207 protein-coding genes, 5 tRNA genes and 5 pseudogenes (2 of these 217 cut by a window edge) are annotated in these 228717 nt (G+C 72.6%); 101 read left to right on the forward strand and 116 right to left on the reverse strand.

What is annotated here, in order from left to right; translation table 11 throughout:
• Together HNR25_RS02845 and HNR25_RS02850 are read right to left on the reverse strand one after the other, a co-directional pair.
• A protein-coding gene (locus tag HNR25_RS02845) for a hypothetical protein (protein WP_184633190.1) crosses the window boundary here: on the reverse strand, window positions 1-357 show its beginning. The gene continues 456 nt to the left of window position 1, outside the view; the window shows 357 of its 813 coding nt (coding positions 1-357); the start codon lies at window positions 355-357; its stop codon lies beyond the left edge, outside the window.
• Window positions 354-1121: an alpha/beta hydrolase gene (locus HNR25_RS02850; protein ID WP_184633191.1), complete on the reverse strand. Its 768-nt coding sequence runs from the start codon at window positions 1119-1121 to the stop codon at window positions 354-356. Before HNR25_RS02850 ends, HNR25_RS02845 begins: the two co-directional genes overlap by 4 nt.
• Before the next feature lie 285 nt (window positions 1122-1406).
• Here HNR25_RS02850 and HNR25_RS02855 point away from each other — a divergent pair, with 285 nt between their 5' ends.
• Together HNR25_RS02855 and HNR25_RS02860 are read left to right on the forward strand one after the other, a co-directional pair.
• On the forward strand, window positions 1407-2312 hold the full coding sequence (locus HNR25_RS02855; protein ID WP_312862320.1) for a lysophospholipid acyltransferase family protein: 906 nt from the start codon (window positions 1407-1409) through the stop codon (window positions 2310-2312).
• A gap of 405 nt (window positions 2313-2717) precedes the next feature.
• Window positions 2718-4601 carry a carbohydrate-binding module family 20 domain-containing protein gene (locus tag HNR25_RS02860; RefSeq protein WP_184633192.1) on the forward strand — a complete coding sequence of 628 codons (1884 nt, stop codon included), beginning with the start codon at window positions 2718-2720 and terminating at the stop codon, window positions 4599-4601.
• 108 nt (window positions 4602-4709) lie between these two features.
• Here HNR25_RS02860 and HNR25_RS02865 read toward each other — a convergent pair whose 3' ends face one another.
• Both HNR25_RS02865 and HNR25_RS02870 read right to left on the reverse strand, forming a co-directional pair.
• Window positions 4710-5660: an ROK family glucokinase gene (locus HNR25_RS02865; RefSeq protein WP_184633193.1), complete on the reverse strand. Its 951-nt coding sequence runs from the start codon at window positions 5658-5660 to the stop codon at window positions 4710-4712.
• A 131-nt stretch (window positions 5661-5791) separates the two neighbouring features.
• On the reverse strand, window positions 5792-6256 hold the full coding sequence (locus tag HNR25_RS02870; RefSeq protein WP_184633194.1) for a hypothetical protein: 465 nt from the start codon (window positions 6254-6256) through the stop codon (window positions 5792-5794).
• 256 nt (window positions 6257-6512) lie between these two features.
• On the opposite strand from HNR25_RS02870, the gene HNR25_RS02875 reads away from it, so the two are divergent.
• Window positions 6513-8309 (forward strand): AMP-dependent synthetase/ligase, encoded by a 1797-nt coding sequence (locus tag HNR25_RS02875; protein WP_184633195.1) that lies wholly within the window; start codon window positions 6513-6515, stop codon window positions 8307-8309.
• 81 nt (window positions 8310-8390) lie between these two features.
• Here the strand turns inward: HNR25_RS02875 and HNR25_RS02880 are convergent, their stop codons facing one another.
• The 4 genes from HNR25_RS02880 to HNR25_RS02895 form a co-directional block, all read right to left on the reverse strand.
• On the reverse strand, window positions 8391-9542 hold the full coding sequence (locus tag HNR25_RS02880) for a glycosyltransferase family 4 protein (RefSeq protein WP_184633196.1): 1152 nt from the start codon (window positions 9540-9542) through the stop codon (window positions 8391-8393).
• A gap of 132 nt (window positions 9543-9674) precedes the next feature.
• Window positions 9675-10676: a C40 family peptidase gene (locus tag HNR25_RS02885; protein WP_184633197.1), complete on the reverse strand. Its 1002-nt coding sequence runs from the start codon at window positions 10674-10676 to the stop codon at window positions 9675-9677.
• A gap of 496 nt (window positions 10677-11172) precedes the next feature.
• Window positions 11173-12168, reverse strand: coding sequence for a C40 family peptidase (locus HNR25_RS02890; protein WP_184633198.1), 996 nt, complete (start codon window positions 12166-12168; stop codon window positions 11173-11175).
• A gap of 365 nt (window positions 12169-12533) precedes the next feature.
• A complete protein-coding gene (locus tag HNR25_RS02895) occupies window positions 12534-13931 on the reverse strand; it encodes an NYN domain-containing protein (RefSeq protein ID WP_184633199.1) in 1398 nt (465 codons plus the stop codon).
• 382 nt (window positions 13932-14313) lie between these two features.
• On the opposite strand from HNR25_RS02895, the gene HNR25_RS02900 reads away from it, so the two are divergent.
• From HNR25_RS02900 to HNR25_RS02910, 3 genes are all read left to right on the forward strand, one after another.
• Window positions 14314-16059: a DEDD exonuclease domain-containing protein gene (locus tag HNR25_RS02900; RefSeq protein WP_312862322.1), complete on the forward strand. Its 1746-nt coding sequence runs from the start codon at window positions 14314-14316 to the stop codon at window positions 16057-16059.
• Window positions 16060-16122: 63 nt separating this feature from the next.
• On the forward strand, window positions 16123-16884 hold the full coding sequence (locus HNR25_RS02905; RefSeq protein ID WP_184633201.1) for a rhomboid family intramembrane serine protease: 762 nt from the start codon (window positions 16123-16125) through the stop codon (window positions 16882-16884).
• A 49-nt stretch (window positions 16885-16933) separates the two neighbouring features.
• Window positions 16934-17215 (forward strand): Lrp/AsnC family transcriptional regulator, encoded by a 282-nt coding sequence (locus HNR25_RS02910; RefSeq protein WP_184633202.1) that lies wholly within the window; start codon window positions 16934-16936, stop codon window positions 17213-17215.
• A 132-nt stretch (window positions 17216-17347) separates the two neighbouring features.
• On the opposite strand, the gene trpD is transcribed toward HNR25_RS02910, so the two are convergent.
• Window positions 17348-18415 carry an anthranilate phosphoribosyltransferase gene (trpD, locus tag HNR25_RS02915; protein WP_312862323.1) on the reverse strand — a complete coding sequence of 356 codons (1068 nt, stop codon included), beginning with the start codon at window positions 18413-18415 and terminating at the stop codon, window positions 17348-17350.
• Between the two features lie 430 nt (window positions 18416-18845).
• The gene (locus HNR25_RS02920) at window positions 18846-19286 is read right to left on the reverse strand and encodes a hypothetical protein (protein ID WP_184633203.1); all 441 of its coding nucleotides are present in this window, start codon (window positions 19284-19286) and stop codon (window positions 18846-18848) included.
• Between the two features lie 377 nt (window positions 19287-19663).
• Here HNR25_RS02920 and ctaE point away from each other — a divergent pair, with 377 nt between their 5' ends.
• The 4 genes from ctaE to qcrB are packed head-to-tail and all read left to right on the forward strand — an operon-like array spanning window position 19664 to window position 24028.
• Window positions 19664-20290 carry an aa3-type cytochrome oxidase subunit III gene (ctaE, locus tag HNR25_RS02925; RefSeq protein ID WP_184633204.1) on the forward strand — a complete coding sequence of 209 codons (627 nt, stop codon included), beginning with the start codon at window positions 19664-19666 and terminating at the stop codon, window positions 20288-20290.
• A 17-nt stretch (window positions 20291-20307) separates the two neighbouring features.
• The gene (gene qcrC / locus HNR25_RS02930) at window positions 20308-21240 is read left to right on the forward strand and encodes a cytochrome bc1 complex diheme cytochrome c subunit (RefSeq protein ID WP_184633205.1); all 933 of its coding nucleotides are present in this window, start codon (window positions 20308-20310) and stop codon (window positions 21238-21240) included.
• On the forward strand, window positions 21233-22360 hold the full coding sequence (gene qcrA, locus HNR25_RS02935; protein WP_184633206.1) for a cytochrome bc1 complex Rieske iron-sulfur subunit: 1128 nt from the start codon (window positions 21233-21235) through the stop codon (window positions 22358-22360). Before qcrC ends, qcrA begins: the two co-directional genes overlap by 8 nt.
• A gap of 3 nt (window positions 22361-22363) precedes the next feature.
• A complete protein-coding gene (gene qcrB, locus HNR25_RS02940) occupies window positions 22364-24028 on the forward strand; it encodes a cytochrome bc1 complex cytochrome b subunit (RefSeq protein WP_184633207.1) in 1665 nt (554 codons plus the stop codon).
• 540 nt (window positions 24029-24568) lie between these two features.
• Here qcrB and HNR25_RS02945 read toward each other — a convergent pair.
• The 4 genes from HNR25_RS02945 to ctaC all read right to left on the reverse strand — a co-directional run bounded on the left by HNR25_RS02945 (window position 24569) and on the right by ctaC (window position 29267).
• Window positions 24569-25912 (reverse strand): L,D-transpeptidase, encoded by a 1344-nt coding sequence (locus HNR25_RS02945; RefSeq protein WP_184633208.1) that lies wholly within the window; start codon window positions 25910-25912, stop codon window positions 24569-24571.
• A gap of 260 nt (window positions 25913-26172) precedes the next feature.
• Entirely contained in the window at window positions 26173-26598 is a 426-nt protein-coding gene (locus HNR25_RS02950) for a cytochrome c oxidase subunit 4 (protein ID WP_184633209.1), read from the reverse strand.
• Between the two features lie 15 nt (window positions 26599-26613).
• A complete protein-coding gene (gene ctaD, locus HNR25_RS02955; protein ID WP_184633210.1) occupies window positions 26614-28287 on the reverse strand; it encodes an aa3-type cytochrome oxidase subunit I in 1674 nt (557 codons plus the stop codon).
• Window positions 28287-29267, reverse strand: coding sequence for an aa3-type cytochrome oxidase subunit II (gene ctaC / locus HNR25_RS02960; protein WP_446696987.1), 981 nt, complete (start codon window positions 29265-29267; stop codon window positions 28287-28289). Before ctaC ends, ctaD begins: the two co-directional genes overlap by 1 nt.
• Before the next feature lie 386 nt (window positions 29268-29653).
• Between ctaC and HNR25_RS02965 the strand changes: the two genes are divergently transcribed.
• Complete coding sequence (locus HNR25_RS02965) at window positions 29654-29890, forward strand: sulfurtransferase TusA family protein (RefSeq protein WP_184633211.1); 237 nt, start codon at window positions 29654-29656, stop codon at window positions 29888-29890.
• 366 nt (window positions 29891-30256) lie between these two features.
• Here HNR25_RS02965 and rpsD read toward each other — a convergent pair whose 3' ends face one another.
• Window positions 30257-30868, reverse strand: coding sequence for a 30S ribosomal protein S4 (gene rpsD / locus HNR25_RS02970; protein ID WP_184633212.1), 612 nt, complete (start codon window positions 30866-30868; stop codon window positions 30257-30259).
• Between the two features lie 347 nt (window positions 30869-31215).
• On the opposite strand from rpsD, the gene HNR25_RS02975 reads away from it, so the two are divergent.
• The gene (locus HNR25_RS02975) at window positions 31216-31776 is read left to right on the forward strand and encodes a hypothetical protein (RefSeq protein WP_184633213.1); all 561 of its coding nucleotides are present in this window, start codon (window positions 31216-31218) and stop codon (window positions 31774-31776) included.
• A 312-nt stretch (window positions 31777-32088) separates the two neighbouring features.
• Here HNR25_RS02975 and HNR25_RS02980 read toward each other — a convergent pair whose 3' ends face one another.
• From HNR25_RS02980 to HNR25_RS03010, 7 genes are all read right to left on the reverse strand, one after another.
• Window positions 32089-33063 (reverse strand): carbohydrate kinase family protein, encoded by a 975-nt coding sequence (locus tag HNR25_RS02980; protein ID WP_184633214.1) that lies wholly within the window; start codon window positions 33061-33063, stop codon window positions 32089-32091.
• 427 nt (window positions 33064-33490) lie between these two features.
• Entirely contained in the window at window positions 33491-33841 is a 351-nt protein-coding gene (locus tag HNR25_RS02985) for a HesB/IscA family protein (protein ID WP_184633215.1), read from the reverse strand.
• Window positions 33842-34062: 221 nt separating this feature from the next.
• The gene (locus HNR25_RS02990) at window positions 34063-35193 is read right to left on the reverse strand and encodes a glycerate kinase family protein (RefSeq protein ID WP_184633216.1); all 1131 of its coding nucleotides are present in this window, start codon (window positions 35191-35193) and stop codon (window positions 34063-34065) included.
• A 151-nt stretch (window positions 35194-35344) separates the two neighbouring features.
• Window positions 35345-35935, reverse strand: coding sequence for a PspA-associated protein PspAB (gene pspAB / locus HNR25_RS02995; RefSeq protein ID WP_184633217.1), 591 nt, complete (start codon window positions 35933-35935; stop codon window positions 35345-35347).
• A 62-nt stretch (window positions 35936-35997) separates the two neighbouring features.
• The gene (htpX, locus tag HNR25_RS03000) at window positions 35998-36915 is read right to left on the reverse strand and encodes a zinc metalloprotease HtpX (protein WP_184633218.1); all 918 of its coding nucleotides are present in this window, start codon (window positions 36913-36915) and stop codon (window positions 35998-36000) included.
• Between the two features lie 283 nt (window positions 36916-37198).
• Window positions 37199-37483, reverse strand: coding sequence for a PspA-associated protein PspAA (gene pspAA, locus HNR25_RS03005; protein ID WP_184633219.1), 285 nt, complete (start codon window positions 37481-37483; stop codon window positions 37199-37201).
• Complete coding sequence (locus HNR25_RS03010) at window positions 37480-38271, reverse strand: PspA/IM30 family protein (protein ID WP_184633220.1); 792 nt, start codon at window positions 38269-38271, stop codon at window positions 37480-37482. Before HNR25_RS03010 ends, pspAA begins: the two co-directional genes overlap by 4 nt.
• A 268-nt stretch (window positions 38272-38539) precedes the next feature.
• Between HNR25_RS03010 and HNR25_RS03015 the strand changes: the two genes are divergently transcribed.
• Entirely contained in the window at window positions 38540-39025 is a 486-nt protein-coding gene (locus tag HNR25_RS03015; protein WP_312862324.1) for a DUF3043 domain-containing protein, read from the forward strand.
• A 69-nt stretch (window positions 39026-39094) separates the two neighbouring features.
• Window positions 39095-40093, forward strand: a complete 999-nt coding sequence (locus HNR25_RS03020; protein WP_184633222.1) for an aldo/keto reductase family protein — start codon at window positions 39095-39097, stop codon at window positions 40091-40093.
• Window positions 40094-40247: 154 nt separating this feature from the next.
• Here HNR25_RS03020 and HNR25_RS03025 read toward each other — a convergent pair whose 3' ends face one another.
• Complete coding sequence (locus tag HNR25_RS03025) at window positions 40248-40454, reverse strand: hypothetical protein (protein WP_184633223.1); 207 nt, start codon at window positions 40452-40454, stop codon at window positions 40248-40250.
• Between the two features lie 301 nt (window positions 40455-40755).
• Here HNR25_RS03025 and HNR25_RS03030 point away from each other — a divergent pair, with 301 nt between their 5' ends.
• The 9 genes from HNR25_RS03030 (at window position 40756) to HNR25_RS03070 (ending at window position 52008) form a co-directional block, all read left to right on the forward strand.
• Window positions 40756-41787 carry a bifunctional adenosylcobinamide kinase/adenosylcobinamide-phosphate guanylyltransferase gene (locus tag HNR25_RS03030; protein WP_184638747.1) on the forward strand — a complete coding sequence of 344 codons (1032 nt, stop codon included), beginning with the start codon at window positions 40756-40758 and terminating at the stop codon, window positions 41785-41787.
• Between the two features lie 331 nt (window positions 41788-42118).
• The gene (locus tag HNR25_RS03035; protein WP_184633224.1) at window positions 42119-42982 is read left to right on the forward strand and encodes an adenosylcobinamide-GDP ribazoletransferase; all 864 of its coding nucleotides are present in this window, start codon (window positions 42119-42121) and stop codon (window positions 42980-42982) included.
• Between the two features lie 467 nt (window positions 42983-43449).
• The gene (locus HNR25_RS03040) at window positions 43450-44955 is read left to right on the forward strand and encodes a leucyl aminopeptidase (RefSeq protein ID WP_184633225.1); all 1506 of its coding nucleotides are present in this window, start codon (window positions 43450-43452) and stop codon (window positions 44953-44955) included.
• A gap of 132 nt (window positions 44956-45087) precedes the next feature.
• The gene (gene lpdA, locus HNR25_RS03045; protein WP_184633226.1) at window positions 45088-46464 is read left to right on the forward strand and encodes a dihydrolipoyl dehydrogenase; all 1377 of its coding nucleotides are present in this window, start codon (window positions 45088-45090) and stop codon (window positions 46462-46464) included.
• A 96-nt stretch (window positions 46465-46560) separates the two neighbouring features.
• On the forward strand, window positions 46561-47973 hold the full coding sequence (gene sucB, locus HNR25_RS03050; protein ID WP_184638749.1) for a 2-oxoglutarate dehydrogenase, E2 component, dihydrolipoamide succinyltransferase: 1413 nt from the start codon (window positions 46561-46563) through the stop codon (window positions 47971-47973).
• Between the two features lie 331 nt (window positions 47974-48304).
• A complete protein-coding gene (locus HNR25_RS03055) occupies window positions 48305-49195 on the forward strand; it encodes a TIGR01777 family oxidoreductase (RefSeq protein ID WP_184633227.1) in 891 nt (296 codons plus the stop codon).
• Window positions 49196-49223: 28 nt separating this feature from the next.
• Complete coding sequence (gene lipB / locus HNR25_RS03060) at window positions 49224-49952, forward strand: lipoyl(octanoyl) transferase LipB (protein WP_184633228.1); 729 nt, start codon at window positions 49224-49226, stop codon at window positions 49950-49952.
• Window positions 49953-50008: 56 nt separating this feature from the next.
• The gene (lipA, locus tag HNR25_RS03065; RefSeq protein WP_184633229.1) at window positions 50009-50950 is read left to right on the forward strand and encodes a lipoyl synthase; all 942 of its coding nucleotides are present in this window, start codon (window positions 50009-50011) and stop codon (window positions 50948-50950) included.
• Window positions 50951-51261: 311 nt separating this feature from the next.
• Window positions 51262-52008 (forward strand): DUF4191 domain-containing protein, encoded by a 747-nt coding sequence (locus HNR25_RS03070; protein WP_184633230.1) that lies wholly within the window; start codon window positions 51262-51264, stop codon window positions 52006-52008.
• A gap of 216 nt (window positions 52009-52224) precedes the next feature.
• Here the strand turns inward: HNR25_RS03070 and HNR25_RS03075 are convergent, their stop codons facing one another.
• Window positions 52225-52671, reverse strand: a complete 447-nt coding sequence (locus tag HNR25_RS03075) for an RDD family protein (protein WP_246463506.1) — start codon at window positions 52669-52671, stop codon at window positions 52225-52227.
• A 291-nt stretch (window positions 52672-52962) separates the two neighbouring features.
• Between HNR25_RS03075 and glnA (HNR25_RS03080) the strand changes: the two genes are divergently transcribed.
• Window positions 52963-54387 carry a type I glutamate--ammonia ligase gene (gene glnA, locus HNR25_RS03080; protein WP_184633231.1) on the forward strand — a complete coding sequence of 475 codons (1425 nt, stop codon included), beginning with the start codon at window positions 52963-52965 and terminating at the stop codon, window positions 54385-54387.
• Window positions 54388-54544: 157 nt separating this feature from the next.
• Here glnA (HNR25_RS03080) and HNR25_RS03085 read toward each other — a convergent pair whose 3' ends face one another.
• Complete coding sequence (locus HNR25_RS03085) at window positions 54545-55093, reverse strand: RNA-guided endonuclease InsQ/TnpB family protein (RefSeq protein ID WP_312862325.1); 549 nt, start codon at window positions 55091-55093, stop codon at window positions 54545-54547.
• Window positions 55094-55578: 485 nt separating this feature from the next.
• Here HNR25_RS03085 and HNR25_RS27005 point away from each other — a divergent pair, with 485 nt between their 5' ends.
• Both HNR25_RS27005 and HNR25_RS03095 read left to right on the forward strand, forming a co-directional pair.
• Complete coding sequence (locus tag HNR25_RS27005; RefSeq protein ID WP_184633232.1) at window positions 55579-56109, forward strand: transposase family protein; 531 nt, start codon at window positions 55579-55581, stop codon at window positions 56107-56109.
• 437 nt (window positions 56110-56546) lie between these two features.
• On the forward strand, window positions 56547-56882 hold the full coding sequence (locus tag HNR25_RS03095; protein ID WP_184633233.1) for a hypothetical protein: 336 nt from the start codon (window positions 56547-56549) through the stop codon (window positions 56880-56882).
• A 109-nt stretch (window positions 56883-56991) separates the two neighbouring features.
• On the opposite strand, the gene HNR25_RS03100 is transcribed toward HNR25_RS03095, so the two are convergent.
• Entirely contained in the window at window positions 56992-60012 is a 3021-nt protein-coding gene (locus HNR25_RS03100; protein WP_184638753.1) for a bifunctional [glutamine synthetase] adenylyltransferase/[glutamine synthetase]-adenylyl-L-tyrosine phosphorylase, read from the reverse strand.
• Window positions 60013-60190: 178 nt separating this feature from the next.
• Here HNR25_RS03100 and HNR25_RS03105 point away from each other — a divergent pair, with 178 nt between their 5' ends.
• Together HNR25_RS03105 and HNR25_RS03110 are read left to right on the forward strand one after the other, a co-directional pair.
• Window positions 60191-60514, forward strand: coding sequence for a DMT family transporter (locus HNR25_RS03105; protein WP_184633234.1), 324 nt, complete (start codon window positions 60191-60193; stop codon window positions 60512-60514).
• Window positions 60511-61077, forward strand: coding sequence for a TetR family transcriptional regulator (locus HNR25_RS03110; protein WP_184638755.1), 567 nt, complete (start codon window positions 60511-60513; stop codon window positions 61075-61077). The genes HNR25_RS03105 and HNR25_RS03110 overlap by 4 nt, the downstream gene beginning before the upstream one ends.
• Window positions 61078-61096: 19 nt before the next feature.
• Here the strand turns inward: HNR25_RS03110 and HNR25_RS03115 are convergent, their stop codons facing one another.
• On the reverse strand, window positions 61097-61759 hold the full coding sequence (locus HNR25_RS03115; protein WP_184633235.1) for a hypothetical protein: 663 nt from the start codon (window positions 61757-61759) through the stop codon (window positions 61097-61099).
• A 345-nt stretch (window positions 61760-62104) separates the two neighbouring features.
• On the opposite strand from HNR25_RS03115, the gene HNR25_RS03120 reads away from it, so the two are divergent.
• Window positions 62105-62290, forward strand: a complete 186-nt coding sequence (locus HNR25_RS03120; RefSeq protein WP_184633236.1) for a hypothetical protein — start codon at window positions 62105-62107, stop codon at window positions 62288-62290.
• Window positions 62291-62373: 83 nt separating this feature from the next.
• A complete protein-coding gene (locus HNR25_RS03125) occupies window positions 62374-65406 on the forward strand; it encodes a helix-turn-helix transcriptional regulator (RefSeq protein ID WP_184633237.1) in 3033 nt (1010 codons plus the stop codon).
• A gap of 95 nt (window positions 65407-65501) precedes the next feature.
• Here HNR25_RS03125 and HNR25_RS03130 read toward each other — a convergent pair whose 3' ends face one another.
• Window positions 65502-67283 (reverse strand): NAD+ synthase, encoded by a 1782-nt coding sequence (locus HNR25_RS03130; RefSeq protein ID WP_184633238.1) that lies wholly within the window; start codon window positions 67281-67283, stop codon window positions 65502-65504.
• A gap of 207 nt (window positions 67284-67490) precedes the next feature.
• Between HNR25_RS03130 and glnA (HNR25_RS03135) the strand changes: the two genes are divergently transcribed.
• Window positions 67491-68852, forward strand: a complete 1362-nt coding sequence (gene glnA, locus HNR25_RS03135; protein ID WP_184633239.1) for a type I glutamate--ammonia ligase — start codon at window positions 67491-67493, stop codon at window positions 68850-68852.
• Window positions 68853-68934: 82 nt separating this feature from the next.
• Here glnA (HNR25_RS03135) and HNR25_RS03140 read toward each other — a convergent pair whose 3' ends face one another.
• On the reverse strand, window positions 68935-69657 hold the full coding sequence (locus HNR25_RS03140; RefSeq protein WP_312862326.1) for a response regulator: 723 nt from the start codon (window positions 69655-69657) through the stop codon (window positions 68935-68937).
• A gap of 699 nt (window positions 69658-70356) precedes the next feature.
• Between HNR25_RS03140 and panB the strand changes: the two genes are divergently transcribed.
• Window positions 70357-71202, forward strand: coding sequence for a 3-methyl-2-oxobutanoate hydroxymethyltransferase (panB, locus tag HNR25_RS03145; protein ID WP_184633241.1), 846 nt, complete (start codon window positions 70357-70359; stop codon window positions 71200-71202).
• A gap of 182 nt (window positions 71203-71384) precedes the next feature.
• Window positions 71385-72422, forward strand: a complete 1038-nt coding sequence (locus tag HNR25_RS03150; protein ID WP_184633242.1) for an LLM class F420-dependent oxidoreductase — start codon at window positions 71385-71387, stop codon at window positions 72420-72422.
• A 45-nt stretch (window positions 72423-72467) separates the two neighbouring features.
• Here HNR25_RS03150 and npdG read toward each other — a convergent pair whose 3' ends face one another.
• The 6 genes from npdG to map form a co-directional block, all read right to left on the reverse strand.
• Window positions 72468-73154, reverse strand: a complete 687-nt coding sequence (gene npdG, locus HNR25_RS03155; RefSeq protein ID WP_184633243.1) for an NADPH-dependent F420 reductase — start codon at window positions 73152-73154, stop codon at window positions 72468-72470.
• Window positions 73155-73340: 186 nt separating this feature from the next.
• Window positions 73341-74276 carry a S66 peptidase family protein gene (locus HNR25_RS03160; protein WP_184633244.1) on the reverse strand — a complete coding sequence of 312 codons (936 nt, stop codon included), beginning with the start codon at window positions 74274-74276 and terminating at the stop codon, window positions 73341-73343.
• The gene (locus tag HNR25_RS03165; protein WP_184633245.1) at window positions 74273-76345 is read right to left on the reverse strand and encodes an alpha/beta hydrolase family protein; all 2073 of its coding nucleotides are present in this window, start codon (window positions 76343-76345) and stop codon (window positions 74273-74275) included. The genes HNR25_RS03160 and HNR25_RS03165 overlap by 4 nt, the downstream gene beginning before the upstream one ends.
• 64 nt (window positions 76346-76409) lie before the next feature.
• A complete protein-coding gene (locus tag HNR25_RS03170; RefSeq protein ID WP_376767534.1) occupies window positions 76410-77807 on the reverse strand; it encodes a M20/M25/M40 family metallo-hydrolase in 1398 nt (465 codons plus the stop codon).
• A 69-nt stretch (window positions 77808-77876) separates the two neighbouring features.
• Window positions 77877-78407 carry a M55 family metallopeptidase gene (locus HNR25_RS03175; RefSeq protein ID WP_184633247.1) on the reverse strand — a complete coding sequence of 177 codons (531 nt, stop codon included), beginning with the start codon at window positions 78405-78407 and terminating at the stop codon, window positions 77877-77879.
• A 90-nt stretch (window positions 78408-78497) separates the two neighbouring features.
• Complete coding sequence (gene map / locus HNR25_RS03180; RefSeq protein WP_184633248.1) at window positions 78498-79349, reverse strand: type I methionyl aminopeptidase; 852 nt, start codon at window positions 79347-79349, stop codon at window positions 78498-78500.
• A 178-nt stretch (window positions 79350-79527) separates the two neighbouring features.
• Here map and HNR25_RS03185 point away from each other — a divergent pair, with 178 nt between their 5' ends.
• The gene (locus HNR25_RS03185; protein ID WP_184633249.1) at window positions 79528-79725 is read left to right on the forward strand and encodes a hypothetical protein; all 198 of its coding nucleotides are present in this window, start codon (window positions 79528-79530) and stop codon (window positions 79723-79725) included.
• Between the two features lie 99 nt (window positions 79726-79824).
• Here the strand turns inward: HNR25_RS03185 and HNR25_RS03190 are convergent, their stop codons facing one another.
• Window positions 79825-80439 carry a hypothetical protein gene (locus HNR25_RS03190; RefSeq protein WP_184638757.1) on the reverse strand — a complete coding sequence of 205 codons (615 nt, stop codon included), beginning with the start codon at window positions 80437-80439 and terminating at the stop codon, window positions 79825-79827.
• Window positions 80440-80547: 108 nt separating this feature from the next.
• Window positions 80548-80959: pseudogene (locus HNR25_RS03195) on the reverse strand (oligopeptide/dipeptide ABC transporter ATP-binding protein); the annotation flags it as partial.
• A 136-nt stretch (window positions 80960-81095) separates the two neighbouring features.
• Here HNR25_RS03195 and HNR25_RS03200 point away from each other — a divergent pair.
• The 4 genes from HNR25_RS03200 (at window position 81096) to HNR25_RS03215 (ending at window position 86812) form a co-directional block, all read left to right on the forward strand.
• On the forward strand, window positions 81096-81809 hold the full coding sequence (locus HNR25_RS03200) for a metal-dependent hydrolase (RefSeq protein ID WP_184633250.1): 714 nt from the start codon (window positions 81096-81098) through the stop codon (window positions 81807-81809).
• A gap of 61 nt (window positions 81810-81870) precedes the next feature.
• Window positions 81871-82533, forward strand: a complete 663-nt coding sequence (locus HNR25_RS03205) for an O-methyltransferase (RefSeq protein WP_184633251.1) — start codon at window positions 81871-81873, stop codon at window positions 82531-82533.
• Between the two features lie 119 nt (window positions 82534-82652).
• Window positions 82653-83804: an exonuclease SbcCD subunit D gene (locus HNR25_RS03210; protein ID WP_184633252.1), complete on the forward strand. Its 1152-nt coding sequence runs from the start codon at window positions 82653-82655 to the stop codon at window positions 83802-83804.
• Entirely contained in the window at window positions 83804-86812 is a 3009-nt protein-coding gene (locus HNR25_RS03215) for an AAA family ATPase (protein ID WP_184633253.1), read from the forward strand. The genes HNR25_RS03210 and HNR25_RS03215 overlap by 1 nt, the downstream gene beginning before the upstream one ends.
• A gap of 178 nt (window positions 86813-86990) precedes the next feature.
• Here the strand turns inward: HNR25_RS03215 and HNR25_RS03220 are convergent, their stop codons facing one another.
• Window positions 86991-87857 carry an aldo/keto reductase gene (locus HNR25_RS03220; RefSeq protein ID WP_184633254.1) on the reverse strand — a complete coding sequence of 289 codons (867 nt, stop codon included), beginning with the start codon at window positions 87855-87857 and terminating at the stop codon, window positions 86991-86993.
• A 109-nt stretch (window positions 87858-87966) separates the two neighbouring features.
• Here HNR25_RS03220 and HNR25_RS03225 point away from each other — a divergent pair, with 109 nt between their 5' ends.
• Both HNR25_RS03225 and HNR25_RS03230 read left to right on the forward strand, forming a co-directional pair.
• Window positions 87967-88662, forward strand: a complete 696-nt coding sequence (locus HNR25_RS03225) for an AAA family ATPase (RefSeq protein ID WP_184633255.1) — start codon at window positions 87967-87969, stop codon at window positions 88660-88662.
• Window positions 88663-88669: 7 nt separating this feature from the next.
• On the forward strand, window positions 88670-89071 hold the full coding sequence (locus HNR25_RS03230; protein WP_184633256.1) for a hypothetical protein: 402 nt from the start codon (window positions 88670-88672) through the stop codon (window positions 89069-89071).
• A gap of 40 nt (window positions 89072-89111) precedes the next feature.
• Here the strand turns inward: HNR25_RS03230 and HNR25_RS03235 are convergent, their stop codons facing one another.
• From HNR25_RS03235 to HNR25_RS26375, 3 genes are all read right to left on the reverse strand, one after another.
• Window positions 89112-90050 carry a TIGR03621 family F420-dependent LLM class oxidoreductase gene (locus HNR25_RS03235; RefSeq protein WP_184633257.1) on the reverse strand — a complete coding sequence of 313 codons (939 nt, stop codon included), beginning with the start codon at window positions 90048-90050 and terminating at the stop codon, window positions 89112-89114.
• Between the two features lie 89 nt (window positions 90051-90139).
• On the reverse strand, window positions 90140-92188 hold the full coding sequence (locus tag HNR25_RS03240; RefSeq protein ID WP_184633258.1) for a bifunctional copper resistance protein CopD/cytochrome c oxidase assembly protein: 2049 nt from the start codon (window positions 92186-92188) through the stop codon (window positions 90140-90142).
• A 31-nt stretch (window positions 92189-92219) separates the two neighbouring features.
• A complete protein-coding gene (locus HNR25_RS26375) occupies window positions 92220-92348 on the reverse strand; it encodes a hypothetical protein (protein ID WP_281387426.1) in 129 nt (42 codons plus the stop codon).
• 641 nt (window positions 92349-92989) lie between these two features.
• Between HNR25_RS26375 and HNR25_RS03245 the strand changes: the two genes are divergently transcribed.
• The 3 genes from HNR25_RS03245 to HNR25_RS03255 all read left to right on the forward strand — a co-directional run bounded on the left by HNR25_RS03245 (window position 92990) and on the right by HNR25_RS03255 (window position 96317).
• On the forward strand, window positions 92990-94309 hold the full coding sequence (locus HNR25_RS03245; RefSeq protein ID WP_184633259.1) for an amidohydrolase family protein: 1320 nt from the start codon (window positions 92990-92992) through the stop codon (window positions 94307-94309).
• Window positions 94310-94434: 125 nt separating this feature from the next.
• Window positions 94435-95553: an alanine dehydrogenase gene (gene ald / locus HNR25_RS03250; RefSeq protein WP_184633260.1), complete on the forward strand. Its 1119-nt coding sequence runs from the start codon at window positions 94435-94437 to the stop codon at window positions 95551-95553.
• Window positions 95554-95720: 167 nt separating this feature from the next.
• A complete protein-coding gene (locus HNR25_RS03255; RefSeq protein ID WP_184633261.1) occupies window positions 95721-96317 on the forward strand; it encodes a class I SAM-dependent methyltransferase in 597 nt (198 codons plus the stop codon).
• 148 nt (window positions 96318-96465) lie between these two features.
• On the opposite strand, the gene HNR25_RS03260 is transcribed toward HNR25_RS03255, so the two are convergent.
• Window positions 96466-96831 (reverse strand): RNA-guided endonuclease InsQ/TnpB family protein, encoded by a 366-nt coding sequence (locus HNR25_RS03260; protein WP_312862327.1) that lies wholly within the window; start codon window positions 96829-96831, stop codon window positions 96466-96468.
• A 239-nt stretch (window positions 96832-97070) separates the two neighbouring features.
• Between HNR25_RS03260 and HNR25_RS03265 the strand changes: the two genes are divergently transcribed.
• Together HNR25_RS03265 and HNR25_RS03270 are read left to right on the forward strand one after the other, a co-directional pair.
• Entirely contained in the window at window positions 97071-98195 is a 1125-nt protein-coding gene (locus HNR25_RS03265) for an enolase C-terminal domain-like protein (protein ID WP_312862328.1), read from the forward strand.
• A gap of 158 nt (window positions 98196-98353) precedes the next feature.
• Entirely contained in the window at window positions 98354-98809 is a 456-nt protein-coding gene (locus HNR25_RS03270; protein ID WP_184633262.1) for a MaoC family dehydratase, read from the forward strand.
• A 58-nt stretch (window positions 98810-98867) separates the two neighbouring features.
• Here HNR25_RS03270 and HNR25_RS03275 read toward each other — a convergent pair whose 3' ends face one another.
• From HNR25_RS03275 to HNR25_RS03290, 4 genes are all read right to left on the reverse strand, one after another.
• Window positions 98868-100508: a glycosyltransferase family 2 protein gene (locus HNR25_RS03275; RefSeq protein WP_184633263.1), complete on the reverse strand. Its 1641-nt coding sequence runs from the start codon at window positions 100506-100508 to the stop codon at window positions 98868-98870.
• Window positions 100505-102604, reverse strand: coding sequence for a glycosyltransferase (locus tag HNR25_RS03280; RefSeq protein WP_312862329.1), 2100 nt, complete (start codon window positions 102602-102604; stop codon window positions 100505-100507). Before HNR25_RS03280 ends, HNR25_RS03275 begins: the two co-directional genes overlap by 4 nt.
• Window positions 102601-103776, reverse strand: coding sequence for a class I SAM-dependent methyltransferase (locus HNR25_RS03285; protein WP_221457421.1), 1176 nt, complete (start codon window positions 103774-103776; stop codon window positions 102601-102603). The genes HNR25_RS03280 and HNR25_RS03285 overlap by 4 nt, the downstream gene beginning before the upstream one ends.
• 216 nt (window positions 103777-103992) lie before the next feature.
• On the reverse strand, window positions 103993-106074 hold the full coding sequence (locus tag HNR25_RS03290) for an acyltransferase family protein (RefSeq protein WP_184633264.1): 2082 nt from the start codon (window positions 106072-106074) through the stop codon (window positions 103993-103995).
• 431 nt (window positions 106075-106505) lie between these two features.
• On the opposite strand from HNR25_RS03290, the gene HNR25_RS03295 reads away from it, so the two are divergent.
• The 5 genes and pseudogenes from HNR25_RS03295 to HNR25_RS03310 all read left to right on the forward strand — a co-directional run bounded on the left by HNR25_RS03295 (window position 106506) and on the right by HNR25_RS03310 (window position 108735).
• Window positions 106506-107054 carry a hypothetical protein gene (locus tag HNR25_RS03295; protein WP_184633265.1) on the forward strand — a complete coding sequence of 183 codons (549 nt, stop codon included), beginning with the start codon at window positions 106506-106508 and terminating at the stop codon, window positions 107052-107054.
• 51 nt (window positions 107055-107105) lie between these two features.
• Window positions 107106-107408, forward strand: coding sequence for a DUF2397 family protein (locus tag HNR25_RS03300; protein WP_312862706.1), 303 nt, complete (start codon window positions 107106-107108; stop codon window positions 107406-107408).
• A gap of 84 nt (window positions 107409-107492) precedes the next feature.
• A pseudogene (locus HNR25_RS25610) lies at window positions 107493-107666 on the forward strand (SbcC/MukB-like Walker B domain-containing protein); the annotation flags it as partial.
• A gap of 85 nt (window positions 107667-107751) precedes the next feature.
• Window positions 107752-107973 (forward strand): hypothetical protein, encoded by a 222-nt coding sequence (locus HNR25_RS25615; RefSeq protein WP_246463508.1) that lies wholly within the window; start codon window positions 107752-107754, stop codon window positions 107971-107973.
• A gap of 147 nt (window positions 107974-108120) precedes the next feature.
• A complete protein-coding gene (locus HNR25_RS03310; RefSeq protein ID WP_184633266.1) occupies window positions 108121-108735 on the forward strand; it encodes a superoxide dismutase in 615 nt (204 codons plus the stop codon).
• Between the two features lie 323 nt (window positions 108736-109058).
• On the opposite strand, the gene HNR25_RS03315 is transcribed toward HNR25_RS03310, so the two are convergent.
• From HNR25_RS03315 to HNR25_RS03325, 3 genes are all read right to left on the reverse strand, one after another.
• Window positions 109059-109733 carry an HAD family hydrolase gene (locus HNR25_RS03315; protein WP_184633267.1) on the reverse strand — a complete coding sequence of 225 codons (675 nt, stop codon included), beginning with the start codon at window positions 109731-109733 and terminating at the stop codon, window positions 109059-109061.
• A 97-nt stretch (window positions 109734-109830) separates the two neighbouring features.
• The gene (locus HNR25_RS03320; RefSeq protein WP_184633268.1) at window positions 109831-110457 is read right to left on the reverse strand and encodes a DUF4126 domain-containing protein; all 627 of its coding nucleotides are present in this window, start codon (window positions 110455-110457) and stop codon (window positions 109831-109833) included.
• A gap of 151 nt (window positions 110458-110608) precedes the next feature.
• Window positions 110609-110863: a DUF2630 family protein gene (locus HNR25_RS03325; protein ID WP_184633269.1), complete on the reverse strand. Its 255-nt coding sequence runs from the start codon at window positions 110861-110863 to the stop codon at window positions 110609-110611.
• A 348-nt stretch (window positions 110864-111211) separates the two neighbouring features.
• Here HNR25_RS03325 and HNR25_RS03330 point away from each other — a divergent pair, with 348 nt between their 5' ends.
• Window positions 111212-111499: a metal-sensitive transcriptional regulator gene (locus HNR25_RS03330; RefSeq protein ID WP_184638765.1), complete on the forward strand. Its 288-nt coding sequence runs from the start codon at window positions 111212-111214 to the stop codon at window positions 111497-111499.
• A 56-nt stretch (window positions 111500-111555) separates the two neighbouring features.
• The gene (locus HNR25_RS03335) at window positions 111556-111762 is read left to right on the forward strand and encodes a heavy-metal-associated domain-containing protein (RefSeq protein ID WP_184633270.1); all 207 of its coding nucleotides are present in this window, start codon (window positions 111556-111558) and stop codon (window positions 111760-111762) included.
• A 114-nt stretch (window positions 111763-111876) separates the two neighbouring features.
• Here HNR25_RS03335 and HNR25_RS03340 read toward each other — a convergent pair whose 3' ends face one another.
• Window positions 111877-113253 carry an NAD(P)/FAD-dependent oxidoreductase gene (locus HNR25_RS03340; RefSeq protein WP_184633271.1) on the reverse strand — a complete coding sequence of 459 codons (1377 nt, stop codon included), beginning with the start codon at window positions 113251-113253 and terminating at the stop codon, window positions 111877-111879.
• A 240-nt stretch (window positions 113254-113493) separates the two neighbouring features.
• Complete coding sequence (locus tag HNR25_RS03345; RefSeq protein WP_184633272.1) at window positions 113494-114069, reverse strand: SACE_7040 family transcriptional regulator; 576 nt, start codon at window positions 114067-114069, stop codon at window positions 113494-113496.
• Between the two features lie 136 nt (window positions 114070-114205).
• On the opposite strand from HNR25_RS03345, the gene HNR25_RS03350 reads away from it, so the two are divergent.
• From HNR25_RS03350 to HNR25_RS03360, 3 genes are read left to right on the forward strand one after another with little or no spacing between them, the layout of a single operon-like run.
• A complete protein-coding gene (locus HNR25_RS03350) occupies window positions 114206-115816 on the forward strand; it encodes a carboxyl transferase domain-containing protein (protein WP_184638767.1) in 1611 nt (536 codons plus the stop codon).
• An 8-nt stretch (window positions 115817-115824) separates the two neighbouring features.
• Complete coding sequence (locus HNR25_RS03355; RefSeq protein ID WP_184633273.1) at window positions 115825-118095, forward strand: acetyl/propionyl/methylcrotonyl-CoA carboxylase subunit alpha; 2271 nt, start codon at window positions 115825-115827, stop codon at window positions 118093-118095.
• Between the two features lie 2 nt (window positions 118096-118097).
• A complete protein-coding gene (locus HNR25_RS03360; protein ID WP_184633274.1) occupies window positions 118098-119252 on the forward strand; it encodes an acyl-CoA dehydrogenase family protein in 1155 nt (384 codons plus the stop codon).
• Between the two features lie 275 nt (window positions 119253-119527).
• Here the strand turns inward: HNR25_RS03360 and HNR25_RS03365 are convergent, their stop codons facing one another.
• Entirely contained in the window at window positions 119528-120889 is a 1362-nt protein-coding gene (locus tag HNR25_RS03365) for a glycosyltransferase (protein ID WP_312862330.1), read from the reverse strand.
• Window positions 120890-120990: 101 nt separating this feature from the next.
• Here HNR25_RS03365 and HNR25_RS03370 point away from each other — a divergent pair, with 101 nt between their 5' ends.
• Both HNR25_RS03370 and HNR25_RS03375 read left to right on the forward strand, forming a co-directional pair.
• Window positions 120991-121461, forward strand: coding sequence for a GbsR/MarR family transcriptional regulator (locus tag HNR25_RS03370; protein ID WP_246463509.1), 471 nt, complete (start codon window positions 120991-120993; stop codon window positions 121459-121461).
• Window positions 121462-121683: 222 nt separating this feature from the next.
• Window positions 121684-122541: an alpha/beta fold hydrolase gene (locus HNR25_RS03375; protein ID WP_376767454.1), complete on the forward strand. Its 858-nt coding sequence runs from the start codon at window positions 121684-121686 to the stop codon at window positions 122539-122541.
• 105 nt (window positions 122542-122646) lie between these two features.
• Here HNR25_RS03375 and thrS read toward each other — a convergent pair whose 3' ends face one another.
• The gene (gene thrS / locus HNR25_RS03380; RefSeq protein WP_184633275.1) at window positions 122647-124620 is read right to left on the reverse strand and encodes a threonine--tRNA ligase; all 1974 of its coding nucleotides are present in this window, start codon (window positions 124618-124620) and stop codon (window positions 122647-122649) included.
• Window positions 124621-125042: 422 nt separating this feature from the next.
• Between thrS and HNR25_RS03385 the strand changes: the two genes are divergently transcribed.
• Window positions 125043-126293 carry an FAD-dependent monooxygenase gene (locus tag HNR25_RS03385; RefSeq protein ID WP_312862331.1) on the forward strand — a complete coding sequence of 417 codons (1251 nt, stop codon included), beginning with the start codon at window positions 125043-125045 and terminating at the stop codon, window positions 126291-126293.
• A gap of 229 nt (window positions 126294-126522) precedes the next feature.
• Window positions 126523-126810 (forward strand): PGPGW domain-containing protein, encoded by a 288-nt coding sequence (locus HNR25_RS03390; RefSeq protein WP_184633277.1) that lies wholly within the window; start codon window positions 126523-126525, stop codon window positions 126808-126810.
• A 296-nt stretch (window positions 126811-127106) separates the two neighbouring features.
• Here the strand turns inward: HNR25_RS03390 and HNR25_RS03395 are convergent.
• Window positions 127107-127180, reverse strand: a tRNA-Val gene (locus tag HNR25_RS03395).
• 450 nt (window positions 127181-127630) lie between these two features.
• On the opposite strand from HNR25_RS03395, the gene HNR25_RS03400 reads away from it, so the two are divergent.
• Window positions 127631-128050: an SsgA family sporulation/cell division regulator gene (locus HNR25_RS03400; protein ID WP_184633278.1), complete on the forward strand. Its 420-nt coding sequence runs from the start codon at window positions 127631-127633 to the stop codon at window positions 128048-128050.
• Window positions 128051-128281: 231 nt separating this feature from the next.
• On the opposite strand, the gene HNR25_RS03405 is transcribed toward HNR25_RS03400, so the two are convergent.
• Entirely contained in the window at window positions 128282-129124 is an 843-nt protein-coding gene (locus tag HNR25_RS03405; protein WP_184633279.1) for an aminotransferase class IV, read from the reverse strand.
• 475 nt (window positions 129125-129599) lie between these two features.
• Here HNR25_RS03405 and HNR25_RS03410 point away from each other — a divergent pair, with 475 nt between their 5' ends.
• The 5 genes from HNR25_RS03410 (at window position 129600) to HNR25_RS03430 (ending at window position 130577) form a co-directional block, all read left to right on the forward strand.
• Window positions 129600-130031, forward strand: coding sequence for a roadblock/LC7 domain-containing protein (locus tag HNR25_RS03410; protein WP_184633280.1), 432 nt, complete (start codon window positions 129600-129602; stop codon window positions 130029-130031).
• 159 nt (window positions 130032-130190) lie between these two features.
• A tRNA-Gly gene (locus HNR25_RS03415) sits at window positions 130191-130262 on the forward strand.
• A gap of 44 nt (window positions 130263-130306) precedes the next feature.
• A tRNA-Gly gene (locus HNR25_RS03420) sits at window positions 130307-130378 on the forward strand.
• A 46-nt stretch (window positions 130379-130424) separates the two neighbouring features.
• Window positions 130425-130499, forward strand: a tRNA-Cys gene (locus tag HNR25_RS03425).
• A 1-nt stretch (window position 130500) separates the two neighbouring features.
• A tRNA-Val gene (locus HNR25_RS03430) sits at window positions 130501-130577 on the forward strand.
• A 108-nt stretch (window positions 130578-130685) separates the two neighbouring features.
• Here the strand turns inward: HNR25_RS03430 and HNR25_RS03435 are convergent.
• From HNR25_RS03435 to HNR25_RS26380, 20 genes are all read right to left on the reverse strand, one after another.
• Complete coding sequence (locus HNR25_RS03435) at window positions 130686-131045, reverse strand: hypothetical protein (protein ID WP_312862332.1); 360 nt, start codon at window positions 131043-131045, stop codon at window positions 130686-130688.
• A gap of 255 nt (window positions 131046-131300) precedes the next feature.
• A complete protein-coding gene (locus HNR25_RS03440) occupies window positions 131301-132743 on the reverse strand; it encodes an aldehyde dehydrogenase family protein (protein WP_184633281.1) in 1443 nt (480 codons plus the stop codon).
• Between the two features lie 279 nt (window positions 132744-133022).
• The gene (locus tag HNR25_RS26735) at window positions 133023-134105 is read right to left on the reverse strand and encodes a LuxR C-terminal-related transcriptional regulator (protein ID WP_184633282.1); all 1083 of its coding nucleotides are present in this window, start codon (window positions 134103-134105) and stop codon (window positions 133023-133025) included.
• A gap of 243 nt (window positions 134106-134348) precedes the next feature.
• Entirely contained in the window at window positions 134349-135488 is a 1140-nt protein-coding gene (locus HNR25_RS03450; RefSeq protein ID WP_184633283.1) for an alpha/beta hydrolase family protein, read from the reverse strand.
• A gap of 53 nt (window positions 135489-135541) precedes the next feature.
• The gene (locus HNR25_RS03455) at window positions 135542-136735 is read right to left on the reverse strand and encodes an NAD(P)/FAD-dependent oxidoreductase (RefSeq protein WP_184633284.1); all 1194 of its coding nucleotides are present in this window, start codon (window positions 136733-136735) and stop codon (window positions 135542-135544) included.
• Window position 136736: 1 nt separating this feature from the next.
• Window positions 136737-136940, reverse strand: a complete 204-nt coding sequence (locus HNR25_RS03460; RefSeq protein ID WP_221457423.1) for a ferredoxin — start codon at window positions 136938-136940, stop codon at window positions 136737-136739.
• Window positions 136941-136975: 35 nt separating this feature from the next.
• Window positions 136976-138175, reverse strand: coding sequence for an amidohydrolase family protein (locus HNR25_RS03465; protein ID WP_184633285.1), 1200 nt, complete (start codon window positions 138173-138175; stop codon window positions 136976-136978).
• Complete coding sequence (locus HNR25_RS03470; RefSeq protein WP_184633286.1) at window positions 138172-138759, reverse strand: amino acid synthesis family protein; 588 nt, start codon at window positions 138757-138759, stop codon at window positions 138172-138174. The genes HNR25_RS03465 and HNR25_RS03470 overlap by 4 nt, the downstream gene beginning before the upstream one ends.
• Window positions 138760-138975: 216 nt before the next feature.
• Complete coding sequence (locus HNR25_RS03475; protein ID WP_184633287.1) at window positions 138976-140268, reverse strand: TRAP transporter large permease; 1293 nt, start codon at window positions 140266-140268, stop codon at window positions 138976-138978.
• Between the two features lie 65 nt (window positions 140269-140333).
• The gene (locus tag HNR25_RS03480; protein WP_184633288.1) at window positions 140334-140840 is read right to left on the reverse strand and encodes a TRAP transporter small permease; all 507 of its coding nucleotides are present in this window, start codon (window positions 140838-140840) and stop codon (window positions 140334-140336) included.
• Window positions 140840-142042: a TRAP transporter substrate-binding protein DctP gene (gene dctP / locus HNR25_RS03485; protein ID WP_184633289.1), complete on the reverse strand. Its 1203-nt coding sequence runs from the start codon at window positions 142040-142042 to the stop codon at window positions 140840-140842. Before dctP ends, HNR25_RS03480 begins: the two co-directional genes overlap by 1 nt.
• 296 nt (window positions 142043-142338) lie before the next feature.
• Window positions 142339-143994 carry a thiamine pyrophosphate-binding protein gene (locus HNR25_RS03490; RefSeq protein ID WP_184633290.1) on the reverse strand — a complete coding sequence of 552 codons (1656 nt, stop codon included), beginning with the start codon at window positions 143992-143994 and terminating at the stop codon, window positions 142339-142341.
• Entirely contained in the window at window positions 143991-144746 is a 756-nt protein-coding gene (locus HNR25_RS03495) for an SDR family NAD(P)-dependent oxidoreductase (protein ID WP_221457424.1), read from the reverse strand. The genes HNR25_RS03490 and HNR25_RS03495 overlap by 4 nt, the downstream gene beginning before the upstream one ends.
• Before the next feature lie 23 nt (window positions 144747-144769).
• The gene (locus HNR25_RS03500) at window positions 144770-145048 is read right to left on the reverse strand and encodes a hypothetical protein (RefSeq protein ID WP_221457425.1); all 279 of its coding nucleotides are present in this window, start codon (window positions 145046-145048) and stop codon (window positions 144770-144772) included.
• A gap of 21 nt (window positions 145049-145069) precedes the next feature.
• On the reverse strand, window positions 145070-145585 hold the full coding sequence (locus HNR25_RS03505) for an aromatic-ring-hydroxylating dioxygenase subunit beta (RefSeq protein ID WP_184633292.1): 516 nt from the start codon (window positions 145583-145585) through the stop codon (window positions 145070-145072).
• A gap of 5 nt (window positions 145586-145590) precedes the next feature.
• Window positions 145591-146907, reverse strand: a complete 1317-nt coding sequence (locus HNR25_RS03510) for an aromatic ring-hydroxylating oxygenase subunit alpha (RefSeq protein WP_184633293.1) — start codon at window positions 146905-146907, stop codon at window positions 145591-145593.
• 3 nt (window positions 146908-146910) lie between these two features.
• Window positions 146911-147957 carry a dihydrodipicolinate synthase family protein gene (locus HNR25_RS03515; protein ID WP_184633294.1) on the reverse strand — a complete coding sequence of 349 codons (1047 nt, stop codon included), beginning with the start codon at window positions 147955-147957 and terminating at the stop codon, window positions 146911-146913.
• Window positions 147958-148014: 57 nt separating this feature from the next.
• Complete coding sequence (locus HNR25_RS03520; RefSeq protein ID WP_184633295.1) at window positions 148015-148860, reverse strand: DODA-type extradiol aromatic ring-opening family dioxygenase; 846 nt, start codon at window positions 148858-148860, stop codon at window positions 148015-148017.
• On the reverse strand, window positions 148860-149111 hold the full coding sequence (locus HNR25_RS03525) for a hypothetical protein (RefSeq protein ID WP_184633296.1): 252 nt from the start codon (window positions 149109-149111) through the stop codon (window positions 148860-148862). The genes HNR25_RS03520 and HNR25_RS03525 overlap by 1 nt, the downstream gene beginning before the upstream one ends.
• Before the next feature lie 243 nt (window positions 149112-149354).
• Entirely contained in the window at window positions 149355-149867 is a 513-nt protein-coding gene (locus tag HNR25_RS26380; RefSeq protein WP_184633297.1) for a lantibiotic dehydratase, read from the reverse strand.
• Between HNR25_RS26380 and HNR25_RS27010 the strand changes: the two are divergent.
• Window positions 149851-150109, forward strand: a pseudogene (locus HNR25_RS27010) (IS481 family transposase); the annotation flags it as partial. The gene HNR25_RS26380 and the pseudogene HNR25_RS27010 sit on opposite strands and share 17 nt — an antisense overlap.
• Here the strand turns inward: HNR25_RS27010 and HNR25_RS03535 are convergent.
• The 3 genes from HNR25_RS03535 to HNR25_RS03545 all read right to left on the reverse strand — a co-directional run bounded on the left by HNR25_RS03535 (window position 150106) and on the right by HNR25_RS03545 (window position 153679).
• Complete coding sequence (locus tag HNR25_RS03535; RefSeq protein WP_184633298.1) at window positions 150106-150885, reverse strand: SDR family NAD(P)-dependent oxidoreductase; 780 nt, start codon at window positions 150883-150885, stop codon at window positions 150106-150108. The pseudogene HNR25_RS27010 and the gene HNR25_RS03535 sit on opposite strands and share 4 nt — an antisense overlap.
• A 335-nt stretch (window positions 150886-151220) precedes the next feature.
• Entirely contained in the window at window positions 151221-152585 is a 1365-nt protein-coding gene (locus tag HNR25_RS03540; RefSeq protein ID WP_221457426.1) for an FAD-binding oxidoreductase, read from the reverse strand.
• 164 nt (window positions 152586-152749) lie between these two features.
• Complete coding sequence (locus tag HNR25_RS03545; RefSeq protein WP_184633299.1) at window positions 152750-153679, reverse strand: LLM class flavin-dependent oxidoreductase; 930 nt, start codon at window positions 153677-153679, stop codon at window positions 152750-152752.
• Window positions 153680-154057: 378 nt separating this feature from the next.
• Between HNR25_RS03545 and HNR25_RS25630 the strand changes: the two genes are divergently transcribed.
• The 4 genes and pseudogenes from HNR25_RS25630 (at window position 154058) to HNR25_RS03565 (ending at window position 156350) form a co-directional block, all read left to right on the forward strand.
• Window positions 154058-154324 carry a helix-turn-helix domain-containing protein gene (locus tag HNR25_RS25630; protein WP_246463512.1) on the forward strand — a complete coding sequence of 89 codons (267 nt, stop codon included), beginning with the start codon at window positions 154058-154060 and terminating at the stop codon, window positions 154322-154324.
• A gap of 69 nt (window positions 154325-154393) precedes the next feature.
• Window positions 154394-154948, forward strand: a complete 555-nt coding sequence (locus HNR25_RS03555) for a TetR/AcrR family transcriptional regulator (protein ID WP_184633301.1) — start codon at window positions 154394-154396, stop codon at window positions 154946-154948.
• 590 nt (window positions 154949-155538) lie between these two features.
• Window positions 155539-155655, forward strand: a pseudogene (locus HNR25_RS27015) (HAMP domain-containing protein); the annotation flags it as partial.
• Between the two features lie 137 nt (window positions 155656-155792).
• On the forward strand, window positions 155793-156350 hold the full coding sequence (locus tag HNR25_RS03565) for a sensor histidine kinase (protein ID WP_184633302.1): 558 nt from the start codon (window positions 155793-155795) through the stop codon (window positions 156348-156350).
• Between the two features lie 163 nt (window positions 156351-156513).
• On the opposite strand, the gene HNR25_RS03570 is transcribed toward HNR25_RS03565, so the two are convergent.
• Window positions 156514-156951: a VOC family protein gene (locus tag HNR25_RS03570; protein ID WP_184633303.1), complete on the reverse strand. Its 438-nt coding sequence runs from the start codon at window positions 156949-156951 to the stop codon at window positions 156514-156516.
• 848 nt (window positions 156952-157799) lie between these two features.
• On the opposite strand from HNR25_RS03570, the gene HNR25_RS03575 reads away from it, so the two are divergent.
• Complete coding sequence (locus tag HNR25_RS03575) at window positions 157800-158204, forward strand: hypothetical protein (RefSeq protein WP_184633304.1); 405 nt, start codon at window positions 157800-157802, stop codon at window positions 158202-158204.
• Here HNR25_RS03575 and HNR25_RS03580 read toward each other — a convergent pair.
• Complete coding sequence (locus HNR25_RS03580) at window positions 158201-158458, reverse strand: phosphopantetheine-binding protein (protein ID WP_184633305.1); 258 nt, start codon at window positions 158456-158458, stop codon at window positions 158201-158203. The genes HNR25_RS03575 and HNR25_RS03580 overlap by 4 nt on opposite strands.
• A 9-nt stretch (window positions 158459-158467) precedes the next feature.
• Here HNR25_RS03580 and HNR25_RS03585 point away from each other — a divergent pair, with 9 nt between their 5' ends.
• Entirely contained in the window at window positions 158468-158731 is a 264-nt protein-coding gene (locus tag HNR25_RS03585; protein ID WP_184633306.1) for a hypothetical protein, read from the forward strand.
• Here HNR25_RS03585 and HNR25_RS03590 read toward each other — a convergent pair.
• Both HNR25_RS03590 and HNR25_RS03595 read right to left on the reverse strand, forming a co-directional pair.
• Window positions 158724-159869: a winged helix DNA-binding domain-containing protein gene (locus tag HNR25_RS03590; protein ID WP_312862335.1), complete on the reverse strand. Its 1146-nt coding sequence runs from the start codon at window positions 159867-159869 to the stop codon at window positions 158724-158726. The two genes, HNR25_RS03585 and HNR25_RS03590, sit on opposite strands and share 8 nt — an antisense overlap.
• A gap of 67 nt (window positions 159870-159936) precedes the next feature.
• The gene (locus HNR25_RS03595; RefSeq protein WP_312862336.1) at window positions 159937-160257 is read right to left on the reverse strand and encodes an acyl-CoA dehydrogenase family protein; all 321 of its coding nucleotides are present in this window, start codon (window positions 160255-160257) and stop codon (window positions 159937-159939) included.
• Window positions 160258-160403: 146 nt separating this feature from the next.
• Here HNR25_RS03595 and HNR25_RS03600 point away from each other — a divergent pair, with 146 nt between their 5' ends.
• Both HNR25_RS03600 and HNR25_RS03605 read left to right on the forward strand, forming a co-directional pair.
• A complete protein-coding gene (locus tag HNR25_RS03600; protein ID WP_184633307.1) occupies window positions 160404-161171 on the forward strand; it encodes a hypothetical protein in 768 nt (255 codons plus the stop codon).
• Between the two features lie 31 nt (window positions 161172-161202).
• A complete protein-coding gene (locus tag HNR25_RS03605) occupies window positions 161203-161610 on the forward strand; it encodes a TraR/DksA family transcriptional regulator (protein ID WP_184633308.1) in 408 nt (135 codons plus the stop codon).
• Between the two features lie 273 nt (window positions 161611-161883).
• Here the strand turns inward: HNR25_RS03605 and HNR25_RS03610 are convergent, their stop codons facing one another.
• The 12 genes and pseudogenes from HNR25_RS03610 to HNR25_RS03665 form a co-directional block, all read right to left on the reverse strand.
• On the reverse strand, window positions 161884-162477 hold the full coding sequence (locus HNR25_RS03610; RefSeq protein WP_184633309.1) for a bifunctional 4-hydroxy-2-oxoglutarate aldolase/2-dehydro-3-deoxy-phosphogluconate aldolase: 594 nt from the start codon (window positions 162475-162477) through the stop codon (window positions 161884-161886).
• Window positions 162474-163478, reverse strand: a complete 1005-nt coding sequence (locus tag HNR25_RS03615) for a sugar kinase (RefSeq protein ID WP_184633310.1) — start codon at window positions 163476-163478, stop codon at window positions 162474-162476. The genes HNR25_RS03610 and HNR25_RS03615 overlap by 4 nt, the downstream gene beginning before the upstream one ends.
• Window positions 163475-164371 (reverse strand): SMP-30/gluconolactonase/LRE family protein, encoded by an 897-nt coding sequence (locus HNR25_RS03620; protein ID WP_184633311.1) that lies wholly within the window; start codon window positions 164369-164371, stop codon window positions 163475-163477. The genes HNR25_RS03615 and HNR25_RS03620 overlap by 4 nt, the downstream gene beginning before the upstream one ends.
• Window positions 164365-165510: a galactonate dehydratase gene (gene dgoD / locus HNR25_RS03625; protein WP_184633312.1), complete on the reverse strand. Its 1146-nt coding sequence runs from the start codon at window positions 165508-165510 to the stop codon at window positions 164365-164367. The genes HNR25_RS03620 and dgoD overlap by 7 nt, the downstream gene beginning before the upstream one ends.
• Complete coding sequence (locus HNR25_RS03630; protein WP_184633313.1) at window positions 165507-166238, reverse strand: FadR/GntR family transcriptional regulator; 732 nt, start codon at window positions 166236-166238, stop codon at window positions 165507-165509. Before HNR25_RS03630 ends, dgoD begins: the two co-directional genes overlap by 4 nt.
• A gap of 22 nt (window positions 166239-166260) precedes the next feature.
• Window positions 166261-167016 (reverse strand): SDR family NAD(P)-dependent oxidoreductase, encoded by a 756-nt coding sequence (locus HNR25_RS03635; RefSeq protein ID WP_184633314.1) that lies wholly within the window; start codon window positions 167014-167016, stop codon window positions 166261-166263.
• Between the two features lie 16 nt (window positions 167017-167032).
• Window positions 167033-168004 carry a DUF4380 domain-containing protein gene (locus HNR25_RS03640; RefSeq protein ID WP_184633315.1) on the reverse strand — a complete coding sequence of 324 codons (972 nt, stop codon included), beginning with the start codon at window positions 168002-168004 and terminating at the stop codon, window positions 167033-167035.
• Window positions 168001-169089, reverse strand: coding sequence for a zinc-dependent alcohol dehydrogenase family protein (locus tag HNR25_RS03645; protein WP_312862339.1), 1089 nt, complete (start codon window positions 169087-169089; stop codon window positions 168001-168003). Before HNR25_RS03645 ends, HNR25_RS03640 begins: the two co-directional genes overlap by 4 nt.
• A 31-nt stretch (window positions 169090-169120) precedes the next feature.
• Complete coding sequence (locus HNR25_RS03650) at window positions 169121-170131, reverse strand: ABC transporter permease (RefSeq protein ID WP_184633316.1); 1011 nt, start codon at window positions 170129-170131, stop codon at window positions 169121-169123.
• A 12-nt stretch (window positions 170132-170143) separates the two neighbouring features.
• Window positions 170144-171661: a sugar ABC transporter ATP-binding protein gene (locus HNR25_RS03655; protein ID WP_184633317.1), complete on the reverse strand. Its 1518-nt coding sequence runs from the start codon at window positions 171659-171661 to the stop codon at window positions 170144-170146.
• A 48-nt stretch (window positions 171662-171709) separates the two neighbouring features.
• Complete coding sequence (locus HNR25_RS03660; RefSeq protein ID WP_184633318.1) at window positions 171710-172711, reverse strand: substrate-binding domain-containing protein; 1002 nt, start codon at window positions 172709-172711, stop codon at window positions 171710-171712.
• Window positions 172712-172933: 222 nt separating this feature from the next.
• Window positions 172934-173502 (reverse strand): annotated as a pseudogene (locus HNR25_RS03665) (snapalysin family zinc-dependent metalloprotease).
• Between the two features lie 39 nt (window positions 173503-173541).
• Between HNR25_RS03665 and HNR25_RS03670 the strand changes: the two are divergent.
• The 4 genes from HNR25_RS03670 to HNR25_RS03685 all read left to right on the forward strand — a co-directional run bounded on the left by HNR25_RS03670 (window position 173542) and on the right by HNR25_RS03685 (window position 176165).
• Entirely contained in the window at window positions 173542-173682 is a 141-nt protein-coding gene (locus HNR25_RS03670) for a hypothetical protein (protein WP_184633319.1), read from the forward strand.
• A gap of 29 nt (window positions 173683-173711) precedes the next feature.
• Entirely contained in the window at window positions 173712-174149 is a 438-nt protein-coding gene (locus tag HNR25_RS03675) for a hypothetical protein (RefSeq protein ID WP_184633320.1), read from the forward strand.
• Window positions 174150-174682: 533 nt separating this feature from the next.
• A complete protein-coding gene (locus HNR25_RS03680) occupies window positions 174683-175564 on the forward strand; it encodes a C40 family peptidase (RefSeq protein WP_312862340.1) in 882 nt (293 codons plus the stop codon).
• A gap of 166 nt (window positions 175565-175730) precedes the next feature.
• The gene (locus tag HNR25_RS03685; protein ID WP_184633321.1) at window positions 175731-176165 is read left to right on the forward strand and encodes a hypothetical protein; all 435 of its coding nucleotides are present in this window, start codon (window positions 175731-175733) and stop codon (window positions 176163-176165) included.
• Between the two features lie 153 nt (window positions 176166-176318).
• On the opposite strand, the gene HNR25_RS03690 is transcribed toward HNR25_RS03685, so the two are convergent.
• On the reverse strand, window positions 176319-176669 hold the full coding sequence (locus HNR25_RS03690) for a DUF3817 domain-containing protein (protein ID WP_184633322.1): 351 nt from the start codon (window positions 176667-176669) through the stop codon (window positions 176319-176321).
• A gap of 252 nt (window positions 176670-176921) precedes the next feature.
• Between HNR25_RS03690 and HNR25_RS03695 the strand changes: the two genes are divergently transcribed.
• A complete protein-coding gene (locus HNR25_RS03695) occupies window positions 176922-177548 on the forward strand; it encodes a TetR/AcrR family transcriptional regulator (RefSeq protein WP_184633323.1) in 627 nt (208 codons plus the stop codon).
• 286 nt (window positions 177549-177834) lie between these two features.
• Window positions 177835-180378 carry an MMPL family transporter gene (locus tag HNR25_RS03700; RefSeq protein ID WP_184633324.1) on the forward strand — a complete coding sequence of 848 codons (2544 nt, stop codon included), beginning with the start codon at window positions 177835-177837 and terminating at the stop codon, window positions 180376-180378.
• A gap of 114 nt (window positions 180379-180492) precedes the next feature.
• On the opposite strand, the gene HNR25_RS03705 is transcribed toward HNR25_RS03700, so the two are convergent.
• Window positions 180493-182730 (reverse strand): NACHT domain-containing protein, encoded by a 2238-nt coding sequence (locus HNR25_RS03705; protein ID WP_184633325.1) that lies wholly within the window; start codon window positions 182728-182730, stop codon window positions 180493-180495.
• A 101-nt stretch (window positions 182731-182831) separates the two neighbouring features.
• A complete protein-coding gene (locus HNR25_RS03710; RefSeq protein WP_184633326.1) occupies window positions 182832-183245 on the reverse strand; it encodes a DoxX family protein in 414 nt (137 codons plus the stop codon).
• A gap of 357 nt (window positions 183246-183602) precedes the next feature.
• On the opposite strand from HNR25_RS03710, the gene HNR25_RS03715 reads away from it, so the two are divergent.
• The 3 genes from HNR25_RS03715 to HNR25_RS03725 all read left to right on the forward strand — a co-directional run bounded on the left by HNR25_RS03715 (window position 183603) and on the right by HNR25_RS03725 (window position 188272).
• Window positions 183603-184958, forward strand: a complete 1356-nt coding sequence (locus HNR25_RS03715; RefSeq protein ID WP_312862707.1) for an alpha/beta hydrolase domain-containing protein — start codon at window positions 183603-183605, stop codon at window positions 184956-184958.
• A 451-nt stretch (window positions 184959-185409) separates the two neighbouring features.
• The gene (locus HNR25_RS03720; RefSeq protein WP_184633327.1) at window positions 185410-186264 is read left to right on the forward strand and encodes an aldo/keto reductase; all 855 of its coding nucleotides are present in this window, start codon (window positions 185410-185412) and stop codon (window positions 186262-186264) included.
• A 250-nt stretch (window positions 186265-186514) separates the two neighbouring features.
• Window positions 186515-188272 carry a gamma-glutamyltransferase family protein gene (locus HNR25_RS03725; protein ID WP_221458053.1) on the forward strand — a complete coding sequence of 586 codons (1758 nt, stop codon included), beginning with the start codon at window positions 186515-186517 and terminating at the stop codon, window positions 188270-188272.
• 39 nt (window positions 188273-188311) lie between these two features.
• Here the strand turns inward: HNR25_RS03725 and HNR25_RS03730 are convergent, their stop codons facing one another.
• The 3 genes from HNR25_RS03730 to HNR25_RS03740 form a co-directional block, all read right to left on the reverse strand.
• The gene (locus HNR25_RS03730) at window positions 188312-189034 is read right to left on the reverse strand and encodes a polyamine aminopropyltransferase (protein ID WP_184633329.1); all 723 of its coding nucleotides are present in this window, start codon (window positions 189032-189034) and stop codon (window positions 188312-188314) included.
• 204 nt (window positions 189035-189238) lie between these two features.
• Window positions 189239-189832 carry a DUF2752 domain-containing protein gene (locus HNR25_RS03735; protein WP_184633330.1) on the reverse strand — a complete coding sequence of 198 codons (594 nt, stop codon included), beginning with the start codon at window positions 189830-189832 and terminating at the stop codon, window positions 189239-189241.
• Window positions 189833-189968: 136 nt separating this feature from the next.
• Entirely contained in the window at window positions 189969-190718 is a 750-nt protein-coding gene (locus HNR25_RS03740; RefSeq protein WP_312862341.1) for a TetR/AcrR family transcriptional regulator, read from the reverse strand.
• A gap of 174 nt (window positions 190719-190892) precedes the next feature.
• Between HNR25_RS03740 and HNR25_RS03745 the strand changes: the two genes are divergently transcribed.
• Together HNR25_RS03745 and HNR25_RS03750 are read left to right on the forward strand one after the other, a co-directional pair.
• Window positions 190893-191657: an SDR family NAD(P)-dependent oxidoreductase gene (locus tag HNR25_RS03745; protein WP_184633331.1), complete on the forward strand. Its 765-nt coding sequence runs from the start codon at window positions 190893-190895 to the stop codon at window positions 191655-191657.
• Window positions 191658-191755: 98 nt separating this feature from the next.
• On the forward strand, window positions 191756-192244 hold the full coding sequence (locus HNR25_RS03750) for a MaoC family dehydratase (RefSeq protein ID WP_184633332.1): 489 nt from the start codon (window positions 191756-191758) through the stop codon (window positions 192242-192244).
• Window positions 192245-192490: 246 nt separating this feature from the next.
• Here the strand turns inward: HNR25_RS03750 and fdhA are convergent, their stop codons facing one another.
• Window positions 192491-193711: a formaldehyde dehydrogenase, glutathione-independent gene (fdhA, locus tag HNR25_RS03755; RefSeq protein ID WP_184633333.1), complete on the reverse strand. Its 1221-nt coding sequence runs from the start codon at window positions 193709-193711 to the stop codon at window positions 192491-192493.
• 594 nt (window positions 193712-194305) lie between these two features.
• On the opposite strand from fdhA, the gene HNR25_RS03760 reads away from it, so the two are divergent.
• The 3 genes from HNR25_RS03760 (at window position 194306) to HNR25_RS03770 (ending at window position 197542) form a co-directional block, all read left to right on the forward strand.
• Window positions 194306-195205: an NPP1 family protein gene (locus HNR25_RS03760; RefSeq protein ID WP_184633334.1), complete on the forward strand. Its 900-nt coding sequence runs from the start codon at window positions 194306-194308 to the stop codon at window positions 195203-195205.
• Window positions 195206-195400: 195 nt separating this feature from the next.
• The gene (locus HNR25_RS03765) at window positions 195401-196804 is read left to right on the forward strand and encodes an MFS transporter (protein WP_184633335.1); all 1404 of its coding nucleotides are present in this window, start codon (window positions 195401-195403) and stop codon (window positions 196802-196804) included.
• 9 nt (window positions 196805-196813) lie between these two features.
• Complete coding sequence (locus HNR25_RS03770) at window positions 196814-197542, forward strand: maleylpyruvate isomerase family mycothiol-dependent enzyme (RefSeq protein WP_184633336.1); 729 nt, start codon at window positions 196814-196816, stop codon at window positions 197540-197542.
• Between the two features lie 38 nt (window positions 197543-197580).
• On the opposite strand, the gene HNR25_RS03775 is transcribed toward HNR25_RS03770, so the two are convergent.
• Complete coding sequence (locus HNR25_RS03775) at window positions 197581-198246, reverse strand: class F sortase (protein WP_184633337.1); 666 nt, start codon at window positions 198244-198246, stop codon at window positions 197581-197583.
• The gene (locus tag HNR25_RS03780; RefSeq protein WP_184633338.1) at window positions 198243-198806 is read right to left on the reverse strand and encodes a hypothetical protein; all 564 of its coding nucleotides are present in this window, start codon (window positions 198804-198806) and stop codon (window positions 198243-198245) included. The genes HNR25_RS03775 and HNR25_RS03780 overlap by 4 nt, the downstream gene beginning before the upstream one ends.
• 417 nt (window positions 198807-199223) lie before the next feature.
• On the opposite strand from HNR25_RS03780, the gene HNR25_RS03785 reads away from it, so the two are divergent.
• The 6 genes from HNR25_RS03785 to HNR25_RS03810 all read left to right on the forward strand — a co-directional run bounded on the left by HNR25_RS03785 (window position 199224) and on the right by HNR25_RS03810 (window position 206832).
• Complete coding sequence (locus HNR25_RS03785) at window positions 199224-200411, forward strand: ROK family transcriptional regulator (RefSeq protein ID WP_184633339.1); 1188 nt, start codon at window positions 199224-199226, stop codon at window positions 200409-200411.
• A 90-nt stretch (window positions 200412-200501) separates the two neighbouring features.
• A complete protein-coding gene (locus HNR25_RS03790; RefSeq protein ID WP_184633340.1) occupies window positions 200502-201608 on the forward strand; it encodes a substrate-binding domain-containing protein in 1107 nt (368 codons plus the stop codon).
• Between the two features lie 64 nt (window positions 201609-201672).
• Complete coding sequence (locus HNR25_RS03795) at window positions 201673-203418, forward strand: sugar ABC transporter ATP-binding protein (protein WP_312862342.1); 1746 nt, start codon at window positions 201673-201675, stop codon at window positions 203416-203418.
• Complete coding sequence (locus tag HNR25_RS03800; protein WP_184633341.1) at window positions 203415-204473, forward strand: ABC transporter permease; 1059 nt, start codon at window positions 203415-203417, stop codon at window positions 204471-204473. Before HNR25_RS03795 ends, HNR25_RS03800 begins: the two co-directional genes overlap by 4 nt.
• Entirely contained in the window at window positions 204470-205513 is a 1044-nt protein-coding gene (locus tag HNR25_RS03805) for an ABC transporter permease (RefSeq protein WP_184633342.1), read from the forward strand. Before HNR25_RS03800 ends, HNR25_RS03805 begins: the two co-directional genes overlap by 4 nt.
• A gap of 47 nt (window positions 205514-205560) precedes the next feature.
• Window positions 205561-206832 (forward strand): Gfo/Idh/MocA family protein, encoded by a 1272-nt coding sequence (locus HNR25_RS03810; protein ID WP_184633343.1) that lies wholly within the window; start codon window positions 205561-205563, stop codon window positions 206830-206832.
• A 144-nt stretch (window positions 206833-206976) separates the two neighbouring features.
• Here the strand turns inward: HNR25_RS03810 and HNR25_RS03815 are convergent, their stop codons facing one another.
• From HNR25_RS03815 to HNR25_RS03830, 4 genes are all read right to left on the reverse strand, one after another.
• Window positions 206977-207939 carry an oxidoreductase gene (locus HNR25_RS03815; protein ID WP_184633344.1) on the reverse strand — a complete coding sequence of 321 codons (963 nt, stop codon included), beginning with the start codon at window positions 207937-207939 and terminating at the stop codon, window positions 206977-206979.
• Window positions 207940-208153: 214 nt separating this feature from the next.
• Window positions 208154-209074 (reverse strand): 5'-methylthioadenosine/S-adenosylhomocysteine nucleosidase family protein, encoded by a 921-nt coding sequence (locus HNR25_RS03820; RefSeq protein WP_246463514.1) that lies wholly within the window; start codon window positions 209072-209074, stop codon window positions 208154-208156.
• A gap of 26 nt (window positions 209075-209100) precedes the next feature.
• Window positions 209101-211068, reverse strand: coding sequence for an AbeC-like domain-containing protein (locus tag HNR25_RS03825; protein ID WP_184633345.1), 1968 nt, complete (start codon window positions 211066-211068; stop codon window positions 209101-209103).
• A gap of 162 nt (window positions 211069-211230) precedes the next feature.
• Window positions 211231-211893: a hypothetical protein gene (locus HNR25_RS03830; RefSeq protein WP_184633346.1), complete on the reverse strand. Its 663-nt coding sequence runs from the start codon at window positions 211891-211893 to the stop codon at window positions 211231-211233.
• Between the two features lie 173 nt (window positions 211894-212066).
• Between HNR25_RS03830 and HNR25_RS03835 the strand changes: the two genes are divergently transcribed.
• Together HNR25_RS03835 and HNR25_RS03840 are read left to right on the forward strand one after the other, a co-directional pair.
• Window positions 212067-212819, forward strand: coding sequence for an NUDIX hydrolase (locus HNR25_RS03835; protein WP_184633347.1), 753 nt, complete (start codon window positions 212067-212069; stop codon window positions 212817-212819).
• Window positions 212820-213192: 373 nt separating this feature from the next.
• Entirely contained in the window at window positions 213193-214110 is a 918-nt protein-coding gene (locus tag HNR25_RS03840; protein WP_312862344.1) for a glycoside hydrolase family 16 protein, read from the forward strand.
• A gap of 118 nt (window positions 214111-214228) precedes the next feature.
• Here the strand turns inward: HNR25_RS03840 and fahA are convergent, their stop codons facing one another.
• The 5 genes from fahA to HNR25_RS03865 form a co-directional block, all read right to left on the reverse strand.
• On the reverse strand, window positions 214229-215455 hold the full coding sequence (gene fahA / locus HNR25_RS03845; protein ID WP_184633349.1) for a fumarylacetoacetase: 1227 nt from the start codon (window positions 215453-215455) through the stop codon (window positions 214229-214231).
• 35 nt (window positions 215456-215490) lie between these two features.
• Window positions 215491-216348, reverse strand: a complete 858-nt coding sequence (locus HNR25_RS03850; protein WP_184638799.1) for a hypothetical protein — start codon at window positions 216346-216348, stop codon at window positions 215491-215493.
• 107 nt (window positions 216349-216455) lie between these two features.
• Window positions 216456-217658 carry a homogentisate 1,2-dioxygenase gene (locus HNR25_RS03855; RefSeq protein WP_184633350.1) on the reverse strand — a complete coding sequence of 401 codons (1203 nt, stop codon included), beginning with the start codon at window positions 217656-217658 and terminating at the stop codon, window positions 216456-216458.
• Window positions 217633-219333: an FAD-dependent monooxygenase gene (locus tag HNR25_RS03860; RefSeq protein WP_184633351.1), complete on the reverse strand. Its 1701-nt coding sequence runs from the start codon at window positions 219331-219333 to the stop codon at window positions 217633-217635. Before HNR25_RS03860 ends, HNR25_RS03855 begins: the two co-directional genes overlap by 26 nt.
• A gap of 29 nt (window positions 219334-219362) precedes the next feature.
• Window positions 219363-220325 carry an MBL fold metallo-hydrolase gene (locus HNR25_RS03865; RefSeq protein WP_184633352.1) on the reverse strand — a complete coding sequence of 321 codons (963 nt, stop codon included), beginning with the start codon at window positions 220323-220325 and terminating at the stop codon, window positions 219363-219365.
• Between the two features lie 148 nt (window positions 220326-220473).
• On the opposite strand from HNR25_RS03865, the gene HNR25_RS03870 reads away from it, so the two are divergent.
• Together HNR25_RS03870 and HNR25_RS03875 are read left to right on the forward strand one after the other, a co-directional pair.
• On the forward strand, window positions 220474-221424 hold the full coding sequence (locus HNR25_RS03870) for a LysR family transcriptional regulator (protein WP_184633353.1): 951 nt from the start codon (window positions 220474-220476) through the stop codon (window positions 221422-221424).
• 164 nt (window positions 221425-221588) lie between these two features.
• Window positions 221589-223331, forward strand: coding sequence for a DEAD/DEAH box helicase (locus tag HNR25_RS03875; RefSeq protein WP_184633354.1), 1743 nt, complete (start codon window positions 221589-221591; stop codon window positions 223329-223331).
• Between the two features lie 147 nt (window positions 223332-223478).
• Here HNR25_RS03875 and HNR25_RS03880 read toward each other — a convergent pair whose 3' ends face one another.
• Entirely contained in the window at window positions 223479-223928 is a 450-nt protein-coding gene (locus tag HNR25_RS03880; protein ID WP_184633355.1) for a hypothetical protein, read from the reverse strand.
• A gap of 185 nt (window positions 223929-224113) precedes the next feature.
• On the opposite strand from HNR25_RS03880, the gene HNR25_RS03885 reads away from it, so the two are divergent.
• Window positions 224114-224686 carry a hypothetical protein gene (locus HNR25_RS03885; protein ID WP_184633356.1) on the forward strand — a complete coding sequence of 191 codons (573 nt, stop codon included), beginning with the start codon at window positions 224114-224116 and terminating at the stop codon, window positions 224684-224686.
• A gap of 135 nt (window positions 224687-224821) precedes the next feature.
• Here the strand turns inward: HNR25_RS03885 and HNR25_RS03890 are convergent, their stop codons facing one another.
• Entirely contained in the window at window positions 224822-225283 is a 462-nt protein-coding gene (locus tag HNR25_RS03890; protein ID WP_184633357.1) for a nuclear transport factor 2 family protein, read from the reverse strand.
• 86 nt (window positions 225284-225369) lie between these two features.
• On the opposite strand from HNR25_RS03890, the gene HNR25_RS03895 reads away from it, so the two are divergent.
• The gene (locus HNR25_RS03895; protein ID WP_184633358.1) at window positions 225370-225930 is read left to right on the forward strand and encodes a TetR/AcrR family transcriptional regulator; all 561 of its coding nucleotides are present in this window, start codon (window positions 225370-225372) and stop codon (window positions 225928-225930) included.
• Window positions 225931-226000: 70 nt separating this feature from the next.
• Here the strand turns inward: HNR25_RS03895 and HNR25_RS03900 are convergent, their stop codons facing one another.
• On the reverse strand, window positions 226001-227230 hold the full coding sequence (locus tag HNR25_RS03900) for an MFS transporter (RefSeq protein WP_184633359.1): 1230 nt from the start codon (window positions 227228-227230) through the stop codon (window positions 226001-226003).
• Window positions 227231-227615: 385 nt separating this feature from the next.
• On the opposite strand from HNR25_RS03900, the gene HNR25_RS03905 reads away from it, so the two are divergent.
• Entirely contained in the window at window positions 227616-228050 is a 435-nt protein-coding gene (locus HNR25_RS03905) for a PPOX class F420-dependent oxidoreductase (RefSeq protein ID WP_184633360.1), read from the forward strand.
• A gap of 39 nt (window positions 228051-228089) precedes the next feature.
• On the opposite strand, the gene HNR25_RS03910 is transcribed toward HNR25_RS03905, so the two are convergent.
• Window positions 228090-228717, reverse strand: the 3' portion of a protein-coding gene (locus HNR25_RS03910; RefSeq protein ID WP_312862345.1) for a LacI family DNA-binding transcriptional regulator. Its footprint extends 416 nt past the window's final position; 628 of the gene's 1044 nt are visible here — the last part of the coding sequence; the start codon falls outside the window, past its right edge; its stop codon occupies window positions 228090-228092.

Raw genomic sequence — 228717 nt, forward strand, 5'->3', positions numbered from 1 at the left:
CTCGTCGTCGCCGGCGGCGGGGCGGCCCGGTTCGGGATCGATGCGCGTCTGCCGGGGGGCGCTCTCGCCGGTTTCGGCGCCGCCCGGTTCGAGGCCGCGGCGCTCCAGGTCGGGCAGCTGGTCGCGGAGGATCTCCGCGGCCGCCGCACGCTCGCCGGCGTCGACGTAGAGGTGGTCGGTCGCCGATTCCTCCGCCCCGTCGGCGCGGTCGGGCACCCCTTCGTCCAGTTGCACGGCGTAGGCCGCGATCCCGCGCTCGCGCAGCGCCTCCAGCATCTGGTCGGCCAGAACCGCGGGAAGCACGATGAGCGGGAGGTAGGTCTCGGCGAGCAGGCCGTTGCCCCGGCGATGTGTCATCGCTTCGTCCCTTCCCCGCTTGTGCTGTGCTCGCGGACGAACGCGAGGCTGCCATCGAAGATGGTGGAGGCGTCGTAGTCCAACGTGGCCACGTGGTAGCTGTTGTCCAGAGAGTGGACGCGCAGCCGCGCGTTCACCGCCCTACTCGCGAGGATACGCAGACTCCGGGGCCCCACGACATGATCGTGCGGGCTCCGGTAGGCGAGAACCGGTGCTGTGATGGTCGCCATGTCCCGTTTCGTGACACGCCACAGCGCCGGGAGTGTCGCCGCGGCCGCGGTCGGCACCGTGTCGTAGGAGCCTTCCCCGACGCCGGGCTTCTTGATGTCGTCGCCCACGGACGGGGTCGCGGGCACTAGGGGCGCCAGCAGCCGTGCGACGGGCAGCAGCGGATTCTCCACGGCCAGCGACGGGTTCACCACCATCGCGCCGCGGACTGACTCGGGGTACAGCTGGGCCAGGCGCAGCGCCAGGCAGCCGCCCATCGACAGCCCGGCGACGAACACGGTGTCGCACAGCCCGCGCAGCCGCAGCAGCGCGGACTCCACCGCGGCCAGCCATTGCGCGCTCGTGGTCGCGGCCATCTCCTGCCACGAGGTGCCGTGTCCGGGCAGCAGCGGCACGTCGACGGTGAGACCGGCGTCGGCCAGGTGCCGGGCCCACGGCAGCATCGAGCGGGGCGAGCCGGTGAACCCGTGGCACAGCAGCACGCCGGTTCCACCGCCGGATCGGCGGTAGGGCTCGGCACCCGGCATCGTCGGCATGGTGGCCTCTCCTCGGCTCCGGTGGGGGACGCGGTCGGCGGCCGCATCCGCGCTCAACCGACCTTACGAAATTTGTACGCGCTCCGCTTCCCCCCGTTGCGGTCGCGGGCGGTGCCGCGCGGCCGGGTACGCGGGAGCCCGCGGCCATTACCTGCGGGTAACTTGTTCTGCCATTGGTGGTCGGCCGACGACAATGGGAAGATGACCGCGATCGATCGTGGAAGCGGGAAGACAGACGTGGCGAGTCCGTCGAGGCGCGCCCCGCGTGGGCGGAAGTGAGTGCCGGTGTTCTACTGGATTGTCAAGGCGTTTCTGGGGCCCGTGATCGCGGTGCTGTGGCAGCCGCGCGCCGAGGGCGTCGAGAACGTGCCCCGGCAGGGGCCGGCGATCATGGTCGGCAACCACCTGTCCTTCTCCGACCACTTCTTCGGCCCGCTCCCCCTGCCCCGCAAGATCACCTTTCTGGCCAAGGCCGAGTACTTCACCGGAACCGGCCCCAAAGGCCTGCTCAGCCGCCTCTTCTTCACCGGGGTCGGGCAGATCCCCATCGACCGCTCCGGCGGCAAGTCCAGTGAGGCCGCTCTGCGCACCGGGCTGAAAGTACTCAAGCAGGGCCGGCTGCTGGGCATCTACCCCGAGGGCACCCGCTCACCCGACGGCCGCCTCTACCGCGGACGCACGGGCGTGGCGCGCATGGCGCTGGAGTCCCGGGCACCGGTGGTCCCGATGGCCATGATCAACGCCGACAAGATCATGCCGCCCGGGCGCACCCTGCCCAAGCTCGGCATCCGGCCCAAGGCCGTCTTCGGCGAACCGCTGGACTTCTCCCGCTACTACGGCATGGAGAAGGACCCGCGGGTGCTGCGCGCCGTCACCGACGAGATCATGTACGCCCTCATGGAGCTGTCGGGGCAGGAGTACGTGGACCGCTACGCGCAGTCGGTCAAGTCGGAGCTGGATGCGGCGGCCAAGGAGGAGAAGAAGGAGCAGCAGGCCGGCGAGAAGGAGCGCAAGCGGGCCGAGCGCGGGGGCGCCGGGGCCGAGAGCGGCAAGCGCCGGGGCACGGGCACGGCGGCGCTCAAAGGCGCGCTCCGGCGCCGGAGGAAGAAGGAGCCCTCCGCCGACACCGACACCGCCCCCGAGGAGCCCGACGGCCGCACCTCCGGGAACGGCCCCGGCGCCGCCGCTTAGGCCCTCCCGGGCATCTCGCCGCGCACGGCGGGCGGGCCCCGGAATCCGCCGTGCGCACGCCGCCGCACGCACGTCTGCCGAAATCCCTGCAAGCCCTTGCACGGATTGCATCCGATTCCGCCGATCGACACGATCGCGTGACTTTCACGTACCGCGATCACCCCTGGCCGAGACGCGCCATCACGGGCACCCGCAGTGACGATCCGGCGGAGCTCCTATCGTTTCAGCAGCGCATACCCCTGCCATCGGCCACGCCCCCGGAATCCGACACCGGGCTGTGACCCCATTCACACACGCGCCTGCGCTTGCTAGATTCAGCCACCTGCCCCGCAAGATTTTTCAGCAATTGCCTGCAAGGTACTTGCGGTGCCGGTGCTCTATCCCCCATCCGCCCCGGGAGGCGCGATGAAGCAGATCCGACGACTCGGCGCGGCGGCCGCGTGCGCCGCGCTGGCCGCAACGGGTGCCGCCGTCTCGACCGCACCCGCCGCCGCCGAGCCCGCACCCGCCCAGACGGCGGCTTCGACCACGGCCGACGCCGGCGACGGCCCCATCGTGCACCTGTTCCAGTGGCGCTGGGAGTCCGTGGCCCAGGAGTGCGCGGAGACCCTGGGACCCAACGGCTACGGCGCCGTCCAGGTCTCCCCGCCCCAGGAACACGTCGTCCTGGAGGGCGAGGACTACCCCTGGTGGCAGGACTACCAACCCGTGTCCTACTCCCTGGACAACACCCGGCGCGGGACCCGCGACGAATTCGCATCCATGGTCCGCAGCTGCCGCGACGCGGGCGTGAAAATCTACGTCGACGCCATCGTCAACCACATGACCGGCACCGGATCCGCGGGAAGCGGCCCCGGCAGCGACGGCAGCACATACCAGAAGTACTCCTACCCCCACGTCCCCTACGGCGACGGCGACTTCGGCGACTGCCGCAGCGACATCGCGAACTGGAGCGATCCCGAGGAGGTGCAGAACTGCGAACTGGTGTCGCTGTCGGACCTCGACACCGGATCCGAGCATGTGCGCGACACCGTCGCCGGCTACCTCAACGACCTGGTGGACCTGGGCGTGGCCGGTTTCCGCATCGACGCCGCGAAGCACGTTCCCGCGGGGGACCTGGAGGCCATCCTGTCCCGCGTGGACGAGGTCCCCGAGTTCGGCGGCCGGCCCTACGTGTTCCACGAGGTGCTGGAAGGCGGAGGCCCCGAGTCGATCCGCCCGCCCGGCTACACGCACCTGGGCGACGTCACCGACATGGGCTACCACAGCCGGGTCGGCGCCCAGATCCGCGACGGACAGCTGGCGGGCGTCCTGGACACCGTCGGCGGCGGCATGGCCGTGGACTCCGACCAGGCCGTCGTCTTCATCGACAACCACGACACCCAGCGCAGTGACAGCTCCATCAGCCATCAGCGGATGGGCGAGCGGCACACCCTGGCCCAGGCGCTGACCCTCGCCCAGCCCTACGGCACCCCCAAGGTGATGTCGAGTTACCGGTTCGACTCCGACGCGCAGGGACCCCCCTCGACCGGAGCCGAGGACGGGAACCCGGCGGGTGCGATCACCGCGCCCACCGAGTGCGGCGCGGACGGCTGGTACTGCGAGCACCGCGGCCTGAACGCGATGCCCACGTTCACCACCGCCGTCGGCGACGCGCCCCTGACCGAGCGCGCCGAGGACGGGCAGGAGCGGATCGCCTTCGACCGGGGCGAGCGCGGGTTCGCCGCGTTCAACGCGACGGGGTCGGAGTGGACGCTGTCCGCCCCCACCGCGCTGCCCGACGGCAGCTACTGCGACGTCGCCAACGGCACGGTGGGCGCCGAGGGCGCTTGCGGCTCCGGCGCCTACGAGGTGTCCGGGGGCGAGGTGCATGTGACCGTGCCCGCCGACGGAGCTGTGGCGCTGCACACCGGCGCCCTGTGCACCGGCGGCGGCGACTGCGGCGGCGGCACCGAGCCGCCGCCCGGCGGCGACGAGTGCTCCGATGCCACCGCCGCGTTCTCGGTCCAGGCCGAGACCTGGTACGGCCAGGATGTCCGCGTAGTGGGCTCCGTTCCCGAGCTGGGGTCGTGGGACCCGGCCCAGGGGGTGCGCCTGTCCACCGACGAGGCCGGCTATCCGACCTGGACCGGATCGGTGGACCTGTCCGAGGGCAGCGCATTCGAGTACAAGCTGGTGAAGGTCGCCCCCGACGGGACGGTCGAGTGGGAGTCGGGCGCCGACCGCTCGGCGGAGCTCGACTCCCCCGGCGGCGACTGTCTACAGGGATTCACCGCCGACTGGCGCTGAATCCCGGCGACCGGGTCCGGTGCGGCGGCCGCACCGGACCCGGTCGGGCGGGCGGCCCGCCCCCTCCGCGAGCCGCCCGCCCGACCGCCGTTCCGGCGCCGGAGCGGCCTACCGCAGAGCGAGGTCGGCGGCGCCGACGATGCCCGCCTGCGATCCGAGCTCGGCGATGCGGACCTCGGCCAGGCGCCGGGTGGCGCGTCCGGTGACGTGGCGGGCGAAGGAGTCGCGGACGGGGCCCAGCAGGGTGTCGCCGGCGTCGGAGACTCCGCCGCCGATCACGAACACCTCCGGGTCGAGGATCGCGGCGAGGTCGGCGAGGCCCAGACCGACCCACTCGCCCACCGCGCGGAAGCAGGCGGTGGCGCCTTCGTCGCCTTCTTCGGCAGCCCGGGTGATGGCGCGGCCCTCGATGCCCTCGGCGTTTCCTCCGGCCAGCTCCACCATCCGCTCGGCGCGCTTGGGTTCGGCGCGGGCCAGGTCGAGGGCCTCGCCGACCAGGGCGCGACCACTGGCGTACTGCTCCCAGCAGCCGTGGTTGCCGCATCCGCACCGGCGTCCGAAGGGCACGACCCGGTAGTGGCCGACCTCGCCGGCGACGCCGTAGCGGCCGCGCTGCAGCTCGCCGCCCATGACGACGGCGCCGCCCACGCCGGTCCCCAGGGTGACGCAGACGACGTGCTCGCTGCCGCGGCCGGCGCCGAAGCGGACCTCGGCCCAGGCTGCGGCGTTGGCGTCGTTCTCCACCACGACGGGAAGGTCCACGCGGCGCCGCAGCCGCTCCTTGAAGGGCTCCTCGGCGAGGCCGAGATTGGCGCCGAGGACGATCGTGGCACGGTCGGCGTCGACGAAGCCGGCCGTGCCCACGCCCACCGCGGCGATGTCGGCGCCGGCGCGGGTGTCGCGGAGCTCGCGCACCGCTTCGCCCACGACGTCGGCGAGCGCCTCGCCGTCGCCCCGGGGTGTGGGGTGCCGGACGACGTCGCGGACCCGGCCCTGGGCGTCGGCGATTCCCGCGGCGACCTTGGTACCGCCGATGTCGACGCCGATCGTCATCCGCATGCGCGGCTCCTCCTGTCGTCTCCGGCTGCGCGGCGGCGCCGGGCGAGCGCTCGCGGCTCGGCGGACGCGGGAGCGCCGGCGGTGCGGGCGGCACGGCAGCCGGTCTGTACCGGTTCCCGCGGGATTCTAGTTCACTCGCCGCGGGCGGACTCCCCCGGAGGCGGCGTTCTGCCGCGCCCGTATCCGGAGCCGCGGGAGGCCTCCGCGTCGCGACCGGTGCCGGCCCCGGGGTCGGGGGTGCGGCGCTCCAAGGCGCGCTCGACCACGCCCAGGGTCTCGCCGACGGCGCCGACGACGGCGACACCGGCCCTCCCGAGGTGGCCCGCCACCTCCGGTCCCTTCGTACGGGCGATTCCCAAGAGCGCCTCCGCCGGGGAGGGCTGTGGCTGTTCGTACTTCACGGCCTCTTCCCACACGTCGCCTTTGCGGGACGGTGGGACCGCCGCTGCGGCGCCGCGGCGCACTCCGGCGGCCAGCAGCCGCCGCTGCAGGGAGCCGGCCATGCGCAGCGCCTCGTCGATGATGTCCGGGGCCCCGTCGCCGCCCTGGTCGGCGCGCCCGGTGCCACGGTCGTTGTCACGTTCGGGTTCGGCCATGATGCCTTGCAACTCCGCTTCCCTCGAGTTCGCCTCTGACCGTCACGTTAGCCGCCGGCGGCACCGCGGTGGCGGAGCGCCCGGGGGAATTCGGGGGCGGCTCCGGCATATCCCGGGGTCGGGCTGCGACGAGTCCGTACGGCTTCCGGAGGATCACTTTCGGATACCGGGTGAGAACGTGTTCTACCCGCGAGTAAGGAGAGTTGCTACCGTCGTCGCAGTCCCCTCGATCACGTCAGCCGTCCGGGAGCATCACGTGCGCGAATACAGCAGTCCGGTGAAGGTGGAGGTCGCGGCCGAGTCGCGGCTGCCCGACACACTCTTTGCGCGGGCCGACGAAGAGCCCGACGCCGTCGCGCTGCGCCGCCAGGAGGCGGGCCAGTGGCGCGACGTCACCTGCGCGCGGTTCCGCGACGACGTCGTCGCGGTCGCCAAAGCGCTCATCGCCGCCGGGGTCGAGCACGGCGACAGGGTCGGCCTGATGTCCCGCACCCGCTACGAGTGGACCGTGATCGACTACGCGATCTGGTCCGCTGGAGGCGTGACGGTACCGATCTACGAATCCTCGTCCCAGGAGCAGATCTCCTGGATCCTCAGCGACTCCGGCAGCCGGGCGGTCTTCGCCGAAAGCGCGGAGCACGCCGCCCGGATCGAGGCCGTGCGCGCCGACCTGCCGGCGCTGGAGCACATCTGGCAGATCGACGGGCCCGCCTGGGCCGAATTCCAGCGGACCGGCGCCGAGGTGGCCGATTCCACCGTGCACGAGCGGCGCACGGCCGGAACCGCCGACGAACTCGCCACCCTCATCTACACGTCCGGGACCACCGGCCGCCCCAAAGGCTGCGAACTGACCCACCGCAACCTGCTGTTCACCATCCTCAACGTCGTCCACGGCCCGCTGCACGAGGTCTTCTCCATCGAAGGGCGCTCGACGCTGCTCTTCCTGCCGCTGGCGCACTCCTTCGCCCGCATCATCCAGATCGGCTGCGTGGAGTCCCGGACGGTGATGGGGCACTTCCCCTCCACCGGGCCCGAAGTCATCGACGCGCTCGGCACCTTCCGCCCCACCTTCCTGCTGGCGATGCCGCGGGTGTTCGAGAAGGTCTACAACAAGGCCGAGCAGAAGGCCGTCTCCGAGGGCCGCGGCCGCATCTTCCGCGCCGCCTCCGAGACCGCGGTCGCCTACAGCCGCGCGCTGGACACCGGCCGCGTCCCGCTGTCGCTGCGGCTGCGCCACGCCCTGTTCGAGCGGCTGGTGTACGGCAAGATCCTCGCCGCGGTCGGCGGGCAGGCCCGCTACTCCGTCTCGGGCGGATCGGCGCTGGGCGAGCGGCTGGGCCACTTCTTCCGCGGCGTGGGCCTGACGATCATCGAAGGCTACGGGCTCACCGAGACGTCGGCCCCCACCGGCGTGAACAGTCCGTCCAAGAACAGGATCGGCACCGTCGGCCCGCCGCTGCCGGGCGTCAGCCACCGCATCGCCGACGACGGCGAGATCCTCGTCAAGGGCGACCACGTAATGCGCGGCTACTGGCGGAACGAGAAGGCCACCGCGGAGGCCTTCGACGAGGACGGCTGGTACCGCACCGGCGACCTCGGCCGACTGGACGAAGACGGCTACCTGTCGATCACCGGCCGCAAGAAGGAGATCATCGTGACCGCCGGCGGCAAGAACGTCGCTCCCGCAGTGCTGGAGGACCGGCTGCGCAGCCACGCTCTCGTCAGCCAGTGCATGGTCGTCGGCGACAACCGCAATTTCGTCTCGGCGCTGATCACCATCGACCCCGAGGCCTTCGAGTTCTGGAAGCAGCAGAACTCCAAGACCGGCGAGATCCCCGCCATGGTGGCCGACCCCGACCTGGTCGCCGCCGTCCAGGAGGCCGTCGACGACGCGAACACGGCGGTCTCGCGAGCGGAGTCGGTGCGCAAGTTCACCATTCTGCCGGTCGACTTCTCCGAAGAGGGCGGCCAGATGACGCCTTCGCTCAAGGTCAAGCGGCACGTGGTGGCCAAGCAGTTCAGCGACGAGATCGAAGGGCTCTACGACGGCTGACCGCCGCCCGCGGCGGTCTGGGGCGGGCGCGGGGCCGCACGGCTCCGCGCCGGCCTCGCGCGTGAGCGGAGCGCGGACGGTTCAGGGCGTCAGCAGCTCGCCCAACCGCGCCGAGACACCGTCCCAGGTCCATTCCCGCCGCACCCACGCGCGCCCGCGCTCGCCCATGGCCGCGGCCCGCTGAGGGTCGAGCAGCAGCCCGACGAGCGCCCGCGCCGCCGGGCCGGGGCGCGTGCCGTCGACCACCCGGCCGGTCTCGCCGTCGCGGACCGCGTCGGGCGCGCCGCCGGAGCGCCCGGCCACCACCGGCAGGCCGGTCGCCGAGGCCTCCAGGTAGACGATCCCCAGCCCTTCGACGTCCAGGCCGCCGTTGCGGGTACGGCACGGCATGGCGAACACGTCGCCGGCGTCGTAGTAGGCGGGCAGTTCGTCGGCGGCGACGTCCCCGGCGAAGAACACCGACCCGGCGACGCCCCGGTCGCGCGCGAGCGCCTCCAGGCGCCGCCGGTAGGGGCCGCCTCCGACGAGGAGCAGCGCGGCGTCGGGCACGTCGGCCAGGATGCGCGGCCAGGCCCGCACCAGCGTGTCCTGGCCCTTGCGCTCCACCAGGCGCGAAACGCACACCACGACGGGGCGCCCGGTGAGGTTGTGCCGCTCGCGCACGTGCTCACCTCCCGCTCCGGGGCGGAAGCGCTCGGTGTCCACACCGGGGGCCAGCCGGCGCATGCGCGCTGCGGCGGCCGGCGACAGCGCCCGTGCCAACCGGCTGCGCGTGTACGCGCCGAGATAGGTGAGGGTGTCGGTCTCCTCGCCGATGCGGTGCAGTGCGCGTCGTGCGCCCGGCAGCACCGACCACCCGGTCTCGTGTCCGTGGGTCAGGCCCACAATGCGGCGCACGCCGGCGCGGCGCAGGCCGCCGGCCATCAACCCGAGCGGAGCCGCGGCGCCGAACAGCACCGAGTCGCACTCCTCCAGCGCGGCGATCCGCTCGGCCCGCCGCCGCACCGCGGGGGTGGGCAGCAGCACGGAGGTCCGCTCCCGTACGACGGGGAAGGGCAGCCCCAGGTCGAACTCCTCGGCCCGGCCCCACGCGGCCGAATCCCGCGGAGACGGTGTCGAGCAGTACACGACCGCCGAGCCGGGCGGCCGGCGCAGCGCGAGTTCGTGGACGAAGGCCTGGATCCCGCCGGGGCGCGGGGGAAAGTCGTTGGTGACGATCAGGGTTCGCGGCACGCGGCCGATTCTAGTGCTACGGCGGCCCCCGTCCGCGAACCGGCCTGCGCGCCACCGCGTGAGCCGTCCCGCGGGCGGCGCGCGCGGACCCGGACGTGTCCGCGGCCGGGTCCGCGCGGCGGTGCCGGGGCGTCAGGGCCGGACGGCCGAGTGGAAGTTGCTCTGGTAGTAGCTGTCCAGGGTGACTTCCTGCACCGGCTTGCGCGGATTGGAGGCGTGCACCATCTTGTTTCCGCCCACGTACATGCCCACGTGGTCCGGGCCGCTGTAGAAGAAGATCAGGTCGCCGGGCTGCAGGGCGTCCCAGGACACCGAAGTGCCGGCGTTGACCTGGTCGTAGGTGGTGCGCGGCAGGCTCACACCGGCCTGGGACCAGGCGGCCTGGACCAGGCTGGAGCAGTCCCACACGTCGGGGCCGTTGGCGCCGAGGCTGTAGGAGTCGCCGATCTGGGCGTAGACGAAGTCGACGGCGGCGCCCGCGCTGCCCGAGGCGCCGCTGTTGTTGACGGCGTTGCCGGTGCCGCCGCCGGTGTTCGCCGCCTCCTGCTGCTCGGCCGTGAGCTCGTCGAGCAGGTCCTCCTGCTCGGCGATCTTCTCGTCGGCCTCGTCCTTGGCCTGCTCGGCCTCGTCCAGCTTGTCCTGCGCCTCCTCCTCGGTGTCGGCGGCTTCGGCCGTGAGGTTGTCGAGCTTGTCCTTCTTCTCGGTGAACTCTTCGAGGGTCTGGGTCTGGTTCTCCGAGAGGTAGCCGAGGTCGGCCGCCTGGTCCAGGGCGTCGGAGGGTCCGCCGGAGCTCAGCAGATAGGCGGGGGAGCCGTAGTCGGCGTTGGAGTAGGCCGCGTTGGCCAGGCCGCGGACGTCCTCCCGCATGCTGTCGATCTCGTCCTGGGTGTCCTGCTTGTCCTCCTGCAGGTCCTCAAGCTTCTCTTGGGCGGCGTCGTGGTCTTCCTTCGCCTGGTTGTACTTCTCGGCGAGTTCCGCGTGCTCCTCTTCGAGCGTCTCGATCTTGTCCTGCACTTCGTCGACGGTCGGCTCGGCGGCCGCTGCGCCGGTGGACAGGATCAGAGCGCCTGCGGCGACGAAGCCGACGGTCGCGAGATGCCGGCGGAACGAGCCACGTTCATGGCGTTCATCCACGTTGGTGGCACACCTTTCTGCCAGGACCGCCTACCGGAGCGCCCGTACCGGACGGCCGCGGCATGCCGCGGAAACGCCAGGCGGCGCCGCTGGCGACGGAGAGCACCCGGGGGTTGCAGGTGCGGCACGCGGGGGGACGCGGCCGCGGGGGCTTCCGGTCTCCGCGTACCGAACGGTGGGGAGGCTCGGGCGGAGCTCGGCGGGAGCCGGCCGCTGCCATCCTTGTGATGGCACGTACAGACGACCGGGCTCGGCGGAACACTAGTGCATGGCCGACACCATGCTCAACCGATTCGTTACGAATTCCGCCTGTTTACAGATCGTCCGGATTGACGGATCCGTGCCGTCCCGATCCCGAGCACCCCCGTTGCGGCCGCCCCGGCAGTGATCCGCGCGCGCCGGGCCCCGGCGGTGCTGCCCGCCGGGCCCCGGAGTGACGATCGGCACGCCTGCGCCCGGACCGCGTCGGCGGGGCCCCGCCGGGCCGGACGGAGGACTACGGGCGCACGCCGAACTGGAACTGACCGTCCCAGTAGCCCGACAGCGACACGACCTCGACGTTCTTCCCGCTGCGCGGAGCGTGGATCATCTGTCCGTTGCCGACGTAGAGGCCGTCGTGGCCCAGACCGCCGAAGAAGAACACGATGTCGCCCGGCTGCAGCTGGTCGCGGGTGACGCGGTTGCCCGCTTCGGCCTGACCGTAGGTGGTACGCGGCAGGCTCACCCCGGCGGCTCCCCAGGAGCGCATGACCAGGCCCGAGCAGTCGTAGCTGTCGGGGCCGGCGGAGCCGTAGACGTAGGGCTTGCCCAGCTGCGCGTAGGCGAAGTCGAGGGCGGCGCGCGCATCGCCGGAAGCCGCCCCGGTGTAGGAGCCCCCGGCGCTGTCGTCGCCGCCGCCGGCGGGGTCGGCCGTGGGGAACTCGGCGAGCAGCTCCTCCTGCTCCTCGATCTTCTCCTCTACTTCGTCCTTCTTCTCCTCGCTCTCGTCCTTCTTGTCCTTCGCCTCGTCGAGGGCCGTCTCGGCCTCGTCCTTCAAGCGGAAGAGGCGCTCGGAGGAGTCGCTGAAGTCGTCGAGCTTCTGCTTCTGGTTCTCGGAGAGGTAGCCGACGTCGGCCGACTGGGCGAGCAGCTCCGCGGGGCTCTCGACGTTGACCACGGAGGCGGGCGAGTCCAGGTCGTTGCCCTGGTAAGCGGCGCTGGCGAAGTGGGCGACGTCGTCGCGGAGGCCTTCGTAGCGCTCCTGCTCGTCGCCGACCCGCTCTTCGAGGTCCTCGGCCTTCTCTTCGGCCGCGTCGTAGTCCTCTTGGGCCTGGTTGTACTCCTGGACGATGCCGTCGGCCTCCTCCTGGAGGTCGTCGAGCGTCGCCTCGACCTCCTCCCGGGTCGGCTCGGCATAGGCGACTCCGGAGGGCACGATGAGGCTTCCGACGGCCACGACCCCGAAACCGGTCGCAATCCGGCGGGCCGTGCGCCGACCACCTGTGCTCGTCATTGGCGGTCCACGCTCCTTACGGGTCAGGTCCCCTGCGGGATGGGGGAATCGGGGCGGGCGCCCGGGCGGACCGCGGCGCCGGGTGAGCGGGAACCGCGGGCACAGCATGCGGGCCTCCGGGCCGTGCGGCGGAGCGCTCACGGCACCGCCGTGACCGGCGGCTTCCCGCCAAGCGCCCGCCCGGCGGCGGCACCGCCGCCGACGCGACCCTCGCTTTCGCTACGGGAAACCGATCGAACTCCGGATAGAACCTAGCGGACCCGCCAGGACGCCTCAACCACGGGGGCGCCCGCGTCACCCGGCGCCCGCGGGTTTTGAGGCACCGTGCGGCACCGCGCCGGGCGCGGAGGGCGGCCGACCGCTTCTCAACCGTCCAGCCGGCGCAGCAGCACGGCGGCGGCGACGGCGCGGGCGCCCTCGCGACGCACCGCGTCGACGATCTCCCGGTCGGAGGTCACCACGGCCAGCGGCCGCCCGCGCGGTTCGGCGCGCACCATGCGGATGATCAGCTCGTCGGCGGTCTCCTCGGGATCGCTGAACAGCAGCCGCACCCGCCGCGTCACCGAGAGCGCCGGCGGGACGGTGACGTCGGCTCCGTCGAAGACGCAGGTGATCTCCGCCTTGGTGCGGCTGGCCAACCCTTCCAGCGAGGACAGCAGCCTGCTGCGCTGGTCGGCCAGCGGCAGCGTGCCGTATCCGGTCTTGGTGACGTTGTAGCCGTCGACCAGGAGGTGCATCCGCGGCAGGCTCAGCAGCTCGTCGACCAGCCCCGGGTCGTCGTCGGGCAGGCCTCGCCCCGGCACCGGCGCATCCTCCGCGGCGCGCCGCTCGGCCACCAGGTCGGCCGGGCTCTCGATGGAGGTGGGCAGCGCCAGCTCGCGGCGCAACCCGTGACCGGCCTCCAGCAGCACGTCCAACAGCACCCGCAGCCGTGCCTCGTCCACACTGCGCCCGGCGCGCGCGGCGCGGCGGGCGTTCTCCACCTGCGCCTCGGCCGCGGCGAGGCGGTTGCGCAACCGGCGGTTCTCCGCTTCCACCTCGTTGACCCGGCCGGTCTGGGTGGCTGTGCGGTCCGCCGCCTCCGCGATCGCCTGCTCGGCCTCGCGCGCCGACTCCTTGGCGCGCTCGCGCTCGTTGTGCAGCTGCCGGCGCAGATCGGCGATGGTGCTGCGCTGGTCCTTGAGCTCACTGCGCATCCGCGCCGCCTCGGCGCGCCGGTCGTCCTTGGCCTCCTCCAGCCGCCGGCGCAGATCGGCGATGGTGTCGGCCGCCTCGTCGGCCTCCTTGGCGCTCTCCTGGCGGTCCAACTCCCCGCGCACACGCTCGACGACGGCGCGCCAGCCCGCCGGGCGCAGCAGGTAGGCGGCGGCCGCCACAGCGACGGGGTCGGCCGCCGGAGGCACGACGCCGCGGCGCAGCTCGCCGACGAGTTCGGGCCAGACCTGCTCGACGCGTTCGGCGACGTGTCCGCGGAATTCGGCGTCGGACTCCAGTCGGGCGGCGATCTGCGGTCCCGCGAGCCGCGCGCGGCGCCGCGGCTCGAACTTGGCGACGCGGCGCAGCACCGGCGGCAGGTCGGACATCCGCATGCCGCCCAGCACATCGGAGCCGTACTCGACGATCCGCGCACGCACGGCCTCGGGCAACGGGCGGTCGAGACCGTCGCCCGCCGGCTCCGCGCCGTCCTCTCCCCCGCCCGCGGACTCCCCGTCCTCCCGGGCCGAGCCGCCCGCGCCTGCGGGCCCGCCGTCCTCGGACGTCATGTCCGCTCCTCCCCGTCCGCTCGGCGGGGGCGCTGCGGCGCCTGGGCGCCGCAGCACGCGGCACCCTGTCGACCGCACCGCCCGCGCCGGGGCCCGTCCGGATTCCGCACAGCCGTCTCCCTCCTCCTCGACCGCTCGCCGGCGACCCCGCGCTGTACGCCCGGACCGCGGCGTGCGGTCGCGGCCCGGCCGTGCGCGGGGTCTGAGCCATCTTTCCACGGAGACCAGGCAGGAAACCGGACCCAGCGCCGGACCCGCCGCTGCGGACTCCCGCCCCGGCTCCCGGCCGGCCGCGCTCGGCGCGCCGCCCACCTGCACCGACGCCGGGGACCGTCCCCGCCCGGCCGCGGGTTCCGTCGCAGCGTCCGATTACCCTGGCCGGGTGGCCGAGCACAGCACGCCCGTTCAGGGCACCTTCGACGACCTGGGTACGCCCCTGTCGGAGTGCACGTTCGTGATCGTCGACCTGGAGACGACCGGTACCCGCGCCGCCTCCGCGGGCATCACCGAGATCGGCGCGGTCAAGGTGTGCGGCGGCGAAGTCGTCGGCGAGTACTCCACCCTGGTCAACCCCGGGATGGCCGTGCCACCGTTCATCACGCTGCTCACCGGCATCACCCAGGCGATGGTCGCCCCGGCGCCCGCGATCGACGCGGTACTGCCGGGCTTTTTGGAGTTCGCAGGGCTGAACCGCGGCACGATCCTCGTCGCCCACAACGCCCCCTTCGACGTCGGGTTCCTCAAAGCCGCCTGCGCGGCCCACGACTACACCTGGCCCGCTCCGCAGGTCGTCGACACCGTGGCGCTGGCCCGCAAGCTGGTCACCCGCGACGAGGTGCCCAACCACAAGCTCGGCACGCTCGCCGGCTTCTTCGGCGTGGCCGACCAGCCCACCCACCGCGCGCTCGACGACGCCCGCGCCACCGTCGGGGTACTGCACGGCCTGCTGGAACGCCTGGGCGGCTTCGGCGTCGACACCGCCGAAGAGCTGCGCCGGTTCCGCTCGGCGCCCACCGCCGCCCAGCGCGGCAAGCGGCGCATCGCCGACGACGTCCCCGAGGCTCCGGGCGTGTACGTGTTCACCGACGCCAAGGGCGAGGCCCTCTATGTCGGCAAGAGCACGAACCTGCGCCGGCGCGTGCAGTCCTACTTCACCGGTTCGGAAAAGCGCGGCCGCATCCGCGAGATGGCCGCCCTGGTCGAGGGCGTCACCCCCGTCGTCTGCGAAACCGGGCTGGAGGCCGAAGTCCGCGAACTGCGGCTGATCGCCGAGCGCAAACCCCCCTACAACCGGCGGTCGCGCAACCCCGAGCGCGCCCCCTGGCTCAAGCTCACCCGCGACGCGTTCCCGCGCCTGTCGATCGTGCGCGCGGTGCGCGGCGACGGCGCGGCCTACCTGGGGCCGTTCCGCTCCGCGCGCGAAGCCGAACTGGCCCGCGAGGCGCTGCACGAGGCGTTCCCGCTGCGCCAGTGCACGCGCCGCATCTCGCCGTCCAGGCCCACCGCCGCCTGCGTACTGGCCGAGCTGGGACGGTGCGGCGCCCCCTGCGACGGGTCGGAGACCGCCGAGGACTACGCCGTGCACGCCGACGCCGCCCACGGCGCGATGACCGCCGACCCCGCGTCCGTGGTCGAGCGCATCACCGGGCGCATCCGGGAACTGTCGGAGCACCTGCGCTACGAGGAGGCCGCCGGCCACCGCGACCGGCTGGCCGCCTTCCTCAGCGCGGCGGCCCGCAGCCAGCGCCTGGCCGCGCTGGCGGCCATCCCCGAACTGGTCGCCGCCGCCCCCGCGGCCGCCCCCGCCGGCGGCGCACGGACCGGCTGGGACGTGCATGTGGTGCGCCACGGACGGCTGGTCAACAGCGGCCGCATGGCGCCCGGCAGCGATCCCGCGGAGTTCACCGCGGCCCTGACCCGCACCGCCGAGTCGGTCTTCCCCGGTCCCGGGCCCGCTCCCTGCGCCGGCGCGTGGGAGACCGAGCGCGTGCTGCAATGGCTGGAGTCGCCCGGCGTCCGCCTGGCCGAATCCGCCGAAGGCTGGACATGCCCGGTCAACGGGGCCGAGAAATACCGGCACCTGACAGACTGGGACCGGGACGGCCTGTCGGCGCTCACGCACCGCTGACGCGCACCGGCGGGCGCGTCGGCCGCGCCCGCAGTGACCGGAGCCCTTGCCCGAGGAGTGCAGATGGCGGGTATCCCGCTGAGCGACGACTACCCGGTGCGGCGCGTGCCCGCGGTGACCTACGCGCTCATCGCCGCAAACGTGGTCGTCTATCTGCTCTCTCCGCTGTCGCTGCTGGCGGTCTGGTATGGAACCGGCCAGCTTCCGCGCGCGTGCGCGATCGAGCACTACCTGCTGCGCTGGGCGGCCGTTCCGACGGAACTGCTCGGCGGCGGGCAGGTCGGGGCCTCCGGCCCCTGCCCCGACCCCGGCCACACCAAGGTCGCCTGGCTGTCGGCGCTGACCTCCATGTTCCTGCACGGGGGCGCCGCCCATCTCATCGGCAACATGGTCTACCTGTCCGTATTCGGCCCGGTGGTCGAGGACCGGCTGGGACGCATGCGCTACCTGGTGCTGTACACGGCCAGCGGACTGGTGGCCACCTACGCTTTCGCGCTGACCCAGGCCTCGGCCGAGATGCCGCTGGTGGGCGCCTCGGGCGCGATCTCGGGCGTACTGGGCGCCTACCTGCTGGTGCAGCGCCGCAGCCGGGTCGTCACCCTGGTGCTGGTCGTCGTGCCGGTCCGCCTGCCGGGGTGGGCGCTCGTGGGCACGTACTTCATCCTCCAGTACTTTCTCTACGTCAGCGTGTCGGCCTATCCCGGCGCCGAGGGCGGCGTGGCCTACGCGGCCCACGTCTACGGCTTCATCGCCGGTGTGCTGGGAGCCGTGCTGATGCACCGCATACGCTGGCGCTCCGGAACGCGCCGCGTCGACGTCCACTGACGGACGCGACCGCCCCGTCCGACCCGCCCCGAACCCAGGAGGAATCCCCGTGGTCACCGCGATCGTCATGATCAAGGCCGAAGTCGCCCGCATCCCCGAGGTCGCCGAGGAGATCGCCCAGATCGACGGTGTCAGCGAGGTCTACTCCGTCACCGGCGGTGTCGACTTGATCGCGATGGTGCGGGTGCGCCGCCACGACGCCCTGGCCGAGGTCATCCCCGGCCGGGTCAACAAGGTTCCGGGCGTGCTGTCCTCCGACACCCACATCGCTTTCCACACCTACTCCAACCACGACCTGGAGGCGGCGTTCTCCCTGGGCATGGACGACTGAGCGGCGGGGGTCGCGCCGCGTAGACCCCGTCGGCACGGGGGGCCTCCCGCGGCGATACCCGTTCCCGCCGAGGGCGGTCGTACGCGGGTTTCCCGCGGGCCCGCCCGTCCTCGCCCCCGGGCCCGGAGTTCATCAGCCCTGTTTGGCGCAGGACTGGCTGGTCTCGACCCAGGTGTCGAGCACGCGGGCGGCTGCTCCGCCGGTGAGGGCCTCGTCGACGACCTCCAGAGCCGAGCCCAGGATCCCCGTCGCGTCCGTCGAGCCGAACCCGGGCATCGTGGTGGCCACCGCGGCCGCCGCGTTGAGCAGGACGGCGTCGCGCACCGCGCCGTCGGCTGCGGGGCCGCCGGTGAGCAGGTCGCGAACCACGCGGGCGTTGTATTCGACGTCGCCGCCGCGAAGCGCGTCGGGGTCCGCCGGCGCGATCCCCAGATCGGCCGGGTCGACGCGCTCGTGGGAGACCGCGCCGCCGTGCACCGACCAGATCCGCGATGTGGTGGTCGTGGTCAGCTCGTCGAGCCCGTCGTCGCCGCGGAAGACCATGGCCGAGGTACCCCGCCGGGCGAACACGCCGGCGATGGTCTCGCACATGGCCTCGTCGAAGACGCCCACGGCTCCGTGGGCGGGCCGCGCCGGGTTGGTCAGCGGGCCCAGGAAGTTGAACACCGTCGGCACCCCCAGTTCCTTGCGCGTCTTGGACGCGTGGCGCAGCGAGGGGTGGAACAGCGGGGCGAAGCAGAACGTGATGCCGGCGTCCTCGGCCACCCGCACCGTCTGCTCGGGCGCCAGGTCGATGACCACGCCCAGCCGCTCCAGCACGTCGGCGGTGCCGCAGGAGGACGACGCGGCGCGGTTGCCGTGCTTGACGACCTTCGCCCCGGCAGCGGCGGCCACGATCGCCGCCATGGTGGAGATGTTGACGGTGTGGGCGCGGTCGCCGCCGGTACCGACGATGTCGACCGTCCGGCCGGGCACCGAGATCGGTACGGCGTGGCGGACCATGCCGTCGGCCAGGCCGGTGACCTCGGCCACCTCGGCGCCCTTGGCGCGCAGCGCGACGGCGAACCCGGCGATCTGCACGTCGGTGGCGGACCCGGACATGATCTCGTTCATGGCCCAGCCGGTGTCCTCGGCGGAGAGCGGGCGCCCCGCCAGCAACGCGGTGATCAGGTCGGGCCAGGTGTGTTCGGTGGTGCTCACGTGGGTGCTCCTCGGAGGATCGTCCAGGGAACGGTCATCGGGCGGTGGGCCGAGTGGGGCTCAGCCGCGCCATCGCGAGGTGCGCGCCCCGTGGCCGCCCGTTCCGCCGAAAAAGCGCACCCCCGGTCCCCGGCGGATACCCGCCCCGCGGCGCCCGGCCCCCTGGGCGGCCCGGGCCGACCGCGCACGCACCGATCCGGCGGATGCGCGCCGCGCCGCGCCGGCCGCGCGCAGCGGCCGCGTCCCGGCGCGCATGGGGGCGCCTGCGCTGTGCACCATCGGCAACGTCTCTCGCTCGGGCGGGTCCGTCCCCCGCCGCGGCCGCTTGGCTCCCCCGGCTCGTGCGCACCGCGGTGCGCACGAGCTCCGGCGGATCCGGCCGGGCGGGTGCGCGGCGCCGACGGGCGGCGCCGCGCTCCTGGGCCGGAGACTACCCCAGGGCGGGGGTCTCGGCCGCCTGGCCGCGCATGAGCTCGGCCAGCGCCTCGGCCAGCGCCATCGGGTCGAGGGGGTGGCTGACCACCTTGTCGGCGCGCGACCACGCGGCCAGCCAGCCGTCGTCACGGCGCCCGATGATCAGCAGCACCGGCGGGCACCGGTAGATCTCGTCCTTGATCTGGCGGCAGACGCCCATGCCGCCCGCGGGCGCGGTCTCGCCGTCGAAGACGGCGACGTCGATACCGCCGTCCTCCAGCCGGGCCAGCACGCCGGGCGCGGTCGCGCACTCGACGAACTCGACCTTGGGGACGTCGGCGGCCGGCCTGCGCCCCACCGCCGTACGCACCTGCTCGCGGGTTCCGGGCTTGTCGCTGTAGAGGAGCACGCGCATGCGCGCTGCGGACTCCCCGGATCCGGCGCCGTTGGTCGCCATGGTCAACCGTCACCATCCCTGTACGTCACGGCCGCGGCGGAGCGGCCGGGTCGAGCCGGACATCCGAGCCTATGCCCTGCGGCCGTCGAGTTGAGACCTTCGCCACCTCAGCATGCCACCGCGCGCGCTCCCCTGGCCATCCCGGGCCGCGGGGGCCGCTTCACGCCGCCGGCGGCGCCGCACGCGCCGCGCTCGCGCCCGGCACACGCGCGATCCCGTGACTACGGCGCCGGCACGCGCTACGATGCCGGTGGCTGCCGACCGCGGTTGCGGGCGGCCCGCTGAGCGATCACGGACCGATACCGTTGTCACGCCAGATCGGGCGCCTTTCGGGGGGTCGTGCACCAACCTTCTCGGGATGCCGTAATAATGCTCCCGTGGCGACAGCAACCGCGAATCAATCAACAGGACCGACACCGTTGCACGGTGCGGCAAAGCGACCTGACCTGGTGAGCGTTGGCACCATCGTCTGGCTTGCCAACGAACTCATGTTCTTCGCTGCGCTGTTCGCGATGTACTACACCATCCGAGCGGTGACCGTCGGGAACCCCGACCTGGGCGAGTGGCCGACCGTCGAGCTGAACGTGCCCTACGCCCTGACGATCACCGTCATCCTGGTGGCCTCCAGCTTCACCGCCCAGGCAGGCGTCTGGGCCGCCGAGCGCGGTGATGTCCGGAAGCTCCGTCTGTGGTTCGGCGTCTCGTTCCTCATGGGCCTGGTCTTCGTACTCGGCCAGGCATACGAGTACTACGAGCTCATCTACCACGAGGGCCTGACTCTGCAGTCCGGCGCCTACGGCTCGATGTTCTACCTCACCACGGGGTTCCACGGTCTCCACGTCATCGGTGGTCTGATCGCGTTCCTGATCATGCTGGGACGCACGTACGCCGCGAAGCGCTTCACTCACCAGCAGGCGACCAGCGCGATCGTCGTGTCCTACTACTGGCACTTCGTCGACGTGGTCTGGGTCGCTTTGTTCGCAACCATCTACTTCCTCCAGTGACCCGAAACGGGGAAACCGTGAAATGGATTACCGCGCGGCGACGGCATCCCCTTGCGGGATACGCCGTCGTCATACTCGCGCTCACTCTGTTCGGAGTGGGCTATGCCGTCATCGCGCCCAGCGCGGAGCGGGCCGAGGCGCAGACTCTGGCGGCTGACGCCGCCGCGGCCGAGCAGGAGTCCTCCGCCGAGGACGCGGCCGCCGGGAAGGAGATCTTCACCAAGAGCTGCGCCAGCTGCCACGGCCCGGACGGCACGGGCGGCGAGGGCTACACCGGTCCCGACATCACCGGTGAGGGCGGCGCGGCCGTCGACTTCCAGGTGAGCACCGGCCGCATGCCCTCGACGGACCCCGACAGCCAGATGCCGCGCAAGCCGGCGGCGTTCAGCCAGGAGGAGATCGACGACCTCGTCGCCTACTACGAGGCGGAGATCGGCGACGAGGGCGCTCCCGGCGTGCCCGGTGACATCCCCCAAGCCGCCCCCGAGCGCTCCGACTTCGAGGACCACCACGCCTACGAGGAGGCCCTCGAGGAGTGGGAGACCGAGTACGAGAGCTACATCGAGGGCGCCGAGGACACCGAAGCCGGGATGAAGCTCTACCTGGCCAACTGCGCGCACTGCCACAGCTGGTCGGGCGGCGGCGGCGCGCTGACGGGCGGCCGGTGGGCGCCCGAGCTGCACGAATCGTCGCCGCGGCAGCTCTACGAGGCCATGATCACCGGTCCGGGTGCCATGCCCGTGTTCAACGACACGACCATCACGCCGGACGAGAAGCAGGACATGATCGCCTACGTCAAGGACCTGCAGAGCGAGCCCAACGCCGGCGGCGTCTTCGACCTCGACCGGGTGGGCCAGGTCGCCGAGGGCTTCATCTCCTGGACCGTCGGTATCAGCCTGATCGTGGCGTGCGCGATCTGGATCACCGCGAAGCAGCGAGCCCATGACTGAGAACAACCGCAACCACGACACCGACCCGGGCGCCGAAGGCTCCGATCGGGTCATCGGCACCCCTACCTCCGACAGCCGGGTCGTTTCCGGCTCCGCCGAGGAGCAGGGCGACTACGAGGGGGCGTACTCCGCCGCGGAGGCCCATCCCCGCCCGGAGGAGGTCCAGCGCAAGGGCGAGCGCACCGCAGCCGTGTGGTTCACCCTGGCGTTCCTCGGCGGTGTGGGTTTCCTGGTCTCGTACTTCCTGTTCCCGCCCGACGCCGAGGGCGACCCGGCCATCGCCGATCCGCTGCTGGGCCAGTGGTCCAACATGCTCATGGGCGGCACGCTCACGCTGTCGCTGTTCGGCATCGGCGCGGGGATGACGGTCTGGGCCCGCCGGATCATGCCGCATTACGAGGTCGCCAACGACTACGACGAACTGCCGTCCTCGCCTGAGGAGAAGAGCTCCTTCAGAGACTTCTTCATGCGCGGCGCCGACGAGAGCGGATTCACCCGGCGCCCGCTGATGCGGCGCACGCTGCTGCTGGCCATGGCGCCGCTGGGAGTGGCGCCCATCGTGCTGCTGCGCGACGCCGGCCCGCTGCCCCGCGAGACCCTCAAGCACACCATGTGGGAGCAGGGCATGCACATGGTGGTGGAGGGCAGCGACCGCGAGGGCGAGGACCGCTGGATCCACGAGGACGACATCCGCACCGGCGGCATGATCAGCGCGCTTCCCTTCGTCGAGCCCGACCCCGAGCATCCGCACGGGCTGAGCCTCGACGCGCAGGCCAAGACGGTGATTCTGCTGATCCGCCTGGAGGAGTCGGAGTTCAGCGACGAGATGTCGCGGGAGCAGCGCAACTGGACCCACAACGGGATCGTCGCCTACTCCAAGATCTGCACGCATGTCGGGTGCCCGGCAGCGCTCTACGAAAGCGGCTCCCACCGGATCCTGTGCCCGTGCCACCAGTCGACCTTCGACGCCGCCAACGGCGCCAAGGTCGTGTTCGGGCCGGCGAACCGGGCGCTGCCCATGCTGCCGGTGACAGTGGACGAAGAAGGCTACCTGGTTGCAGACGGCGACTTCAACGAACCCGTCGGGCCGACCTTCTGGGACGCGCAGAGGGAGAACTAGCCGATGAGTCGGACAACACAGGCGCCCAAGGCACTCCGCGGCGCCGGCAACTACATCGACGACCGGTTCCACCTCGCCAAGACCGGCAAGAAGCAACTGGGCAAGGTCTTTCCGAACCACTGGTCGTTCATGCTCGGCGAGATCGCCCTGTACTCGTTCATCATCCTGCTCGTCACCGGGGTCTTTCTGACCCTGTGGTTCAAGCCGAGCATGGCCGAGATCGTCTACGACGGCTCCTACGAGCGGCTCCAGGGCGTGCCCATGAGCGAGGCCTACGCCTCGACGCTCTACATCAACTTCGACGTGCGCGGCGGCATGCTGATCCGCCAGATCCACCACTGGGCCGCGCTGATCTTCGTCGCGTCGATGCTGGTGCACATGCTGCGGGTGTTCTTCACCGGCGCGTTCCGCAAGCCGCGTGAGATCAACTGGCTGATCGGCGTCGCGCTGTTCGGCCTGGCGATGATCGAGGGACTGTTCGGGTACTCGCTTCCCGACGACCTTCCGTCGGGCATGGGTGTGCGCATCCTGCAGGGCGTGATGATGGCGCTGCCGCTGGTGGGCACCTACGTGTCGATGTTCCTCTTCGGAGGCGAGTTCCCCGGCGAAGACATCATCCCGCGGCTGTACATGCTGCACATCCTGCTGATCCCGGGCATTCTGCTCGCGCTGATCGGCGCGCACATGCTGATCCTGTGGCACCAGAAGCACACCCAGTACCCGGGCAAGGGACGCTCGGAGAAACAAGTGGTGGGATCGCCGATGCTGCCGGCCTTCGCGGTCAAGGCAGGCGGGTTCTTCTTCTTCGTCTTCGCCGTCATCGCCGGCCTCAGCGCGTTCGTGCAGGTCAACCCGATCCACTTGTTCGGGCCGTTCACCCCGACCTCGATCACCTCCGGGCTGCAGCCCGACTGGTACATGGGCTTCATGGAGGGGTCGCTGCGGATCTTCCCGAACTGGTTCGACATCGACGTGGCGGGCTACTCGCTGCCCACCGCGGTGCTCATTCCGGGCCTGGTGATCCCGGGGCTGGTGTTCGGCGCGATGGCGCTGTGGCCGTTCATCGAGCAGTGGCTCAGCGGCGACAAGCGCCACCACAACGTCGCCGACCGGCCGCGCAACGCTCCGGTGCGCACCGGCATGGGTGTCGTCGGCATCACCTTCTACGGCCTGCTGTGGCTGGCGGGGGCCAACGACGTCCTTTCGGAGACCTTCTCCGTCAGCCTGTTCGCGACCACGTGGTTCTTCCGCATCGCGATCATCGCCGGGCCGATCATCGGCTTCGTCGTCACCAAGCGCGTGTGCCTGGGACTGCAGCGGCGCGACCGGGAGCAGTTGGAGCACGGCTACGAGAGCGGCACCATCCAGCAGCTGCCCAGCGGCGAGTTCATCGAGGTGCACCGGGAGTCCTCGGAGGAAACCGTGCACGTGCTGGAGAGCAAGGCGCCGGTCTCGCGGATCGAGGTCGGGGACGTGGACGAGAACGGTGTCGAGGCGCCGTCCGCGCGCGGGCTGATGGGTCGGCTGCGGCTTCGGCTGGCCGACTGGTACACCCGCGACAACGTCTCCTTCGAGGGCGTGGACCCGCATTCGGGGCACCATCTGCACCACGGCGCCCACGAGGGCGGCGACGCCCACGAGGAGTCCCGCGACGGGGCCGCCACCTAGCCGGCGCCGCCCGGCCGAGGGGCAGAACACGACGGCCCGGTACCCCGAATCGTCGGGGCACCGGGCCGTTCTGCTGTACACGGGCGCGTCCGGGGGCGCACGAGCCTTCCGGGGCCGGCGCGACGCACGATGACTCTGTACGCCGCTGAGACGCACTGTGTGCTTCCGGGTTCCTGCGGCCGCCCGGACAAGCAGCGGGGAACGGGATGCGACCGCTCCAGCGGAATCCAGAGACCGCATGGGAGCCGCCCGGCGGAGGACCGGCGGACGGCGTCGAGGAGACCGGGCCCACCCGCGGCGACCCGACGCCCCGCGACAGCGCAACGTCCGGAACCGTCCCGGGCCGGCCCGCGCGGCCGGGGGCGTGGCCCGCACACCGCGGTCTGCGGAGCGGCTCCTCGGCCCCGCCGGTCCGCTCAGGGCCGCTCAGGGCCGCTCAGGGCCACGCCTCAGCGTGTGCGCGGCTCCGCCGCCGCACCCCCGTGCGATGGCCGGGCCCCGAGCAGGCGGCGGTTCCCGGGGCCCGGCCCGGTCCGCGGGTCAGGCCTCCTCGGCGTGGACTCCGCCCGGGGTCCCCTCGCCGTCGGTGGTGTCGGCCTCGCCGGTGGCGCTGTTGGCCATCCACTCGTCCCACGGGCGCTGCCAATAGCCCCAGCCGTTGTCGACCTCCAGCTGGCGGTCGGTTCCGCTGATGACGAGCGGGTCGCCCATCAGCGACTCGTCGTAGAACCACTTGGCGTCGGCATCGCTCATGTTGGTGCAGCCGTGGCTCTCGTTGGACTGACCGAGCCGCCCGTTCCACGGCGCGGCGTGGGTGAACTCGCCGCTGTTGGAGAAGCGGACCGCGTAGTCGACGTCGAGCTTGTAGCCCTCGGGGCTGTCCACGGGGATCCCCATGGTCGAGGAGTCCATGACCAGGTCCTCGTGCTTGTCCATCGTGAGGTGGACGCCGCTGGTGGTGGTGTACTTGCGGACGTCGGCACGGCCGTTGCTGATGGGGAAGGTCTTGATGGACTCGCCGTCGCGCTCGACGGTCATCGTGTGCTCGGAGTCCGCGATGGTACTGATCTGCTCGCGGGCGACATCGAAGTCGAGCCGGTGGTTCTCGATGCCGTAGACGCCGTCGGAGGCCTCGACCCCGGCCAGTCGGAGGTCGACGGTGACGTGCTGGTAGGGCTCCCAGTACTCCTTCGGGCGGAAGACGGCGGTCTCGTCACCGAACCAGTTCCAGGCGCCGTCGACGGGGGTTTCGGAGGTGACCTCCATGGAGTTCTCCACCTGCGCCTTGTTCTCGACGGGCAGGTCGAAGTTGACGATCACCGGCATGCCCACGCCCACGCTCTGGCCGCTGGTGGGGAAGTTGGACTGCAGTTCCAGGCGTTTTCCTTCGGTGGCGGGTTCGGTGCTGAACTCGCTGGTCACCTCGGTCTGCTCGCCGTCGTCGCGCTCGGCCGCGGCAGTCACGGTCACGTCGGAACCGGGTGTGAGGTTCCAGTCGCTGACCCAGGTCGTCTCGTCGTCGCTGAGCGTTCCGGTGACCTCGGAGGCCGCGGATCCGTCTTCGGAACCGTCTCCGGAACCGGACGAGGCCGCGTCCTGGTCGGCGTCCTGCCCGGAGCCGTCGGCGGCGCCGCCCGACTGCTCGATGCGCACGTCGGTGACGGCGGCGTCGGGGGCCTCGATCGTCACGGGCGTGTTCGGGGCGACCTGCCCGGCGCCGTCCTGCGGTGAGATCCGCACCTCGACGGTGTCACCGCCGTCCCGGTCCCCGCCCGCGGACTGCGCGTCCCCGCTCTCCTGACCGGTGCAGGCCGTCGCGAGTACGAGCACCAGCCCGATCAGGCCCGCGCCCCCTGCTGCTGTCAGGCGTGCTCTGCCCTTCACCCTGCGACCTCCAGTCTGCGGCGGCTGTGCTCGGCACTGCCCGTGGCCGGGGTGCGCCAAACGGTGCCGCCGGATTGCGCTGCTCCGGTGGCGGACGACGGCCGCGGCGGTGAGCACCGGGGAACGGCACCGGCAGGGGGATGCCGACCGTCGGGAAAAAGAATAACCCCGGTGGGTGGTGGTTTCGGTAGAAACCACCCCACCGGGGGCAAGCCGGTCAGCGACGTGCGGCGCCGCCGATCACGAGCCGGGCGCGGGCGCTAGTGGCTGAATTCGCCGCGGTAGTACTCGAACACCCAGCCGATGGTCGTCAGGACGACGGCGAACCCGCCGATGAACACCATCCACCAGCCGATCGCGACCCCGACCGCCATGAAGGCCACCGCCAGCGCGACGAACAGCGGCCACCAGCTGTGCGGGCTGAAGAACCCGTACTCGCCGGAGTTCTCGGGGATCTCGCCGTCGAGGCGCTCCTCGGGGGCGAGACCGTGGTAGCGCTCGCTTCGCCGTGCCGACTGCCACAGCCAGAATCCGACCATCCAGCCGAAGAAGATCGACACGATCAACGCGACCGTTCCGGTCCACTCGATCTCGCCGTGGTCCACCCAGGACCAGTAGGCGTACATCCCGGCGACCAGCCCGAAGAAAGTCGAGACGCCCATAAACAGGTAGGCCTGCATCTTCATGGTGAGCTCGCTCCCCTACTTCGCGGCTGCGGGATCGGGCGCCGCACCGGGTGCGGCGGCGTGCGGGTGGTGGAGGTCGAAGGCCGGGCGCTCGGAGCGGATGCGCGGCAGCGAGGTGAAGTTGTGCCGCGGCGGCGGGCACGAGGTCGCCCACTCCAGCGAGCAGCCGTACCCCCACGGGTCGTCGACCTCCACCGGGACGGCGTTGCGGTGCGTCACCCACATGTTCCAGAAGAAGATCAGCGTGGACGCGCCGAGCACGAACGAGCTGACCGAGGAGACGATGTTGAGCGCGGTGAAGCCGTCCGAGGGCAGGTAGTCGGCGTAGCGGCGCGGGAAGCCCTCGGCACCCAGCCAGTGCTGGACCAGGAAGGTCCCGTGGAACCCGAGGAACAGCACCCAGAAGTGGGCCTTGCCCAGCGCTTCGTTGAGCATCTTCCCGGTGAACTTGGGCCACCAGAAGTAGAAGCCGGCGAACATGGCGAACACGACGGTGCCGAACACCACGTAGTGGAAGTGGGCCACCACGAAGTAGGAGTCGGTGACGTGGAAGTCGATCGGCGGCGAGGCCAGCAGCACGCCGGTGAGCCCGCCGAACAGGAACGTCACCAGGAAGCCGACGGTGAACAGCATCGGGGTGTCGAAGACCAGCTGGCCGCGCCACATCGTGCCGATCCAGTTGAAGAACTTCACGCCGGTGGGCACCGCGATGAGGAACGACATGAACGAGAAGAACGGCAGCAGCACCGCGCCGGTGGGGAACATGTGGTGGGCCCACACGGTCACCGACAGGCCGGTGATGGCGATGGTGGCCGCCACGAGGCTCTTGTAGCCGAAGATCGGCTTGCGGCTGAAGACCGCCAGGACCTCGGTCGCGATACCGAAGAACGGCAGCGCGATGATGTAGACCTCCGGGTGCCCGAAGAACCAGAACAGGTGCTGCCAGAGGATGGCGCCGCCGTGGGCCGCGTCGAAGACGTGGGTGCCGATCATTCGGTCGGCGCCCAGCGCGACCAGGGCCGCGGTCAGCACCGGGAAGGCGATCAGCACCAGCACGCTGGTGAGCAGGCCGTTCCAGCAGAAGATCGGCATACGGAACATCGTCATGCCGGGCGCACGCATGCACAGGCCGGTGGTGATGAAGTTGACGGCGCTGAGGATGGTGCCCAGACCGCTCACGACCAGGCCCAGGATCCACAGGTCGCCGCCGAGGCCGGGCGAGCGCACCGCGTCCGAAAGCGGCGTGTAGGCGAACCAGCCGAAGCTGGCCGCACCGCCGGGGGTGAGGAACCCGCCGACCACGATGAGGCCGCCGAACAGGAACAGGTAGTACCCGAGCAGGTTCATACGCGGGAACGCCACGTCGGGCGCTCCGATCTGCAACGGCATGATGATGTTGGTGAACCCGACGAACAGCGGGGTCGCGAACAACAGCAGCATGATCGTGCCGTGCATCGTGAACAGCTGGTTGAACTGCTCGTGGCTGACCACCTGCATACCCGGCCACAGCAGCTCGGCGCGCATCACCAGGGCGAGGATGCCGCCCAGGATGAAGAAGCCGAACGACGTGATCAGGTACATGTACCCGATGACCTTGTGGTCGGTCGACGACAGCCAGTTGACGATGATCGAACCCTTGCGCGTGCTCGCGGGCTCGACCGCTTCGGGGGTCTGCGTCACTGTCGCCATCAGCGGCCTGCCTCCTCGTTCGCCGGGGCGGGCGCGCCGGCGTCGTCGGCCGGGGCCGGCCGCTCGTCGCCGACCGCCCCGTCCTCGGGGCTCTCGCCCTCGGAACCGGCCGTGTCGGCGTCGGGGGTCTGCTGTCCCGACTCCTCCCCCGGCTGCTCACCGGTGTCCTGCTGCTGTGCCTGGGCCTCCTGCTCGGCCACCCAGGCGTCGTAGTCGTCGGGTTCCATCACCTCGACGTCGAAGAGCATCCGCGCGTGGTCGACGCCGCACAGTTCGGCGCAGCGGCCCGCGTAGGTACCCGCGGTGCCTTCCTCGACCTTGACCTGGAACTCGTTGTCCTGGCCGGGGATGACGTCCATCTTGAAGGCGAACGCGGGAATCCAGAACGAGTGGATGACGTCGGGCGAGGTGAGGTCGAAGTGCACGACGTCGCCCTCGCGCAGCACCAGCGTGGGCCGCTGCTCGGGTGTGCCGGCCGCGGAGAACCGGGTCTGGGGATCCCCGTCGGAGTCGGCGTAGGACTCGTCGAGGTAGTTGAACTGCCAACTCCATTGGAAGGCGACCACCTCGACGTAGGTGTCGGCCTCTTCCTCGGTGGACATCAGGGCTGTCTGATCACGCGCGGTGAAGTAGAACAGCACCGCGATGATCACGATCGGCAGAACGGTGTAGAGGGCCTCGATGGGCATGTTGTAGCGCACCTGCGGCGGAAGCTGCTCGGAACGCTTGCGGTGGAAGATGATCGACCAGATGATCAGTCCCCACACGAGAATGCCGACCGCGAACGCCGCCACCCATGAACCCTGCCAGAGCGTGAGGACGCGGTGGCCCTGTTCGGTGATCGGCTCCGGCACGCCCAAACGAGTGAACTCGTTCGACGCGCAGCCGGTCGCGGCCAGGCCCAGCGCGGCGAGCGCGGCGCCGCGCGGTGCCCATCGGCGCAGCGCGTGGCGCCGATTCGTATGGCGGGTCGGACTCACGGATTGCCTTCCCAGCGGTGATGCCCGCGACGTCGCGGGCGGTCGTGTTCCTAAGCTTTTCGGGGGAAACACTAGCGCGATCCGCCCGGCCCCCGGTTGCGGGGCATGCCTGATCAGCGTGTTGGCCATGCGCCCGCGCGCGAGCCCGGCCGTGCACGTGCCCTACCGCCCGTCCGCCCCGGCGGCGGATGGCGGGCGCGCGGACGGATCGGCGTGTTCGCCCTGCCCGCCGCGTCGACCGCCGGCGCCCGGGGTCTCCGGTCGGGTCGTCGCACGCGGGCTAAGGCGAGAGTACCGCTGGATTTACCGGCCTCTTAACCGGGTGCCGGTTAAGAGGCCTGCGAGGGTGACAATGGGGAGCACGCGCGAGGACGAGAGGAGCTCCGTTGGCCGAGGAGCCGTTGGTGACCGTCGAGGCCGTCGGTCGCAAGTGCCCGATCCCGATCATCATGCTCGCCGGGCGGATCCGCGAGGTCCCGATCGGGTCGGTGATCGCCGTCACGGCCGACGACCCCGCGGCGCGTACCGACATCCCGTCCTGGTGCCGGATGAAGATGCAGGAGTTCGTCGCGGAGGTGCCGCTGGAGCAGGGCAGCGCCTTCCACATCCGGCGGATGTACTGAACCGGTGCGCTGCCGCGGCTTCCCTCGCGGCGCGCGCCCGCCGACGTCTATCGACCGCGCACCCGGAAACGAGGGGCGACCTCGCGATAGGCGAGCCGGCCGCTCAAGGCCAGCAACGCGATACCGATTCCCGCCATCATCCACTCGGGGCAGGACCATCGCGGTCTGCTGAACGCGGACACACGGGATCGCCGGGATCGGCCGGATCATAGGCCACTCACCACGGCCTCGGCACGGCCGGTATAGCCGGCGTTTCCCGCCGGACTTGGGAGCGCTCCCAGCCGCGGGGCCGCCCGGATGCCGAAACGAGCGGGCCGTGCGCCCCGGAGGGTCGCACGGCCCGCTCAGGCACGCGAAGCGCTGCGGCTAGCGCGCGTAGTACTCGACGACGAGCTGCTCGTCGAAGGGCACCGGAACCTGCTCGCGCTTGGGGCGGTCGACGACCGCCACGCGCAGGTCCTTGTGGCTCACGGCGAGGTAGCCGGCGGTCTTGTCGTCGGCGTGCACGCCCTCGGAGGCCTCGACGAACGGGACCATCTGGCGGGACTTCTCCCGCACACCGATGACCTGGCCGGACTTGACCTGGTACGACGGGATGTCGACCTTCTTGCCGTCCACGGTGATGTGGCCGTGGTTGATGTACTGGCGCGCCGCGTAGATCGACGGCGCCAGCCCGGAGCGCAGCACGATCGAAACGAGCCGCGTCTCCAGCTCGGCGATGAGCTCCTCGCCGGTACGCCCGGGGCGCTTGCGAGCCGTCTCGTAGGAGCGGGCCAGCTGCTTCTCGGAAAGGTCGTAGTACCAGCGCAGCTTCTGCTTCTCCGCCTGGCGGACCGCGTAGTCGCTGGTCGAGCGGCGAACTCGGCGACCGTGCTCACCCGGGGGGTAGGGCCGCTTCTCGAAGTAGCTGACCGCCTTACGGGTCAGCGGGGTACCCGCGCGCCGGGACAACCGCACCTTAGGTCCGGTGTAGCGCATTCACGTCCTCCGTCTATGAGTGCTTGCGAAAAGCGGGAGTCCTAGGTAAGGCTTGCCTAAGTCTAGGAGGTGTCATGCGACAACCCAGCCCGTCCGAAACCGAACGGATCCGCTCCCTTGCCGCCACGGCGACCCCCACCGCAGCGGCGTTGGCAGACAATCCCGCGACGTGTTTCAACGCACGCGGGGCGGTCGATCACGCCGGCCGCGTACTCCTGTGGGTCGCGGACCTCCACCCGCTGCACGAGGCGGTGCGGGAGGGGCGGCGCACAGATCACGGCCCGGGGGTCGATATCGATCTGTCCGCGCTTCGGCGTGTGGGTCGCATCTCTACTGTACGCGCTCGCATGTGGTGCCAGGGCAGCCTGGAAGAGGTCCCCGCCGCCGACCGGCGCTCAGCCGCCCTGGCCGTATGGGAACGCGACCCCGACGAGGCACTGCTCGCCGCCGCCGCACGGCGCCGCGAACCCGGTTCTCCCGTGCTCCTGCGCGCGACGGTGCACCGGGTGATCTATCACACCTACGACGCCGCCGGGATGATCGAGGGCTCGGATTTCGCACTCGCCCGCCCGCACCCCGGGACCGTACCGGCCGAGGAGATCATCGAGCGGGTCAACGACCGCTACCGCGACGAGCTCACCCGCGCCGTGCAGCGCCTGCCGCACGCGCCCCGCGGAGCGGCGTGGCTGTGGGAGCTCGATCCGCACGGCGCCACCGTGTGGATCGGCGCGCCGGAGGGCACCGGCACGTCCCTGGTGCGGGTCCCCTGGAACCGCCCGGCCGAGGGCGCCTGCCAACTGGAGCGCGCGCTGTTCGACTTCCTCACCGGAGACGGCCCGGGGCAGGACGGGCGTCCGGCACCCGAGCGGCACCACCGCTGCCGGAGAGGACGGGCCCCCGGCGGCTGAAAGCTCGGTGCCGACCTTCCGCGGTGCGCAGTTCCCGGGCCGGGAGCCGGTCGCGGCCCGGGGCGCGCCGCGGGAGACCCGGAATCCCCGGAGGCGGCCCCGCCCCTCGGCCGCGGTCGCTTCCGCATCCGTGCAGGACCGGGCCGTGCACGGCCGGATGCCCGACGGTCGCTGCGGCCGCCGGGAAACGGAAAGGGGCCTCCCCGGCGTGAGTCGCGAGCGGGCCGAGACGCCCGCGACCCTCCGCCGAGAAGGCCCGTCCACCGAATGCGCCGCACGGGGCGGCGCCGGTGGGCCTGTACCCCCCGGGGCTCAGGACAGGTGCGGCTTGACCTCGCGCGCGCTGTCCTCGCCGTAGGAGGCGGTGATCTTGTCGAGCAGGCTGGACGCGGTCAGCTTGTACTCCTGCGGACCGTTGACCCCGAGGCAGTGCACCGCGATGCAGTTGCCGATCTGGGCGGCGAGCTCCAGCGAGAGCCCCCAGGACAGCCCCGCCAGGAAGCCGGCGCGGAAAGCGTCGCCGACGCCGGTCGGGTCGGCCTTCTCGTCGACCACGGCCGGGCCGACGTTGACCGACGGCTCACCCTTGCGGTCGATACGCACGCCCTTGGCGCCCAGCGTCGTGACGCGCGTGCCCACGCGGTCGAGGATCTCGTCCTCGCTCCAGCCGGTCTTCTGCTCGCAGAGGGCCTTCTCGTACTCGTTGGTGAACAGGTACGTGGCGCCCTCGATCAGCTCCCGCACCTGCTCGCCGTCCATGAAGGCCAGCTGCTGGGACGGGTCGGCGGCGAAGGCGATACCGCGGTCGCGGCACTCCTGGCTGTGGCGCGTCATGGCGCCGGGGTCGTTGGCGCTGATGAGCACCAGGTCGTAGCCGCCGACGCCGTCGGAGAGCGGCTTGAGCTCGATGTTGCTCGCCTCGGCCATCGCGCCGGGGTAGAACGACGCGATCTGGTTGTGGTCGTTGTCGGTGGTGCAGACGAAGCGCGCCGTGTGGCGGAGCTCGGAGATGTGCACGCCGGTGGCATCCACCCCGTGGCGCTCCAGCCAGGCGCGGTATTCGTCGAAGTCGGCCCCGGCGGCACCCACGAGGTAGGGACTCAGGCCCAGGACCCCCATGGCGAAGGTGATGTTGGGGGCGCAGCCGCCGCGCCGCACCTCAAGCTCGTCCACCAGGAACGACAGCGACACCTGCTCGAGCTGTTCGGCGATGAGTTGTTCGGAGAACCGTCCGTCGAAGGTCATCAGGTGGTCGGTGGCGATCGATCCGGTAACCGCGATGCGCACTGCAGAGGGCTCCTTGAGTCGGGGAGAATGGACGGTTCTCAAGCCTACCGATGCCGGATTCGTCCGAAGAAGGCACCCGCGACGGGGATGCGTTTTCCCTGGTCAGAGTGGGTCTACTAGCGGACGTTTCCGCTCCGGACCGCCATCGCGGCGGGAACGGGAGAATTGCGCCCGGCACCGCCGACGCACGACGAAAACCGATTCGGCATTGTTCCGCCACACGCTTTCCGTTCCGCTATACGCTTTCCTCGGCGCATCTCCGCGCCGCCGCGGACTCCGGGGAACGCGCCCGCACAGGACTGCGGTCGCCCCGCACACGCCGAGGGTCCGCGCTCCCTTGCGGGGCGCGGACCCTCGGACGGTCTGCGGGCGTTGCGCGACCGCGCCCCGCCCGGCACTCGGGGACGGCGGCCGGCGGCACTCGTCTCTAGTGGAACGAGTCGCCGCAGGCGCAGGAGCCCGTGGCGTTGGGGTTGTCGATCGTGAAGCCCTGCTTCTCGATCGTGTCGACGAAGTCGATAGTGGCGCCCACGAGGTAGGGGGCGCTCATCCGGTCGCTGACGACCTCGACACCGGAGAAGTCGCGAACGACATCGCCGTCGAGCTCGCGCTCGTCGAAGAACAGCTGGTAGCGGAGCCCCGAGCAGCCGCCGGGCTGCACAGCGACACGAAGCCGCAGGTCGGTGCGCCCTTCCTGCTCCAAGAGACCCTGGACCTTGCTCGACGCCGTCTCCGTCAGGATGATGCCCTGCGCGGGGGCCTCGCTCTGAACCGTCATCTGCTAGCTCCTCCGTTAAAGCGTGGCGGCCGCCACTGGCACTGGTCGACCCGAACGGTCAACGCCCGCGGCCGCTTCTGCATTCCTGCCCGTGGCGGGGACGCGCAATGCTGCTGCCGTCCAGACTAGGTGCTCGTCGGGGCCGCCGCCATCCTCGCGACCGGCGACGACCCCCGCGGGCCGGCCGGGACGGGGCCGGACCGCACCCGCCGCGGCGCGGATCACCGGGCGGCGTCGGCCGAACGGGCGCGCCCGCCGGACCAGCGCCGGGCGACGTTCGCGGCGAGCGCGCGCAACTGCGCGGCGGAATCGTTCAGCGCGGCCTCGGTGGAGCCCGCCGCCTCCACCAGGGAGTAGGTCTCGCAGATGCCGGCGGCCGCGGCCTCCCGGCGGCCCACGGCCACGGCCCCGGCCAGGACCACGCAGGCCACCCCCTGGTCGGCGGCCGCCTGCGCCACGCCGTGCGGGAGCTTGCCGCGCAGCGACTGGGTGTCGAACGAGCCCTCGCCGGTGACCACCAGATCGGCCGATGCGACGTCCTCGGCCAGCCCCACGGCTCCCAGCACGCGGGCCACACCGGACTCCACAGCGCCGCCGAGCAGCAGCATGCCGTAGCCCAGACCGCCGGCCGCGCCCGCCCCGGCCTCCTCGCCCAGACCGCCGGGGTCGGTGGCCTCGGCGAAGGCGCCCAACGCGGTGTCCAGGCGCTGCACCTGATCGGCGTCGGCGCCCTTCTGCGGTCCGAAGACGGCGCTGGCGCCCTGCAGCCCCAGCAGCGGGTTGTCGACGTCGGTGGCGGCGATGAGGGAGACGCCGCGCACGGCCGTGCGCGCGGCCGTGAGGTCGACGGGCGCCGGCAGCGCGCTCAGCGCCGCGCCGCCGCTACCGAGCGCGTCAGCGGGTTCGGCGCCCAGCGCGGCGAGCATGCCGGCGCCGCCGTCGTTGGAGGAGCTGCCGCCCAGGCCCACGACGACGCTGCGCGCTCCCGCGGCCGCAGCGTGGGCGATGAGTTCGCCCACACCCCGGCTGGTGGTCGCGCCGGGGTCGCGCCGCTCCGGGGGCACCAGGTGCAGGCCGCAGACCTGGGCGCTCTCGATGTAGGCGGTGGCGCCCGACATCAGATACCGAGCCGGAACGGGCCCGCCGAGCGGGCCGGTGGCTTCGGTCTCGTGCAGTGTGCCCCCGAGAGCGGTGTGCAGGACTTCGACGAACCCGGGGCCGCCGTCGGACAGGGGAAGCAGCCGGGTCCGGGCGCCGGGGTCGGCCCAACGCCACCCCTCGGCCACGGCTTCGGCCGCCTCGACTGCGCTGAGGGTGCCGGCGAACTTGTCTACAGCTATGACGATACGCACCCGACCAGTGTGCCGTCGGCCACGCTGCGCCCGCCAGACCGGGGGCGGCCTGTGTGCTCCGCACGTCGCGGGGTTCGGGCCGGATCCGAGCGCGCCGGTTCCGGCGGAGAACCCGCGACGGACCGTCCGGGCTCCGCGGGGGCTCTCCCGCTCACAAGCCCGGCGCTCCGTAGACGGGGAACCAGCGCGCCTTGTCGTCCTCCACAGCCAGGTCGCGGCCCACGGCCGACTCGACCTGCAGTTCCAATGCGTTGTCGCGGCGCTGGCCGGGCAAGGGCGCGAACGGATAGAACGTGCCGCGCTTGTAGAGGTACACGAGCGCTACACGCCGGCCGCCGCCGTCGTCGAAGGCGACCAGCGAGCACAGCAGCGAGGGCCCGAAGCCGTGCGCCTCCAAGGAGGAGTTGACGGCGTGGATGTCGGTGACCAGCTCGCTGATGCCTCCGGTGGAGGGGTCGGCCGGTTGGGCGGGCGCTTCCAGCACCAGCCAGGTGTAGCCGTATTCGTCGGTGGTCGCCTCGACCCGGGGACCGCCGCCGGTGTTGAGCAGCTCGGTCACGCTCTGCTGCAGTTCGTCGAAGGCGCGGCCCTCGGCGGGGCGAAAGGCCACCGACCCGGTTCCGGTGGGCTGCAGTCCCGCCGTGGCCTGCAGCGTGACGGCCGCCGAGGGCAGACCGAACAGGGCGTCGAGGTCGGGCTGGGCCGGCTTGGAGCGCCCCAGCAGGGCGCGCAGGAAACTCATGGCGAAGGTCCTCCCCGTGTTCGGCTGTGCGGTGCGGTAGGCGCGGCTCGGCACCGGCCGCCTCAGGTGCCGGAGCCCAGCTGCCGGGAGATGTCGGAGAGCTGGGCCAAGCGCTGCTCGACGGGCGGGTGGGTGGAGAAGAGCCGGCTGAGGCTGAAGCCCTTCTTGGCGACCGCGGGAGTGAAGAAGAAGGCGTTGAACGGTTCGGCCTTGCGCAGGTCGTTGCTGGGGATGCGGGCCATGTCCCCGCTGATCTTGGTCAGTGCGCTGCCCAGCGAAGAGGGGCGGCCCGTCAGGTAGGCGGCCGCGCGGTCGGCCGAGAGCTCGCGGTAGCGCGACAGCACCCGGGTCAGCAGGAAGCTCAGCCCCCACACGACGGCGCTGATCACGACGACCGCCAGGGCCACGACCGCGGGGGCGGGCCCGTTGTTGTTGCGGGCGCCGCCGCTGAACAGTGCGAAACGCAGCCCCATCTGGGTCAGGAAACCGGCGATGATGCCCAGGAATCCGGCGATGGTCATGACCATCACGTCGCGGTGGGCCACGTGCGAGAGCTCGTGGGCGAGCACGGCCTCCAGCTCGGCGTTGTCCAGGCGGCGCATGATGCCGGTGGTGGCGCAGATGACCGCGTTCTTCCGGTTGTGGCCGGTGGCGAAGGCGTTGGGGACGTCGGTGCGGGCGACGGCGACCTTGGGCTTGGGCATGTCGGCCATCGCGCACATGCGGTCGACGACGGCGTGCAGCTCCGGAGCCTCCTCGGGCGAGACGACGCGGGCGCCCATGGAGAACACGGCGATCTTGTCGGAGGCGAAGTACTGGAAGGCCGCGACGCCGACCACCACCAGCACCAGCAGCCACAGCGGCATGCCCGCCAGGTACAGGGCTGCGACGAACGCTACGTAGAGGATCCCCAGCAGGGACATGGTGGCGACCATGCGGGCGGTCAGCCCGCGGTCGGTGCGGAATTTCGAACCAGCCACTGCGGCACCCCTTCGTCCGCTTGCACGGTTCGGCCCCGGCGGCGGCCGGGCCCGCCGGCCGGTGCGCGGCGCCGGTGCGCAACCCGGGTCGATCGGCCGGACACCTGCAGTCTAGCCAGCTCGGCGCACGTGCCGCCGTCCCTGCGGACACGGCGCGCCGCCTCGGGGCGGGTCCCGGCGGAGCCGGTGCCCGCCCCCCGGAAGACGCCGATGGCCGCCGCGCAGGGCGCGGCGGCCATCGCACAGCCGGGCGGGAGACGATGCGGGAAGGGCGCTCCCGGGCTCAGGTGAGGTCGGGAATGAGCCCTTCGTCACCGAGCATGGTGCGGACCTCGTCCATGCCCGCGTCGGCATGGGGAAGGATGAACTGCGACGGCTCCAGCGAATCCGGGGGCAGCGGCTTGCCGTCCTGGCGGACGCGTGCGAGCAGGTCCCGCAGCGCTTCGCGGAAGACGTCCTCGCTCCCGGACTCGATGGCTTCTTCGAGTGTGCGGTCGAACTGGTTGAGCAGGTCGAGGTCGGCGTCGGAGAGGTCGAGCTGGCCCTCGCCCATGATGCGGACGATCATGCTCCCTCCCCCTGACGGTAGGACTGGGTCTGGCCGCCGTTGGCTCCGGCTCCGCCCTCTTCGATCTGACCCGTGGAGGACGACGAGCCCTGGCCGAGCTCGCGCTTCATGCGCTCCAGCTCGCTCTCGACGCCGGTGGTGCTGGCCAACTGGTCGAGCTCGGACTGGATGTCGTCCTTGGAGCTGCCGGTGACGTCGTCGAGCGCGCCCGACTCCAGGAGTTCGTCGACCGCGCCGGCGCGGGCCTGCATCTCGGAGGTCTTGTCCTCGGCGCGCTGCACGGCCATGCCGACGTCGCCCATCTCCTCGGAAATGCCGGAGAAGGCCTCGCTGATCTGGGTCTGGGCCTGAGCAGCGGTATAGGTGGCCTTGATGGTCTCCTTGCGGGTGCGGAAGGAGTCGACCTTGGCCTGGAGGCGCTGGGCGGCCAGGGTCAGCTTCTGCTCCTCGCCCTGGAGCTGCTCGTGCTGCTGGTGCAGGCCGTCGATCTGCGACTGCAGACCCGAGCGGCGGGTGAGCGCCTCGCGGGCGAGGTCCTCGCGGCCCTGCTCCAGCGCTTGGCGGCTCTGGGTCTCCAGCTTGCCGGACTGCTGCTCCAGCTGCTGCACCTGCAACTCGACCCGCTTGCGCGACGTCGCGACGTCTGCCACGCCGCGCCGGACCTTCTGCAGCAGTTCCAGCTGCTTCTGGTAGGAGTAGTCGAGGGTTTCGCGCGGGTCCTCGACCGAGTCCAGGGCCTTGCTCGCCTTGGACTTGAACATCATGGAAAGTCGCTGAAACACGCTCATCGGCGTGGCCGTCCCCTTCTCGGTCCGTGTATCGGCTGTTCCCGGCGGGCGCTGCATCCAACCCTACGCTCTCGGGCGGTGGGTCGCCATGAAGCTCGGACCGGCTACCCTGGTAGACGTGTTCCGACGTCGCTCCGTTCCCGCATCCGAAGATCCGGCCGCGTCCGGCCCTGCCGCTTCTGGGGCCACCCAACCTAAGGGATATACCCCCAAGAAGGGCTCGCCAACGCCCAAGCGCCGTGAGTCCGAGCCTGCGCTGCGCCGACCGGTGAGTGCGCCGCAGACCCGCAAAGAGGCCTACCGGGCCTACCGCGAGCGCCGCGCGCGCGAGGCGGGCCCGGGCAACAACAAGCGCCAAGGCGGGGGGCCGCAGGCCGAGGACCGCAACTTCCGCCCGCAGGACCACGGGCCCGTCCGCGCGTACGCGCGCGATGTCGTCGACGCCCGGCGCAGCGTCAGCGAGTTCTTCCTCTACTTCTCGATCGCCGTCATCCTGCTGCTGTTCCTGCCCATCCCCGAGTTCCAGGTCGTCGTCACCTACGTGATCTGGCCGGCCATGATGGTCACGATCATCGCCGAGGGCATCTACATCGCCCGCAGCGTCAAGCGCCGGGCGGGCGAACTGTTCCCCGGCGACTCCACCGTGCGGGGCGTGGGCTGGTACGCCGCGGTGCGCCAGCTGCAGGTCCGTCGGCTGCGGCTGCCCAAACCCAAGGTCAAACCCGGCCAGGCCGTGCCCCGGCCCCGCAGCTGATTCCGCGGACCGTCGGCGCGCCCGGAGCCGCGGGCGCGCCGACCCCCGGCCCGTCGTAGGCTGCTCCGCATGGAATTCCGGCATCTTGGAAGCAGCGGACTGGTCGTCAGCGCGATCGCGTACGGGAACTGGATCACCCACGGCTCCCAGATCGAGGAGGAGTCCGCCACCGCGTGCGTGCACGCGGCGCTGGGCGAAGGCATCACGACCTTCGACACCGCCGACGTCTACGCCCAAGGGCGGGCCGAGGAGGTCCTGGGACGCGCGCTGAAGGGCGAGCGCCGGGACGGCTTGGAGATCCTCTCCAAAGTCTACTGGCCGATGGGTCCGGGCAAGAACGATCGCGGGCTGTCCCGCAAGCACATCGTCCGCGGATGCGAGGACTCGCTGCGGCGACTGGGCACCGACTACCTGGACCTCTACCAGGCGCACCGGTTCGACTACGAAACCCCGCTGGAGGAGACCCTGCGGGCTTTCGACGACCTGGTGCGCCAAGGCAAGGTCTGCTACATCGGCGTTTCGGAGTGGCGGGCCGAGGAGATCGAGCGCGCACTGGAGCTCGCTCGGGAGATGGGGCTGGACCGGATCGTGTCGAACCAGCCGCAGTACAGCATGCTGTGGCGGGCGATCGAGCCCGAGGTGGTTCCGGCCTCCCGGCGCGGCGGTCTGGGCCAGATCGTGTTCTCACCCATCGCCCAGGGCGTACTCACCGGCAAGTACCGGCCCGGTCAGGACGCCCCGGCGGGGTCGCGCGCCACGGACGAGACCGGCGGCAGGTTCATCAGCCGCTTCCTGGAGGACGACGTGCTGGAGCGCGTCCAGCGGCTGCAGCCCCTCGCCGCGGAGGCCGGCCTGAGCATGGGCCAGCTGGCGGTGGCCTGGGTGCTGCAGAACGACGACGTCTCCTCGGCGATCATCGGCGCCTCGCGCCCGGAGCAGGTGCGGGACAACGCCGCGGCGGCGGGCGTGCGGCTCGACGACGACCTGATGCGCAGCATCGACGAGATCCTCGGCGACGCCGTCCGCCGCGATCCGTCCCTGACGGTCAGCCCCGCCCAACGGCCGTGACCGGCGCCGGTCGAACCGATCCGGCGGCGCCCCGGAGCCGTGGGAGCGCACCCGCGGCCCCGGGGCCGCGGCGGGGCGGATCCTGCTCCCGGCGGCGGTCCGCCCGCTTCGCCCGCGGGCGAAGCGGGCGGCCGCGCTCGCGGGGCGCCGTGCTTCAGGCGGGGTCGTCCAGGCTCATCGAGTACACCGGGCGGTCGTCCTCGAGCAGAGTGACGCGGGAGGCGCCCCCGTCGACCAGGTCGCGCCAGTTCTCCCCCAGCCAGCTTTCGGCGTCGCCGCGCGACGAGAACTGCTCGCCCGGCAGGGCGCCGTCCTCCAGAGGCCGACCGTGCTCGGTCTCATACCGCCAACTCCAGGCCATATGCCGCCCTTTCCCATCGCCGACTCGTTCTGCGCGCTCCGGCACAGGCACCGGAGGCGCGCCCCGAGCATAGGCTGTGCCCGCCGACCGGATCCGGCCCGGCACGCGCCTCCGCCTTCTGGGGCGGCGTCGCCGACTCGCCCGGGGGGGGCGCTCCGGTCGTCCCCGACCCCGATGCTGTTGACTGGCCACCGTGCGACTCCGACTCTCCGGCACCTCAGGCCCCGAAGGATGGCCCGCTCCCCGCTGCCGCTGCGCTTCGTGCAACCGGGCCGCCGACAACCGCCGCGTTCCGCTGCGGATCACCGTCGACGACGTGCTCACTCTGCGCGAGCCCGGAGCGGACGCGGTCTCCGCTCCCCCCTCCGGCTACACGGTGGAGGTGACGCCCTACGGCACCCGGGTCGAGGGCCCCGGCGGCGGGCGCCTCCTGCTCGCCCGGCCCGACGCTCCGGCCGACCCGCCCGCGCCCGGCGGCGCGGACGCCGACGGACCGGGCGAGGACTCCGATTCCCGCGCGTCCGGGGACGGCCCGGATCCCGGAGCACCCCGCCACCGGGTCGACGTGGCGATCGTCGACGTCGGCGCGTCACCGGCCGCGATCGGCGCGCTGCGCCGCGCCGGGGCGGTCGCCAAGTCCACGGCCGTCCTCGCCGTCGGCGGCGACCACCGCGTGCACTCGCCCGCGGAGTTCGACCGCCGCGCCCGGCTGTGGGGCGCCTCGGCACCCTCCGACGGCCAGGAGCTGTGGTGCCCGCCCTCCGCCTGGCCGCCCGAGCGCGCGCACGGGCCGCACCGCGTCCTGGTGACCGGCGGCGCCCGCTCCGGCAAGTCGGCCGAGGCCGAACGGCGCCTGCTGGGCGAGGCCGAGGTCACCTACCTGGCCACCGGCCCCTCCCCCGCCGGCGACGCGGCCGACGAGCAGTGGGCCCGCCGGGTCGAACAGCACCGCGCCCGGCGCCCGTCGTGGTGGAAGACCGAAGAGTCGCCCGACGCCGCCGCGGTACTGCGCGAAGCCCGGGGCGCCGTTCTGTTCGACTGCGTGGGCACGTGGCTGGCCGGCGCGATGGAGGACTGCGGCTTGTGGCAGGAGCGGCCTCCCGCCGACGCCGAAGACCGGCTCCAGGCGCGGTTGGACGAACTGCTCCAGGTGTGGCGGCAGTGCCCGGCCTACGTCGTCGCGGTGACCAACGAGGTCGGCTCGGGCGTGGTGCCGCCGACCGTGAGCGGCGGCCTCTTCCGCGACTGGCTGGGCCGGGCCAACCAGCTCCTGGCGGCCGAGTCCGAAGAAGTCGTTCTGGCAACGGCGGGCCGCGTACTGGAGCTGCACTAGTCCGCCCGGGACCTGCCACCGCGGCGAACTGCGGCGAGGGGCGTGGGCGTGGGCGCGGGCGCGGGCGCGTGCTGTCCGGTGCCGCCGAGCCCACGCCGGGATCCGGAACGGGAGTCGGCCCGGAGCCGCCCCGGGCGGCGGTGCCGCGCAGCGGGAGCGGGGCGCCCGGGGCCCCGCGGCACAGGCCCGGCCCTTCGCGCCGCACGGCCCCGTCGCCGCGGTCTCCCCGGCGGGTCGCCCCGGCGCCCCCGGAGGGTTCCCGGTTCCGGGCGCACACCGGTCGGCGGGGCGGGGTCCGAGCTCCGCCCCTCATCCACGAAAGGCGATCCCTATGCCCTCTGCAGACGATCCCGGCTCCGCGGACGACCCGCGCCGCGGCTCGGACGGCGAACGGGCCGGCGGCGGCCGGCTGCGCGACTGCCTCGACGGGCTGCGCATGGCCGCGGGCACGCTGACGGCGGTGCCGGTCGCGGCGCCGCGGGTCGACCGCACCGCTGCGCGCTGGGCCATGGTGTCGGCGCCGCTCGTCGGCGCGCTGCTGGGAGCCGCCGGCGCGGCCGTTCTGGTGTTGGCGGCGGCCGCCGGCCTGCCGGGTTTCCTGGCGGGCATCGCGGCCGTGGGGGCGCTGGCGCTGCTGACCCGCGGACTGCACCTGGACGGGTTGGCCGATCTCGCCGACGGCCTGGGCAGCGGCCGCCCGCCCGAGCAGGCCGTGGAGGTGATGCGGCGCTCGGACATCGGGCCGTTCGGCGTGATCACCCTCGTACTCGTGCTGGCCGCCCAGGCCGCGGCACTCGGCGCGATCGCCGGCGCCTCTCCGGCGGCCGCGGCCGCGGCCCTGGTCGCCGCCGCCGCGACCGGCCGTTTGGCCATCACCTGGGCGTGCACCCCGCGGGTGCCCCCCGCCCGCCCCGAGGGGCTCGGCGCGTTCGTATCCGGAACGGTTCCCTACCGGGCCGCGGGCGCGGCGACGGGGGCGGTCCTCCTGGCGGCCGCCGCGGCCGGGTTCGCCACGGGCGGCGGCCCGTTCGCGCTGTGGTGCGCCGCCGCGGCCGCCGCAGGGCTGGGCGCCGCCGCCGCACTGCTGGCCCGCGCGGTCGCCCGCACCGGCGGCATCACCGGCGACACGCTCGGCGCCCTGTCCGAAACGGCGACCACCGCGGTCCTGGTGGTCGCCGCCGCCGGCGCGGCCTGAGCACGCCGGCCGCACCCGCCTTCCGGTGCCGCCGCCCGCTCACCCCGCCGGCGGGCTACCGACGAGTAGGGCTTGTTGGCATCGTCACATTTGTTCACAGCGCCTGCTGTGCGCCGCTCCAGCGCACCCGACCGCGCCGGTTCCGCCCTCAGTCCACCGGGCGACCTGCGCTTTTCCGCCTCGGCCGCGGCGTCGCAGCGGGCGGGCGGCTCCGCCCCGGCGGCCCGTGCGCCGGGCCGCCGCCGCTTCGGCCGAGCCGCAGGTGAGCGGTGTCCGGGGGCCACCGCGCCGACTTCACCGGACGGGGCCCGCGTCGGAGCGGTTCCAGGCCGGTCCGCGGCCTCCGCGCTCCCCACCCGACGGGCCGGCTCCGCCCGGGCGCCGACCGGCGCGATCGTCGTCCGCATGCGCGGCCGCGCCGCGGGCCAGGTGCCCGGGGGCACGTCACAAGAGCTAGCATCGGGGACGTGAGCACGTCGTTGTCAGTAAATACGGAATCCCCCGCCTCTCTCGACGTCGACGCGGTGGTGGTGGGCTACCATCCGGCGGACGACGGGCCCCGGCCCGCGTCCGGCGCCGACACCGTCGACGCCGCCTTCCCCGGCGGCCTTGGCGCGACCCTGTCGCTGCTCGGCGCCACGGGCGCCGCCGAGGAGGTGCGCAGCGTCCCCAGCCAGGGCGCGGTGACCGCACCGGTGGTGATCGCGGTCGGCCTCGGCGCACCCCCGGGCTCCGGCGAATCCCCCGACCCCGACGCCGTCGCGCGCGCCGCGGGCGCGGCCCTGCGTTCGCGCGGGACCGGCCAGTCCCGCATCGCCCTGGCGCTGCCCGCCGACACCCCCGAACTGGTGCAGGCGGCGGCACTGGGCGCCCTGCTGGGCGACTACTCCTTCGTCCGCTACCGCACCGATGAGAACGCCCGCACCCCCGCCGACGAACTGCTGGTGACCGGCACCACCGCGGGAGCGCAGGAGGCCGCCGAGCGCGCCGCCACCCTCGCCGACGGCGTGGGCCTCACCCGCGACCTGGTCAACACGGCCCCCGCCGACCTGGTGCCCGAGGACCTCGCGGAGATCGCGTCCGAGGTCGCGCGCGACGAAGGCCTGGGTGTGGAGGTCCTCGACGAGACCGCACTGGCCGAAGGCGGCTACGGCGGCCTCGTCGGTGTCGGCCAGGGCTCCGACAACCCGCCGCGACTGGTCCGCCTGGAGTACAGCCACCCCGAGGCGAGCCGCACTGTCGCGTTCGTGGGCAAGGGCATCACCTTCGACTCCGGCGGCCTGTCGCTGAAGCCCGCCTCCGGCATGGACTGGATGAAGTCCGACATGGGCGGAGCCGCAGCGGTGCTGGGCGCCATGCGCGCCATCGCGCGGCTTCAGCCGTCCGTCAACGCGGTGGCCTACCTCGCCATCGCCGAGAACATGCCCGGCGGAAGCGCCCAGCGCCCCTCCGACGTGCTGACGATCTACGGCGGCACGACCGTCGAGGTGCTCAACACCGACGCCGAGGGCCGCCTGGTGATGGCCGACGCGCTCGTGCGCGCGCACGAGGACGCGCCCGACCTGATCGTGGACGTCGCCACCCTCACCGGGGCACAGCTGGTCGCCCTGGGCACCCGGGTCTTCGGCGTCATGGCCAACGACGACGGCGTACGCGAGGGCGTCGTGGCCGCCGCCACCGCCGCCGGGGAACAGTCCTGGCCCATGCCGCTGCCCCCGGAACTGCGCCAGGGCCTGGACTCCTCCGTCGCCGACATCGCCAACGTGGCCGGCGAACGCTGGGGCGGGATGCTCAGCGCGGGCCTCTTCCTCAAGGAGTTCATCCAAGACGGCACGCACTGGGCCCACATCGACATCGCCGGACCGTCCTTCAACCAGGGCGGCCCCTTCGGGTACACACCCAAGGGGGGCACCGGTGCCGCCACCCGCACCCTGGTGCGGATCGCGGAGAACCACGCAGCGCGCGGGGACTGACGCCAGAGCCGGCCCGCGGCCTCGGCACGCCCCGACGAAAAGACAGCGGTGTCCGGGCGCCACCCCGCCCGGCCCCGCGGACGCGTCCGATCCAGACGAACATTCACATCCACATCAAGGAGTGTCCTTCCCGTGAGTGAGAACGGCGGCACCTTCGACCTGGTGATCCTGGGAGCCGGCAGCGGTGGCTACGCCGCCGCCATCCGCGCCTCCGAGCTGGGCATGAAGGTCGCCCTGATCGAGAAGAACAAGCTCGGGGGCACGTGCCTGCACGTCGGCTGCATCCCCACCAAGGCGCTGCTGCACTCGGCCGAGGTCGCCGACGCCGCGCGGGACAGCGAGACCTTCGGTGTCAAAGCGACCTTCGACGGCATCGACATGGCGGGCGTCAACGCCTACAAGGACAAGGTCGTCTCCCGCATGTTCAAGGGGCTGACCGGCCTGATCAAGGCCCACGGCATCACCGTGGTCGAGGGCGAGGGCCGTCTCACCGGGCGCGACCGGGTGACGGTCGGCGACACCGTCTACACGGGCGCCAACATCCTGCTGGCCAGCGGATCCAAGCCCAAGACGCTCGGTCTGGACATCGACGGCGAGAAGGTCATCACCAGCGAGCACGCCCTGGAGATGCAGAACGTCCCCGAGTCGGTCGTGGTGCTGGGCGGCGGCGTGATCGGCGTCGAGTTCGCCAGCGTGTACCGCTCCTACGGCGCCGAGGTCACCATCGTCGAGGCGCTTCCGCACCTGCTCCCGCTGGAGGACGAGTCCACCTCCAAGCAGTTGGAGCGGGCGTTCCGCAAGCGCGGCATCAAGTACGAGCTCAACACCCCGTTCGAGAGCGTCAAAACCACCGACTCCGGCGTCAGCGTCAGCCTGCAGGGCGGCAAGGCGCTGGAGGCCGAGACCATGCTGGTGGCCATCGGCCGCGCTCCGGTCTCGGACGGCCTCGGCTACGAGGACAACGGCGTCGAGATGGAGCGCGGCTTCGTCAAGGTCGACGAGAACATGCACACCGGCGTGGGCAACATCTACGCCGTGGGCGATCTGATCCCGACGCTGCAGCTGGCACACGCCGGCTTCGCCGAAGGCATCTACGTCGCCGAGCAGATCGCCGGGCTCAACCCGCCGGCGATCGACTACGACGGTGTCCCGCGCATCACCTACTCCGAGCCCGAGGTCGCCTCCGTCGGCCTGACCTCGGCCACGGCCCAGGAGCGCGGCTACGAGACCGTCGAGATCGACTACAACCTCGGCGGCAACGGCAAGAGCCAGATCCTGCAGACGCAGGGCTCGATCAAGGTCATCGCGCAGAAGGACGGTCCGGTCCTGGGCGTGCACATGATCGGCTCCCGCGTGGGCGAGCTGACCGCGGAAGGGCAGCTGATCTACAACTGGGAGGCGCTTCCCTCCGAAGTGGCCCAGCTCGTGCACCCTCACCCCACGCAGTCCGAGGCGATCGGCGAGGCCCATCTGGCACTGGCCGGAAAGCCGCTGCACGTTCACGAGTAGGCGATCGCGGGGCGGGCCGGGGCTCGCCCCGCTTTTTCGTCGTTTCCCCGCGTTCCGCACGTCCACTTAAGAGGAACCATGCCGACTTCCGTAACAATGCCCGAGCTGGGCGAAAGCGTCACCGAGGGCACAGTCACCCAGTGGCTGAAGCAGGAGGGCGACCGCGTCGAGGCCGACGAGCCCCTCCTGGAGGTGGCGACCGACAAGGTCGACACCGAGATCCCCGCCCCAGCGGCGGGGGTGCTGTCCAGGATTCTCGTCTCCGAGGACGAGACCGTGGGGATCGGCGCGGAGATCGCGGTCATCGGCGGGGAGGACGAGGCCGCCGGCGGTGGCGGCGGGCAGGCCGAGGCGCCCGCGGCCGAGGCGCCTGCCGCCGAGCCCCGAGAGCAGGCGCCGGCGCCGGCGCCGGAACCCGAGCCCGCCCCGCAGCCGCAGGCCGCCGCCCCGGCGGAGCCCGATCCCGAACCCGCGCCCACGTCCCAGCCGCGCCCCAGCCGCGAGGACGTCACCCCTCCGGTGGATGTGGAGACCGTCAGCGGCACCGGCCGCTCCGCCGACACCGACGCCGTCACCGAAGCCTACGTGACCCCGCTGGTGCGCAAGCTCGCCGCCGAGGAGGGCGTGGACCTCGGCACGGTGCAGGGAACCGGTGTCGGCGGCCGCATCCGCAAGCAGGACGTGCAGGAAGCCGCCGCCCGCAAGCGCCGCGGCGGGCAGGCCGGCGGCGGTGGCGGGCGGGCGCCCGCGCCCGCCCGCCGCCCCGTGGTCGCCGACACCAAGCTGCGCGGCACCACCGAGACCATGTCGCGGCTGCGCCAGACCATCGCCGACCAGATGGCGGAGTCCCTGCGGATCTCGGCCGAGGTCACGCAGGTGGTCGAGGTCGACGTCACCGACATCGCCCGCCTGCGCGACCGCGCGGCCGCGCAGTTCGAGGAGCGCGAGGGCGTGGAGCTGGGCTTCTTCCCGTTCTTCGCGCTGGCCACGGTCGAGGCGCTCAAGGCCCACCCCAAGCTCAACGCGGTCATCAACAGCGCCGACTACGAGGTCACCTACCACAGCCTCGAAAACCTCGGTATCTCGGTGGACACCGATCCGGGACTGCTCGTACCGGTGGTCAAGGACGCCGGCGACCTCAACCTCGGCGGTCTGGCGCGCAAGATCGCCGATCTGACCGAACGGGCGCACACCGGCAGCCTCAACCCCGACGAGCTGAGCGGCGGCACGTTCACGCTGGCCGACACCGGTGCAGTGGGGGCGCTGTTCGACACCCCCATCATCAACCAGCCGCAGGTGGGCATCCTCAGCACCGGTGCAGTCGTCAAGCGCCCCGTCGTGGTCGACGATCCCGAACTGGGCGAGGTCATCGCGGTGCGGTCGATGATGTACCTGGCGCTGACCCACGACCACCGGCTGATCGACAGCGCCGACGCGGCGCGGTTCCTGCAGGACCTGCGCGCGCGCCTGGAAGAGGGCGCGTTCGAGGCCGAGGTCGGGTTGGCCTGACGCAGCTGCCCGGCAGCGACGCGGAAAGCGGACGGGGCGGTACCCGGAATCGGGTACCGCCCCGCTTTTACCCCACCATTCACCATCCCCCTGGTGATCCCCATCACCAAAGGTCTGCGCCGCGGCGCTCGACACGAGCGCCGCTCACTGCGGAACACCCGGTTACGTAGTGTCCTGCCGTGCTGACACTACGGTATCGGCGTCCGAGGTGCCACCGCAGCCGATTGGCGGAAACCGGCCACGCCGGTTGCACGGCGTTAGCGGGGCGGCCCCGGACGCGGCGCCCGGATCCTCTGGCGTGCCGGCCGCCCGGTCGGGTAGAGAGTGCGGCATGCGAGTCGCGATCACCGGAGCCTCCGGGCTCGTCGGATCCGCCCTGGCGGACTCCCTGTCCGAGGACGGCCACGGGGTGGTGCGCGTCGTCCGGCGCCCCGCACGCAGCTCGGACGAAGCCGAGTGGCGCCCGGACGAGGGCTACCTCGACACCGGCCGCCTCGCCGGCGCGGACGCGGTCGTGCACCTGGCCGGCCAACCGATCGGGCCGGCCCGCTGGACGCGCCGCTACCGGCGCGGGCTGTGGGACAGCCGGGTGCCGGCCACGCGGGGTCTGGCCGCCGCGCTGGCCGGGATGGAGGCCCCGCCCCCGCGGCTGGTGTCGGGCTCTGCCGTGGGCTTCTACGGCGATACCGGCGACCGGACCGCCGGCGAGGACGCCCCGCGCGGCGACGGCTTCCTGGCCGAACTGGTGGCCGCTTGGGAGGGCGCCACCGCCCCCGCCGAAGAGGCGGGGATCCCGGTGGTCCACGCGCGCACCGGAATCGTGCTCGCGCGTTCGGGCGGACTGCTGGGCACGGTGCTGCCGATGTTCCGGCTCGGGCTGGGCGCCCGGCTGGGCAGCGGCCGCCAGTACATCTCCTGGATCGCGCTGGCCGACGAGGTCGCAGCGCTGCGGTTCCTGCTGGAGCGCCCCGGCATCACGGGCCCGGTGAACCTGGTCGCGCCCGATCCGGTCACCAACGCCGAATACACCCGGCAGGTGGCGCGGGCGGTGCACCGGCCCGCCGTCCTGGCGGTTCCGGGATTCGCGATGCGGGCGGCACTGGGCGGTTTCGCCGACGAGGCGGCGCTCGTCAGTCAGCGGGCCGCGCCCGAACGCCTCCGGAGTGCGGGCTATTCCTTCCTCCGCCCGGAGCTGTCCGGTGCCCTATCCGACATCGCCTAAGCCATACCCGGGGCATATGGTGGGATGTATGAGTGAGCTCGTCTTCGTCCGCCTCGGCGAGGCTCCCGTCCCCTTCCACGAGGGATGGGACCTGCAGAAGCGGGTGCACGCCGACCGGGTCGGCGATCGCGTCCCCGATACCGTCCTGGTGCTGGAGCACGAGCCGGTCTACACCGCGGGCAAACGCACCGGGGCCGGGGACCGCCCCCTGGCCGACCCCGGCGCGCCCGTCGTCGACATCGACCGCGGCGGCAAGCTCACCTGGCACGGCCCCGGCCAGGCCACGGTCTACCCGATCGTGCGGCTGGGGGATCCGATCGACGTGGTCGCCTACGTGCGGATGCTGGAGGAAGCCCTCATCCGCACGCTCGCGGAATTCGGGCTGGCGGGCAAGCGGGTCGAGGACCGCACCGGCGTCTGGCTGGAGGCCGATCCGGGCCGCGGCCTGGCGGAACGCAAGATCGCCGCGATCGGCTGCCGGATCGCCCGCGGGGTCGGCATGCACGGGCTCGCGCTGAACTGCGCCAACGACCTCGGCTGGTTCGACCGGATCGTTCCCTGCGGCATCACCGACGCCGGCGTCACGTCGCTCTCGGCCGAGCTGGGCCGCGAGGTCGCCGTCGCCGAAGCCGTTCCCGTCGTCGAGCGCCATCTGGCCGCGGTGCTGGGCGCCGGGGACTACCGCGTCCAGGACCGCGTGCCCGCACCGGCCCGCGAGGCCGGACCGGCCAGCGAGGCCGAGCCGGCCGGAGCCTGAACAGGCTGCCGTACCACGACCTCCCCACGAGGGAAGCAGGAAAGGAAGGGTCCGCGTTGACCGTCACTCCTGAGGGCCGCAAGCTGCTGCGGATCGAGGCCCGCAACAGCGAGACGCCCATCGAGAGGAAGCCGTCCTGGATCAAGATCAAGGCGAAGATGGGGCCGGAGTACTCCGCGCTGCACTCCCTGGTCAAGCGCGAAGGACTGCACACGGTCTGCCAAGAGGCGGGCTGCCCCAACATCTACGAGTGCTGGGAGGACCGCGAGGCGACCTTCCTCATCGGCGGTGACCAGTGCACACGGCGGTGCGACTTCTGCCAGATCTCCACGGGCAAGCCCAGCCCGCTGGACCGCATGGAGCCCACCAAGGTGGCCGAGTCGGTCCGCAAGATGGAGCTGCGCTACGCGACGGTCACCGGCGTGGCGCGCGACGACCTCGACGACGGCGGGGCCTGGCTCTACGCCGAGACCGTGCGCAAGATCCACGAGCTCAACCCCGGCACCGGCGTCGAGCTGCTGATCCCCGACTTCAACTCCGACGACGACCAGCTGGGCGAGGTCTTCGGCTCCCGCCCCGAGGTCCTGGCGCACAACACCGAGACCGTTCCGCGGATCTTCAAGCGGATCCGCCCGGGATTCCGCTATGAGCGCTCGCTGGGGGTCATCACCAAGGCGCGCGACGCGGGGCTGGTCACCAAGTCCAACCTGATCCTGGGCATGGGCGAGGACCGCCAGGAGATCAGCGAGGCCATGCGCGACCTGCACGAGGCCGGTTGCGACCTGCTGACCATCACCCAGTACCTGCGGCCGTCCAAGCACCACCACCCCATCGACCGCTGGGTGCGCCCCGAGGAGTTCGTCGAGCTGTCCGAGGAGGCCGAGGAGATCGGGTTCTCGGGCGTCATGTCGGGACCGCTGGTGCGCTCCTCCTACCGCGCCGGCCGGCTGTACAAGCAGGCCGTCGAGAAGCGCGAGCAGGTCGCCGCGGGCAGCTGAATCCTGCGCGAACGCTGCGCCGGCGGTCCGCGACCGGGGCCGGGGACAACGTAACGAAGCTGAGACGGCGGCCGGGGGCCGCCGTCTCACGTTCGCTCGGTCGCGGCCCATATCCTGGCAGGAGAGCACGCGGCACAGGCGCCGGCCACCGGGGCGAGGCGTTCGGCTGTGGGCCTGCACCGGCCAGACGAGCGGCGTGCGGCCGAGGCCATCGGGGCGCGCCCGACGAGCAGGTTCGAGCGATAGGAGGACGGGCAGGAAGTGGCGGCTCCCGTCGGTGCACCGCAGAGTGCACCCTGCCCGGAAATGTGATGGCGAAGAAGCCCAAGGACACCAAGGCACCCGCGACCCCGGCGCAAGGCGCCTCCGACCAGGGCGGCGCGCAGAAGCCGCCCGGCAGGTTCAAGCAGTTCGCCATGGTCGTCCGGGTGGTGCACCGGCAGAGTCCGCGCACCATCCCCATCGCGGTCGGGATCTTCCTGGCGGTGCTCGCGGTCGCCGTCGCCGGCGGGAGCGTCGTCGGCGGATGGCTGTACTGGGGGCCGCTCGGTTTCGCTGTGGCGTTCCTCGCCGGATTCTTCTACTTCACCCGCGCCACGCAGCGGTTGCAGTACCAGATGCTGGAGGGTCAGCTCGGCGCGGCCACGGCGGTGCTGGACAACCTGCGCGGCGACTGGACCACCGAGCCCGGGGTCGGCGCCAACCGGCAGATGGACGTCGTCCACCGCGCGGTCGGCAAAGCCGGTGTGGTGCTGGTGGGCGAAGGCGACCCCGGCCGGCTGAAGGGGTTGCTCGCCGCCGAGAAGAAGAAGGTGGCGCGCGTCGCGCACAACACCCCGATCTACGACTTGCAGGTGGGCAAGGGCGAGTCGCAGGTGCCCATCTCCCAGTTGCAGCGCCGGCTGCTCAAGCTGCCGCGCAACCTGGACAAGGGCGAGGTCGCCGAGCTGCGCTACCGGCTCAAGGCGCTGCCGGCGTCGATGCAGATGCCCAAGGGCCCCATGCCCAAGGGCGCGAAAATGCCCAAGGGCCCCAAGGCCTCGGGCGGCGGGAACTGAGGCACCGGCGCCGGGCGTGCGGCGGGACGGCCTCCGCCGCGAACCTCGGGAGTCCTCCGCGCACCGTCCGGTGCGGGCGCCAGCACCGGTGGCGGCTCCCGCCGGAGGCCGCGGCGTGCGCCGGGCGGCGCGGGGCCGTCTCCGGCGGGCGGTGCGCGGCGGGTGCGTGAAGCGGAGCGCCTCCGGTCGATCCCTGCCGCTAGGGCCCGGCCCCGCTCAGAGCCGCCGGGTGACCGTTCCGGCGGCGCGGTCGTGCAGGCCGCGATGGTCGAGGTCGTAGACCACCGCCGGGATCACCAGGCACAGCAGCGCCGTGCGCACCACCATCGCGACGGGCCACGGCAGCGGGCGCTCTCCCGTGGAGGCGACGTCGGTTCCCGTGATGCGCTTGCCCAGCGTAGTGCCGAACACCGACAGCATCAGCGCGGTGTAGACGGCGAACAGCAGCAGCGTCGCGCTGGAGGCCGAAGACGTCGCCGCGGGGTCGCCGCCGGCTCCGCCGACGATCGCCGACACCACCAGCACGCACAGCAGCCAGTCGAGCACCAGCCCCACCATGCGCCTGCCGATGCCCGGGACCGATCCCGGACCGTGCTCGGGCATCCCCAGCCGGTTTCCGCGGTACTGGAACTGCGCCTCCTCGGCGCCTTCGGCATCGGACATGGGCACAACGGTATCGGCACCGGGAACCGGTTCCGGTCACGGGCAAGCGGCGACTTCACGTGTCCGCACGCCTTCCGCGTGTCCGGTTTCGGGGTGTCACCACAGCTCATGCACGATGGTCAGCGATAACGCCGGGCTCCGTAACGCGCGGGAAACATTGGAGACATGGACCGGAAATGGCCCCCTCCTAGCGTCGACGACGTAGCCGGGAGGTCGCGAGGCCGGAGCGCGACACCGCAACGAAGCGGGGCACCGCCCGCGCGACCTCTTTCACCTGCACGGAGGTAACTCTTGTTCAGCAGCGCCGAAGAACTTCTGGCCTTCACCCGGGACGAGGACATCAAGTTCCTCGACTGCCGTTTCACGGACCTGTTCGGGGCCACCCACCACTTCACCCTCCCCATCGAGCACGTCGATGCGGGCACCTTCGACGAAGGCCTGATGTTCGACGGTTCGTCGATCCGCGGGTTCCAGGCCATCCACGAGTCCGACATGCTGCTGCTGCCGGACCTGTCGACCGCGGTCGTCGACGCGTTCCGCGAGCACCGCACGCTGAACCTCACGTTCTTCGTGCACGATCCGTTCACGCGCGAGTCCTACAGCCGCGACCCCCGCAACGTCGCCCGCAAGGCCGAGGCCTACCTCAACAGCACCGGCATCGCCGACACCGTCTTCGTCGGCCCCGAAGCCGAGTTCTACATCTTCGACGACGTGCGCTTCCAGACGCAGGAGAACGCGTCGTTCTACTACATCGACTCGATCGAGGGCGCCTGGAACACCGGCACCCAGAACGGCCAGTCCAACCTGGGCTACCGGCCGCGCTACAAGGGCGGGTACTTCCCCGTCGAGCCGGTCGACCACTACAGCGACCTGCGCTCGACGATGGTGCGCAACCTGATCGACGCCGGCATGGACATCGAGATCCAGCACCACGAGGTGGGCACCGCCGGCCAGGCCGAGATCGACTTCAAGTTCGACGAGCTGCTCAAGTCGGCCGACGACGTCCAGCTCTACAAGTACATCGTCAAGAACACGGCCTACTCCAAGGGCAAGTCGGTCACCTTCATGCCCAAGCCGGTCTTCGGCGACAACGGCTCGGGCATGCACTGCCACATGAGCCTGTGGAAGGACGGCGCCCCGCTGTTCTTCGACGAGTCGGGCTACGCCCAGCTGTCGGACATGGCGCGGCACTACATCGGCGGCCTGCTCAAGCACGCTCCGGCGCTGCTGGCCTTCACCAACCCGACGATCAACTCCTACCACCGCCTTGTGCCGGGCTACGAGGCCCCGATCAACCTGGTCTACTCCCAGCGCAACCGCTCGGCCTGCATCCGGATCCCGCTGACCGGGTCCAACCCGAAGGCCAAGCGCCTGGAGTTCCGTGTTCCCGACCCGTCGGCCAACCCCTACCTCGCCTTCTCGGCGATGCTCATGGCCGGCATCGACGGCATCAAGAACAAGATCGAACCGCCGGAGCCGGTCGACAAGGACCTCTACGAGCTGCCCCCGGCCGAGGCCGGCGCCATCGAGAAGGTCCCCGCCTCGCTGGACGCCGCCCTGGACGCCCTTGAGGCCGACCACGAGTTCCTGGTCGAGGGCGGGGTCTTCACCGAGGACCTGATCGAGACCTACATCGACTACAAGCGCACCGAGGAGATCGACTCCCTGCGCCTGCGTCCGCACCCGCGCGAGTTCGAGCTGTACTACGACATCTGATGTCGCTGCAGGTCAGGACATATCGGCGCTGATCCGGGCCGTGCATAGGCCGCCGCCCGTACCTGGCAGGGGGTACGGGCGGCGGCCTTTCGCATGCCCGGAGCGGGCTCGGCCGACGGCCGTTCCCGCGGGACCGCCGAGATGTGATGCCGGTGTGTCAGGCTCGCGGCGACTTACCACTGCAGCCCGTATTGACTTCCGCTCCCCGGCCTAAAAGCCGGGGACTCCTACGGCGGCCGGGTGACGGCACCGACGGCAGGGAGCGCGACCACCGCACCCGCACGTCCCCGACCTTCGGCAGGGACAGGTCCCCGCCCGGGGTGACCTTCCATCGGGCGTTGGCGGTGAACCGCACGGCCTGCCGGTTGTCCTTGCGGGACTTGAACCGCGGTGCGCCCATGCGCGGCCGCTTTCCCTTCAGCGCGTCGACGAAGGTGCGGTAGGCGGTGTCCAGGTCCCGCAGCGCCTGTTGCAGGACCACGGCCGACACCTCGCCCGACCATGCGCGCTCGTCGGTCTTCTCCGCTTCGGTGATCAGCGTCGTGGACAGGTCCCCGGTCGTCGGGAACGCGTCGCCGCCGGTGCGGGCGGTCTCCCGCGCGCGCAACGCGTCGTTGTCGACCACGCGGGCGCACCCGAACGCCCGCGCCAACGCTTGGCGCTGGGGGCCGTTCGGGTACAGGCGGAAGGAGCACCGGAGCTGCATGCGAACCCACGTACTACCGGGGTTCACGGGCACGCACGCAAACGCGGAACCGGCAGACACCGTGTTTCCGTTCCGCACGCGCACTCGGCTTCCTCACCGAGTACAGCCACGAGATCGGTGATGGGGGGTTTGCCGAGGCGCCTGCGGACCGAGGAGGCACCCTCCGGGAACCACAAGCATCGCCGCCACCCCAGAGGCTGCGGCAATGGGGCGCAGCTCGCCCCGCGAGCGAGCCGGCTTGCCGCCGAGCGCACGCCGCACACGGCAGCGGGACCCGCCGCCCCCCAGGGCTGATTCGCAGTCGTTCGGTGCGAGCGATGAGGCAGGTCACGGCATCATGACGGTTGCGGCGATCGACCGACACACAACAACGGAGCTCCGGAGCGCGGGGACACGACTCTCCGGATCCACAAGAACACCGCTGCCCCACCACTCTGCCGCGCCCCGGCCCCGCCGTCCGCGGCCTCGCCCGACACCGCACCGCCGTGGACGATCCGCGCGACGGACGCGGCCTCCGCCGTGGGATCGGCACCGTCCCGGCCACCGCGCTGTGCGCGCTGCTGTGCGGGTCCCGCTCGCTGCGCGCGATCGGCCGGTGGGCCGCCGACACGCCCCGGCACACCCGCACCCGCCTGGGCCGCCGCATCGCCGGTCCTGAACCGGCCGTGCGCATCGCGCCCGGCACCTCCACGATCCGGCGGGTCCGGCAAAGCCCCCACGGGCCACGGGCCACGGGCCGACCGACCTCGCCGCGTCGCGCGGCCCGGCCGCGCTGCCGCTCCCCGCGCCGGGACGCCCGACCGCCCCCGATGCGATCCGGCGGGTCACCTACGCGTACCTCATCCGCCCGCTCGATCTCATCGGGATCGCCTGACCGGCGAGAACCCGCACGATCACCGACGTTGCATCACCCCTGGGCGGCGGCGGGTCCCGCTGCCGTGTGCGGCGTGCGCTCGGCGGCAAGCCGGCTCGCTCGCGGGGCGAGCTGCGCCCCATTGCCGCAACCTCTGGGGTGACCGGTTCCATGCGGTTCCCGGAGGGTGCCTCCTCGGTCCGCAGGCGCCTCGCAAACCCCCATCACCGATCGAGGGGGGTCTCCGACGTTCGCCCCGCTCGTGGAAGGGACCATGCCCGCGGTGCGCACCGGCTCCGAGGCCGATCCGGCGGTGTTCGACGGCGCGGGCGAGCACGTGCACCCGCCGGTGCACCTCCCGCCCGACGTCGCGGTCTCCACGCCGGCCGCCAGCCGCACGAGCGTGTCCCCGCGCCGGTCGCGCCGGGAGTCCTGCGGGCGTGTCCGGCACTGTCGGCGCGCCGCGCGGCTCCGGCCGGGCTCCTCCTCCGCCGGTCCGCCCGGCGGCGGATCGGCTTTTCTTGTTCCGCTACGCGGGGGTCGGCTCCATCTCCGCCGCGAACGGCGGAGCACTGCCGACGATCCCGGTAGCGTCGGGGCATGGACTTCATCAACGCGGTACTCGTCTTCCTGCACCTGCTGGGCATGGCCGGCATCATCGCGGGATTCATGATCCAGCTCATCACCGGGCACCGTGCCGGGCCGAAGAGCATCCTGCACAGTACGCTGCTGCAGCTGGTGACCGGGCTGCTGCTCACGGGACTGGCCGAGATGGGCGACGACCCCGTCAACCACGCGAAGATCGCCGTCAAGCTGGTCGTCGCGCTGGCCGTGGTCGTCGTGGGGATCCTCAACGTGCGCAAGCCCGACAACCGCCTGGCCGGCGCGGCCGGCGCACTCGCCGTCGTCAACGTGGCCGTGGCCGTGTTCGTCTAGGCACTCCCCCGCTTCCGGGCGCCCCTCGCCCCGCGGAGAGCACCGCCGCGCTCGGCGCGGCGGTGCTCAGTTCGTTCCGGCCGGTCCCCGGCGCTTCGGAGGGCGCGGCTCAGTCGTCGTAGAAGACCCGCTCCATCACCGTGCGGGCCCGGCGCGTGACCTGACGGTAGTCCTGGACCATGCGGCCGACCGCGCCCTCGTCCTCGTCGTCGTCGCGGTAGCCCAGAGCCCCGGCCAGGATCGCCTGGTCGCGCAGCGACTTGGGGATGGAGTCGGACGGCTTCCCGCGCACCAGCATGACCGCGCCCCGCACGCGGGCGGCCAGCCGCCAGGAGGTCTCCAGCGTCGCGCCGTCCTCGGGGTCCAGCAGCCCGGCCCCGACCGCCGCGTGCAGCGCCTCGATCGTGCCCGTGGTGCGCAGCCCGGGTACCTCGTGGCCGTGGCGCAGCTGCAGCAGCTGAGCGACCCACTCCACGTCGGACAGTCCGCCCCGGCCGAGCTTGGTGTGCGTGGCGGGGTCGGCGCCGCGGGGCAGCCGCTCGGCCTCCATCCGGGCCTTGAGCTTGCGGATCTCGCGCACCTGGGAGTCGCCGACGCCGCCCTCGGGGTAGCGCAGCGGGTCGACCAGCTCGATGAAGCGCGCGCCCAGGTCCATGTCGCCGGCGATCGGCGCGGCGCGCAGCAGCGCCTGGCTCTCCCAGGTCGACGACCAGCGCCGGTAGTAAGCGGCATAGGAGTCCAGCGTGCGCACCATCGCTCCGCTGCGGCCCTCGGGGCGCAGGTCGGCGTCCAGGAGCAGCGGCGGATCGTACGCGGGCATCTCCAGCAGCCGCCGCAGCTCGCGCACGATCGCGATCGCGGACTCGGTCGCCGCCGCCGTGGCGGCGCCCGGCAGCGGCTCGTGGACGAACATCACGTCGGCGTCGCTGGCGTAGCTCAGTTCCCCGCCGCCGAAGCGGCCCATGGCCACGACGCACAGCCGCGTCTGCGGCTCCTCGCCGCGCTGGTCGGCGACGCGGGCGCGCGCGGTGCGCAGCGCCGCCTCGACGGTCACCGCGGTGATCGCGGTGAGCGCGTCGCCCACCGACTCCACCGGCGAGACCTCCAGCAGGTCGGCCAGGGCGGTGCGCAGCAGTTCGCGGCGGCGCAGGGCGCGCACGGCGGCGACGGCGTTCTCGGCGGTGCCGTGGCGCCGCAGCGCCGCGTCGGCCTCGGCCTCCAGCGCCCGCGTGGACCGCTGCACGAGTTCGGCGTCGTCGGCCAGCACGCCGACCGCTTCGGGAGCGCGCAGCAGCAGCTCGGTTACGTAGCGGCTGGTGCCCAGCACCCAGGCCATGCGTTCGGCGACCCGGATATCGTCACGCAGCAGGCGCAGGTACCACGGTGTGCCGCCCAGTGCCTCGCTGACCTGGCGGAAGGCCAGCAACCCGGTGTCGGGGTCGGGCGCGTCGGCGAACCAGCCCAGCATGACCGGCATCAGGGTGCGCTGTATGGCCGCCCGGCGCGAGACGCCGGAGGTCAGGGTGTCCAGGTGGCGCAGCGCGCCCGCCGGGTCGGCGAATCCGAGTGCGCTGAGCCGTTCGCCCGCCTGCTCCGGCGTCAGGCGGGCTTCGCCCTCGGGCAGGCGCGCCACCGCGTGCAGCAGGGGGCGGTAGAACAGCTTCTCGTGCAGTCGCCGCACGTCGCCGGCGACCCGGCGCCAAGCCGCCATGAACTCGGTGACCGGGTTGGCGGCATACCCCAGCGCCCGGCCCAGCCGGCGCAGCTGCTCGGATCCGTCGGGGCTGTCGGGATCGGGCAGCAGGTGGGTGCGGCGCAGCCGGCTCAGCTGCAGCAGGTGCTCCACGCGGCGCAGGAACCGGTAGGCGTCGGCGAGTCCGGCGGCGTCGTCGCGGCCCACGTAGCCCTTCTGCGACAGCGCCTCCAGCGCGGCGAGGGTGTTGCCCGACCGCAGCGCGGGGTCGGCGCGCCCGTGCACGAGCTGCAGCAGCTGCACGGAGAACTCGATGTCGCGCAGCCCGCCGCGGCTGAGCTTGATTTCGCGCTCGGACTCGGCGGGCGGGATGTGGGCGACGACGCGGCGGCGCATGGACTGCACGTCGTCGACGAAGTTGTCGCGGCCCGCGGCCCGCCAGACCATCGGTTCGATCTCGGCGGCGTAGGCGGCGCCGAGATCGGGGTCGCCGGCGATGGGGCGGGCCTTGAGCAGCGCCTGGAACTCCCAGGTCTTGGCCCAGCGCTGGTAGTAGGCGACGTGGCCCGACAGCCCCCGTACCAGCGGGCCGTTCTTGCCTTCGGGGCGCAGGGCGGCGTCGACCTGCCAGAGCGTGCCCTCGCTGGCGGTCTCGGAGGGCAGGCGCATCATCTCCGCGGCCAGCCGCGAGGCGGCGCGCATGGCCGCCTGCTCGTCCTCGACTCCGTCGGCGGGTTCGGCGACGAAGACGACGTCGACGTCGCTGACGTAGTTCAGCTCGCGCCCGCCGCATTTGCCCATTCCGATGACGGCCAAGCGGCACAGCGCGGCCTGTTCGGGATCGTCGGCCCGCGCGATCGCCAGCGCGGCCTCCAGCACGGAGGCGGCCAGGTCGGCCAGTTCGGCGCCGACGGTCTCCAGGTCGGCGGCGCCGGTCAGGTCGCGCCCGGCCAGGCGCAGCACGCGCCGGTGGTAGGCGACTCGCAGCGCGTGGGCGCGGACATCGGGGCCGTCGGTGTTGCGCGCCGCCACGGGGGCGGCGGGGTCGGAGTTGGGATCGGCGCCGACGATGTGCAGCATGCCGGCCCGCAGCTCGCTGGGCCCGGGGGCGCGGGCGGCGTCGGCGCCGCGCAGTTCCCGCCAGTCGCCGGGGTGACGCACCAGGTGGTCGGTGAGGGCGGTGCTGGCGCCCAGCACCTTGACCAGCCGGGCACGCAGGTCGGGGTCGGCGGTCAGCGCCTCCAGCAGGTCGCCGGGTTCGGCGCAGCAGTCCAGCAGGCGACTCAGGCCCAGCAGGGCCTGGTCGGCGTCGGGCGCGGCGCCGAGTTCGTCGACGACGCCGGCGTGGTGCCCGGGGGCGAGGCCGCAGTCCTGCATCAGCCTCGCTGCGCGCGCGCCGTCGCCGAATCCGCGCCGCGCCAATGCCCCCGCCGTCAGTGTGAATGTCTCCCGAGCCACGTTGATCACGGTAGCCGCCGTCGGGGAGCGACCGGTAGACTAAACTTGTTGAACAGAAGTTCAACTTTTTCTGGTGCGAGTCCGCCCGCACCGTCCCCCTCCGCCGTCGAACCGGGTCCGCGCCCTCCGCGGTGACCGGGAGGAAAGGACCGCCCCAATGACGTGGCTACTGCTGGTGAGCGCGATCGCCGCCGAGGTCACCGGCACTATCGCACTGCGCTTCTCCGAGGGGTTCACGCGCCTCGTGCCGTCGCTGGTCGCCGTCGCGGGCTACGGAGCCGCGTTCTGGCTGCTGGCCCAGGTCCTCAGCCGCGGCATGAACATCGGCGTCGCCTACGGCGTCTGGGCGGCCCTGGGCGTGTCGCTCGTAGCGGCGATCGGCGCCCTCTTCCTCGGCGACGGCCTCACCTGGATCCAGGCCGGCGGCGTCGTGCTGGTCATCGGGGGCGTGCTCGCCCTGGAGATGGGAGGGGCACACTGAGCACGGGCGAGCACGCCGACGGCCGCCGGGCGCGCGGCGAGCGCCGCCGCGCCGAACTGATCGCCGCGACGCTGCGGGTGGTCGAGGCCGACGGAGCGGCCGGCGTCACCCATCGGGCCGTCGCGCGCGAGGCCGGAGTGCCCGCCAGCTCGGCGGTCTACCACTTCGCGACCCTCGACGACCTGCTGGTCGCGGCGCTGACGTCGGTCACCGACGCCTACGTCGAACAACTGGAGGCGCTGGCCGACCGGCACAGCGACGTCCGCACCGCCCTGGCCGAATTCGTCGCCGACGGCGCGGCGGCCGACCGCCGCCGCGCGCTGGCCGAGTACGAACTGACCCTGCTGGCGGTGCGGCGCCCCGCCCTGCGCCCGGTGGTACGGCGCTACCTGGCCGCCCTCACCGACGTCGCGGCCTGCTGCGTCGACGACCCCACCACGGTCCGCGCGGCGGTCGCGGCGGTCGACGGCCTGTTCCTCCAGGCCCTGCTGGACGACCGGGGGGTGTCCGCAGAGGAGATCCGCGCCGTGCTGGCCTGCGTCCTGGGCGGGGGCGACGGCTGACTTCCGCTCCCCGGCGGTGTCAGGCGGCGTCGCCCCGCCCCGGGGTCCCGCGGGCGCTCGGGCGCAGGCGGCTCCCGAGGACGGCGGCCGCTGCGGCCGTCGCGAGGACGAGGAGGACTCCGGTGAACAGTCCGGTCACCGTGAGGACGCGCTGCGGGGCCGACACCGCCGAGGCCGCGGTGCGGGTCGAGCGGTCGACCGTGTTGGCGTCGGTGGCGCAGGCCACCGGAGGCGCCCCCGCCTCGGTCTGGGCGCAGACGGTGGTGGCCACGCGCCACAGCCGCCGGCCCGGTTCGCCCAGCCGCACCCGGGCGGTGCGTTCGATCTCGGCGCCGGGTCCGACCTCCACCCGCCACCTGGCGACCGCGCCCGCGGTCTCGCCGTCGGCGCCGACGTCGACGAACTCCGCATCCCCCGATACACGCTGGGAGACGACGGCGGACTGTTCGCGGTCGGCGTCGTTGCGCAGTGTCAGCGTATAGCGCGCTTCGTCGCCGGCGGCGACCTCGTCGCGGCCGTCGCTGACGCGGACGGCCAGGGTCGCCCCCTCGACCGCTGCGGTGCGCTCGCCTCCGGCTCCCGGAGCCGCGGCCGCGGGGGCACCCGCCGCTGCCGCCGCCACCAGGGCGGCCGTCGTCGCACCCGCAGCGAGCCGGCACCGGCTCGCGGTCTCCTCGCCCATGCCCACCGATCCCCGATCGTCGTGCCGATCGTTCGCACGCCGCCGCTGTCCGCAGGCGCCTACCGATGACAACTACGCGCATGCGGGTGGGAACGGAACGTGACACGCCTGCGGTTCCCGATATCGGCGCCGCACCGCGGTCGGGGAGCGCGGGGAACCTTCCGGGATTCCCCGGGGCCTCGGGGCGGGACCGCCTGAGCCGTGCGGCCGGGGTCGCACGGTTGCGGCCGCCCTCGGGGCGGGATAAGGCGTTCGCCCGATGCCGGAGCGCCCTTCTTAGGCGGAGCGTGGTGACTCGCCGGGCCCGAACACGGGCCTGTTCCGCGTTGCAAAGGATAGGACGCCATGATGCACCCGGACCTGCTGCGCGCCGCCGCCGACGAGCGGATCGCCCGCCTGCGCGAGGAGGCGCGGGAGAACGCGCTGCATCGCGCCCTGCGGGCGGCGCGCTCACCGAGCCGGCGGAACCGCCGCGGGAGCCCGCCCGATCCGGGCTCCCCTCGCGCCGGCCGAGCTCCGGCCGGGCGCTGATCCGCGCACCCGGGCGCCGCCGCGGGTCCCGCTCGCGGAAAACGGAGTGCTCGAACTCCGCACCCCGGGGCATACTGGACTCCATGACACCGGCCGGACCCGCTTCCGTGTTCATCGGGCGCCAGCGGGAATTGCACACGCTTCTCGACCACGCGCACCGTGCGCGCTCCGGATCCGGTGCGGCGACGGTGCTCGTGGGCGGCGACGCGGGAGTGGGCAAGTCCCGGCTGATCGCGGAGTTCGCCGACCGCGTCGCGGGCGGGCGCGTGGTCGCCGGCGGGTGCCTGGAGCTGGGGGTCGACGGGGTCCCCTTCGCGCCGTTCGTCGCCGTGCTCCGGCAGCTCCTGCGCGACCGCGGCCGCGGGGTCTTCGACGCCCTGGCGCGGCGCGGCGGACCGGACTCCCCTCAGGAGCCTGTCGCCGCCCAGGAGCTGGCCCGGCTGCTGCCCGAGCTGGGCGCGCCTCCCGAGGACCGGCGCGAGCCGCGCGGACTGCTGTTCGAACAGGTGCTGCGCCTGCTGACCGCGGTCGCGGGCGACGAGGGCCTCACAGTGGTCGTCGAGGACCTGCACTGGGCCGACACCGCCACCCGGGACCTGCTGGTGTTCCTGCTGCGCAACCTCGGCACGGCCGCCGTGCAGATCGTCGCCACCTACCGCAGCGACGACCTCCACCGCGGCCACCCGCTGCGCCGCCTGCTGCTGGAGCTGGAACGGCTGCCCTCGGTCACCCGGCTGAAGCTGGATCCGCTCACCCCCGAGCAGGCAGCGGAGCAGGCAGCGGCTGTCCGCGGCCGCGACCTGGCGCCCGACGAGGCCGCCGCCCTGTTCGACCGCACCGGCGGCAATCCGCTGTTCGTGGAGTCGCTGGCCGGCCAGCGCGGATTCGTCGGCGCGGGCCTGCCCGAGCGGCCTCGGGAACTCCTGCTGGCCTCTTTGGACGGGCTCGACGACGCCCACCGCCAGGTACTGCGCGTGGCGGCGATCGGCGCCGTCAGCGCCGCCCACATCGAGCACGACCTGCTCGCCCGTGTCGCCGGGCGCGACGAGGACGACCTCGACACCGCGCTGCGCGTCCTGGTCGACACCAATGCGCTGCGCATCGACGGCACCGGATACCGGTTCCGGCACGCGCTGCTGCGCGAGGCGGTGCACGGCGAACTGCTGCCCGGCGAGCACGCCCGGCTGCACCTGCGCTTCGCCGAGGCCCTGGACGCCCTGCCCGGCGCCGTCCCCGTCCACCGCCTCGCCGCGGAGCAGGCCCACCACTACTACTCCGGCCGCGACGTCCCGCGCGCGCTCAGCGCCGCGTGGCGGGCGGCGGTGCGGGCCTCCGAGACCCTGGCCTTCGGCGAGGAGCTGCGCATGCTCGAACGCGTCCTGGAGCAGTGGGAGGACGTGCCCGACGCTGCCGAGCGGGTCGAGGGCCTCAGCCGCGTCCAGGTGGTCTCCCGTGCTGCGGCCGCCGCGATCGAGGGCGGCGACTTCTTCCGGGCGCGGACGCTGTGCGACGCCGGCCTCGCCGAGATCCCCGAGGACGCCGAGCAGAGCCGCGTCGACCGCGCCGTTCTGCTGCGGCGCCGCGGCCAGGCACGCACCCAGCTCTCCGACGGAGACGGGATCTCCGACTTCGTCGAGGCGATGTCGATCCACCCGCCCCACGACCCCGGGTACGGCTTCGTGCTCTCCCTGCTGGCCCGCGAGGTCAAGCTGCACCAGCAGCCCCTCGCCGACGACCACCCCGAGTGGCGCCGGTTGCAGGAGACGGCGCCGGTGGCGCTGAACGCGAGCGACCTGGCCGCCGAGGCCATCCGCCGCTCCCGCGAGTCGGGCGACACCTGCGCCGAGTCCGACGCGCTGACCACGCTCGGCACGGTGCATATGAACGACGGCCGCTTCGAGGAGGGACGCGCCCTGGTCGAGCACGGCCTTGACCTGGCTCGCGAGCGGCAGGACCCCACCCTGGAATGCCGCGGCCTGGCGTGCTTCGCCCACTACCTGCGCGAGCGCGGGCTGCACGGTGAGGCCGGCGCCCGCCTGGAGGCCGCCCTCGAACGCCTGCGCGCGATCGGCCTGATGAGCACCAGCGGGCCTTTCGTCGCGCTGAACCTGGCCGAGACGCGCTTCGACACCGGCGACCTCGCCGAGTGCCGGAGGCTGATCGAGCGGGCCATGTCCTGGTCGCCCTCGCCGGCCCATCGGATGTACCTGGCCACCGCCGGCGTTCGTGCGGCCGTGGCCCAGGGCGACCTGGAGGGCGCCCGCCGCAGCGCGGCGTTCATCGAAGGCGACCCCGCGACGCTCCATTCCCGCATCCACATGATCCAACTCAGCGTCGGCGCGCTCCTCGACCTGTACCTGGCCGAGCAGGACTTCGCGCGGGCCCTGGCGCTGGCGGGCACGGCGCTGGAGCGCATCGAGTTCGAGCGCTCCACCGGATACGGCTGGGTGGTGGCCGACCGCATCGCCGAGACCGTGCGCCAGGCCGCCGAGCGCCCGCAGGCGGGTTCGCCCGATGCGGAGGCGGTGCGCGAGAAGGTGCTGCGCGTGGCCGCGGCGATGCGCGCCGACGGGCCCGTCCAGACGGCCTTCCGGGCGACGACCCGCGCACGCCTGGCCTGCGCCCGCGGCACCTCCGGGGCGACGGCGGCCGAGACCGCCGAGGCGTGGAGCGACGCTGTGCAGGAGTGGAACCGCGTGGGCATGCCGCTGCACCGGGCCGAGGCGCTGCTGCTGGCGGCGGAGTCCGCGCTGACCGCCGACCGGTCCGCGCAGGTGGGCGACCGGTTGCGCGAGGTCGCCAAGCGCGCGGCCGAGCACGGCGCCGCGGTGCTGGAGGGCCGCGCACGCGAGCTCGCGCGGCGGGCCGGGGTGGCGCTGGACGACGGCGGCTCAAGCGGCGGCACGGCGCAGGCGGGCCCGCCTGCCGGGCTGACCCCGCGCGAGGCCGAGGTGCTGCGGCTGCTCGCCCGCGGTCGCACCAACGCCGGGATCGCCGCGGAGCTGTTCATCGCGCCCAAGACCGCCAGCGTGCACGTGTCCCACATCCTGGCCAAGCTGGACCTGCCCAACCGCGCCAGCGCGGGCGCCCGGGCCCACGAGCTGGGGCTGGTCTGACCGGTGCACGGCTCGGCCGCCGGGCAGGCGCCCTGGCCGGGAGAGCGCCGACGCCTGCCCGGCCGGGCGCAGCGGCCGGCCCCTCGCGCCCGCCGTCAGTTCCGGGGCGTCCAGCGGTTGGTGATGGGCAGGCGGCGGTCGCGGCCGAAATTGCGGGAACTGATCTTGGGGCCCGGCGGGTACTGGCGGCGCTTGTACTCGGCCTTGTCGACCATGCGGATGACCCGGTGGACCAGCTCGGGGTCGTAGCCGTCGAGGGTGAGCTCGCGCATCCCCTTGTCGGTGCCGATGTAGGTGTCCAGCATCCCGTCGAGCAGGTCGTATTCCGGCAGCGAGTCGGTGTCGACCTGGCCGGGCCGCAGCTCGGCGCTGGGCGGCTTGCTGATGGAGTTCTCCGGGATCGGCGGCACCGCGCCGGTGCGCTCGGCTTCGGCGTTGCGCCAACGCGCCAGCTGCCACACGAGCGACTTCCAGCAGTCCTTGATCGGCGCGAACCCGCCGACCGAGTCGCCGTAGAGGGTCGAGTAGCCGGTGGCCAGCTCGCTCTTGTTGCCGGTGGCCAGCACCAGGTGGCCCTCCTGGTTGGACAGGCCCATCAGCAGGGTTCCGCGCACCCGCGCCTGGAGGTTCTCGGCGGCCACCCCCTCCAGGGGCATGCTCTGCTCGAAGGCCTCCACGATGGGCGCGATGGCGACCGTGCGGGCGGCGACGCCCTGGCGCGCGGCCAGGTCCTCGGCGTCGGAGACGGAGTGCTCGCTGGAGTGCTCGCTGGGCAGCAGCAGCACGTGGACGCGGTCGCCGCCCACCGCGTCCACGGCCACGGTCGTGGCGAGCGCGGAGTCGATGCCGCCGGACAGCGCCAGCGCCACCGATCCGAAGCCGTTCTTGCGCACGTAGTCGCGGACGCCCACCACCAGCGCGCGGTAGACCTCGCCGACGTCGGAGGAGGGGTCGGCGCGCGGGGTCAGCACCGCCGGCTCGGGTGCGTAGGGCGCGATCGGCGCGGACGAGTGCAGGTGGCGCACCACCCGCACGCCGTCGACGGCGTCCTCGGGCTCCTCGGAGCGCGGCGGGTGGCCGCCGGCGTCCTCGGCGGCCGGCAGCGCCAGGTCGGTGACGAACAGGTCCTCTTCGAACTTCGGCGCCCGCGCGATCAGCTCGCCCTCGGCGTCGACGATCAGCGAGTCGCCGTCGAAGATCAGCTCGTCCTGGCCGCCGCTCATATTCACATAGCCCACCGCCGCGCCCGTCTCGCGGGCGCGGCGCTGGCACAGCTCCATGCGGACGTCGTCCTTCTCGCGCTCGTAGGGCGAGGCGTTGAGCGTCACCAGCAGTCCGGCGCGGGCCCGCCGGGCCGCGGCCACCGGCCCGCCGCCCTGCCAGAGGTCCTCGCAGACGGCGAAAGCGACGTCGACACCGTGCAGGCGCACCACCGGCAGCGTCTCGCCGGGCACGAAGTGGCGGAACTCGTCGAAGACGCCGTAATTGGGCAGGTGGTGCTTGGCGGAGGTGATCTCGACGCGTCCGCGGTACAGCAGCGCGAAGGCGTTCTGCGGGGTGCCGGCGGGCTGGCCGTAGCGCTCCCCCACGCCCGCGCGGCGACTGAGGTAGCCCACCCCCACGGGCAGCTCGCCCAGCCCTTCCTCGGCCAGGCGCTCGGCGAGCGCGGCCACGGCCTTGACGGAGGCCGACACGAAGGAGTTGCGCAGGGCGAGGTCTTCGACCGGGTAGCCGGTCACCATGAGTTCGGGGAACACCGCCAGGTGCGCGCCCGCCTGGTGGGCGCGCCGGGCGCAGTCCACGACGGTACGGCTGTTGCCGTCGAGGTCGCCGACGGTCGGGTTCACTTGCGCCATCGCGATTCTGAGCTGGGCCACGGTCCGAGACTAGCGGGTGCTCCGCCCGGCGCGCCGCTCCCCTCCCCCGTGTGCGCGTGGGCCCGCGATGTGAGGCTGCGTACACTGTGCCCACCGGCAATGGGCGCGAGCTGCGTTAATGCGCCGGAAACCTGCGAAGTGCACACTGGCGGTAGGAGACCGCACCAGGCGGTACGGCCGCGTGCACCATGACGAGGAAGGTGGCCCGTGAACCGACAGCAGGAGTTCGTGCTCCGTACTCTGGAGGAGCGCGATATCCGGTTCGTGCGACTGTGGTTCACCGATGTACTCGGTTACCTCAAGTCGGTCGCCGTCGCCCCGGCCGAGCTCGAAGCGGCGTTCACCGAGGGAATCGGGTTCGACGGGTCGGCCATCGAGGGATTCGCCCGGGTCTACGAAGCCGACATGCTCGCCCAACCCGACCCGTCGACGTTCCAGGTGCTGCCCTGGCGCAACGAGCCGCACGGCACGGCACGGATGTACTGCGACATCCTGATGCCCGACGGCAGCCCCAGCTACGCCGACCCCCGCCACGTGCTCAAGCGGCAGCTGAGCAAGGCCTCCGATCTCGGGTTCACCTTCTACACCCACCCCGAGATCGAGTTCTACCTGCTGAAGAAGAAGCCCGAGAAGGGCGAGCTGCCCGAGCCCAACGACTCCGGCGGCTACTTCGACCACACGCCCCACAACAGCGCCCACGACTTCCGGCGCAACGCGATCAACATGCTGGAGGCCATGGGCATCTCGGTGGAGTTCAGCCACCACGAGGGCGGCCCCGGCCAGCAGGAGATCGACCTGCGCTACGCCGACGCGCTGACCACCGCCGACAACATCATGACCTTCCGGCTGGTGATGAAGGAGGTGGCGATGGAGCAGGGCGTCTACGCCACCTTCATGCCCAAGCCCTTCACCGAGCACCCGGGCTCGGGCATGCACACCCATATGTCGCTGTTCGAGGGTGAACGCAACGCGTTCTACGAGGCCGGGGCCGAGTACCAGATGTCCAATGTCGGCCGCGGCTTCATCGCCGGTGTGCTGCGCCATTCCGCCGAGATCACGGCGGTGTGCAACCAGTGGGTGAACTCCTACAAGCGGCTGTGGGACAACGCCGCCGCCTCTGCGGGCGCCGGCGGCGAAGCGCCGGCGTACGTGTGCTGGGGCCACAACAACCGCTCGGCGCTGGTGCGGGTGCCGATGTACAAGCCCAACAAGAGCAACTCCAGCCGGATCGAGTTCCGCTCGGTCGACACGGCCTGCAACCCCTACCTCGCCTACGCGATGATCCTGGCCGCCGGGCTCAAGGGGATCGAGGAGGGCTACGAACTCCCTCCCGGCGCCGAGGACGACGTGTGGGCGCTGACCGACTCCGAGCGGCGGGCGCTGGGGATCGCGCCGCTGCCGCAGAGCCTGGACGAGGCGATCCGCGCGATGGAGAACAGCGAGCTGGTCGCCGAGACGCTGGGGGAGCACGTCTTCGACTTCTTCCTGCGCAACAAGAAGGCGGAGTGGGAGTCCTACCGGCGCCAGGTGACCCAATACGAACTGGACCGGTACCTGCCGACGCTTTAGCCGCGGTCCGCACCCCGCGTGCAGCCGGGCTCCGCATCCGCACCGGGTGCGGGGCCCGGTTCGTGTCCGCGCCGGCGCCGGCCTATTCGGAGTCGAGGAACTTCTCGCGGACCGCGTAGACCGCGGCCTCGGTTCGGGAGTGCAGCTGCAGCTTCTCCAGGATGTTGCGCACGTGGTTCTTCACCGTGTGCTCGGAGATGAACAGTTCGTCGGCGATCTCCTTGTTGTTCCGGCAGCGCGCCACCCGGCGCAGGACCTCGGTTTCGCGGCCGGTGAGCTGCGGAGCGGGGACCCGGCGGGCGCGGCCGCCGTCCCTTTTGGCCAGAGCGGTGAACTCGCCGATGAGCTTGGTGGCCATCGACGGAGTGATGAAGGACTGCCCGCTGGCGATGGCGCGCACCGCGCCGGGCAGCTCGTCGACGGAGATCTCCTTGAGCAGATAGCCGGTGGCTCCGGCTTTGAGCGCCTCGAAGAGGTCGTCCTCCTCGTCGCTCATGGTCAGCATCACGATCTTGGCGCCGGGCGCCGCGCTCTTGATTCCGGGGCAGGCGTCGATGCCGCTGCTTCCGGGCATCCACACGTCCATCAGCACGACGTCGGGCACCAGGTCGGCGGCGGTGCGCACGGCGTCCTCGCCGTCGCCGGATTCGCCGACGACGTCGATGTCGCACTCGCCGTCGAGCACGGACACCAGCCCGCGCCGGAAGAAGGCGTGATCGTCGACGACGAGCACCTTGATCGGCGGAGCCTGGGTCTGGGTCGGCGCGGTTTCGACCGCGTCCGGGGCTGGGGGGTGCCCACTCACAACGGAATTCCCTTCCTGGCGCGATGTGGCCGGGCATCTGCTATTCGCCGGGAGGGCGGCGAAACCCGCAGGGTGCATGACCCCGCGAACAACGGGCGGGATGCGTGGTTCCGGAGCCGTTTGTGCACACCAGTTTATGGCATTGCCGCGCACTTCAACAGTGGCCGCGTGCGTACGGATGCCGCTGCATCGGCCGCATTGCCGGGCATGGGCGGAACCGGCGGACAATACACCCGGATGCGTCCGCATGTCCGGTATATTCTGGCGATTCACACACTTTTCGTGCCCTCGCCGCCTGACCGGAGACGCGCGGCGTCGTACGGAATCATTCGACTCCCCGAGATCACGATGGAAGACGCTTCATGTCGAGATGAATACGCGGTGGCCCGCGGAAACCATTCCACCGCCCATAGTCCTCTCGGACACGGCCCGCATTGCGGTCCCAAGGCGGTCGGGTCGGGCGGCCCGCGCACGGCCCTGCCCCCGCCGCCCCGCCGCGAAACCGCTTCGGGCCCGGTTACCGCGGGCCGGCGCCGTTCTCCGGGATGATCCGCGCTCCCGCCGCGGTTGGGACAGGGTGAAAGCTCCGAATCCGCTTATGCGATGATGAAACAACCGGTGGCGCCCAGTGCCGCCGAGTCCGTCCGAATCCGTCCGGAGACGCCTCAGCCGCGCTTCGAGACACCGGAGGAGAGCATCATGAGCACAACCGCATCCACCCCCGCCCCCCTTTACGGGGGCGCATCCGGCCGCCGGGTGAGTGTCCGCGACATCCTGCAGGCCAAGGAGCGCCACGAGCGCTGGCCCATGCTCACCGCCTACGACGCGCTGACCGCGCGCGTCTTCGACGAGTCCGGGATCCCCGTACTGCTGGTGGGCGACTCGGCGGCGATGGTCGTCTACGGCTACGACTCCACCCTGCCCGTGACCGTCGACGACCTGCTTCCGCTGACCGCCGCGGTCTCGCGGGCCACCCGGCGCGCGCTCGTCGTGGCCGACCTGCCCTTCGGCTCCTACCAGGGCTCGCCGGAGCAGGCCCTGGACGCCGCCGCGCGCTTCATGAAGGAGGGGCACGCCCAGGCGGTGAAACTGGAGGGCGGGCAGCGCGTCGCCCACCACGTCGAAGCACTGGTGGCCGCGGGCGTTCCCGTCATGGGCCACCTCGGCCTGACGCCCCAGTCGGTCAACACGCTCGGCGGCTACCGGGTGCAGGGCCGCGGTGAGGAGGCCGGCGCCGCCCTGCTGGCCGACGCGAAGGAGCTGGAGCGCGCCGGCGCGTTCTCCGTCGTCCTGGAGTGCGTGCCCACCGAACTGGCCCGGCGCGTCACCGAGCAGCTGACGATCCCCACCATCGGCATCGGCGCCGGCCCCCGCACCGACGCCCAGGTGCTGGTCTGGCAGGACATGGCCGGCCTCAGTCCGCAGGTGGCCACGTTCGTGAAGGCCTACGCCGACCTCAACGAGACCCTCTCCACAGCCGCCCGGGCCTTCGCCGACGAGGTCGTACAGGGGGCCTTCCCCGACACCGAGCACTCCTACGACTGAACGCCGCCGCGCGCCGGGACCCGTCTTCCCCGGCGCGCGGCCGGCCGAGCCGTGCCCGGGTCCGTGCGCCGATCCGGCCCCGCGACGGCGCGCCCGCCGACCGCCCGGACCGCATGAAGTTACTCGGTAGTAGAGTTGCGGCATCCGTGCGCGCCCCGCCGCGCGAGTCAGAGGGAGGCACAATGCGCATCTCCATGCCGCTGCAATACGCCGGCGAGGCGAAGCCGGCCGTGGACCGGGTCGTCGAGTTGGAGAAGGTCGGGCTCGACACCGTGTGGGTGGCCGAGGTATACGGCTACGACAGCCCGACTCTGATGGGATACATCGCCGCGCGCACCGAGCGCGTGGACATCGGATCGGCGATCCTGCCCGTCTACACCCGCACGCCCAGCCTCATCGCGCAGACCGCCGCCGGACTGGACTACCTCTCCGACGGCCGCGCCGTTCTCGGGCTGGGCGCCAGTGGACCCCAGGTCATCGAGGGCTGGCACGGCATCCCCTACAGCAAACCGCTGGGCCGCACCCGCGACGTCGTCGAGGTCTGCCGCAAGGTCTGGGCACGCGAGGAGCGCCTCACTCACGACGGCCGCACCCACTCCCTGCCGCTGCCGCCCGAGGAGGGCACCGGCCTGGGCAAACCGCTGAAGATCATCAACCACCCGGTACGCAGCGACCTTCCCATCTTCGTCGCCTCCCTGGGCGAGAAGAACGTGGCGATGACCGCCGAGATCGCCGACGGCTGGCTGCCCCACCTGTTCATCCCGGAGAAGGCCGCCGACGTCTGGGGCGACTCGCTGGCCCGCGGCAAGGCCAAGCGCGACCCGACGCGGGGCGACCTGCAGATCTCCGCGGGCGGCCTGCTCGCCATCGGCGAGGGCGAGCAGACCCGCAAGCTCGCCGACCTCACCCGGCCGATGATCGCCCTCTACGTCGGCGGCATGGGCGCCAAGGGCAAGAACTTCTACAACGACGTCGCCAAGCGCTACGGCTTCGAGGACGCCGCCGAGCACATCCAGGACCTCTACCTGGACGGCAAGAAGGACGAGGCCGCCGCGGCGGTGCCCGACGAGTTCGTCGAGCTGACCAACCTGGTGGGCCCCGAATCCTACGTGCGCGAGCGCGTGGCCGCCTTCCGCGAAGCCGGCGTCACCGACCTCAACGTCACCCCCGTGGGCGACGACCCGGTCACCCTGATCGAGAAGCTGCGCTCGATGCTGTAGGCGCCGCAGCGGGGCGGGCGGCCGCGCACCGCCCGCCCCGCACGCTCAGACGTCGGTGATGCGCAGGCCCGCGTGGGCCTTGTAGCGGCGGTTGATCGCGATGACGTTGGCGGTCAGCGCCTCGACCTGGTGGGCGTTGCGCAGCCGGCCCCCGTAGATCCCGCGCACACCCGGGATCCGGGCGGCCAGGGCGCGCACGGTGTCGGTGGCGTCGCGGTCGTCGCCCAGCACCAGCACGTCCAGGTCCACCTCGGCGATCCCGGGGTCCAGCAGCACCACCGCCGACACGTGGTGGAACGCCGCGACCACACGGCTGTCGGGCAGCAGCGCCTCGGCCTGCTGTGCGGCGCTGCCCTCCGCGACCTCCAGCGCGTAAGGGCCCTTGCCGTCGAACCCCAGCGGGTTCACGCAGTCGACCACAAGCTTGCCCGCCAGGTCGCCGGCCAGCGACTCCAGCAGCGCACGGTGCCCGTCCCAGGGCACGGCGACGATGACGACGTCGCAGCTGCGGGCGGCCTCGGCGTTGTCGGCGCCGCTGACCGGGAGGTCTTCGCCCAGCTCGTCGGCGGCGCCTTGGGCGCGCTCGGGGGCGCGGGAGCCGATGACGACCCGGTGTCCGGCCATGGCCAACCGCAGCGCGAGGCCGCGGCCCTGGTCGCCCGTACCGCCCAGCACCGCGACGGAGAGGCCGGAGACGTCGGGGAAATCGTATGGGGATCTCTGCTCTGCCATGATCCGATCCTGTCAGGTCCCCGCCGCAGAACCGAACCGGATTCGGTGTCGGACGGGTCACCCCGAGACACCGCCCCCGGACCCCGGGATCCGAGCGCACGCCGCGATGCTCGGCGGGCCCCGGCGCCGCCGGACCGTCGGCCCCCGCGAACCACGTGGCGTCGCCGCGGCGCCGCCGGCGGCGGTTCACACCAGCGCGGGCCGGTCCAGAACCAGGGTGCAGGCGTCGGCGTCCAGCGTGGCCGCCGCGCCCAACGGCACCGTGAGCTGGGCGGCGCGGTGGCCGAACCCGAACTCGCCCACCACCGGCACGCCCAGCGGCGCCAGGCGCTCCAGCAGCAGCGTGCGCACGGCCGAGGCGTCGGGCGTGCACCGCTCCCACGATCCCAGCACCAGCCCCGCCGCGCCGTCCAGCCAGCCGCTGCGCAGCATGCGGGTGAGCATCCGATCGATCCGCGACACGTCCTCGGCCACGTCCTCCAGCAGCACGATGGCGCCGCGGGCCGAACGGCGGCTGTGCGGTGCGGCCAGGCTGTCGTTGAGCACGCTCAGGTTGCCTCCGGCGGTCACACCGCGCGCGACGCCCCCGACCAGGGTTTCGGCGCCCGGCACGGACAGCACGGCGGCCTCCTCGGGCGCGAACAGCGTGGTGCGCAGGTGCTCGGCGGCCACAGGATCCTCGGCGAAGGACTCCAGGGCCACCACCGGCCCGTGCAGGCCTGCGGCGCCCAGCTCCACCGCCACCGCCTCGTGCAGCGCGGTCACGTCGCTGAAGCCCACCAGCGGCTTGACCGGGGCGCGCCGCAGCTCCCCGAAGTCCAGCCCGTCCAGGACCCGGTGGGCGCCGTCGCCGCCGCGCGCGCACAGCACCGCGGACGTGCGCGGGTCCGCCAGTGCCCGTTGCAGGTCGGCCGCCCGCTCGGCGTCGGTGCCGGCGAGATAGGGCAGGCGGGGATGGCGGCCGCGCAGGTGCGCGCCCGCGACCGCCTCCAGTCCCCACCCGTGCAGCACCGCCAGGCCCGCCTCCAGCATGTCGGCGGGCACGGGGCTGCACGGGGCCACCACCGAGACGGCGTCGCCGGGGCGCAGGCGCCGCCCGCGCCTGCCCGGCCCCTGCGTCACGGGGCCAGTTCCAGGTGCGCGGCGTCGGTCGCGAACCCGAAAACCCGCGCGTACAGCGACAACTCGGCCTCCAGCGCCGCCCGGACGGTCTCCTTGCGGCGGAAGCCGTGCTGCTCGCCGTCGAAGGCCAGGTAGGCGTGCGGAACGCCGCCCACGCGCCGCAGGAACCGCTCGGCCTGGGCGGGCGGGCAGATGGCGTCCTCGCGGCCCTGCATCAGCACGAAGGGCGCACTGATGGCACCCGCGCTGTTGGCGGGCGATCGCTCGGCGTAGCGCCGGGCGGCTTCGGGCCAGGGGCCGACGAGGCTCTCCAGGTACTGCGACTCGAAGTCGTGGGTCTCTCCGGTGCGCCACCCGGCGAGGTCCACGATCGGGTAGAGGATGGCGGCGCAGGCGAACACGTCGGTGAAGGCCAGCGCCGCGGCGGCGGTCCACCCGCCGGCGCTGCCGCCGCGGATCGCGATGCGGGCGGGGTCGGCCAGGCCTTCCTCGGCCAGGGCGTGGGCGGCGGCCACGCAGTCCTCGACGTCGACCACGCCCCAGTTCTCCCGCAGCCGTTCGCGGTAGGAGCGGCCGAATCCGGTGGAGCCGCCGTAGTTGACCTCGACGACGCCGATCCCCCGGCTGGTGAAGTAGGCGACGGCCGGGTCGTGGATCATCGGGGCGCGGCCGGTGGGGCCGCCGTGCGCCCACACCGCGTACGGCGGGCGCTCGCCCGGTGCGGGACCGGCGTGCGGATTGCGCGGCGGGTACAGGTTGGCGTGCACCTCGCGACCGCCCGGGCCGGTGAACACCCGCGGGCGCGGAACGGGGAGGTAGTCGCGCGCCGCGTCCGGGGCCGCGGTCCTCGCCGCGGCTCCGGCGCCGCCCCCGGTGCGGGCGCCGCCCCCGGGAGCGGCGGCGTCGCGGGCGCGGTGGCGCTCGGGGGCGCTGAGGGAGCGCCAGGAGCCGCCCGGCCCCACGGCGACGATCTCGGGCGCGATGTCGGGCGCCGCGGCCAAGCCGATCAGGGTGTCGCCCGCGGCACCGCCGGCGACGAGCCGGCCCGACCACTCGGTGTGGGGGGTGTCGGCGTCGGCGACGGTACCGGTTGCGGGGTCGATCCGGCCCAGGGCGGAGGTCGCCCGGCCGTGCACGGCCGCGACCGGCCCCCCGGACGGGACCGCGAGCCAGGTGTAGCCCAGTTGCCACAGAGGGCCGCCGAACTCCTCCTCGGCGGCGGCCGCCGGCTGCGGCGCGCCCCAGGTGCCGTCCGCGGCGGCGCTGATCCGGTAGGGGTTCCACCAGCCCGAAGGGTCGGCGACGCAGTAGAGCGTGCCGGCGTCGGCCCACTCGGCTTGGACGACGGATACCCCGGGCCCGCCGGCGACGGTGCGCGGCGCGCCCGCCACCCGCCCGTCCGGCCCCAGCTCGGCGACGTGCAGCACGGTGCTGTCCCAGGGCATGTCCGGGTGGTCCCAGCCGATCCAGGACAGCCGCCGCCCGTCCGGGCAGATCCGGGGACAGGTCAGGAAACGGTGGCCGGAGGCGACCTCGCGCACGGCGGCGGGGTCGCCGGCCGCCGATCCGTCCAGCGGCACCGCGACGATCGACCGGCGCAGATCGGTGGGTGCGGGGCCGGTGTGGTGCTCGCGCACGCACCACACCTCGCTGCCGCCGGGCGAGAGGACGGGCTCGACGTAGCGCAGTGCGGCGGGCTCGGGCGGTTCGGGGCTCAGCGGTTCGGGGTCGTCGCCCGGCCGCCACAGGTACAGGCGCTGGTCGGCGAACTCGGCGAAGACGACGGAGGTGCCCGCCGCGGCCGCCACGAGGGTGTAGGGGCGGCCGCCGTACTCGTGGACGCGGCTGCGGACGTTCCACGGCCCGGGCAGCATCTCCTGCGGCCGGGCCGCAGGGTCGTCCAGCCGGCTGCGGCACAGCGTGACACGGCCGCCTTCGGCCGGGCGCGGCTCGGTCCACCAGACCTCCTCGCCCAGGACCGCGGGCCACGTGGGGGCGGCGAGGCCGCCGGCGACGCCGTCGGCGTCGATCGGGGACGGCCAGGAGCCGCAGGGGGTGCCGTCGTTCATGGTCCAACGCCCTTCTCGTCGTCGCGGTCGCGGTGCGCCGGTGCTCCCGAACCCGGCTGCGGGTTCAGCCGGCTCCGCGCAGGAAGCGGTCCAGCACCCGCACTCCGAAGTGCAGCCCGTCCACGGGGACACGCTCGTCGACGCCGTGGAACAGGGCGCCGTGGTCGAGCCCGGGCGGCAGGTACAGCGGCGCGAACCCGTAGCCGCGGATCCCCAGTTCGGCGAACTGCTTGGCGTCGGTGCCGCCGGTCAGGCACACGGGCACCGCGTGCGCGCCGGGGTCGAACTCCCGCAGCGCATCGCGCATCGCGTCGAACAGGGGCGCGTCCACCGGCGACTGCAGCGGCCGTGAGCGGTGCCGGTACTCCCACTGGACGCGGTCGCCGGTGAGCGCGTCCAGCGTGGCGGCGAACTCCTCCTCGGTTCCCGGCAGTACGCGGCCGTCGATCCCGGCCTCGGCCCGGTCCGGGACCACGTTGACCTTGTAGCCGGCCTCCAGCACGGTGGGCGCGCTGCTGCAGCGGACGGTGGGGCGGACGAGCTCGGCGGCGTCCCCCAGGCTGTCGATCAGCGCGTCGGTGTCGCGCGCGGGATCGAAGCCGGGGTCGGCGGTGGAGGCGCCGGCGCCGACTGCGGCGGCGACGCCGTCGAGAGCGGTGCGGGTGACGGGGGTGAGCCGCACCGGCCATTCGTGGGCGCCGATGCGTGCGGCCGCCGCGGCCAGCGCGCTGACGGCGTTGTCGCGGTTGGTCTTGGATCCGTGCCCGGCCGTGCCCTCGGCCCGCAGCCGCAGCCAGGCGGTGCCCCGTTCGCCCGCGCCGACGGGGTACAGCCGAACCGGGCCGCCGTCGGCCGCGGTGGCGTGCACGGTGTGGCCGCCGGATTCGCCGACGGCCTCGGTGCAGCCCTCGAACAGACCGGGGTGCTCGCGGGCCAGCCACTCGGCGCCGCAGGCCGCGCTGTCCTCCTCGTCGGCGGTGAAGGCGAGCACGATGTCGCGGCGGGGCCGCCGTCCGGTGCGGGCCCAGTGCCGCACCAGCGCCAGCACCATGGCGTCGGTGCCCTTCATGTCGACGGCGCCGCGGCCCCACACGAGGCCGCCGTCGACGTCGCCGCCGAACGGGGGCCGGCTCCACCGCGCAGGGTCGGCGGGAACCACGTCGAGGTGGCCGTGGACGAGCAGAGCCGGTGCCGACGGGGCCGCGCCCGGGACACGGGCGACGACGTTGGCCCGGCCCGGTGCCGACTCCAGCACCTGGGGCCGCAGGCCGGCCTCGGCCAGGCGCGCGGCGGCGTACTCGGCGGCGGGCCGCTCCCACCCGTCACCGCCGCCGCGGTTGGTGGTGTCGAGGCGGATCAGCTCGGAGGTGAACCGCACCGCCTCGGCGTCGAGCCGGTCGAGGTCCCCCTCCCCCGTTCCGGAGTCCGCTGCCGGCCCCGGTGCTGTGCGGGCGTGCTCCACCTCGCGCATGCCTCCTCCGTACCCCGCCGGCCTTCGGGGCCGGCCCTCGGTGCCGTCGGTCCCGCCCGCTCAGCCGTAATCGGATTCGACCGCGTCGGAGACGAGCGTGGTCACGGCCTTGAAGCAGCGGATCATGCCGAATGCGATCGTAGCGGTGTAGCGGACACGCCGGGGCGCGACGAGCTCGACGCCGGGTACCAGCGCGGCGGCGCCGGCCAAGTGGGCGGCGTCGACGTCGACCTCCGCCGTGAACGGGCCGGTGCGCTCGGGCTCGGTGGCCCCGGCCTCGGCCGCGGCGGCCCGGGCGGCCTCGGCGATGTCGCCGTAGGTGGCGGCTCCCGGCGGACGGCGCTCGGCGGCATAGCGCGAGACGTGGCGCTTGACCGCGACGGTGCGGGCGTCGGGAGCGTAGGCGGCGGCGTCGGCGCAGGCCCGGTCGTCGCCGGTGACCAGCAGCACGGGCACCCCGTACTCGGCGGCGTTGACGTCGGAGGTGAACATGGCCCGGCAGCGCTGCCACTGCTCGGTGCCCGGTGTGACGTCTGCGGGCCCGGTGGCCCCGGTGGCGCCCTCCATGTCTGCCGATACCAGGATCCGCACCGGCGTCCGCCCCTCGCCTGTCGCCGCCTGCCGTGCCGTCGCTTCCGCGGTCGCCCGCGGCGCCCCCGCCCCGGGCCCGGGGCCGTGCACTTAGGGCCGGGTGAGGATCTCGACGCCGTCGTCGGTGATGACCAGGGAGTGCTCGAACTGGGCGGTGCGCTTGCGGTCGGCGGTCACGGCCGTCCAGCCGTCGTCCCAGACGTCGTAGTCGACGGTGCCCAGCGTGATCATCGGCTCGATGGTGAACGTCATGCCGGGCTGCATGACCGTGGTGGCGCGCGGGTCGTCGTAGTGCGGCACCACCAGGCCGGAGTGGAACTCGGGGCCGACGCCGTGGCCGGTGAAGTCGCGGACCACGCCGTAACCGAAGCGCTTGGCGTAGGACTCGATGACCCGGCCGACGGCGCTGAGCTGGCGGCCGGGGCGGCAGGCCTTGATGGCGCGCATGGTGGCCTCGTGGGTGCGCTCGACGAGCAGGCGGGACTCCTCGTCGACGTCGCCGGCCGCGAAGGTGGCGTTGGTGTCGCCGTGCACGCCGTGGATGTAGGCGGTGATGTCGATGTTGACGATGTCGCCGTCGGCGACGACGGTGTCGTCGGGGATCCCGTGGCAGATGACTTCGTTGAGCGAGGAGCACAGCGACTTGGGGTAGCCCTTGTAGCCCAGCGTGCTGGGGTAGGCGCCGTGGTCGCAGAGGAATTCGTGGCCGACGCGGTCGAGTTCGTCGGTAGTCACGCCCGGAACCACGTGCTCGCCCACTTCGCGCAGCGCCTGGGCCGCGATGCGCCCGGCTTCGCGCATGGCCTCGACGGTCTCCGGCGTCTGCACGTCGCCGAGCACGCCCTCGGCGGGGCGCTTCTTACCGACGTACTCCGGACGCACGATGGCGGAGGGGACCGAACGGGGCGGCGAGATGCGCCCGGGAACCAGCGGAGTAGTCATGTCTTCCGATTCTAGTGCCGCGCGGGGCGCGGCGCCGCCGGCGGCGGCGGCGCCGCGCCCCGCGACGTTTCGGCAACGGAACACGGGGACTCGCGCCGATCCGCGTCGGGACGGCGGCACGCGGGTAAGAGGCGGGGAGCAGGCAACCGAAAGCCGGACGAATCAGCAGGAGCCGACCATGAGCGACCGGGACCAGGCCACCCCGGACGAGGACCACCAGTGGTGGTATTGCCTCCGACACAGCAGGCCTGAGCAGGGCCCCGGGTGCCCGGGCAAGTACCGGCTCGGCCCCTACCCCGACGAGGCCACGGCCGCCGCCGCGCTGAACATCGTCGCCGAGCGCAACGAGGCGTGGGACGACCGCGAAGGCGAGTGAATCCCCGAGTTCCGGGCGGCCGCGTGCGAGCGGTCTCCGCTGTGCCGCAGAGACCGGGCGCCGCGGCCGCTTCGCTCCGCCGTAGCCGGCGGCCGGCCCTCAGTCGACGATCCGGGGGCCGCTGACCACGTCGAGGAACCGCGAGAGCCGCTCGCGCAGCCCCGGCTTGCGATCGGCGCCCGCACCCGGCTGCCCGGCGGCGGTGCTGACCAGATGCTGCAGCCCTTCGAACGTCAGCGGCTCGCGTTCGGGGCGCAGGCTGATCGCTTCGTGGGCCAGTGATGAAAGCTCGCGGTCGCCCTGGTCCAGCGAGAGGATCGTCGCGCCGGTGCGGCGGGCGTCGTCGATGCGCTCCAGCAGCGGCACCGGCGCCTCCTCCTCGGAGTTCACCACGAACAGCGTCTGCCCGCGCCGCGCCTCCGCCAACCGGTCCAGACCGATGCGCAGGTGGTCCGGGGCGTCCGGCGGCGGCTGCCAGCGCACCAGGCTGGGCGACAGCTGCGGCAGGCCGCTGTAGCGGGCTTCGTCGTCGAGGTGGGCGGCCAGGTGCCAGGGCTCGTCGTCCGGAGCGCCGATGAGCATGAGGCCGCCGGGGTCGCGGGTGCGGCGGAGCGCTTTGGCGAAGTCCTCGGTGCGGTCCAGCCACGGAGTCGTGGCCAGCAGCTCGCGCAGGAGCGCTACGTGTTGGGCGTCCACGCTCCCATGGTGCCTCATCGCGGGGCGGCACGCGGGGATTCCCCGCAGACGCCGGACGTTCCCCGGCCTCGGCCGCGGGCCGCCGGAGGACCGGCGCGGATCACTCCGCCGGTTCGGGGCTGCGGCGTGCGCCCAGTGGCAGGCGACCCCGGCGGAGGAGGCGGATCCGCCGAGCATGCCCGGGTCCTCGGTCCGGCAGCGCTCGGCGACCCCCGCCGCATGCGCGGCGCCGGAGGTGGAAGCGGCACCCGGCGGGAATGTGCGCGGGGTCGGGCGGCTCGCCCGCCAGGACCTGCTCCTCGCCGGCGGCCGACTCGGGCAGCACCGACAGCAGCGCGCGGGGGTAGGGGTGGCGGGGCGCGGCGAGCACCTCCTCGACGGTGCCGGTCTCCACCACGCGCCCCAGATACATCACGGCGGCGCGGTCGGCGATGTTCCACGCCGGCCCGAGGTCGTGGGTCACCACCAGCGCCGCCAGACCGCAGTCGTCGCGCAGCCGCAGAAGCGGCTGCAGGATCTCCCCGCGCACCGAGGCGTCCTTGCCGACCGCCGCCGCACCCGGTGCGCAGCCGGCCCCGATCGCGGGTGCCGGACCGGCGCGGGTCCGGTTCCCGTCGCTCCGAAACCCCCCGCGGATTCGCCTGGAAAACCGCCGACCGTTACTGTTTTCGCTCATGATGGGGCACGCGCACGCACTCAGCGGCATAGTCGGATGGATGGCCGTCGTTCCTTTCCTGGACGGCCAGGAGTTCCTCGGGGTCCGGTTCGACCTGGGGCCCGGCGAGATCGTCGCCGGCTCGCTGGTCTGCGCGGGAGCGGCACTGATCCCCGATCTCGACGCCAAGAGCTCCACCATCACCAACACCTACGGGTTCGTCACCCGCTGGCTGAGCGCCCTGTTCAACTGGATGTTCGACGGTCACCGCAACGGCACCCACTCGCTGCTGTTCGCCGCTCTGATCGGCGGCCTGACCCAGGCGCTGGCGATGTGGTCGCCGATGGCGGTGCAGATCTTCGTGTTCCTGCTGCTGGGCATCGGCTTCAACGGCCTGGGTCTGGGCAGCGACAAGAACAGCGTCGCCGCCTCGGTCATCAACGCGATGGCCACCGGCGCCGTGACCCTCGCGCTGTTCACCGCGGGCGTCGACTACAGCTGGATCGGTCTGGCGGTGGCGTTCGGGTGCCTGCTGCACTTCGGCGGCGACATGGCCACCGAGCTGGGCGTGCCGCTGATGTGGCCGATCTCCAAGTACCGCGTCGGCCAGAACATCGGTTTCACCACCGACGGCAAGGTCGAGCGCAATCTCGTGACCCCGGCCATGGCGATCTCCGTCGTGCTGCTGTCGCTGTACCTGTTCCCGTGGCCGGAACTGCTGCCCGAGGTTTGAGCGGGGCGGGCGCGGCCGCGCCGCCCGGACCGCCGCAGGAGCCGCGGCTAGAGTGGCGCGTGTGACACGCACTTCGGAATCTGTGACCCCGCAACTGCACGACTACCTCGTCGCCCACAGCGCCCCGGTCGATCCGGTGCTGGCCGACCTCGCCGAGGAGACCGCCCGGCGCTACCCCGACCAGACGACCATGCAGATCGGGGCGGAACAGGGCACGTTCATGACGCTGCTCGCCCGCATCGGCGGCGCCCGCGACGTCGTCGAGGTCGGCACGTTCACCGGGTACTCCGCCATCTGCATGGCGCGCGGCATCCCCGCCGACGGCAGCCTGCTGGCCCTGGACGTCAGCGAGGAGTGGACCGCCCTCGCCCGGCGCTACTGGCAGCGCGCCGGCGTCGCGGACAAGATCGAGCTGCGCCTGGCTCCGGCGCTGGAGACGCTGCGCGCCCTGCCCGGCGACCGCCGCTTCGACCTCGCCTTCATCGACGCCGACAAGGAGGGGTACATCGGCTACTGGGAGGAGCTGGTGCCGCGGATGCGCCCCGGCGGGGTGCTGCTGGTGGACAACACCCTCTCCCACGGGCGTGTGATCGACCCGGCCGAGACGTCGGCGCCGGTGCAGGGAATCCGTGATTTCAACGACCACGCCCTGGCCGACGAACGCGTCGAACCGGTGCTGCTGCCCGTGGGCGACGGGCTCACCATGGCGCGCGTACGGGGCTGAGCCGCACCGCCCGGGACCGCTGCGGTTCGGGACCGGTCCGGCGGCGCGCCGCCGGACCGGTCCACAGGTTCGCACGAGCCGCTGCGCCGCCCACCGCGACTGCAGTACCGTGCCGGAACATGCGCCTCTTGCACACCTCCGACTGGCATCTGGGACGCTCCTTCCACCGCGAGAACCTCATCGACGCCCAGGCGGCGTTCGTCGACCACCTGGTCGACACCGTCCGCGCCGAGCGCGTCGACGTCGTCGCGGTCTCCGGCGACCTGTACGACCGCGCCCTGCCCCCGGTCGAAGCCGTGCGGCTGTTCGACGAGGCGCTGCGCCGCATCCGCGACACCGGCGCGCGGGCCGTGCTGATCAGCGGCAACCACGACTCCATGGTGCGGATGAGCTACGCCACCGACCTCATCGACGCCGCGGGCATCCACCTGCGCTCGTCGCTGGACGCCGTGGGCGCGCCGGTGCTCATCGGCGACGAGCACGGCCCGGTCGCCTTCTACGGCATCCCCTACCTGGAGCCCGAGATCGCCCGGCAGCACTGGGGGCTGGAGCCGCGCGGCCACGCGGCCGTACTCGGCCACGCGATGGACCTGGTGCGCGCCGACCTCGCCGCGCGCCCCGCCGGCACCCGCTCGGCGGTGCTCTCCCACGCCTTCGTCACCGGCGGCGAAGGCTCCGACAGCGAACGCGACATCTCCGTGGGCGGCGCCTCCCACGTGCCGGCGTCGGTGTTCGACGGCGTCGACTACGCGGCGCTGGGCCACCTGCACGGCCGCCAGACCATGACCGCGACCGTGCGCTACTCCGGCTCCCCCCTGGCCTACTCCTTCTCCGAGGAGCACCAGGTCAAGGGGTGCTGGATCCTGGACATCGACGCCTCGGGGGTGGCCGCCGCCGAGTTCGTGCCGGCTCCGGTCCCGCGGCCGGTGGCCCGCATCCGCGGCCGCATCGACGACCTGCTCACCGGCGAGCGGTGGGAGGCCTACACCGGCCACTGGCTCCAGGTCACCCTCACCGATCCGCTGCGCCCGGCCTTTCCCATGGACCGCCTGCGCGAGCGGTTCCCGCACACCCTGGCCCTGGACTTCGCCCCCGACGACCGGTCGGACACCGACAGCGCCACCTGGCGCCGGCGCACCGCCGACCGGTCGGCGTCGGAGCTGGTGCTGGACTTCGTCGACTGGGCCCGGGGCGCACCGCCCACCGGCGGCGAGCGCGACCTGGTCGCCGCCGCGTTCGAGGACATCCGCATCGGGGAGGCCGAGAACTGATGCGCCTGCACACGCTCACCGTCCGCGCCTTCGGCCCCTTCGCCGGCACCGAGACCGTCGACTTCGACCGCCTCGGCGACGGCGGCCTCTTCCTCGTGCACGGGCCCACCGGCGCCGGCAAGACCTCGGTGCTGGACGCGGTGTGCTTCGCGCTTTACGGCCGGGTCCCGGGCGTGCGCGAAGCGGCCCGCTCACCCCGCAGCAACCACGCGGCGCCCACCGTCGATCCGAAGGTCACCCTGGACCTGACCGTACGCGGGCGCAGACTGCACTTCGAGCGCAGCCCCGCGTGGCAGCGGCCCAAGAAGCGCGGCACCGGCACCACCGAGCAGAAGGCCTCGGTCCTCATCCGGGAACGGGTCGAGGGAACCTGGCGCGGTCTCACCAACCGGCCCGACGAAGCCGGCCAGATCGTCGACGACCTGCTGGGGCTGTCGCTGGCGCAGTTCTGCCAGATCGTGCTGCTGCCCCAAGGCGACTTCGCGCGCTTCCTCCGCGCCGACGCCAAACAGCGGCGCAGCGATCTGGAGCGCATCTTCGCCGCCGGGGTGTTCTCGAAGGTCGAGGAGTGGCTCGCCGAGCGCGCGCGGACGCTGGGGCAGGCGGCCGGGCGGGCCGAATCCGACGTCACTCAGGCGGCCGACCTGGTCGCCGAGGTGGGCCGCTGCGCCCGTCCCGACGGCGATGTCGAGGAGCTGGCGCCGTGGGCGGCCGAGCTCGCGTCGGTGGCCGCGGGCACCGCGCGCGACACCGCGCAGGTGGCCGACACTGCGCTGCACGAACGCGACCGCGCCCGCAGCGCGGCGGAGGACGCCCGCGAGCTGGAGCGGCTCCGCCGGCGCCGCGCCGACGCACTGCGCCGCGAGGGCGAGCTGGCCGAGCAGGCACCCGAGCGCGCGAAGCTGCACGCCGAGCTGGCGGCCGCCGAGCGCGCGGCCGGGGTCGTACCGCAGCTGCGCACCGAGGCCTACCGGCGCACCCAGCTGGAGAAGGCCGAGCTGGCGGCGGCCGAGCGGCTGGGGCTCGTACGCGAACTCGTCCCCGGCGACGCCGGGGGCGGGAACGGCGGGAGTACCTCCGCCGACACCGCCGGGCAGCGCGAGACGGTGGCCGCGGCCGAGCGCGAACGCCGCGACGAGGTCGCCCGGCTGGAGCATCTGCGCGGCGACGCCGAGCGCCTGCGCGCGGTGCACGCTGAGACGGCTGCCTCCGCGGCCGCGGCCGACGACGCCCGGAGCCGCCTTGAGGCGTGCCGCCGTGAGGCCGCCGGCCTTCCCGATCAGCGTGACCGGGTGGCCGCCGAGCTGGAGGAGGCGCGCGCCGGTACCGGCGCGCGTGACAGCGCCGAGGAGGCGCTCGAACTCGCCCGCGCCCGGCACGGGTCGGCGCAGGCGCGGCAGCGGCTCGCAGACGAGCTGACCCGAGCACAGGAGCGGCGGCGCGCCCGGGTCGACGCCGCGCAGGAGGCCCGCGACCGGCTGCAGGAGATCCGCCGGGCGCGCATCGAAGGCATGGCCGCCGAACTGGCCGAAGGGCTGGAGACGGGCCGGGCGTGCCCGGTGTGCGGATCGGCCGAGCATCCGGCCCCGGCGGCGGGGGCGGCCGGCCGCCCTGCCCCCCGGGACGAGGAGGCGGCCGTCGCGGCCGCCGAAACCGCCGCCGAGGAGCGCAGCGCCGCCGAGAACGCGGTCGCCGCGGTCCAGGAGCAGCTGGCCGCCGCCCAGGACGCAGCCGGAGGGCTCGGCGAGGCCGCGGCCGCCGAGCGGGTCGAACAGCGGCGCGCGGAGCTGGAGCGCCTCGACGCGGCAGCGGCCGAGGCCGATCGCCTCGCCGCCGAACTGCAGCGGGTCGACGCACAGGTCGAGAAGGCGCGCGCCGAGGAGGCGGAGCTGTCGCGCACGATCGCCGAGCTGGACCAGGCCAGCCGGACGCACCGCGACGAGGCCGAACGGCTCACCGGCACGCTCGACACGGCACGCGGCCAGGACCCCGACCTGGCCGCGCGGATCGGCCGGCTCGGCGAGGAAGCCGACCTGCTCTCGGCGGCGCTGCACGCGCTCGACGACCGCTCGGCCGCCGCCGAGGAACTGCGCGCCGCCGAGAGCGATGCGCGTACCGCCTGCGCCGAATCCGGATTCGCCGGCGCCCACCAGGTACGCGCGGCCGAGCGGAGCGAGGACGAGCGCCGCAGGCTGGGCGCGAGGATCCGCGAGCACGACGACGAGGCGGCCGCGGTGCGGGCGCTGCTGGAGGATCCCGATCTCGCCGCGGCCGGCGAGCGCCCGCAACCGGACGTGGCAGGGCTGGCCGCATCGGCCGGGACCGCCGAGGGGGCGGCCGAGCACGCGGTGCGCTGGCGCGACCACTTCGCCGACCGCGCCGAACGGCTCGCCGAGCTGCGCACCCGGTTGGATCGGGCCTTGGCCCGGTCCCGCCCCGCCCGCCGCGAGCACAGCGTCGCCGACGGCCTGGCCCGCCTCGCCGCCGGGACGTCGGGCGACAACCGCGAGAACGTGCGGTTGTCGGCCTATGTGCTGGCGGCCCGCCTGGAGCAGGTGGTGGCCGCCGCCAACGACCGGCTCGCGACCATGGCGGGCGGACGCTACGAGCTGCGCCACACCGTCGACAAGGCCGCCGGCGACCGCTCCCGCTCGGGCGGGGGCCTGGGCCTGCGGGTCCTGGACGTCTGGACCGGCCAGGAGCGCGACCCCGCCACCCTGTCGGGCGGCGAGACCTTCGTCGCCTCGCTCGCGCTGGCTCTGGGGCTGGGCGACGTCGCGGCCCAGGAGGCGGGCGGCGGCGACATCGGCACCCTCTTCATCGACGAGGGGTTCGGCACTCTGGACGAGGACACGTTGGAGGAGGTCCTGGAGGTCCTGGACTCCCTGCGCGACGGCGGGCGGGCCGTCGGCGTGGTCAGCCACGTGTCCGACCTGCGCACCCGTGTCACCACCCGCCTGCGGGTCGTCAAGACCCCGACGGGGTCCCGCCTGGAGCAGACGGGGTGACCCGGATCTCGCCGAGAGGCCGTGCGGTCCCGCGGATCGGCGGGAGCCCCCTTCGGCGACCGCCTACCGCACCGTGGGCGCACATCGCCGAGTGCGCGCCGACTCCTCGCTCCGCGCCGGGACACATGCGCAGAGACGACCGGCAGCGCCGCGAAGCCGCCGACGAGCGGTCCGCGCATCACAGGATCTCCAGCGGGACGGGGCCGGTCGGGGGCGGGAACGCGCGGTCCAGGGCGGTCAGCTCCTCCTCGGTGAGCCGGATGCCGGCCGCCTCGGCGTTCCGGCGGGCGTGGTCGGGGTCGGCGGCCTTGGGGACGGCGACGACGTCGCCGTCCCGGATCACCCAGGCCAGGGCCACCTGGCCGGGCCGGACACCGCGGTTTCGGGCGATGGCGCCCACGGTCGGATCCTCCAGGATCCGGCGGCGGGCCCGGCCGCCCTGGCCCAGCGGGGAGTAGGCCATCACCGGAAGCCCGGGCGCGGTGTCGCGGCACCACGGGAGCAGGTCGTACTCGATGCCGCGCGAGGCCAGGTGGTACAGGACCTGGTCGGTGACGCAGGCCTGGCCGGAGGGTACGCGCCACAGCTTCCGCATGGCCGCGGTGTCGAGGTTGGACACGCCCCAGAAGCGGATCTTGCCCTCGTCGCGCAGCTCCCCCATCACCGCCGCGGTCTCCGACAGCGGAACCGTCCCTTGCCAGTGCAGCAGGTAGAGGTCCACGGTGTCGGTGCCCAACCGGGACAGGCTCCGCTCACACGCGTCTTTGGCCCCGCGCCGCCCCGCATTGCGGGGGTATACCTTGGTGACGATGACGACCTCGTCGCGGCGGCCGGCGATCGCCTCGCCGACCACGCGTTCGGCGCCGCCCTCGCCGTACATCTCCGCGGTGTCGATGAGGGCGGCCCCCGCGTCGATCCCCGCCCGCAGCGCCCGCACCTCCGCGGCCGACCGGTCGGCGCGCTCGCCCATACGCCACGTGCCCTGGCCGATCGCCGGCACCCGGATCGCCGGTCCCAGCGGAACCGTCCTGTCGCCGTGTCCCATTCGCCGCTCCCTGCGCTCGATTCCACCGGCCTCCGGTGCGGGGCCGGCGTCCCGCGGGCGACCGCCCGCCCCTTAACCGTCGCTTATCCGAGAGGCGCATAAACCCCCCATGGCCCCCTCGACGGCTCCGGCCGCACCTTCGAGCCCCGTACACGACCTGCGCGGGACCTCCGCAACGCGGGTCCTGCCGTATCCGCCCGACTCGCTGCTGCTCGTGGGAGGCATCCCGGGCGCGGGCAAAAGCACCCTGCTCAACCGGCTGTTCGCACTCCAGGGCACCGAGACCGGTCCGGTCGCCACACCCGACGGTGCGCGGGTCGTCGATTCCCAGCAGGTGCGCAACCGGCTCGCCCGACGACTGCGCGCACTCCCCTCCCCCTTCCGGCGACGCGTGACGCACCTGGTGCACTATCTGGCGGTGCTGCGCGCCCTGCGTACCGGGGACGGCCCGGTGGTGGCACACGTGACGGCCACCCGGCGCACGGCGCTGACACTGCTGGGGCGGTACTGCCGGCGCCGCGGCTTCGGGGTCCACCTGCTGCTGATCGACGCCGACCCGCAGGCCGCCCTGCACGGCCAGATCGCGCGGGGGCGGGCGCTGAGCCCGCGCAGCCACCGGCGGCACGCGCGCCGGTGGCTGCGGGTGCTGGCCGACTGCGCATCGGGCGCGCACGCGGTCGTGCCGGGGGCGCGTTCGGCGGTTCTGCTGGACCGCACGGCCGCCGCGGCTCTGGCCGAGATCCGGTTCACACCGGCCCCGCGCACGCCGGAGGGCGGCGGGGACGTTCCCGGGGCGATGCCATAATGATCGGGTGGATTCGCTGGTCGACATCGTCGTTTTCGGGTTCGCCGGCGCCGTCGTGCTGGCGGCCCTGGTCGGGTTGCTGCTGGTCGCCGGGCGTTCGCTGCCCACGGGCGCGCTCGGCGCCGTATGCGCCGCGCTGCTCTTGGCGGTCCCGGCGATGGCCGCCGGCCGGACCCTGAGCGCAGGCGTCGGCGCGGGCCAGGCGTTCCTCGTCGCCTCGGCGTCGGTGGTGGTGGTCTACGCCGCCGGTGTGGCGCTGCTGCCGATCGTGGCGCGCCAGGCCGCGGCCGGGCGCGGAACCGCCGTTCCGAGCGGACTGCGGTTCACGCCCGCCACCGCGGGCGGCGGCCTGCTGGTGTGCGCCGCTCTGGGCGCCGCCGGCACCGGAATCGCCCTGCTCGTCGGCTGACCGGCTGACCGGCGTCCACGCGCGCCGCCCGGCGCCCGGCCTACGTCGCCGCTGCCGGCGCGCCGTCGCGCGCACCGGACTCTGCGGCCCGGTCGCGCACCACGGGGATCACCTCGCCCAGCGCCCCGCGGTAGGGTCCGTGCGTGGTGATGTAGGAGAACCCGAACTCCGCGCGGTCGGCGATCAGCTGCGCGGCGATCTCCGCCGGCGTGCCGATGAGCACATACGGGGCGTCCAGCACCTTGCGCGCGGTGTCCAGGCCGTTTCCGGAGTGGTCCCGAGCCAGTTCGGCCGCGCTCTTCTCGGCGTCGTCGGTGACGACCACCGCCTGCACCAGCAGGTTGAACTCCAGGGCGTCGGCCCGCTGGCCCGCCTGCGCCCGGACGAAGTCCACCCGCCGCCGCGTCTCCGCGCGGTCGGCGACGCGGAAGGTGCCCATACGGGCTCCCTCGATCTGGCTGAGGCCGGAGAATCCGACGATGTCGGCGTGGCGGGCCGCCAGTTCGAGGCCGCGGTCGCCGTGCGCACCGATCAGCAGCGGAGGGCGCGGAACCTGGTGCGGCAGCGGCTCCTGCCCGTCCTCGGCGAACAGCCGGTCCAACTCGCCGATGCTGCGCTCCAGTCGCCGCGTCCGCTCGGCGTGGGACCGCCAGGGGATGCCCGCCGCTTCGAACTCCGACTTCATGTGCCCGGCTCCCAGCCCCAGCTCCAGCCGGCCGCCGGAGACCCGGTCCACCGTGGCGGCCTCGCGCGCCAGCAGGGCCGGATTCCAGAACTCGTTGTTGAGCACCAGGGTCCCCAACCGAATCCGCGATGTGGCGGCGGCGGCCGCGGCCAGCAGCGCGAACGGCGAGGCCGCCCCCAGGTGGTCGGGCACCTGGACGGAGTCGTAGCCCGCCTGTTCAGCGGACCGGCACACCTGCATCCAGCGGTCGATCTCGTCTTGGCGTCCGGAAAAGCCGAACCGGAATCTCCTCATGGCCCGAGCCAACCGGAATCCCGCACGCGGCGCCACCCCGTTCCTTAGCCGCGGCCGCGTTTTCCGCTCAGGGCGGATGCGGTGGCGTGTCAGCGCCCTCCTTGGGAGCGCCGGTCCAGCTCGGCCAGGTAGGCGTTGTAGGCGTCCATGTCGGCGTCGTCGGAGCCGTCGCGGCGGCTGTGGCGCTCCCGGCGGCGCTCGGTGCGCTCGTCGTCGACCCGCCATTGCCGGACCATGGCCAGCGTCACCAGGGCCGTGGGGATCTCGCCCACCGCCCAGGCGATGCCGCCGCCGGTGTACTGGTCGGCGCTCTGGCCGTCCAACCAGGGCACCTCGAACTGGCCGTAGTAGCCCATCGCCAGCGGGTCCGTCTGCATCATGATCGCGATACCGAAGAACGCGTGCACGCCCATCGCCACCAGCAGCAGCACCAGGCGCATCAGGTAGGGCAGTTTGCGCGGCCCCGGGTCCACGCCCACGATGATCCAGTAGTAGAGGAACCCCGTGACCAGGAAGTGCACGTTCATCAGCAGGTGCCCGGTGTGGTCGTTCATCAGTGCCGGGAACAGCGGAGTGAAGTACAGCGCGTAGGGGCTGAGGACGAACAGCGGGGCCGCCACCGCCGGGTGGGTGGCCGCCCGGGAGAACCCGCTGTTGACGAAAGCGGTGAGCCATTCGCGCGGGCCGCGGTCGCCGCGGCGGTGCGCCGGGTGCAGCGCGCGCAGCGCCAGGGTGACCGGGGCCCCCAGCACCAGCAGGATCGGCACGAGCATGGACAGCACCATGTGCTGCACCATGTGCATGCTGAACACCACCATGGAATAGGTGGCGACGCCGCTGAGCAGCATGGCCGCCAGAACCGCCAGGCCCGCCGCCCACGCGACCGTGCGGCCCCAGGGCCACCGGTCGCCGCGGCGCCGCAGGCGCACGACCCCTGCGGCGTAGCACCCGCCCAGCACCGCGATCACCAGGGCGAAGAACAGGTCGGGCCGCCACAGGGTGAGCAGGGTCTGCACGCTCACCGGAGGGGGCACGGCGAAGCCGAGGACCGCCTCGGCGGGCGTCGTCCCGCCCTCCTGGGGCGGAGGCGCCGTGCGGCTCAGCGCGGCGGCGATACCCATGGTGGCCGCCATGACGGCGATCTCCACCCCCGCCAACCGCACGAACAGCCGCCGCCCGCCGGTCTCGGCGATGCGGGGGACCGTCCTGCGGCGGTGCATCCAGCCGATCAGGCCCAGCACGAGGAACAGGGCCGTCTTGGCGACGACGATCCAGCCGTACGCGGTGGTGAACACGTCGGCCACCGTGTACATGCGGCTGGCGGCGCTGGCGACTCCGCCCGCGCCCACGCCGATGTAGGCCCACAGGGCGGCCCGGCTGAACCGCTCGGCGGCGACGGGGGCGTCCTCGGGTGCGGCGCGCAGGCCGTGGAAGGTCACCGCGGCCAGGCCGCCCACCCACAGCGACACCGCCACGACGTGCAGCGCCAGGCCCGTGACGGCCAGTTCGTGGCTGCCGGCCGAAGCGGCGTGGCCGGTCAGTGCCGGCGGCAGCAGGCCGGCGCCGGTCAGCACGAGCGGGGCGAAGGCGCCGGCGGCGCTTTCGGCGGTGCGGCACAGCAGCGCGACCGCGCAGGCCAGCAGGATCGTCGCGAGCAGCCCGATGCCCTGGGCCACCGAGACGGCGTAGCTGGTGAGCTGGTCGCCGATGACGTCGCCGGGCGGCAGCCCGGATACGTCGGAGAGTTGGAACACGAGGGTGGCACCCGCGGCCGCGGCCCACACCAGCGCCGGCCAGGCGGCGGCGCGCAGGTACCCCAGCGCCTGCGGTCCCAGAGCACCGCTGCGCAGCGGCAGCAGGAACAGGGCGAGCACGATCGGTCCTGCGGTGAGGGCGGCTGCGACGTCGCGCACGGTCGTGGCCGCCGGCAGGCCCCAGCGTGTGAGGGGGCCGGCGTCGGGCAGTCCGGGAACCACCCGGGCGGTGACCGATCCCCCGGCCACGAGCGTCACGACGAGGGCGATCAGGCACGTGGCGACGGCGGCGACGGCGATGGTGGCGGCGGTGTCGCCGCCGGGGGCGCGCGCGGACGCGCCTTGGGCGGCGCCGCCGCTGCCGCGGACTCCGGGGGAATTCACGGGGGCCGCTCCGTGGGGCAGGGGTGGACGGTCACTGGCGGTTGCGATGGCGCACCACCGCAGCGGCGGCGGCCGCGCCGACCAGGAGTCCGGCCGCGCCCTGCATCCAGGGGGCGAACCAGCCGGTCATCTCGGCGATGAGCACAACACCGACGTCCACGCGAACACCACCACGAACCACGATAAATCTACTACAACCTGTCGGAGACACTTCCGGACCCCGGACCGGCGACCGGAGAACCGGCGCCGTACGGCGACGCCGGACGGACGGGGGCGCCCCAACCTCCGGCGCCCAGTGTCGCCCCGGAAGCCGTCGCGCACCAGCCCCCCGCGCGCAGCATGAGGCGCCCCGGGGTGCCCGTGCGGCGGGCCACCGCACGGGCTGCGGCTACGGGACCGCTCGGGGAGCGTAGGCGCGGGCGCGCCGTTCCCGATCCCCGAGCCAAGCACGCGAAACGGAATTTCCGGAGGGAACGCCCATTCCCCGAGCACGGACGCGCATCCCCGAACAGAAGATCGAAAACCCGTCCCATTCCACGCGGCACCGCTGCACTGCGCACGATCCGCCCCGCCTTTCCGCGTCCGGAGGCGGGGCGCCCGCATTCTTTCGCGGCGCGTTCACGCAGTCGGCCCCCGGTAGGGCGGTGTTCGCGGTACGGTCGGGAAATCGTTCCGCACCGGGGCCGAATCCGCCGGTCCGGCGGCGGCCGGGGCCGCGCCGGGGACGGAACTCCGATCGCGGGTGCGGGCGATTCCCGCGCTGCGTGCGAATACCGCCATCAGCCACGGAGGGGATCGCGAATGCCCCAGTTCGACACCGTCGTCCGCTCGCGGCAGGTGGCCGCACCGGCCGGCGTCGCACCGGCATCGGTCTGCATCAGCGCGGGAAGCGTCGTCTCCGTCGGCGACTACCGGGCCTGCGTCACCGCCCAGCAGGACGTCGATCTGGGCGATACGGCCCTGCTGCCCGGCGGAGTCGACATCGACGCGGCCGTCCAGGAACCCGCGCAGGACCTCTCCGAGGGCTATGCGGCGACCGCGGCCGCCGCCGCACGCGCCGGCGTCACCACCCTGGTGGTATCGGGGCCCTCCGTCCCGCCCCTGACCGACGAGGCGGGGCTGCACACCCACGCGACCGCGGCCGCGGACACCCGCGTACGCGTCGCGTTCCTCGGTGCGGTCACCGGCACCACCACGTGCGCCGATCTGGCCGAGCTGCGCGCGGCGGGGGCGGTGGGCTTCCACTGCTCCCTGTCCGACGGCGCCGGCCCGGCCTCCCGCCCCGTCGACGATGCGCGGCTGCGCAAGGCGATGCTGGAGCTGACCGCCCTGGACGCCCCGCTGGTGGCCCATTCGGAGGACGCCGCCGAGCTGTCCGAGCCGCAGCGGCCGGGCCTTTCGGCGATGCTGGAGGCCCGCCCGGCGCGAGCGGAGCGGCGCGGGGTGGAGCGGCTGGTCGCCGCGGCCCGCATGGCCGGCACCCGCGTGCTCGTGTCTCCGTTCAGCGCCGCCGAGTGCGCGGCCGTGCTGGCCGCGGCCCGCGCCATGGGCGCGCCCGTCAGCGCCCAGACCTGCCCGCACTACCTGTGCCTGCCCGCCGAACAAGTGCCCGACGATTCCCCCGCGCACACGTGCCGGCCGCCGCTGCGCAACGGCCACAACCGCAGTGCGCTGTGGAGCGCGCTGCTGGATCCCCACGACCCCGTGGTCACACAGGTCGGGTCGGGGCACCGGCCGGGTACCGGCGCCAGGACGGTGTCGTGGACGCTGCCGGCGCTGTGGACCGCCGCCCGGCGGCGCGGCTGCGACCTGGCCGACCTGGCGCGCTGGACCTCCGAGGCGCCGTCGCGATTCCTGGGCCTGGACCGCAGGGGCCGCATCGCGCCCGGCTGCGACGCCGACCTGGTGGCCTTCGACCCCGCGGCCGAGCAGGCGGTCCCGGCGGCCGACTCCGGCCCCTACGCCGGACGCACGCTGGCGGGCCGCGTGACGGGAACCTGGGTCGGGGGCCGCGGTGCGTCCGGGTGCGCACTGCCGGCCGCCCCGCGAAACCGGTCCGCGGTCGACGGCGGCGACCCGCTGCACACGGCACCGGACCCCACGGCGGTCCCGCCGCGCTGACCGGCCGCCCGGGTTACATCGTGTAAAGATGCCGCGACAACGAAAGCCATGCTGGAAATGGCGGTTGCGGCACCGGGAACGCGAGAGTGAAGACGTGTGTCAATGACGATGCGAGGAGGAGCCCTGTGCGCGTCGGCGTACCCAGTGAAGTGAAGAACCACGAATACCGGGTGGCCATTACCCCCGCAGGCGTCCACGAACTGGTCGCCCGCGGCCATTCCGTCGCCGTCGAGCGCGGAGCGGGCGACGGGTCGTCCATCTCCGACGAGGAGTTCGCGGCGGCCGGTGCCCGCATCCTGGACTCGGCCGACGACGTGTGGGCCGAGGGCGATCTCGTCCTGAAGGTCAAGGAGCCGGTGGCCGAGGAGTACCACCGCATGCGCCCCGGCCAGACGCTGTTCACCTACCTGCACTTGGCGGCCTCGCGCGAGTGCACCGAGGCCCTGCTGGAGCGCGGTGTCACCGGTATCGCCTACGAGACGGTCCAGCTGATCGACGGCTCGCTGCCGCTACTGGCGCCGATGTCGGAGGTCGCGGGCCGGCTCGCCCCGCAGGCGGGCGCCTACACCCTGCAGCGTCCCAGCGGCGGCCGCGGCCGGCTGATGGGCGGCGTGCCGGGAGTGAGCCCGGCGCGGGTGACCGTCGTCGGCGCCGGGGTCGCCGGCCTCAACGCCACCCGCATCGCCGCGGGCATGGGCGCCGAGGTCACACTGCTCGACCTCAACGTGGCCAAGCTGCGCCACGCCGACGACCTCTACCAGGGGCGGGTGCGCACCGTGGTCTCCAACGCTTTCGAGCTGGAGAGCGCCGTACTGGAGTCGGACCTGGTGATCGGCGCGGTGCTGATCCCCGGCGCCAAGGCCCCCAAGCTGGTGTCCAACGAACTGGTCTCCCGGATGCGAGCGGGGTCGGTGCTGGTGGACATCGCCATCGACCAGGGCGGCTGCTTCGCCGACTCCCGTCCCACCACCCACGACGACCCCAGCTTCGCCGTGCACGACAGCGTCTTCTACTGCGTCGCCAACATGCCCGGCGCGGTGCCCAACACCTCCACGCACGCGCTCACCAAGGAGACGCTGCGCTATGCGGCGGAGCTGGCCGGCAAAGGGTGGCGGCGCGCGCTGGCCGAGGACCCGGCCCTGGCCCACGGGCTGAACACCCATGACGGCGTGATCACCAACGAGGGGGTCGCCGAGGCGCACGGCTTGAAGTCGCGCACCGTCGCCGAGGCGCTCGAAGGCTGAGCCCGCGGCGCGCGCTCCCCTGCCCGCCGCACCCGGGCAGGTCCGACGGTGTTGCCCGCACCGTCCAGCGGGCACCATCCCCGATAGCCCGGTGCCGCGTTCCGGCGGTGCGCGGCACCGCGGCGGCCGGGCGCGGACGCGGGAGGCACGCGGGAGGGAGGGCGGCGATGGCGCGGCGGCTGTGGACCGGCGAACCGGTCGGCGCCAACCCGTTCGCACTGCCGCGCGGGCCCGCGGGCCTGGCCGCGGGCTGGATCCTGGCGCGCACCAACCGGCGGCAGCAGCACGAGGTGATCCGGGCACTGGCACCGGTCGCCGGCCGGCGCGTGCTGGAGGTCGGGTGCGGCCCCGGTGTGCTGATCGGGCTTGCCGCCGACGCCGGGGCGGAGGCGGTCGCCGGCGTCGACCCTTCGCGGGAGATGGTGGCCATGGCCCGGCGCCGCAACGCCGCCGCGGTGCGCTCCGGCCGCGTGCGGCTGCACCGGGGCTCGGCCGCGGCGACCGGTGCGGCCGACGCGGAGTTCGACCTGGTGGTCACGGTCAACACGGTCGCGATGTGGCCGTTCCTGGACGACGGCGCCGCCGAATTGCACCGCGTCCTGCGGCCCGGCGGGCGCGCCGTCGTCTCCTGGCACGGCGCCCGTTCGCGGTTCGCGCTGAGGGCCGACGAGGACGCCGCCGTCGCCGCGGCCCTGCGGCGGCGCTTCGGCACGGTCCGGCGCCGGGAGACGGAGACCGCGGTGCTGTTCGAGGCGGCCACTTGACTTCCTCTCCTTCCTGAAGGAGGGAGAGCCCGACCGTCCCCGACGGGGGACGGTCCCGCTCAGGCGGACTGCCTCACGGCAGCGGTTTCCTGCTTCGTCGCCGACCGCGGACGGGCGGACCCGTGCCGTCTCACATCGGCTCCCTCCCCTACTGTGCGAGCTCCGCAAGCCCCGCATATTCGCACAGCGGGGGCCCAGCGGGGCCCAGCGGGGCCCAGGCCCCGCCCGGGAGTCTCTCCCGGGCTGCGACTCGACCAGCCGCACCGATGTTCTTCGCCGCATTGAGGTCCCGATCGTGTCGGGCGCGGCAGGACGGGCACGTCCACCGGCGCGTGCCCAAGGACAGCGTGTCCAGCACGTGCCCGCAGTGCGAGCACGTCTTGCTGCCGGGATACCACCGGTCGACCACGATCAGGGTGCGCCCGTAGTGGCGGGCTTTGCACTCCAGCTGGCGGCGGAACTCGCCCAACCCGGCGTCCAGTACCGACCGGTTGAGCCCGGCCTTCTGACGCACCCGCCTGCCCGGCGACTCGACGGTGCCCTGAACCGGGGGAAGCGCCGGTCGCCTGCCCGCATTTCCTCTCCGGCCACAAGGCCGGGGCATCCTCCCGGAAGTCACGTGAACGGGCGGTGCGCCGCCCCGCCCCGCTGGCAGCCTCGGCGGTGAGCGGATACGTTCGAATGGAGGCGGCCTGCCGAGGCAGGAAAGCCGCCGCCCCGCACCTACCCCGGCCGCATCGAGACGGAGCCCGCGTGTCACCCACCGAACCGGCCACCCTTGCCCGTGTCACGGGCATCGACGCCACCCTGGTCCGGTTGCCGCTGGTCCATCCCCGCTCCCGCGGCGCGGCCGAGGCCCGGCCGCAGTTCGCCCGCCACGCCCTGGTCCGGGTCCGCGACGAGTCCGGGAACACCGGGTGGGGCGAGGTTCCCGTGATCGACGAGGAGCGCTGGCGCATGCTCGTCGACGACCACGCGCCGGCCCTGCTGCGCCACAGCTGGCACCGCCCCACCGAGGCCGCCGGCGCCTGGGCCGACCTGCCCCCGGCACCCTCTGTGGCGGCCGGGCTGGACGCGGCGTGCTGGGACCTGTGGAGCCGCCAGCGCGGGACACCGCTCTCCCACGCTCTGGGCGGCCACCGCACCGCCTTCACCGCCGGCGCCACGGTGGCCCGCCAGCCCTCCGCGGAGTCGCTGGTGCACGAGGTCAACCGGCAGGTGGGCAGCGGCTTCCGCCGGGTGCGGCTGGAGGTGGGGCCCGGATGGGACACCGACGTGGTGCACACCGTCCAGGAGACCTTCCCGCATCTGGTGCTGCAGGTCGACTGCGGCGGCCGCTACACCGAGGACCCCGCCGACGTGCGGGCGCTGCACGCGCTGGATTCCTACGGTCTGGTCGCCATCGAGGAACCGTTCGCCCGCGGCGACCTCGACGCCCATGCGCGGCTGCAGCGCGAACTGCGTACGTCCGTGGCGCTGAGCACCTCGATCGACTCGCTGGAGACCCTGGACCGCGCCGTCGCCGCCGAGGCGGCCGGCGCGCTGAGCCTGCGCATGAGCCTGCTGGGCGGGATCACTCCGGCGCGCCGCGCCCACGACCGCGCCGCCGACGCCGGTTGGGACGTGTGGTGCGGCTGGGATGCCGAGTCGGGCGTGGGCCGGGCGGCCATCGCCGCGCTGGCATCGCTGCCGGGGGTTTCGCTGCCCAGCGAGATGCCGCCGGCGGGCGGCCACGTCACGCGCGAGACGGTGCGCCCGCCGGTGCGCGCGCACGACGGCATCACGCCCATTCCGCTGACGGTGCCGGGCCTGGGCTACGAGGTCGACACCCGGCAGGTGGCCGGCATGGCCCTCGACTCGGTGACTCTGGGGTCCTGACCCCGCGGTTCTCCCCCCGGGCGCACCGCGCCGGCGGCGTCGGGGCGCCTCCGGCGGCCGCTCCGCGATTCCAGACGCCCCACCCACTCCCATACCGAACGGTCGGTTCGCTAGAGTCGGGGGAATCGTCAGTCCGGGCCAAAGGAGTGCACACGAACATGCGGACCTTCACCGACCTCGCCGAACTCGTCGCCGCCAAGGGCGAACACCTGGGCTACAGCGACTGGGTGACCGTCACCCAGGACTCCATCGACACCTTCGCCGACGCCACCGGCGACCACCAGTGGATCCACGTCGACCGGGAGAAGGCCGCCGCGGGCCCCTTCGGCGGGACCATCGCCCACGGGTTCCTCACCCTGTCGCTGCTGTCGGCGTTCAGCCCGATGGTGTGGCGGCTGGAGAAGCAGCCCTCCATGGCGATCAACTACGGCCTCAACCGGGTCCGCTTCCTGCAGCCGGTGCGCTCGGGCGCCCGCGTGCGCGACGGCATCCAACTCACCGACACCCGCGAAGTGAAGAACGGGATGCTGCTGACCTTCCAGCACACCGTCGAGATCGAGGGCGAGGAGCGCGACGCCCTCGCCGCCGAGGGCCTGTCCCTCATCGTCCCCTGACCGCCCCTGACCGCCCCGGGCCCGCCCCGGGGCGGTGCCACACGGCGCGGTCGCGGCGTCAGCGCGTCAGCCGCTCGACCAGCCGCCGCGGCAGGCCGCGGCCGAGCCAGCGCAGCCGCCGCTCCAACCGGTCGGCGCGGGCGCGCTGCGCGTCGGCCTTCCGCTCGGCCGCGCGCAGCCGCGTACCCCAATCGCGGGGCGGCTCCTCGTCCTCGTCGCCGACGATGCCCGCCCCGCCGATCCAGTGCAGCCCGTAGAGCCGGTCGACCGCGGCGTCCAGTTCCTCCGGCCCGCCCTGGTCGGCACCCAGTCGGCGGGCGCGCATGAACGCCGCGGTGCGCTCCAGCCGAACCGGGCGCGGCCCGAAGGCGTCCACGCTCGGGTCCGTGAGGCGTACCAGGCCGACCCGGTGCTGGTCGGCGACCTCGGTGATGCGCTCCACGGCGCGCCGTGTCGGCGCGCAGCCGGCGGGCAGGTGCAGCCGGAACGGCACCGCGATATCGCGTTCTGGCTCCTCCTCCGCGAAGGAGACACGGCTGTCCCCGCGGAACGCCTCCCGGATCAGCCGCAGGTCCAGCAGGTCCTCGTCCAGCGGGGAGCGCCGCTCCTCGCTCAGTGCCGACCAGGTTCCGACGACGCGGACACGGATGTCGGGAACGGTTCCGGCCAGCAGCGGCGCGAGCGTGGTCTCGGCGTCCTCCAACGACGCCGCGCCGACGTCGACCACGACGTCGACGTAGGGCACCGCCCACTGCCGCGGACCCTGGTTGCGCCAGTCCCGGAAGTCGGGGACCCGCGTGGCGACGAACGGACGCCGGTAGCGGGCACCGGCCTCACGGCGGGTCTGCATCTGGGTACGGCCCAAGTGCCAGCTGCTGCTGTCGAGGTCGGGGACGAACACCGCACCGGCCTGGGCCAGGCGGTAGGCGAACTCGGAGTCGCCGCCCAGCACCATCTCGCCCGCGAGCCCGCCGGCTTCGTCGAACAGGTCGCGGTGCAGCGAACCCGACGCGCCGATGAACACCGTATGGGCCCGATGGTCGGCCGCGGCCAGCGCCTCGGTGCGGTCGATCGTCCGCTCGATCCAGTGCTTCTCGGCGCTGCCGGCGTCGAACAGCTCGGCGGCGCGGCCCTCGGCGACGGCCGCGCGCACGCTTTCCGGATCCGGCTCGCCCGGGGTGAAGGGCACGAACAGCTTGTGACCCAGCACGGCCAGGTAGTCGGCGGCGTGGTGCCAGCGCAGCTGCGACTCCACGTGCTCGCGGTAGACCAGCATGTCGGCGTCCAGCCGCAGCACCACATCGCCGTCGCCGGCCGCGGCGCCGCAGGTGACCGCGTGCGCCGATCCCCAACCGCCCTCATCGGAGGCGATCAGCCTCGTGTTCTCCGGGCGCGCCTCGGGCAGACGCAGCGGCGGCTCGCTGCCGTCGTCCACGACCACGGTCTCCATCAAACGGGACGGATAGCTCTGCTCGGCCAGCGCCGCCAGCACCAGGTCGAGCTTGTCCTGGTGGCCGTGCGCGGGGACGATCACGCTCACGCTCAGGTGCGGCTCCCACTCCCCCAGACGCGGGATCTCCAGCGCCGTGTAGTCGTTGCGGCGGATCCAGGGCCGAGGCACTGCGGCGCCCCCGGACGCCCGCCCGGTGCTTTCCGGCTTCGTGCGGCCGCCTGCGGCGCCGCCGTCGACGATCGTCACACTGCCTCGCTCTCTCTGTCGCCTCGGCTCCCGGCACCGCCTTCCGCGTCGCCTCCGCCCTCGCCGGCCGGCCCGGCCTGCTCCTCGGGCAGGCCCGCAGGTCGGCGCCCCGGCCACTGGCGCAGCGAGTTGCGCAGGAAGTACCCGTGGTGCTCGACCCACGTGTGGCCCGACGAACGGCGCCGGATCAGGTAGTTGTGCGCGTGGGTGCGGTAGATCCGCCCGCCGGAGCCGCGGACCGCGAGCAGCAGCTGGGTGTCCACGGCACGCGCCAGCGGACGGAATCCGCCGCACTCCTCCAGAACCACCCGGTCGGTCAGCAGGCTGCCGCCCGACACGTGGGGGATGATCCGCTCCGACGCACCGGGGCGCCAGACCGTGCGGTCGATATCCTCCAGGTAGACGAACTCCGGGCCGCAGCCCACCACGTCGGCGGAGGCGTAGGTGCGGGCCAGCAGCAGGTCCGCGAGGTAGTCGGGACTGTAGAAGTCGTCGTCGTCCATTTTGGCGACGACGCTGCCGCGGGCGCGTGCGGCCGCCCGGTTGAGCACCGCCCCGAACACGTCGTCCTGGTCGGCCTCGTACACGGTGATTTCGCGCCCGCCGGCGGCGAAGCGCTCGACGGCGCCGGCGACGCCGGGCGCGTCGGTGCCGAACCCGTGCAGCGCCAGCACCACCTCCAGCTCGACGCCGCGCTGGCGGCCGATCTGCTCCAGTGCGAATCCCACCAGTTCGGGGCGCCGGGTGCACAGCAGCACCGACACCCGCGGCTCGGGCGCGGGCACCACCCCGGCGTGGGCGCCCAGGGTCCGCCAGCGCGCCGAGACCGAGTGCGTACGCAAGGCGCAGCGCCGCAGCGCGATGCTGTGGCGCTCACGGCACAGCTGGTCGGCGAGGTCCTCGGCGGTGACCGACGTCAGCAGCGTGCTGAGCTCGGCGCCCAACGGAGCGGCCCACGCGGGTGCTTCCTGCGTAGTGAAGAGCGGCACGCCTCCTGCCGCGAGGCCGGCGACGGCGCGCATGGCGGCCAACGGGCCGCTGTGGCCCGACCACCCGAAGCGGACGGCGCGCAGGCCGCGCAACCGCGCCAGCTCGACCTCGGTGACCGCACCGGAGTCGGGAAGGCGCGCGACCACCTCGTTTCCGGCGATGACGGCCGGGCGTCCGTCGCGCGCCACGAGGTCTCCCACACGCCGGCCCGCCTCGCCGACGAAGCCGACCGGGTTGACCACGCGCTCGTCGACCGGCGGCAGCTGCGCGGGCGCGCCCCGCCCCAGACTCGCGCGCCGGATGCGCCGGGGCCCTTCGGGGCCGCTGATGGCCGACCAGCTCAACTCGTCGGAGGCGGGCCGGTCCAGCGCCGGTACCTCGTCGTCCTCCCATCGGGGGTGCACCGCTCCGCCGACCCGCAGCGCCACGTCGGCCAGCGGTGTGGTCCGGTTGAGCGGTACCGGACCTGCGGGCGCTGCGGCGACCGCCCGAGCCTGGCCGGGCAGCCACGACGGCGCGTCGGCTCCGCTCAGCGCGGCCGCCGGGGTCGGCGCCGGTCCCCGGGGCCTGCCGATCGCTCCGTCGGCCACCGCGTTCAGCGCCGGGCCGGGATCGACCGGTTCCAGGAAGTACAGTTCGCAGGCCCAGTGGCCGGCGGCGCCGAGCCGGCGCACGCGCGCCTCTTGCAGCTGCCGCCACTGGCCCAGCCCCGGAGCCGCGGGCAGCGGGGGCTCGTGGTGGGCCGCGGAACCGACGACCACCACGACCTGGTGGGTGCGGGGCAACCGCGACCCCAGACTGACGGCGCGCCGCAGGTCGGCGACGGTGGCGGCGACGACGGCGACCACGCCGGCCGCGGGAGCGGATCCGGTCCCGCCCGGAGGTTCGGCCGCTGCGACGCCGGAAGGTGCGCTCACCGCGGCGTCCAGCAGCGGTCCGCCGTGCGCGGACGTGCGTTCCAGGTCGACCCGTCGGTCGCCGGACCGCAGCGCCACGGCGCCGAGTCCGCGCCCGGCGCCCTCGCCGATATGGCCGACCAGTGCCGGAGCGCCGCCGCACAGATGCAGCGCCCGGTCCAGCACCTCCTCGACCGGCTCCCCGGTCACAGCGCCTTCCTGGTGAAGACGCGGGCGCCCTTCTCGGTCTGCTCCTCCTCCACGCTGAGCTCGGGGAACTCCTCAAGCCAGCGCTCCTCGACCGCGCGTTCGTCGGGGCGGTCGGCGTCGTCGAGCACGAAGACCGCGTCCGAAGCGCACCGGGGAATCAGAACGGGCAGAGCGGGATAGCGCGCCTGCTCGGCGGTACTGCCGGGCGGCCCGTCGACGAAGACCAGGCCGATGTCGTGCAGGTCCGCCACGGCCGCGGCGTCGTACCAGGGCCGGTCGGCCTCGTCGGCGTCCCCGTCCGCTCCGGAGTCGGGGCTCCATTCGGTCAGGGGCGCGTCGCGGATCTCCACGATGTCGTCGAGCCCGTGGTCGCGCACCAGCCGGCGCGACCGCTCGGCGTAGTACCCGCTGTGCTCCAGCGCGACCAGGCGCCCCCGGCCGGCACGGCGCAGCGCATACCCCAGCCACACGCTGGAGGCGCCGCTGCCGCATTCGACCACCAGATCCGGCCCGTGCCGGTCGACGAGGCGCACCACCACCCGCATCACGTCGGGTGACGCGGCCCAGCCGCGCAGCGGGGGCATGAAGGCGGCCGCGCCGAGGTGGTCGCGCAGCTCGGCCCAGGCCACCTGCTGTTCGTAGTCGTTGCGGCCCTGTACGGCGACCGAGCGGGACAGTTCCGCCGACATCTCCGGAAGGACCCGGGCGCGCATCCGCTTGAGCTCGTTGCGGGTGCTGCCGAGGGTCTTGACCGTCTCAAGGCGGTCGGCTTCGACGGTCTCGACGACCTTGCGCCCGTTGGCGTCGACGCGCCGATCGATCTCCTTGAGCTCCTCGCGGGCGCTGTCCAGCGCCGTGACCATCTCCAGGCGGTCGGCTCCGACGGCCTCCACCACCGTGCGCCCTTGGGCGTCGACCCGCCGGTCGATGTCCTTGACCTTGCGGCTGACCGCGCCCACCCGGCGGACCAGAACCACCGCGAGCAGCGCGTTGGCCGCAGCGGCGGCGCCGACGGCGCCGGTCGCCGCCAGCAGCAGGGCGCCCTCCCACGAGAGCGCTCCCGAGCTCGCCAGTGCCGCGATCCCGGCCAGTCCGGCGAGTCCGACCGCTCCGGCCGGCACGGCGACCGCCAGGTACTTCCGGCGGGATCGCAGAAGGCGCAGGAACCGCATTGAGGACCTCCAGGGTCGTGGCCCGCCGATCTGGGGACGGACTGGGGGATCTCCCACGCCGTGGCCGCGACCGCTGCTTCGAAACGGTCGAGGCCGCCGGAGCACGGGGTCACCCGTGTTCGAAACGGACTGAAGCGGGGCGTAATCGACACTAACCCAGGGGGCGAGAGCTGCACACCGGGCACGCGCAGCGGTGTGAAATCCGAAAATCCGCGGTCACCACCCGGTCGCCGCGCGCACGCGCTCGCCGAGAATCGGCGCCAGCGTGCGGCTGTAGGTGGCGGTCAGGTGGGAGTGGTCCCAGAACACCAGCACGTTGCCGACGACGGCGGGACAGCGGCCGTCGGGGCAGACGTAGTCGGTCAGGTCGATCAGTTCCACGTTGGCCGGGATGTCGCTGCGGCTCCGGGCGGGGTCGGTCTCGGCATGGCTGTAGGACTCCGGCGACGCGCACCCCGCGCGCCCGTTCGCCTCCACGCACGCGGCCCCTTCGTAGTCGATCCGGGGCAGATCGCGGATTCCGACGACGTCGATCCCCATGGCGTCCAACTGCTGCCAGCGCTCGATGAAGCCCGGGTGCACGGTCTCGTCGGAAGGGAGGGCGCGCGTGGAAGAGGTGAGCACCGCGTCGGGGCGCCGTCGGTCGAGTTCGGCCATGGCGCCTTCGCGCCATTCGACGCACTCGGCGAACGGCTCTCCGTCGAGGGTGGGCGGGTCGGTGCTGAACTGGCAGCCGCTCTTGGTCAGCGTCACGACCCGCCACCCGTTGGCCTGCGCCGCCTCCCACAGGGCGGCGAACCAGTGCGCCGAGCGGGAGGCGCCCACGAGCGCAACGGTGTGCTCGGCCGAGTCGGGTCCGTACTCGCAGACGACCGGCTCGGCCTCGTCCAGGCCCACGTGGCAGCCGTTCTCAAAGTCGATGTTCTGGTCGGCCTTGGCATCGGCGGGCGCGGGCAGCACCGGCGCCCGGGGCGTGGTCTCGGCGAGGCGCGGATCGGCCAGTACCTGCGCGCCCGGATACCGGCCCTCGTCGGTCACCGATTCCGCCTGTTCCCGGCGCTCCTCGCGCTCCTGTGTGAGCCGGGCCGACCACGCCGACGACGCCGCTGCCACGAGCAGGAGCGCGGCGGCTGCCGCGCCCAGGGACGACAGCCGGCCGCGCGGGCCGCGCTGCAGCCGCGCCAGGCCGTCCCGGACCAGCGCCGTGGTCGCCGCGGCCAGCAGCACCGACACCGCCAGCACGAGGCATCCGCCCAGCAGCCCGGCCGCCTCGCGGCCGGTGGCCTGCAGGTAGAAGACCAGCACCGGCCAGTGCCACAGGTACAGCGCATAGGCCAGGTCGCCCAGGCGCGTCAGCGGGCGCCACGACAGCAGGCGGTCGGCGCCCCACCACCGCTCGGATCCGCCGCCGAGAACGACCAGCGCCGCGGCGGTCGTGGGCCACAGCGCGGTGTAGCCGGGGAACAGCGCCGAGACGTCCATCAGCGCCCCGCACAGCACGAGCGCCGACAGCCCGACCCAGCCCAGCACCGCGCGGACCCGCCCCGGCACGCCCGGCGCCGGCGGCAGCAGCGCCAGCAGCCCGCCCAGTGCCAACTCCCACAGGCGCGCTCCGGTGTCGAAGTAGGCCCAGGGCTGGTCGGCCGCGGTGATATGCACGGAGTAGGCCAGCGACCCGGCGAACACCGGCGCGAGCGCCACCGGAACGGCTCGCCGCAGGCCCACGCCCAGCCGGTTCGCGGCCAGGGCCGCAGCGGCTACCAGAGCCGGCCACAGCAGGTAGGCCTGCCCCTGGACGGACAGCGACCAGAAATGCTGCAGCGGGCCGGCGGCGCTGTTCTGCGCCGTGTAGTCGACCGCGTTCAGTGCCAGGTGCCAGTTCTCGACGTACAGCGCCGAGGCGAGCACCTGGTCGGCGGTCGCCTGGAGCTGCGAGCCCGGCAGGAGGAAGGGAGCCGCCGCGAGGACCGCGGCGAGTACCACCGCGGCCGCCGGCACGAGCCGGCGCACCAGTCGCCCGAAGAAGGCGGCGAAGCCGACGGCGCCGTCGCGCTCCAGCGCACGCACCAGCGACCCGGTGATCAGAAACCCGGTGAGCAGCAGGAACACGTCCACGCCGCCCGAGACGCGGTCGAACCAGATGTGGTACACGGCGACGAGCACGACGGCCACCGCGCGCAGCCCTTGGACCTCCGGGCGGTACCGCCGTTCCCGGCCTCCGGGCGGACCCCCCGGCGCCGGTGCGGGTGCGCTGGCGGCGCGAGCCGCGGAACCGGCGGCCGACGACGACACGGACATGGGCGGGATGACCTCCGAGGAGCAATAGGAGCTGCGCCGAAGCGCGAAGGCCGGTCCGGCGGGAGCGAAGCGCGGGTACAGGGGCCCACCGCGGTACCGCGCCCGGATCCGGACGGAGGCTGTGCCACCGCCCTCCCGGCCCGCCCCGGCTCTGCTCTGGACATGCGGCTCGGGTCGCCGCTGCCGCACCGCCGGACACGAGTGCCGGAGGGCGGGCGGGCCGGGCCGCAGAAGGTCGGCCACGGCCCAGGATTCGCCATTCGGGTACTGCTTCGGGGGTCGAATGGTCGACGGAAGGGTGAATTCCAGTCGACCACCGTCGGTCGTTCCATTCTCATGGGGTGAACCGCCCGGCCCCGGGGTGCGAATATAGACGCCTCTTATGTCACCCCTCGGCACCCCAATCCTCCTGTCTCTTCAAAAGGGGCGAAATGCGTGTTTTCGTGCTATGCACCGGCCGCTGCGGATCGGTCACCCTCGCCACCGCCTGCGGCGAGCTGACCGACTTCACGGTCGGCCATGAGAGTCGGTCCCGCCTCGTGGGGGACGAGCGCTTGGCGTTTCCCGATCAGCACGTCGAAGTCGACAACCGGCTCTCCTGGTTCCTGGGCGAGCTGGACGAGCGCTACGGCGACGACCCGCTCTACGTGCACCTGCGCCGCGACCCGGAGCTGGTCGCGCACAGCTACGCCCGGCGCTGGGACAGCGGCGACCCGGCGGGCATCATCCGGGCATTCGCCGGCGGGGTCGTCATGCGCAGGAAATCCTGGCCCCAGGAGCAGCGGCTGGAGGTGAGCCGCTACTACGTGCGCACCGTCACCGCCAACATCGAAGCGTTCCTGGCCGACAAGTCGCGGCAGATGACGGTGTGGCTGGACGAGGTCGAGGAGTGGTTCCCGGTCTTCTGGGAGCGGCTCGGCGGCCGCGGCGACTGCGACGCCGCGCTCAAACACTTCGAGGTGCGCCACAACGCGAGCTGAACGGCCCGCGCCGGACCGATCCGGGCCGGCGCCGCCGAGCGCCGCGGCGAGATCGACGCCGGCGCGTCGCGCCTGGACGCGGTCGTCGACCGCCTGGAGCAACGGGCCCGCTGGGGCGACCTCGTACCGGGACGGCGCGAACCCGCCGCCACCATCGCCGGGTTCACCGGCAGCCGAGTGCGCTACCAGGCCGCCAAGCTGGCGGTTCGGGTGCAGCGCGGCGCCGAGGACGTGCTCAGCGCCGCCGAAGGCGCCCGCGAGGTCTCCCGCGAGCCGGCGGCCGCGCGCGGCGACCCGGCCGGGGCGGCTGTCCAGCGACGCGCTGGAGGTGCTGTGCGCACTGCTCCGGCCTGACCGCGGCCCTGCAGCCGCGGCCGCAGGCCCGGGGGGCGCGCATCGGTTCTGAGCTGGGGGCGCTGGAGCTGCACGGGGGTGGAGGTGACCTGGACGTGGCGGACCCGCCGGTGGTACGCCTACCGCGGGCGGATCCACGACACCGGCCCCGACGGCAAGCCGCGCGACCACCGCATCCGCCGGCTCTCCTCGGGCGAGACCCGGTCGGTGTCCTATGTCACTCTGTTCGCCGCGAGCGCGGCGTTCTACGACGCGCTGCAGAGCGACGCCGAGGGCCCGCTGCGCATGGCACTGCTGGACGGGGCGTTCGGGCGCCCCCACCATCGCGCGGCTGCTGGAGCTGGTGGATCTGGACATGGACGGGGCGATCACCTGGCCGTCGGGCTACGGAGTATCCCCCCGCATCGACCGCATGCACATCTGCGACATCCTCAAGCGCACGGGTGCGTGGGGTGCGGCCTGCGCCCGCACGACCTGGAACGGAGCGGGGGTCGAACGCGCCGGACAGGCCGGCGCCGGCAGGGGCCCGCGCGCCGCGGGGGTAAGAGCCGGGGCCGGTGGGTAGCGCTGCCGGGGGCGCCCCGCCGCTATTCCCGAACCGGCCTGTCACAAGGGCTACACGGGCGATCGGTGCCCGCTGCTGATAGCTTCTTTACCGGCGATCAACGTCGTCCCGCAAACATTGGAATCGCGTCAGAGAGGTGCGTAGAACATGCCTGCGCCTTACGAGCTCCCGGAGTTGCCTTACGACTACTCGGCGCTGGAGCCGTGGATCTCCGGTCAGATCATGGAGCTGCACCACGACAAGCACCACGCCGCCTACGTCACGGGTGCCAACACCGCGCTCGACAAGATGGCCGAAGCTCGGGACAAGAACGACCTGAGCACGGTCAACATGCTCGAGAAGAACCTGGCGTTCAACCTGGCGGGGCACGTCAACCACTCGGTCTTCTGGCCGAACATGTCGCCCGACGGCGGCGACAAGCCCGAGGGCGAGCTCGCGGCCGCCATCGACGACCAGTTCGGCGGCTTCGACGCCTTCCGCGCCCACTTCACCGCGGTGGCGACGGGCGTGCAGGGCTCGGGCTGGGCGATCCTCGCCTGGGACATCCTCGGTCAGCGGCTGATCATCGAGCAGCTCTACGACCACCAGGGAAACCTGGCCGCGGGCTCCTACCCGCTGCTGATGCTGGACATGTGGGAGCACGCCTTCTACCTGCAGTACCTGAACGTCAAGGCGGACTACGTCAAGGCGTTCTGGAACGTCGTGAACTGGGCGGACGTGCAGCGCCGCTTCGACGACGCGCGCAAGGTCCAGCTGGGCTGAGAGTCGGGCTCGACCGGCCGGCCCGGGGCCGGGTCCGCGGGGGGCGGCACCGCCGGTGCCGCCCCCCGTCGCGTGTCCGGCGCCGGCGCTCCGGGCGCTACTCGCCCTGCGCCCGGCGGCGAGGACGGAGGTGGGTCGGCTCAGCGGCTGCCGGGTGTCCGGTCGCCCACGGCCCGGGATCCGGAACGAGCGCGTCGGTCACCCGGCGGCGGTCGGAGAAAACCGCCGAGAACCGTCGCGAGCCGCCCCGGGGGCCTGGTGGAGTCGGCGGTGACCGCTCCGCTGCGATCTCCACGGTGGGCCGCTCGACGCCCGACCGGATCTCAGGCGGAGAGGGCGGCGACGGCCTGCCGCGGGGTGTCGACCACGGGGTGGCCGGTCGCCTCCAACCGCTCCCGGCTCATCAGCCCCGAGGCCACCAGAACCGCGTTGGCTCCGGCTTCGGAGGCGGCGCGGCCGTCGTCGTCGATGTCGCCGACCAGCGCCACGGTGGCGGGGTCGACGCCCAGCTCATCCAGGTGGGCGGCCAGGTGGCGGGCCTTGGAGCCGTCGGGGGTGTCGAAGCGCCGCCCGTCCACCCGCGCGAAGTGCTCGCCGAGGGCGCGTTCGGCGACTACCCCGGCGAGTTGGTCGTGGGAGGCCATCGACAGCAGCGACTGCGATCCGCCGTACGCGTGCCAGTCCAGCAGGATGTCGGGGACCCCGTCGGCCAGGCCGCAGGACGGCAGCATCGCGGTGTAGTGGTCGTCGTAGGTACGGTTCAGCCGCGCCCACTCCCGCTCGGTCAGGCGGCGGCCCAGCAGATCCTCGTAGCACCCCAGCAGCGGCCTTCGGAAGAAGGTGCGCCAGAAGTCCAGTTCGACCGGATCCCGGCCGAACTCCGCGCAGACGCGGTTGAGGGCGGCGATGTTGGCGTGGTTGTCGTCGAGCAGCGTCCCGTTCCAGTCCCAGACGATGTGCTTGACGCCGTTGAGGCGAGTGAACCCGTTGTATTCCACCCTGAGCACTATAGGTCGCCGCCTCCGCGGCGCTGAACGGGGCCGGGCGGCCGAGCGGCGGCGTCCGCCGTGCGGCGGGCACCGCCGTGTTCCGGTCTCAGTACACGCCCGGCGGCGCCGCGGCGGCCGCCCGGCGGCGGTACCTGCGCCGCCGGGCGGCCCACACGCCTACCGCCGCCAGCAGCACCGCGGCGGCCGCGGCCAGGACCGGGACGAGGACGGCCGCCAGTGCGGTGAGCACGCTGGCGCCGTCCTCGGCGACGCTGACCAGCGGGCCGCCGGCGCCGAAGGTGGCGGCGTTGAGCACCGGGCGTGCGGCGGCCTTCAGCAGGTGGAAGACCAGCGCGATCAGTACACCCGCGGCGATCGGCCACCAGCCGGCGCCCGAGTCGCCGCCGGACGGGCCGCCGGCGGCTGCGGCGAACTCGGCGGCGCCCGTGGAGGAGACTCCGGCTCCGAAGTTGACACCGCCCGAGCTCGGGCGGACGACGGTCTGCACGATGTCGTTGACGCTGTCGACGAACGGGATCTTGTCTGCGGCCAGTTCCAGCATCAGCAGTACGCCGATCACGCCGAGCGCGGCCGGATGCTCGAGCCACTGCCACGCCTCGCCCAGTGGCAGCAGGTCGGTGAAGCGCGCGAGGATTCCGACGGTCAGCAGGGGTATGTACGCGTTGAGGCCGGCGGCCGAGGCGAGCCCGGTCCCGGTCAGAATCTCCAGCATCGAAGGGCGGCCCGATCCGTCTCATCCGCTCCGGTCACCTGAGCCGGAGTGCGGACGCGCGGGTGCGCGACCGCCCGGCGCGGTGCGTTCACCGGATGCGACTCGCCGGATCCCCCGCAGGTTCCGGATTTTCGGCGTCCCCCGGATCAGATCACTGGCGGTAGTTCTCGACCTCGTCGAGGGACCGCGGGCGGACGCCGTCGGGGTCGTCGCCGAACTCTTCGCGGGCGCGGCGCCGGCGCAGCAGGTCCCAGCACTGGTCGAGTTCGCTCTCCAGGCGGCGCATGCGCTGGCGCTCGTCGGGCGTCAGCCGGTGCTCGCTCTGCTCGCGCAGGTCGCGCTCCTCGGTCACCAGAGCGTCGATACGGCCGAGAATGCTGCTCTCCTGGCTGCTGGAGTCGTTCATACCCCCATGGTCGGCGCCGTGCCACGGCGTTGGCAAGCCTGCCCCGCGACTGTGCGCTGCGAATTCACTCGGTTGCGCGCCCGTTCGGGGACCCGCGGTACCCGCACGGCGGAGCCCGGGGCCGGCGGCGCGCGGGCCGGGGCGCCGCCTGCGCCCGGATACGCCCCGCGGGTACCGGTTCGCGGTGTTGCGCCTGCCGCGGCGGCGATACTGGAGACCGTCGGGCGGCCGGTATGGTTCCGGGGCGACGCACCCGGTCGCGGGAATTCCGGACGCGCACAGGGCGCTGCTATACCCGAAGGGGGTATATTGATGGCTGCAGAGCGGGACACTCAGGAGAACACGCAGATGGCCACCTACGGCTACCACGACAACAAGAAGAGCCACCTGGACCGGCTCAGCCGGATCGAGGGGCAGGTGCGTGGACTGCAGCGGATGGTCGAGAGCGACTCCTACTGCATCGACGTACTCACGCAGACGACCGCGGTGAACAAGGCGCTGCGTTCGTTCGCGCTGTCGATGCTCGACGAGCACCTCAAGCACTGCGTCGGCCATGCCGTCGCCAACGGCGGCGAGGAGGCCGACGAGAAGGTGCGCGAGGCCTCCGAGGCCATCGCGCGGCTGGTGCGCTCCTGACCCGCCTTGCGGAGACGAACACGCGTCCGGGAGGACCGGGAGGAAAGGGGTCGGCCATGTCCGCTACCGCCATCACCGTCAAAGGGATGACCTGCGAGCACTGCGTCACGGCGGTGACCGAGGAGGTCTCGGCGCTGCCGGGGGTGACCTCGGTCCAGGTCGACCTGGGCAGCGGCCGGGTCGACGTCGAGAGCCGGAGCCCGCTCAGCGGCGAGCAGCTCGATGCCGCGATCGACGAGGCGGGTTACGAGATCGTCCGCTGAACGCGGCCGGCCGCGGCGCCGCCGGGCGGCCCGGGAAACGGGGGCGCCGGCGGTGCGCCGGCCGGCCGGCGCACCGCCGCGCTCGCGTCGCCCCGCCGCGTTCGGCCCGGCCGATCAGCCGCCGCTTCCGGCCGCTTCCTGTGCCTGCAGCAGCTGCGCACTCTGCCGCTGCGCGTCCGCGGCGCTGAGGTAGTGGGCCGCCTCCAGGTCGACGAAGGTCGACGGTTTTCCGCGGTGGAAGCCCAGGCGGGCGACCTCGCCGCCGGTGATGCCGCGGATCATCCAGTTGGCCGCCACCCGCGCGCGAGCGGGGTTGGAGGGCAGCGACCACAGGTGGTATCCGCGTGTGACCGCGAACGCCGGGAAGCCCGACAGGTCGTAGCCCAGCGGCCGCGCGACGGCGTCGCGCCCGCTCAGGTCGACCACCAGGCCCAGGTCCTTGTGCAGGAACGTGCGCAGCGGCCGCCCGGTCAGCGAGGAGATCGCGTTGTCGGCGGCGACGGTGCCCTGGCGCTCGGCGTACTGGGCGGTGGGCGGGCACACCGCTCCGCGGTCGTCCTTGCTCAGGTCCGGCACCGCGGCCGCGTCGCCGACCGCGAAGACGTCGGGCATCTCGGGAACCGCGAGGTCGGATCCCACCACAAGCTTTCCGCGGCTGGTCTCGGTACCCAGCGATTCCATCAACGGGCTGGGCGAAGTCCCGGCGGTCCAGATCAGCGTGCGGCACGGCAGTATGCGGCCGTCGGTCAGCGCCACCTTCTGCTCGGTGACCTCCTTGACGGTCACCTCCAGCTTGACTTCCACCCCCATGGAGCGCAGCAGGTCGAGCGCCTCGTCGCCCAGCTTGGTACCCAGCTCGGGCAGCAGCCGCGGCGCGATGTCGACCAGGTGCCAGCTGATGGCCGAGCGCAGCGAGGGGTAGAGCTGGGCCGCCTCTTCGGTCAGCCGGCGCAGTGAGGCCGCGGTCTCCACGCCGGTGTAGCCGCCGCCGACCACGACGAACCGGCAGCGCTCCTCGCGCTCGACGGGGTCGGCCGTGGCGTTGGCCAGCTCCAACTGGGCGAGCACGTGGTCGCGCAGGACGGTTGCTTCGGCGAGGTTCTTGTTGCCGAAGGCGTGCTCGGTCAGCCCGGGGATGTCGAAGACGCGGGTGAGACTGCCCGGCGCGACGACGAGCCGGTCGTAGCGCTCCACGGTCATGTCGTCGGAGATCTTGCGGACCAGCACCGCCTTGGACTCGGTGTCGACGCCCACGGCCGATCCCGGCACGATGCGGGTGCGCCGCAGCGACCGGTGCAGCGACACCGCCAGCGACTGCGGCGTGAGCAGCCCCGAGGCCACTTGCGGCAGCAGCGGACTGTAGAGCATGTAGTCGTTGGGTGCGACCAGGACGATGTCGGCGGCACCTTTGGGGACGCGCCGTTCGAGCCGCTTCAGCACCTGCAACCCTGCGAATCCTGCGCCGATCACCACGATGCGAGGCCGTGCCATCGTCGTACCACTCCCCCTTGAACCGCTCTGCGGTGCGGACCCGACCGGGCGCGGCCGCACCGGCGGCGCGCCGAACGGACGGGTCCGTTGGTGTTCAGGGCTGCCCGAGTGCCCCCAGGTCAAACCTAGGGCGCGCCGCACGGAAGCGCACCGCCCGACACCCCGGCGGCGCCGGAGGCACGGCGGGCGGGGCTCCGGCGAAACGGTGGCGCACGTGCGAGCCGCCTCCGGTGCCGTCGGTCAGTCCCCGGCCAGCAGCGCGGCCCGGCCCATGTCCAGCAGGAGTCCGGCCATGGGTTCGGGCGTCAGCTCCTGGGCGCTGTGCGGGGTGGAGTTGAGCAGGCCGAACGCGGCGTGCACGGCCGCACGCAGGGTCGCCGGGTCCGACGCGGGGCGCAATCGCGCGAGCACGCCCACCCACTGCTCGACGTAGCCGCGCTGAAAGCGGCGGATGCGGCGGCGGTCGGGGGCGGGGACGTTGTCCAGCTCGCGGTCGTGCACGGTGATCAGCGCGGGTTCGGTCAGCGCGAAGCGGATATGGCCGCGCAGCAGTTCCTCCAGCGCCGATCGGGGGTCGTCGGCGCAGGCCTCGGCGCGCTGCTTGCCGTCGGCGGCCAGACGCTCGCTGACCTCCAGAAGGATGGCCGCCAGCAGCGCTTCCTTGCCGGGGAAGTGCCGGTAGAGGGCGGGACCGCTGGTGCCGACGGCACGTCCCAGGTCGTCGATGCTGACGCCGTGGAAACCGCGGGCGGCGAACAGCCCGGCCGCGGCCCGCAGGATCTCGGCGCGGCGGTCGCCCCCGGAGCGGCCGGCCATCTGCGCCTCCTTCCCTCGGCGCCGCGCGTCGATCTCAGAAGGCGGGCGCGCGGCTCTGGACACCGGCGTTAACGGACACTAACATCCCGAATGTTAGCGATCATTAACCGCGGAGGCCACGATGCCAACGGGACCGGTGCTCAGCTCGGCCATCGACACCGAGAGCGCCGAATTCGCAGCCAACACCCGCGCCAACCGCGCCCTGGCCGACCAGCTGCGCGACCGGGTCGCCGCAACCGCCCTGGGCGGACCGGAGAAGACCCGCGCCCGCCATGCGGAGCGCGGCAAGCTGCTGCCGCGCGAGCGCGTGGACCGCCTGCTCGACCCCGGCTCGCCGTTCCTCGAACTGTCGCCGCTGGCCGGCTGGGGCCTCTACGGCACCGACGGCCACGACGCCCCCGCCGCCGGGATCATCACCGGAATCGGACGGGTATGCGGGCGCGAGACGGTGATCGTGGCCAACGACGCCACGGTCAAGGGCGGCAGCTACTACCCCGCCACCGTCAAAAAGCACCTGCGCGCGCAGGAAGTGGCGCTGCACAACCGGCTGCCGTGCGTGTACCTGGCCGACTCCGGCGGCGCGTTCCTGCCGATGCAGGACGAGGTCTTCCCCGACCGCGAACACTTCGGCCGGATCTTCTACAACCAGGCGACCATGTCGCAGCTGGGCGTCCCGCAGATCGCCGCGGTACTGGGGTCCTGCACGGCCGGAGGCGCCTACGTCCCGGCGATGAGCGACGAAGCCGTGATCGTGCGCGACCAGGGCACGATCTTCCTGGGCGGCCCGCCCCTGGTGAAGGCCGCCACCGGCGAAGTCGTCACCGCCGAGGAGCTGGGCGGCGGCGACGTGCACGCCCGCGTGTCCGGGGTCGTCGACCACCTGGCCGACGACGACGGCCACGCGCTGGCGCTCGTCCGCCAGATCGCCGACACGCTGGGGCCGCGCGCCGAACCGGCCTGGGAGCGCGCCGAGCCGGAACCGCCCGCCCTCGACCCCGCCGAGATCCACGGTGTGGTGCCCACCGACACCCGCACCCCCTACGACGTGCGCGAGGTCATCGCCCGCGTGGTCGACGGCAGCGGGTTCACCGAGTTCCGGGCCGAGTACGGCACCACTCTGGTCTGCGGGTTCGCCCGCATCCACGGCCACCCGGTGGGGATCGTCGCCAACAACGGCATCCTGTTCGGGGAGTCGGCGCTCAAAGGCGCGCACTTCATCGAGTTGTGCGACCGGCGCTCCACGCCGCTGGTGTTCCTGCAGAACATCTCCGGGTTCATGGTCGGCCGCGACTACGAAGCCGGCGGGATCGCCAAGCACGGCGCCAAGATGGTCACGGCGGTGGCCTGCGCGCGGGTGCCCAAGTTCACCGTGGTCATCGGCGGCTCCTTCGGCGCCGGCAACTACAGCATGTGCGGGCGGGCGTATTCGCCGCGGTTTCTGTGGATGTGGCCCAACGCGCGGATCTCGGTGATGGGCGGCGAGCAGGCCGCCTCGGTCCTGGCCACCGTGCGGCGCGAGCAAGCGGAAGCCCGCGGCGAGGAGTGGCCGGCCGACGAGGAAGAGCGGTTCAAGGAACCGATCCGCGAGCAGTACGAACGGCAGGGCGACCCCTACTACTCCACGGCGCGGCTGTGGGACGACGGCGTCATCGACCCGGCCGACACCCGCACCGTGCTGGCGCTGGGGCTGGAATCCGCCCGCCACGCGCCGCTGGAGCCGGTGGGCTATGGCGTCTTCCGGATGTGAGGTGGACGATGTCCGAACGTGAACAGCACCCGGCGGCGGCCGGCGGCCCGGCCGCGGTGCTGGTGGCCAACCGCGGCGAGATCGCGGTGCGCATCATGCGGACGGTGCGGCGCATGGGGCTGCGCTCGGTGGCCGTGCACAGCACCGCCGACCCCGGCGCCCGGCACGTGCGCGCGGCCGACTCCGCGGTGTGCGTCGGCGGCGCGTCCCTGGCCGACAGCTACCTCGACGCCGAAGCGATCGTGGCGGCGGCCGCGGAATCGGGAGCGCAGCTGGTACACCCCGGCTACGGCTTCCTGTCCGAAAACGCCGACTTCGCGCGACGCTGCGCCGAGGCGGGCCTGGTGTTCATCGGGCCGCCGCCCGAGGCCGTCGAGGCGATGGGCGACAAGATCCGCGCGAAGCGGCGCGTCGCCGAAGCCGGAGTTCCGCTGCTGCCCGGTTTCGCCGAAGCCCCCGGCCGTCCCATGGACGACGGCGAGCTGGCCCGTGCCGCCGACCAGGCGGGCTACCCGCTACTGCTCAAGCCGTCGGCGGGCGGCGGCGGCAAGGGGATGCGCGTGGTCGACGGGCCCGGCGAACTGGCCGGCGCCGCCGCTGCGGCGCGCCGCGAGGCCGAAACCGCCTTCGGCGACCCGACCCTGCTGGCCGAGCGGCTGGTGCGGCGGCCGCGCCACATCGAAGTGCAGGTGCTGGCCGACGGACACGGCGGCGCGGTCCACCTCGGCGAACGCGAATGCAGCCTGCAGCGCCGCCACCAGAAGATCGTGGAGGAGTCGCCCTCCCCTCTGCTGAGCGAGGAGCAGCGCGCCGCCATGGGCCGGGCCGCCGTGGCGGCGGCCCACGCCTGCGGGTATGTCGGGGCGGGCACGGTGGAGTTCATCGTCGAACCGCCGCAGGAGAGCGCCCCGGGCACCGCGTCTGCGCGGTCCGCTCCCCCGGCGGCGAGCGCCGGGCTCGACTACTCCTTCCTGGAGATGAACACCCGTTTGCAGGTCGAGCACCCCGTCACCGAGGCCGTGGCCGCGCTCGGCGGGCGGCGCGGCCTCGACCTGGTCGAACTGCAGATCCGTATCGCGCGCGGCGAGCCGCTGCCCTTCGCCCAGGCCGACGTGTCGCTGTCGGGCCACGCCGTGGAAGCGCGGGTCTACGCCGAGGACCCCGCCCAGGGGTTCCTGCCCACCGGCGGCCGCGTACTGCTGCTGGACGAGCCCGCCGGCGAGCACGTCCGCGTCGACTCCGGGACGGACGAAGGCGGCGAGGTCACCTCGGCCTACGACCCCATGCTCGCCAAAGTCGTCACCTGGGCGCCGGACCGCCCGGCGGCCCTGGACCGGATGGATGCGGCGCTGGCCGACTACACCCTGCTGGGGTGCGGCACCAACGTCGCATTCCTGCGCACCCTGCTGCGCACACCCCAGGTGCGCTCCGGTGCGCTGAGCACGGACCTCACCGAACGGCTCGCCCCCGGACTCACCGCGGCCCCGGACGGCGGAGCCGGCGACGACGGCGCGCCCGTGGCCGACGAGCTGCTGGCGGCGGCCGCCGACCACCAGCTCGGCCTGGAGCCGGACCCGCGCACCGCCGACCGCTTCAGCGTCCCCGACGGCTGGCGCTTGGGCCCACCGGCCTGGACCGTGTGGCGGCTGCGCTCGGCCCGGCACGGCGCCGCCGCCGTCCGCGTCCGGCGGCGCCCCGCCCCCGAGCCGACCGGCGCCGCCGACCCGCGGAACCCGCCCGTCCCCGCCCTCCTGCCCGAGGACGGCGCCGGCGCGCGCACCCTCGGCTACGAGGTCGGCATCGACGGCGCCCCCGCTGTGGCCGTCGACGCAGCCCGCTCCCCCGACGGCCGCACCCTGACCGTCGCGCTGCGCTCGCGGACGCTGCGCTACGCCCGCGCCGCCGAAGCCTCCGGGCTGTGGCTGGGCCGCGGCGGCGCGGCGTGGCACTTCCGCGACGATCCCGTCCTCGCGCCGGCCCGCGGCGCCGGCGCGGCGGGCGACGGCTCGGTGCGCAGCCCCATGCCCGGCACCGTCCTGTCGGTCGCCGTCGCCGAGGGCGACTACGTCAGCGCCGGCGCCCCCGTAGTCGTCGTCGAGGCGATGAAGATGGAGCACACCGTCACCGCGCCCGCCGACGGCACGGTCGCCGAACTGCCCGTGCGTCCGGGCCGCCCGGTGGCCATGGACGCCCTGCTGGCCCGCATCGCGCCGGAGTCCGAGCACACCCCGCCCGGCCTCGGCGCCCCCGGCTCCGCATCCACCACATCCGAGGAGTAGCCATGGCCCACGGGCTGTCCGCCGAGTACGAAGACCTGCGCCGCACCGTCGAGGATTTCGCCCGCACCGAAGTGGCGCCGGTCATCGGCGACTACTACGAGCGCGGCGCCTTCCCCTACGGCATCGTCGCCGGTATGGGCAGCATGGGCCTGTTCGGCCTGCCGTTCCCGGAGGAGTACGGCGGTATGGGCGGCGACTACTTCGCGCTGTGTCTGGCGCTGGAGGAACTGGCCCGCGTCGATTCCTCGGTCGCGATCACCCTGGAGGCCGGGGTCTCGCTCGGCGCCATGCCCATCCACCGGTTCGGCAGCGATGCGCAGCGCCGCGCCTGGCTGCCGCGCCTGTGCTCGGGCGAGGCGCTGGGCGCCTTCGGCCTGACCGAGCCCGGCGGCGGGTCCGACGCCGGCGCGCCCCGCACCACCGCGCGGCTGGAGGGGGGCGAATGGGTCGTCGACGGCACCAAGTCGTTCATCACCAACTCCGGGACCGACATCACGGCCCTGGTCACCGTCACCGCGGCCACGGGGGTCAAGCCCGACGGCCGCCCGGAGATCTCGGCGGTCCTGATCCCGTCGGACACGCCGGGCATGTCGGTGGGCCAGCACTATTCCAAGGTCGGCTGGAACGCCTCCGACACCAACGAACTGGTGTTCGACGGCTGCCGGGTCCCCGAGGAGAACCTGGTGGGCGAGCGCGGCCGCGGCTACGCGCAGTTCCTGCGCATCCTCGACGAAGGCCGGATCGCCATCGCGGCGCTGGGCGTGGGCCTGGCGCAGGGGTGCGTCGACGAGAGCCTGCGCTACGCCGGCGAGCGCGAGGCGTTCGGCAACGCCATCGGCTCCTACCAGGCGATCCAGTTCACCATCGCCGACATGGAGGCGCGGGTCCACACCGCCCGTCTCGCCTACTACGACGCCGCTTCGCGCATGCTGGCCGGCGAGCCGTTCAAGAAGCAGGCCGCGATCGCGAAGCTGGCCTCGTCCAACGCCGCCATGGACAACGCCCGCGACGCGACGCAGATCTTCGGCGGCTACGGGTTCATGAACGAATACCCGGTGGGCCGGTTCTACCGCGACGCCAAGATCCTGGAGGTCGGCGAGGGGACGTCGGAGATCCAGCGGATGCTCATCGCCCGGGAGCTGGGCCTGCCCGCCTGAGGCCGCCCCGGTGCGGCGGCCGCTGCGTGGTGTGGTCGCCGCCGCCTCCCCGTGCCCTGAAGGCTAGGCGCCGCCGAGGGCCCTCCCCCGCGCCGCTTCGGCTTCGATCAGGGGCACGGCGGCGGCCGCTGCGTGGTGTGGTCGCCGCCGCCTCCCCGTGCCCTGAAGGCTAGGCGCCGCCGAGGGCCCTCCCCCGCGCCGCTTCGGCTTCGATCAGGGGCACGGCGGCGGCCGCTGCGTGGTGTGGTCGCCGCCGCCTCCCCGTGCCCTGAAGGCTAGGCGCCGCCGAGGGCCCTCCCCCGCGCCGCTTCGGCTTCGATCAGGGGCACGGCGGCGGCCGCTCCCTCCTCGCTGCGCACGAGATCGGCGGTGCGGCGGGCCGTCTCCCGGTTGCCTGCGGCCCGCCGGATCCGCTCGGCGAGCGCAGCGGCGGTGACCCTGCCGGCGGGCAGCGGCTCGGGTCCGAGGCCGGCGGCGTGCACACGCTCGGCCCAGAAGCGCTGCTCCCGGTGGAACGGGCACACGATCTGCGGGCGCCCCGCGGCCAGCGCCGCGCCGGCGACCCCGGCGCCGCCGGCGTGGACGACGGCCGACACGCGCGGGAAGAGCCAGTCGTGCGGGACCTCCCGCACGACCAGGACGTCCTCGCCCTCGGCCGCCTCGGCGAGGCCGCCCCATCCGGTCGCGAGCACCGCGCGTGCGCCGGCGCTCCGCACGGCCGCGACGACCTCCCGGCCCAGCCCGGCAGGGTCGCTGCCGGGCATGGAGCCGAACCCGGCGAACACGGGAGGGTCTCCTGCGGCGAGGAAATCCGTCAGCCGCTCCGGCGGCGTCCAGTCGGCGGGCGCGGGCAGGAACCAGTGCCCGGTGGTGTGCACCCATTCGGGGTGGTCGGCGGGGGCGGGGACGAGGTGGCGGCTGAACGCCTGAAGCAGCGGCGCGGCCGAACCGTCGGGCCTGCGCAGCACGCGGTGCCTGCCGGGGCGGCGCGGCAGGCCCAGCCGGCGCCCGCGCCAGTCGTCCTCCGTCCCCGCGTAGGAGCGCAGCACGAGGGTGTTGAAGCGGTGGCTCGCCCGGTTCAGCGCGCGCGGAACGGGCACCGGAAGCATGGGATTGGGGAACGCCGCGGTGGGCACCCAGAACGGCTGCAGCGCCGCCGGAACGGAGGCAACCCCCAGGTACTCGGCGATGTGGTGGCCCGGATAGCCCATCCCGTGCACCACCACGTCGGCGACGAACAGGTCGGCGGCCGCGGCCATGTCGTCGAGCACCCGCACCATATCGGCTTTGGCCCGGCGGATGATGTTCAGCATCGCACCGGCCTCCCGCAGTCTGCCGCGGCCCCCGCCCGCGCCGCCGACGTCCCCGAGGAGCTGCCGGTCCTCAAGCATGCGGAGGGGCCCGTCGTCCAGCGGCGCGAACGGGACACCGTGCTCGGCGGCGAGGGCGGCGGACGACTGCGGGGCCGCCAGCAGGGCCTCGTGTCCGGCGGCCTCCAGGGCCTTCGCGAGCGCCGCGAACGGCTGGACGTCGCCGCGTGTGCCGTGGGTGAAGATGAGGACCCGCATCGTGGGGCTCCGGTTCGCGTGGGTGCCGTGTCCGACCGCGGACCCGGCGCGCGCGCCGGTGCTCCGCACCACACACCATCGTACTCGATTTTCAGAATTTTCTGAATACTCGGATTCGACGAAGACGTCGGTATCATCGGGGTGAACAGCGGAACCGGGGAGGAGCCGACTTGTCCACAGCAGAGGAGCGCCGGGAGGCGACCGAGCAGCTCGCGCTGGTCCTGAGCGAGCACGGGATGCAGCGCATGACCGCACGGGTGATGGCGGCCGTCATCTTCGCCGAGCAGCCCGCACTGACCCAGGGCGACCTCGCCGCGGAGCTCTCCGTCAGCACCGGGTCGGTGTCGGGCGCGGTCACCATGCTGACGTCGGTGGGGCTGGTGGAGCGCGTCCCTGCGGCGGGCAGCCGCCGCGACCACTACCGGCTGCGCGACGACGCGTGGGCGCGGCTGTTCAGCAAGCAGAACGAGGTCGTCGCAGCGCTGCTGCGGATGGCCGAGCACGGCGTCGAGGTCACCGCGGAGGACGGCTTCGCGCAGCCCCGGCTGGAGGAGATGCGCGACTTCTACGCGTTCATGCTCGGCGAGTTCCCGGCGCTGATCGAACGCTGGCGCGAGCAGCGGGCGGCGCGGAGCCGATAAGCCCCTCCGCCGGCGCCGACCGCGGCCGGAGGATTCCTCGGCCCAGCGGGACGCCGAGCCGCCGCCCGCGGCCGTGCACGCTCAGTCGTCCGCTGCGAAGCGGGCAGCGAGAGGCGCCCCCGGCTGTCCGGGTCCGGGGCCGCGTTCTCCGCCGCCGCGCTCGCCCCCGCTGCACGTGCTCGGCTCGCGGGTGTGACGAATCCAGTACGCCCTGCACCCGGAATGAACCGCTTGAATCGGGTACACCTGGTGTTCATGGACACGTCGCGCATCGTCTACGACGACCGGGGAACCGGCGAGGCCGTACTGCTGCTGCACGGGCTGGGCCACCACCGCCGGGCCTGGCGGACCGTGGCGGCCGGCCTCGCGCCCCACTACCGGGTCGTGGCCGCGGACCTGCCGGGCTTCGGGGAGTCGCCCGCACCCGGCCCCGGGGGCCCGCGCGCCTACGACGTGGACTACCTCGTGGACGCCGTGCTGCAGCTGTGCGCCGACCTCGGGCTGGAGGAGCGCCCGCACGTGGTGGGCAACTCCCTGGGCGGCGCTGTGGCACTGGAGATGGCCGCACGCGGCCGGGCGGCCTCGGTGACCGCGCTGTCTCCGATCGGGTTCGGCTCCGCCGCGCGCACCGCCGGTGCGCGCACCCTGGCCCTGGGCGCCCGCGCGGCGGCCCGCATTCCGCAGCGCCTCGTCCGCGCCGCCGCGCACACCCCGCCGGCCCGCGCACTGGCGCAGCGGGCTCTGCGCGCCGACCCCGGGCCACCGGCCGCGCACGGCATCGCCTTCGACACCTCGGTGATCGCGCCGGGCTCGCCGTTCGTGCGAATGGCCCGGCACGTGGCCCGCTACACCTTCTCCGGCACCGTCGCCTGCCCGGTCACCGTCGCCTGGGGCGAGCGCGACCGGTTGCTGCCGCCCGCCGGGGCGCGGCGGGCGCTGCGCCGCATCCCGCACGCCCGCAGCGTCGTGCTGCCGGGCTGCGGGCACATCCCCATGGCCGACGACCCGCGCGCGGTGGCGGCCGTGGTCCTGCGCGGCTGCCGCGGCGCCGCCCCGTACGCAGACGCGGCGCGCCGCTGATCCGGCCGCCGGGCGGCTGCGGATCCGGTCCGGCGGCGGAGTGGTGCGCTCGGCTCCCGCGGGAGCCGAGCGCACCACTCCCGTTCCGGAGAACGGCGCCCGGTTCTAGCGGCGCTCGCGCACCGCGCGGACGATCTCCTCGGCGGCGTCGTCGAGCGTCACCCCGTTGTTCTGGGAACCGTCGCGGTAGCGGAACGACACGGCGCCCTTGGCGATGTCGTCGTCGCCGGCCAGCAGCATGAACGGGATCTTCTGCTTCTGGGCGTTGCGGATCTTCTTCTGCATCCGGTCGTCACCGGAGTCGACCTCGGCGCGGACGCCCTCGGCGCGCAGCCGCTCGGCGAATCCCGCCAGGTAGGGCGCGTGCTCGTCGGCGATGGGGATGCCCACCGCCTGCACCGGCGCCAGCCAGGCGGGGAACGCGCCGGCGTAGTGCTCCAGCAGCACGCCGAAGAACCGCTCGATCGAGCCGAACAGGGCACGGTGGATCATGATCGGGCGGCGGCGGGATCCGTCGGCGGCGGTGTACTCCAGCTCGAAGCGCTTGGGCTGCTGGAAGTCGACCTGCAGGGTGGCCATCTGCCAGGTGCGGCCGATGGCGTCCTTGGCCTGCACCGAGACCTTGGGACCGTAGTAGGCGGCACCGCCGGGATCCATGACCAGGTCCAGCCCCTGCTTCTCGGCGGCCTGGCGCAGGGTCGCGGTGGCCTCCTCCCACTCCTCGGGCTCGCCGATGAACTTCTCGGACTCGCCGCGGGTGGACAGCTCCAGGTAGAAGTCGCTGAGCCCGTAGTCGCGGAGCAGGTCCAGCACGAACGTGAGCAGGCTGTCCAGCTCGTCGGGGGCCTGTTCGCGGGTGCAGTAGATGTGGGAGTCGTCCTGGGTGAATCCGCGGGCGCGGGTCAGGCCGTGCACGACGCCCGACTTCTCGTAGCGGTAGACCGTGCCGAACTCGAACAGCCGCAGCGGCAGCTCACGGTAGGACCGGCCCCGCGAGCGGTAGATCAGGTTGTGCATGGGGCAGTTCATGGCCTTGAGGTAGTAGTCCTGCCCCTCGAACTCCATGGGGGGGAACATGCCCTCGCTGTAGTTCGGCAGGTGCCCCGAGGTCTCGAACAGCTGCGCCTTGGCGATATGCGGGGTGTTGACGAACTCGTACCCGGCCTCCTCGTGGCGCCGGCGCGAGTACTCCTCCATCTCCTTGCGGACCACGCCGCCCTTGGGGTGGAAGACCGGAAGCCCCGATCCCAGCTCTTCCGGGAAGGAGAACAGGTCGAGCTCGGCGCCGAGCTTGCGGTGGTCGCGCTTCTCGGCCTCCTCCAGGAACGCGAGGTAGTCCTTGAGCGCGTCGCGGCTCTCCCAGGCGGTGCCGTAGATGCGCTGCAGCTGCGGGTTGGCTTCGCTGCCGCGCCAGTAGGCGGCGGCCGAGCGCATCAGCTTGAAGGCGGGCACGGCCTTGGTCGAGGGCAGGTGCGGACCCCGGCACAGGTCCGTCCAGCACAGATCGCCGGTCTTGGGGTGCACGTTGTCGTACATCGTCAGCGCGCCGGCGCCGACCTCGACCCCGGCGCCCTCGGCGGAGTCGTCGGCGTCGCCCTTGAGGCCGATCAGCTCCAGCTTGTAGGGCTCGGCGGCGAGCTCGGAGCGCGCCTCGTCGTCGGAGACCGGGCGGCGGCGGAAGCCCTGGCCCTGCTTGACGATCTCCTGCATGCGCTTCTCGACGCGCTTGAGATCGTCGGAGGTGAAGGGTTCGGCGACGTCGAAATCGTAGTAGAAGCCGTTCTCGACGGGCGGGCCGATACCGAGCTTGGCGTCGGGGAACAGCTCCTGGACGGCTTGGGCCATCACGTGGGCGGTGGAGTGGCGCAGGATGGCGCGGCCGTCCTCGGAGCCGACGGCGACGGGCTCGACGGTGTCGCCCTCGGCGAGCTCGTGGGCGAGGTCGCGCAGTTCGCCGTCGACACGGGCCGCGACCACGGTCCGCCCGTCGGCGTCGAGGGCCTCGCCGGCCGTAGTCTGAGCCGCCACCGCACGCTCGGTTCCGGCGAGGGTGATACGCAACTCAGGCACGACGGACACAGTGGCTCCTCACACGTTGGTCGGCGAATACTCGCGGGGTTCGCTACGCGGCCCGGGGCACGGGGCGCGCCGCGCCGCTGCCCCGATGCTATCGGCTCGGCCCGCGCCGCGTGCCCTCCGCGGGCACGGCGGCCGGAGCCCGCGTGCGGCAGCGGCGCGACCGCGCTCGGCCTCGCCCCGGCCAACCGTAAGAATCGCGTTGGAATTCCGGGCCGCCGTATCCGGGACCGGCCCGCGGCGAATCCCGGCGTCCCGGACGCTTGACCACCGAAATCGACCGTACGCACCAGGAATCGACCATCGCGGGATCAAGTCGGACCGTTTAGGCTCCATTGGGTGCCACAAGGCCCCCGAACGGGCATACATCCCATCGGGAGCAGGCAAGACGGAAACGAGCGGGCCCGGGGGTTCCTGTGCGAGTCGTGGTCATAGGGGCAGGTATCGCCGGCATGTCGCTGGCCGCCGCGCTCACGCGCGACGGTGTACCGGCCACGGTCCTGGAGCAGGCGCCGGGCCCGACCCCCGACGGAGTGGGCGTCCATCTGACGCCCAACGCGCTGCACCCGCTGCGGCGCCTGGGACTGGGGCGCGCTCTGGAGCGCACGGGCGTGCGCCCCGCTTCGCGCGACATGCTGCGGTGGGACGACGACCGCCTGCTGGACAGCGCTCCGCTGGGCGAGGAATTCGCCGAACGCTACGGCGCCTCCCCGCTGACCCTGTTGTGCTCCGACCTGCACCGGGCTCTGCGCGAGGCGGTACCCGCCGGCACGGTGCGCTACGGCCGCTACGCCACCGACCTGCTGGAGGACAGCGACGGCGTCACCGTGCGCTGCTCCGACGGCCGACAGGTGCACGGCGACGTCGCCATCGGGGCCGACGGCGCCAACTCTCTCGTGCGGAGCCTGCTCAACACCGAGCACTACCGCCCGCCCCGCCGACTGCTCTACCGGGGTCTGGCTTCGGCATCGCGCGCGCCCGAGGCGTGCGGCGACGCGCGGGTGCGCGTATGGGCCGGAAGCGACCGCTACATCTCGTGCTTTCCCGTCGCCGGCGGGGCGCAGGTGAGCTTCACGGCGACGGTGCCCGCCGGCGCGGACGATCCCGGTTCCTACACCGCCCGCGACCGCGTCCGCGACCTCGCAGAGGCGTTCGACGGCTGGAGTTCTGCGGCGCTGGGGCTGGTGGCGGCCGCCGAATGGGTGGGGGTATGGGGCGTCCACGACCACGCCCCCGTCCCCGTGTGGAACCGGGGCCGCGTCGCGCTGGCGGGCGCCGCGGCCCACCCCACGCTCCCGTTCTTCGAGCAGGCGCCCAACCAGGCGATCGAGGACGCGGTGATTCTGGCGGACCGGCTGCGGGACGCAACGGCGCTGTCCGCCGACCGCGCTCTGGCGGACTACGTGCGGACGCGCAGGCGCCGCACCGACCGCCTGCACGCCGTCACCGACGGGATCCTGGCCGCGCTGCGGACCTCCGGGGAGCGTACGCCGGAAGCCTGGGCGCAGGCGGTGGCACGGGCCGAGAAGGCCAACGCCGATGCGATCTACGGCTGCGGTCCGGAGGAGGACGGCGGCGGCCGGCCCGCGGCCGCCGAGCCGACCGCGGGCCCGGCGGGCGCCGCGTCCGGGCGCAGTGGCGCTGGTGCGGTGCATCGGGTTCGCCCGCACGGATGAATCCGGGGCCGCGCCGCCGTCCCGCGCACCGTTGCGGTACCGCTTCGGATTCGTGCCGCTTGCCCCGTTACTCGGGCTTGATAAGCGGGATATCGTGGAACGCATGTCTCCGAGCCCCATGAGCGGCGCTGGCTCCCCGGACCCGGCGGCATCCCCCACGTCACGTGCCCACCGACGCTCCCGGCGGTGGCGACGGCTTCGCGCCCGTCTGCGCATCTGGCGCCGGCGCATGCACGCGCACCCCGTCCTGAGCCTGACCTGGCGGGCCGCGGTCGCGACCGTCGGCACGGTGATCCTGCTCGCCGGGGTCGTGATGTGCGTCACACCGGGCCCCGGAATCGCGGGCATCATCCTGGGGCTGGCGATTCTGGCCACCGAGTTCAACTGGGCACGGGGCATCCTGCTCTACGCGCGCCGGTGGGCCCACTACGCCAAGCTCCGGGCCGTGGAAAGGGCGCAGCGGCGCATGGAGCGCAAGAAGTCCGCTCCTCCCCGGTCCGCGTCGGTTCGGCGCTGACGCCCTTCCGCACCGCGCGGAACGGGCGACCGGCCCCGCGCGGTGCGGAAGGGCGAGCGGAACCTCTGCCAGGGCGCCGGGACCGCACTGCGCGTGTGCGGACCTCCGCAGCGCCGGGAGCCGCCACGCAGCGGTCTCAGCGGGATCGGGGCGGTCGGTCGGCTGCGATGCACGGCGGCGCCCGGACCCGGTCGCCCGCCGAAACGGGGCGGCCGTTCCGGTACCGCGGCCCCCCGGAAAGCACATCGGCCTGCGCGGAAGGCGACCCTTGTCGCCGACCGGCACAGGCCGGGGTGTGGGCGATACTGGACTCGAACCAGTGACCTCGTCGGTGTGAACGACGCGCTCTAGCCAACTGAGCTAATCGCCCGGCGGTGTCCGCCCCTGCGGGACGAACACTGAAAACTCTAGCGCATCCGGAGGGGTGCCTCGTGCAATCCGCCCCCGACAGCCGAGGGCAGTGTGACCGACGTCTCATCAATCGGAGGCATGCGTGCGTCCAACACGGAGCAAAGCGACAAAAGCCCGGCAGCTGCGGGCATCCGGGCCCCGTACTCCCCGTTCGACGCCCCAGCGGCGCCCGAGCCCGTGACGCGCAGCACAGATCACCGGGAAATTCTTGGTTTCCGCAGCTCATTACAGTGACGGAGGATCAGGTGGCGATCCATGGACCGTCAACCGAACTCCAAGCGACCGCGACCGGTCGAAGAAATCCGCCGGTTGCGCGTCATAGGCAGCGCCCGGCCGCGTTGGAGCGGTCGAGACCGCAACGACCCCGCGCCCGAACACTGGGGCCGGATGAGAAAAAGGTTTGGCGAAGATGAACAGTAGCGGCACCACCGCCAGCGCCGAGCTGGGCCTTCGGCTCGTGGTCCCCGACCGCACGGCCGTCCCGCTGGTCGCCCGGCTGGACTACACCGCCGACGACCCGTACGCGATCAAGGTCGCCTTCCACACCGGCGAGGACGAGCCCGTCGAGTGGATCTTCGCGCGTGAACTGCTGACCGTGGGAATCGTGCGTGCGGCGGGCGACGGCGACGTGCGGGTCTGGCCCGAGACGGGCTCCGGAGAACGCACCGTCAACATCGCCCTGTCCTCGCCGTTCGGGCAGGCGCAGTTCGACGCCGAGGTTTCACCTCTCGCGGAGTTCCTCCACCGCACCTACGAGATCGTGCCCGCCGGGCAGGAGGGCGACTACGTCGACCTCGACTCCGAGATCGAGCGCCACCTGCAGCCGTAGCGGCGCCGCATCGCTGCGACCCGCAGGGTTTTCGCTCCGCGGCCGGGACCGCGTGTGCTCAGCCGGGGACGACGGGAACCCGCACCCGCAGCGGACGACCTACCCGGGCCACCACACGGCAAACCACCCCAGGACCGGCGATCGGGATAAACCGCCCGATCGCGGCGGCGAAGCGGTCGGGCGCGCCCGGCGGGGCCGGAACACGCCCCGGGGCCTCAGGGGCGCCGCGGTTCACGGATCGATGTCGGAGGCTCCGCGCTCGACGAACACGTCCATGGCCGTGCGCGTGACCGGGCCCGGTGCCGCGGGCAGCCGCCTCCCGTCGATGGCCCGGATCGGCTGGACGTCGCGTCCCGACGACGTCAGGAACGCCTCGGAGACCCGGTCGAGGTCGGTCATCCGGATATCGGTCTCGGTACCTCCGGCCCACTCCAGGACCAGTTCCCGGGTGATCCCCGCCAGCGGCCCCGCCGACAGCGGCGGAGTCAGCAGTTCGCCGTCCAGCACCACGAAGACGTTGCTGCCGGTGCCCTCGCACAGATCGCCGGCCGTATTGGCCAGGAGCGCCTCCCCGGCCGCGTTGCGGCGTGCGTAGTCCAGCGAAACCACGTTCTCCGCATAAGACGTCGTCTTCAGACCGGTCAGCGGGCCGTTCTCGTTGCGTGTCCACGGCGGAACCGCCACGTCGACGGTGGGCGCCGGCCGCTTCAACGGCCCCACCGCCACAACGCAGGTCAGCTCGCCCGGTGTGCGCTCCGAGCCCAACGGGCCGGAGCCGGCGGTCACCGTGATACGCACCCGCGACAGTTCGATGCCGGGATTGGCCTCCAGCGCCCGGCGCACGCCCCCGGCGATGAGGTCGAGGTCGGGCTCGGCAAGCCCCAGCCCGGCCGCGGAGCGGGCGAGCCGCTGCAGATGCCGGGTCAGCGCGAAGGGCTCTCCGGCCACAGCCTTGACCGTCTCGAAGACGCCGTCCCCCACGGTGATGCCGTGGTCCAGGACGGGGATCAGGCCTTCGCTCTCGTCGACGACCCGACCGCGCCCGAATCCCGCGCCGGCGATCCACACCCGCATGCTCGACTCCTCCTCTGTGCTGGTCGCCGCGGCCTCCGCGGAACGGCCGACCGCCCGTGCCGGGCGCGGCGGAACCGGGCCGCTGCGCGATCGCCCCGCGCACGCGAACCGCGCCGGTCCGCATCCTCAGATCCTGCCACTTCGGCGGCCTCCGCGCGGGCGCGCCGCGACGGTGCCGCCGGCGCCGCATGCGCGCCGAGCCCGCGGACGCAAGGGCAGTGACCGGCTTTGGCCGCACCCCTATGCGTACAGGCCACCACGGGTAACGTAACCAATCGCACCGGTACCCGTCCTATCGCACTAAGTAGCCACCCGTCCGACACGCCGCAGCAAAGCGACTGGACGTGTCACGAATGGCTATCATCTGGGCAACGCTTATGAGGACCCTCGCCCCCGGGGGTTCCGCGGACGCATACGCGCCCCTGATCCCGGGGGCGGCGCGGTCCGCCCGAGACGACGACGGATCAAGAGAGCTATGACCTCACAGAGCACCGCCCCCGGAGAGTTGAGCTGGCTGCTCGACGACCTCCTCACCCGCGCACAGGGAGCCCGCCACGCCATCGTCCTGTCCACGGACGGTCTCCTCATGGCGTCCTCCAGCGCATTGGACCGCTCCAGCGCCGAGCATCTGGCGGCGATCACCTCCGGTCTGCACAGCCTGGCGGCAGGGGCGGGCAAACAGTTCAGCGCGGGCGAGATCCGCCAGACCATCGTCGAGATGGACGACGCTTTCCTGTTCGTCGCCGCCGCCGGGGAGGGCGCGTGCATGGCACTGCTCTCCGAAACCGACTGCGACGTCGGCCTGATCGCCTACGAGATGAACAAGGTGATCGAGCGGGTCGGCCAGTACCTCACCGCACCGCCCCGTCCGGACATGCCCACTACGCCGGCCCACGTCGAGCGCTGATCCGCCGCAGGTCCCCACAGGCGGTGCCGCGCGCCCGCACCGCCTGCCCTCCGCCTGCGGACCCGTGCGGATCCGATTTCGTGTGCACGCCGGTTATCCGCTAGAGTTCTAACCACAGCGAAGGAGGCGCCCCGCCCCGAGCGGGACACCTTCCTCCGCGCGGACGTGGCTCAGTGGTAGAGCATCACCTTGCCAAGGTGAGGGTCGCGGGTTCGAATCCCGTCGTCCGCTCGGCGTGCACAAGCACGGACAACCGTGGGTACGCTCATGGGTACGCGGACGTGGCTCAGTGGTAGAGCATCACCTTGCCAAGGTGAGGGTCGCGGGTTCGAATCCCGTCGTCCGCTCGGAGTAGCCGTAAGGGGTCGCATCGGACCCTCGGTCACGGCTCGCGGCGGAGTGGCCGAGTGGCTTAGGCAAGGGACTGCAAATCCCTGTACACGGGTTCGATTCCCGTCTCCGCCTCCACGGGCGGTTAGCTCAGTTGGTTAGAGCGCTACCTTGACACGGTAGAGGTCACAGGTTCGAATCCTGTATCGCCCACCAGCAACATCGCAGGTCAGGATGGGTCTCTCAGATCTGTCCACGGACGGCGTCAGCCGCCGTGGGAGACATCTGGGAGGTCATCTTTTTTCCGGGGGTTCGTCGAGACCCTCAGGCGGCCTCGTCCCGGTAGTGCTCATCGCCCACCTCGGGGACGAACGGCGCCAGTTTCCGTCGCTCCTCGTGATCGATCCCGGTGAGACTCTCCTCCCACCGGCGGGTCAGCGCCTGAAGGATCCGGGTCTTGGTCTCGGGCGTGACGTGTTCGTAGACGTCGGCCATGCCCGGCATCCGATACCCCAGCCGCGCCGCCCGGCCGACGTCGGGGATCCCGTCGTCGGCCAGCCAGGTGCGGTGGGTATGGCGCCCCTCGTTGAACGTGAAGCCGGGCAGGATCGGCCCGCGCAGCCACGCCTGCCCACTGGTGGGGCCCCCGTCCCAGGCTTGACGTTGATCTTGCTCGTGTAGCACCCGGTGCGGTGGGCTCGGGTTTCGCCACCCGGCGTCGGCGCTGCTGCTTTTCCCTACATCCAGGCCGCCGCCCGGCCTGGGCCGAGGCCGCCCGGTGGGCCTGAGCCGCCGGCCCCGGAGTCCGGTGCGCACCGGGCGGCCGCGAACGCCCGCGGCGCCGGAGACGCCCTGGGGTCGGACGCACGCAGTCGACAGCGGGCAGCAGAAACGCAACGAAGCACGCCCAGCGGGAACGACTCACCCCGGGCCGTCCTACTACAGCGCTACTCCGGGGAACGCCAGGACGCGCGGCTCGGTCAAGTCGGCCATTGCGGCCGACACCCCCTCGCGGCCCACGCCCGACTCCTTCACGCCGCCATAGGGCACGTGTTCGGCGCGGACGCTGGGCACGTCGCCGATGACCACGCCGCCGACATGCAGCCGGGTGAGCGCGGCGAACGCGGTGTCGCTGCGGTGGGTGAACACCCCGGTCTGCAACCCGAACCGGGAGTCGTTCACCCGGTCGAACGCCTCATCGGATCCCTCGACCTCGTCGATGGTGACGACCGGGCCGAATACCTCCTCGCAGGCGATTCTGGCCGTGGGCGGCACGCCCGTGAGCACAGTAGGCGCGTACTCGGCACCGTTGCGGCGCCCACCGGTGCGGACGCGCGCACCGGCGCCGACGGCCTCCTCGACCCATGCCTCCACCCGGCGGGCTGCGTTCTCGTCGATGAGCGGTCCGACCTCGGTCTGCTCCTCGCGCGGGTCGCCTGTCCCCAGCGCCGCGACGCGCCTGACCACACGTTCTGTGAGTTCTTCGCCGACCGATCGGTCGGCGAAGACCCGCTGCACCGCTATGCAGGACTGCCCGGCCTGGTAATTGGCGAACACCGCGATGCGTTCCGCCGCCCGGTCCAGGTCCTCGGGCGTCGACCAGTCGGGGCAGACCACCGCTGCCGCGTTGCCGCCCAACTCCAGGGTGACGTGCTTGTGCGGGACGGCTTCCCTGATCGACCGGCCGACCGGTCCGGACCCGGTAAAGGACACCACCGGCAGGGAGGGATCGGCGACCAGAGCCGGCATACGGTCGTTCTGGACGGGCACAACCGACCAGGCGCCGGAGGGCAGTCCCGTCTCCGCCAGCAGTTCCCCCAAGAGCAGCGCGCTCAGCGGCGCGCCCGGGGCGGGCTTGACGATGATGGGGGCGCCGACGGCCAGCGCCGGGGCGACCTTGTGCGCCACGAGGTTCAGGGGAAAGTTGAACGGAGTGATGCCCAGTACCGGTCCTCGCGGGAACCGGCCGACGAAGGCCGCCCCGCCCGGGGACTGGGGGTCGGTGTCGAGCCGCTGCCACTCTCCGCCGAACCGGCGGGCTTCCTCGGCGGCCCAGCGAAACACCGATGCGGCCCGGCCGGCCTCCGCCCGCGCCCAACGCAGGGGTTTTCCGTTCTCCGCTGTGATCAGGCCGGCGATTTCCTCGCTGCGTTCGGCGATTCTCCCGGCCACGTGGTTGAGGGCCTCCGACCGCTCCGCGGCACTGGTGCGGGCGAACGGTTCGCCGGCGGTACGCGCGGCCGCGACCGCTTCGGCCACGTCGGCCTCGGATGCGATGGCGACGCGCGCCACCGAGGAGCCGTCGTAGGGGTGGGTGACCGGAATGGACTCCGTGCCGCGGCGCGCGGTGCCCGCGATCCAATAGGGAACCGGTGTTGTCATGCCGTCCTGCCTTCGGGGGTGCTGAGAATGTGCGGGCGCATGGGGACTGGGCGGTTCAGCGCCCGGCGCGGACGGCTCGCGGCGGTGGGGTTCGGGCAGGACACGGGTGGATATCTCCTGGATGAAGGGTGGGCCGGAACAGTGGCGCGAGGGCCGGACGCGGTTGTTCCGGCCCTTGGCTAGAGGAGGCTCTGCCCAGGAAGGTGGAGCCGTTTCCCGGGCGGGGACCGGGCCGTCGGCTGCGGTCTCCGGCCGATCCCGCCGGGGTGGGGGGCGAACTCATTCCCCGGGAACGGGCGACCGTTCGCGGGAGGACCAGATGAGTTGGACGAGTTCGGCACGGTTGTGCACGCTGGTCTTGGCGAAGATTCGTTTGAGGTGCTGCTTCACCGTGTTTTCGCTGACGAATGCTTTCTGCGCGATGTACTTGGTCGTGAGCCCTTGGCTGACGAGTGCGGCGATTTCCTGTTCCCGGGGAGAGAGTACCCCCCATGCCGGAAGTTCCGCGGACTCGTCGTCGACGACCTCATACAGCAGGCTGACGACCGAGCCCTTGACGGAATCGCGGTAGGACCGGACGATGATCTTCCGCCCGGATGCGTCGTCGCACACATTCGTGGTCCCGGTCTGCCCGCCGGATTCTGAGAATTCGGCTATCGCGCCGTCGACGAGGCTTTCCAGGTTAACGGGACCGTAATTTCCCGATGCACCGTGCAGGAACCCCATAATACGCTTTGCGCTGCGGTTGGCAAACAGCTTCTTTCCGTGGATGTCACTGACGACGACACCGTGCGGGAAGCGGTCGAGTGCCCCGTGGACCAGATACGCGTCCTCGACCAGTCCGCTCGCCCTGCGGATGCGTTCGATCGCCAGGCTCAGGTGTTCGCTGATGAGCCGCGCCAGGCTCAAGTCCTCTTCGCGGAAAGGCCGCCCGCCGGTTGCGCGAGCGAAGTTGATGGTGCCGACCACGCTCCCCGACTCGGTGATCGGGGCTTCCAAGGAGAAGGAGAGGCCTTCGCTGAGCAGGATCGATCTCGCTGCCGACGAGTGCCACCGCAGCGAACTCAGCATCACGTGGGAGTCTGCGGGGAGACCGTGCGCGAGAACGGCCTCCAGCACCGGATCGTCGCGGCGCCCCTGCTCCTCGTAGGTGTGCATGAAGACGTCGCTGAGAGTCGACGACCGCTCCAGTGGCGGGTCCGTGTCAGCCGCGAAACGGTAGAACCCGATTCCGTCGGCCGGGAGCACTTCCTCCACGGTCGCGAAGTAGACGTCTCGAACGTCATCGATCGTCTGCGTGTCGTTGAGTTCGCGGGCGAATTTGAAGAATCCATTGTCAGTGAGGTCGACTTTTCCACTCACCGGACCACCCCCAATTTGCCGACCGAAGGGCTACCCTGGCCAAATGCTACCCGATCCGACGCAGCAAACATTAACGTTTGGGAAACGAATGTCGACTTTGCATTCCCGTTACCCGGCTACCCGCGCCCCATACCGGGACGCGGGTAGCCCGAGAAGCCCGGAAAGCCCGCAGGAACAGCGGGACGCAGCGGGTCTCCCGCCGGTGCCGGCGGAGCTCCCGCCCCGGAAGGGCGGATCTCCGCCTCAGATCCTGTGCAGCATCCAGTCGGCCAGCCTCGCCGCCGCGACGGCCAGGTAGTCGTAGTTGCAGTGCAGCGAACCGGCTCCGCTGTAATAGTCGACGGTCACGTCCTCGACGGTCAGCGCCGCCTGGAAACGACGCGCGCCTTCGATGTCCATGATGATGTCGTTCTCACCGTGCATGACGTATACCGGTACGTCCAGCTTTTCGGCGACGCCGTCGAGGGTGAAACGGGCGAGCTTCTCGCGGGCCTCGGCGTCGTCCTTCGTGCCGGACAGCCACTGGAGCTGCTCCTGCAGCGGCGGGTAGTACTCGTAGAAGTCCGTCAGGATGCTCCAGGTGCCGCACCACGCAGCCACGGCCTTGACCCGGGGCTCGAAGGCCGCCGCGCGCGGCGCGTAGTACCCGCCGAAGCTGACTCCGGCGAGGCCGAGGCGGTCCATATCGATGTCGTCGCGCTCAGCCAGGAAGTCGAGGACGGCCTTCACGGGGACCTCGTAGTCGTGGCGGCTGTACATCTTCTTGAAGCGCAAGGAACTGCCGCGCCCGGGGGTGTCCACCATGACGACGTTCATTCCGCGGGCCGGGAACTCGGTCCCACCGAGGAAGTACAGTTCCTCTGCCCACGAGTCGGCGCCGCCGAGCATGAGCACCGTGGGACGCTTCTGGCCGGAGGCGTCCGGGCGGACGACGTAGCCGTCCATCGTCTGGCCCTCGAACGGCACGCTGATCCGTTCGATGAGTCCGCCGGTGAGCTCCGCCGCCTTCTGGAAGTTCCGCGTCCCCTCGGTATAGGCCTCGTTCCTGCGCGGATCGGTGGAGGGGAGGAAGAACTCGGAATGGCGCCAGTAGCTCATCGAGCGGAACAGAGCGCGGCGGCCGGTGGTGATGTCGCCCGCTTCCAGGGCGGCGCGGCCGGCCTCCGCAGTCTCCTTGGCGGTCCGGCTCCACTCCTGCTGCCAGACCTCGGTATCGGTCGTCTGCGTACCGATACGGGCCGCCGTGCGCGCACACTCGAACAGGTCGGATCCCCCGACTGCGACCTGGGCGAGGAGGCGCATCGTCTGCAGCGACCAGTCCTCGTGCTGGGGAAACAATTCGATGATGGACAGGGCGTCGCCCTGGAGTTCGGTCTCGGTCACGTCTACTCCTCTTGGTCGTTGCGGAATGGTTCTCGCGGACGGTTGACGGGTCCTCATCCTCCGATCCGCGACGGCGCTTCACCGACGTCGTCCCAGCGGACCTGGTCGCGGATGGCGGTACGGTAACGGGCCAGTTCGCGGGGCGCGTTGACGCACACCGCACCCCTCACCAGCCCGTCGCGCCCGTACAGCGCCACGAGCCTCTCGTCGTCGAACTCCTTGACGGCGACCTCGCTCGCCGCGGTCGCGCGCCCCACGAAGCGCATCCGGGCGTCGTACTGGTCGGTCCAGAAGTACGGGACCGCGCTGAAGGCTTCCCCTTCGCCCAGAAGGGTGTGGGCGGCGCGCCGCCCCTGTTCGACGGCGTTCGTCCAGTGCTCGACGCGGATCTCCTCGTCGAACAGCGGGTTGTACCAGCGTGCGACGTCGCCTGCTGCCACCACACCGGGCACCGAGGTCGACAGGTCGGAGTAGCAGAGCACCCCGTTGGCCGTCTGGACGCCGCTGCCGTCGAGCCACTCGGTGACCGGGCTCGCCCCGACCCCCGCCGCGACGACGTCGGCGTTGACGGTGCGCCCGTTGCTCAGCGTGAGAACGGCGCCCTCACCCTGGCGCTCGATCGTCTCCACGGTGCACGTGCAGACGATCTCCACCCCGTTGCGTGCGTGCAGGGTGCGGAACCAGGACCCGACTTCGTCGCCCAGAGCACGGCCCAGTGGGACCTGCCCGACCTCGATGATCGTCACGTCGAGCCCGAGGTGCCGGGCGGTCGCGGCGATCTCCAGCCCGATGAACCCGGCTCCGATGAGGACGAGGTGCCGGCCGGGGCGCAGGCGCTCGCGTAGCCGCAGACTGTCCTCGATCGACCGGAGGACCTGGACGGGTGGGGCGTTCTCCGTGCTGGGCAGGCGGCGCGGCCGTGAACCCGTCGCGATGACGAGGCCGTCGTATCCCGCTCTCGTGCCGTCGTCGAGCAGGATCGCGCGCCGCGCGGTGTCGAGCCCGACGGCGGCGCTCCCGATCCGGGTGGTTATGGCGTTGTCCGCGTACCACTCGGGTGCGCGAAGGCCCAGCCTCTCCATCGCCACACCGCTGATCAGCGCTTCCTTGGACAGGGGTGGCCGGTCATAGGGCAGTTCGTTCTCCGCTGAGATGAGCGTGACGTCGCCCTCGAACCCGCGCTCCCGGAGCGCCTCAGCGGCGTGCACTCCGGCCAGCGAACCCCCGACGACGGCGATCCGCCGCATGCTAGGAACTCTCGATGGAGATCGCACGTGCGGGGCATCCTCGTACGGCCGCCTCGGCCTCGGCACGGCGGTCCTCGGCCGGGGTCTCGTCCAGAAGCACCGCCTTGTCGGTGCGGTCGTCGAGGTCGAACAGCCCGGGGCTCTCGATCAGGCAGTTCGCGTACCCCTGGCACGCGTCCGGATCGAGGACCAGCTTCATTCCCATGCGGTGTCACCTCCGTGACTGACGTCCTTCGAGGCTCAGTGAGCGCTCGATTCCAGGTGCGGGATCCGCGGCGCGACAGGTGCGCTGCGCGCGGAAGCGGGGGTGTTGCGGCTTCTCAACGCGCGAACGCCGCCCGCGGTGATGACCGCGGAGATTCCCGGGATGTCGCCGACGGCGAGCGCATCACGCGCGCTGCCGCGGGTCGATCCCCACGGTGCGTCCATGACGACGAGGTCGCCCGCCCGTCCCGCGGCGACCACGCCGGCGGGCAGGTTCCATGTGCGGGCGTTGTTGCCCGAGGCGGCCGCCCACACGAGCGCGGGGTCCAGTCCGGTCAGCGACGCGAGTTCGGCGACGGTCTTGATCACCCCCAGGGGCATGACGCCGGTGCCGGTGGGCGTGTCCGATCCGATGACGACCCGGGACAGGACGTCCTGCCGGGCCGCGCGTTCGAGGATCCGCACAGCCGATCTGAGGTTCCCGGCTTGGACCAGTTGGAGCGCCATGCCGGTCTCGTCCATGATCGTGTCGACCCCGTCGGGGTCCAGCGATGTCGGTCCGCCGTTGATGTGACCGCACACGTCCGGCGCCAGCGCCAGCAAGTGCTCGGGCGTGATCGGCTTGCTGCCCGGGATACTTGCTCCGCCCGAGTGGCACATGACCGTGATGCCGTGCTGTTTGGCCCACCTGACTTGGTCGGCCCCTTCAGCGGGGTCCATGTAGCGTCCGAAGCCGAACTTCGCGAGGACGACGCCGGCCTCCTCGAGTTCGGCGAAGTCGCGCTCCTGGAGCGTCGGCTCCAGGACCACGGAACCGGCGTGGACGGTCATCCCGCCGGGATGGAAGTTCTCGAAGCAGGCCCGTGCGGCGATGGCCAGCGCCTTGACGCCAACTGCGGTGTGCGGGCGTCCCGGTGCGTGGATCTCCCCGGGACTCACAACGCTGGTTATCCCGCCGTGGACGTAGCCGGCCAGGAAGTCGACGGTCTTCTGCCGCGGCGTGTAGTCACCGAGCACGACGTGGCAATGGGAGTCGATGAGTCCCGGCGCGATGGTCGATCCCTGTGCGTCGACAACGGTGTCGGCGCCCTCGATCGCGGTTCGCAGATCCCGCGCGTTGCCGACGCGGCTGATCACGCCGTCGGTCACGACGACGGTGTCGGCTCCGTCCACGATGGGCGCTTCGATGTCGCCCGAGAAGACGGTGGCGGCCCCGGTGACGGCGAGCGTGTTCATTGCGCCCCGCCCTTCTCAGCGGCCTCGGCCACGCTCATGCCGCCGACCCGCGCGTTGAGCCGGCCGCGGTTGGCCACCACGGCGATGATGACGAGCTCATCCGGGTGGGGCGCGTCGGGAACGCGGATCTGCACGCCGTCGTAGTGGCTGCGCACCCAGACGTCGTCCTTGTAGGCGGTCGGTACGTCGATGACGTCGCCGGCGGCCGCGGGTTTGGTCATGGAGGTGATCCAGGCCTTCCCACCGCCGATGGCCTCACGGAAGGCGTTGCCGAAGACCGAGGTCAGGGCCGCGTTGACGTGCTCCTGTTCCCCTTCCGAGCCCACGAGTCCGCCCTTGCCGTAGCTCTCCGCCGGCTCCCCGAGAAGGCGGGCGGCCTCCACCCCCAGGGACCGCCCCACCTCGCCGGAGGCGCCGATGACGGCGGAGAGGTCGTCGACGTACCCCCGTCCTGCATACGGGTTCCGGACAACCGCGCAGACGGCGACCCTGCGCAGTTCCTTCCCGTCCGAGCTGCCTGCCGACGAGCGGATCTCCTCGATCTGGGCAAAGGTCTTTCGGACCTCAAGCGGCGAGTCGGCCACGGGACCGCCTCCTTCTCCATGGTGTTCGCCGGTTTCGTCACGACCGGCTGCGGTGATTACGACGACGCTACGGCGGCTGTGGCCTCGGCAACATCACCCGGTCGGGTAGTTCCGGGGCATGCGGGCGGCGGTGCCGCGATCCGGGGCCGAGGGCATGCCGAGTCCGGGGAGCGGCGGCCCCCTGGCGCCGCGCCCCGGTCGGCCGGGGGCGGGGACTCAGCCGACGGCGAAGAGGATCGCCTCCGGCCAGGCGATGAGGACCGCCAGCGCCACGGCGAACGGGATCAGGAAGGGGAGCGTCCCGCGGAACACCGTCACGACGTCCAGGGACGTGTCCAGCCCTGAGGTGATGAAGGCGTTGACGCCCACCGGCGGGGTGATCGCGCCGATCGTCGTCACCAGGATGACGATGACCGTGAACCAGACGATGTCGTAGCCCAGTCCCGTAATCAGCGGGAACAGCAGGGGGATGCTGATGACGAGGAACCCCAGGGCGTCCATGATCGCGCCGCCGACCAGGTAGATCGCCAGGACGACGAGCAGGACGACGATGGGCGCGACCGGCAGGTTCGCCACCCGTTCGGCCAGTTCGAACGGCAGCCGGCTGAGCGTGAGGAACCGGCCGAATACGATGGCGCCGGCCACCAGCAGGATCACCATCGCGGAGATCCGCAGCGTCTCGATGATCGACGTCCAGAACACGGCCCAGGTCAGGTTGCGCCCTATGAGGCCGAGGACGACGGCTCCGAACGCCCCGACCGCGGCCGCCTCCGTCGGGGTGAACAGACCCGCGAAGAGTCCGCCGATGGCGACGACGAAGAGCACGCCGATCTGGACCACGCCGGGCAGGGAGGCGAATCGCTGCCTCCAGGTCGTCCTCGGTCCGGGCGGCCCCAGCTCCGGTTTGAGTCGGCACATGACGAACACGGTGGCGAGCAGCAGCAGGCCGACGAGGATCCCCGGAACGAGGGCGGCCTGGAAGAGCTTGGTGATGGACTGCTGGGACTGGACCGCGACGATGATGAGCGCGGTCGAGGGCGGGATGAGGATGCCGAGAGTCCCGCCGACCGCGACCGCTCCCCCGGCCAGCCGCCGACTGTAGCCGTACTTCTTCATCTCGGGCAGGGCCACCGCGCCGATGGTCGCGGTCGAGGCCGAGTTCGATCCGGAGGCGGCCGCGAAGCCGATGCTCGCGGTGATCGTCGTTGCGGCGACGCCGCCGGGAAGGTGCCCCACCCAGGTGTAGGCGGCGGCGAAGAGTTTCTCGCTCATCCCCGTACGGAAGACGATCTGGCCCATGAGGATGAACAGCGGTACGACCGCCATCGTGTAGCTGGAGAACTGCCGGTAGATGTCCGCCGCCATCAGGTGCTGTGCCGCTTCGACGTCTTCGATGGTCACGACGCCGACGAATCCGACACCGAGCATGGCGAAGGAGACCGGCATCCGGAGGAAGAGGATGCCCAGCATGATGACGATGCCGAGGATCGCAATGAGTGTCGGTGTCACGGGATGCTCCGTTCAGCGCGGGGGATGAAGAGTCGGGGGCCGGGGAGCCGGTCCGTCGGCGGGCTTCACCAGATGTCCGCTTCGGCCGACGGAGAGCGCCATGCGCGGGCGACGCGTTCGAGGTCGCCGACGAGGGCGGCGAGCATGCCGAGGACGCCGACCAGGACCACGCCCACCAGGGGCCAGTGCATGACGCGCAGCGCCTCGGTGGCGGAACCGGTCGCGTACATGGCGCGTGCGTAGTCGGCCAGGCTCAGCGCCAACTGGGTGAACAGCGCAACCGAAGCGATGGTGACGACGGCCGCAATGGCGATGCGGACGCGCCGGCCCATCCTGCCGGTGAGGATGTCGACGGCGACGTGCGACTTGTGGACTTGGGCCTCGCCGAGCGCCATCGCGGTGATCACCAGGGCCGCCATCGACACGAGTTCGTAGGTGCTCTGGATCGGGGCCGAGAACGCCCGCAGCACGATGTTGGCGATGAGCAGCAGCATCATCGCGACCAGTGCCGCGCCGCCGATATGGGCGAGGGAGCGCGCGATCCGGTCTGTCACAGCGACGAGCTTCGTCATCACGGGGCCTCCGGTCCGAGTTCCGCGGCGTGGTGGTCGGCCAGTTCGCGCATGCGGTCCAGCACCTCCTGGGAGTCGAAACCTGCATCGGAGTGCCGGGTGACCCAGTCGTCGGTGACCCGGTTCATGCGCTCGTCCAGCTCTTGGCGGACCTCCGGTTCGAGGCCGGTGGTCTCCACGCCGTGCTCGCTTTGCGCCCATTCGAGGGCCGTGCCGACGTTCTCGGTGTCGTGGAATTCCGCGGCGAAGAGCGACATCTCCTCGCGCAGGTCGAGGATGGCCTTCTGGACATCCCCGGGCAGGTCCTCGAAGGCCTGCTTGTCCATGACGGCCACGAAGCTGTTCGAGATGCCGAAGGGGTAGTCGGTGACGTATCGGACCTGCTCGGCCAGCGAGAAGTCCCGCAGCACCTCGCGTGAGGACACGTAGCCGTCGATGGCGCCGATCTGCAGGTTCTCCGCGACGTCGGACATGGACAGGCTGAGCGGCGTCGCGCCCATGGCCTCCAGCATGGGGATCGTGGCGCCGGAGCTGCGGAAGTTGCGCCCGGCGGAATCCGAGAGGCTATGGACCGGGGTCTGGGTCTGCAGGTAGGCCGGTTCCGTAGTGAACGCGCTGATGATCTCGTAGTCGTCGAACTCCGCGGGTTCGTACTCGAGCAGCAGGTCGAGGAACGTGGCGCTGCCGACGCGGGCGTTCTCGATCCCGATCGGCTGGTTGATCACCGAGGAGAACGGGAAGCGGCTGCTGTCGTAGGCCGGGGAGTCCATACCGATGTCCACCGCGCCGGCGGAGACTCCGCTGTAGATGTCGCCCGCGGCCATCAGGGTCCCACCGGGATAGGTCTGGACCGTCACCTGCCCGTCGGTCTTCTCCGCAAGCCGGTCTGACCACTCCTCCATCTGCACCGCCGGAAACGACGCGGCCGGCGCGAAGAACGCGTAACTCAACCGGATCTCGTCGCCGGGGGCGATTGCGGCGGCGTTCCCTCCGCCGCCCGTACACGCGGTGAGCAGAAGTGCGGTGCCCGACGCGGTGATCGCCGCGGCAAAGCGGTTCCTTCGGGACATCTCGATCTCCAGGGGTGTAGCCGGCGAAAAGCGGTGGGAACGAGCGGGAGAGGCGGCGAGGTCCGAGCCCCGTGCCGCAGCGAGCTTGGTGAGGAACATTACGCACCACGGACCGATCTGGTCGTGACCCATACGGGTACAAAGTAGGACCGAAATCACAGCAGCCAGGAGTCGATGACGACACTGCGTGCCCGAAACGTTGGCGGCCCGTGCATGCCGCGACGGCGATGAGGGGCGCCGCCTGCGGACGGTCACGGTGAGGGACCGCGGGTGGCCGAGCCCCAGCCCAACGGATCGGGTGCCCGCCGGCGGCCCGGCGACGCGGGACCACCGCCACCCGCTCCACCGGCGCCCACGAGCACCGGTGAGCGCAGGGCCGGGCACCGCCGCCGCAGGCCCGAGCGTCCGCGGCGCGGGCGTGCGGCGGTTCAGTGGCCGGCGAAGTCCTGATCGGCCCAGGGGCCGACCACCGTCGGATCGATCCGGACGTCGAGGACGAGAACACCGCGCGGTTCGGCGAACCAGTCGGCGGCCTGCGCGAGGTCGTGCTGCTCCCGGACCGTCACGGCGCGCGCGCCGGCGCCCCGGGCGATCCCCGCGATGTCCGCGTCGGGGAACCGCACGAGGTCGAGTCCGGAACCGTGGTGGAAGAAATGGTGGACCTCTGCGCCGTAGGCGCGGTCGTCGTAGACCACGACCAGGACGTCGAGGTTCAGGCGGACGAGGGTCTCGAGTTCCGATACCGCCATGAGGAACCCGCCGTCACCGGTGGCGAGGACGGTGAGCCGGTCGGGTCGGGCCACGGCCGCACCCGCGGCGGCGCCCAGGCCCAGCCCGATGGACTGGAACCCTGCGCTGGTGAAGACGAACCCGGCGGGGTCGGGCACGGACCACCCCATCGCCGGCCAGCCGATGAAGTGGCCGCCGTCGAGCACGACCGAGCGCTCGGCGGGCAGCATCTCCTCCAACCGGGCGGTGATATCGGCGGGATGGCAGGTGCCCTCGGATGCGCCCTCGGCGGAGGGCCGGGGCGCAACCGGGGCGGCGGATCGTTCGACCGGGCCGAACCGGCTTGCGCCGGGACGGTCGCCGACCTCGGCCAGCAGCGCGCATACCGTGGCGTCGGCGTCTGCGACGATGCCGACGTCGACGTGTCCGTTGCGGCCGAGGGCGCTGTGTTCCCGGTCGATCTGGACCACCTTGACCGGACCGCGGAAGATCGTGTCCCCGCGCGTCGTCCAGGTCGTGAGCGTGGCGCCCAGCGCCACGATGAGGTCGGCGGACTCCAGCGTCTCCACCGCGGCGGGGTCGGAGAACCCTCCCGCGATACCCACGTCCCGGGGGTGTCCGGTGAACATGCCCTTGACGACCGCGGTCGTCGCGAGGCGTGCCCCGACCCTGTCGGCGAGCGCGGCGGTCGCCGCGCGGGCGCCCGACAACCAGGCGCCCCGGCCCGCGAGGAGGACGGGACGGCTGGCGGACAGCAGGTCCTCGGCCAGTTCGGCGAGGACGTGGGCCGCCGGTTGCGGACGCCCCGCAGGCTCCAGGACCGCGACCGGGTCCTCGGGGGAGAGCGCGGTGGCGGCCTGCACGTCCAGCGCCATGTTGAGGACGACCGGACGCTGCTCGTCGATGGCCCGGCGAAAAGCGCGGGCCGTGTCGGCCGTGACCGTGTCGGGCCGGTGCAGATGCTCGGCCGCCCCGCCGGCGGCGGTGATCAGGGCGGCCTGTTCGAGGTAGAAGTTGGAACGGGTCATGCCGGCCGATGTCGCCCCCGCGATGACCACGACCGGGCTCCGGCTCTTGGCGGCCTCCGCGAGTGCCGTCAGGGTGTTGGTCAGGCCCGGCCCCTGGTGGACGCTGCAGGCGGCGATCCGCCCCGTGGTGCGCCAGTGCGCGTCGGCCATGGCCAGGGCACCCGCCTCGTGGCGGGCGCCGGCGAACCGCGCCCCGCTTCGGACGAGCGCGTCGGTGGCGACGAAGTTGCCGCTGCCCACGACCCCGTAGACGGTGTCGATCCCGCAGGCGGCGAGCGTCGCCCCGACCGCTTCGGCCCCGTTGGAGGCCCTTCCGGTCACGCTCATGCGGCACTCCCGGCATCGGTGTTGATGACGATCCCGGTGACGACCCGGGCGGCGCTCGGATCGGCGAGATAGGCGTAGGCGCCGCTGTGGTCCTCCGGCCGCGGCGTGACTCCGAGGACGTTGCTGCGGGCGATGCGTTCGTCGCGCCCCGCTATCCGGTCCGCCGTCGAATCTTGGCCGAGCGACCGCAGTCCGCCGAAGCGCGTGCCGCCGGTCCCGCCCGGCGCGACACCGTTGACCCGGACTTCCGGTGCGAGGTCGGCCGAGAGGTGGTCCACGACTCCCCGCAGCGCCCACTTCGAACTGCCGTAGAGCACGCCGCCGCCACGCGGGCGGTACGCCGACTCCGACAGCGTCAGCGTCACCGAGCCGCGGGCCGCCTTCAGCGCCTCATAACACACGTTGACCGCCTTCAGCGAGCTGAGGACGTTGGTGCGCCACATTTCCTCACCCGCCGATTCCAACTCGGCCGCGGTGAGGTCGCGCACAGACACGTAGTTGTCGAAGACCCCGACACAGGCGGTGAGGTGGTCGAGGCCGCCGCCGTCGTTGCGCGCGGCGGCCAGCGTCTCGGCCAGGGAGTCGCCGTCCATGGCGTCGCCGACGACTACCCGGAGGAGGTCGCCGCCGAGGCGGCGCAGCGCGTCGGCGTGCTCGTGGGATCGCTCCAGCACCGTGACGCGGGCCCCGAGGGCGAGGTAGCGCCGGCAGACGGCCTGCCCGATACCCGATCCGCCCCCGGTGACCAGCATGCTCAGTCCTTGCAGGCCCCCGTTCACGGTGCCGGGCTCCGCGCCAGCAGGGACGTGATGAACTCCGGTTCCTGGTAGCTCAGACAGTCCAGCGCGACCGCGTCGAAGCGGACGCAGGTGTTGTGCTTGGGCGAGAAGATCTCCAGCCGCATCCCGTTGCGGGTGTGGACTTTGCGTACGACGACGTCGACGAACTCGTTGGCCACGACGATGGGGCCGTCGCCGCCTCTGTCGCGCGGGTAGTGGAGAACCTCGCCGTCGTCGGGGTTCTCCGCCTCTGGTGTGGGAACGGCTTCATTCATAGCTGCGCTCCTTGGTTCTGGTCAGAGGAGGATCGACAGGTTGTGCCCGTTGATGACGGACTGGTCGAGCACGGCGTAGCGCCGCGCCAGCAGCAGTCCGCCGTCCACGCGGCGGACCGTGTCCGTGCGGGCGACCGAGTAGAAGTTCGGTTCGATGCTGTCGCCTCGGCTCCGGTAGATGAGGCAGTTCGACGACACGACGAGTTCGTCCTCCCGTTCGCCGGGGTCGGCCACGACGTTGGCGACGTAGTGGCGCGCGCGTGACGGCGGCTGCTCCGCCCAGGCGAAGTCCGTCTCCAGCCGCTCGACCCGCAGCGTGAGCGTCTGCTTGTCGTCGTCGAAGATCCTGGACGTCGGGGAGACCTCCCACTCGGCCTGGTCCTCGCGGGTCACCCGGAGCGGCACCTCGTAGCGGACGTCGTCCGTCAGGCAGTCGAGCCAGTCCCGGAAACGGCGTTCGTCGAGTGCGCGGGCTTCCCGGTAGAGGAAGTCGGCGACGTCGAAAACGGTGTCGCGGTCCGGTTTCGTCGATGCCATGCCGATCACACCCGCCCGGTCATGTAGTCGGACCACCGGGACCACAGGTTCCGGAAGTTGGAGTCGTTGACGTAGGGCGTGACCACGTGCCCGGGCCCGGGGAAGTCGGGGTCCCGGGGGCTTTCCATGCCCATGACGTAGGGGAACTCGATGTTTCTGGCCATGGTCGACCCGGCGGAACGGGTCACGCGCGCCCAGTTCTCCAGGTCGTCCTGCTCGAAGGTCCCCGCCTGGGCGAAGGCGAGCGTGTAGGCGCGGTAGGCCTCCCGCTTGTACTCCTCCGAGGCGTCCTTGGGGACCAGGCACCAGGAGTACATCTCGGTCTTGCCCGGACCGATCGGGTGGTAGAGCCGCATAGTCACGAACCGCACGCCCGTCTGCCCCGGTATGACACTGAACGGCTGCATCAGGAAGGACAGGTTGGGGAACACGGTTCCGACCGCGGTCCGGGTCTGGGAGAAGACCTCGACCTGCTGCGGCGACAGGCTGTGCCGCATCTCCTCGGCGAGTTCCTCGGGGAACCCGGCGAAGGGCGGGAAGCCCGGCGTGTGGCCGAGCCCGATGCCGTGCCCCTTCCCGGGGATGCTCGCCGCCCAGCCCTGGCCGTGCGTCGAGCCCGAGGAGGCGAAGTAGCCGAGGTTGAACCCGAACTGGTGGGCGACCGGGGTGTGGTAGCCGTCGCCCGAGAAGTTCTCGGCGGCGATCTTCCAATCGGTCTCCGTCACCCAGTGGTCGGGGGGACCGTGCACCTCGCTGCCGGAGGAGCCCTGCTTGAGGTAGAGGTCCAGGTAGAACTGGAACCCCCCGAGGTACTCGTCCAGCGGCGGCGCGTCCGGGTCGAGCGTTCCGAACAGCAGGCCCGCGTAGGTATCGGTACGTACTTTGACCAGGCCCCAGTCGCGCTTGTCGATCCTGCCCCCGTAACCCTCCTTCATGTAGGGGACCCCGACGAGCTCTCCGGAGTTCTTGTAGACCCATCCGTGATACGAGCAGCGGAAGTGGGAGGCGTTGCCCATCTCGGATTTGCACATCATGTTGCCGCGGTGGCGGCACATGTTGAGACTGGCGTGGATCTCCCCCGACTCGGCGCGGGCGACGATGAGGTTGTTGTTCGCTATATAGCGCGTGACGTAGTCACCGCGGTTGGGGATCTCGGACTCGTGGGCGAGAAAGCACCAGGCCTTGGAGAACACGCGGTGCTGCTCGATGTCGAAGATCTCCTGGTCGTTGAAGACCCGAGCCGGGAACCGCCCTTCGGCGATGCCGTCTCTGATGCCTTCGAGGCCCGCTTCGACGCCGGTACCTGTGGGCTGCGTCGCCATGGCTCACACCTTCTCGGCGGTCCGGGACGAGGAGGCGCCCAGATGCGCCTCGATTTCGGCGGTGATCTGCTTGTAGCGCTCGACGTGCTCCTGCGTCGTCTTGTGGTGGGCCTCGGGAACGAGGTCCTCGGTGTAGGGCACCCGGCTCTTGCCGACGTCCATGTAACCGGCGGCGTTGACGCGGATCTTCTCGAGGGGGACGTTGTACTTCGCGAACTCGAAGAAGTCCTGTCCGACGATGAAAGGCTCGTGGGCCCACCGCAGGCGCTCCGTCAGCCAGCGGGCGTCCTCGGTGCGCCCCTCGCGCAGGGCGTCGCGCAGTGCGAGGACGGGAGCCGGTCCCATGGCGGTGGTCGACGACCACGCCATTCCGACCAGGTCCTCGCCGTACATCTCCCAGGCCGGGAACCAGTCGGTCTCGATCGGCATCAGGGGGAAGCTCGTCTGCGTGTGGGCCATGTCGTTGTGGTAGCGGAACCCGACCGAAGCGCCTCCGGCGTACTTGACCGCCACCACCTGGGGCAGTTCCACGAGGGTGCGGTAGACGGAGCGCGGGATGACACCCCCGAAGGCGGCCGTGTTGTCGTAGACGACGATGGCCATTTCGGGCACCGCCTCGGCAACCTGCCGGTAGAACCTTTCCATGATCGGCGCGACCATGTCCCCCCACATGGGGCGGCCGAGCAGGGTCCCGGTGACTCCGAGGTCCGCCAGGAACCGCATCCGCTCGATGGTGTCGCGGGTGTTGAGCGTGGTGGCGCCGACGAAGACGGGGAAGTCGGGGTTCTCCGACTGCGCAGTCTCGGCGACGCAGGAGGCGTAGGCCTTCCACTCGTCCAGGGTCAGCGTGTGCATCTCGCCGAGCGTGCCGTTGGTGGCGATCGCGTCCACCCCGTCGCGGATGAGGGACCGGATCATGCGCTCGGTCTCTTCGAGATTCACCGTGTTCTCGGCATCGACCAGGTCCGCTCCCGGGAGCGCGGGGGTAGGGGGATAGGCCATGACGCCGCGCATGTCGCGACCGGTCACCTTGGGAAGTCTGCTGATCATGGGGTCACTCACCTTCTACTCGGTGTTGAACGGCGAACTCGGGGGCACGGACGGGTTTTACAGCCGCGCGGCCGCGACCGCGGTCCCGGTGAGCCACTCGGGAACCGGCTCGTAGGCCAGGACGTCGAACGGCACCTGGACCGCGCCCGCCGCCACGAGCCACGTCCGGATTTCGTGGGCGCCGTTTCCGGCGGCGTCGATCTCCTCGGCGGTGTAGGAGAGGAGGCGGTTCTCGTCGGCGTTCTCGAACCGGTCGATGAATTCGCGGTCGAACTCCTCGTTGACCTTGCCCGACTCCGGAAGGCCCACCCAGTGGGACAGGCCGCCCGTGCCGACGACGACCACCCGCTGGGCCTCAGTCTGCGCCTCGACCGCGCGGCGGATCATCCGTCCGAAGTCGTGGCAGCGGCTCACGGTCGGCCAGGGCGGGTTGACCCCGTTGACGATGATGGGCACGAGGGGGTATTTCGACTCGGGATCGAGGTGTTTGAAGGGGACGCAGAAATTCTCGTCGAACTCCAGTCCGCCTTCCACCAGGGCGGGGTCGAAATCCGCCTGCAGGGCGAACTCGTACACGTGCCGGCCGAGTACGGAGTGTCCGGGGTACTGGCGCTGCGTGACGTTGAGGAATTCCCCCATTTCCTTGGTGACCGGCCCCAGATACGAGTCGCTCGTCGCGACGGCGAACGCCGGGAGGTTTCCCAGGTGGAAATTGGTGAAATGCTCGACGGATACGGCGATGATCGCGTCGGGCGCGAGTGCGTCGATTCGCTTCTGAACCTCGGTGAACGCCGATTCCACCGCCTCGCGCTTAGCGGGCTCCGCACGTTCGGGCCATGCCGTGATGCCGGGTGAGTGCGAAGCGGTAAAGGCACCCACGACACGTCCGGTGGTCTCGGCCATCAGTTCTTCTCCCCCCGTATCTGGGCGTAGTAGTCAGCACGGTCAACCTTCAACTGGATCGCGCAGAAATAGATCAGGTAGGGGTTGAACCCGCGCTCGTGCATGGCTTTGAAGTCGAGTCCGCGCATAGCCGCGCGGTCTCCGCCCGCGATACCGTAGGAATCGAGTATCGGGTCCGGGTCTGCGAGGTACCGTTCCGCCAGGTCCGGGTCCTTGCGGATATCCCACAGCAGTTTGTGGAGGCTGTACACCGGATCACCTTCCTCGTTCCTCTGATGGCATTGCGTCGACACGGCATGGCTGCGCCCCGCCAGTCGATATCCGCTGTGGACGGCCCTCCTGCCGGCTCGCAAAGCGCAAGCTCCGGGTTGCTGACCAAAGCCTAAGGAAATGCTGCTGCCCGTCGCGTTACCCTTTCGGGTAGTTTTCCGCGAGGAGGCTGGCCGTGCTCCGGCGCCGGGCGACTCCGCGGGCGGCGCGGCGGGTTCGAGGCTCTATTGCACGGCGCGGGGTTCGGGGTGATTGCGATCCGGTTGCTGGCCGGCCACTGCGACGTTGGCGGCCAGGGACGCGGCACTGCCGACGATCAGCAGGGGCCAGGGCAGCGCTCCCCCGCGCCGGCCCTGGCGGGCGTCGCTGAGCAGGGACATGGATGCGGCGACGATCATGCCGTCCGCCGACAGCGGGAACAGGCCGGCGCGCCAGGCGGAGTCGGGACGTGCCGCCGCCGAGCCTGGTTCCTGGGTCCGGACTCCGGCATGGGCCCCGATGCGCATCGGGGCCCCGCCGACGAAGAGCCCGAACGGCGTGGCCCTGCTGTGCATACGCAGCAGGTAGCGGACTACCGCCCCCACCGCGCGCCGCACGCGGCGCGGCCGGACGACGTGCCCGGCACACACCGCGTCGACGCGTCGAACCAAATGAGGGCTGGCCAACTCGACGGCTTCGACGATCGCCTCGTCGGCCCACACCTGCTGCAGCCACTCCCGCCAAGAGGTCGGCCGCATCCCCGACGGCGGGGAATGGCGCGTGCACGGCCGCGACTCCGCCCGGACACGAGCGGCCGACCGGGCCGAGAGCGCCGGGGCAGCGGGGCGCCGGGGCGGCGGGGCGGCGGGGCGGCTACGTCTACCTCCACTCCGCCGTGGACGGGTTCTCCCGCCTGACCTGCAACGAGGCACGGGGCGACGAGAAGGGCGCCGCCGCGGCCGCCTTCCTCGCCCGGGCGAAGGTCTCCGCTACGGGTCACATAGGCACGACCGCGGTCTTTCCGCCGTCCACAGTGAGCGTCGCGCCGTTGATGTAGGAAGCCTCGGGTGACACGAGGAACCGGACAGCGTTCGCGACGTCTTCGGGGGCTCCGCCACGTCCGGCAGGCAGCGAGGCGAGGTAGGTCCCGTACATATCGCGGATGCCCTCGTTCGCCGGGCTGAGGATGAACCCGGGATCGACGGAGTTGACCCGCACTCCGCGGGGACCGTATTCCGCGGTCCACGACTTGGTCATCATGGACAGCGCCGCCTTCGAGGCCTGGAAGGCGGCCGTGCCGGCAGCGGCCATCGAGGTGCTCAAGCTCCCCACGTTGACGATGGCTCCTCGACCGCGTCCGGCCATCGCCGGGGCGAAGGCGCCCGTCAGCATGAACGGCGCCTTGGCGTGCAGGTTGAAGGCCGCGTCATACGTCTCTTCCGGAGTGGACTCGGTCGGCGCGAAAGCCCCTCCCCCGGCATTGTGCACCAGGACGTCGAGCGGTCCGTCGATGACGTCGCGAACCTGCGCCACCAGACCGCGCACCGCTGCGGAATCGCCGAGGTCGGCAACCGGATCGAAGGCGCGGCCACCGGCGGCCTCGACGGATCGGCGCGTCTCGGCGGCCCGGTCCCGATCACGACCCGTGACGATGACCGAGTACCCGTCCGCGGCCAGGCCGACTGCCGTCGCATGACCGATTCCGCTTGTCGAACCGGTCACCAGTGCCCACGAAGAACCTGGTGCGGAGACCCTCGAGTGGCTGTGCTCGCTCATTTCTGCGTTCCTCTCACATTCCTCATCGGAAGATCACGCGGACGATCCACGTGATCGTTCTGCTCTGCAGATGTTTCAGCCCTGGGGTTCCCGCGATTCAGCCCCGTACGGGCTGACGTGGAGTGATCCCGATCCGTGCCGCAGGGGCTCTGGCGACCTGCAACACCCATGACAACCACCATCGGCCCCACAGCGCCGCCGGCGATCGACCTCCGGCCTCACGTCTGCACGGCTCGGTCGGCGGGGCCGGGGCAATCCGCCCGGAGCGGCTCCGGAGGGCCCCGGTCCGACCGAACCACGTGCGGGACTGCGGGGAACATGACGGGTCTGAAGCGCTACGCGGGCACGTCGGGCAAGGGAAGCGGGGTGGCGGTGAAAACGCGATCCGGGTCATAGGCGTCTTTGGCGGCCACGAGCCGATCCGCGTGGGTGCCGTAGGCGTGGGCGATCTGCTCGTGCTGCCCCGGGGCGAGAAAGTTCGGGTAGCCGCCGGGGAGGGCGTGGGGTGCCACGTCAGTGCTCACGCCGTCGACCCACTTCCGGTACGGCTCCGGGTCCTCGTCCGGCCCACGCCCGGCAGAGATCTCGAGTACGACGTGGCTCTCGCGCTGACCGAAGGCGGTGTCATCGGTACCGACACGTGCGGCGGCCCCGTGGAGCGGGCGCAGCCCGATTCCCGCTCCCGGCCCTGGGCGCGCTTCCATCCGGGCGGAGAGCAGCCCGATGAGTTCGGGCGTCAGAGTGGCGACGGTGCGAGTGCGAATGTCCCAGTGCATTCCGTTGGGGACGTGCTGATCGAACTGTGCGAGCAGCTCTTTCTGGGACGTCGGAGCGAGGGTGTTGGCCACCGGCGTGCCCAGTCGTTCCACGGCGGCGAGCGCGGTGTCCGCTTCCTGCGGCGGACCCGACCAGGTGGGCACGGCGAGGAGGCAGGCTCCGATGTCGGGCATCCAGGTCATCTCGATCAGGACGTTCAGTCCGTCAGGTGCGCCGTCGATCAATTCCGCGTAGCGGGCGAGTACGGTCTGCGCCTCGTGCCGGTCGAAGACGATCGTGCCGCCGACGAGGCCGCGGTCGGAGTGGAGGCGGACGCGCATTGATGTGACCACGCCGAAGTTGCCGCCTCCGCCACGCAGCGCCCACAGCAGTTCGGGATCGTCGTCGGTCGAGACGAGGCTGCCGTCCGCCAGGACGACCTCGGCGCCGAGGAGGTTGTCGGCCGCCAGGCCGGCCGTGCCGGTGAGCGGGCCGTACCCTCCGGCGAGGGAGAGCCCCGCCATGCCGACGACACCGGCGGTGCCTGTGGCGAGGTTCATGCCGTGCGGCGCGGCGGCTGTCACGACGTCGGCGGCGCGGCTTCCGCCGCCGAACAGGGCCGTGTCGCCCGAGATGTGCACGTCGCGCAGATGTTCGAGGTCGAGGACGAGTCCTTCCTCGCGCAGCGCGCGGCCGGCCCAGTCGTGGCCACCGCCGCGCACGGAGAGGCCGACGCCGGACTCCCGGGCCAGGGTGACCGCGGTCGCGGCCTCCGCGCTGCTGCGGGGACGTACGACCAGTGCGGGACGCACCGCCACGGCGGCGTTCCACAATCGCGACGCCTCAGCGTACTCACGGTCTCCGTGCAGATGGACGCGGTTGCTTCCCCATCTCTCAGCGAGCTGACGGGCCAACTCCCGAATGGGATCGACTGAAGACGTCATTCCCCTGACTTTCTGTCATGAGCGGATGGTTGTGAGCTGCCGGGTCGGTGGAAGCTACGACCGGGTCGACCTCGCTCCGGCGTACAGGCCGGCTGGAATCATCGGCGGCCTGCATCTGCTGCGATCGGACCGGGTGCACGCGTCTGTGCGGCACGATTCCGTGCTCACCCGGCGCTTGTCGCCGCACGCACGGCGGGCACGATCTCGTGAGCCCACCGGGAATGGGCCGCCTCCTTCTCGTCGGCGGCGTCGGCGCCCGAAAAGAACACGAAACCGTCCGCGCGGTAATCGTCGATCGCGGACACCAGTTCCTCGGTCCATTGCTCGACCGTGCCGCTCAGCCACGGGATCCCGTTGCTGTCGACACTGCGAGTGGCATCGACCGGGGTGTCGGTGATGGTCCCGAACACGTTGTGGACGGTGGCGATATCGGACGGGTCCCTGCCCGCCGCGACCGCGGCCTTGTCGATCACCGCCCGACTTTCCGCAACCGGGTCGCTACGCCAATTCTGGGCGCCGGCCGGCATCCAGGCGTCGGCGAGCCTTCCGGTGACCGCAAGCGATGCGGGCCCCATGGACCCGCTCCAGATCGGCGGCGTGGGCACCTGAGCGGGCGCCAACTTATCGACCTGGTAGAACTCGCCGTCGAAAGTCACCGGGTCCCCGCCGCCGGTGAGTGCCTTGAGCAACGTGATGCCCTCGGCGAGCATGCGCACCGCCTCGGCCGGTGTGCGGGGCTCGACCCCGAGCCTGACGATGTCGTCCCAAAAAACGCCCGCGCCGATTCCCAGCTTGATCCGGCCGCCGGACAGGGCGGACAGTCCGCTGACGGTCCTGGCCAGCGTCGGCGCCGGCCGACACGGAAGGTTGGTCATGGTCACCACTCCGGCCACGCTGGTCGTCGCCCCGAGCACGAATCCGAGCGTGGCGTAGGCGTCCAACTGCCCGCCGTGGTACGGGTGATCGGTCACCGTGACCACGTCCAGTCCGGCGCGATCTGCCATTCGCGCGTCCGAGACCAACTGATCGGAGTCGCCCGGACTCTCTTCCACTCCGTTGAACCCTGAATCAAGCCCTATACCGAAAAGAGCCATGCGTACCTCCTGGATAGGCCGGCTGGATCTGTCACAGCCCGTGTTTCTCCGCAGGCACAGTCCGGTACTCCGGGGTCACGGCCCCGTTGCCGGAGCGGGTACGCATCCGCCCGCCGTCCCGGCCCGCCCCGCGCAGAATGAGCGTTCATTCATCAGCGATTTGAGGCTAGCAGCCAGGAAGAGCCGGATGAGCTCAGCGAGGCTCGACGCGACCAGCTCGCCGACGGAGGAACCTCTCCCCCGCCGCTGACCTGGATGCCAAGGGGACTATGTGATGACCCACTTCTTCGAGGTCGACAGTGCCGAGGCTGCGGACGGCGCCCGCAGCGGCGTGCTCGACGACATGGGGATGCCAGCTGGGAGCCCGCCCTGCCGCGAGTGAAGAAGGCCGGGTGCACGCGCCAGGTCAACACCAACCCGGTGGTGATCCGCCGCCTGGCGGCCCAGCTGCGCACGTCCGGCCTGGCCGATTCACGGCGGGGAGCGGGGGCGGGCTCGGCCCTCTTCGTCCGACCCGTCTTCGCCATCCACGAGGCCTACACTTATAAAACGGATTTCAGACGCAGGACACGAGCCGATGCGTGGCAACCGATCTCCGCGGTCACCGACGGGCACCGTTCACTGGGATCCACGCCGGGGCGGTGAGAAAATGTGGATGCCACACCCGCCCACCGGTCTTCGTGAGATCGATTCCGTGAGGAGTGCAGCAGCGCCATGGCGAAGTTGACCGAACAGCACCTCCGCGACCGCCGGCAGGCAATCCTCGAGGCCGCCGCGGCACTGTTCGCTCAACAGGGGTTCTCGGATACGTCGATGGCCGACATCGTAGAGGCGTCCGGCGTCGCGACCGGGACGGTCTACCGCTACTTCGACAACAAGGACGCGGTCGTGATGGCGACGTGCGAGAGCGCGCTCGGCGTCCTTTTCGATGATCCGAGCGATAGTGAGCCCGTGCCGCTTGACCAGGCCATGAACGCGCTGGTGGCAGCTGCCACTACCCTGCGCCGCAGCCAGATCAGCAGCCAGGTGTGGGCCAAGGGGACGAGTTCGGCCCGGTTGCAGTCGATGATCGCCGAGCGACACGTCCGGGTGTGCCGGTGGTTGGCCCGATCGATCGACCGGACCTCCGGCGATCCCGGTTCGGCGGCCCAGCAGCGGGCCGAACTCATCGTCTGCGCGGTGAGCGGCCTTCAGATGCGGGTGGCGTCCGGTGTGGAGGTTGACATCGACGCTTTCCGCGCAGGGCTGTTCCAGATCGCGAGGTCCTGAGGCCAAGCTCCCGTCCCAAGCCGGGCGCCAGAACCGGGGGCCGAAGTTGCCGCGGCGCAACTGTCCGCCCTGCGAGCCGTATCCACGGTCTCCTCGGTGTTCGCGCCGTTCTCCACGACCTTCGTACAGGCGGTCGGCCCAGCCTTGGACCTCCAGGTGGTGGCTGAAGACGGCGATCAGCGGCCAGCGCCGCCACTGCGGCAGGATGTGGGAATCCAGGTAGGAGCGGTACGTGGCCCGGGTGTTGTCGGCCAGGCGCACCTGAACCCACCACAGCTCGGTGAAGGCGCCGAAGGTGATCTCTTGCTCCTGGGGATCGATCCAGGCACCGGCGCGGACCCGGGCCTCCTGCTGCCGGCCCCGGTCACTGCACTGCCCCGCCTCACGGGAGCCGAACGGAGCTGAACCGCTCTCCCGCCTCGGGCACTGCACCGTATCGATCGTTATCGTCACCGCGTAGATTCCGGTCGCCTTACGGCCAACCCGCAGTATCAGGGGCCGATCGCCTCACGCGAGGTGATCCTGCGTACCCTGCTGAGCATCTCCGGCTATCTGCTCGCCGGGCTGGCGCTCGTGGGGATGGTGGGCGGTTGGCTGCTTGCCGGCCGGATACAGCGGCCGCAGGAGCCCTCGACCACCGCATCCGGCTCTCGGGGCGCAACGACGAGTTCCGCCAGGTTGCGGACTCCTTCGAAGCGATGCTCGACCGTCTCCAGGAGAGCTTCACAGCACGGGAGCGCTTCGCCGCCAACGCGTCGCGCGGGCTGCGGACTCCGCTCGCAGTGACGGCGACGCTGCTCGACGTCGCCTCCCACGCCCCGACGAACGGGCAGACCGGAAGCTGTTGGACCGGCTCACCGAGACGAACCAGCGCTCATTTGCGCTCGTCGACGCGCTGCTGCACCTGGCGGAAGCCGACGGACCGGCCGAGCACGGTCCTGTCGACCTCGCGGCGATCGCGCACACCGCCGTCGCCGAGCAGGCTGCAGAGGCGGCGCGGTCGGGAGTCGTCGTCGAGAGTCTGCTCGAACCCGCGCGCACCGCCGGAAACGCCACCTTGCTCGCTCAGGTCGCCTCCAACCTGGTCCAGAACGCCGTCCGGCACAATCCGGACGAGGCGGGCCGCGTGTGGGTCGCCACCGGGCGCGGTGCAGCGGCGGATCGATGCGTGCTCAGGGTCGAGAACACCGGCGCGGACCATGACGGCGAGACCGTCCAGCGTCTGCGCGAACCGTTCCTGCGGGGAGCGGGACGTGTATCCGCCGGCCGGACCGGGCCGGCGGGCCACGGTCTGGGGCTGGCACTTGTCGACCGAATCGTCCTTTCTCACGCGGGAGAACTCGGCATCACCTCCCGTTCGGGCAGCGGCCTCTCGGTCTACGCCACGCTCCCGGGCGAGTGAATCGGGGGCCGGTGTGGAGGGGCCGCGGGTGGGGGACTCCATCGAGACCGCCTCGGTGACCTCGGCCGTCCGCCTGGCCACTCCCGCGGAGTTCGCCGCGATGATCGCCGATCACCCGGGCTGAATCCGGCCGCGGGCGCCGCGCCCGCGGCCGGTCGGTCGGTCAGTCGAGGCAGAACTCGTTGCCTTCGGGGTCGGCCATCATGATGTGCCCGGCCTCCAGCGTGGAGGCGGGGTCGTAGCGCTGAATGCGGGTCGCGCCACGGGAGACGAGCCGCTCGGCCTCCGTTTCCAGGGCGGCCATCCGCTCGTCGCCGTCGAGCCCGGGGGCCGCCCGCACGTCGAGGTGGACGCGGTTCTTGGCCCGTTTTCCCTCGTGCACGCGCCGGAAGAACAGCCGCGGTGCGAAGCCGTCCGGGTCGACCACCGCCGAGGCATCGTTGCGGCTCTCCGGCGGCAGGTCCATCGCGTCCAGGAAACGCTCCCACGTCTCGTAGCCGCCGGGCGGTCCCTGCACCCGGTAGCCGAGTGCCGTGCTCCAGAACTCGGCCATCCCGGTCGGGTCGGCGCAGTCGAACGTGATCTGAACGTGGCGGCTCACCGCAGTTCACCTCCACCGACGCGGATGCGTGTGCGCGTGTTCTCGGAAAGTCAGCAAGCGGTTCCCCGTGTTTCGTCATGGGTCGAGTCGGTGCGGACCCGGCTCCCGGCGCCTCGGTCGGAAGCGACGCGCCCGAGGCGCCGCCGCGGACGCGTTCGTCGCACCCGCCGCGGATACGGTCGCCGGGCGGAGTCGCCATCCGCGGGAGTGCCGCGGTCGACCAGGGTCCACGGATATCACCGCACGGGCCCGGCCGTCGCGGAACACGCCGCGGGGGCAGCGCTCCGACCAGGGGGAGAACCGCCTCGACTGCCGTTAGAGGAGGTCAGGTTATACGATAAAGACTACATGTATACACATGAGCGGGGAAGGGCATGCGCTTCGTCGATTTTCTACCCTGCGTCCGGTCCTGTTGGACAAGACCCGCGAGGTAGGCGCTCGCCACTCTACAGTGCGGCGCTTCAGCGAGTACGCCTGCCGGAGAGAAGGCGACATGCGTCAGCGATGGTCGTCCCGGCTTCACCGAGAGTCGGCAGCACCGCGGTGAGCTTGTTCGTCATCAGTACACTACGAATTCACGCACCGGAGGACTGGAAAACCGCCGAGAACCTGACCCTTCGGCCGAAGAGCGACCGGCTCGTCGCCGCGTGGGGCGCCTCCGAAATCCCATGAAGATCATCGGTGCACGGAATCGCAGAACACCCTTACGTTCGCCGCACCGCGAATCGCATGATCACCGTCGACCGAAATACGACGCAGGATTCTCCCGACCCCGCTCCTGACCATGGAATATTACCGTCGAGACGTCCAGCGGTGACGCCGGGGATACGCCGTCGACGATCACCGCGGTGATGGAGAGCAGTGCCAATGGCACGCCTCGGATTGTGGAACTCGTCGTCCGCACCTCGGAGAATGGCGAGTTTCCCGCACAAGCCGCACTCAACATCGACTTCGAGATGCTTGCTCAAGCGCTGAGCGGCATCGCGGACCGGTCGGCGTCCGCAGGCGACGCTTCGGGCGAGTCCCGTCCCCGGGCCTCCGTCGCCCAGGAGAGCACCGGGCGCCCGTACCGGAAGATGCCCGACCCGGACCAGGTGACCGCGGTGTTCCAGGAGACGGGCAGCGTCGGAAAGGTCGCGCAGCACTGTCAGGTGCCGCGCTATACGGCTCAGTCCTGGATCGACCGGCTGCGACGGCAGGGGCATCTGGACGGGACGAAGCCCGGCGCATCCTCCCCGCGAAGCGAGAACTAGCCGCACGGCGGGACGGCCGTGCGGCGTGCCGCCCGGTGGCGGTGTTCGCTGAGGGCCTCGGCGAGCTGCACCGCGCGCACGGAGTCGCACCCCAGGCTGAAGAAGGAGTCGTCACGGACGACTCGGGTCGCTCCCAGCACATCGGCCGCGATGCCCGCGAGCAGTTCTTCCAGGCTTCCCTGCGGGGCGCGTAGCCCGAACGGCCGGCGGCGTAGGCCGTCAGCACCGCCGCCGGCGCCGAGCAGCAGCTGCACCGCTCCGGTGTGCAACGCGCCGAGCAGCGCCGCCACCCCCGGGCCGCCGAGCCGGCCGACCACGGCGCGCTCACCCATACCATCCCGCTGATCCTGGACCTGGGCGGACCGCTGCGGCCGGACGCGCTCGTCGCCGCGCTGAACGACGTCGTCGCATACCAGCCGGGACTGCGCGGGACCTTCGTCGACGTGAACGGCGAACCGCGGATCTTCCCGCACGCCGCCGTCGACGTGCCGCTGCGCGATCTCTACCGCGCCCGTCCCCTCATTTGACCCGGACCGACAGTCGGCTCAGACCGCTCGCGCGCGCCACGTGCGCCGCCTCGTTTTCGAGTTCCCCTTCCGGCAGCGGGTCGCTGCCGGGGAACGGCGCCACGACCGCCTCCTCGCCGTCGATCTCCCACACACCGGCGACGACGCCGTCCCGTACGACGATCGGGGAGATCCATCCGGCGGCGCGGCTCACCGCGGAACGGTGCTCCGCAGGCAGCAGCGCGTCGTCCTTGGTGCCCGGTCCGAGCAGGTACTGGTCGAATCCGCCGAGCAGCCGGACTCCCGTGCACGGGGGAATGTCGGCCAGCTCGTCCGCGTGCTCCTTCAGCATCACCGTCGTACGGCCTTCGACGTCGACTTCGGTGAGGACGTCGTCCATCTCCGCGAACCAGCGGCGCAATCGCGGCTTGCTTGTACTGTTGAGCGTCAGCCACCGGTCGAACGCGTCAGGGGTGGCGGGGCCGTAGGCCCCCAGATACGCCGAGATCACGGCGGGTGCGGCCTCGTCGGCGTCGGGAATCCGCTTCCAATCCGACCCGAACACGCTCGCCGGCGACGTGAACGTGATCTTGTTGCCGCGGTTGGGGCCGTGGCAGAGCACTCCGCGCCAGGCCAGCGGCTTGAGCACCGAGCCCCACCCCGACCGCAGGCGTTCCTCCATGCCCGCGAACCGCTGGTCCGCCACGAGCCGGGTGACCAGCTCGTCCCGGGTGAGCACCGCTCCCCCTTCGAGGATCGCGCCCACCTCGTCGGTCAGTGCGTCGATCTGGTCCGGACTGACGCCGGAGGCCCGCTGCCAGGACGGCTTGAGCCAACTGCCCGCTGACGCCATCAGCGACAGGTACGCACCGGCCTCACTCGGTGGCAGCAGATGCAGCGTCTGGCGCATGGCCCACGTCTTCATCAGCGCGCCGTCGGCGATGTCCCGGTTGACGCTGTCCCTGTCGGGTGTCGACTGCCGCAGCGCCACGGCCGCCTCGGCGGAACTCCAGACCTGGGCCTGGACACCGGCCAGTCGGCTGACGATCTGCCGTGCGCCGTGCTCGGCACGAGGCTCCATGTACTGGCGCCGCATCCGCCAGGCGGCGACCTGCTTCCAGGTGACCTTCATGCCGTCCCTCTCGATAGACAGAGTCACAGGCTGCACCACTCTATACCGCAATGCTCCATATCACTGGAGTTTCGCGCGAGAACCCGATACGGGATCAGGCGGCGGAGTCGGCTTCGAGCCACAGTTCACCCGGGGTGCCCAGGCGAAGGGACTCGGCGGAAACCAGGCGGTAGGCCTCTGCCGGAGCGGCCAGGTCGGCGTAGGCGCTCTTGAGGTTGTAGGTTTTGCGTCCGTTGATGAGCCAGCCGTCGCCGTCGCGGACGGCGCTGGTGGTGATGCCTGCCAGGTCGGATCCATTACCCGGCTCGGTGAACAGGATGCAGGCGATGCGCTGGGCCGCCGCCATCGCCGGCAGCAGCGTCCTGCGCTGTTCCTCGCTGCCCGACGCCAGGATCAGCGAGCCGACGTTCAGCACGGAGACGCAGTACAGATTCTGCGGGATGCGGCGCGCGACCAGTTTCTCCAGCAGCGTCTACGCGGCGATCCGGGCCGTCCCGCTGGGCCGCCCTGCTCCCGAAGTCCGGAGAGGTCCACCAGGGCACCGGCCAGCTCTGGGAGGCCATGTGGTTCATGACCTTCTTCCCGCCCGCGCGGATGCTGGAGTTCGTGCTGGGCATCGTGATCGCGCTGATCGTCATCCGCGGGCGCTGGTTCCGGCTGCCGTTCCCGGTGGCGCTGCTGCTTCCGGCCGCGCCGCTCGTGGCCACGGCCATGCTGCCGGGCAACCTCGGCTTCGTCGCACTCACGGCCGTGCCGCTGGGCTTCCTGGTCGCGGCGGCCGCCAACGCCGACATCACCGGCCGGGGCAGCTTCTTCAGCCGCCCCACGATGGTGTTCCTGGGCGAGACTCCCCTTCGCGCAGTATCTGGTGCACTGGCTGGTCGTGGCGTACGGGTGGATCGGGCGCACGTCGCCGACCTGGGGCGCGCCTCCGGGCGGTCCCGCGTCATGGCCGTACGTACTGGCGCTGGCCGGGCACACCGTCACGACGAGCCTGATGCCGGCATGGCTGCTGCACGTACTCGTGGAGCGCCCGATCATGCGGCGCTGGGGCAGCCCGGGCCGTACCCGCCGCTGACCGGAACCCCGCCCCGCGCGAACACCGCCGACCCGGGCTCCGCGCGCTCCCCGCGGTGCCCCACCGACACGCTGCTCGCCGGGCTTCCCGCGCGGGCGATGGGGCGGCACCTGTGCTGCGTTCAGCCCCCGCGCCGCGATCCGCTCGTCGCGAGAAGCCGTTCGCCGCCCCTGCGCCCCGCCGCGGCCACCGCGGCGGCGCGGAGCAGGCCGGCCGGCCTGCCGCCGACCCGGCTGCCGCTCGCGAAATAGCCACCGCGCCGATGGCGTTGTGGTCGGCACTATGGGCGAAGCAGCGGATCCCCCCGAGCGTCCCGGAACGGACGACCGCGCGGCAGCGGAGCGCATTCGGCGGGCCAGAGCCGAAGCGGCGGGACTGGCCCGATCCCTGCTGCGCCAGTGGCACGGCGTCGTCGAGGCGGCCGCATCGGCGGGCACCGACGACGAGCACGATCCCGAGGGGCCCACGGTCGCCTACGAACGCCAACAGCTCCAGGCCATGCGGGAGCACGTGCACGGCGAACTCGCCGATCTCGACCGGGCCGCCCAGCGACTGCGCGACGGCGTGTACCGGACGTGCGAGGACTGCGGAGGCCCCATCGCCGCGGCGCGCCTCACTGCGCGCCCCACGGCCCGCACCTGCATCGGCTGCGCATCCCCGAACACCCCGCGCAACCGCCACCGGACGTGACGCTTCCGGTCGCGGTGCCCAGCGGCGGACGGATCCTTCGGCGGCGGTGCGGAGCGGCGCGGCGTCGACACCGGTGCGGAGGCGGCTCGCCCGCGCGGGGAGGCTGCACGGCCCGTCCGCGCCGGCGCTACCCCTCCTGCACCGGTGCGTCCCGGGGTCCCCGTGCACGTCGGTGCCGTGCGGGTGGATTCGGTGAAGCTTGCGTTCATTGCCGGGACCGCACGTATGCGCAGTCCCGACATGCCGCACAGGCCCCACAACCGGCCCCGACCGTCACAGCTCGGACAGGAGCGGAATCTGGGCGGGGTCGCCGAGCGCCGATCCGACCGCGACCATGCTCGCTCCCGCGCCCAGGAATCTCCCCGCGTTGCGGCCGTCGACGCCCCCGGTGGCCACCACGCGGACATCGGGGAAGGGGCCGTGCAGCGCGCTGATCCACTCGGGCCCCAGCACCGACGCCGGGAACGCCTTCACCCAGCGTCCCCCCGCCCGCACGACCCCCTGCACGTCGGTCGGCGTGGCCACACCCGGAAGGTGCGGCATCGCCGCCTCCTCCGACGCGGCCATGACCGCCGGATCGAAGCCGGGCGCCACTGTGAAAGCGGCACCGCAGGCCGCCACCTCGCGCACCTGGTCGGCGTCGACGACGGTGCCCGCGCCGACGGGCACCCCCCGCTCCGCACCCGCACGCACGGTCGCCTGCAGCGCCTGCACCCCCTGCCGATCGCGGGCAGGCACCTCCACAACGAGGATTCCCAGGTCCCAGGCCCGGACTGCCATGGCGACGGTGTCCGCCGCGGGCAGTCCCCGCAGAATGGCCATGACCCGCCCGCCGCCGAAAAGCCCGTCCAGCCCGCGGCCGCTCATACCTTCCCGTCCGTCCCCCACGTTCCTTCCTCTCCCTCGCATGCCGCCGCCGGCAGCGCCGACGCCTGTTCGACCCATCGCTCGTGCGGAGCCTCCAGCACACCGTCCCACTGCCCCGCCCGCGGCGGGGCGGCCAGATCGCCCACCGTCCGCAGGACCCGGCCGGCGCACAGGTGCCCCAGGCGCAGGCGTCCCACCGCATCCAGCCCGCGAAGCCCGCCCGCCAGGTAACCCGCCGCGAAAGCGTCCCCGGCACCGACCGGTTCGACCACCTCCACAGCCGGGGACGGTACGTGTGCCCGCCGGTGGCCGCGGAACTCGGTCGCGCCGTGCTCGGCGTCCTTGACCACCAGGCACCCGACGTCCGGCAGCAAAGCGCGCACCTCGGACGCGGTGGCGGTTCCCCAGAGCTCCTCGGCTTCGTCCCTGCCGACCAGGACCACGTCGGCGAGGCGCGCCAGTTCGAGCAGGCGCACGGCCGCCCGCCCCGGCTCCCACAGGCGGGCGCGGTGGTTCACGTCGAAACTCACAGTCAGGCGGCGGTCGGTGAGCAGCCGTTCCGCCAGGGCGTCGCAGGTCGGCGACAGTGCCGGTGTGACCCCGGACAGGTGCACCGTCGCCGCTTCACGTATCGGGAGCGCGTCGGCGATGTCGGGGCCCAGGGCCGACGCCGCCGATCCGGAGCGGTAGTAGTGCACGGTCGTCCCCGTGGGCGCGGGATCCTTGGCGAACAGCCCGGTGGGCCGGTCGGGGTCGGTGCGCACTCCCGACACGTCCACACCGCGCTCGGCCACGGTGCGCGTGACCACCCGGCCGAACGGGTCCCCGCCCACCGCGCTCACCCAGGCCGCCGCGTGCCCGAGCCCGGCGAGGGTGCAGGCGACGTTGGACTCGGCCCCGGCCGCCGTCACCGACATGTGCGGCGCCGTCTCCAGCGGGAGAGCTCCGGCCGGGACCAGCAGCGCCATGGTTTCGCCTACGCACACGACGGGGCGGGTCATGAGGCACCTCCGAAGACCGCGGCGGGCGGCGCGGGCACGTCGACGGCCAGGCGGAACACCGCCCCGTCGTACTCGTCGGCCGGGTCCAGGCCGATCGCGGCGGAGGTGACGAACAGGTGAGGCCGCGCGTTTCCGACGACGCAGACGCTCGTGGGCTGCGCCGCCGGAACGGACACCGCCCGCTCCAGTTCCCCCTCGGGTGCGTAGCGGTGCACCCGCCCGGCCCCCCATACCGCCGCCCACAGGTGTCCGGCCCCGTCGACCTGCATGCCGTCGGGGCCGCCTTCGGTCAGGCGGGCGAACACCCTGCCGGCACCGAGCTCGCCGCCGCGGCGCACCGGGAACACGTCGATACGGCCGTCGGCGCTGTCGGCGATGTACATCAGCCGCCCGTCCGGGGAGAAAGCGGGCCCGTTGGGCACGGTGTAGCCCTCCAGCACGCGGTGCACCGTCCGGTCCCGGTCCACCCGGTACAGCGCACCGGCGCCGACGGTCTCGTCGTAGGCCATCGACCCGGCCCAGAAGCGCCCCGCGGGGTCGCAGCAACCGTCGTTCATGCGCATCGCCGCGGGCGCGCCCTCCTCGGGCCGTGCCAGCCACGTCACCCGGGCAGCGCCGTCTGCGCCCGCAGCCACCGTCGCCACCCCGGTGCCCATGGCGGCGACGAACGTCCCCGCCGCCCCGCGGACCGGGGCCACCGCGCCCAGGGGGTGGTCGAGCCGGAGCACCGTGTGTACGGGTCGCCCCGGTGCCTCGGTGTCCAGGACGAAGAGCCGGCCGCTGAGGATGTCGACCCCCAGCAGGCCGGACTCGGTCCAGCGCAGGCCTTCCCCCAGTTGAAAGCGCTCCCGGGTCCACGGCCGGGCCGGCGTGTCCACGGTCCCCCCTACCATTCGGCGAACGATCCGTCGTCGTGGGTCCACACCGGTGGCCGCCACCGGTGGCCCGCGCGATCGGCCGCCCGCACGGCCTTTTCGTCGACCTGCACACCCAATCCCGCAGCGCCGGTACGGTGCATGTGTCCGTCGGCGAACCCGAAGACACCGGTGTCCACGACGTAGTCGAGCAGTTCGGCGTCGCGGTTGTAGTGGATCCCGATGCTCTGCTCCTGGATGAGGAAGTTCGGGGTGGCGAAGGCGACTTGCAGGCTCGCCGCCAGTGCGACGGGGCCGAGCGGGCAGTGCGGGGCGATCAGCGCGTCGTAGGTCTCGGCAAGGGCGGCGATCCTGCGGACTTCCGAAACGCCTCCGGCATGTGCGAGGTCGGGCTGGGCCACAGCGATGCCGGCCTGCAGGGCGGGCAGGAAGTCGCTGCGGGAGTACAGGCGTTCGCCCGTGGCGACGGGTACCGGGCTGCAGCGGACCACGTCGCCGAGCAGGTGTCCGAACTCGGGCAGCACCGGTTCCTCCGCGAACATGGGCCGGAGGGGTTCCAGCAGCGGCAGGACGCGGCGGGCGGCGGCGGTGGTGAACCTGCCGTGGAAATCCACCGCCACGTCGCGGTCGTCGCCCAGGATCTCGCGGACTTGGGACAGGCGCTCCACGACGCCGTCGATCTCGCGGACGGTGGGCGAGCGGCTCACGACCCCGGCGGCGTTCATCTTCACCGCCGTCAGCCCGGATTCCACCCGGGCGGCGACCGCGTCGCGCAGGCGGTCCGGGTCGTCCCCGCCGACCCAGCCGTAGACGCGCACCCGGTCGCGGACCGGCCCGCCCAGGAGCCGGTGCACGGGTACTCCCAGCCGCTTGCCGGCGATGTCCCACAGGGCGTGGTCGAGTCCGGCCACCGCGCTGGAGAGCACCGGCCCGCCCCGGTAGAACGCGGCCTTGGTAAGGCGCTGCCAGTGGTGTTCGATCGGCGCGGGGTCCTCGCCGATCAGCAGGTCGGAGAGTTCGTGGACGGCGGCGCGCACCGTCTCGGCGCGGCCTTCCACCACGGGCTCGCCCCACCCGACGAGGCCCTCGTCGGTCTCCACGCGGCACAGCAGCCACCGCGGAGCGACAAGGAACGTCTCGATACGGGTGATCCTCATGCGGGTCTCTCCGATCCGTCGTCGTACGCGCCGTCCTCGGTCGCGCGGAACAGGTCCTCGTCCGCCTGGTCCAGCAGCGAGCGCATGGCGCTCTCTGCCGCAGCCGGATCCCCGGCCGCGATGGCCTCGGTGACCGAGGTGTGGCTGGGAACCGGGTCCTTGTGGGATCCGGCGTGCACCAGGCGGTCCCGCTCGATCAGGCCGGCGGCGAGGAATATGTCGGTGCGGGTGTAGAGCTCGTTTCCGGTGGCCACCAGCAGCGCGCGGTGCCACCGCAGGTCGCTGGCGGCGGCTTCCTCCGGGGACGACTCGTGGGTGTCGGCCATCGCCTGCACCGCGGCGCGCAGCTCCTCGATGTCGCGCGCGGTGCGCCGCTCGGCCGCCAGCCGGGCCGCGGTCGGCTCCAGCGCGCCGCGCAGCTCGGCCAGGTCGCGGAAGAACATGTCGCCCGCCCCTGCGGCGACCTGCCACTTGACGACGTCGGGGTCCAGCAGGTTCCAGTCGGCTCTGGGGCGTACGAAGGTGCCCTTGCGCTGGCGCGATCCGACCAGGCCCTTTGCGGCCAGAACCCGGATCGCCTCCCGGATGGCGGTGAGACTCAGGTCGAGTTCGCTGCTGAGCACGGCGAGGTCGATCGTCTCCCCCTCGGCGATGCGCCCGGAAAGCACGCGTTCGCCCAGCAGCTGCACGGTCTGACCGTGGACTCCCCGTTCCGAGTAGGCAGCCATTACGTCCGTCCTCTCCCGTGCCTCACGACGATTCCTTGCAGATACTCCACCCTCCGTCGACCGGCAGGCTCACCCCGGTGACGTAGGACGCCTCGGTGGAAGCGAGGAACGACGCTACGGAAGCGACCTCGTCGGGGTCGCCGAAGCGCCGCGCGGCGGTCTGGGCGACGCTGTCACGGCGGTCCTCCTCCCCCACGTCCCCCCAGGCCGCGGTCAGGATGGGGCCGGGCAGTACGCAGTTGACGCGCACCTCCGGCCCGTACTCCACGGCCAACTGCCGGGCCAGCGAGGTGAGTCCGCCCTTCGTCGCGGCGTAGGCGGGGCGGCCCGGCAATCCGAACCAGGCGTGCACCGAGGAGACCAGCACGACCGAGCCGCGCCGGCCGATCAGATCCTCCAAGCACGCCCGCACCCCCAGGAACGTACCGGTGAGGTTGACCGAAAGCTGGCGCTCCCAGGAGGCCGGCGAGGTCGCGTGAGCGGGCGCGAGCTCCACCGTGTAGGCGTTGGCGACCAGGATTCCCACCGGCCCGAACGCGGAGCGGGCGGTGCGGACGACGTCCTGCCAGTCCGCCTCGTCGGCGGCGTCGGCCCGCACCGCGACCGCGCGTCCGCCGGCGGCGCGGATCCGCGCCGCCGACTGCTCCACCTCCGGGGACAGGTCGGTCAGGACGACCCCGGCGCCCTGGGCCGCCAGCCGGCGGGCGACGGCCTCCCCGATGCCCCGGGCCGCGCCGGTGACCACCGCGGTGCTGCCCTCGTGTCTCGCGTCTGTCATGTCTCTCCTGCGTGTCCTATGCGTGCGCGGCGAGTGCGACGTCGACCGTCAGCGACGCGGCGTCGCCCGGAGCCAGCTCGGTGAGCGGCCCCAGGACCTCGCACTCGACGACGCGGTCGACCGGGCGCAGTCCGCCCAGGTGCTCCAGCGGACGCTCCAGCGGGTACTCCAGCCACACTTCGGCGCGCGATCCGTGGTCGGGATAGCGGCCCTCGACCGCGGCGAAGGTCTGCGTGAGCGTCCCCGCGGGCCCGACATGGCTGATCCACCCCGCGGCGGTGGGGAACCCGACTTTGCCGACCACATCCTGGGCGGGCACCCGCACCACCCCGGGAGCGTGGTCGACCACGCGCGGATCGGCGTCGCCGGTCACCAGGGGCACCGCGGGCGGAGCGTCGCCTCCCCGCACGCCCACGTACACCCCGCCGGATCCGTCCGGCGGCCCACCGCCCCCGTCGAGCTGGGTGACGTTCCACAACGCCCAGGTGCGCGGTGTGCCGGAGGTGTTGACCGCGCCGAGGTCCAGCCTGTAGCCGGACGCCTCGGGCGCCATCGTCACCCGGCGGCTCAGCCGCAGCCCGGTACGCGGGTCGTCTCCGCTGGTCATGGTGAGTACCGCCGACCCGTCGGCGGTCGTTTCGGTCCGGGCGGCGTAGGCGCCCGAATCGAGCACGGGGTCGGGCGGCCCGGCCCACTCGCCGGGGCCGTCCCAGCCCTGCGGCGCCGGCCAGGTCTTGTCGCCGCCGACGTTGTTCCAGGCGCTCATCGGCCCTTCGGTGGGGCCCAGGCGCACGCCTTCCCGGACCTGCAAGTCCTCGTCCAGCAGGCGCGGGTTGCGGTAGAGGAACTCCGCGCCGCCCGCCGTGCGCAGCGACAGAACGCGCCCGCCCAGGCCGGGAGCCGCGGTCAGACGCAGCACGCCGTTGTCGAGGGCGATCCGCTCGTGGGGGCCGGCGCCTTCACGCGTGCTGCGCACCGGGGCGCTCACCGCCCCTCCCCGCTGGTCAAGACGACCTTCCCGCGGCTTTCGGCAGCGGCGAGGCGGTACGCCGCGTCGGCCTCGGCGAGATCGAACCGGTCGGAGACGACCCGTTCCGGAGAGAGTCCCCAGCGCACCAGGTTCCCGGCGAGTTCGGCCATAGCGGGCAGCGAGGTCACCCAGGACGCGTACAGCGTCAACTGCTTGTGCAGAAGAGTGTCGGAGACCTCCGTCTCCAGGACTCCGCCTTCCCCCACCAGCGACACGCGCCCCCATTCGGCGGCGTGTTCCAGCGCCAGGGAGCGCCCGGGCCGGGAGCCGGAGCAGTCGATCACGGTGGCGGCGCCGCGGCCCGCGGTCGCGGCGCCGACCGCATCGGCCGCTTCCTCCGGGGAGGCGCAGGCGTCGAAGACACCGAGGGCCGCCGCCCATTCCCGGCGCCGCCGGGAGGGTTCGATCCCGACGATGCGGGAGGCGCCCATACCGCGCCCGACCATGCCGGCCGCCAGGCCCACCGGCCCCAAGCCGACGACGAGCAGGGCGCCGTCCCCGTTGACGCCGATGCGGCGCAGCCCTTCGTAGGCGGTGCCGAATCCGCAGGCGATGAGGGCGCCGTCGACGAAGGACAACTCCTCCGGAAGCGGGACGCACGTCGACTCCTCGGCCAGCAGGTACTGGGCGTGGCCGCCGTCGCGCTGCCAGCCGTAGGCGGCTCTGGCGTCGCCGGTGCAGCTGATCATGTAGCCGCGCCGGCAGTTGTCGCACAGCCCGCATCCGGCGATGTGGTAGACGATCACGCGGTCGCCGGCGCCGAAGCGGCGGCATCCCGGCCCCGCCTGCACGACGGTTCCGGACGGCTCGTGCCCGGCGACGACTCCCCTGTAGGCAGGGCCGTCGACGCCCCGATGCGTCTTGTGCTCGTGGTAGATGAACCCGATGTCGCTGCCGCAGATCCCCGACGCGCCTACACGCAGCAGGACCTGTCCGGGGCCGGGCTCGGGCACCGGCAGGATGTCGACGGCCGCGGTGGAGTCGCCCGGCAGCCGGACGCCGCGCATGGTGGCGGGCGGCGGCTCGATTGTGGTCGTGTTCACGCGCTTCCTCTCGTTCGTCGGTGCCTGCGCCTCAAGCGATGCGGTCGCCGGTCGTGCGCCGGTTGATCACGACGTTCACCAGAACGGCGGCGACGATGATGAACCCGCGGACGACGTCCTGGAAGAAGGGGTTGACGCCGAGCAGCACGAGGCCGTTGGCGATGACGCTGATGAAGACCACCCCCAGGAAGGTCCCCAGCAGGGAGCCGCGGCCGCCGGCAAGGGCGGTGCCGCCGATGACCACAGCGGCGATGACGTCGAACTCCAGCCCGGCGGCGGCTCCGCCGTTGCCCGATCCCAGCCGGGCGGCGAGCAGGACACCGGTGATGGCGGCGAGCAGGCCGGTCGTGGCGAACAGCAGCACCCGCACCCGTGTGACGTTCAGTCCGGCCAGGCGGGCGGCGGCGGCGTTCCCGCCGATGGCGTAGACCGAGCGCCCGTAGGCGGTGTAGCGGGCCAGATAGGCGAACACGGCGAAGAGGACGAGCATGACCAGCGCGGAGGTCGGGATACCCAGGAACGAGCCGCCGAGGAAGTCGAAGACGGGGCTCTGGGGCAGCGGGACGGGCAGCGCGTCGGTCATGTACAGCGCGAGTCCGCCCAGAACGCTCCACAGTCCGAGGGTGGTGATGAACGAGGGGACGTTGAACCTGGCGCGGAGCCATCCTGCCAGGGCTCCCCAGCCGAATCCCAGCACGAGGGTGAGGACGACGGCCCCCGCGACGCCGAGGTTCCACTCCGTGGCGCCCTTGGCGACCAGGACCGAGGCGAAGGCCACGGCAGGGCCGATGCTGATATCGATGTCACCGGAGACGATCACCAGGGTCACGCCCCAGGCGGCGATACCGATGGTCGCGGCGTTGCGCAGCACCCCGAGCTGGTTGTCCAGGCTCAGGAAGCCGCTCGCCGCCGCCCCGAGCACGATGTAGAGGAGCACGATGGCGGCGAGCAGGCCGATCTCGTTGAGTCTGCGGCCGTAGCGGCCGACGAAGCCGCGCCGGGCGGGGGCCGGGCCGGCGTGGGCGTGCGTGGTCGTGGTCATTGCTACCTCGCCTCAAACCGCCATCGCGGCGGCCATGATGGTGTCCAGGGTGATGTCGTCGCCGGTGAACTCCCCGTCGATCCGGCCCGCGCGCAACGAGAGCACGCGGTCGCAGACCAGGGGCAGTTCCTCCAGTTCGCTGGAGACGAAGACGACCGCGGCTCCTCCGTCGGCCAGGTCCCGCACGATCCGGTAGATCTGGGCTTTGGCCTCCACGTCCACGCCTCGCGTGGGCTCGTCGAGGAGCAGGATCCGGCTCTGGGCGTGGAGCCATCGGCCGATGACGGCCTTCTGCTGATTGCCGCCGCTGAGATTGACGATGGGGGTGTCGGAGCGGGCGGTCTTGATGGAGAAGCGGTCGACGAGGTCGCGGCCCAGGGCCGAGACCCGTGAGGGCAGCACGGTCCCCGCGCGCGAGGCGCCGCCGAACCAGCTCATCACCATGTTCTCCGAGACCCCCAAGAGCGGGACGACGCCCTCGCTCTTGCGATCCTCGGGGGTGATCCCCACGCCCAGGTTCTTCATCGCCCCGGGGGTGCGCCGTGCCACGGGCGTCCCCGCGATCGCGACGGCGCCGTCGGCCGGGGTGAACCCGGCCAGCGCCCGCAGTACCTCGGTCCGCCCCGCTCCCATGAGGCCGGCCAACCCGAGGACCTCGCCCGGGTACAGCTCGAATGAGACGCTTTCCACCTTGGGCGGCACGGACAGGTCGCGCACCGACAGCAGCGGAGTACCCGACCGGTCGACGGCGTTGTCGGTGCGCTGCACCGCCCGGTCCTGCTCATGGCCCAGCATCAGCGACACGATGTGGGCGGTGGTGGCTCCGCGGACCGGGGCGGTCTCCACGACGGCGCCGTCGCGCATGACGGTGACGGTGTCGGAGACGCGACGGATCTCGTCGAGGCGGTGGCTGACGTAGACGACGCCCACGCCCCGCTCGGCCACCCGGGTGACGGCGGCCAGGACGATGTCGGTCTCCCCGGCCGCGAGAGCGCTGGTGGGCTCGTCGAGGATGAGCAGCCGAGGGCGGGAGCGCAGTGCCCGCGCGATCTCCACGAGCTGCTGCTGGGCGAGGGGGAGCTCGCCGATCGGGGTGTCCGGGTCGATCGTCACGCCGAGGTCTGCGAACGCCTCGCGTGCACCGGCTCTCATCGCGGCGTGGTCGATTCCGCGCGCCGTGCCCGGCCACGCCCCGAGATAGAGGTTCTCCGCCGCCGACATCTGCGGAACCAGGCTGAGCTCCTGGTGGACGGTGCCGACCCCGAGTTCGGTGGCACGGCGGACCCCGCCTGCGGCGAGGGGTTCACCGCCGATCTCGACGGTGCCGTCATCGGGTGTCTCGACCCCGCAGAGCAGCCGGATGAGGGTGGACTTGCCGGCGCCGTTGCGTCCCAGCAGCGCACGGACTTCTCCGGCGCGGACTTCGAAGTCGGCGCCGTGCAGGGCGCGCACGCCGGGGTAGGACTTGGTCACGGCGCGCGCGGTGGCCACGGCGCCGGCGGATGCGGGGGACGGGGTTTCATCGGTCATGGGTGCTCCACTCGTGGGGCGGCGGGAGGGCCGGGGGCGAGCGGCCGGCTAGGGAATGCCGTCCGGATGCTCCTCCAGCCACCGGGCGCCGTCCTCGGGGGTGGTGTAGAGGTCGATGGGCGCGTCGGTGATGAACTCTCCGGATCCCTCGCCCGCGAGGATGTCCTCGACCGTCTCGCCGGCCATGCGGCCCACCGCGAGGCCGGAGATGTCGACGTCGGCCTTGAGGATGGTGTGGTCGTCGAGGGCGCGAGCGGCGTCGGTGGACATGTCGCTGCCGAAGACGACGACGTCGCCGGTGCGGCCGCTGGTCTTCACCGTGCGCACAGCGCCCATGGTGGCCCCGCCCGCTTCGCCGTAGAAGGCGTCCAGGTCGGGGTGCGCCGTCAAAACACGCTCACCGACCCTGACCGCCTCGTCGATGGTGGACCCCTGCTGGTTGGCGACGATCTCGGCGTCGGGCAAGCGGTCGAACAGCGCGTTCTCGAACCCCTCGCGGCGATTCACGCACACCTCGACGAACTCGCAGTTGAGGACGGCGATCTTCGGATCGGTGACGCCCTCGCTCTCGAAATGGTCGGCGGCGGCGTCGCCGAGCAGGTGGCCGAACTCGTGCGGGTCGCCCAGGATGTAGGACGTGACGTACTTCCGGGCCGCCTCGTCCTCGATGCAGGTGTTGTAGCAGACGACGGGGACGCCGCTCTCGTGGGCCAGCCGCACCGCCGGGATGGAGGCGGTCGCCGAGACCGGGGAGAGCACGAGGGCGTCGACGTCGGCCGAGGAGGCGACGTCGACGAAGGAGCTCTCCTCCGACGCGTCGCCCTGGGCGTTGAGCTCCAGGAGCTGGAGCCCGTCCCCGGAACTCTGCGAGTGGTCGCGCATCCCGTCGCGGACACCGGCGTAGAAGCCCTGGGCGTCCATGTAGACGACGCCGACACGGCCGTTCTCGCCGAGCCTTCCTCCGGCACACCCGGCGAGCGACACCGCGCACAACACCGCGGTGAACGCGGCGAGCGCGCGGCTGCGGGAACGCAGCGGCCATCGAGACATGGGGGACCTCCCTGAGCTGACAGGCATCCGCCTCACCTGGGCAAACGCCAGTTTGACTAACAGAGAGCCTGCCACTGTGCCGTACGTTACGTCAACGAAAAATACTAATTAATTATTTATATGCCTCCATGATCTGGCGCCCCGCCCCCCCCGGAGTCCTCCCAGGTGAACAACGTAATCCCAGGTCACTCCCGCACACGAGCCTCGAGCCGGTGCGACTGTTCAGGCGCGGTCGACGAGGAGCTGCCCGTCGCTGGGACGCCCGCCGGTCGGGCCGGCGCCGTAGTCGGCCTCGACCCGCGAGCGCTCGGAGGCGTCGGGGTAGGGGTCGGTGCAGTTCACACCTCCGGCGGAGCCCGACATCAGCGACGAGCACGGGCCGGGCTTGGCGTCGGGCAGGCCCAGGCTGTGGCCGAGCCCGTGCGCGGCGATGCGCACCGCGTCGTAGCCTTCGGCGGTGCCCGCACGCCCCATCCACGCGGTGACGCGCCCGCTCGGGCGCACCGGCCCCAGGCGGGCGCGGGGCCGGCCGTCGTCGGCGACGATGCGATCTCGGCGTGCCGTCCGGCGGGGGCCGGCTCCAGGCGGACGTCGCCGACGCTGGTGTTCCACACGTCCACGGCCTCGGAGACGGCCGAAGTGTACTCCGCGGCCCGGCCCGCGTCGTGGTACAGGACGGTCCGGCTCAGCGGTTGGGACCGTTCCGCGGGTGCCGCAGCGGCCGGTGCGGCACCCGCCGGCGCCAGCGCGCTCAGTGCGATCAGCAGGGGTGCCGGGATCCGTCTCCGCATGCGGGGGCTCCCTGGGGGGAGGGCCCTGGCGGTGTCGGCGTGTCCGGCGCCGTGCTCGTGCCCGACGCGGCGGCGGTTCCGGCGTACCTGGCGCCGGCGCCGGTGATCCTCACCCTGCTGCTGGTCCCGCCCACCCGCGCCTACTCCACGTTCGCCCAGACCGCCCGTCCCCCGTCATGAACCCCGCCGCCGCGGGGAAGACCCCGTGAATGGATTCTCGAGCATCCCCCGCTCCGGTCCAGCCGCCCACGGGCGGCGGCGCAGTCGGGGCCGCAGCCGCCGCCGGAACCGCCGTCGCGCTGGCGGCCTGGCACTGGAACGCCGACGTACCGGACCCGGTGGCCCACCGCGTATTCCTGGCGGTCCTGGTTCTGGGCGGGCTGCTGCTGGCGGCCGAGCCCCTCAACCGCGAGCCCCGTATGCCCGTGCGCATCCCGACGGGGGCGCACCTGTTCTACCTGGGGCTGCTGGCCGGGACCGCGCTGGGCACCACCGCCTGGAGCCAGCTCGATTCGGTCTTCTGGTACCAGTTGTGGTGGGCGGGTCCGTTGGCAACCGGACTGGTAGCGGCGATCTGGGACCGCCGCTACGGCCGGCCCCGCTTCGGCGGGGACGCCCACACCCCCGCCGGGCCCAGGAGCAGGTGACGCCGCCCGCGCCTGTCGCGCATACCGGTTTCCAACGGAGGCGGGAAAAGCGGGACGTCGCGCCGAGTAGCGCAGAGGCAATTGCGAAAACCCTCAAATATGCACAAACAGGCAGAATTCACAATGAACCGGTTGAGTCCGGTGTTCGAAATGCACTAGGCTCGCCGTAGCCCGGTCGTCTGTACGTGCCGCCACACGGGCGGCAGCGGCCGGCTCCGCCGCACTCCTCCCTGGACGTGCCCACCGTTCGGCAGGCGGAGACCGGAAGCCCCGCGGCCGTGTCCCCTCGCACGCCGCTCGCGCGGCCCCGGGCGCCACCAGGCGGCGCCGCCGCGTTCCGCGCGGCCCGCCGCGGCCCCCGGACCGGCGGCCTTCCGGTAGGCGGCCCTCCGGCAGAAAGGTGTGCCACCATTCCGGACGAACGCCGAGACCGCGGCTCGTTCCGCCGCCATCTCGCGACCGTCGGCTTCGTCGCCGCAGGCGCTCTGCTCCTGTCCACCGGTGCAGCGGTCGCCGAACCGACGATCGACGAGGTGCGCGACAAGATCGGCAAGCTCGAAGAAGAGCACGCGGAACTCGCCGACAAGTACAACCAGGCCAAGGAAGACCACGACGCCGCCCAAGAGAAGCTTGAGGACCTGCAGGAGGACAAGCAGGACACCCAGGACGAGATCGACAGCATGCAGGAGGACGTCCGCGGCCTGGCCACCGCGGCCTACACCGACGCCGACTACGGCTCCCCCGCCTACCTGCTGAGCTCCGGCGGACCCTCCGACTCCTTGGCGCAGGCGGCCGACCTGGGCTACCTCTCGGAGAACCAGACCCAGACCCTCGAAGAGTTCACCGAGCAGCAGGACAAGCTCGGCGAGCTCACGGCCGAAGCCGCCGACACCGAGGAGGAGGCACAGGGCAAGCTGGACGAGGCCGAGCAGGCCAAGGACGAAGCCGAAGAGAAACTCGACGAGCAGCAGGACCTGCTCGACGACCTCACGGCCGAGCAGCAGGAATCCGTCGGCATCGGCAACGGCACCGGCAACGCCGTCAACAACAGCGGCGCCTCGGGCAGCGCGGGCGCCGCCGTCGACTTCGTCTACGCCCAGATCGGCGACGCCTACAGCCTCGGCGCCAACGGCCCCGACGTGTGGGACTGCTCCAGCCTGGTCCAGGCCGCCTGGTCCCAGGCCGGTGTGAGCCTGCCGCGCACCACCTACGACCAGGTCAACGCCGGCACCTCGGTGTCCTGGGACGCCCTGCAGCCCGGCGACCTGATCTTCTTCTACAGCGGTCCCAGCCACGTGGGCATGTACGTGGGCGGAAACAAGATGGTGCACGGGTCGAAGCCGAGCAAACCCGTGATGGAGGTCTCGCTCGCGGGCCACTACCGGAGCAACTTCCACTCGGCCGTCCGGCCCTGACCTCCCCGCCGTGAAGGCGGCGGGGCAGGTCCCCGACGCTCCTCCGCCGCGTCCCGGCAGGATGCGCACCGGCGGCTCGCCCCGAGCCGGGCAGCGCACCGTCCGCCGGGGCGGCGGCGGACGGGCGGTCCGCCGCGGTGTCGTCGCCGATCCCTACGCTGTCCCCATGAGCGAAACGCCGAGCACGGCCGCGGCCCGGAAGATGCGGGTACGCGCCGGTTCCCGGGCCCACTTCGTCGACGCACCGCCCGCGACCCTGGCGGGTATGGCCCTTCCCGAACTGCGCGTCGAGCAGGAGCTGGACGGGGAGTTCGACTATCTGCACCTGTTCGCCACGACGCAGGACGCCATGGCGCACACGTTTCCCGTCCTGCGGGATCACCTGCGCCACGACGGCATGCTGTGGGTGTCCTGGCCCAAAGGGGGCAAGCTCGGCACCGACCTCAACATGAAATCGGTGATCCGCATCGGTTACGGGTTCGGGCTCGTGGAAAGCGTCTGCCTGCGGGTGGACGAGCTCTGGGCCGGCCTCAAATTCACTCGGCCCAAGCCGGGCAAGACCTACCGCAACAGCTACGGCACGCTCCCGGATGCGCGGTGACGTATCCGGGACGGAGCTCGGGCCCCGCACGGCGAGCCGTGCCCGCAGCGCGGCGGCTCGCCGGCACGGGGCCGACCGCGGGTCCGCCGGAGAGCACCGCCGGCCGCATGCGCCGCCGCAGCACCGGCGGGGCGGGGCCTGGAGGGCTCCCCGTCACGCCGCGGGGCGGGGCGACCGGTCCTGCGCCTGCCGCCGGCCCGGCAGGCGCCCGGTGCGGTGCAGCCACCGGTCGGCGGCCAGAGTGCCGAAAGGCGGCACGGACGCCGCCAGGGCGAGCAGGACCGCCCACAGGTTCCAGCGCAGGTGCAGGGCGGCCGCGAGCGTGGCCGCCACGTAGAGGACGAAGGCTCCGCCGTGTACGGGCCCGAAGAACTCCACGCCCGCTTCGCTGCCGCTGCCCAGGTACTTCACGTACATGCCGGCCAGGAGCCCGATCCAGGTCACGGCCTCGGCGATCGCCACCGCACGGAAGACGACCGCTGTGGCACGGGGACTGATGTTCACGCTGCTCCTCGAATCCGATCGGGTCCGCTCGGCCGGCATCGGCCCGGTTCCCGGCGGCGCCGAACTCCCGCCGGCCGCCCCGGTGCACCGCACACAGGCTAGGATGCGCCCGCCGACGCCCGAATCCGGGGCCGCCGAACCACGCACCGACGAACGCCGCGTCAGTCCTGGAACTCCTATCCTGGATGCAGGGGCGGGGGAGAGCAGGCCGTACCGGAAGGCGGGGACCGCCCGTCCGCGAGACCGCCTCGCGTGCAGCGCCGCAAAGCCCGCACCCGGCAGGCCCTCGTCGACGCCGGACGCGCGCTCTTGGCGCGCAAGGGCGACACCGGTTTCAGCGTGCAGGAGATCACCGACGAGGCCGACGTCGGGCTGGGGTCCTTCTACAACCGCTCCGAAGACAAGCAGGCACTCATGGCCGCGGCCGTGGAGGACGTGCTGGCCGAGCACGGCCGGCTGCTCGATGCGTGGACCCGCGGCATCGACGACCCGGCCGAGGTGTTCTCGCTGGCGGTGCGCACCACCGCCCGGCTGGGCGGCACGCATCCCGAACTCGCCCGCGTCCTGGTGCGCAACGGCATGGCCCACCTTTCCACGGACCGCGGACCGGCCCCGCGGGCGCTGACCGACATCCGCCGCGGCGTGGAGGCGGGGCGGTTCACCGTCGTCGACCCCGAGCTCGCCCTGGCGATCACCGGCGGGTCGCTGATCGCGCTGATCCACCTGCAGCTGGAGGACGCGGAGCGGCTGGACGAGAGCGCCTGCGACGAACCCGCCGCGCACCTGCTGGCCATGTTCGGCATGGACCGCTCCGAAGCCGGGGCGCTGGCCCGCGCTCCGCTGCCCGACCCGCCCCCGGTCCCGGCGGTCGCCTCCTGACGCCTCGGCGCCGATGCGCGCCGGGGCACACCGGGGCGCCGTTCGTCGCGCCCGCCTTCGTCGGTCGACCGCTCGCAGGCGCTGCGCCGGAGCCGGCGTCCGGCTCGGCGGCGCGCCGTCGCTAAGCGGGTTTTTCGAGGTGAGAGAGCACATACTGGCCTGTGGCACCCCCTTTGCGAGCCACCCTTAGGCCATAACTGAACCAGACATCAAAACTGATGAAATCCTCAGTGAGGATCACATCGTCTGGCACCGCCGCAGAGCCGCCGATCCGCAGGGACACACCATGGCAACGCTCCTGTACCGCCTGGGAAAGTTCTCCTTCCGGCACCGCTGGCCGGTGATCCTCGCCTGGATCGTGCTGCTGGCCGCGCTGTCCGGGGCAGCAGCCGCGTTCCGCGTCCCGGTCGACGACTCCTTCTCGATCCCCGGGACCGAGTCGCAGGACACCGTGGACATGCTCCAGGAACGCTTCCCCGAGCGCAGCGGCGGACGCGCCACCGTGGTCCTGCACGCCCCCGGCGGCGACGACGTCACCGCCGACCGGTACCAGGAGGCCGTCCAGGACACCGCGGAACGGATCCGGGGCATCGACGGCGTCGCATCGGTCACCGACCCCTTCGCGCTGTACGACCGCGGATACGACAAAGCCCTGAACGGCGACGACCTCCGCTCCTCCATGGTCGAGGCGGGCATGGAGCAGGCGCGCGACGAATACGAGTCCCAGGTCGACCAGGCCGCCGACGACGCGGCCGAGCAGGCCCGCGGATCGGTGGACGAGCAGTACCCCGAGGGGACCCCCGGCCGCGCGGAAGCGCTGGAGCAGGCCGAGCGGCAGGCGCGCGAACAGGCCCGCGCCCAGGCGCCCGGCTTCGACGAAGAGCAAGCACGCTCCCGAGTCGAAGACGAGGTCGACCGCCGCCTCGCCGAAGGCGACATTCCCGACGCGGCCGCCGACCGGATCGACGACGACCTGATGGAGCGGATCCCCCTCTTCGCCGACGACCGGACCACGGCGCTGCTGCAGGTCCAGTTCGCCCGGCCCGACGGCAGCGTCCCGCCCGCGACCGTGGACGCCCTGCTGGACAGCGGCGCCGAGGCCGAACAGGCCGGACTCGACGCCGAGTTCAGCGGCCAGTCGATCTCCATCGCCCAGGTATCGGGCATCCACGGCGGCGAGAGCGTCGGCCTGCTGGTCGCCCTGGCGATCCTGCTGGTGAACTTCGGCGCCGTGGTGGCGGCCGGAATCCCGATCGTCATGGCCCTGGCCGGTGCGGGGGCGGGCATGGCCCTGGTCTACGCGCTGTCGCAGGTACTGGAACTGACCAGCACGGCGCCGCTGCTGGCGCTGATGCTCGGCCTGGCCGTGGGCATCGACTACAGCCTGTTCGTACTCGCCCGGCACCGCCAGCAACTGCTGGAGGGCATGGATCCGCGGGAGTCGGCGGGCCGCGCCATCGGCACGGCCGGAAGCGCCGTCGTCTTCGCCGGTGTGACCGTCGTGATCGCCCTGCTGGGGCTCGCCATCGCGCAGATCCCCTTCCTGACGGTCATGGGCGTCGCCGCGGCGGTGACCGTCGCGTTCTCCGTGCTGGTGGCCGTCACCCTGCTGCCGGCGGTCCTGGGGCTGCTGGGCGAGCGGGTGCGTTCGGGCCGGCTGCCCGTCGCGGGTTCGCGCGCGGAACGGGCCCTGACCGCCGAGTCGACACTGGGCTCGCGCTGGGCTGCAACCGTCACCCGGCATCCGCTGCTGTACGGGGTCGCCGTACTCGTCGTCCTCGGGCTTGCCCTGCTGCCGCTGCAGAGCATGCGGCTGGGGCTGCCCACCGACGAGGCGAGCGCCCCCGACAGCACCCAGCACCGGGCCTTCGACATCGTCGCCGAGAAATTCGGCGCGGGATTCAACGCCTCACTGCTGGTGACCGTGGTCTCCGACGACACCGGCGACGCCGAACGGGTCCACGACGACCTGGCGTCCTTCGGCGAGGTCGACCGGGTGCAGGCACCGGTCTTCAACGACGCCGAAGACACCGCGATGATCGTGGTGGTGCCCGAGCACGGCCCGGCGGCCGAGGAGACCGAGGACCTGCTGCACGACATCCGCGACGCCCGATCGGGCTGGGAGTCCGACACCGGCGCAGAGATCTCGGTCACCGGCGCGACCGCCACCAGCATCGACACCTCCGAGCGGATCGCCGCGGCGATGCCGCTGTTCCTCGCGGTCGTGGTGGGCCTGGCCCTGGTCCTGTTGATGCTGGTGTTCAGGTCCGTGCTGGTGCCGGTCAAGGCCGCCCTGGGCTTCGTGCTGAGCATGGGCGCGGCACTGGGCGCCACCGTCGCGGTGTTCCAGTGGGGCTACGGCAGCGGCCTGCTAAGCGTCACCCCCACCGAGACGCTGCTGTCGTTCCTGCCGATCCTGCTCGTAGGCACGCTGTTCGGCCTGGCCATGGACTACGAGGTCTTCCTCGTCAGCCGGATGCGCGAGGACTACGTCCACGGCGGAGACGCGCGCCACGCGGTCGTCAGCGGGTTCCGCGCCAGCGCGCGGGTGGTGGTCTGCGCAGCCGTCATCATGACCGCCGTGTTCGCGTCGTTCGTCGTCAGCGACAACACCACCATCCAGCCGGTCGCCTTCGCCCTGGCGGTCGGGGTCCTGGTGGACGCGTTCCTGGTGCGGATGACGCTGGTGCCGGCGGTGATGGCGCTGTCCGGCACGGCGGCCTGGTGGCTGCCGCGGCCGCTGGAGCGCTTCCTGCCCCACGTCGACATCGAGGGCGCGGGACTGCGCTCCGACGCCGACGACGCCGCGGAGCCGACCGCCCGCGGCTGAGCGACCGGCGCGTCGGGGCACCGCCGGGGCGCGGGCGATAGCCCGGCACGCGGGCGGCCGCGTCGAGGCGGCCGAGGAACCCCGGCGCCCGACGGAGCCGGCCGCCGCGCCGGGTCACCGGCCGGAGCGGCCGGCGAGGTGATCCTGCAGTTCGGCGTGGCGGAACTGGTAGGTCGGGCCGACGGCGCGCAGCAGCCCCAGGCGGTGGGCGTCGTCCAGGAAGGGCATCAGACGGCGCGGCAGGAGACCCTTCCACGCCAGGTACCGGGAGGCCACCAGGTAGGCCGGCCATGCGTGGTGGCGGCCGTAGACGAATGTGAACCGCAGCCAGAACAGGTACGCCGACGCGGCCCCCACAGCCGCCGCCAGGACCGGCTCGACGGCGGTCGCCACGATCAGCCCGATCCCCAGGCCCAGGGCGCACCCGCCCGGGATACCGCGAACCGCGTTGAGCTTGCGATCGGCCCGGAAGCTGGCCACCGGTGTGTACACCCGCCCCGGCAGCGCCGGGGTTTCGGCCCATGCGATGAACCCGTCGGCGACACCCGCCGCCGGAGCGCCGACGGTCGCCGCCGCGGCGGCGACCGCGATCCCGAACCCGATGCCGGCTCCGTTCCCCTCGCCGCCCCATGCCGCGAACCCGACGACGAGCGCGGAGGCTCCGAAGGACGCGACACCCGCCCGGAACCCGCTGCGCCCGATGTGGCGGACGAGGGAGCGCCGGCGCCCGGACAGCCGGAGATCGGCGTATCCGGGCGGCTCCTGCGACCACTGCGCGAATTCGTGCCAGCCCAGGAGGTTCAGACCCACGCCCGCAGCGGCGAGCAGGCCGCCGCCCACGACCCCGCCGCCGAACGCCCCGGCCGGCCCGAACGCCGTCGCGCCCCAGATCCCGAACACGGTCGCCCCGACGGCGAACCCTGCGGCCCCCACGACCAGAGTCAGGGCCGCGGCGACGGCCAGGCGGATGCGCAGCGGCAGGTCGCGGGGCAGCGTCCGGCGCGCCAGGTGCCACCAGGCGAAGTCGCGTCCGCCGGAGGCGTCGCCGCCGGAACCGCGGTCGAGGATGCCGGCGAGAAAGCTCAGCCAGGCGCGGATCCGCGACGGGTCGTGTTCGCGGCGCGGCAGGGAGGTCGGGGCTGATCCGTCGGGGTCGGCGCCGGGGAGGCGCGCGGCGGCCATCGCCGGGATGACCCCGTCGAGCAGGTGGCCCCGCAGGTCCGCTGCGGCGGGGAAGCGCGCGGTGTCGAGCAGCGGCGCGGGATCGGCGTGTGCGTCGACGTAGACGGCCCGCAGCAGCCACAGGCCCAGGGGGGATGCGGTGATCTCGCGCAGCGGCTCTTCGCCGCGCTGCGGCGCGGGGGTGCGCAGCCGGTTCAGGACCGGCTGCCACTGCTGCCGCCGGGACGCCGTGCGCAGGGACTTCTCCAAATAGCCGGCGGCGTCGGCGCCGGCGATCCGTTCGGGCACGATGGCCGGGGCAGCGGCGACGACGTCGTCGGCGCCGGCCACCGCCTCGGCGAATTCGGCTTTCCGGCTGGTCAGGATGAGGGGCGTGGTGCCGAGGGAGCGGTTGAGCGCGGTGATCACGCGTGTGCGTTCGTGGCCGTGGACTTCGTCCAACCCGTCGAGCACGGGCAGCACACCCCCGTTCCTGACGAGCCGGTCGGCCGTACGGGGTCCCAGGGCACGCAGGGCGGGGTAGTCCTGATCCACCCGGGCGGCCAACCACGTGTGCAGGTCGGGCTGTTCGCGGGTGTTCCAGCCGGCCGCCGGCACCAGTACCGGCACCGGGTCCTCCGGTGCGCGCGAGGCCAGCAGCTCCAGCAGCAGCTGCACCGCCAGTGTCGTCTTTCCGGTGCCGGGGCCGCCGAGCACCACCAGGCGCCGCCTGGGCAGGGCGAGGAACCGTTCGGCCAGGCGGGCGGCGTCGTCGCTGGAGCCCGCGAACCCCGCGATGCCGGCGGGCAGGGCGTAGTCGGGGCGGTCCATCAGGTCGGCGCTTGAGGTGAGCCGCCACCGCACCGGCATCGGGGCCGGGTCGTGCAGCGAACGCAGCAGGGACTCGTCTCTCCACTGCCGCTCCACCAGGCCCGCCAGCGCCAGGGTGGCCTCGCCGGTCTCGGCAGCGGTCGGCGCCACCGCGGTATCGGGGCGGCGCCACCACGACACCAGCCCCGCGGCCAGGGACGGGACGCTCAGCGCCACGGCCACCAGTTGCGCGACGTTGGCCGTCGTTCCCAGCCCGTGCGTCCGCAGGAAGACACCGAGCAGCGCGAGCACGCCTCCCAGGGCCAGCGCGCCCGCGACGAACCCCGTAGTGCGCCACCACGGCCGATTCCGCATCGACATGGCCGCCATCCTCGCGGGTGCGCGCTTCGGACACGACCCGTGCAACGCAACCGTGTCCCCGGAGCAAGGGTGTGCCGGACGTGTCCCGCCGCGGCCGGGCGTCAGCGCCGCAGCGTCGCGGCCAACGCGCGGACCTGCGACCGACGGGCCCAGGCCACGAGGGCGAATACCGCGCCGAGCAGCACCGTCTGCACCGCGAACGCCTGGTAGCCGGGGGTCGCCAGGTTGCTGACGGTGGCACCGGCCATCACCCCGAGCAGGCCCAGCGCGGCGATCCCGGACAGCCGCGGGATCACCAAGCCGACGGCGCCGGCGACTTCGCAGACCCCGGTGACGTAGCGCAGCCACTGTCCCAGGCCGATGTCGCCGAACAACCGCACGGCGTCGTCGGCGCCGAGCAGCTTGGTTCCGCCCTGGAACAGGAAGAAGGCGGCGAGCAGGATCTGCACCGCCCACAGGATGATCTCCAGTACCCGGCCGCGCCGGTGCGGGCCGCCGGTTTCGCTCCGATTCACGGTAGTCTCCCCACTCCTCGTCTCGGGGTCATTCTCCGCCGATGCGGCCGATGGCGGGAGGGGTGCCCCGCCCCGCGCGTTCGCGGTGCGCAAGCGCGCACGGACCGGGCCCCGCCCCGGCGGCCGGATCGGGCCGTTCCGGAGCGGGTCCCGGGGATGGGAGGAACGGTCAGGGACCGGTACAGGGACCGGTGAAAATACCGATACGCGACCGGGCATTCGAATATTGAATCCCCTCCGGGTGTTTTCTACGTTCCGCGGACAGGCGGTCGTTCCCGCCCACGAGCGAACGGAAGGCATCGACGTGGCTGTGCAACATCCCCGAACCGGTTCCGAGCTGCGAACCCCCTCGGCCTGATCCTCGTTCTCGTATCCGCTTCGGCGGCGGCCTCCCCCGCGGCCGCCGAGGCCGCACCGTCGCCGGTCCCCGTACCGCAGGTCGACGGCCCCGTCCCGGGCGCCCCGCCCGGCGACCCGGAATCCGGCGACCTCGAAAACACCTATCCGTACTTCGCCTCGACCGAGAATCTGGACGCCTACGGCTATGTCGAGGAGGAGTTCTTCGTCTCCGGAACCGCCGGCGTCTACGAGGACGGCGAGACGGTTTCCGAGCACCCCTACACCACCCGCATCGTGGTGCGCCGCCCCGAACGGGAACGGCGCTCCAACGGCACCGCGCTGATGGAATGGCAGAACGTCTCGGCCGGCCACGACCTCGACGCGCTGTGGGCGCCCAGCGCCGGGCACATCATGCGCTCGGGCTATACCTGGGTGGGCGTGTCCGCCCAGGACGTGGGCGTATCGCACCTCAAGGAATGGAGCCCGACCCGCTACGGCGGCCTCGACGTCACCGACGGCGGCGCGGTCGACGACGACCGGCTCTCCTACGACGTCTTCTCCCAAGCCGCCCAGGCGGTCCGCACCGGCGAGGCCGGCGTCACGGGCGGCGTCGGCGTCGACACCGTCCTGGCCATCGGCGCCTCGCAGTCCGCGGGACGCATGACCGCCTACTACGACCGGGTGCTGCCCCACATCGAGCCGGTGTTCGACGGCTACGGCTTCATGGTCGGCACCGCTCCCCAGGGCGACCGCCCCGAACCGGTGTTCCAGGTGAACTCCGAGACCGACGCCGCCTGGAACCCCGCACCGCACGAGGACTCCGACACGTTCCGGCTCTGGGAGGTCGCCGGTGCCGCCCACTCCGGGTGGGCCGGCCGCGAGGCGCGCGCGGAGGTCGAAGAGCGCGACCTGGGCGGGCAGGCCGATGTCGACTGCACCGAGCCGCCGTTCAGCCGCGTCCCGCTGGAGCACGCGCTCAACGCTTCCTACGACCACCTGGACGCGTGGGCGCGCTCGGGCACCCCGCCGCCGACCGCCCCGCGGCTCACCCGCACCGACCGGGGCCGCCTCGCCCGCGGCGACGACGGCCTGGCCCTGGGCGGCGTCCGGTTGTCCCAGATCGCGGCGCCAACGGCGCTGAACACCGGAATCAACACCCCGGCCGGCGGAACCGAGACCGACGGGTTCTGCGTGCTGTTCGGCACGCACGTCCCCTACAGCGAGGACGAGCTCGCCGAGCTGTACCCCACGCGGGGCAGCTACATCCGCTCCGTCGTGGAGACCGACGACGGCAACGTCCGCGACGGCTACATCACGCGCCGCGACGCCGCCGCCAACCGCCACGACGCCCTGTGGTCGGGCATCGGCGGATAGGCCGCACCCGGCCGCGGCTGCGCACACACCGGCCGCCGGGGCGCCGAAAGGCCCGGCGGCCGGCGTGCGCGGCCACCGTCACGCACGAGCGTGGAGGCGCAGCGGATGCGGACGCCACCGCGGCGCGTCGCCGCCTCCGCATCCCTGCGGCGCCGAGCGCGAGATTTTTACCAGCGCAGTTGCCGTGGAACGGGGAAAACCCCCAGATCGTTTCCGGCGGGCCCGGCGCATCGGGCACACCCGCACAGCGGCGCTCCCCCGCCACGGCGACGAAGTACTCCCGTCGGCGCAGCTCCACGGTCGATCACCGCGATCGAACGATCCCATCGTCCTCGATTCGTGGACAGAGGAGCGGTGTCGGCGTAAAGCTGGGGAGCGCTCCGGGGCGGCGGTGATCCGGCCGGTCCCGGGACCCGTTCCATCCGACAGCCACGTTGGGGAGATCCGCACCATGCACGACCGCAGTATCGGCGGACGCACGGTCAGCGCCGTCGGGCTCGGCGCCATGCCGTTGTCGATCGAAGGGCGCCCCGACCGCAGCCGGGCGATCAGCACGATCCGCACGGCGCTGGACGAGGGCGTCACGCTCATCGACACCGCCGACGCCTACCACCGCGACGCGGGCGAGGTCGGCCACAACGAGGAGCTCGTCGCCGAGGCCCTCCCCGCCGCCTCCGGCGACGACGTGCTCGTGGCCACCAAGGGCGGGCTCCTGCGCCCCGGCGACGGCACCTGGACCAAGAACGGCCGGCCCGAGTACCTCAAACGGGCGTGCGAGGAGTCGCTGCGCCGGCTCGGGGTCGAGGCGATCGGGCTCTACCAGTTCCACCGGCCCGACCCGGCCGTCGACTACGCCGATTCGCTCGGGGCGCTGGCCGAGCTGCTCGATGAAGGCAAGATCCGCATGGCGGGCATCTCCAACGCGGATCCCGACGAGATCCGCACCGCCCAGGACGTCCTCGGCGGCCGCCTGGCCGCGGTGCAGAACCAGTTCTCGCCGGGGTTCCGCTCCAGCGAGCCCGAGCTGCGCCTGTGCGACGAGCTCGGCGTGGCGTTCCTGCCCTGGAGCCCGCTGGGCGGCATCAAGGAAGCCGGCGAGTTGGGCGCGCACCACTCGGCGTTCGCGGCCGTGGCCCAGGAGCGCGGCGTCAGCCCGCAGCGGGTGTGCCTGGCGTGGATGCTGGCCACGTCGCCGGGCGTCGTGCCCATCCCGGGCTCCTCCCGGCCGGAGACCGCCCGCGACAGCGCGCTCGGGGCCGACCTGAAGCTCGGCGACGAGGAGATCACCCGCCTCGACCGCGTCTGATCCGGGTCCGGCCACGACGGGCGCGGGGCGCTCCGCAACGGCACACCGTGCGCCGACGGGTACCCGACCGCCGCCGGATCGGGGCTCCTTCCGGCCGGCACCCGCCTGTCTTCCGGCCGCTGCGCTCAAGCACCGGAGCCCGCGGGCCCGCTTGGCCCGCGCCCGCACCCCACCCCCATTCGGCCGGCGTCCGGCGCGCCGAGGAGGCCCCGTGTTCACCACCCGACCGACCTTGCAGGGCACGCACGGCATGGCGTCCTCCACGCACTGGCTGGCCTCCGGTACGGCGATGGCCGTGCTGGAGGACGGCGGCAACGCGTTCGACGCCGCCGTGGCCGCGGGATTCGTGCTGCAGGTCGTCGAACCGCACCTGAACGGGCCGGCCGGCGAGGTGCCGATCGTTCTCGCCCCGGCCGGCGCCCGCCCCCTGGTGCTGTGCGGCCAGGGGCCAGCGCCCGCCGGGGCGAGCATCGACCACTACACCGGTCTGGGGCTGGACCTGGTGCCCGGCACCGGCCCGCTCGCCGCCGCCGTCCCCGGTGCCTTCGACGCCTGGATGCTGCTGCTGCGCGACCACGGCACCAAGCCGCTCGCCGACGTGCTCTCCTACGCCGTCGGTTACGCCGAGCGCGGCCACCCCGCTGTGGAGCGCGTCGGCGAGACCGTCGCGACGGTGCGGGACCTGTTCGAAACGGAGTGGCCCTCCTCCGCCGAGGTGTACCTGCCCGGCGGCCGCCCGCCGCGGCCGGGTGCCCTGCTGCGCAACCCGGCGCTCGCGGCCACCTGGCGGCGGCTGCTCGGCGAGGCGGCCGCCGCGGGGCCCGACCGCGCGTCCGTGATCGACGCCGCCCGCCGCATCTGGCGCGAAGGCTTCGTCGCCGAGGAACTGGCGGCCTTCGCCGCCCGACCCGCCACGGACTCCTCCGGCGAACGCCACGCGGGCGTGCTGACCGGCCAGGATCTGGCGTCGTTCACGGCCTCCTACGAGGAGCCGGCTACCTACGACTGGAACGGCTGGACGGTGTGCAAGGCCGGGCCGTGGAGCCAGGGGCCGGCGTTCCTGCAGCAGCTCGCGCTGCTGCCGGACGGCCTGGGCGGCGCGGACGGCCCGGCCGGCGGCAGCCCCGAGTACGTGCACACTCTGACCGAGGGCACCAAGCTGGCCATGGCCGACCGCGAGGCCTGGTACGGCGACGCGGCCGACGTCCCCCTCGACGACCTGCTCTCCGCCGGCTACAACACCGCCCGCCGGTCCCTCGTCGGCGGCTCCGCCTCCTACGAGCTGCGCCCGGGCTCGCCCGGCGGACGCGCGCCGCGCCTGTGCCGCCACGCGCTGACCCGCACCGCCGACGCCCCTACGACGGCCGGGGCGGGCGAACCGACGGTATCCGGCGACGGCACCACCCGGGGCGACACCTGCCACCTCGACATCGTCGACCGGCACGGCAACATGGTCGCGGCCACACCCAGCGGCGGCTGGCTGCACTCCAATCCGGTGGTGCCCGCGCTCGGGTTCCCTCTGGGGACGCGGCTGCAGATGGCGTGGCTGGAGCCGGGACTGCCGAACTCGCTCACGCCCGGCCGCCGGCCCCGCACCACGCTGACGCCCTCCCTCGCGCTGCGGGGCGGCGAACCGGTGCTGGCCTTCGGCACGCCCGGCGGCGACCAGCAGGACCAGTGGAGCCTGCACTTCTTCCTGGCCGCGGCGCTGCGCGACCCGGTGCGCGGCGGGTTGGACCTGCAGGGCGCCATCGACGCGCCCGGCTGGCACACCGAGAGCTTCCCCGGATCCTTCTATCCGCGCGCGTGGCACCCGGGGAGCCTGACGGTGGAGTCGCGGATGGGCGAAGCGGCGATCACCGAGCTGCGCCGGCGCGGCCACGACGTGACGGTGGGCCCGGCCTGGTCGGAGGGGCGGCTGAGCGCGGTAGCCCGCGATCCCGAGACGGGGGTCCTCGCGGCCGCGGCCAACCCGCGCGGTATGCAGGGCTATGCGGTAGGACGCTGAGCACCGGACCGTCCGCAAGGCGCAACCGCCACGCGCGTCTCAGGCTGCGGGCGCCGTCGCCAGGTAGACGGTGTTGGCGGCGTCGCGGTCCTGCAGCGGGTTGGGGACGGTGACGGTCTCGGCGCGGGCGTCGGCGAAAACCTCGCCCAGCACGGCGGAGAACTCCGGGTCGGGCGGGTCGTCGGACCACAGCGCGAAGATCCCGCCGGGGTGCAGGAAGCGCGCCAGCCGGCGCAGCCCGTCGGCCTCGTAGAAGCCGGCGTGGCCCGCGTCGAGCAGATGGCGCGGCGAGTGGTCGATGTCGACGAGGATCGCGTGGAACCGGCGGGCTTCACCGTCGGGGTCCAGACCGGACGCGGAGTCGGCCAGGGCGAAGAAGTCGCCGTGCACGAACCGGCAGCGCGGGTCGGCGGCCAGATCGGCCCCGGCCGGGATCAGCCCGCGCTCGTGCCAGTCGATCACCTCGGGCATCGCTTCCACGACCACCAGGGAGGACACGGCGGTGTGTTCGAGGGCCGCCTGCGCGGTGAAGCCCAAGCCCAGGCCGCCCACCGCCACGTCGAGCGGCCCGCCGCCCGACCCGGCCAGGGCCAGGCGCGCCATCTCGACCTCGCCGGCGGTGAACATGCTGGACATCAGGAAATCGTCGCCGAGCTTGATCTCGTGGACGTCGGCGCCCGCGACCGGGTCCCAGCGGCGGCGCAGTACGAGGTCGCCCATCGCGGTCGGGCGCCAGTCCAGCTCTTCGAATCGACGGCCCACAGCCCGCTCCCTCCTCGTCCGCCTGCAGAAACGGGCGGCGCCCGGGGTGCCCGCACGCGGGCGGTCCCGCGGACGGTCCGCGGCTCCGCACCACCTGCTACGGGAACGCGCACGCCTCCGCGGTCTTCGACCCTATCCCCGCACGCGGGCACGGACGTCCCGCCCGCTCTCCGGTGCCGGCGGCGGCCGACGCGGGCGAGGGCCTCAGTGCGGCGGCGCCTGCTCGGTGCGCCGCTTCGCGGAGCGGCCCGACCGCGCCGCCACCAGGCCCGCCACGGTGGCCAGCGTCCCGCCGACGGCGGTCACCGCGGCCGTCGCCAGCGGGGTGGCGTCTTCGGGCGAGGACATCAGCAGGTCGACGTGCAGCTGCTGGTTGATCCACAGGGCGGCCAGCAGCACCGCCCCGATGACGCACACGGACCGCCACGACACGACGCGGACGTTGACCCAGCGCCCGGTGAGCGCTCCGGCTGCCACGCGCAGCAGGGCGGCGATCGCACCGCCCACCAGCACGATCCCCAGAGGGTTGTAGCGCAGCGACATGGCCAGGTCGCCGCCCATGGCCGCCCACACCGCGCGGGTCGCGCCGCAGGTGGGCATCATGACGCCCATGTAGTGCAGCGGGCTGTGCAGGTCGACGGGCGGCAGGCCGAACACCGCCATCGCCGCACCCGCGGCGAGTCCCGCCAGGGCCAGGTAGGTCACCGGGCGGTGGCGGTCGCGGTCCTCGATGCGCAGCCGGAGGGGCAGCGCCCAGGCGGCCGCGCGGCCGCGCGCCTCGGGTCGACTGGTGCTCATCGCTCCATTGTCCCCCGAACCGGACGCCGGCGCGCCACCGGCGGCCGAGGGGGCCTGCCGCGCCGGCGGGCGGAACCCGCCGCCGTTCCCGAGCGCTCCTCGGGCGCCGGCGCCGCCGAGAACCAGTGCGGGGTTTTCACCGTTCTCCGCACTGCGCCGGTGAAGACCCCGCGCTCGGCGGGACCGGCCGGGCACCACCCGCATACTGGACGGTCTCTCCGGCGCCGTCCGGCGCGGCCTCGGGGGCGAACGCGGGCAGACCGGCGACTGCGGCGGTGATAGCGGCGCGCACGCACGCGCCCATCCCGCCGTCGGGTAGCGCCTCCTCGGCGGTGCGGCGGCGGGCCTGCTCCTCGGCGGCCAGGCGCAAGGCGGCGTTGAGGCTGGCCGCCTGGACGCGCACCGCCAGGTCGCCGGTTCCGGCGCCGGTGCGCTCGGCGACGATCTCGGCGAACACGGATTCGGCCGCGTCGTGGACCTCCAGCCACACCGCCTTCAGCGCGGGCTCGCGGTCGGCCATCCGGATGAGGTCGGCGACCGGCCCGTCGGCCAGGGGGTCGGCGCCGGCGAAGGCGCCTTCGCGCTCCAGGTGGTCCAGCAGCGGGGTGCCGCGCGGGCACGAGCGCAGCCGTCGGGCCATCCGGTCCAGCCCGGTGGTCAGCAGCGGCCGCACACAGCTCTCCTTGCTGGGGAAGTACCGCCACAGGGTGCGGGGCGAGATGCCCAGCCGGCCGGCGATGTCCTCGCCGGTGGTGCCGGCGACGCCCTTCTCGATGAACAGGGCCACGGCGGCGCGGGCGATCTCCATGCGGACGACGGCCTTGCGGCGTTCGGACATCGGCGGGCGGCCGCGTCCGGCGGGCCGGGCGGTATCGGCGGGCGCCACTCGCTCACCGCTCCTTTCGATCGCTCGGGCGGACGACGGACGGCGGCATCCTACCCCGCAAGTGTCGCATACTGTCTAAATGTCGCTCCATGACATAAAGTAGCGGACGGTACTCCGGCAGCGCAGCGCCACAGCCGCGCAGTCACCCGCCACCCGCCAGGGAAAGGAAGCACCGTGAGCGAGTCAGGACTGAACGGCACGAGCACGATCGTCACCGGAGGCGGGTCGGGCATCGGCCGCGCGGCCGCACTCCGGTTGGCGGGCGAAGGAGCCCGCGTCCTCGTCGCCGACATCGACGAGGAGACCGCGCAGAGCGCGGCCGCGGAGATCCGCTCCGCCGGCGGCACCGCCGAGGTCGTGGCCGGCGACCTCAGCGACCAGGCGGTCGTCGACCGGGTCGCCGCCACCGCCGCCGAACGCTTCGGGTCCGTCGACGTCCTGGTCAACAACGCCGGGATCATGGACGACATGTCGGCCGCGGCCGACGTCGGCGACGCCGTGTGGGAGCGGCTGATCCGCATCAACCTGACCGCGCCGTTCCTGCTCACCCGCGCGGTGCTGCCGCATATGCTCCAGCGGGGCGGGGGCTCGATCGTGTTCACCGCCTCCGAGGCCTCGCTGCGCGGCAGCGCGGCGGGCACGGCCTACACGGCCGCCAAGCACGGCGTCGTGGGCCTGGTGAAGTCCACCGCGATCATGTACCGCGACCAGGGCGTACGGGTGAACGCCGTCGCCCCCGGCGGCACGGCCACCAACATCGACATCGGCACGCCCCAGGCCCCGCACGGCCCGACGGTGCTCGGCGGCTACGGCGGCAACATCGGCCGCATCTCCCACGCCGACGAGCTCGCCGCGGCGATCGCGTTCCTCGCCTCCGACGCCGCCGGCGCCATCAGCGGAACCGTGCTGCCCGTGGACAACGGGTGGTCCGCGGTCTGAACCGCCGGCCGCCGGCGCGGACCGGACGGCCCGCGAACGGGACGGAGCCGCTACAGTGGGCGCGTCCATGCGGCGGGCGTCGTGCGAAGGGTCGGGCTATGGATGCGCAGGCCGGCGGGCAGGTCCCCGCTGTCGGGTTCCGCGATCGGTACCTGGAGGACTACACGGCCGGCGAGGCGGTCGACTGCGGTGAGATCGCGGTGACCGCGGACGAGATCGTCGAGTTCGCCGGCCGGTACGACCCGCAGGCCTTCCACGTCGACCCGGACGCCGCCGCCGACGGCCCCTTCGGCGGTCTGATCGCCAGCGGATGGCACACCACGGCCCTGATGATGCGGCTGTACGTGGACCACTACCTGTCGCCCAAGGCGAGCCTGGGCGGGCCGGGCGTGGACGAACTGCGCTGGACCGAGCCCGTGCGCCCCGGCGACACCCTGAGCATGCGCGCCGAGGTGCTGGAGAGCCGCCCGTCGTCCTCCAAGCCCGACCGCGGCCTGCTGCGCACCCGCGTCGAGCTGGCCAATCAGCACGGCCGGACGGTATGCCACGCGATCGTGCTGAACCTGCTGCGCACTCGGCCCCGTTAGCCGGGCGCGCAGCGGGCCGCGACCGCCGTCGCCGCCGGCTCGCGCCGACCGCCGCGTCACGGTCACACCAGCCAGCGGCCGCCGCTCATCAGATCGCGGTCGGGGCGGTGCCGTCGGCGTCGTCATGGCGCCGCGCCTCCTTGCCGATGGGCGGGATGCGGTCGGAGGGCGGCGGTACCGCGCGCGGCCTCCCGCTCCGGTCCGGTAGGAGCGCGAGGCCGCGGGCGCGGCCGGGAACCGGCGGCGTCAGCCGGTGCCGAGCAGGCCGTGCGGGTCGATGACGTACTTGCGGGCGGCGCCCTGGTCGAACTCCTGGTAGCCGCGCGGGGCCTCCTCCAGCCCGATGGGCGTCGCGTTGACCGCCTTGGCGATCTCGACCCGGTCGTGCAGGATCGCCCTCATCAACTGGCGGTGGTACTTCATGACGGGGCACTGCCCGGTGAAGAACGCGTGCGATTTGGCCCATCCCAGGCCGAAGCGCAGGGACAGCGAGCCTTCCTTCGCGGCTTCGTCGGGGGCGCCCGGGTCTCCGGTGACATACAGCCCCGGAATGCCGAGCGCCCCTCCGGCGCCGGTAACGTCCATCAGGGTGTTGAGCACCGTGGCCGGGTACTCGCGAGCGGCGTCGGCGCCGTGGCCGCGCGCCTCGAAGCCCACCGCGTCGACGCCGGCGTCCACTTCGGGCACCCCCAGCAGCTCCTCGATCCGGTCACGCGGATCCTGCCGGGAGACGTCCACGGTCTCGCAGCCGATGGCCCGCGCCTGCTCCAGGCGCTGCGTGTTCAGATCGGCGACGATCACGACGGCGGCGCCCAGCAGTAGGGCGGAAGCCGCCGCCGCGAGCCCGACCGGTCCCGCCCCGGCGATGTAGACCGTGGAGCCGACACCGACGCCCGCGGTGACACAGCCGTGGAAGCCGGTGGGGAAGATGTCGCTGAGCATGGTCAGATCCAGGATCTTGTCCATGGCCTGCTGCTTGTCGGGGAAGCGCAGGGCGTTGAAGTCGGCGTAGGGCACGAGGGCGTAGCGGGCCTGTCCGCCGACCCAGCCCCCCATGTCGACGTAGCCGTAGGCCGATCCCGGCCGGTCGGGGTTGACGTTGAGGCAGATGCCGGTGCGGCGGGCCGTGCAGTTGCGGCACCGGCCGCATGCGATGTTGAAGGGAACGGAGACGAGGTCGCCGACGTCGAGGAACTCGACGTCGCGCCCCTTCTCCACGACTTCGCCGGTGATCTCGTGGCCGAGCACCAGGCCTTCGGGGGCGGTGGTGCGGCCGCGGACCATGTGCTGGTCGCTGCCGCAGATGTTGGTGGCCACGACCTTGAGGATGACGCCGTGGTGCACCTGCCGGCCCACGTTCGCCGGGTTCACTCCGGGGCCGTCTTTGAGGGCGAACTCCGGATAGTCCATGTCGACGAGCTCCACGCGGCCCGGTCCCGCGTAGGCGACGCCTCTGTTCTCAGCCATAGCTGCCCCATCGTCATGATCTGGGTCACACTGCGATCGCCGACGCTGCTACCCGGGCGCGGTACTCGCGACGCCCGCCGGACACCGCGAAACCGTACGGCGACCGCCTGACTCCCGAACGTGCACGGTCCGGGCGCCTGCACAGCGCCGCGCTTCCGGAACCGTCCGCGAGGGCCGGCCCGGCCGGATCCCCCGCGGGCCGTACCGCGCTTTTCTGCGCCGCCGCGATGAATTCGGATGGCGCGTCCGTGAAATCCGTCCGACGCATCGGAGAATGTCACGCTCGGCGCACGGACGACCCCTTGAAGTGATCGTCGGGATCCGGCTACGTTTGCCGCGCCATTGCGAACGGGATTGTCGCGCGAGAGGCGTTCCGGCCGCGTGCGGCGTTCGGACGGGGCGCCGATCCCCGGCGCCCCGTCCCCATGCGGACCGGCACGCCCGGCTGCGCGGCGAATCCGGACCGCAGCCCGCCGATCGGCCCGGAAGCACCGGCCGCCCTCCGCCCGCTCCCCCGACGATCAATCCGCCGATTCCCCTCCCTCGCAAGACGAATTCCACGGAACACGCCTGCGCAGATCGGAACCCCCTGGCATGAACATTCCGACCGCGGGCGGAGGACGCCTGTTCTCCGCCCTTTCTTCGGCTGCCCGGCAGAACCGCACCCCCGTTCCTCCGCGAATCGGCACCTGCACCGACCCCCTCGGCGCCGTCGGGTCCGGCGGCCGGCGCACCCGGCACCGGTTCGCACCGGCGCTGGGCGCCCTCGCCGGCGCGGCGGCGCTGGCCCTCCTGCTGCCCGCCTCCCCCGCCGCCGCCGAGCCGCCGGGGGCGCTGCCTTCCCGTGTGGCCGCGCCGGACGGCACGTGGCAGCCCGCCTTCGACTACGACACCGACGGCTGCTATCCCACACCCGCCGTCGGCGCCGACGGCACCGTGGCCGCCGGCCTGAACACCTCGGGCGCGCTCGACGGCAGTTGCCGCGACAGCTGGGACCTGGAAGACACCAACTCCTATGCGCGCGCCAAGTGCGACCCGAGCGGCTGGTGCGCCTACATGTACGCGCTGTACTTCGAGAAGGACCAGGCGCTGCCGGGCTGCTGCGGACACCGCCACGACCTTGAGCACGTCGTCGTCTGGGTCGAGGACGGCCGGGCCCGCTACGTGTCGGCCTCGGCCCACGGCGACTACGACACCCGCGCCGCCTCCGAAATCCGTTGGGAGGGCACCCACGCCAAGATCGTCTACCACAAGGACGGGTGGAGCACCCACGCGTTCCGCTTCGCCGCCGGCCACGACGATCCTCCGGAGAACCACGAGGGCGTGTGGCAGTACCCCGACCTGGTGAGCTGGAACGAGTTCCCCGCCGGCGTCCGCGAGGCGCTGGTCGCCGCCGACTTCGGCAGCGCCCGGCTCGCTCTCAAGGACGGGAACTTCGAAGCCGACCTGGACCAGGCCAAGCCTGCGGGGATCGCGTTCGACCCGTACCGCTGACCGCGGGCGAGGCGCGGCCGGACCTGCGCGGTTCCCGCCCGGGTGCGCCCGGGCGGGAACCGCGGCACCGCGGAATCCGGGGGCGCGCGTGTCCTCCGGTTTCGGACAGAACCGTCGAACCCCCCTGACACCGGAGTGTGACCCATGACACTCTGAAATCCATTACTAGAACTCGGTTCTAAGAATGGAGCGCCCGTGGCCGCCTCCCCGAGTACGCGACGCAGGCTGGGCCGACCGCGCGGGGGCGTGGTCAGCGCGACCGACCCGGCTCCCCACGGCTGGGCACCGCTGGTCGTGCTGTTCCTGGTGGGGCTGGTCGACCGGATCGAAGCGGCCCTGCTGCAGGGCACACTGCCGCTGATCCAGGCCGAATGGGGCTTCAGCGACACCGTGGGCGGCAGCATCCCCACAGCCGCCGCGCTCGCCTCGGCCCTGGTCGCGCTCCCGGCGGGCTACCTCACCGACCGCTACAGCCGCACCCGTATCATCGCGATCGTCGTCTTCTGCTGGGCGCTGACCACGATCGGCTCCGGGCTGGCGATCGGATTCGCCATGTTCTACGCGATGCGGGTACTGCTGGCCAGCGCCGAACAGGTGGACAACCCGGCGGCCAACAGCCTGCTGGCCGACTACTACCCGCCGGTCAACCGGCCGAAGGTCTACGGCTGGACGCGGATGACCACCTACCTCGGCGGCATCGGAACGATCCTCGCCGGTGTCCTGGGCGAACTGGTGGGGTGGCGGGCGACGTTCGTGATCATGGCGATCCCCGGGGTGATCGTCGCGGTCGCCTGCTGGCGGCTGGCCGAGCCCGCCCGCGGCTACCTCGACTCGGTGATCGCCCGCGGCGGCGCGGAGCGGGACCCCGCCCCGGCCGAGCCCGCCGACACCGGCGCTCCCGAACCCGCCGAGCCTGTCGACGACACGGACACGAGCGCTCCAGCGCCGCCCTTCACCCGGCAGCTGCGCCGGATCGCGGCCGTTCCCACGCTGATGCTGCTGTCGGTGGGGATGATGCTGCTGACAGCCGGGCTGCTGGGCACCGCCTACTGGATGACGACCTACATCACCCGCGCCTACGACGTCGGCACCGCGGTGGCGGGGCCGCTCTCCGGCGGATCCTCGGTCGTGGGCGTCGTCGCCGGCACGCTGGCGGGAGCGTGGCTGGGCCGCAAGGCCCACGAGGCGATCCGCGGCGGCCGCGTCACCGTCGCCGCCGCCGGCACGGTGCTGGGCGCACTGGCCCTGGTGGCGGCGCTGACGGCCGACTCTCTGGCGCTCTTCGGCGCGCTGCTGCTGCTCTCCTCGTTCCTGGGCGCGCTGGCCATCCCCTGCGTCATGGCGTCGGTCGCCGACGTCGTCGGCGCCCACTCCCGCGGCCTGGGCTTCGCCGTCCTCAACTTCCTGCTCACCCTGGGCGCTGCGCTGGGGCCGCTGGCGGTGGGCGTCGCCTCCGACGCCTCGGGGTCGATGCGCACCGCCTTCTTCATCCTGACCGTGCCCAAGCTCCTGGGCGGAGTGTGCATGCTGCTGAGCCGCCGGACCTTCGACCGCGACGCCGCGAAGGTCCTCGACGAAGCCCGCAGATCATCCGGCTAGGCTGGATCCGTGGCCGAGCGATCGCCGACTCCCCGGGAACTGACACGACGAGTCGCCGAGGCCCATGCGCGCCTGCCGGCCCTGCTCGACGGATTCGACGCCGGAGACGCGCCGATGGCGGCCGCGTCGGCTCTGCCCGGGTGGACCCGCGGGCACGTGGTGCGCCACCTCGCCGACAACGCACGCGCTTTCGAGCGCCAAGCCCGCTATGCGCTCAGCGGCCGGCTGGTCGCGGTGTACGACGGCGGGCCGCAGGGGCGCGACCGCTCTATCGAGCAGGGCGCCGGCCGGCCCCCTGCACAGCTGCGAGCCGACCTGGAGTCGGCCCAGCACGATCTGGAGCGGGTCTGGAGCGGCCTCACGGCCGAGGACTGGCACCGCCCGGTGCGCTTCCGCGACGCCGCGGTGTACGACACCGCCTTGGCGCGGTGGCGGGAGGCCGAGATCCACGCCGTCGACCTCGCGGCCGGTTACCGGCCCGGCGACTGGCCGCTGCAGTTCGCTCTGCACGCTCTGGATTTCCTGTCCGCCCGCACACCGGAGGGGACGCGCCTGACGCTGCGGGCCACCGACACCGGCATGTGCCGGCGGACGGGAGCCGGGGCACCGGTGGAGGTCGCGGGAACCGTGCGCGACCTGGCGGCGTGGATGGCCGGACGCGCGCCCGACGGCCCGCTGGCGACGACGGCCGCGCGGCTGCCGGAGCTGGCGCCGTGGCCCGCCGACCCCGCCGGATGACGGCGCGGGACGTGCGGTGCCCTGCACCGTCCGGGTGATCAGTCGAGGAAGCGGGCGTAGACGACGGTGTTCGCCGTGTAGTGGCCGCTGGCCGTGTCGAAGGCGCCTCCGCAGGTGATCAGCCGGAGTTCGGCTTCGCCCGACGTCGCACCGTACACACGCCGCGTCGGGAAGTCGTCTTTGGCGTGCTGGGCGACGCGCTCGACCGCGAAGCGCGCGGTCGAGCCGTCGGCACGATCGACACGGATGCGGTGCCCGCGCTCCAGCTCTTCCAGGCCGAAGAACACGGCCGGCCCTTCCCGGGAATCGACGTGGCCTGCGAGCACGGCAGCACCCTCTTCCCCGGGGGTCGGCCCGCCCGACCACCAGCCGACGGCCTCCCACGGGCCCGGCGCCGCCAACCGGCCGGTATCCGTCAGACCGAGCCGGACGAACTCCGCGGTGTGCAGGTCCAGGGCCGGGACGCTCAGGGCGACCGGGGGCGCCGGGTCCATCACCGGCACGGCCCGCGCCGCAGACGGCGACGGATCGGGCGCGGGTTCGGCGGGACCGGCGCCGGTGTCCGGCGTGGCCGCGCCGGTGTCGAGCGTGGCCGCGCCGGTGTCGAGCGTGGCCGCGCCCATGAGCAGCGCGGCCGCGCTCATACCCGCGAGATGGCCCACCAGTCGGCGGCCGCGCCCGGGGCGGATGCTGCCGACACTCACCGGCGCGCCGCCGAGGCACCGCCTGCGCGCCACCGGCCGACGACCACGCCGAATGCGGCCAGCAGCGCCGCCGCTGCCGCGGTCAGGACTCCGGTCGAGTGCCCGCCGGACACCGCGCCGCCTCCGGTGTCGACACCGCCCACGGGCATGTCCCCGCCGTCGTCCTTGTCGTCGCCCTTGTCGTGGCCGTTCTCGTCGCCGCCGTTCTCGCCGCCGTTGCCGCCGCCGTTCTCGCCGCCGTTGCCGCCGCCGTTCTCGCCGCCGTCGTCGCCACCGTTGCCGCCGCCGTTGCCGCCGCCGTTCTCGTCGCCGTTCTCGTCGCCGTTCTCGTCGCCGTTCTCGTCGCCGTTGCCGCCGCCGTTGCCGCCGCCGTTCTCGTCGCCGTTGCCGCCGCCGTTCTCGTCGCCGTCGTCGCCGTAGTCGCCGTAGTCGCCGCTTTCGCTATGCGCGGCAGGCGACACCGGGTCCTCCGCCAGCGCTGTTCCGGGTGCGGCCACAGCGAGTGCGACGCCCAGGGAGAGGCCGGCGGTGGTCGCCGCGGTGGTGCGCCAGAAATCCATACGTTCGAACCCCTTCAACATGTGCTTTGGGCGGCCCGACAGCCGACGACACGCAGTCACGTGGGTTCGTCCCTACGTCGCTGCGTGGTTCCGGCCATCACCGGAACGTCGGCGCCGCCACACAATGACTACCCTAAGTAGCTAATACATACACAGAGTATTCACCGTCGGCTGCCAACCCACCACAGCACGGCATCCACCGCGCGCGACAGACACCCTCTACCCCCACTTCTGACTGACGCACAGTCGATTTCCGCTTACTTATAACGATCATCGTCAAAAGAGGGATTGACGCGCGTCAGAAGGCTGCGTACCTTCGTGTCATGGGTCACACGGTCTCGGTCGAAACCGATTCCGGACCCCCGATCCTCCACGCGACCCGCGCACCGCGCGGGCCACCACCGGAACGGAGCACCCGTGAACTCTCCGGGCGACGTCCTCGGCCTCATCAGCCGCGGCGATGCCGACACCCGGGCCGAGCTGGCCCGGCTGACCGGCATGGCGCGCTCGACCGTCGCCCAGCGCGTCGACACCCTCATCGCCTACGGGATCGTCGAGGAGCGCGACAGCGGAGCCTCCACCGGAGGGCGGCCGCCGCGGGTGCTGCGACTCGACACCGACGACAACTGCGTCCTCGGCGTCGACCTGGGCGCCACCCACTCCCGGGTCGCACTGATGGACGTCGGCGGCGCGCTGCTGGCCGACCGCGAGGACCCCCTGCACATCACGGAGGGACCCGAGCGCGTGCTGGGCCGCATCGACGAGCGCATGCACGAACTGGTCGCCGCCGCCGAACGCCCCCTGCACGCGGTCAAGGCCATCGGCATCGGCGTGCCCGGCCCGGTCGAGTTCGCCACCGGCCGGCCGGTCAACCCGCCGATCATGCCCGGCTGGCACGAATACGCCGTCCCCGAGTACTTCACCGCGCGCTACCCGCTGGACGTGCTCGTCGACAACGACGTCAACGCACTCGCCCTCGGCGAGGTCCGCCACGGCGCCACCGCCGCCGGCGACCTGCTCTTCGTCAAGGTGGGCACCGGGATCGGCTGCGGCATCATCGCCGGCGACCGGCTGCACCGCGGCGCCCAGGGCAGCGCCGGCGACATCGGCCACATCCGGGTACCCGGCTCCGAGGCGGTCCAGTGCCGCTGCGGCAACACCGGCTGCCTGGAGGCGGTGGCCGGCGGCGCCGCCCTCGCCGCGCGGCTGCGTGCTGCCGGCGTGGCCGCCGCAGACGGCCGCGCCGTCGTCGAACTCGTCGACCGGGGCGACCCGCTGGCGGTACGCCTCGTGCGCGAGGCCGGGCGCGACATCGGCGACGTGCTCGCCGGGCTCGTCAACTTCTTCAATCCCGAAGCCATCGTCGTGGGCGGCGTGCTGGCCCGGGCGCACGAACCGCTGCTGGCGGGCGTGCGCGAGGCCGTATACCAGCGGTCGCTGCCGCTGGCCACCCACCGGCTCACCGTCGTCCCCACCGCAACCGGCGAGGCGGGCGGCGCCCTGGGCGCCGGGCGCCTCGCCATCGACCACGTCCTGGATCCCGCGCACGTCGACACGGCCCTGGCCGCGACACCGGCGGCCGGAGCCACCGCGGCGGCGCGCTGACAGTCCGCCGCCGCACGTCCCCGTCCCCGATCACCCGGCGGCACGGCCGCCGCACCGTTCCCCCGAATCCGCAGTAACTGGAGGCCCATCATGGGTTGGAAACCGCGCCGGCGCTCCGGCCGCAACACCCTCGGCGCGCTCGCTGCAGCGGGCATCGTGCTCGCCGCGACCGCGTGCAGCACCCCGCAAGCCGGCGGCGACGGCGGCGGGGACGGGGAGGACGGCGGCTCCGAGGGCCCCTTCACCATCGGTGTCAGCAACGGCTTCATCGGCAGCGAGTGGCGGGAGCAGATGATCTCCGTCCTGGAGGACTCCTTCGCCGACTACGAGTCCGAGGGAGTCGTCGACGAACTGGTGGTGGAAAGCGCCGACGTCGACGTCAACGGACAGATCCAGCAGATCCGCAACCTCATCCGCTCCGACGTCGACGCGATCATCGTCAACCCCAACTCCCCCACCGCCCTCGACCAGGTCTTCGCCGAAGCGGCCGACCAGGGCATCGCGATCGCGGCGATCGACCAGGCGGTGGAGTCCGAACACGTCACCAACGTGGTGATCGACCAGGCCGAATGGGCGTCGATCTCGGCGGAGTGGCTGGCCGGCGAGGTCGGCGACGGCGGCCGGATCGTCGCGGTCAACGGCATCGACGGCCACCCCGCCAACGAGGCCCGCTGGTCGGGCGCCCAGGAGGTGTTCGACGAGGCCGGTGTGGAGGTCGCGGCCAACGACTACGCCGAGTGGGACCAGAGCCAGGGCCAGACCGTCACCCGCGACCTGCTGGCCAGCAACCCCGACGTGGACGGCGTGTTCGTCCAGGACGGCATGGCGCTGGGCGCGATGCAGGCGCTGCAGTCCGAGGACCTGGTCGGCGACGTCGCCATCACCGGCGAGGCCCGCGTGGGCTACATGAAGGAGTGGAACACCCTGCGCGAGTCCGACACGGACTTCTCCAGCATCGGGGTGCCCAACCCGCCGTCGGTGTCGGTGTCGGCGCTGCACGTGGTGGTGCGGCAGTTGCAGGGCGAACAGCTCGCCGACGGCGAACTGGAGAACGGCAACACGCTCCACCTGCCCATCCCCGAGACCGTCACCGACGACAACTTCGACGAGCGCTTCGCCGAGGTCGAGGACCGGCCCGACGCCTACGCCGTCGACCACAACATCACCCCCGAACAAGCCGACGGCTACTTCGAATAGGCCGCCGCTCGGGGCCGGGCCGCGCGCGGTCCGGCCCCGGGGACGCAGCAGCAGGGAGAAAGCTGTGGACACACCGCCGTTTCTGCGGATGAGCGGCGTGCGCAAACGCTACGGCGGCGTCACCGCCCTGGCCGGAGCCGACTTCGGCGCCGACGCCGGAAGCGTGCACGCCGTCCTGGGCCCCAACGGTTCGGGCAAGTCGACGCTGCTGAAAGTACTGACCGGTGTGGTGCGGCCGGACGCGGGCGAGGTGCTGCTCGCCGACCGCCGGCTGCGCCCGCGCGGCCCGCGCGACACGCTTGCCGCCGGCGTCAGCGCGGTCTACCAGGAGCTGTCGCTGATCGAGGACTTCTCGGTCCTGGACAACCTGGTGCTGGGCGTGGAGCCGACCCGGTTCGGGGTGCGCGACCACCGGGCGGCCCGCGACCGTGCGCTGCCGTGGCTGGAGCGCTTCGCCCCGGCGTTCGGCGGCCGCGTGCCCGTCGCGGAACGCGCGGGCGACCTCGATCCCGGCGAGCGCCAGATCGTGGAGATCTGCAAGGCGCTGGTGCGCGAGCCCCGGGTGCTCGTGCTGGACGAGGCCACCGCCTCGCTGCGCCGCGCCCAGGTGCAGGTGCTGTTCGACGTGGTGGCCGAGCTGCGCGCGCAGGGCGCGCTCATCCTGTTCATCACCCACCGGCTGGCCGAGATCCGGGCCGTGTGCGACTACGCGACGATCATGCGCAACGGCCGCGACGTCACCACCGCCGCGGTCTCCGAGACCGCCGAGGGCGAGCTCGTGGAGCTGATGTCCGGCGGATCGGTGCCGGAGGCCGCGCACCCGGGCGGTGCGGCCCCCGGCACCGCGGGGGCGCCGCGGGGCGGCGCTGGGGCGGAACCCGCCGAAGCCGCCGCCCCCGGCACCTCCGCATCCCCCGAGACGGACCCGGCGGACGGGTCGCCCGAGGCGGCACCGCTGCTGGAGGTCGACGGCCTGGTCGGCGACCGGCTCGACCACGTGTCCCTGCGGGTCCGCCCCGGGGAGGTGGTGGGCCTGGGCGGATTGCAGGGCCAGGGCCAGTCGGAGCTGCTGGCGACGCTGTTCGGGGCGCGCCGGCGCGCCGGCGGAACCGTGCGGCTGCGGGGCCGGCCGGTCCACCCCCGCTCACCCAAGCAGGCGGTGCGGGCGGGAATCGCCTACGTTCCCGGAAACCGGGGACTGCAGGGGCTTGCGCTGGGCCGGCCGATCCTGGAGAACTTCGCCCTGCCGTCGGTGGGGCGCCGCGCCGCGCTGGGCGTCGCGCTGTCCAAGCGCCGCGAGGCCGCCGAGGCGCGCGCCGTCGCCGAGCGCATCGGCACCCGCTACGGCTCGCTGGACGATCCCGTCTCCACCTTGTCGGGCGGCAACCAGCAGAAGATCGTCGTGGGCAAGTGGTTTCCCACCGATCCCGCGGTGGTGCTGATGGACGACCCCGCCAAAGGCATCGACGTGGGTGCCAAAGCGGAGATGTTCGCGGTGGTCGCGGAACTGGCGGCGTCGGGGGCGGCGGTGGTGCTGGGTTCCAGCGACGACCGCGAGCTGGTCGAGGTCTGCGACCGGGTGCTGGTGCTGTTCGAGGGCCGCGTCGTCGACGAGGTCGCCGGGGACCGGCTCACCGAGGACACGCTGATCGCCGGCGCCATGCACGTCGCCGACGCCGACGCTTCCGGGACCGCGCCCGCCCCGGGCGGCGATCCCCGCCGCCGGGACGGGGCGGCCGGGCCGGACGAGGCCGCCGCGGCCCCGGAAGCGCCCCGAACACCGCCGATCCCGGATCGAGGAAGGCGATGACTACCCCCACCCCCACCCGTTCCCCCGCCGCGCAGGCGGCGCGGGAAGCTCCGGGGCCGCTGGCCCGCACCGCGCAGTCGGTGGCGGCGGTACGCATGCCGACGCTGGCCGTCACGGCGCTGCTGGTGATCACCGTCGCCGCGTCGATCGCGCTCCAGCCGTCCTTCTTCTCGCCCTACTCGCTCAGCGCGAGCTTCGCGACGATCCTGCCGGTGGCCACCATCGCCGCCGCGCAGACCATCATCGTGCTGGGCGGCGGCATCGACCTGTCCATCGGCACGATCGTCACGCTGGCGTCGGCGGTGTCGGTGGTCCTGATGGACGGCGACGACGCCCGCCTGCCGCTGGCGCTGGCGGCGGGCCTGGCCACCGGCGCCGCGTGCGGGCTGGTCAACGGCCTGGTGGTGGCCGGGCTGCGGCTGCAGCCGATCGTGGCGACCTTCGCCACCAGCTCGGTGTTCGGCGGGGCGGCGCTGCTGGTGCTGCCCCAGCCCGGCGGAACCGCCTCGCCCGCCCTCACCGAGACGTTCGGCCTGGTGCTGGCGGTCTACATCCCCGTTCCTGCTGTGCTGCTGCTGGCGCTGTGGCTGGCGTGGCGGCTGCTTCGCCGGCACCGGTTCGGCCAGTACCTCTACGCGGTGGGCGGCAACGCCGACGCCGCCTACACCTCGGCCGTTCCGGTCTCGGTGGTACGGGTCTTCTCCTACGTCGCGGGCGGAACGGTGGCGGCGCTGGCCGGCATCGCGCTGCTGGCCGACTCCGGAGCCGGCGACCCGACCCTGGGGACCGAACTGACCCTGGGCTCGATCGCGGCGCTGGTCATCGGCGGCACCCGGCTGCGCGGCGGTTCGGGCGGCGTCGGCGGGGCGCTGGTGGGTGCGATCGTGCTGTCGCTGATCCAGGGCCTGGTGTTCTTCGCCGGGGTCCCCACCGACGCCCGCGAGTTCGTCTACGGCTGCATCATCATCGCCGCCATCGCGCTGGCCGGGCTGCTGACCTCCCGCAGCGGCACGCGGCGGCCGGCGCCCGCGCGCGGAAAGGCAGGCACCGCATGAGCACCCCCACAGCCGAAGCCGGCGCCGGACCCCCGGACACGCCCGAGCGGGCGCCCGGCCCGGCCCGCACTCCGCTGCTGCACCGGCTGGTGCGCGACCCGGTGGTGATCTCCGGTTCGGCCGCCGTGCTGCTGTGGGTGGCGGCGGCGCTGGTATCACCGTCCTTCGCCGACTGGGGCCAGTTCATCACGCTGATGACGGTGGCGTCGTTCCTCGGCGTCATCGCGATCGGCCAGACCCTGGTCATCATCGCCGGCGGCGAGGGCATCGACCTGTCCGTGGGCGCCACCGCGACCCTGTCGGCGATCGTCGCCTCCCGCTTCATGGACGGCACGAACGACGGGTTCGTGGTCGCGGTGCTGCTGGCGCTGGGGGCCTGCTGCGTCGTGGGCGTCGTCAACGCGGTGGGCGTGCTGGTGTTCCGGGTGCCGCCGCTGGTGATGACGCTGGGCATGATCGCGGTGGTCACCGGGTTCATCCGGCTCTACACCGGCGGCCGGCCCGAAGGGTCGGCCGCACCGCTGCTGCGCACCCTGGTCGCCGGCGACACCGTCGCCGGCATCCCGGGGGTGCTGTGGCTGTGGCTGGGCTTGTCGGTTCTGGTCATCTGGCTGCTGCGGCGCAGCCCGTTCGGTTGGCGGCTGTATGCGGTGGGCGCCAACCGCACCACCGCCTACCTGTCCGGCGTCGACACCGCGGCGGTCAAGTTCTCCGCCTACGTTCTGTCGTCGATGTTCGCGGGGGTGGGCGGGCTGCTGCTGCTCGGCTACTCCCAGAACGTCTACACCAGCCTGGGCACCGACTACATGCTGAACAGCGTCGCCGCGGCCGTCATCGGCGGCACCGCGCTGATCGGGGGTGTGGGCGGCTACTTGGGCACCGTCATCGGCGCGATCCTGCTGACCGTCCTCGACTCGCTGCTGCGGATCATGCAGATCGGCGGCGGCGAGTGGGGCGACGCGCCCCGCCAGATCATCTACGGCCTGGTCCTGATCACGGTCCTGACCGCGTACGGCCGGCAGAAGCGGCTGCGGCAGTGACCGGCGGCCACTCCCGGCATTCATCCACCGGATTTGGAGAGTCCAACGTGACAGCACAGGCGAGCGACCGGCTCGGAGTCGGAATCGTCGGCAGCGGATTCATCGCCGACTTCCACACCCGCGCGTTCCGCGGCGTGCGCGACGCCGACGTGACCGCGGTCTGCGGGCGCACCGAGTCCGCGGTGCGCGCCGTCTGCGACCTCGCGCGCGAACAGCGCGTCGGCGACCCCGCCGCCTACGCCGACGTCCGCGATATGGTGCGCGACCCGGCGGTGGACGCGGTGTGGGTGACCACCCCCAACCACGTGCGGGCCGAGACCGTGCGCGCGATCACCGAGGAGGTCTCCTCGGGGCGCGCGTCGCTGCGCGGCATCGCGATCGAGAAGCCGCTGGGGCGCACCGTCGCCGAAGCCGCGGAGGTCAAGCGGATGGTCGACGAGGCCGGGCTGCTGCACGGCTACCTGGAGAACCAGGTGTTCGCGCCCGGGGTCACCCGCGCCCACGACCTGGTGTGGTCGCGCGGCGCCCGGGAGGCGGGGTCGCCGTACCTGGCCCGATGCGCCGAGGAGCACAACGGTCCGCACAAGGGCTGGTTCTGGCAGGGTGACAAGCAGGGCGGCGGCGTCCTCAACGACATGATGTGCCACAGCGTGGAGGCGGGGCGCTTCCTGCTGACTCCCCCGGGCGTTCCGGCTTCGGAGTGGCTGACACCGGTGAGCGTGGACGCCACCATCGCCGCGCTGAAGTGGTCCCGCCCGGCCTACGCCGAGGAACTGATGCGCCGGTACGGCCCCGAGGTCGACTACCGCAACCGGCCCGCCGAAGACTACGCGCGCTCGACCATCGTCTTCCGCAACGGCGACGGCGACGAGGTGGTGGCCGAGGGCACCACGTCGTGGAGCTATGTGGGCGCGGGTCTGCGGCTGAGCTTCGAGCTGCTGGGCCCGGAGTACGCCATGCAGGTCAACAGCCTCGACACCGAGGCCAAGGTGTTCCTCAGCCGCGAGGTCGCCGGTCAGGCGGGCGAGGACCTGGTGGAGAAGCAGAACGCCGAGGGCGGGCTGATGCCGGTGCTGCCGGACGAGGCGGGCGCCTACGGCTACACCGAGGAGGACCGGCACATGGTGACCCGGTTCCTCGACGACCGCCGGCCGGACGAGGGGCTGGACGACGGGCTGCAGGTGACGCGCCTGCTGATGGCCGCCTACCTGTCGGGACAGGAGGGGCGCCGCATCGACCTCACCGACACCGCGCAGCAGGCCGAGCTGGACTCCTTCGTCCCCCGCGTCGCCCAGGGCACCTGGAAACCGGGGCACTAGCGGACGTCGGGAGTGCGGGGCGGCCCGTCTGGGAGGACCGGCCGCCCCGCCGCACCCCGGAGGCCGGGCGGGGTCGTCCCAGACGGCGGCCGCGCGTGCCGGCGGCCCGGCTGCTTCCCGAGGCCCCCGGAGCGGGTGCGGGGTTCAGGAGGGATCCGGTCCCAACGGGTAGGTGAGGCCGGTCAGCTCCTCCGATACCTCCCACAGGTGCCGCTGCGCGGCGGTGTCGTGGGAGCTGCGGCTGGAGCCGGCCGGCTTCGGCGGTCCGGTGAACTCGCCGACGCCTGCGGGGCCGTAGTAGCCGCCGCCGCGCACGTCGGCCGCGGTGGCGGCGTACAGCAGCGGGAGCACGCCCCGGTCGGCGGTCTGGGCGATCCAGAAGTTGACCGGGCGCAGGGCGGGCCCCATCGCCGCGCGCACCAGAGGAGAGTGGTGCCGGAAGAGCCCGGTGCGCGAGACGCCCGGGTGCGCGGCCGCGGACACGGCCTTCTCCCCGGCGGCCTCCAGGCGGCGCTGGAGCTCGTAGGCGAACATGAGGTTGGCGAGTTTGGACTGGCCGTAGGCGCCCATGCGGTCGTAGCGGCGGTTGCGCCAGTGCAGGTCGTCGAAGTCGATTCGGCCGCGCCGGTGGGCGATGCTGCTCACGGTGACGATGCGGGGGTTCTCGGCCGCCAGCACGCGGTCCAGCAGCAGCCCGGTGAAGGCGAAGTGGCCCAGGTGGTTGACGCCGAACTGCTGCTCGAAGCCCTCGGCGGTACGCCCCAGCGGCGGCGTCATCAGCCCGGCGTTGTTGAGCAGCAGGTCGATGCGGGGCCGGACGTTTCGCAGGCGCTGGGCGGCCGCACGTACCGAGTCGAGCGAGGACAGGTCCAGTTCCAGGGTCTCCAGGCGCGCGCCGGGAACCTCGGCGCGGATCGTGTCGGCGGCCTCCTCGCCTTTGGCGGTGTCGCGGCAGGCGATGACGACCTCGGCTCCCCGCGCGGCCAACGCGCGGGCGGCCTCGCGCCCCAGGCCGTTGTTGGCCCCGGTGACGACGGCGCAGTGCCCGCTCTGGTCGGGCATGTGCTCGAAGGTCCAGTTGCCGGTGCGGGCCTGTTCGGGTGGCATAGGCCTCTTTTCGGGCCGGGGATCGGGGCGCGCGCCCGCCCCGCCGGCGGGTTGGGACTCGCACGGACGACGGGCGCCGCACGGCCAACGCGCCGCCTGATTCCGGCGTTCCGCTGCAGACAGGCATGGCAGGGGAGATTCAGGGCACAGTGGCCCCGGCGCCGCCGACGCAGAGCCACCCGACTCAGCGCCGGCGGCTGCCTTCTCCGCCGTTTCAGCCTTGGTCGGGGGTGAACAGGTCCAGGAACGCGCAGGCGAAGGCGGCGGCGCTGCGCGCCGCAACCGGCTGCCACGCCTCGTCGCTCGCGGCGTCCTTGCCGGTGAGCATGTCGGAGATGCCGCGGACGACCAGCACGGTGCTGTCGCCGTTGAGGTAGGCGCCGTGCAGGACGCCGTAGCCTTCCATCTCCAGCGCCACGGCGTCGCCGCAGTAGGCGCGGATGCGCTCGGCGCTACGTGCCCGCTCGTGAGCGACGACCTTTCCCCCGGCCGCGATCGGCTTGACGAACCCGCGCGGGTGGAGCCCGGGCACCGGGTCGAGGATGCGTTCCTGCCACTCCTGGCGGAACGCGGTGTCCATCGCGCGCTGCACGGCGGCGTGCGAGGGCGCCGCCGTCTTGATGCGCGGCAGGTAGGCGTCCTGCTCCTCTTTGCCGGACTCGTAGTCGTAGACGGTGTCGGCTACGACGACGTCGCCCATGCGCACGTCCTTGAGGCCGCCCGCGATCCCGAGGAAGAGGATCAGCTCGGGGTCCAGTGCGGTGCGCGCGCGTTCCACGTGCACGGCTGCGCCGACGTTGCCCTGGCCGATCCGGGCCAGGGCGACCCGGCGGGAGCGGGCTGCGCCGCGCACGGTTCCGGTGCGGTAGAGGGTCCCGCCGGCGGAGCGCTCGCCGAAGGGGCCCTCCATGTGCTCGGCGACCGCCCGGTACTCGCATTCGAGCGCGGTGATGACCACTGCGCCACCGGCCAGGCCGGGGCCGCTGTCCCAGCGGGACGCGGCCTCGGCGAGGCGTTCCGCCCCGGCCGACGGAGGGGTCTCCCGGTTCTGCGTGATCCTGTTGCGGTCGCCCGCGCTGACGATGCCGCTGACGTCCATGTGTCCGTAGTTCGTGATGCCCTTGTCGACGTTCATCGGCTGGTGTCCGTTTCCGCTCTGGGTCACATCTGGGGAGGGGCCGAGCCGGCACCGCCGCTGCGCCGCGCCGGGGGCTGCTGGCTGATCGCGTTGTCGGTGCCCGCCGAGACGACGCCGTCGACGTTGGCGGTGCCGAAGTTCTGCATCCCGATGGTGATGTTGTGCGCGGCCCCTTCGAGTTCACCGGTGTCGTAGCCGTTGTCTTTGAGCACCCGCACCAGCGACGTGAGGCACCGCTTGGTGACGGCCCCGGTCACCCGCTGCACGTCGTGGCGCTGGAAGAGCTGCTGGTAGTGGGGGTCGGCTGCGAGTTCGCGGATGCTGATCCGCGGCGCGTAATCCACCAGCGCGACATACCGCTGCTCGGGCCGGCCGTCCATGGGCCGCGAGGCGCCGCCCTGCCGCCGGATCCGCTGCGCCAGCAAGGCTTCCTCGCCCGCCATACCCGAGTCTTGGGGGCGGGCCCGATACTGCGCGGCGAGTCCGGCCTCTTTGCGCTTGATGCCCGAGGCACGCCACTGCGAGGCGGCAGCAGCCCCGAGTTCGGCGACGGCCGTTCGGGCGTCTCCGAACAGGTTCGCCACGGCTGACCCGAATACGCCGACGCGTCCTTCGGCGTCCTCGCCGGTCGGCTGCTCCTCCTCGGGCACGCCGTAGCACTCGGAGACGGGGGGCATGACGAAGGTCTCCCCTTCGACGCGCAGTGATCCTCCGTGCAGGCTCAGCCGGACGAAGGAAGTGACCACGATCTGGCTCTCCCACATGCTCACCCCCACCTCGAGGAAGTGCCGGACACGCTCGTGAGAGCTGTGCATGAGCGCACGCACCCAATCCGGGCGCACGTGCCCGGTACCGTCGCCCGTGAGCATCCTGCGGCGCACGTCGCTCGGGCGGTCGGTGCGTACTCCGGGCACGAAGACGCAGTCGGCGAGGTCGACACTGCGGTGGGTGCTGAGCGGGTCGCCGTCCTCGCTGAGGCCGGTCAGGTCGGCGTGCAGTCCGGTATAGAGCTTTTCCACGAGTTCCGGACCGGGGTGCGCGGTCGGCTCCGGCGCGGGGCCGGTGTCCGCTACCGGCTCGGCGCCGCCGCCGGAGGAGCCGGACTCGGCTTCCGGTTTCAAATCGAGCGTCAGCGGCCATGAGCCGTACCGGACACCGGCGCCGACGAAGGGCGAGAAGTCGCTGTAGAAGCCCACGGGAACAGTGCCGACACCGCTCCCGCCGTTCGGGCGGGATCCGGTCATCCCCTCCGCGACGATCCTCGTGAGCGCCCGGTTGCGCTGGGAACGCATCCAGCACCCGATGGCGACCCCACCCGTCAGCAGGAGAAATGCAGCGAACCACCACGGGATGAGCAGGCCGAAGGCCGCATCGCCGGACGACTCGTAGTCGGAACCCGGTTCGGCGACTCCCTTCACGCCGGGGTCGTACTGCGGCGCGGGGTCGTTCAGTGCGGAGTAGAGGCCGAAGCCGGCGACGAGAACCGAGACGAGGAGGATGGTCGCCAGGACGCCGACGATGGTCCGCAACCCCGCGGGCGCCGTGGCGCCGCCCCGGCTCCGCCAGAATTCGCGCCAGCTGTGGCGCAGCGCGAGCCACAGCAATCCGAGCGCCGCGAACCCGGCCACGAACACGTGGAACACGGCCAGCAGCAGCACCAGGGCGACCAGCAATCCCCCGGCGATACTCGCGGTCTCGCGCGCGTCCCGGCAGGCCCCCACGACCGCTTGGGCGTCCAGGCCCGGTTCCCGTGCCCCTGCCCGATGGGCGTTCTCGTAGCGCTCCATCAGCACCTGGTTGCGGAACGCCGCATCGAGCACCCCGGCGCAGCGCAGCCGTGTCGTGGGGTCGAACGCACCGGGCCCCGCGACCTCCGCGACGTCGGGCAGGGGCGGATCGTCGGGCGGGCGCGGCTGTGTGGGCGGGCGCGGCGGGCCGGAAGGCGGGCTCTGGCCCGGTTGAACGGTGTAGTCACCGATTTCTTCGGACATTCCTACTCCTTTTCCGCTTCTTCTAGCGAAGAACAACGGACGGGGGATTCTCGGACGGGGCGCGTTCCGAGCGTTCGGCTGCCGATGGCGGCACCGGACGACGCACACGGGGGGTACCGCCGCGAACTCCGGACATCGGCCGGAAAACCGGTCAGGAGTCGGCTAATCGGTCGTACTCGGCACACGGCCCGATTCCCACGCGGACGAGAAGATGCGCTGCGCGAAGTCGTATATCTGCCCCGGTCTACGCGCGACGATACAGGGGGACTTCCGCCCGTGCACGGAACTCTGGTAAATGGTGAGGAAGGCTGTTCTTTCCGTAATCACCACCCGAAAGTGATTCGGCAGGTCGTAGAACCGGATCTCGCAGTTCTCCTTTCCCCGGGCCGCCGAGGCGAGGTAGCGGGCGTTGATCCGCACCTGCTCGGCGAGCAGTCCCGTGCGCAATCCCGGGTCGCCGGCGCGCACCTCCTCCTGGCGCCGGACCAGCCAGGTGTCGTGGCCCGGCTCGGGGTCGGGAAGCAGGATGCGGATGGGCCGGGGCTGCCACCCGGCGTCCGACCACAGCGGCAGGAACGTGTCGCGGGTGAGCTCGTTGCCGCGGCCCGCCAGCACGCCGACCCACCCGGCGCGGGCCGCCTCGGCGGCGAGGTCGGCGCTGGCCGACTTCTGGTGCAGGTGGATGCGCTGGACCCCGAGGCCGGCGCTGCGCGCGAAGGCGGCGAGGACCCAGCGGCGCGCGCGGGACGACAGCAGCCATCCGACCGCCATGAGCAGCGCTGTCGCCGCCAGTGATCCGGCCACGCCGATCAGGAACTCCGCCACCGGCACACCCCCGCCCCTCCGCCGGTGGCGGTCCGCCCCGTCCGCGTGCGCACGCTCGTCCTACGCACAGGCGGACCGCCACCGGATCCCGGACCCTTCGACCATTTATGGTCAGTCCGACCATAACCAGCCCCGCCGTATAAAGTCAACGCGACCTTTAGTAGATTGCGAGGATGACCGAGACTCCCGACCGGCCCTCCGGCCCCTTTCCCGCCGCAGTCACCGTCGACCTCGTGATCCTGACGGTGCGCGCCGAGGCCCTGCACGTGCTGCTGATCGAACGCGGCAAGCCCCCCTACCTGGGCCTGCCCGCGCTGCCCGGCGGATACGTGCGCCCACACGAGGACCTCGACGCGGCCGCGATCCGGGAACTGCGGGAGGAGACCGGCCTGGACGGGCACACGCTGCATCTGGAGCAGCTGCACGGCTACGGCGCGCCGGACCGCGACCCGCGCGGGCGCACGGTCACGACCGCCTACCTGGCACTCGGGCCGGACATGCCGGCGCCGGTCGCGGGCACCGACGCCGGCGCGGCACGATGGACGCCGGTGAACGACGCGCTCGCCGCGGGATTCGGCCTCGCCTTCGACCACGGCGGCATCCTCACCGACGGCGTCGAGCGAGCGCGCACCAAGCTGGAGTACACGACGGTCGCCACGTCCTTCTGCACCGAACCCTTCACCCTCAGCGAGCTGCGCTCGGTCTACGAGGTCGTCTGGGGCCTCCCCCTTGACCCCAGCAACTTCCGCCGCAAGGTCACCCGCACCGCGGGATTCGTCGAGCCCACCGGCGAGCGGCGCGCCACCGATCCGGGGCGCCCGGCGGCGCTGTACCGCCGCGGCGACGCGCGCGAGCTGGTGCCGCCGCTGCTGCGCTCCTCGTCCGACGTACACCGCCCGGCGACCGCGCCCCCCGCGCACCCTTAACCGGGCGCACCCGGCGGCGGCCCGGATCGCACATCGGCCGCCGAACGGGCCGCCGCGCCTCCCCGCGCGGAGCCGGCCGTCCCCGGCGCCGATGACGGCCGGGCGGAGGCGGCCGGCGACACCCCCTTGCGGCACTTTACGATGCTTTAGTAAAGTCCGTTATCAAATACATAGGGTGACAAACCTGTACATTTCAGTGATGTACAGGTCAGGTCCGCTCCACGGTCGTCCGCCGGTCGTCCGGCGCGACACCGCCCGTATCGGAGCGGGTCGCCAACCAGCCCCCTGTCGACAAGGGCGCCGCCGGCCCGTGTCACCCCGCTGCGGTCCTCGGATCGCGCGCGGTCCGGCCGGCGCCCGGATCGGTCTGAGTGTGAACACCGCAACCCCCCGTACCCGACGGCGCCGACGCGGCCTCGGGCTGAGCGCCGCGGCCTCGGTCTGCGCCGTCGCGACCGCGGCTGCCGGGTTGATCGCCCTGCACACCGGCGACGCTCCCCGGTCGGCCGCGGCCGAGCCCGCCGCAGCGGCCCAAGCCGCAGCGGGCGCACTCGTGTGGAGCGACGAGTTCAACGCCGGCGCCGGCACCGCGCCCGACCCCGCGAAGTGGAACGTCGAGGTCAACGGCGACGGCGGCGGCAACAACGAGCTGCAGTACTACACCGACAGCCGCGACAACCTCGCCCACGACGGCAACGGCAACATGGTCATCACCGCCCGCGAAGGCAATCCGGCCGGGCACCAGTGCCACTACGGCCACTGCCAGTACACGTCGGGCCGGATGAACACCGCCGGCAAGTTCGAGCACGCCTACGGCCGCTACGAAGCCCGCATCCAGATCCCCACCGGCCAGGGCATCTGGCCGGCGTTCTGGATGCTGGGCGGCGACTTCGGCGACGTCGGATGGCCCGACTCCGGCGAGATCGACATCATGGAGAACATCGGCAGCCGGCCCGCCGACGTGCACGGTTCGCTGCACGGTCCCGGATACTCCGGCGGCAACCCGATCACCGGCTCCTACTACCACCCGCAAGGCTGGGCGTTCGCCGACACCTTCCACACGTTCGCGGTGGAATGGAGCCCGGAGTCCATCACCTGGTTCGTCGACGGCAACGCCTACCAGACGTTCACCCCCGCCGACACCGGCGGCGACCCGTGGGTCTACGACCACCCGTTCTTCATGATCCTGAACGTGGCGGTGGGCGGCTCCTGGCCCGGCTCCCCCGACGCGAGCACGCAGTTCCCGCAGCAGATGAAGGTCGACTACGTCCGCGTGTACGACCTGGGCTGATCCGGTCCTGCACCCGCCGACATTTCGGCTCCTCCGGGACGATCCCCGAGGCCGTGCCGGGGCCGGGGCGCCGCGCCACCCGCGGGCGCCCCGGCCCCGGTCGCATTCCCCGACGTGCTCACCCCTGCGCGGGCAGCACCCGGCCGGTCACCTCGCCCAGACCGATCACGGAAACGCCCGGGCCCCGGGCCGTGGCCGCGATGGTGACGGTGTCGCCGTCCTCCAGGAACGCGCGCGTACTGCCGTCTGCCAGCTCGACGGGCTCCTCACCGTTCCACGACAGCTCGATCAGCGACCCCCGCTGCTCCTTCTCGGGTCCGCTGACCGTGCCCGAGGCGTACATGTCGCCGGTGCGCAGCGACGCGCCGTTGACCGTCAGGTGCGCCAGCTGCTGGGCCGGGGTCCAGTACATCTGCGCGAACGGCGGCCGCGCGACGGGTTCGCCGTTGATCCGCACCTCCAGTTGCAGATCCAGCCCCCACGGGTCGCCCGGCACGTCGCGCAGATACTCCACCGGTGCGGGGTCGCGCTCGGGCGGAGCGACGCGGGCCTCCTGCAGCGCGTCCAGCGGCACCACCCACGGCGACACCGACGTGGCGAAGGACTTGCCCAGGAACGGACCCAGCGGCATGTTCTCCCAGGCTTGCAGATCGCGGGCGGACCAGTCGTTGACCAGGAACACCCCGAACACGTGCTCGGCGAATCCGGAGACCGGAACCCCGCCGCCGGGTGCGGGCACGCCCACGACGAACCCCACCTCGGCCTCGATGTCCAGCCGCGCCGACGGCCCGAACTCCGGATCCTCGGCCGACGGCGGCTTGCGCTGGCCCATGGGCCGCGCGATACCGGTACCCGAGACCACCACCGTGCCCGATCGGCCGTGGTAGCCCAGCGGCAGATGCTTCCAGTTGGCCGGCAGGGAAGGCTGGCCGGGCCGCAGGATCCGTCCGAGGTTGGCGGCGTGGTGCTGCGAGGAGTAGAAGTCGACGTAGTCGCCCACCGTGAAGGGCAGGTGCATGCGCACGCTCGCGCGCTCGACCAGGTGCGGGCGCAGCGCCGTCTCGAACGCGGGGTCGGTCAGCCACGCGGTCAGCGACTCGCGGACCTGCCGCCAGGTCTCGGGGCCCTGTGCCATCAGGGGGTCGAGGACGGGCGCGTCGACGGCCTCGGCGAACGGCGCGTCCTGGGCGTAGGCGGCCGCCGCCAGGTCCAGCACCCACGCGCCCGCCGCGACGCCGACGCGGGGCGGCCGGCCGTCGCCGGTGCTGAAGACGCCGTAGGGCAGGGTTCCCGGGCCGAACGGGTCGTCGGCGGCGATGCCCAGCCAGGTGTGCGGAACAGGCACGTGAATCGGATCCTCTCGGGGGGCGGGTGCGGCGGTCACTCCAGGACGGCGGGCGAGATCCGGCCGAGCGCGACCAGGTCCTCCAGCGGCTCCAGCACGCTGCAGGTGCCGAACGAGGTGAACAGGGCGCGCACCGCCGAGGCGGCGTCGCCGCTCAGCTCCGCTGCGGCGGCCGCTGCCCGCGCGCCGTCGCGCATCGACAGCACCGCGGCGGCCTCCGCGTCGTCGGCTCCCTGCAGGGCGGCGTGCACGGCCAGCAGCACGTTGAGGAAACCGTGGTGCTCGAAGCCGGTCGCGGTGTCGGTGTGGCGCAGGGCCCGGTGCATCCCGGCCGTGCACTTGAGGGCGCGGCCGCGCCGGGCGGCGGCGCCCAGGGCGGCGGCCAGTTCCGCCTCGCTCGGGAAGGCGTCGGCGCGGGTTCCGCCGGTGCGCAGTTTGGCCAGTTGGGCGGTGCCGGACAGGGCGTCCAGGCTGCGGCGGGGGTCCGTGCCGCGCGGCAGCTCGACGAACCCGGCGGTGCGGGCGGGTAGGTGCTCCTCCAGCGCGGCGGCGGCGCGGGCCGTGTTCGCGGCGGTCTGCGCATCGTCGTCGCCCCTGTGGGCGGCGACCTCCACGGCGACCGCCTCGATCGCGGGCCGGGCTCGGGCCGCTTCCAGCGCCGGTCCCACCCCGTCGGGTCCGTCGGGCACGGTCACGCTCACCCGCAGCGCGGCGCCGGGGCGGCGGGCCAGCGCCCGCCCGAGTTCGGGGATGCGGCCGGCCGGAACGATGAAGGGTCCGGTCATCGGGCTCTGCGGTCCGGCCCGGTAGCGCAGGTGGGCCGCCACCGCCGCGTCCATGGGGGCGTCCCCGGGCGGGAACAGGGCGGCGTCGTCCAGCAGCGCGGCGTACAGCGGGGGCGTGCCGCCGGGTGCCGGCGGGGGCCCGGCGCCCGGTGCGTGCGGCGCCGCATCCGGCCGGGACCCGGCCGGACCCGCCGCGCTGCCGCCCGGCTGCGGGGTCACTGCGGCCTCCGGCCGCCGACCCACGTCCAGGCGTAGCCGGGGTCCTCGGCGGCCTGCCCGCCCTCGCCCAGCTCCAGCGGGCGGAACGTGTCGACCATGACGGCCAGCTCCTCGACGGCCTGCACGCCCACGCTGGCCTCGTAGGCGCCGGGCTGGGGCCCGTGCGAGTGCCCGCCCGGGTGCAGCGAGACCGAGCCGAGCCCGATGCCCGAGCCTTTGCGGGCTTCGTAATCGCCGCCGCAGTAGAACATGACCTCGTCGGAGTCGACGTTGGAGTGGTAGTAGGGCACCGGGATCGACAGCGGATGGTAGTCGACTTTGCGGGGCACGAAGTTGCAGATCACGAAGTTGTGCCCGGCGAAGACCTGGTGGACCGGCGGCGGCTGGTGCACGCGGCCGGTGATCGGCTGGAAGTCGGCCACGTTGAACACGTACGGGTAGAGGCAGCCGTCCCAGCCCACGACGTCGAAGGGGTGGTCCGGGCAGGTGTAGCGGGTGCCGTCCACACCGCCGGGCCCGTTGCCGCGGTGCTTGATCAGCACGTCGACGTCGGTTCCCTCGGCCAGCAGCGGCTCGCTGGGGCCGCGCAGGTCGCGCTCGCAGTAGGGCGCGTGCTCCAGGAACTGGCCGAAGCGCGACAGATAGCGCCCGGGCGGTGTGATGTGGCTGTTGGCTTCGACGGCGTAGGCGCGCAGCGGCTCCTCGCCTTCGGGAACCCACCGGTGGGTGGTGGCGCGCGGCAGGATCACGTAGTCGCCGCCGCCGACCTCCAGCGCCCCGAACACGGTCTCCACCGTGGCGCGGCCCGATTCCACGTACACGCACTCGTCGCCGATGGCGTTGCGGTAGAGCTCGGAGGGCCGGCCGGCGGCGACGTAGGAGAGGCGCACGTCGTCGTTGCCCAGGATCAGGCGGCGCCCGGTGACGGCGTCGGCGGACCTCCACTCGTCGCCGAAGAGCGCGTGCAGCTTCAGGTGGCGCGGCACGAGCGGCGCGTTGGGCGTGCGGGTCTGGTCGGGGACCTGCCACGGGCGGGCGTCGACGACGGCCGAGGGGATGGTGCGGTGGTACAGCAGTGAGGAGTCGGCGGAGAAGCCCTCCTCGCCCATCAGCTCCTCGTAGTACAGCCCGCCTTCGGGCGTGCGGTGCTGGGTGTGCCGCGTGCGCGGGACCTCACCGACGTGTCGGTAGTACGCCACCGTCGTGCTCCTTTCCGGGTCGCGGGATCCGCCCGGCGGCGGGTGCGCCGCCCAGGCAGGTGCCGGCGGCCGCGGTGACGGCCGCCGGGTCGTCCTCGTCGAGGACCGCGGCGATGTGGGCGTCGGGGCGCAGCAGCCAGACGTCGCCGGGCCGGGCGTCCAGCGCGGCGGCCAGGGCGCCGTCGGGGTCGGCGTCCTGCAGCGCGAGCGCGGTGACGGGGGCGTCGGTGGCGCGCCGGGCTGCCGCGCGGGCGGTTTCGGCGCCGCGGGCGCCGTGGGCGACGACGGTCAGTCCTTCGCGCGCCAGCGGCCGCAGCCGTGTGATGTCGGGTCGGTCGGCGAGGTGCAGCGGGACGTCGGGCACGAGCACGCCGGGGCAGGGAACGGGCGCCTCGCCGCGCGGCGGCCGCCCGGGGTAGGGGCGCTGCGCGCACGGGGTGGTCAGCGCCGATTCGGTGTAGCAGAACGCCTCGAACAGCCGCCCCGAGTCGACCTGTGCGGCCGCTCCCGGGTCCGAGCGGGCACGCTCCAGTACACCCAGGCGGTGGGTGCGCTCCGCGTCGGTGCGGGGCACCAGGAACCGCATGGTGGCGCCGGTGATGTCGGCGTTGTCGCGGGCGGCGGCCAGCCGCTCTGCGGAGTAGCTGTCGACCAGTCCGGGACCGGCCCAGCCGTTGAGCGCGAACGCGAGTTTCCACGCGGCGTTTTCGGCGTCGTGCACGCCGGAGTTGAGGCCGCGCGCCCCGAAGGGGGCGACCAGGTGGGCGCAGTCGCCGGCCAGCAGCACCTGTCCGGCGCCCATGGGGTCGGCCACCCGGGTGTGGAAGCGGTACACCGAGTGCCACACGAGCTCGTAGGAGCGCTCACCGATGATCCGGCGGATGCGCCGGTCCAGTCCGCCCTCGGCCTCTTCGCGGTCGAGGTCGAAGTCGGGCGGCACCTGCCAGTCGATGCGGTACACCGAATCGGGGCAGGGGTGGATGAGGATCTGGCGGCCGGGGTTCCACTCGGGGTCGAAGTGGAACCGCCGTTCACGCTCCCATCCGGGCAGGTCGGCGCGGATGTCGCAGATCAGGAACCGGTCGTCGAAGCTGGCGCCGCCGAAGTCGGCTCCGACCGCTTCGCGCGCCACCCGCCCGTGCGGGCCCAGGCACGCGACCGCGTAGGAGCCGTGCAGCTCGACGGTTCCCGTCGGGGTCGCGCACCGCACACGCACCCCGTCCGCGTCCTGGTCGACGGCGGTGACCTCGTGGTTCCAGCGCACCTCCAGTCCGGCTGCGGCCATGCGCTCGTCGAGGATGCGTTCGGTGCGCGACTGGGAGAGGTTGACGAACGGCGGCAGCGGCGAGGCGCCGCGGTCGCGCCGCCCGACACTGAACAGCTCCTGGCCGCGGTAGAAGGTGCGGGCGGTGTCCCAGGTCAGCCCTTCTTCGGCGACGGCGTGGGCGCCGAGGTCCGACCACACGTCCAACACGTCGCGCTGCTGGACGATGGCTTTGGAGCCGACGGCTTCGCGCTCGGGGCGGGCGTCGACGACGGTCACCGGCAGGCCCCAGCGCGCCAGCAGCAGCGCCGCGGTCTGACCGACCGGGCCGGCGCCCAGCACCAGCACGGGTGCGGGCGGGGCGCCGGCCCCGGCGGGCGGGGCGGGGCGGGGCACGGGATCGGCGGGCATGTCGCCTCCGTTGGCTCGCGGCCGGGCGCTCAGCTCTGCAGCCGGTCCCAGACCTCGCGGTCGCGTTCGGCGGTCCAGACGATGGGGCGTTGGATGCCCGACATCTCGTCCCACAGCCGCGACACGTCGAAAGGCAGGCAGTGCTCGAAGATGGGCCAGTGCCCGTAGGTGCCGGCCAGGGCGGCGTGGGCGGCGGCGAAGGCGTCTTCGAGGGCCCCGCCGCGGGCGTGCACGGCGCCGACTTCGGCGATCATGGTGTGCAGGAAGTCGCGGGTCTGGGCGACGGCGGCGTCGACGGCCGCGCGCCCGTGGGTGACGGGGCCGCGCCCGCCGATGAGCGCTTCGGCGCCCAGCGCGGCGAGGCCGTCCAGGGTGGGTCCGGCCCAGTCGTAGTGGTAGGCGTCGCCGGTGTAGAGCGCGGCTTCGGCTTCGACGAGGTCGCCGGCGAAGAGGATGCGCTGTTTCGGCAGCCAGGCGACGATGTCGCCTTCGGTGTGGCCGCGGCCCAGGTACTGCAGGACGAGCTGTCCGCGGTCGCCGCCCAGCTCGATGGTGGTGCGGTCGGAGAAGGTCAGGGTGGGCCAGGTCAGCCCGGGTACGGATCCGGGGTCTTCGGCCAGGCGCGGCATGCGGCCGAATTCGCTTGCCCAGTCGGCTTCGCCGCGTTCGGCGATGAGGGCGCGGGTGTTCTCGTGGGCGACGATCGCGTCGGCGTCGAAGGCGCTCGCGCCCAGCACCCGCACCGCGTGGTAGTGCGAAAGCACGAGGTAGCGGACGGGTTTGTCGGTGTGCTCGCGCAGCCGCGCCAGCCATTCGCGGGCGGCCGTGGGGGTGGCCATGGCTTCGAAGCAGACCAGGAAGTCCTCGCCCTCGATCGCGCCGATGTTGGGGTCGCCCTGGGCGGTCAGCGCGTAGACGCCGTCGGCGACGACCTCCAGCGTCTGCTCCTTCTCGGCGAGGTCGGCCGAGGAGGCGAAGGGTTTGGCTGCCATCGGGGATTCTCCTCTTCGCGGTCGGGGCGGCGGGTCCGGCCGGGTTCCGGGGCCGTGCGCGCCGGCCCGGGGTGTGGTGGATCACCACTGCCCTCTAGAGTGATCCCGATCACGGCATTGGTAAAGCATGGGAACCTTGGGAGTGGCATTGGCCGAACTTATGAGCCCTGCGCCGCGGTTCTCCCTGCGCCAGCTCGCGTATTTCGTCGCCGTCGCCGAGGCCGGCACCATCAGCGAGGCCGCCCAGCGCCTGCACATCTCCCAGCCGGCGGTCTCGCTGGCGCTCAACGACCTGGAGCGCGCGCTCCGGGTGCAGCTGTGCGTGCGCCGCAAGTCCCACGGCATCACGCTGACGCCCACGGGCACCCAGGTGCTGCGCCGGGCCCGGCGGCTGCTGCGCCAGGCCGAGGACCTGGAGGGCGAGGCCGGCGCGGGCGAGGGGACGCTGACCGGGGTGCTGTCGCTGGGCTGTTTCGTGACGCTGGCCCCGACGGTGCTGCCGCCGCTGCTGCAGGGCTTCTCCGCGCTGCACCCGGGGCTGACCGTGGATTTCTCCGAGGACACCCAGGACGTGCTGCAGCGGCGGCTGCTCAGCGGTGAACTGGACCTGGCGGTCATCTACGACATGGACGTGCTGCCGGAGATGGAGCGGGCCGAGTTGTTCACGATGCGCCCGCACGTCCTGCTGCCGGCCGGGCATCCGCTGGCGGGCCGGTCGTCGGTGTCCCTGCACGAGCTGGCGCCCGAACCCATGGTGCTGCTGGACGCCGCCCCCAGCTCCCACCATGCGCTGGGGCTGTGCCACGACTTCGGCGTCGTTCCGCAGGTGGGCTACCGGCCCACGAGCTACGAGGTCGCCCGCGCACTGGTCGGGCGCGGCCTGGGCTGGAGTATCCTGGTGCAGCGCCCCTCCAACGACCGCACCTACGAGGGGTTCCGCGTGGTCATCACGGAGATCGCCGAGCCGGTACGCGCCGAGGCGGTACTGCTCGCGTGGCCCCACGCGGTGCGACTGAACCGCCGCTCCGAGGAGTTCCTGCACTACTGCCGCGCGACCGCTCCGCCGACCGGGGTCCGACCGGACTCCGCCCGGGCGTAGCCCCCGGCCGCCGCGGGCAGCGCGGCGGTGAGGGGGATCGCACGGCCGCAGTGGGCCGTGTCCGGTCCGCACCGCGCTAGAGGAAGTGGGACCATTCCGTGGCGGCGCCTGCCGCCGACCCCGTTTCCGCCGTACGCCCGCACGCCCGCACGAGGAGTTCCGTCATGGCCACGACCGCCGCCGACGCCGTACCCGGCTTCGCCGACCTGCCGCTGCGGGAGGAGCTTCTCGACGCACTCGCCCGGCTGGGCTACGAGGAGCCGACCCCCATCCAGCGCGAAGCCATCCCGCACCTGGTCGAGCAGCGGGACCTGCTGGGCCAGGCCGCCACCGGCACCGGCAAGACCGCCGCTTTCGCGCTGCCGATCCTGCAGCGCATGGTCGAGCAGGGCGGGCGGCGCGAAGGTGCGGCACCGATGGCCCTGGTGCTGGTGCCCACCCGCGAACTGGCCGTGCAGGTCTGCGAGGCCGTGCACCGCTACGGCCGCGACGTAGGGGTGCGGGTGCTGCCCGTCTACGGCGGCCAGCCCATCGGCCGCCAGATCCGCAGCCTGGAGCGCGGCGTCGACGTGGTCGTGGCGACCCCGGGCCGGGCGCTGGACCACATGAACCGGGGCACGCTCGCGCTGGACGAGCTGGCGCTGACGGTGCTCGACGAAGCCGACGAGATGTTCGACATGGGCTTCGCCGAAGACATCGAGTCGATCCTGGAGGAGATCGACGACGCCTGCCAGACCGTGCTGTTCTCGGCGACGATGCCTCCGCGCATCGAGCGGATGGCCAGCGGGAACCTCACCGACCCGGTACGTATCCAGATCGCCCGCGAAACCAGTGACGAGGGCGGGGCGCCGCTGGTGCGCCAGAGCGCCTACGTGGTGCCGCGGGCGCACAAGGCCGCCGCGATCGGGCGGCTGCTGGACGTGGAGTCGCCCACCGCCACCATCGTCTTCTGCCGCACCCGCGAGGAGGTCGACCAGCTCTCCGAGGTGCTCAACGGCCGCGGCCACCGCGCCGAGGCGCTGCACGGCGGGATGAGCCAGGAGCAGCGCGACCGCACCCTGGGGCGGCTGCGCGCCGGCACCATCGACCTGGTGGTGGCCACCGACGTCGCCGCGCGCGGACTCGACATCGAGCACCTGTCGCACGTGGTGAACTACAACGTGCCTTCGGCGCCGGACTCCTACGTGCACCGCATCGGCCGCGTGGGGCGGGCCGGCCGCGAGGGTGTGGCCATCACGCTGGTGGAGCCGCGCGAGCACCGCATGCTCAAGAGCATCCGCCGGGCCACCGGCTACGCGATCAACGTGGAGAAGCTGCCCACGATCGCCGACATCCGGGCCCGCCGCCTGGAGCTGACCACCGGCGCACTGCGCGAGAGCCTGCTCGACGACGAAGCCGAGGACGACCGCGAGCACTTCCGGGTGGTGGTCGAGTCCCTCGCCGACGAGTTCGACGTGATGGAGGTGGCTCTGGCGGCGGTCAAGCTCGCCCACGAGGCCTCCGGCGGCGCCGTCGACGAGGAGGAGGAGATCCCCGAGGTCAGCATCAAGCCGGAGCAGAAGGACAAGGACAAGGACAAGGGCCGCAAGCAGCGCGAGGGCGGCAAACGCGGCCCCCGGTCGGAGAACGGCGAGCAGCGCGGCGGCCGCGAGGCCGCCGGCGGCATGACCCGCCTGTTCATCGGCGCCGGGCGCGGCGCGAAGGTGCGCCCGCAGGACCTGGTGGGCGCGATCACCGGCGAGTCGGAGCTGCGCGGGCGCGACATCGGCCATATCGAGATCGCCGAGCGGTTCTCCCTGGTGGAGGTGCCCTCCGGCGCCGCCGACGACGTCATCGCGGCGCTGAAGAACACCACCATCAAGGGCCGCAAGACCCCGGTGCGCCGCGACGCCAAGGAAGGCAAGTAGGACCCGGCCCCGGCCCCGTCTCACCCGGCTTCCCCGTCTCCCCCGTTGATCTTGTAGCTGCAGTTACTGCGAACGTTTCACCGTGTCCGTAGCTACAAGATCGACGGGGTCGAGGGGCGCGATGAGGAGCGCGATGGGGCCGGGCCTTCAGACGGGCAGCTTGCCGTGGAAGACGATCGGCGCGGAGATCCCGGAGTCGTAGTCCTGCGAGAGCCGGACGGCGTAGAAGAACCGGCCTTCGTCCGCGGCCATCGCGCAGGCGCCGCGCAAGCTGGTGACCCTGCCGGCCCGAAGGTGCACGGCCACCCTGCCGGCCTTGTCGACGGCGGGGACGACGCCGGTGCGGCGCGGGGGAAGATCGGTCCAGCACCGCGTCGTGGGGGCGAGGTGCACCGGCGAGTCGGAACCGTTGCGGACCTCCAGCGACCACGCGGTGTAGGGCGTTCCGTCGTGGCGCCCGCGGTCGAAGGAGAGCAGCCGGACGGAGATCCCGTCGGCGAAGCGGTGGGAGCGGTTCGCCGGAGTCAGCGTCTTCGCCGTTGCCATGGAGCCGGCGGCCGCGAGGACGATGAGCACCGCGCAAACGACTTCCTTCATTCGCATAGTCGGGCGAAGCTACCACGGGGGCGGCCCGGCTCCTGCGCGCGCGGCGATGCGGAAGACGGCACCGCCGGGGCGGCCGCCGCCGACCGCCCGCCTCTGCCCTGCGCACCGCCCGCCGGAGCACGGCGGGTACCGGTTCGCTTACGCGCACGCCACACCGCGGTGGATACGGTGAGGTGATGACGACCAACTCCGAGTCCGGACCGGGCGCGACAGCGGATCCCGAGCACAACGAGGCTCCGTCCGCCGACCGGACCGAATCCGACCACGGCCCCGGCGGCGATGCCGCCGCCGGCCCCGACACCGACGCCGACGACGGCGACGGCGCTTTCGACGATTCTTTCGACGACGCCGAAGGGCTCGACCCCGACTCCGGCGCGCACGCGCACGGCGCCGCGCCGGCACCGGGCGGGATCCTTTCCGCCGAAACCTTCTCCATCATCGGTCTGATGCTCGTCGGCGCCCTGCTGTCGGGCTGGCGGGCCACCGAGGTCGTACCGAGCCTGCTGGCCCAGACCCAGGAAGGCGTCATCAGCGGCATGATGGTCGCCGAGGGCGTGGTCGCACTCCTGGCCGTGGCCTCTGGACTGATCAGCCTCACTCTCGCCGGCGCCGCCACGCGGCCGTGGGCGCGGTGGATCGCGACCGCGACCGTGGTCGTGGGCGCACTGCTGTTCCTCGTTGCGGCGGGCGCCTATCTGCAGGTTCCCGAACCGCAGCCGCAGCCGCAGATGCCCGTGCCGGGCGCCTGACCCGGCCGTCGGCGGGCAGCGGCCGCGCGCGGGCGCTTTCCGTCCCGGCTCGACGCGCCCGCCGGACACGCCCGCGCGAGTGGAGCCGGCGGGGCCGCTGCGCCGCCGGCCGGAGGGCGGTGCGGGCGTGTCCGATCACCGGAGGGGGATGTCGGCCCCGTGCTCGTTCTCGGGCCGGGGCCCGAAGATCCTCCGGTCGGCTTCGGCGATCGCGACGTCGTTGATGCTCGCCTCCCGGCGCCGCATCAGCCCGTCGCCGTCGAACTCCCAGAGCTCGTTTCCGTAGCTGCGCCACCACTGTCCGGCGGTGTCGTGGCACTCGTACTGGAAGCGGACCGCGATGCGGTCGCCGTGGAAGCTCCACAGGCTCTTGCGGAGTGCGTAGTCCAGCTCCCGCTCCCATTTGGCGGTCAGGAACGCCACGATCTCTTCGCGACCGGCGACGAACCGGTCGCGGTTGCGCCAGACCGAGTCCGGCGTGTACGCCAGCGCGACCCGCTCGGGGTCGCGGGTGTTCCACGCGTCCTCGGCGGCCTGGACCTTGCGCAGCGCGGCCTGCTCGTCGAACGGCGGGCAGGGCGGTCGGGTGTCGGGCACGTCATCCTCCCAGTATTGAGAACGTTCGTTCTCGGTAAGTGCGGCTACACTAGAGAACGAACGTTCTCGATGTCAAGGAGTCCCGGATGCCGGCCCCGATCAGCACGGAGCAACGGAACCAGGACCGCGAGGTCCTTCTGGACGCCGCGGAGCCGCTCTTCTACGAGCGGGGGATCCGGGCGGTGGGGATGGACGAGATCCGTTCGGCCGCCGGCCTGCCGCTCAAACGGATCTACTCCGTGTTCGCCACGAAGGAGGACATCGTCGTCGCGATGCTGCGGCGGCGCGACCGGCGGTGGCGGGCGGGCCTGGCCGCGTACGTGGAGCGGTTCGACGACCCCCGCGCCCGGGTGTCGGCGGTCTTCGACTGGCTCGGCCGGTGGTTCGCCGAACCGGGGTTCCGCGGCTGCGCCTGGATCAACGCGCACGGGGAACTGGGATCGTCCTCTCCGGCGGTGCTCGACGAAATCCGCGCGCACAAGCAGGCCTTCCACGACCAGATCGCGGAATGGGTCCGGGCGACCGGAAGCCCAGCGGTCGAGCCGGTGTTCCTGCTCGCCGAAGGGGCCGTCGTCACCGCCGGCGTCACCGGCGACACCGCACCGGCCGAGGAGGCGCGCGCCGCGGCACGGCACCTCATCGGCTGATCCGCCTGCGCGCCGTCCCGGAACCGGCCCCCGTCGGTCCCGGGACGGCGCGTGCAGCAGGCGGTCCGTGTCAGCCCGCGGACCCGGCCCCGCTTCCGGCGGGAACGGCGGGCGCCTCGGTGGGCGCGTCGGGCACCGCGGGCGCGGAGCGCGGCGGGCGGGGGCGGTCGAGGTAGCCGGCCGCCAAGGCCAGGCCCACACCGACGACGGCCATCGCGGCACCGACCAGCGCGGGCGCGGTGTAGCCCAAGCCCGCGCCGATGACCGCGCCGCCGATCCAGGCGCCGAACGCGTTGGCGAGATTGAACGCCGCGTGGTTGGACGCCGAGGTGAGGGTGGGCGCGCGCTCGGCCTTGGTCATCAGGAACACCTGGATGACCGTGCAGGTCGCGAACGTGGCCACGCCGAGCGCGACGACCCCGATCGCCGCGGTCCAGGGATTGTGGACCGCGAAGGAGAACAGCAGCAGCACCAGGGCCAGGGACGTGAGGGAGCCGTAGACCGAGGGCCGCAGGGCGCGGTCGGCCATCCGGCCGCCCAGCAGCGACCCCAGGGTCATGCCGACCCCGAACAGCGCCAGCACGCCGGTCACGCCCGCTTCGGTGAAGCCGGCCAGTTCCTTCATCGTCGGCGCGATGTAGGTGTAGACCGCGAACACCCCGGAGCAGCCGAGCACGATCGTGAGCAGGCCGAGCACGACCTGCCGGTTGGCCAGCCCGGCCATCTCGTGGCGCAGCCGCACTCCGTGGGGCTTGGGCAGGTGGGGCACGCACAGTGCGATCCCGGCCATGGCGACGACCCCGATGGCGGCGACGACGCCGAAGGTCGCGCGCCAGCCCAGCTCCTGGCCCAGCCAGGTGCCGGCGGGCACCCCGACGATGTTGGCGACGGTCAGGCCGAGGAACACGCGGGCGACGTTGCGCGCCCGCCGCCCCGGTTCGGCCAGTTGCGCTGCGGCGACGGCCGCCGCGCCGAAGTAGGCGCCGTGCGGAAGCCCGGTGAGCACGCGGAACCCGAGCACGGCCCCGAACTCCGGGGCCAGGGCCGAGAGCAGGTTGCCGGCGGCGAAGACGCCCATGAACAGGATCAGGGCGCGGCGGCGCGGCAGGCGGGTGCTGACGACGGTGAGCAGCGGGGCGCCGATGACGACGCCGATGGCGTAGCCGGCGATGAGGTTGCCGGCCGAGGAGACCGACACGTCCAGATCGGCGGAGACCTCGGGCAGCAGTCCCATGATGACGAACTCGGTGGTTCCGATGCCGAAGGCTCCGAGGGCCATGGCGAGCAGGGCAAGGCGCATGGGCGGGCTCAGCCTTTCGCTGGCGGTGGGGTTGGCGCGGTTCCGTCGGGGCCCCGCCGCCGGCGCGGCGTGCGGGGCCGGGGTGTCGGGCGGAGGAGTGCACGGCGGCTCCGGGGCGGCCGGCGGGCCGCGGCGCTCCGGCTCCGGAACCGGGGCCGGCGGAACCTCCCGAAGCGGTCTCTTCCAGAGAACCACGCGCACATGGCACGTGCCAACACGATCGGCGGGGAGATTGCCCCGGGCGGCGATGATGTCGGCCACCCGGGGATGAGACGTGGTCGACGCCGGAGCGGCGCACCGTCCCCGACCACCGGTTCCCGGACACGCCGGCGGCCCGGCCGGCGCGTCCGGGAATAGCCCGCCCCGGGCCGTGATTGCAGCCGGTATGACGACCGACACCGCATTCAGCCCGCACGCGCTGCTCGCGCAGAGCCGTCTCGGCGTCCTGGCGACGATCAAGTCCGACGGCCGCCCGCAGCTCTCCCCCGTCACGCCCTTCTACGACCGCGACGACGGTGCCGTCTACGTGTCGATGACCGAGGGCCGCGCCAAGACCGCCAATCTCCGCCGCGATCCGCGCGCCGCGCTGGAGGTCACCGCCGCCGACGGACGGTCGTGGGCCACCGCAGAAGGCACGGTGCGGCTCACCGGTCCGGGCGCCGACCCGCACGGACCCGAGGTCGACGCGCTGGTCGAGTACTACCGCACGGCCGCCGGGGAGCACCCGGACTGGGAGGAGTACCGGTCGGTGATGGTCGCCGACCGCAGGGTGCTCATGCGCATGGCGGTCGAACGGGTCGTCGGCGACCGGATCGGGTGAGGCGCGCGGCCGCCCCGCGCTCCCGTCCCCGGCGGCGCCCTACTCCGCGGTGCGCACCGGCCCCGACGTGCCCCGCACCGTCAGGGTGGGGGTGATCGCGAACTCCTTGGCGCCGGTGCGCCCGTCGTCGAGGCGCTCGGTCACGGCCTGCACGGCCAGCTCGGCGAGCTGGGCGGAGTCCTGGCGCACCGAGGTCAGATCGAGGAACGACAGGTGCGCCAGCCGGCTGTCGTCGTAGCCGATCACCGACACCTCCTGCGGGACGCCTACCCCGGCGCGCACGAAGACGTCCAGCAGGCCGCGGGCGCAGCGGTCGTTGGCGGTGACCACCGCTGTGGGCAGCGTGCCGCGGGCGAGCAGCTCGCGGGCGGCGCGGGCGCCCGACTCCTCGGTGAAGGCGCCGGGAAGCTCCCGGGCCCGGTCGGCGAGCCCGTGGCGGCGCATCGCGTCGCGGTAGCCGCGCCGGCGCTCCTCGGCCTCCAGCGCGGCGCCGCCGTCGACGTGGACGATGTCGCGGTGGCCCAGCTCGGCGAGGTAGCCGATCGCCCTGCTCATGCCCGGGGCTTCGGAGCTGCGTACCAGGTCGGCGCCGGGCACTGTGGCGCTGCGGCTGACCTGGACCACGGGCACCTGTTCGGCTACCCGGCTCAGGTCGGGCGAGGGGCCG

Origin of the sequence: Streptomonospora salina, assembly GCF_014204715.1 — a bacterium.
In the GTDB taxonomy this organism is placed as follows: Bacteria; Actinomycetota; Actinomycetes; order Streptosporangiales; family Streptosporangiaceae; genus Streptomonospora; species Streptomonospora salina.

Coding starts and splice junctions, on each gene's coding strand:
- HNR25_RS02850 (WP_184633191.1), bottom strand. CDS start 1,121: ATGCCGACGATGCCGGGTGCCGAGCCCTACCGCCGATCCGGCGGTGGA.
- HNR25_RS02860 (WP_184633192.1), top strand. CDS start 2,718: ATGAAGCAGATCCGACGACTCGGCGCGGCGGCCGCGTGCGCCGCGCTG.
- HNR25_RS02865 (WP_184633193.1), bottom strand. CDS start 5,660: ATGCGGATGACGATCGGCGTCGACATCGGCGGTACCAAGGTCGCCGCG.
- HNR25_RS02870 (WP_184633194.1), bottom strand. CDS start 6,256: ATGGCCGAACCCGAACGTGACAACGACCGTGGCACCGGGCGCGCCGAC.
- HNR25_RS02890 (WP_184633198.1), bottom strand. CDS start 12,168: ATGACGAGCACAGGTGGTCGGCGCACGGCCCGCCGGATTGCGACCGGT.
- HNR25_RS02895 (WP_184633199.1), bottom strand. CDS start 13,931: ATGACGTCCGAGGACGGCGGGCCCGCAGGCGCGGGCGGCTCGGCCCGG.
- HNR25_RS02905 (WP_184633201.1), top strand. CDS start 16,123: ATGGCGGGTATCCCGCTGAGCGACGACTACCCGGTGCGGCGCGTGCCC.
- HNR25_RS02920 (WP_184633203.1), bottom strand. CDS start 19,286: ATGGCGACCAACGGCGCCGGATCCGGGGAGTCCGCAGCGCGCATGCGC.
- qcrA (WP_184633206.1), top strand. CDS start 21,233: ATGACTGAGAACAACCGCAACCACGACACCGACCCGGGCGCCGAAGGC.
- qcrB (WP_184633207.1), top strand. CDS start 22,364: ATGAGTCGGACAACACAGGCGCCCAAGGCACTCCGCGGCGCCGGCAAC.
- HNR25_RS02950 (WP_184633209.1), bottom strand. CDS start 26,598: ATGAAGATGCAGGCCTACCTGTTTATGGGCGTCTCGACTTTCTTCGGG.
- ctaD (WP_184633210.1), bottom strand. CDS start 28,287: ATGGCGACAGTGACGCAGACCCCCGAAGCGGTCGAGCCCGCGAGCACG.
- rpsD (WP_184633212.1), bottom strand. CDS start 30,868: ATGCGCTACACCGGACCTAAGGTGCGGTTGTCCCGGCGCGCGGGTACC.
- HNR25_RS02975 (WP_184633213.1), top strand. CDS start 31,216: ATGTGGTGCCAGGGCAGCCTGGAAGAGGTCCCCGCCGCCGACCGGCGC.
- HNR25_RS02985 (WP_184633215.1), bottom strand. CDS start 33,841: ATGACGGTTCAGAGCGAGGCCCCCGCGCAGGGCATCATCCTGACGGAG.
- pspAB (WP_184633217.1), bottom strand. CDS start 35,935: ATGAGTTTCCTGCGCGCCCTGCTGGGGCGCTCCAAGCCGGCCCAGCCC.
- pspAA (WP_184633219.1), bottom strand. CDS start 37,483: ATGATCGTCCGCATCATGGGCGAGGGCCAGCTCGACCTCTCCGACGCC.
- HNR25_RS03010 (WP_184633220.1), bottom strand. CDS start 38,271: ATGAGCGTGTTTCAGCGACTTTCCATGATGTTCAAGTCCAAGGCGAGC.
- HNR25_RS03020 (WP_184633222.1), top strand. CDS start 39,095: ATGGAATTCCGGCATCTTGGAAGCAGCGGACTGGTCGTCAGCGCGATC.
- HNR25_RS03025 (WP_184633223.1), bottom strand. CDS start 40,454: ATGGCCTGGAGTTGGCGGTATGAGACCGAGCACGGTCGGCCTCTGGAG.
- HNR25_RS03035 (WP_184633224.1), top strand. CDS start 42,119: ATGCCCTCTGCAGACGATCCCGGCTCCGCGGACGACCCGCGCCGCGGC.
- sucB (WP_184638749.1), top strand. CDS start 46,561: ATGCCCGAGCTGGGCGAAAGCGTCACCGAGGGCACAGTCACCCAGTGG.
- HNR25_RS03055 (WP_184633227.1), top strand. CDS start 48,305: ATGCGAGTCGCGATCACCGGAGCCTCCGGGCTCGTCGGATCCGCCCTG.
- lipB (WP_184633228.1), top strand. CDS start 49,224: ATGAGTGAGCTCGTCTTCGTCCGCCTCGGCGAGGCTCCCGTCCCCTTC.
- HNR25_RS03070 (WP_184633230.1), top strand. CDS start 51,262: ATGGCGAAGAAGCCCAAGGACACCAAGGCACCCGCGACCCCGGCGCAA.
- HNR25_RS03075 (WP_246463506.1), bottom strand. CDS start 52,671: ATGTCCGATGCCGAAGGCGCCGAGGAGGCGCAGTTCCAGTACCGCGGA.
- HNR25_RS03085 (WP_312862325.1), bottom strand. CDS start 55,093: ATGCAGCTCCGGTGCTCCTTCCGCCTGTACCCGAACGGCCCCCAGCGC.
- HNR25_RS03095 (WP_184633233.1), top strand. CDS start 56,547: ATGGACTTCATCAACGCGGTACTCGTCTTCCTGCACCTGCTGGGCATG.
- HNR25_RS03105 (WP_184633234.1), top strand. CDS start 60,191: ATGACGTGGCTACTGCTGGTGAGCGCGATCGCCGCCGAGGTCACCGGC.
- HNR25_RS03115 (WP_184633235.1), bottom strand. CDS start 61,759: ATGGGCGAGGAGACCGCGAGCCGGTGCCGGCTCGCTGCGGGTGCGACG.
- HNR25_RS03120 (WP_184633236.1), top strand. CDS start 62,105: ATGATGCACCCGGACCTGCTGCGCGCCGCCGCCGACGAGCGGATCGCC.
- HNR25_RS03125 (WP_184633237.1), top strand. CDS start 62,374: ATGACACCGGCCGGACCCGCTTCCGTGTTCATCGGGCGCCAGCGGGAA.
- panB (WP_184633241.1), top strand. CDS start 70,357: ATGAGCACAACCGCATCCACCCCCGCCCCCCTTTACGGGGGCGCATCC.
- HNR25_RS03150 (WP_184633242.1), top strand. CDS start 71,385: ATGCGCATCTCCATGCCGCTGCAATACGCCGGCGAGGCGAAGCCGGCC.
- npdG (WP_184633243.1), bottom strand. CDS start 73,154: ATGGCAGAGCAGAGATCCCCATACGATTTCCCCGACGTCTCCGGCCTC.
- HNR25_RS03165 (WP_184633245.1), bottom strand. CDS start 76,345: ATGAACGACGGCACCCCCTGCGGCTCCTGGCCGTCCCCGATCGACGCC.
- map (WP_184633248.1), bottom strand. CDS start 79,349: ATGACTACTCCGCTGGTTCCCGGGCGCATCTCGCCGCCCCGTTCGGTC.
- HNR25_RS03185 (WP_184633249.1), top strand. CDS start 79,528: ATGAGCGACCGGGACCAGGCCACCCCGGACGAGGACCACCAGTGGTGG.
- HNR25_RS03190 (WP_184638757.1), bottom strand. CDS start 80,439: ATGAGGCACCATGGGAGCGTGGACGCCCAACACGTAGCGCTCCTGCGC.
- HNR25_RS03200 (WP_184633250.1), top strand. CDS start 81,096: ATGATGGGGCACGCGCACGCACTCAGCGGCATAGTCGGATGGATGGCC.
- HNR25_RS03210 (WP_184633252.1), top strand. CDS start 82,653: ATGCGCCTCTTGCACACCTCCGACTGGCATCTGGGACGCTCCTTCCAC.
- HNR25_RS03215 (WP_184633253.1), top strand. CDS start 83,804: ATGCGCCTGCACACGCTCACCGTCCGCGCCTTCGGCCCCTTCGCCGGC.
- HNR25_RS03220 (WP_184633254.1), bottom strand. CDS start 87,857: ATGGGACACGGCGACAGGACGGTTCCGCTGGGACCGGCGATCCGGGTG.
- HNR25_RS03225 (WP_184633255.1), top strand. CDS start 87,967: ATGGCCCCCTCGACGGCTCCGGCCGCACCTTCGAGCCCCGTACACGAC.
- HNR25_RS03235 (WP_184633257.1), bottom strand. CDS start 90,050: ATGAGGAGATTCCGGTTCGGCTTTTCCGGACGCCAAGACGAGATCGAC.
- HNR25_RS03245 (WP_184633259.1), top strand. CDS start 92,990: ATGCCCCAGTTCGACACCGTCGTCCGCTCGCGGCAGGTGGCCGCACCG.
- HNR25_RS03255 (WP_184633261.1), top strand. CDS start 95,721: ATGGCGCGGCGGCTGTGGACCGGCGAACCGGTCGGCGCCAACCCGTTC.
- HNR25_RS03270 (WP_184633262.1), top strand. CDS start 98,354: ATGCGGACCTTCACCGACCTCGCCGAACTCGTCGCCGCCAAGGGCGAA.
- HNR25_RS03285 (WP_221457421.1), bottom strand. CDS start 103,776: ATGCGGTTCCTGCGCCTTCTGCGATCCCGCCGGAAGTACCTGGCGGTC.
- HNR25_RS03290 (WP_184633264.1), bottom strand. CDS start 106,074: ATGTCCGTGTCGTCGTCGGCCGCCGGTTCCGCGGCTCGCGCCGCCAGC.
- HNR25_RS03295 (WP_184633265.1), top strand. CDS start 106,506: ATGCGTGTTTTCGTGCTATGCACCGGCCGCTGCGGATCGGTCACCCTC.
- HNR25_RS03310 (WP_184633266.1), top strand. CDS start 108,121: ATGCCTGCGCCTTACGAGCTCCCGGAGTTGCCTTACGACTACTCGGCG.
- HNR25_RS03320 (WP_184633268.1), bottom strand. CDS start 110,457: ATGCTGGAGATTCTGACCGGGACCGGGCTCGCCTCGGCCGCCGGCCTC.
- HNR25_RS03325 (WP_184633269.1), bottom strand. CDS start 110,863: ATGAACGACTCCAGCAGCCAGGAGAGCAGCATTCTCGGCCGTATCGAC.
- HNR25_RS03330 (WP_184638765.1), top strand. CDS start 111,212: ATGGCCACCTACGGCTACCACGACAACAAGAAGAGCCACCTGGACCGG.
- HNR25_RS03335 (WP_184633270.1), top strand. CDS start 111,556: ATGTCCGCTACCGCCATCACCGTCAAAGGGATGACCTGCGAGCACTGC.
- HNR25_RS03340 (WP_184633271.1), bottom strand. CDS start 113,253: ATGGCACGGCCTCGCATCGTGGTGATCGGCGCAGGATTCGCAGGGTTG.
- HNR25_RS03345 (WP_184633272.1), bottom strand. CDS start 114,069: ATGGCCGGCCGCTCCGGGGGCGACCGCCGCGCCGAGATCCTGCGGGCC.
- HNR25_RS03355 (WP_184633273.1), top strand. CDS start 115,825: ATGTCCGAACGTGAACAGCACCCGGCGGCGGCCGGCGGCCCGGCCGCG.
- HNR25_RS03360 (WP_184633274.1), top strand. CDS start 118,098: ATGGCCCACGGGCTGTCCGCCGAGTACGAAGACCTGCGCCGCACCGTC.
- HNR25_RS03375 (WP_376767454.1), top strand. CDS start 121,684: ATGAACCGCTTGAATCGGGTACACCTGGTGTTCATGGACACGTCGCGC.
- HNR25_RS03390 (WP_184633277.1), top strand. CDS start 126,523: ATGCACGCGCACCCCGTCCTGAGCCTGACCTGGCGGGCCGCGGTCGCG.
- HNR25_RS03400 (WP_184633278.1), top strand. CDS start 127,631: ATGAACAGTAGCGGCACCACCGCCAGCGCCGAGCTGGGCCTTCGGCTC.
- HNR25_RS03405 (WP_184633279.1), bottom strand. CDS start 129,124: ATGCGGGTGTGGATCGCCGGCGCGGGATTCGGGCGCGGTCGGGTCGTC.
- HNR25_RS03410 (WP_184633280.1), top strand. CDS start 129,600: ATGACCTCACAGAGCACCGCCCCCGGAGAGTTGAGCTGGCTGCTCGAC.
- HNR25_RS03440 (WP_184633281.1), bottom strand. CDS start 132,743: ATGACAACACCGGTTCCCTATTGGATCGCGGGCACCGCGCGCCGCGGC.
- HNR25_RS03455 (WP_184633284.1), bottom strand. CDS start 136,735: ATGCGGCGGATCGCCGTCGTCGGGGGTTCGCTGGCCGGAGTGCACGCC.
- HNR25_RS03460 (WP_221457423.1), bottom strand. CDS start 136,940: ATGGGAATGAAGCTGGTCCTCGATCCGGACGCGTGCCAGGGGTACGCG.
- HNR25_RS03465 (WP_184633285.1), bottom strand. CDS start 138,175: ATGAACACGCTCGCCGTCACCGGGGCCGCCACCGTCTTCTCGGGCGAC.
- HNR25_RS03480 (WP_184633288.1), bottom strand. CDS start 140,840: ATGACGAAGCTCGTCGCTGTGACAGACCGGATCGCGCGCTCCCTCGCC.
- dctP (WP_184633289.1), bottom strand. CDS start 142,042: ATGGGTCACGACCAGATCGGTCCGTGGTGCGTAATGTTCCTCACCAAG.
- HNR25_RS03490 (WP_184633290.1), bottom strand. CDS start 143,994: ATGAGCGTGACCGGAAGGGCCTCCAACGGGGCCGAAGCGGTCGGGGCG.
- HNR25_RS03495 (WP_221457424.1), bottom strand. CDS start 144,746: ATGCTGGTCACCGGGGGCGGATCGGGTATCGGGCAGGCCGTCTGCCGG.
- HNR25_RS03500 (WP_221457425.1), bottom strand. CDS start 145,048: ATGAATGAAGCCGTTCCCACACCAGAGGCGGAGAACCCCGACGACGGC.
- HNR25_RS03505 (WP_184633292.1), bottom strand. CDS start 145,585: ATGGCATCGACGAAACCGGACCGCGACACCGTTTTCGACGTCGCCGAC.
- HNR25_RS03510 (WP_184633293.1), bottom strand. CDS start 146,907: ATGGCGACGCAGCCCACAGGTACCGGCGTCGAAGCGGGCCTCGAAGGC.
- HNR25_RS03515 (WP_184633294.1), bottom strand. CDS start 147,957: ATGATCAGCAGACTTCCCAAGGTGACCGGTCGCGACATGCGCGGCGTC.
- HNR25_RS03520 (WP_184633295.1), bottom strand. CDS start 148,860: ATGGCCGAGACCACCGGACGTGTCGTGGGTGCCTTTACCGCTTCGCAC.
- HNR25_RS26380 (WP_184633297.1), bottom strand. CDS start 149,867: ATGCGGCCGACCTCTTGGCGGGAGTGGCTGCAGCAGGTGTGGGCCGAC.
- HNR25_RS03535 (WP_184633298.1), bottom strand. CDS start 150,885: ATGAGCGAGCACAGCCACTCGAGGGTCTCCGCACCAGGTTCTTCGTGG.
- HNR25_RS03540 (WP_221457426.1), bottom strand. CDS start 152,585: ATGACGTCTTCAGTCGATCCCATTCGGGAGTTGGCCCGTCAGCTCGCT.
- HNR25_RS03545 (WP_184633299.1), bottom strand. CDS start 153,679: ATGGCTCTTTTCGGTATAGGGCTTGATTCAGGGTTCAACGGAGTGGAA.
- HNR25_RS03555 (WP_184633301.1), top strand. CDS start 154,394: ATGGCGAAGTTGACCGAACAGCACCTCCGCGACCGCCGGCAGGCAATC.
- HNR25_RS03600 (WP_184633307.1), top strand. CDS start 160,404: ATGTGGTTCATGACCTTCTTCCCGCCCGCGCGGATGCTGGAGTTCGTG.
- HNR25_RS03605 (WP_184633308.1), top strand. CDS start 161,203: ATGGGCGAAGCAGCGGATCCCCCCGAGCGTCCCGGAACGGACGACCGC.
- HNR25_RS03610 (WP_184633309.1), bottom strand. CDS start 162,477: ATGAGCGGCCGCGGGCTGGACGGGCTTTTCGGCGGCGGGCGGGTCATG.
- HNR25_RS03615 (WP_184633310.1), bottom strand. CDS start 163,478: ATGACCCGCCCCGTCGTGTGCGTAGGCGAAACCATGGCGCTGCTGGTC.
- HNR25_RS03620 (WP_184633311.1), bottom strand. CDS start 164,371: ATGGTAGGGGGGACCGTGGACACGCCGGCCCGGCCGTGGACCCGGGAG.
- dgoD (WP_184633312.1), bottom strand. CDS start 165,510: ATGAGGATCACCCGTATCGAGACGTTCCTTGTCGCTCCGCGGTGGCTG.
- HNR25_RS03630 (WP_184633313.1), bottom strand. CDS start 166,238: ATGGCTGCCTACTCGGAACGGGGAGTCCACGGTCAGACCGTGCAGCTG.
- HNR25_RS03635 (WP_184633314.1), bottom strand. CDS start 167,016: ATGACAGACGCGAGACACGAGGGCAGCACCGCGGTGGTCACCGGCGCG.
- HNR25_RS03650 (WP_184633316.1), bottom strand. CDS start 170,131: ATGACCACGACCACGCACGCCCACGCCGGCCCGGCCCCCGCCCGGCGC.
- HNR25_RS03655 (WP_184633317.1), bottom strand. CDS start 171,661: ATGACCGATGAAACCCCGTCCCCCGCATCCGCCGGCGCCGTGGCCACC.
- HNR25_RS03660 (WP_184633318.1), bottom strand. CDS start 172,711: ATGTCTCGATGGCCGCTGCGTTCCCGCAGCCGCGCGCTCGCCGCGTTC.
- HNR25_RS03675 (WP_184633320.1), top strand. CDS start 173,712: ATGGATTCTCGAGCATCCCCCGCTCCGGTCCAGCCGCCCACGGGCGGC.
- HNR25_RS03685 (WP_184633321.1), top strand. CDS start 175,731: ATGAGCGAAACGCCGAGCACGGCCGCGGCCCGGAAGATGCGGGTACGC.
- HNR25_RS03700 (WP_184633324.1), top strand. CDS start 177,835: ATGGCAACGCTCCTGTACCGCCTGGGAAAGTTCTCCTTCCGGCACCGC.
- HNR25_RS03705 (WP_184633325.1), bottom strand. CDS start 182,730: ATGTCGATGCGGAATCGGCCGTGGTGGCGCACTACGGGGTTCGTCGCG.
- HNR25_RS03720 (WP_184633327.1), top strand. CDS start 185,410: ATGCACGACCGCAGTATCGGCGGACGCACGGTCAGCGCCGTCGGGCTC.
- HNR25_RS03725 (WP_221458053.1), top strand. CDS start 186,515: ATGGCGTCCTCCACGCACTGGCTGGCCTCCGGTACGGCGATGGCCGTG.
- HNR25_RS03735 (WP_184633330.1), bottom strand. CDS start 189,832: ATGAGCACCAGTCGACCCGAGGCGCGCGGCCGCGCGGCCGCCTGGGCG.
- HNR25_RS03750 (WP_184633332.1), top strand. CDS start 191,756: ATGGATGCGCAGGCCGGCGGGCAGGTCCCCGCTGTCGGGTTCCGCGAT.
- fdhA (WP_184633333.1), bottom strand. CDS start 193,711: ATGGCTGAGAACAGAGGCGTCGCCTACGCGGGACCGGGCCGCGTGGAG.
- HNR25_RS03760 (WP_184633334.1), top strand. CDS start 194,306: ATGAACATTCCGACCGCGGGCGGAGGACGCCTGTTCTCCGCCCTTTCT.
- HNR25_RS03780 (WP_184633338.1), bottom strand. CDS start 198,806: ATGGATTTCTGGCGCACCACCGCGGCGACCACCGCCGGCCTCTCCCTG.
- HNR25_RS03790 (WP_184633340.1), top strand. CDS start 200,502: ATGGGTTGGAAACCGCGCCGGCGCTCCGGCCGCAACACCCTCGGCGCG.
- HNR25_RS03800 (WP_184633341.1), top strand. CDS start 203,415: ATGACTACCCCCACCCCCACCCGTTCCCCCGCCGCGCAGGCGGCGCGG.
- HNR25_RS03805 (WP_184633342.1), top strand. CDS start 204,470: ATGAGCACCCCCACAGCCGAAGCCGGCGCCGGACCCCCGGACACGCCC.
- HNR25_RS03815 (WP_184633344.1), bottom strand. CDS start 207,939: ATGCCACCCGAACAGGCCCGCACCGGCAACTGGACCTTCGAGCACATG.
- HNR25_RS03820 (WP_246463514.1), bottom strand. CDS start 209,074: ATGAACGTCGACAAGGGCATCACGAACTACGGACACATGGACGTCAGC.
- HNR25_RS03825 (WP_184633345.1), bottom strand. CDS start 211,068: ATGTCCGAAGAAATCGGTGACTACACCGTTCAACCGGGCCAGAGCCCG.
- HNR25_RS03835 (WP_184633347.1), top strand. CDS start 212,067: ATGACCGAGACTCCCGACCGGCCCTCCGGCCCCTTTCCCGCCGCAGTC.
- HNR25_RS03860 (WP_184633351.1), bottom strand. CDS start 219,333: ATGCCCGCCGATCCCGTGCCCCGCCCCGCCCCGCCCGCCGGGGCCGGC.
- HNR25_RS03865 (WP_184633352.1), bottom strand. CDS start 220,325: ATGGCAGCCAAACCCTTCGCCTCCTCGGCCGACCTCGCCGAGAAGGAG.
- HNR25_RS03875 (WP_184633354.1), top strand. CDS start 221,589: ATGGCCACGACCGCCGCCGACGCCGTACCCGGCTTCGCCGACCTGCCG.
- HNR25_RS03880 (WP_184633355.1), bottom strand. CDS start 223,928: ATGAAGGAAGTCGTTTGCGCGGTGCTCATCGTCCTCGCGGCCGCCGGC.
- HNR25_RS03885 (WP_184633356.1), top strand. CDS start 224,114: ATGACGACCAACTCCGAGTCCGGACCGGGCGCGACAGCGGATCCCGAG.
- HNR25_RS03895 (WP_184633358.1), top strand. CDS start 225,370: ATGCCGGCCCCGATCAGCACGGAGCAACGGAACCAGGACCGCGAGGTC.
- HNR25_RS03900 (WP_184633359.1), bottom strand. CDS start 227,230: ATGCGCCTTGCCCTGCTCGCCATGGCCCTCGGAGCCTTCGGCATCGGA.
- HNR25_RS03905 (WP_184633360.1), top strand. CDS start 227,616: ATGACGACCGACACCGCATTCAGCCCGCACGCGCTGCTCGCGCAGAGC.